Consider the following 221,137-nt stretch of genomic DNA (forward strand, 5'->3'; position numbering starts at 1 on the left):
CGCTTGGCGTCAGATACTGACCACGGCCGATACGGCTGCGGGTGGCAGAAGGCACCTGAAGAATACGCGCCAGTTCGTGATCCAGACGGTCAGACGGTGCGGAATGCGCACGGCCCAGCGGGAAAATCACCAGACGCATCACACCGGCCACAAAACGGTTCGGGAAGTTACGCAGCAAATCGTCGATAGCCACTTCGGCCTGGTGCAGACAATCCTGCACGCCCCAGTGCACCAGCGGTAAATCCGCTTCGTTACAGCCTTCTTCGTCATAACGTTTCAGCGTCGCCGTCGCCAGATACATCTGGCTGAGGATATCGCCGAGACGGGCGGAAATGCGTTCACGACGTTTCAGGCTGCCACCGAGCACTCCCATCGACACATCGGCCAGCAGCGCCAGGTTGGCACTCAGGCGGTTGATGTGCTGATAGTAGCGGGCGGTTTGATCATTCACCGGGGTATCGCTGGTGCGTCCGCCGGTCAGACCCAACCAGAAACTGCGCATTTTGTTGCTGCCGACGTGGCCGATATGCCCGAACAGCGCGCGGTCGAAATCAACCAGATCGTTTTTCTCAGCCGCCGCCATTTCCCGCAGAACGTAAGGATGGCAACGGATTGCACCCTGTCCGAAGATGATCATGCTGCGGGTCAGAATGTTGGCACCTTCCACGGTGATGGCAATCGGCGCGCCCTGATAGGTACGGGCCACGAAGTTGCTGCTGCCGAGCATAATGCCTTTACCGCCGGTGATATCCATCGCATCCATCACGGCGCGCTGGCCACGGTGAGTACAGTGGTATTTGACGATAGCCGACAGCACGGCCGGTTTTTCACCGAGCATAATGCCGTTAGTGATCAGCGTAGCGGCGGCATCCATTACATAAGCGTTACCGGCAATGCGTGCCAGCGGCTCTTCGATGCCTTCCATTTTACCGATCGGCAGTTTGAACTGACGGCGGATATAGGCGTAAGCGCCGGTCGCCAGCGCCAGAGATTTCAGGCTGCCGGTCGAGTTAGAAGGCAAGGTGATGCCACGGCCCACAGACAGACATTCCACCAGCATACGCCAGCCCTGACCGGCCATTTTCGGGCCGCCGATGATGTAGTCGATCGGCACAAAGATATCGCTGCCGCGCGTCGGACCGTTCTGGAACGGCACGTTGAGCGGGAAGTGACGGTGACCAATTTCGACACCGGCGGTGTCGGTCGGGATCAGCGCACAGGTTATGCCCAACTCTGTTTCGTTGCCGAGCAGGTGATCGGGGTCTTTCAGTTTAAACGCCAGACCGAGCACGGTGGCGATAGGGGCCAGCGTGATATAGCGTTTGTTCCAGGTCAGGCGCATGCCGAGCACTTCTTTGCCCTGCCACTGGCCTTTACACACAATCCCGAAATCCGGAATGGCGCCGGCATCGGAACCCGCTTCCGGGCTGGTCAGTGCGAAACACGGAATTTCCAGACCTTCGGCCAGACGCGGCAGATAGTGATCTTTCTGCTCCTGCGTACCGTAATGTTGCAACAGTTCGCCCGGACCGAGGGAGTTTGGCACGCCGACGGTGATCGCCAGAATACCTGACACACCGGCCAGTTTTTGCAGCACCCGCGCCTGAGCGTAAGCGGAGAATTCCAGACCGCCGTATTCTTTCTTAATGATCATCGCGAAGAAACGGTGTTTTTTCAGATAGGCCCACAGTTCCGGCGGCAAATCAGCCAGTTCATGGGTGATCTGGAAATCATTCGCCATGCGACAGGCTTCTTCTACCGGCCCGTCAATAAAGCGTTGTTCTTCTTCCGTCAGCTGCTGCTCAGGATAATCCTGCAATTTTTTCCAGTCCGGCTTGCCGCCAAACAGGTCGCCTTCCCACCAGGTCGTCCCGGCTTCAATGGCTTCTTTTTCCGTGCGTGACATCGCGGGCATCACTTTACGGAAGGTTCGAAGTGCCGGGCCGGAGAACAATGAACGGCGCAGGGCCGGGATATTGAAGGGCAGAAGAATGATCGCCAGCGGCAGCAACAGCCACAGCGTCCACAGATTAAGGGCACCCATAGCAGCCGTAAACGCCAGTAAAATCAGGCTGCTGAAGGCAAGATTGACCTTGTGGTAGAACAACGCACCAAGGATCACGACAAATGCAACAATGCTAAGAACCATCATAGTAAAGCTCCTGAGTAGTAGGAGGTCTGACCTGTTGTAGGGATACAATGGTTTTAGTTCATGCTCATTTCTTTATCAATGTGTTTACATACTAATTACAACACAGCTCACAAACCGGCCGCACGATGGGTCAAAAACAGAAACTATCGGAATCATTACCGCTTCATTGCTTCTCGCAGTTTCGGCTTTCCGTTAAACTGCACGGCGGAACGTTTTATTGCTATCGGCCGTGTTGAAACCGGCTGCAAATGGACATAAAAGAGGCTGCTATGTACCAGGATATTATCCGTACTGAACTGAACGAAGCTGCTGACACGCTGAATAAATTCATCAGCGATCCGGCAAATATTGAGTCTATTCAACGTGCAGCAGTGCTGCTGGCAGATTCATTCAAAGCGGGCGGGAAAGTGATTTCCTGCGGTAACGGCGGTTCACATTGTGACGCCATGCATTTCGCTGAAGAACTGACTGGCCGCTACCGTGAAAACCGTCCGGGCTATCCGGCCATCGCCATTTCTGACGTCAGCCACATTTCCTGTGTCGGCAACGATTTCGGCTACGAATATATCTTCTCCCGTTATCTGGAAGCGGTTGGCCAGAAGGGCGACGTGCTGCTGGGCATCTCCACCTCCGGTAACTCCGGCAACGTGATCAAAGCCATCGAAGCCGCCCGTGCCAAAGGCATGAAAGTCATCACCCTGACCGGTAAAGACGGCGGGAAAATGGACGGCTCAGCCGACGTGGAAATCCGCGTTCCGCACTTTGGTTTCGCTGACCGCGTGCAGGAAATCCACATTAAAGTGATTCATATCCTGATTCTCTTAATCGAAAAAGAAATGGCAAAGGCATAAGATTTTTGCCGTAAAGGAGGCAGGTGATGTGCGAATTGCTCGGGATGAGCGCTAACGTTCCTACTGATATTTGTTTCAGTTTCAGTGGATTAGTGCAGCGCGGTGGCGGGACTGGCCCGCATAAGGACGGCTGGGGCATTACCTTTTATGAAGGGAATGGCTGTCGTACTTTTAAAGATCCGACGCCCAGTTTTAATTCGCCCATTGCCCGCCTTGTTCAGGAATACCCGATCAAATCCTGCGCGGTGATTTCCCATATTCGTCAGGCAAACCGTGGCGAAGTGGCGCTGGAAAATACCCATCCGTTTACCCGCGAACTGTGGGGTCGCAACTGGACCTACGCGCATAACGGTCAGCTTCGCGGTTACCGCCAGCTCGATACCGGTACGCTGCGTCCGGTCGGTCAGACCGACAGCGAATACGCGTTCTGCTGGTTGCTGCACAAACTCACGCAGCGTTATCCACGCCGCCCGGCAAGCTGGCCGCCGGTGTTTCGCTATATTGCGTCGCTGGCTGATGAGTTACGGCAGAAAGGGGTGTTTAACATGTTGCTGTCGGATGGCAATTTCGTCATGGCGTACTGCTCAACGAATCTGCACTGGATCACACGGCGCGCACCTTTTGGCAAGGCGACGTTGTTGGATCAGGATGTGGAAATTGATTTTCAGCAGCAGACGACACCGGATGATGTCGTCACCGTGATTGCCACGCAACCGCTGACGGCAAACGAAACCTGGAACAAGATTGCTCCAGGCGAATTCGCGTTATTTCACCGGGGCGAACGCCAGCTGTGAAGACAGCGGGGTGTTGGACAATGGCTGCAACACTTCATACTTACCGTCACTTACCACAACATTCGGTGGCTGGTGATGTTTCTCAAAGTAAGCATATCCCGGCTGCAACTGGCTCCAGAAGCTGTAGTAGCTGGAGTTCTTATGCGCTTTCATATTGGCATCGGTCATTTTGAACGGGTAGATGCTGATTTGCAGATTACGCTGTCCGAACTGGAATGCCGCCTGCACGTAGGTGAAGATTTCGTCCATATAGCCGTCGGTCATCGCATAGCAACCGATAGACTTACAGTTACCGTGGATCATCAGATACTTACCTGAATACCCCTGCGAGATATCATACGCATTCGGGAAACCGATGTTGATGGCGCGATAAAAGCGGCTGTCGGGTTTCAGGTGGTGAATATCCACGTTGTAGAAACCTTCCGGGCTTTTGAAATCACCTTCGCGACGTTTATTTCCCAAACCGCCGGAAAAATCGCAGATGCCATAGCTGCCGATCAGGCGAAATTCGCCGTCGAGCTGGGCATACAATTCGAGTTTACGTTCTTGTTTGAAGATCTGGATATAAACCGGAGCGCCTAATAATTGCTTTTTAAGCGTCGCGTTGACCGGAACAGCATCGCTGGCCACGGCGTAATTTGCTGTAAATAAAGGCAAACTGAGGAGCATCGCAAGAAACAGCGCGATTCTGATCATTCTAAATCCTGCTTGGTAATAATGTCGATTATGTTGTCTACAGCTGAAGTGCCTGTAAGACCGCCACTGATTTTCTTCTTATGTACTGCCTGTCTGAAACGATGCCATATTAATACTGATTAATTTTTTAGCAATCACCAAATAATGAATAATGAGTTTCGATATCGGAAATTTATTACGTTGCCATCAATGGTGATTAATTAAGCGAAATTAACCAACATTTTCTGTGTTGGAAATCTCCTCACTCAACTGTATACTTATACAGTCATTGGGGGAGGGCTATGCGTAAAATCATTCATGTGGATATGGACTGCTTTTTCGCGGCCGTCGAGATGCGCGATGATCCTTCCCTGCGCGACATTCCTATTGCTATCGGCGGCAGTCGTGACCGCCGTGGCGTCATCAGCACCGCCAATTATCCGGCCCGCAAGTTCGGCGTCCACAGCGCAATGCCCACCGGCATGGCCCTGAAACTGTGTCCGCACCTGAAAGTCATTCCCGGCCGAATGGACGCGTATAAAGAAGCCTCTGACCACATTCGTGAAATCTTCGCGCGTTATACGCCATTGATCGAACCGCTGTCACTCGACGAAGCTTATCTGGATGTTTCCGACGCGACTCAATGCAACGGTTCTGCGACGCTTATCGCCGCCGAAATTCGTCAGGCCATTTTTGATGAGATCAACCTGACGGCGTCAGCGGGCATTGCGCCGATCAAATTTCTGGCAAAAATCGCCTCGGATCTGAACAAACCCAACGGCCAGTTTGTTATCACGCCCGATAAAGTGGAGGCGTTTTTACAGGATCTGCCGCTGAGTAAAATCCCCGGCGTCGGCAAAGTCACCGCCCAGCGTTTGCAGGAGCAGGGGTTAATCACCTGCGGCGATGTGCAACGTTATGATCTGGCTAAATTACTTAAACGTTTTGGCAAATTTGGCCGTGTCTTATGGGAGCGTTGTCAGGGCATCGACGAGCGTGAGATTTCTCCCGAACGCTTGCGCAAATCGGTCGGTGTGGAACGTACGCTGGCCGAAGATATTCACAGCTGGGAAGAGTGCGTGGCGCTGATCGACCGTTTGTATCCTGAGTTGCACAGACGCCTGCTTCGCGTAAGCCCGGAACTGCGCATCGCCCGGCAGGGGGTCAAACTCAAATTCCATGATTTCCAGCAGACGACGCAGGAACACGTCTGGCCGGTGCTGAATAAAGAGGATTTACTGAAAGTCGCGCGGGAAGCGTGGGAACAGCGGCGCGGCGGAAGGGGAGTCAGACTGGTGGGATTGCATGTGACGTTACAGGATCCGCAGATAGAGCGGCAGCTATTGTTAGATTTAAACTCCTCCCCCTGCGAAGGGGGAGGCTGGGAGGGGGTTTAGCGGGCAAAATCAATGCCTGAGAAAACTTCAATCAACTGATTTTGCTTTAATACCCCACCCCACCCCAGCCCTCCCCTTCGCAGGGGAGGGTGCAAAAATTAACCGCGTTCAGGAATCGCTTTCAGCAGCGCCGTCAGCAGTTTCCAGTACAGCTCGACGCTGGCGATTTCAACCTGCTCATCCGGCGAGTGCGGGCCGGTGATGGTTGGCCCGATGGAGACCATGTCCATGTCCGGGTACGGTTTTTTGAACAGACCGCATTCCAGACCGGCGTGGATCACCATGATGTTCGGGGTTTTGTTGAACAGCGTCTGGTAAGTTTCACGCACCAGCGTCATTACCGGTGAGCTTGGCTCAGGTTTCCAGCCAGGGTAGCTGCCTTTTGCCAGACTTTTCGCGCCTGCCAGTTCGCTCAGTGAATTGAGCATGCTGACCACATATTCTTTGCCGCTGTCGATCAGAGAGCGGATCAGGCTGTTGATCGCCACTTCGTCATCTTTCATGGTGACCACACCGACGTTCAGCGAGGTTTCTACCACGCCTTTCACGTCATCACTCATGCGGATCACGCCGTTTGGCGTCGCGTTCAGCAGGGCAAGGAATTTACCCTGAGTTTCAGCGGTCAGCGCTTTCGCGTTGCTTTCAGCCGCTTCCACCACCAGAGCAATTTTCTTCTCTACCGCTGACAGTTCGAACTGAATGGTCGCCAGGAATTCCTGAGCTGCCGCTTTCAGTGCGTCTGCTTTATCCGCTGCAACTGCTAACGTCACGATCGCTTCACGCGGGATCGCGTTACGCAGTGTACCGCCGGTGAAGTCCAGCACGCGCAGGCCGAGCGCGTCGGTGTTGTCAGCCAGGAAACGTGCCAGCAGTTTGCTGGCGTTGCCCAGACCCAAATGGATTTCAGCGCCGGAGTGGCCGCCTTTCAGACCTTTCAGGGTCAGTTTCAGCGTGGTGAAACCAGCCGGTACCGCTTCACGGCTCAGGGGCAGTGTGGCAGTAAAATCAATCCCGCCGGCGCAACCCATGTAGATTTCGCCTTCGGTTTCGGAATCGGTGTTGATCAGGATTTCAGACTGTAACCAGTTTGGTTGCAGGCCAAATGCGCCCGCCATGCCGGTTTCTTCGGTCATGGTCAGCAGCACTTCCAGCGGGCCGTGTTCTACGCTGTCATCAGCCAGCACCGCCAGCGCGGACGCCATACCGATACCGTTGTCAGAACCCAGCGTGGTGCCGCGGGCTTTTACCCAACCGTCTTCGATGAACGGCTGGATCGGATCTTTAGTGAAATCGTGAACGGTATCGTTGTTCTTCTGCGGCACCATGTCGAGGTGCGCCTGCAGGGCAACGGCTTTGCGGTTTTCCATGCCTTTGGTGGCCGGTTTGCGCAGCAAAATGTTGCCAACTTCATCACGCTCAGCGTGGATACCTTTTTCCTGTGCCCATTCAACGATGTGTTTTGCCAGTTCTTCTTCATGGTAAGAAGGGTGCGGAATAGAACAGATTTTGGCAAAAATATCCCACAACGGTTGTGGCGAAAGCTGAGACAGTTCAGACACTATAAGTCTCCTGTAACAGTCAGCTCATTCAGGCTCCATTTGCAGGGGAACTGATTGAGATGCTGTAGATTTAAGGTTAAGTAATCCCCGCCAGACTGTGTGGCGAGTGGCCTGACAGAATATCACTTAATCTTAACCTGTGCGCGGGCGCGGGGAGAAATTCCGGGATTTTTGGGTCGCTGAGGCCAGATAACCACTGGTTTTTGTGAGCCGGACTCACTATAATCTCGCGCAACCTTTTTTCCCCCCATTATTTTTTTAGAAGCCGATAATTCACTGGCTGGGACACCTTTATGAGCGAAAAATACGTTGTAACCTGGGACATGCTGCAAATCCACGCCCGTACCATGGCTAAACGCCTGCTGCCGGCAGAACAATGGAAAGGCATTATTGCCGTCAGCCGTGGCGGTCTGGTCCCTGCAGCGTTGCTGGCTCGCGAGCTGTGCATCCGCCATGTGGATACCGTGTGTATCTCCAGCTACGACCATGATAATCAGCGCGAAATGCAGGTGCTGAAACGCGCAGAAGGCGACGGTGAAGGCTTCATCGTGATCGACGATCTGGTTGATACCGGCGGCACCGCGAAAGCGATCCGCGAAATGTATCCGAAAGCGCATTTCATCACTATCTTCGCCAAACCGGCGGGCGCACCGCTGGTCGATGACTACGTGGTAGACATCCCGCAGAACACCTGGATCGAGCAGCCGTGGGATATGGGGGTCATCTTTGTGCCTCCATTAGTGGGTAAGTAATTTCCCCTTAGTGTTTATAAACGCCTGGCTTATTGCCGGGCGTTTTGCTTTTGTTGACTTGAAATCCTTTCCGCTTGACCTCACACCTCACATGTCGCAACGTGGGCGGGTTATAATCCCGTCCAGAAATGATCGCCTGCGGGCGACCTGCTGCTTGCTAACGGAGGATCTTGCATTATGGCTCCAGCCAATCTTACGGAAAAACTGTTTAAACCTTCCTTTAAATATCCTGAAACGTCGACGCTGGTTCATCGCGTTCATCACCATAATACGCACCCGCCGATGCACTCTGCGCTGGAAGGCGACACGGTCAATTGCTGGTACCGCACGATCAACCGTCTGATGTGGATGTGGCGCGGGGTTGATCCGCTGGAAGTGGAAGAAGTGCTGTCGCGTATTGCGGTCTCGAAAGCTGAACACAGCGATCCGTTATTGCTCGACACCGTGATTGGCTACCGCAACGGCAACTGGATCTACGAATGGTCAAATCAGGCGATGCACTGGCAGCAAAAAGCCGCTGAAGAAACCGATGCTGAGATTGCCAGCGAATACTGGCTGAAAGCCGCCAACCTTTACAGCATCGCCGGTTATCCGCATCTGAAAGGCGATACGCTGGCGGAGCAGGCCGAGGCGCTGGCGAACAAAGCGTTTGAAAAATCTTCTGAGCATTCGTCGTATGAACTGAAAGAGCTGGAATTTAAAATCCCCGGCGGCGCGCCGATCACCGGTTTCCTGCATCTGCCGAATGAAGGCAAGGCACCGTTCCCGACAGTGATGGTCTGCGGCGGTCTGGACACATTACAAAGTGACCATCAGCGGCTGTTCCGCTCTTATCTCGCGCCGATGGGCATTGCGATGCTGACCATCGACATGCCGTCCATCGGGTTCTCGGCGAAGTGGAAACTGACGCAGGACACCAGCTTCCTGCACCAGCAGGTGCTGATGCAATTGCCGGATGTGCCGTGGGTCGATGCCAGTCGTGTCAGTTTGCTCGGTTACCGTTTCGGCGCGAACGTGGCCGTACGTCTGGCTTATCTCGAACCGCGCCGCGTACGGGCCGTCGCCACGCTGGGCGCGCTGGTGCATACCCTGCTGAGCGATCCTAAATGTCAGGAACAGGTACCGGATATGTATATGGACGTGCTGGCGAGCCGCCTCGGCATGTCGAGCGCCTCCGATTCCGCGCTGAAAACCGAACTTAATCGGTATTCTCTGAAAACGCAGGGGCTGCTCGGGCGCAGAACCCCGACGCCAATGCTGGCCGCGTACTGGGAGAATGACATCTTCAGCCCGAAGAGCGAGGCTAAGCTGATTGCGGATTCGTCGTCTGACGGCAAGATTTTAACCATCCACAGTGAGCCGCTTTACGAGCATTTTGACACGGCGTTACATGAGATTTGCGGGTGGTTGCAGAAGAGAATGCAGTAACTTAACGGTTGCTAATTCTTAACGTTTTGCTAAAAAGGATCGTCTTTATATGGAGGTAGTACTATGACGTTACCAAGTGGTCATCCTAAAAGCAGGCTAATGAAACGTTTCGGTACGCTCGGGCCGTACATCAGAGAAGGAAAATGCGAGAACGACCGCTTTTTCTTCGACTGCTTAGCGGTGTGTGTCAACGTGAAGCCAGCGCCGGAGAAGCGTGAGTTCTGGGGCTGGTGGATTGAGTTGCAGGCTGAAGCTGAACGTTTTACCTATGTATATCATTTCGGATTATTCGACAAAGACGGCATCTGGAAAGCGCAAAACATTAAAGATGCTGAAGTGCGTGAGAAGCTTGAGACGACATTGAAAGGGTTCCACAAGAATCTCAACAAGATGATTGAAGAGATGTCCCTCAAACTGGAACCTGCTGATGATTTCAGCGAAGAACCGGTGAAGCTCTCCGCCTGACCTTCTGTACTACCCATTCCCATACTGAATGCTGCTATTATAGCGTTATGCCGGTTGGCATAACGCTTCTCCCCTGTTAAAAAAGACACAGAAGCACTTCTTATTCACACTAATGGAACGATTATGAGTGGTAGCCAGACACTGGTTGTAAAACTGGGCACCAGCGTGCTCACTGGCGGTTCACGCCGCCTCAACCGTGCTCACATTGTTGAGCTTGTCCGCCAGTGCGCGCAGCAACATGCGGCGGGGCATCGGATTGTGATTGTGACGTCGGGCGCGATTGCTGCCGGGCGTGAACATCTTGGCTACCCCGAACTCCCCGCCACCATTGCTTCCAAACAACTGCTGGCTGCCGTCGGGCAAAGCCGTCTGATCCAGCTGTGGGAGCAATTGTTCTCGATTTATGGCATCCACATTGGTCAGATGCTGCTGACGCGCGCCGACATGGAAGACCGCGAGCGGTTCCTGAACGCCCGCGACACGATGCATGCGCTGCTCGATAACCATATCGTGCCGGTGATTAATGAAAACGATGCCGTCGCCACCGCAGAGATCAAAGTCGGCGATAACGACAACCTTTCCGCGCTGGCGGCGATCCTGGCCGGTGCCGATAAACTGCTGCTGCTGACCGATCAGCGCGGTCTGTTTACCGCCGATCCGCGCACCAATCCGCAGGCCGAGTTGATCCGTGAAGTCATGACCATTGATGACGAACTGCGCGGCGTGGCGGGTGACAGCGTTTCCGGTCTGGGCACCGGTGGCATGGCGACCAAATTGCAGGCGGCGGATGTCGCGTGCCGCGCGGGCGTCGATACCATTATTGCCGCAGGCAGCCTGCCGGGCGTGATTGGCGATGTGATTAACGGCGTGTCCGTCGGCACACGTTTCCACGCGATGGAAACGCCGCTGGAGAACCGTAAACGCTGGATCTTCGGCGCACCGCCTGCCGGTGAAATCACTATCGACGACGGCGCGGTGTCCGCCATGATGGAGCGCGGCAGTTCACTGCTGCCAAAAGGTATCCGCGACGTGAAAGGCGATTTCTCGCGTGGCGAAGTGATCCGCATCCGCAACCTGACCGGACGCGACCTCGCGCACGGTGTCAGCCGCTATAACAGCGATGCGATGCGCATGATTGCCGGTCATCACTCTCAGCAGATCAGCGAAATTCTCGGTTACGAATACGGCCCGGTTGCCGTGCATCGTGACGACATGATTGTCAGTTAAGGAGCCACAGATGCTTAACGAGATGGGCAAGGCCGCGAAAGCCGCGTCCTGGCAGCTCTCCACCCTCAGCACCGCGCAGAAAAACCGTGCGCTGATGCTGATGGCCGACATGCTCGAGGTCAACAGCCAGAGCATTATTCTTGCCAACGAACTCGACATGGCCGCCGCCCGCGAAAGCGGCATGAGCGACGCCTTGTTAGACCGCCTGCTGCTGACGCCCGCACGTTTATCGGCGATTGCCAGCGACGTGCGTGATGTCTGCCGTCTGAGCGATCCGGTCGGGCAGGTGATTGATGGTTCACAGCAGGACAGCGGTTTGCGTCTCGAACGCCGCCGTGTGCCGCTCGGCGTGATCGGCGTGATTTACGAAGCGCGTCCCAACGTCACCATCGACGTCGCCAGCCTGTGCCTGAAAACCGGTAATGCGGTTATCCTGCGCGGCGGCAAAGAAACACACCACACCAATCAGGCGACGGTCAATGTCATCCAGATGGCGCTGGAAGAGTGCGGGCTGCCGAAAGCGGCGGTTCAGGCAATCGACAGCCCCGATCGCGCACTGGTCGCGGAACTGCTGCGTCTGGATAAATACGTCGACATGCTGATCCCACGCGGTGGCGCGGCGCTGCACAAACTGTGCCGCGAACAATCCACCATTCCGGTGATCACCGGCGGTATCGGCGTGTGCCATACGTTTGTGGATGAAAGCGTCGATTTCGACAAAGCGCTGACCGTGCTGGAAAGTGCGAAAGTGCAGCGTCCGAGCGCCTGTAACAGCCTCGAAACCGTGCTGGTGCATCAGGCGATCGCCGCCCGTTTCCTGCCGGAACTGAGCGACAAAATGCACCGCGCAGGTGTCACGCTGCACGCCAGCGAATCGGCGATGCCGTATCTGCAAAATGGCCCGGCGAAAGTACTGGCGGTCACCGAAGAAGATTATTCGGATGAATGGCTGTCACTGGATCTGAACGTCACGGTTGTCGACGATCTGGACGCCGCCGTGGCGCATATCCGCACCTACGGTACCGAGCATTCGGATGCGATCCTCACCCGTTCCATCAGCAGCGCAGACCGGTTCGTACGTGAAGTGGATTCCTCGGCGGTGTACGTCAACGCCAGCACCCGTTTCACCGACGGCGGACAGTTCGGTTTAGGCGCAGAAGTGGCGGTCAGTACTCAAAAACTGCACGCCCGCGGCCCGATGGGATTAGAAGCCCTGACGACCTACAAATGGATTGGTTACGGCGACGATTTAGTCCGTCCGTAACGCGTGGTACCGGTGGATTTTTCGTCATGAAGCCGGTGCTAAATCCCTATTTCATGCAGGGTGATGAGAAAAGCAGCAAACGCACTTCAGGGGGCTTGACGGCAGCGTCAGATTTCACTAATTTAGCACCCCGTAGTTCCCCGGTAACACTCCAAAATGCCGACTTAGCTCAGTAGGTAGAGCAACTGACTTGTAATCAGTAGGTCACCAGTTCGATTCCGGTAGTCGGCACCATTTCTGTTTTAACCTCTTGTATTATCAAACAAACAATTAATTTATTTTCCTCTCAGATTTCTGTTTATTTTAGTTCCTGTCTTTCCATCAAAGTAACGACTCGGCCAGATCTCCTTCGGATCGACTCCGATCGTTTCTGCAATAATCATTTCTCCTTTCGGCCACGGCCTTGCCAGTGCATTTGAAAGCGTTGATGAACTCAACCCTGCCTCTCTGGAAACTGCTGCCATTGTTGTCCCTTTCTTTCTGATTGCCGCGATGATGTCAGCGGTATGCCAATCTTTTGAAACTGCCATGTAAGACCTCCGGATAATGGTGATTACTAAGTTATCCTTAGTATGCTCGGCGCTTAAAAATAACACAATAGAAAACTAAGAATAACTTAGTAAAAAGGTTGGCTCCGACATCATGTTGATCAAGAGACTCAAGGAGGCGCGTCTGCGTGCAGGGCTTTCTCAATACAAGTTGGGCGTGCTTGCTGGTCTGGATGAGGCTTCATCAAGTGCGCGCATGAATCAGTATGAGAAAGGCAAGCATCAGCCAGATCAGGATACTGTCAGCCGAATAGCTAAAGTGCTGGATGTGCCTGTGGCTTATCTTTATGCCGAAGAAGACGAGCTTGCTGCGCTGATTATTGAATTTCATGAAAGTAAAAAACAATCGTAGTGTGTTCATTTGCAGGATGCCCAAATATGAGCCAGAAACTTTTAGCTTTCGCCAGGACATTTACTGATGACCAGATATCCGCTGTAGATTTCGCTGACCCCTATCAGATGTTATGGAAAGCTGAGGGTGAGAATGGTGATTTGCAGAAAGACAACGATCAGGACAGTGAAAAATGTTCGACCATCTTCTGTCTTGCGGATCAATTTAATCCTGATGATGATCGTGACAAGGATGAGTTTGATGCTGATGAACTTAAAGCGCGGGTTCGGTCTGTTTTAGATAACGAATAAATCCCAGGTTCCGCCTGTAGCCTCGTAAGGAAAAATCATGCTCCTTAAAGAAAGGTTTGAAGATTACTCAGAAGCCGAATTTATTGCGCTGGTGAAAGATATTTTCGACGTGCATGGCAGCGAGTCATATCAGGACAGCTTACTGGATAATTTCAGTCGGGTTACGGAGCATCCTTCAGGTACTGATTTAATTTTTTATCCTGAAGGCGATAAAATAGTAACGCCAGAGAGCGTGATTGCTGAGATTAAGCAATGGCGTGTGTCAGCCGGAAAACCATTATTTAAATCTTAGTTTTCTGTAATATGGCGAACCAGTTTTTCAGTGGTTATTTTATGTCTGGGATAACAGGAATACTCACGGTTTAAATTTGGTGGGTTATGAGAGCGGTCGCCTCAATCCCTGCTTATGCAACATGGGAGCCATTTGGCTCCCATTAAAGTGCAAAGTGGATAGTGCATGGCTTCTCACTTCCCCATTCACTCAATCTCCGGCAATCCTCCAATCAGTTTATCCAGCGTCACCGGATAATCCCTGACCCTGACGCCCGTCGCGTTATAAATGGCATTGGCGATGGCGGCGCTGACGCCGCACAGGCCCAGTTCGCCGACGCCTTTGGCTTTCATGGGGGAAGAAACCGGATCGGTGTCGTCGAGGAAAATCACTTCCTGTTCGGGGATGTCGGCGTGTACCGGCACTTCATATGCGGCCAGATCGTGGTTGACGAAATACCCCAGCTCTTTATCGACGTTCAGCTCTTCCGTCAGCGCCGCGCCGACGCCCATGGTCATCGCGCCAATCACCTGGCTGCGGGCGGTTTTCGGATTGAGGATCCGGCCCGCGGCGCAGACCGCCAGCATGCGGCGGACGCGGGTTTCGCCGGTGGCGATATCCACGCCGACCTCCACGAAATGCGCGGCAAAGGTTGATTGCTGAAACGTCTTGTCCAGCCCGCCGAATTCGATGCTGTCTTCCACGGTGAGGGTTCCGCTGGCCGCCGCTTCCGCGAGCGGTGCGGTGCGGTCGCCCTGACAAATCAGTTCATCGGTAAACACCGCGCTATCGGCATCAAACCCGAGTTTTTCCGCGATGGCTTCGCGCAGTTTTACGCAGGCAGCGTACACCCCGGCGGTAGACGTATTGGCTCCCCACTGGCCGCCCGAACCGGCGGATACCGGGAAGTCAGAATCGCCCAGCCGTACCACGACCTTTTCCAGCGGAACGCCCATCATCTCGGCGGCGGTCTGGGCGATGATGGTGTAACTGCCGGTGCCGATATCGGTCATGTCGGTCTCCACCGTCACGTTGCCCTGTGCGTCGAGATGCACCCGCGCGCCGGATTTCTCCAGCAGGTTATTACGAAAGCCAGCCGCGACGCCGGTGCCGACCAGCCAGCGTCCGTCACGAACCTGTGCAGGCATGGCGTTGCGCCGGTGCCAGCCAAATTTCTCCGCGCCGGTGCGCAGACATTCAATTAACTGGCGACGTGAAAAGAAACGTTCGGTATGGAGCGGATCGACCTGCGTGTCGTTGAGAATACGAAACTCCACCGGATCAATACCTGCTTTCTCCGCGACTTCGTCGATGGCGATTTCCAGTGCCATCAGGCCGGGGGCCTCGCCGGGCGCGCGCATGGCGTTGCCTTCGGGCAGATCCAGCTGTGCCAGCCGCAACCCGGTCAGGCGGTTTTTGCCCGCATACAGCAGCTCACTTTGCTGCACCGCCGTCTCCGGTGTGCCGCCGGGCAGATTGCCGGACCAGCTCTCATGGGCGATGGCGGTGATCTGACCTTTCTCATCCGTCGCGATGCGGATGTGCTGAAGCGTGGCCGGACGGTGCGTGGTGTTGTTCGGGATCATCGGGCGCGGCAATGTGACTTTCACCGGCCTGTTGACGGCGCGGGCACCGAGCGCCGCCAGCACGGCATCGCTGCGCAGAAACAGTTTGCCGCCGAAACCGCCGCCGATGTAGGGCGAAATTACCCGCACTTTCTCTTCGGGAATATTCAGCGTTTTGGCCAGTTCACTGCGACACCAGGCGATCATCTGGTTCGAGGTGCGCAGGATCAGCTTGTCGCCTTCCCACACCGCCAGCGAGGCATGAGGTTCCATCGCCATATGGCTCTGATCCGGCGTGGTGTAGATAGCGTCATGTTGCACCGGTGAAGCGGCAAAGGCGCTGGCGAAATCACCGGCGGTTTTGTCCGGCGTATCTTCCGGCGGAGTAGTGACGGCAGGCTTCTGCTCCGCAAGGCTGTATGCACCGGGTTCGCGCAGGTATTCGACGTGGATCAGTGACGCAGCGGCGCGTGCCTGTTCAAACGTCTCCGCGACCACCACGGCAATCGCCTGATGGTAGTGCTCAATCTGCGGGCCGCCGAGCAGCGTGGCGGCATTCATGTCACCCTTGCCCAGCTTACCGGCGTTGGCCGCCGTGACGATCGCCAGCACGCCGGGGGCGTGTTCTGCATCATGCAGATCCATCGCGGTGATCCGGCCTTTGGCAATGGCGGAACCGACCACATAACCACAGGCGGCGCCGGGCGCTTCATCATGCCATTCATAGGCGTAGGGCGCGGTACCGGTGGTTTTCAGCGGTCCGTCGATGCGGTCATGCGCACGACCGACCACTTTCATCTGGTCGATCGGATTGTCTGTTGCAGGCGTGTCGAATTTCATCGGTTATGCCCTCGCTTCAGTGAGTACGGAGGCGAGCGTTCGCTTCGCCAGTATCAGCTTGAACGCGTTCTCTGGCGTCGGTTGCGCAGCGGCAAACAGCCGCGCATACACTTCTCCCGCGCCGTGCGCCACCTGTGCATCGGCGTCGGCCAGCCGCCAGGGTTTATGCGCCACGCCGCCGAAAGCGACACGGCCGGTGCCGTCGGGCTGAACGATGGCGGCAACGGACACCAGCGCGAACGCGTACGACGCGCGGTCACGGACTTTGCGGTAAATGTGCGTGCCTTGCAGCGGCGGCGGCAGGGTGACGGCGGTGATCAGCTCGCCCGCAGCCAGCACGGTCTCAAGATGCGGCGTATCGCCGGGCGCACGGTAGAAATCAGCCAGCGGAATGCGGCGTACTGCGCCGTCAGGGTTGATGGTTTCCACCACGGCATCGAGCAGTTGCATGGCGACGGCCATGTCGCTCGGATGCGTGGCGATGCAGGCTGCACTTGCGCCGATAACGGCGTGCTGTCGGCTGAAACCTTTAAGGGCGGCGCAACCGCTGCCGGGATTGCGTTTATTGCAGGGCTGATTAGTGTCGTAAAAATAGGGGCAACGGGTGCGCTGAAGCAGGTTACCGGCGGTGGTGGCCTGATTGCGTAACTGGCCGGAAGCCCCTGCCAGCAGCGCCCGCGACAGCACGGCATAGTCACGGCGGATGCGTAAATCTGCGGCCAGATCGGTATTGCGCACCAGCGCGCCAATCCGCAGGCCGCCGTTGCCGTCAGGCTCAATGGTATCCAGCGCCAGTCCGTTGACGTCGATCAGATGAGAAGGTTGTTCGATCTCAAGTTTCATCAGATCCAGCAGGTTGGTGCCGCCCGCGATAAATTTGGCACCGGGATGTTGTAAGGCGCTGCCGGCGGCATCGGCGGGCGTTTGTACCCGTTCATAGGTAAAAGCCTTCATGGTTTTTGACCTCCGGCGACGTCTTCAATCGCGGCAAGAATATTGGAATACGCCCCGCAGCGGCAGATATTACCGCTCATGCGTTCGCGGATTTCTTCGGCGGATTGCGGCGGAGGGGAAACCAGATCCAGCGTGACGTGGCTCGGGATGCCCGCCTCGATCTCCTGCAATACGGCAACGGAGGAGCAGATCTGCCCCGGCGTGCAGTAACCGCACTGGTAGCCGTCGTGTCTGATAAACGCCGCCTGCATCGGATGCAGGTTATCCGGCGTGCCGAGACCTTCAATGGTGGTGACCTCGGCATCCTGATGCATGACGGCCAGCGTCAGGCAGGAATTGATGCGGCGCCCATCGACGATCACCGTACAGGCACCGCACTGGCCGTGGTCGCAGCCTTTTTTGGTGCCGGTCAGTTGCAGGTTCTCGCGCAACGCATCCAGCAGGGTAGTGCGCGTATCCACGACCAGCTGGCGGATCTGGCCGTTGATTTTCAGTTTCAGGTGGGATGTGTGGATTGCTTCGTCATGGTTGCTCATGCCAGACCTCCGGTATTTCGACAAAATGAATCAGAAAAACGGGAAAACTTCGCGGGTGCCTTAACGGCATTTTTTTATCACGAAGCTTTAAGCATAGTCGGCGATGGCGTTGGGAGTAATCCTGAAATACGGCGTCTTCAGTCTGTTCCCATTTTCAGTCTTCCGTTTTTGCCTGTCACGGATGGGTCAGTTCCCGCGCGTAACGGATGAAATCCGTCAGGGCTTTATTTTTCAGATGCCGCTGCCAGCTGAGCGTCAGCGTGGTGGTCGCGCCGGGATCGGTCAGGAAGCAGTAGTTCACATCCGGGATCATCACCGACCGCTGGGTCTCCGGCACCAGCGTCACGCCCATGCCCATCGACACCAGCCCGATGGCCACCGACACATCCCGCGTAAACTGAATTTTCTGTGGCACGAATCCGGCCTGCTGACAGGCATTTATTGCTGACCAGCCGAGGCCAACGCCCGGCGGATCTTTCTGGATAAGGAACGGCGAATCTGACAGCGAGGAGAGCGATATTTTTTGCCCGGAGCCGAGCGGGTGGCTGCGTGGCAGCACGGCGATCAGCGGGCGGGTGGCGACATCAAGGTATTCCAGCTCAGGAAACTGCGGCACCGGCGAGCGCACCAGGGCGATATCCAGCTGATAATTGAGCAAAAGTGTTAGCTGCTCGTGAACGTTATGTTCCTCAATGACGATATCAATATCGGGTTTGTGCTTGCGATAACCATTGATTAACAGCGCCAGAGCCGGATCCAGAATCGACGATCCGACATACCCGAGTTTCAGTTGCCCTTTATGCCCGAGCCGCAAACTGCGCGCATTCTCGAGAAATTTCTCGTAGTGAGTGATGGCGATGCGGGCTTCTTCGACCAGTTGCTCTCCCTCGAAGGTCAGCGCCACATGGCGCTTGTCGCGGGTGAACAGCGGGATCCCCAGTGACTGTTCTAACGCCTTGATGTGCTGACTTAATGCGGGCTGGGCGATGTTCAGCTGCATGGCGGCTTTACCAAAATGCAGCACTTCCGCCAGCACCACAAACGAGTGTAATTGTCGGTAATCCATACGTCCTCCGGTGCGTTTTCCTCATAATAATCCCTTATCAAAGAGCGGTGTATTGTTATTGGACTCTTATCACCGATCCTTTGCAAACTGACCGGGCAGCGGCGATGAAGAGCCTGCCGGTGCATCCTCGATGACATGACTTTAAGGGGCACAAGATGTCTGAAGAACAAATAAAAGTGACGGATCTGCGGTCCGCGCTGGCGGTGTTAAGCCAGTACGACGATGAACTGATCTACACCGATGAGCCCGTGGATCCGATTGCGGAGTTATCCGGTGTATACCGCTACGTCGGTGCGCACGGCACCGTGAAACGTCCGACCCAAATCGGTCCGGCGATGATCTTTAATAAGGTCAAAGGGTATAACGACATGCGGGTGCTGATTGGCCTGCTGTCTTCCCGTAAACGTGTGGCGCGTCTGTTTGGCACCACGCCGGAAAATCTGGCGTTTATGCTGAAAGATTCCGTGTCGAATCCCATCCCGCCGATTGTTATTCCGCGTGAAAAAGCGGTCTGTCAGGAAGTGGTGCATCTGGCCACCGACCCGGATTTCGACATTCTGAAAATTCTGCCAGCCCCGACCAATACGCCGGAAGATGCGGGCCCGTATTTCACCCTCGGCATGTGCTACGCCGCCGACCCTGAAACCGGCGAGCATGACGTCACCATTCACCGTCTGTGCGTGCAGAGCAAAGACGAAATCTCCATGTATTTTGTGCCCGGCCGCCATCTGGATGTGTTCCGTCAGAAAGCCGAAGCCGCAGGCAAACCGCTGCCGATTACCATCAGCATCGGCGTCGATCCGGCGATTGAAATCGGTGCGTGCTTTGAGCCACCAACCACACCGCTGGGCTTTGACGAACTGTCTATCGCGGGCAGCCTGCGTAATCAGGCCGTCGAACTGGTGGATGCTCTGACCGTCAGTGCGCGCGGTATTGCCAACGCCGAAGTGGTGATCGAAGGCGAACTGGTGCCGAACTACCGCGTCCGCGAAGATCAGAACACCAATACCGGCAAAGCGATGCCTGAATTCCCGGGTTATACCGGTGCGGCACAGGCCGAAGTGCCGGTGATTAAAGTGAAAGCCATTACGCACCGCCGCCATCCGATCCTGCAAACCTGTATCGGACCAAGCGACGAACACACCAACATGGCCGGTATTCCCACCGAAGCCAGCATTTTGCAGATGGTAGAACGCGCGCTGCCGGGCTTTGTGCAGAACGTTCACTGCCCGTCACCGGGTACCGGTAAATACCTCGCGGTGTTGCAGGTGAAAAAACGCTTTGCGGCCGATGAAGGTCGTCAGCGTCAGGCCGCACTGCTGGCGTTTGCTGCTTTCTCTGAGCTGAAACACGTGATGCTGGTGGATGAAGACGTCGATGTGTTCGACCTCAACGACGTGATCTGGGCGATGACCACCCGCTATCAGGGCGACGTCAGCACGGTGTTTATTCCCGGCGTGCGCTGCCATCCGCTCGATCCGTCTTCCGATCCGGCTTTCAGCCCGTCGGTACGCGACCACGGTATTGCCTGCAAAACTATTTTCGACTGCACAGTACCTTACAACCTGAAAGCGAATTTCCAGCGCAGCGAGTTCCTCGACGTGGATGTAAACCGCTTTATTCCGGGCTTCAGCAAAAAATAAGGAGACAGCATGTCAGGGTCTGCATTTAAGGCACCCCAAAAACCCCGCGTGATTGTCGGGATCAGCGGCGCGTCCGGGTTTTCCTATGGCGTTCAGGCGTTGCGTTACCTGCGTCAGCTCGATGTGGAAACGCATCTGGTGATTTCACCGGCCGGGCACCTCAACCGGGAACATGAAACCACGCTGACCGAAGCGGACGTGGCCGATCTGGCGGATGTGGTATATCCCTTCCGCGCAGTCGGTGCGGCCATCGCCAGCGGATCGTTCCGTACGCTCGGCATGCTGGTGGCGCCGTGTTCAATGCATACCCTGGCGGCTGTGGCCAATGGCCTGACGGATAACCTGCTGACCCGGGCGGCAGACGTCGTTTTAAAAGAACGACGCCGGCTGGTGATGATGGTGCGTGAAACGCCGCTGCACGCGGGGCATTTACGCAACATGCAACAGGTCACCGAATGCGGCGGCATTGTTTTTCCGCCGGTTCCTGCCCTGTACGCCAGACCTACCAGTGTGGAAGACATCATCGCGCACAGCGTGGCGCGGGCGCTGGGACTGCTGGATCTGGACTGTGCCGATCTGCCCCGCTGGGGCGAAAACATGACGTTAATGACCAGGAGTAATAACCCGTGATTATCGGACCTTATATCAACGGCTCTGCCGTTTTGCTCGGCGGGATTGTCGGCGCGTTGCTCAGCAACCGCCTGCCGGAACGTCTGCGTAACTCCATGCCGCTTATTTTCGGGGCGGCCTCGATGTGTATGGGGATCGTGCTGGTGGTGAAAGTCAGCCACATGCCGGTGATGGTGTTGTCGGTGATCCTCGGCGCGTTGCTGGGCGAACTCTGTTATCTGGAGAAAGGCATCGGCAAGCTGGGCAGCAAAGCCCGCAGTCTGGTGGAGATTTTTGTCAAATCCGATCCGGGCGATCAGGAATCTCAGGAGAAGTTCCTGCAAAGCTACGTGGCGATTATCGTGTTGTTCTGCGCCAGCGGCACCGGGATTTTCGGTTCCATGCATGAAGGCATGACCGGCGATACCAGCGTGCTGATCGCCAAATCGTTCCTCGATCTGTTCACTGCCGCTATTTTTGCCACCACGCTCGGTTTTGCCGTGGCCGTCGTCGCGGTACCGCAGTTGATCATTCAGTTGCTGCTGGCGTACGGCGCGGTGTTTATTCTGCCGCTGACCACGCCGGAAATGCAGGCGGATTTCTCTGCCGTCGGCGGTGTATTGATGTTCGCCACCGGTTTTCGCATCTGCGGCATCAAAATCTTTCCGGTCGCCAACATGTTGCCCGCGCTGGTGCTGGCCATGCCGATTTCGAGTTTATGGGTACATTTTTTCTGAATTAACGACCCCCGCCTCCGCGGGAAACACCGTGTTTTTATCTAAGAAGAAACAGGTTCTGTCATGATAAAAAATAAAATTTCTATGGTGCTGGCATTACTCATGCCTTTCGCGTCATTTGCAGCAGAGAATACTTATACCGCACCAGAAATCTTAAAAGTCACCTCATCCGCCGATGACGGCAGCGCAGGCACCTTGCGCTGGGCGCTGGAGAAAAATAACCAGAACGCCGGGCATTACCGCATTGAACTTCAGTCACCGGATCATCACCCGTTAGTGATTAAACCGCTTAAACCGTTACCGGCGATCCTCGGGCCGGTGGATATCATCAACCTAGACTGGCAGAAAAGCGGCCAGTTCGCCGCCATCGATGGTACCGGTTATATCAAAGGCAGCGAACCGCAATCCTGTCCGGGCGCGGTCAGCGGTCAGTACGGCGCGAACGTGCGCACGACGACTATGCCGGGACTGGTGTTGCGCGACACCCATGACGTCACGCTGCAGGGGCTGGAAGTGCGTAACTTCTGTATCGGCATCCTGATCAATCGCGCGAAAGATAACGTCATTGAAGATAACCGTATTGTGGGCAATCACGGTGGCGCGGGGATCATGATGACGGGCGATGACGGCAAGGGGAATTCCACCGCCACCACCACCGAGCGTAATAAAATTATCCGTAATACTTTCGTGAACAATGGCGACGCGATGGAAGCCACGCGTGGCGCATCATTCAACCTGATTGCGGATAACTTTGTGACTACCGACGAGGTGAACAACAAAGAACCTTCGCAGGGGCTGGAAATGCTGTGGGGCAATGATAACGAGGTGCTGCATAACCACTTCGAAAATTACTCTGACGGCGTACAGCTTAACTGGGGCAACCGCAATTATATCGCCGGGAACACCTTCACCCATCTGTCTTCCGCCGTCACGCTCAGCGGCACCGGCAATATCGTCGACAGCAATATCATGACCGGTAACCGTGTTGCGGTGTCCGTCCGTCCGCAGGGCGAACCGGGCAAAGGCGGCGCGTTTGGTATCAACCGTATCACCGGACCGGCAGTTAACCGCATTACGGCGAACATCATGATCGACAACGGCAAACCGGTGAACCGTTGCTTTGCGGGCGGCAGTTGCCTGCCAGGTTTTGCGGGGGCGATTGTGTTTAACGTGCCGGGGCTGGAACACGCGGCCTTTATCGGCAACCGCGGCGGCGGTATCAGTAACGACACCAGCACGCTGGAAAAAATTTGTGCGATTGATGGTCAGTCTGCGGACTGTGAAAAAACGCCGAATAAAGAGCAGCACGCACCTGCGATTACGCACGTCAGCCGCAGCCAGAACAGCCTGACCGTAGACGGCAAAGTCAACGGCGAGGCGAATACGCTGTACCGCATCGAGTTCTTCTCCAACAGCAAATCCACTCAGGATGAAGCGGAAAACTATCTCGGCTATCAGCTGGTGCCGGTCGACGCCAAAGGGCAGGGGATCATCCACGATCAGCTGACCGTGGCTGCCGGTTTACACATTGCCAATGTCACCTCCACCGCCACCACCAGCGACGGCGCCACTTCGCCACTGAGCAAACCGGCCGCGCTGACACAATAAATCCTCTCCAGCCTTCGTCCTGACAAAGTGCATTCCCTGCAAATAATAAAATGTCGCCCGGTGGCGTTCGCCACCGTCAGTCACTAACTGTTCTGCGGCAGAGCATCCCGTCTCTGCCGTTCCCCTTTCGATCTTCGCACCTTTTTGCCGCCCGTTCTTTGCGATCGCACAATTAGTTAACGGTCATTAAATAAATATCTTGCACAAACTCTCAGCGACGCTTAGTATTTACTTATCGAACGTTAATTAATAAATAACGTTGACCTGAAACTGAGGTGCCTGAAGAGGGCATCCCGAAAAAAAATTAACGAACAGGAATTAACATCATGAAAAACATCGCTATGACCATCGCCGCTCTGACACTGGCAACTGCATCATTCACTACCCTGGCCGCGACAGAAGTTCAGTCTGCGCCGGCGGGTCAGCAATCCATCGGTGTGGTCGGGGCATCTACCACCGGTTCCATCTCCGGTCTGCAATCAGAACTGAATGCCAAAGCCACTCAGGCGGGCGCAAGTTCTTACCGCATTATCGGCGCATCCGGTAACAACCAGCTTTACGGTACTGCAGAGATTTATAAATAAGCGACGCAGTCACCAGCAGTATGCAGAAGAGGCGGCGTTTGCCGCCTTTTTCGTGTCTGTGGCTAACGGTATTTATGGAAGTGATTATTGCGGCTCTCCTGCAGGCTGAAAATCAGGCTTTCCCCGTAACAGGAAAGCCTTTTTTAATCCCACTTTACTGATATGAAAACGTAATTCCCGCCAGCGAATTGGCCGTGCCGGGCACTAACTCTCCCATGCGGATATAGCGTGCCTGAAACGGCAGGTTCAGGGTCTGTGCCTGATCCGTCGTTTGTATGAAGAACTGGTTCAGCGCACCGGAGGCCGGACTGTCCTGTCCGAGCGTCAGCGGGGTGCCGTTATACAAAAACTGCACACCGACGCCCTCTGCCGTTGAATCATTGGTCAGCGAGGCGGCGATCGACATATTCGCGGGATGGGTCTGGTCGCTGATGGTGGCGTTAACCGACACCTGCTGGTCGCAGGTCAGCGCAACGTTAAACGCGCCGGAAGGGGAGGTGCTGCCCACCGCCGGTAAGGTTCGTGCATCGACAGTGCCGAGATCCACATTGGCGGTTTTGGTCAGCACGGTACAGCCGGTGGCGCTCACTGTGATGGTGGTCGGGTTGATAATCACCTGAGCCGTGGTCGTCTCATTATTCTTCACGGTGAGCAGTGCCGCGCTGATGGTCGGCGTGGTGTAGACCCCCGTCGCCAGCGTCTCGCCGGTTTTCACAAACGTGACCTTGGCTGCCCAGCCTAAACCCGTGGCGTAGCCGTTGGTGCCGTCCGCCGGATAGGTCTGCGTTTGTCCGCTTTGCAACGGCATATACACGGTACCGTTGGTGTCTTTCAGGCCGATAATAAAACCCACACCCTGCACACCGGTCTCGAAAATGGTGTAATTTTCGCCATCGACCGTCACGGTCATTCCCGTTGATACTGCGCCGCTGCCCGGCTCCATGGTGCCTGACTCACATTTCTGTATCAGTCCGCACCACACCACTTCATTGACGCTGGCGGTGGCGCTCCAGGTCGAGCCGATAATTTTACCGGGCACGATGGAATCCGCCGGGCCGGAGAAACTCATCGGTTGCGGAGACAGGGTGATATCAGATGTCCAGCTTGCCGCCAGTACGCTGCTCATCGCGCACATCCATAAAAAAGTCATCAGAAAGAGTTTTTTCATTATTGGTACTCCACCAGCCAGGTGGCGATAGCCGAAACGTCACCGGGGATGACCGTCTCGCCTGTCGCCGTCAGGCGGGCATAAAATTTCATTTCAACGGTGTCGGCACCCGCAATGCCATACGCCTGCGTCTGGGTGTCGAGCGGGATTTCCTTACTGTTACTGTCGAGCAACTGCACCGCCACACCGGTCGCGCCGCCGTCATCCACTTTTAAAAGCTGCGTATTGGTGGCATCCGGCGTGCCGGTGAAACGCACTTTTGCGCCGGTAAAGGTCGGACCGCAGTCTTCCAGATTCAGCGAAAACGGCGTTTTAATGTTGCTGACGTCCCCGGCCGCCAGAAACTGACGTGTGCCGATGGTGCCGAGCGGCACGTTCACCTCGTCCGAATCCGCCGACACCACGCAGGTGTTGCCGATGATGGTGCCGGTGACTGACACCAGCACGTCGTAGGCACTGACGCTGGCGGAGAGTAAAAGCGTCAGCACGATGCAGACTGAAAATGGCCGGTTTACTGACATGTCACCTCCTGCGAATAAAGCCCGGTTTGCGGGTTGTAATGTTGCTTATCCAGCCGGTAGACCGCCTGACAGCTTTTCCCGCTGCCGGTGCCCCAGACCGCTTTCAGCGTGCCTTTTTGTGGCAGGCCGGAAAGATACAGGCTGCCGTTATCGCCGACGATACTGCTGCTGTCGGTCTGGCTGTCCAGCAGGGAAACCACCGTGCCGAACGGCAGCACGCTCGTGTTATGGCGCATCACCAGCATCGCTTTCATGCCGATACGCGCCGGAATGACCGCCCGCACCATCGCGCCGTCGGTCGGGGTTTTATTGATCACGGCGTTATCCAGTTCGACGTCGTGGCCTGCGGTCGTCACATCCAGCTCCACGCGGTTAACGCGGTAAGGCGTGGCGTAAGGGATCACTGCATAACCCCGGCTGTCGGTTTTAATGCCCTTGTGATTACTGACCGCGACATCCGCCGCGCCCGGTGCTTTCACCAGAATATTGGTGTTACCCAGCGGCTGACTTAATGTCAGGCCATCTTCATGCAATACCGCGCCGCCGCTCATGCCATAACTGAGATTGCGTGACTGTGCGGAATAGCTGTAACCGAGGTTGTAATCGCCGCGTTGCCCCTGATATTGCAGGGAGGTATCGCCGCCGTACTGCTGTTGCTCGCTGTAACGCTGACTGACGCTGTAAAACACATTATCCTTGCCCGGCATGTAACCGCTCAGCCCGACACTGTGGGTCGCACCGGTGGAATCCGCCTGTGTCCCGTTGTAGCGAACGCGGGTTGAGTAGGCCGGATTGCCCAGAGGAACGGACAGGGACAGCGACACAATGTTGTCCTTTTTGTTGTCATACAGGCTGGTGCTGCGCTGGAAATTCAGCCCGACCGAGACGTTGCGGTAGGTGTTGTTCCAGGCAAACTGCAGGCCCTGCGTCGATTTTGGCGTGTTCCAGTAGGTCTGCTGATCCCATGACAGCGACAGCGACCCCATTTCGCCCATCGGCTGCGACAGCAGCAGCTGATTTTTAGATTTGCGCGACATTCTCAGGTCGTACACGTTGTCGTAACGGGTGGTGACGGTGCCGTCGGCCTCTGTCACTTCCTGCGTACTGCCGCCGTTCATCCGTTTGTAGGCGGTGTCGCCGAGGGTATAAAACCCTTCCGTTGAGAAACGCCATGAATAGAAGTTCAGGCGGGTGCCGACATCGCTGATCAGCTTGCTGTAACGCAACCGGACGGAATCGCCGTCATAATTATTGCCGTCGGCCAGGGTGCTGCGGGCGTGGATCACATCCAGCGAATACGCGCCGAAGCGGCCCATGTTTTGCCCGATGCCCAGTGAAAGACCGGTGTAATCCTGCGCCGCCTGCACACCGCCGTAGAATGTCAGGCCGTATTTCCAGCCCCGGAACATCTCGCCCTGCAAAAATTCCGGCGAATTCTGGTTGGTTCCGCCGCGGAATGTCCCGGCACCGAGTGAATATTTAAACTGTCCGGCGCGTACCAGATTCGGCACGCTGGCAAACGGCACGGCATACTGCGTTTTGCTGCCGTCACTTTCGGTAATAGTGACCGACAGATCGCCGCCGGATGCGGTCGGATACAGGTCTTTCAGCACAAATTCACCGGCTGCCACCGACGTCTGATAAATAATATTGCCGTTCTGGCGCACGGTCACCGTCGCGTTGCTGCGGGCAATACCGCGCACTTCAGGCGCGTAGCCGCTCAGACTGGCGGGCAGCATGTTGTCATCGGTCGCCAGGGCGACACCGCGTAATCCGACTGAGTCGAAAATCTGCGCCGACGTGTAGGTTTCGCCGACATACACCTGTGAACGCAGGGCAGGCAGGTCGCGTTGCAGATAGGTCTGCACGTGCGACAGTTGGTTGTTGTCTTTGGTCCAGGTGGTGAAATCCCGCAGACGCCATGCGCCCACATTCACGCCGCTGTTCAGGCTGGCGAACAACTGATCCTGTCGCGTACGGCTCTCACCTTCATAGGTATTATTCGAGCCGTTAATCACATAATTGAACCACGCCGAGGTGATGCCCGATTCCCAGCTCTCCGGGCTGACATATCCGCGCGGCAGGTTCAGCATAAAATGCTGCGGCACGCTGATATTCACGGTCAGCGTTTTCTGGTCGAAATCCAGCGTCGTGCCCGGAAAATGGCTATTTAAAAAATAACATTGCTGCGTCAGCGGTAATACGTTGCCTTTCGCCTGCTGAATATCAATCCCCATCGACGTGATTTGTTCAGGTGTAATACAGGGTGCAGGGGCAGATCCTGAATCCTGTTTATTTACGCGGAACTGAATGTTGCCGGTAAAGGCATAATTATTATTCACGTAAACATTAATATTATATTCACCCGCAGGTAATTCTCCTCCTGCATTGACCCAGGAAAGATCTGCAATATTAGATCCTTCACCTTTCAAAAATGCCGGATTAAATTGCAAATCGCCCGCTGCGTGCGCAGCACTCCCCATCAGGTTTAAAGAAACCAGGGCACAAACGATTTTTACCTTCACAATATGACGCCTTAATATTCTGACACGGCTTAACTTCAGCAGGGGTTACCTGACCAGCGGAGAGGTCATGGACGGCGTCCACGCCCCGTAATCATTGATGGTCTGATAGCTGAACGTGCTGGCTTTGCCGAAAGGCCCGGGCAGTGCCACGCTGGCTTTCGGCGGGATCATCACCGGGTTAACCGCCTTGCCGTCCACGCTTAAATTAATGGTGGTGAGATAATAAGGCGTCGGATTCGTTAAGGTTATTTTCCCCTGACGCACTTCTCCCCGCAGACGTTTCCACACCTCAGTGGCGTTTTCATGTAAACCGGCCGGGCGATAAAACACTTTAATCCGGTTGGCCGAGGCAAACTGCAACGTATTCCCGGCCGCTTGTTTATCCTGTTGCGGAATGGCTTTTACCGTTAACCAGTAAAGGGTTTCCCGATCCTGCGGTAAGGCTTTACCGTTAAACATCACTTTAATGACGCTTTCTGTTTGCGGTTTTAAAACATATAACGGTGGCGTAATCACAAAATCATTTGATCGCTGACCTTGTTCATCTTCAATCCAGGACTGAATAAGAAACGGCGCGTCTTTATGGGTATTTCGCACATCCAGTGCTGCCTGCGTGACTGCGCTGGAATAAATCATCCGCGTGGCACCCAGACCGACACCACCGGCAAAGGCTGAGGCGGTAAATACCGAGGTGGCGAATAAAACACTGGCAGTATATTTATACATAATAAATCCTTTTATCCGGGAATAAGGTCCGGCCATCCGGCCGGACCAGACGATTACGAATAGGTCATGGTGTAAGTGGCCACGGCGCTGGCATCACCCGCTGTCGCCGTCCCTTTTGGCGAATAGTATTTCGCGCTGAAGTTCAGGGTGTTTTCGCCATCACGCAGGGTGACGGCACCCGCTGGTTCTCCCAGTTTGACCACGGTGCCTTGTTCATCATAAAGACGGATGGCCACGTTCTGTGCACTGCCGGTGCCGCCGTTAGAACCGGCCGCCAGACTGGTGGCATCGTTGGCATCCGGCGTACCGGAGAACGTTACCGCCACGGCTTTGGAGACGGTGGTATCACAATCTTCCAGCACGATAGAGAAGGCTTTCGCCGAGCTGGCTTCGCTGCCCGCAGCTGCCAGCGTCGCGGTACGTACCTGACCCAGATCAACGTCAATGTTGGCGCTGTCACTGCCGATGGCGCAGGCTGAAGTCACCACACTGCCGCTGAAATTGACGGTCCCGCCGCTGGTTTCTGCCGCCATGGCGGAGACCGGCAGCAGGGCTGCCAGAGAGACTGCCAGCAGAGATTTGGTCATCACTGATTGAGTAAAGATGTATTTCATTTATTACGTTCCCTTGTTTGCATTGTTGCGAGTTATGGCGCGGAAGGCGGCAGGCTTAACTGGTTAAGAACACCAGTAAATCTGTTTTATTCCTTAGCCCGAGTTTTCGTATCGCCGAGCCTTTTAATGCACTCACCCGGCGATAAGAAAGCTTCTCCATTTCTGCTATATGTCTTAAATCACGTCCGTCTTTTAACTCCTTCAATACTTTCCATTCTATCGGGGTCAGTGATAACGCTGCCGGTTTCGATTTTGGCCGGTAACGTTTATCCACCAGTTTCATCAGGTTGGCGTGCCAGTTATAAAGTGGCTCTTTTAATGAAACAAACGCATCCACTTCACCTCTCACCCAAAGTAATGAACTGGTATGAACGGAATACAGACAAATAATCATCTTTGGGTGTGATGCTTTAATTTTGCTAATAAACGTTAAACAGTCGAAACCGGCATGACTTTTTTCAGGTTCGGAGATAAAAACAACATCTATACGTGTCTTCTCTAAAACCATATCGAGAACATGGTAATCACGAACAGAGGCTTTGACCCTTATTGTTGAACCCATGATATGCAATAAAGAGGCGATGCCTTGTCGGGCGTAATGGTCTTCGCCCATTAATGCAATATCTGTAAACTCACCGGGTTCGAATATGCTTTCCATAATCCCCCCTCGATTTGTAGTGTTAATTTAATGTTTTTAAATGAACGGTCAACCGCATCGTGATAATCCTCAGTAATAAGATTTATCCGCTAATGATACAGAACTAATCAGATAAAAAATCTGAATTAATATGAAATAATGTTTAGATTCAGATTTTACAGCTTGTTAAAAGTCTGATTTATATAGCACCGCTAAGGGCGTTTCCTTAAAACTATTCAGAGTAATCGGTGGAAATATCTTAATGACGCATGGCGCTCTTTAATATGTTCATCAGTATTAACATTCCCCCGTTTCGCTTTGATAGGATAAATCATACCGATTATTCTTAGGGGAACCGTGGGTTTAATTAATGTTTTGTAAGTGTTGTTTGTATATTTGTCATGCTAAACAAAGAGATACTGACATTTTTTGTGCATTTACGCCGTTATTTATGATGACTAAAACAGGCCGGTGAAAGGGATATCTGGCGTTAATTCCCTGTAATAATTCGCGAATATTTCCGTGAGGTTTTTTCTCTGACATAACACCACGGACATCCCTGTCCGCTGTGTTCAATGCGGTCTTATTTCAGCTTTTGTAAATGTCAAGGGTGGGCGATGAAAGGAGGGTGCTTAATAAGGATAAGAGGGATGTTTCGGTGAAATTCATAAAAGATCACAAAGGTGAAGGGGCGGAAAGGGAGTTAATAAAAAATGAGATATTTCGCCAATCCCGAATATATACAAAGTTTCACTTATCCTTCACATTACCAATTCAGGTTGAGAAATCTGATAACGGTTTATTTTTATTGAGACATAAAGGGATAAGGCGTTAAACCGTCTGTGTTTTATCTATGGAGTTTTCGACTGACGCGTATGCATAATCATTACATTATTAACGAAGTCATTGAGTTTCATCCGGCGGCCAGCACATTGCGCAACCTTGACGAGCCTGGCAAGGTGGTGGTGTTAAACTCGCCCGCAGGACGTTGCCTTTTATTGTTAATCCAGCGAATCGGCACCATTGTCACTCAGCAAGAGTTCATGGAAATTGTCTGGGAGAAGAGCGGCATGCTGGTTTCTCCTAATACGTTCTATCAGAACATTTCGATTCTCAGAAAAGGGTTAAAGAAGATTGGCCTGCCGGAAGATCCGGTGGTGACCATTCCGCGAATCGGCCTGACGCTGGCCAGCGGCACGCAAATCAAAAAACTCACCAGTGAGAAACTGGTAGAAGTCAGCCATGAACATGCGCATTTTATGGACGAGAATTCCCTGGCGCATGAAGAGGCGTCACATCCGCCACCCGATGCCGGTCATCACACCTCTTTTGCCGATGTCATGCCCGCGGTGCCGACGCCGGAAGCTCCCGGACCCAATACGCCTGAGGCGATGCTGGTTACCGGACGGTCTGTCCGTTTTATTCCGTGGGTCGCCGGTGCGGCAGCGGCTCTGATTCTGGGACTGGGGGCTGCCTTCAGTCTCATCCCGGATCAGGAAAGTCAGTATTTCGCGGATTATCGCTTCCTGGCATCGGCCAGCGGCTGCCATATCTTCGTCGCCGACAAAAACGCCACCCGTGATGATAAAGCGAGCGCGGTGTCTCTGAGCGAAAAATTCAAAAGCAGTTGCAGCGGATATCCGTGGGTGTACGTCACGCATTATTCCATGCTGCCGCGCATCTCGATCATCCGTTGCGATAAACCGATGACTGAACCCAATACCTGTATTTCAGATTATTTTTTCAAGGACAAATAGTATGCGGACAAAAAAATGGTGGGGGGTTATTTTGTGCGGAGTTATTTTGGCCGAAAGCGCCGTACTGGCGTATTCCTGGTATACACGGCAGCATGACAATGATTTTACCTGTGTCGCCAGTTTGTCTCAGCATTACAATAATGAAAGTTATAATGTGTCGCTTAACTATATGGTGCGTGGCAACAGCGGGGTGATCAATATGAACGGCTATTCAGAGGAGGATCCCGGGAGGATATTTAACCGTAAGATCTCCTTTACTCTCCACCGCAAGGGCGACCTGAACTATATGGTGTCGGTGAAAAATATTAAGTTTCCCGATGATAACCTCGATGACGAGGTCCTGAGTCAGTATGAACCGGATTTTTTCGTCTTTGCGGGAAAAGAGATCTATATGCGTATTCTTAAACAGCGTAATGACAACTATCTCTTTATGCTGGATTCCATTCCAACCTATATATGTAACAACATCTCAGAAACGAGATAATAAAAAAGGTGCAGAATAGTCTGCACCTTTTCTAAATCAGAACACTTAAGCAGTCGCTGTGTTCTGGAAAGTCCCGTTGCTCACGTTATTAACAAACTGAGTAACCATAGAAGTGATGGTATCCGGGTCATTCCAGCCAATCACTGCGCCGCCGACAGCACCGGCGACCACGCCGATCAGACCGCCGCCCACCATACCGACCAGCTGGCCGATAGAACCGATACCCAGGATGCCGCCGCCGTCACCGCCGTGCATGCCACCGATGATGGCGCCCGCAGAACCTGCTGCCGTTGCACCCAGAACTGCGCTGGTGATGGCATCCCAGAAGCCCGCACCGGATACAGCATCAATTTCCATCATGTTTAAATCGCGCATTGCTTTATTCCTTTAAGTAAAACGTCATTGTCTGAAACAATATTGAGTGAGTTACCAGAAATTAATGTGCTTCTCACTAATTCCCGATAAGAGAATTTTGCATTTATCACCGGTTAAAAGAAATAGAATAACTTCTATTTTTCAGTTTTCCGTGGAAGTGATTTAAGTATTTCGTTAAAGCCTTGTCTGCCAGTGTCTTAATTACAGGTTGTGATTTAATATGAAATGGCGGGCGCAATGCTGCAACCGGCTTATTTCATTTTGCATAGAGGCTTCATCCGGATAAATGGACGTGAAGTTAATCAGTTCATCTTTAGAGAATAAACAGGCATAGGTGACCTGCCACACCCGTTTACCCGCGCCCGGCCCGGATAAAAAGGTATAAATCACCTGTATGGTATCCGCAAAAAGATTGCCTTCATTCATTTCATCCATTTTCACGAAATTAAACTGATTAAAAATTTTCTCCGCATTACTGATTTGCTGCGAGATATGTTCAGCGAAGGTACGCCCCGGTAACAGGCGATCCCGGTTGACAGTAATTTGTTGCCCGGTGCGGAATGAGACAATATTAATGGTCTGTGTCCGGACTTCTTCATCGAAATAAAGCATGCCTTCGAGGCAAACTAAGCGGTTATCCATAATGGCTCCTTTGCGTTTAGGACAGGTCAGTCACCGGCGATGACTGACCGGGGGTCAGATCGCCTCAGGTACTGACGGTGAGGCAGTGATCAAGGTGATGAAATCGGCTTTTGACAGCTCGGTAATGCCGTCGCGGCTGATCTGAATGATGCGGTCAGCACTCAGAATGGTTTCCGGACGGTGTGCAATCATGATGCGGGTGATGTTCATGTGCTTAATGGCGTCATTGATGGCGCTTTCCCGCGCCACATCCAGATGGCTGGTGGCTTCGTCGAGGATCAGCACCCGTGGCTGGCGGTACAGCGCACGGGCGAGGATCACCCGTTGCACCTGTCCGCCGGACAGTGACGATCCCATGTCGCCGACCATGCTGTTGTAGCCCATCGGCATGGCCATAATGTCGCCATGGATTTGCGCGACACGGGCCGCTTTTTCAACCTGCACTTTGTCCAGACTGGCGTCAAAGAAACTGATGTTGTCCATGATCGACCCGGCAAACAGGATGTCGTTTTGCATCACGCTGCCGATCAGATCGCGGTAGTGCGTCATGCCCAGTTTGGTGTGATCGACGCCGTCGATGCAGATGCTGCCGGCATCCGGTTTCAGCAGGCCGAGCAGCAGTTTGGCCAGCGTGGTTTTCCCCTGTCCGGAAGGGCCGATAATGGCGACCGATTCACCGGCGTTAATGCTCAGGTTAAAACCGCAGAAGATGTCGGCATCTGTGGCGGAATAGCGGAAGGAGAGCGCGCTGATGTCGAGACGCACCGGGCCTTTATCCTCAGCCAGCGCGACATTGCTTTCCATGTTCTGTTCTTTTTCGCTCAGTACGATGTCCGACAAACGCTCGCCGTGTAAGCGCAACATTTTGAATTCAATCAGCGCGTTAATCAGCCCGGCGGAGCGCGAGATAAACTGATCCGAGAACGAGATAAACGCCACCAGCATCCCGCTGGTAAAATTGCCGTCCAGCACCTGCGCAGCCGCCAGCCAGATCAGCACCACCTTACCGACACCGGAAATGGTGCCCTGCAATGTACTGAAGCCAATCGAGAGTTTCTGGGTGGTGATGCCTTTGTTGGTGGATTCCACCGTTTCGTTGGTATAGGTGGAAACGCGCAGATCCTGTTTGTTATTGAGTTTGATCGCCTGTACGCCACGAATGGATTCCAGCAACTGCGACTGCACCACGGCGGAAGCCAGCAACTGATCTTCATTGGCCTGGCGGAAAGGCTCAAACGAGATCCAGCGGATCAGCGCGTACAACAGGAACAGGCCGATCACCACGAATGTCAGGCTGGCGTTATAGGTGAAAATGACACCCAGTGTGACGATCGCCATCACGCCATCAAAAATGGAGGAGATAAAGCGGCCGGTCAGCGTGCTCTGAATATTGGCGATGGATCCGAACCGCGACAGAATGTCTCCGACGTGGCGTTCTTCGAAGTAATTCAGCGGCAGCCCCAGCAGATGCGCGCACAAATTGGACGACCACTGCACGCTGAGCATGCTGGAAAACCAGGTCGTTACCCAGCTGCGCAGCGCCGAGATCAGATTCTGGAACAACGTGATGCAGATAAATGCCACGCCAAGCAAGGTCAGCAAATCGCGATCCGCCGACACCAGCACCTGATCGATCACCCACTGCATATAAAACGGCGTAATGATGCCGAAAAATTCCAGCGCCAGTGACAGCAGCGCCACCTGCGTAAAGGCCGATCCGATCCCGGAGACGTTGCGGATCAGGTTGAACATCGAGATGGATTTCTTCTCGTCCTTTTTCTCAAAGGTCGCCGCCGGATACAGTTCCAGCGCCACGCCGGTGAATGAGGTCGAGACTTCATCCATCGGCACTTTGCGCACGCCCCGCGCCGGGTCATGAATGATGATTTTGTTTTTCGCGAAACCCTTGAGCACCACGAAATGGTTCATGTCCCAGTGCAGCACGCAGGGCAGGCTTAGCTTGTCCAGTTCATCCAGTTCGAGACGCACCGCGCGACAGCCCATGCCTAAGTTTTGCGCGAAAGACATCACATTCGCCAGCGTACTGCCTTTCAGCGAACTGGGAAAACGCTGACGCAGCGACACCATATCAATGTGATGCCCGTAAAATCCGGCAATCATGCCGACGCAGGTCAGGCCGCATTCGGCGGCCTGTGTCTGGCGCAGTACCGGCAGCTTATGGCGAAACGAAAAATTCAGTTTGTGAAATAAATCCATGATAAACCTGATTAAAAAATGAAAATTACAAGGACGTCATTTTGCCCAGCGCGTTCAGCGGCTCGAGGACCCATTCGTAGATGCGGCGTTTATCGACGATAAAGTCCGCTTCCAGCCCGCTGCCGGCGCGAAGGCTGATCGGTTTGCCGTAGGCCTGAACCGTCTGCTTATCCAGCGTGACTTTCACCTGATACATCGATTCCTGAACCTGACTGTCGCCGGTAATGGTGGAGACCTCCTGCGGCGACAGCGCCGATTTTGAAATCTCCAGCACCGTGCCGTACTGCTGGCCGAACTTCTGCCACGGGAAGGACTGATAGCGCAGCACCACGCGCTGCCCCGGCCGGATAAAGCCAATCGCCCGGCTGCTGAGCATGATCCGCGCCTGCAAATGGGCGTTGTCCGGCAGCATCATTGCCAGCGTCTGACCGGCAGTGACAATCTGCCCCTGCCTGACCAGCACGGCGCTGACCATGCCTTTTTCCGGTGCACGCAGGTCTATGGAGCGGCGGGATTCGTTTTCCATCATTGATTGCGTGATGTCGGAGAGTTTCTGTTGCAGATCGTTCTTCTGCTGGTAATAGGTGATCGGCTGCTCGCGCAATTGCTGCCGCGCCTGCGCCAGTTGCTGACGGACATCAATCCGCTGGCGCGCGACATCCTGCAAACGCACGCTGGCATCCAGCACATCATTCTGTTGCTGCTCCACCTGCGTGTTTGAGGCATAGCCTTCGGTGCGCATGGCGGTGATCTTATTGAGCTGAGTTTTCGACAACTCAATCTGCTGGGTGCGCTGGCGGTAAATGGTGTCCAGTTCCACCGATTGCTGGCCGAGCAAACTGACTTTTTCCTGCAACGAGGTCAGGGTTTCGGTATTGAGTTGTTCCAGATTGTTCAACTGGTTATTTAAGCCCTGCTGCTGAAGTTCCAGCTGGCTGGCGATGGCTTCCCGTGTCTGACCGTAGCGGGTGGAAATCTCCGAAGAGACGGTGGCAATCTGGCTGCCTTTTTGCAGGCTCTCGCCTTCGCGGGCGGGCAGGGCGATCACCGTTCCGGCGCTCATGGCGGTGATGGTCATCATGCCGCTTTCCGGCACCAGCACGCCTTTGGCCGTTTCCCGTTTGGTGTAGCTGCCAAAAATGCAAAAAGCGATCAGAACCGCCACCAGCAAACACACCAGGGCGATCACCAGCCAGCGAAATGGCGGGCAGTACAGTGCCACGGAACCCAGCACTTTGGTCTTTTTCGCATCCAGCGATTCCTGACGAAATAAGTCGTTATTCATGAGTTAAAACCACAGTTAAAGAGGTTCATCGCGGCGTAATCGAGCGAGCCGGTGGCTGATTTGAGTTTGACGATCGACTGGATCAGCGCGTTCTGCGCCTGAGCCAGATCCTGAACCGCCTGAAAATAGTCTTTCTCGGCGTTGAATTCGTCGATCAGCGTTCGCTGGCCGATCTCCCGCCCGTAGCGGGTGGCCGCCAGCCGTTTATCCGCCGAGGCGATCGCCCGCTCATAGGCGGTGATCCGCGACTGACTGTTGCGCACGCCGGAGGCCGCCTGGATTGCCTGCTGTTCGGCTTTACGCCGCGCATCGATCAGCAAATCCTTGCTCTGTTCAAAGCGGTGGGCGGCTTCCAGACTTTGTGAAATCTGGCTGCCCCCGGCAAACAGCGGCACCGACACATTCACGGCGATCTGAGTGTTGTCAGTTTTGGAGGTGGTGCCGAACAGCGTGTCGAGAACGTTGCCGTCTTCCGCACGGCTCCAGTTTTTACCGTAACCGGCCTGAAAGGTGACCACCGGCAGATGGCCGGAAGTGGCGGTCAGGATGTCAGCCTCGCTGCCTTTTTGGGTTTGTATGGCAGCCAGCACGTCCAGATTGTTGGCGGCGGCATCGCGTCTGATCTGCTCCGGGTTAAGGGGATCGCGAAAGCGCACGCAACTCATGCTGCTGTCGGTAATGCCCTGTGCATCCAGTCCGGTGAGCTGGCGGAAAGACACATTGGCATCGTTGAGATCGTTTTCTGCTGCCAGTTCGTCGGCCACGGCTTTGTCATAATTAGCCTGTGCTTCCGCTTCATCGAGCCGCGTGCCGTCGCCCAGTTCCAGCGCTTTCTGCGCCTGTTTCAGTTTGGCGTTAAAAGCGGCAAGGATCCGCTGATTGGTTTCCAGCACGCTGCGCTGATACACCACGCCGTAAAACGCCGTCGTCACATCACTGATCAGCTTCTGCTGGGCAATCAGCAGATTCACATCGGCCAGATCGCCGATCACCACGCTTCTGCGCCAGGTGGCATATTTCGACAGATCGAACACCGGCTGTGTCAGATTGAAACTGTAATTGTGGCGGGTGACCCCGGCTGAATAGGCCGCATCGGGCTGATCGGTCTGGCTCCAGGAACCGTCGAGGGAAACCACCGGCAATAATCCGGCGAATCCCTGATATTTTTTCTGACCGTCGGCGTCGTGCACGCTGCGGGCGGCATTCATTTCTGCGTTATAGGTATTGGCCGCCATCAGCGATGCCTGAAGCGATAACGCGCAGACCGGCGCGGACAGCAATAATCCTGCCGCCAGCGGGGCAATCAATTTGATAAACATGGTATTCCGCACGTGTGAATAATTAAAAAAAGGTGTTCTGATGTAAGAAACGTAATAGCTCACTTTCATTTTTGAGATGTAATTTATTCATGGCATTTCTTTTCTGCGTTGAAACGGTACTCATGGCGCGACATTTTTTAGAGGCAATTTCTGACAGCGAATAACCTTCCTGGATCAGATTAATGACCTCCCATTCTTTCGGCGTCAGGTCATCGCATTCCTGCTGTAAATGTTCCCGCACCGACGGCGTAATATAAGGCCCGGCCGAAGGTGACATCATGACGCTCATCAGTGCCGTGACCAGTTCCTGCGGGCTATCCTGATAACTGATCATGATATCCACCCCCGCATCAAGCATCTTTTTCAACAAGGCCGCTTTCATATTCTGGGCAAAGAATACCGTGGTGATGTGCTTATTCCCGCATAATGCCGCCAGCACTTTTCTGATTTCTGCCTCACTGAAACATCCGTCAAATAGGCAGGAGGAATTAATAATAATGACATCAACCCTGTTTTCTTCCGCCGCCTTTAACAGAATTTTCGTATCAGAGAAATGACGCAGATAAAGATGGTTGATATTCATTTCCTGCTGAATAAATGAAGCAATCAAATCATAGGACATATGATATTTGTGAAAATACGTCATGTTTAATGTCGTGAGCGTGTTTTTTTTCACGGGCTGCTTAACTCTCTTTGATAAGGCATTTGTTTTCCGTAATCATCAATGACTGTCCAGTTCAGTGTGCGGCGGCTCCCGCCTCCCGAAGCCGGAAGTGTGACGGAGGAAAATGGCGCGATCATCTCCGGTTTCAGGCTTTGCTCCCCGAGTCGGATATTGCCGATCGTCAGGTAATACGGTGTCGGGTTGTTGGCGGTCAGCACCGGGTTCTGTGCATCCGCGTTATTCAACGTAAAACGCAGTTTTTCGCCGATATTTTCCTCCGGGGCTGGCAGCCCGATGGGACGGACAAACACCTTTAAGCGGATGCGCAGCGGCAGGATGACTTTCTTCTCCTGCGCGCTCTGCTGCTGCGTATTCGGCGGGATCTGATAAATATTCAGCCAGTACACGCGCTCACGATCCTTCGGCAACCCTTCGCGGGAAAGCAACATCACCCGCAGGTTGCGTGATTCCGCCGGAGCCAGTTTAAACAGCGGCGGCACCACGATCAGCGGCGTGCTGATGCGATCCGGCGGACTCAGCGGATCGTTATCGTCGGTCCACATCTGAACCAGCGCCGGGGCGCTGACCGAATTCACCACCGTCAGCGACTCCGCCATGCTGTCTTCATTAAACACCAGACGGCTTTGGGTGCTGTTGACCACCGCGCTGGCGGGGCCGGTGCTGAACATCAGCGCACCGGCCAGCAGCAGGTTACTGAAGGCTGACAATAATCTGTGCTTGCGCATTCACTGATCCTGCCTGTGCGGTTAATCCCGGAAGTTGTTCCAGCGAGGCGGTAATCACGCCCGCGTACGAGGTGCCGCCTGCCGCATTGGTGCCGGTTTCACTGAGCAGGTCAGCAAATCCGTACCAGCCTGCGGCATTGCCAGTGCCGGTGGTCGCGGCACTTGAAAGCAGATTCAGCGCCGTGCCCGCCGAAGAATACAGACGGATGCCGACGCCCGACGCGACGCCGCTGGCCCCGTAGTTATCGTCCAGCAGATAGCTGATACCGCCTGAACTGGTTTGTAATCCGAGGGTGCTGGCCTGTGACAGGGCGGTGGCCTGCGTCACCAGAAAGCCCATCGCCACCGGGGCGTTGGTGCTGCTGCTGGTGGTGCCGGATACCGCGCCCGCATCGCAGTCAATGGCGACATTAAAGGTATTGCTGCTGCTCGCGCCGTTACGCAGATCACCGGCGCTGATCGCGGGTAATTTCACCACCTGGTCGAAATCCCCCAGCGTGCAGGTGTTACCGCGAATAATGGTGGTCGAGCCGCCGCGCATACTCCAGACGGCTGACGTATTGTAAGGCGACGGCGAATTAGCCAGGGCACCGGTGGTGAGATCGGTGTTCATCCCGTTGCCTTTAAGGGCGACGAATCCCTGAGGTGAAATAATCTGCGAAAACGCGTTGCGTGTTGGTGTGCCGTAAACGTCATCGGTTTTAATCAGCTCAAACAGCGCACTGTCGAAAGACGACGCCGGAATATAGATGTTTGAGCCGACGGTAATGTATTCGTCGCTGGTTAACTTCCGTTCCTGCCAGTTACTGCCGTAATACAGCCCGGTTTTCATATTCGTGATGCGGTAAGCAATGCCCTGCGCAGGTGTCTGGTAAGCGCCGGGGACGTCAGTGGTGGCGGTACCGCCGTAAAACGCGCCATTACCGCCGAACAGGGCATACATTTCGTAAAGCGTGTCGGCGTCAGCCAGCGCGCACTTGAACACAATCTGGTTGGCGGCATAAGGGACTTTTAACGCTTTATCGAGGAAGGGCAGATCGGCGCTGGCGATCACCGTTCCGGCCGGGGCCAGAGACTGCGCACCGGTGCCCATGATGATCGTCCCGAAGGAGATGGTTCCCGCCGCAGAGTTCAGCACGCCGCCCCAGCTTGTGGCGGTATAGCCTAAATCCGCCACCGCCTGCGGAATGGTTGACGTCGTGGTACCAATGCCGGTGACTTTGTAACAGACAGCCTGCGCCCCTGAGGAACAGGCCATAAAGGCTGACGCGATCAGCCAGGGTGTCAGTTTAGAAATTTTGCCTTTCATTTTCATTCTCACTCGATGCAGGTGCCGTTTAAACGGACGAAGCTGTTGTCAGCGGCTTTTTTCGACGGCAACTGGTAATTGATGCGGCAGTTTTTGCTGCTTCCCCAGCTGACAAATAACGTGCCGGAAGCGTCAGGCAGACGGGCGTAAATCTGCCCGTTCTGACCGGCCATGCCGATGCTGTTGCCCGAACTGTCTTTGACTTCAGCGCCCATCGGCACCGGCGTGCCGTCTGCCAGCGTGGCAAAAATCAGCGTCGGGGTGCCGCTCAGGGTTTTGAAGGCCACTTTCGGCACGCCGCCCAGAACCGGCACTACCCGCACGTTGCCGCCTTCCAGTTCGACGTCCTGATTCATGGAGTTGCCGTCAATGCTGATGGTGTTGTAACGGTAAGGGGCCAGTGATGGCACGATGGCGTAACCAAAGGCATCGACTTTTGCGCCCTGGGCATTGTTGATGCGCGCACCGCTGGCGCCTTTGGCTTCGACCAGTGCAAAGGTATCGCTGGCGTAAGGGCCGTACGTAACGCCGCCGCCGTGGATCGCCAGCGTGCCTGCCGTGCCCAGACCGAGCTGGTGATAATCATCGCTGCGGGCATAGGAAGCGCGGACCGTCCCCATGCGGGTGCGTTCCTGCACGTTGGTGCCCCAGCGCATGTCATGGCTCTTGCCCTGATCGACATCACGGTATTTGTCGTAGCTGGAATACACCGAGTAGGCGAAATCGCTCTCCTGCCCGGCGGAGCCGGAAAGGGTGGTCATCGCCGACGTGGTGTTTCTGTCGCGGGTGGTATCGAAGGAAATCGTTGAGCGGTTATCCCGCCAGTCGAGCGGAATGGAAATGCCCACCGACACCACGTTTTCGGTGTATTTCTGATAACGGCTTGAGTCGTAATCGGCATCGTTCACGCTGTACACATTGTCCGTGCTCCAGCTCGAACGCTGTCTGCCGACGTTGATGTTGTAGCTGACTTTCTTCCACATATTGTTGTAGGAAAGCTGCATCTCGGTGATGCGGGAACGGTTGTTGTAATAGTCGGTGCTGCTGCCGCTGAGCGCGACCGTGCCGTAGTCGCCCATGTTCTGGCTGACCGTCGCGGTGAAGCGGTTCCGCTGCCTGAGCGTATCTGAATAGTATTCAGCGCCGCCGTTTTCCTGACGCCGCACGCCCAGCACATCTTCCAGATCACGATACCCCGAGGTGGAATACCGGTAAGCCGCCAGCACCAGATTGGTGTTGGTGGCGAAGGTTTTGCTGTACGACGCCTCGGCGCGCCAGCCGCTTTTGGTCATGCCGTTTTCCACCTGCGCATGTGACCAGGTGGTATTGAGCGACAGCGCGCCGAGTTCGGAGGCGTACACGCCGCCCATCAGCAATGCCTGATAGTCATTGGCGAACCGCGCACCGGTATTGGACGTGACGCTGTTGCTCAGACCGTATTGCAAAACCCCTTCGGTAAAGGCGTTTTGTACCGAGTAATAATTCCTGACTTTACCGGCGGCGAACTGATAGCTGAGATTGCCGGGACGCATGGAGTTCGGCACCGCCGCGTAAGGCACGGTGAAGAAGGAGGATTTACCGTCGGCTTCGATGATCTGCACTTTCAGATCGCCCTGACTGCGGGTGTTATACAAATCGTCGATCAGGAACGGGCCGGGCGGTACCTGCGTTTCATAAATAACGTTACCCGCCTGACTGATCAGCACGCGGGCGTTGGTGGTGGCGACGCCGCGTACTTCCGGCGCATAACCGCGACGGCCCTGCGGCCACATGCGCTGGTCGGTGGCGATCTTCACACCGTTAAAGGACATCGAACCAAACATCGAGCTGTCGGTGAAGGTATCGCCGACCATCAGTTCGCTGGAAATCGTCGGCAGCGGGCGCTGTACCCAGGTCCGCACGGCGTTCCATTTATAGTGATCGCCGCCGGTACTGCTTTCCATATAACGCAGGTTGGCCTGATGGCGTAACTGCCACATGCCGAGGTTGCCGCCTGCGTTGATCATGCTCCACAAATAGTTGTAGTGAGAATCGCGCATGATATTGCGGGTGAAACTGGTGTTATGGCGTAAAAAAATCAGCGGCGTACCGGCATCCCATTCTGAAATCGGGATGTAATCGCGCGGCTGGCGGTTGAGCAAAATCTGCGGGATCAGAAAATCGAGCGTCAGCGTGGACTGCTTAATATTCCAGTTTCCCTGTTTGGTGATATCCGGCAGAAAAACGCACTGGCCTTTCAGCGTTTCCGGCAGGCCGGATTTGAGTTGCAGCAGCTTCACCATGGCGGCGTCGATACAGGGCTGCGCGCTTTTGTCCGCCGCGTTTTTCTTGCGGAACATCACCGGCACCTGACTCTGAATCTTTGCGCCGTTCAGGCTGATATCGAGACTCTGCTGACCCTCAGGAATGACCGCCTGCTTTTCGTTGAACTGATTCAGATCCACCCCTTCGGCAAAACCGGAACCCGCCAGCAGATGGCTGTCAAAACGGTATTCTTCGGCATGTACGACAGAGGAGAATAATGACGCCTTAACGACACACGTGATGACGGCCAGACGAAAACCCGCTTTCTTATTTTTGGATTGGATACTCATGTGTCACCATTGCCCCATAATCATTGATCAAACCGATTTCTATTCCCTGGGCACGTCCTGCTGCCTTCCCTGCAGTGAGCGCCACATCAACCGTTGCAAACGGCGCAATCATTGGCGTTTTTTCTTTCGCGATATTTTCTCTGACCGCCACCTTGCTTAACGACATGTAATAAGGTGAGGTGTTGGTAATGCGGATATTTGTCGCAGTGATATTGCTGAACGTTAAATAATCAAACAGCTTTTTATTATTGGTTTTCAGCGCGGCAGGGCGGTAAAACAGTTTCAGACGATTTTTTAATAACACCACCATCTGACTGCCTTTATCGCCGCCAATATTACCCGGTGGCACCTGCAGGAAATTAAAATAGAAAATGGATTCGCGATCCTGCGGTAATGAATTTCCGCCGGTGAAGAACATGCGTAATACCTGGCCGTCTTTTGCCGCGATCCTGAAGGTCGGCGGCGTGACCACAAACGGCGCTTTACCGGTGGCCGGCGTGGATGCCTGATCACCACTGTCAAACCATGCCTGGATCACATACGGGAAGTCATCGTTATTTCTTAACTGCACGTCAACCGATTTTGCATCAGAAGGGTAAATAACGCGTGATCCTGTCATCACCACGCTGGCAAATACTGACTGACAAAATAAAAAGGAAAAGACAAATAAGAAAATGCTACGCCATGATAAATGGGACATAGGTAAGCGAGACATAATAGCCATCCGTTATAATTTACTGCAAGACACCTGAAATAAAATAAAGTCAGCCAATCCCTGGCCGGATTTAATCCAAATGATTATTCAGAATAAAGGCACATCCCTGCTTATTTTTTTATTAGTTGTAGCTCACTGCATATTGCATGGTGGATTCCACCGCACCCGCTGTCGCCACACCGGTCGCGTAATATTGCGCGGTGTAAGTGGCGGAAGAGGCAGTTTCACCGGCAGCCAGTGTCAGGTCGCCATCAGCAGTAAAGGTTGAGGTGAAGTCGATTGGCTGAGATTTGGTATCCAGGATCTGAACTTCAACGTTGGTGGCCGCGTCAGTGGTCGCCACGTTGCTCAGGTTACCCGCTGTGCTCACACTGTTACCGGCGAAGACGCTGGAAACCGTGGTCGCAGCGTCGGCGCTGCCGGTACAACCGGTCACACCGATATCAAATGTTGCCTGACCTGCGGTGCTGCCTGATGCGGCCAGTGCACTGGTATTGACGCTTGGCAGCAGAACAAGTGGCTTCGCGCTGTTACCGTTGATGGTCACGGAACAGGTTTCCGCGGTCACTTCACCCTGGAAAGTAATCGTGTTATCTGAAAGTGCGAATGCCTGTGATGCGAACAGAACAGACAGTACAGATGCAGATACGAACGCCAATTTTTTCATTGTAAAAATCCCTATAAAAATAAAACCCTTGATTAATGAGGCGCTGAATATCGCGCCGCATTTCCTTTCATTTCTGAGAATGAAGCATCAGAAAATCATTTCTGAGAATGAAGCATCAGAAAAAGACGCAAACTGTTTATTGGCTTCCTGATTGGTCATGCCAGACATGCATTTTGCACGGCAGATGTTAGGGGGAGAGGGCGTTACGCTGTAGTGAAGAAATCTCACGGATTATGAAACGTGACTTCACAACAGTTAAGAAAGATGAGGTGCTGATTATTAACGATTTTTTATCGTACATTGCTGTGAGTGTGAACCGCGGCTGAGAAATTAACCCTGATTAATTAACAAAACAGCAGCATGAATAGCGTTTTTCAGACACCGCGACCGGTTGATTAATGAACGGTTTATCTTTCACCGCATGATGTGTCATACATTTTTCGTCGGTTCCTGAATGCCGCTGTTCCGGTGGAGAAGGGGAACAGGGGGAAAACCATGAAAGAACTGACTTCTGAACATCCTTTTCCACCCGCAGGGGTCATGAACCGGGCGGGGACGGGAAAATTACATATCGGCTTAGTGCTGTGGCCGGAGTTTCCGCTGATTGCCTTATCCGGCCTGATGGATGCGCTGCGTTATGCCGCCTGCAAGGTGGACAGAAAAAGCCAGACCCTGAAATGCCTGCTGAGCATGATCAGCGTCCGTGCGGATACGCCGGTTGCCAGCAGCGCCGGGATTGCCGTGACGCCGGATTTGCCGCCGGCGCAACCGCAGTCTCTGGATTATCTGGCCGTGCTGGGCGGAAGCCTGAAAACATTGCCGCAGGGACATAGTGCCGACCGCCGTTATCTCACCGACGCGCACCGTGCCGGCGTGCCGCTGATTGGCATCGGCACCGGCAGTTTTATTCTGGCCAAAGCGGGCCTGCTGGACGGACGCCGTGCCTCCGTGCATCCTTTCCATATAGCCGAATTCAGAAAGCGTTTTCCGCAAGTGCTGGCCGAAGAAGGTTTCGATTTTATTGATGAAGGGGATGTGCTGACCTGTCCGGGCGGCGTATCGACCATTACGCTGGCAACGGAACTGATCCGCTTATATGGCGGCGAGGAGACGGCGGCGAATGCCCGCCACCGGCTGGCGATCGCGCAGCATGGCGATATGTCGGTGGCGGTGTCCCGTCCGGCGAACATCGCGCTGATTGCCGATCCGCGTTTGCGCCGTGTCGTCTTACTGATCGAACAATATCTGGCGCGGCCCCTGAATACCGCCTGGCTGGCGCATCAGGTTCAGCTCAGTGCGCGTCAGCTGACGCGGCTGTTCAGCGCCGAATTCGGCAAAAGCCCGCGGGAATATATCCGCAGCGCCAGACTGCGTTATGCCTGCTGGCTGCTGAACAACACGGCACAGAGTATTACTGATATCGCCGTGCGCATGGGTTTCAGTGACTGCGCACATTTTATCCGCCACTTTCAGCAAGAATACGCCGTGACGCCGGGCCAGTGGCGCGCGGCGCAGAGAGACATTATCTGACCGTCAGCGGGCCGCCATCTCCTCAAACCCGGCCTGCAACGAAGACCGGCTTTCCATTTTGGTCATCTGACCGCCGTAGACATCAATGGCACTTCTCAGGCGGGTAGCCTGATAATTCAGGGTTTCCGAGGATTCCGACGACTGCGCGACCATCTCGGCGTTGTTCTGCGTCATGGTTTCAATCTGCGCCAGCGAGGTGTTGATCAGCGTCAGCGCTGAGGTCTGTTCGCGGGTCGCATGGCTGATCTCCCTGATCAACCCCGACATCTGCACCACTTCCGCGATAATTTCGCTGATCTGCTTCCCGGCATTTTCGACCATATGCCCGCCGGTTTCGACGCTGTGCATATTGGCTTCGATCAGCGCCTTGATCTCTTTGGCCGCCGTGGCGGAACGCTGCGCCAGCACGCGGACTTCGGCGGCCACCACCGCAAATCCGCGACCTTCGGTGCCTGCGCGCGCGGCTTCCACCGCCGCATTCAGCGCCAGAATGTTGGTCTGGAAGGCGATGCCGTCGATCACTGAAATGATATCCACCACCTTATTACTGGCCTGAGAAATCGACTGCATCATGCCGATGGTTTCCTGCATGATGTTGCCGCCTTTCTGAGCCACGGCGGTGGCGCTGTCCGCCAGTTTGCTGGCCTGCACCACGGTGTCTGCGCTCTGTTCCACGGCACCGGTGATTTCTTCAATGGCGGCGGCGGTCTGCTGAAGGTTGGCCGCTGTTTCTTCTGTTCGGGCGCTGAGGGCGGTGCTGTTTTTCGCCATCAGCTCACTGATGTGCGCGATCCCGCCGACCTGCGTACCGACATCTTCCACCAGCGAATGCAGGTTCAGACCAAACTGATTAATCGAACGCATCAGCAGGCCGATCTCATCCACCCGGTTCAGATGGATGGAATCGGCTTTCTTACCGGAAACCACCTGCTGCGCCTGCGCCAGGATCATGTTTATCGGACGGCGGATTTGCGATTGCAGGAAGATATCGGCAGCCAGTAACACCAGCACCGTGGCAATGACGCTTTCCGTGACATTGATCCCCGAAAAAGAAAATAAGAGCGGGAAAAGGCCGGCGATAAATAGCGGCAAACGTAAACGCCAGCTAACGGGAAGTTTTTGTAATACGGATAATCCTGAAAATAAACCGGTGCGCACCACCAGACCTTTATAAAACTTGCGGCTTCCGGCGGTGTTATTTTTCACCTTTTTGTATATGTTTTCTGCGGCGTTTATTTCCTGTTCGTCCGGTTTATTGCGCACGGAAATATAACCGGTCAGTTTATCGCGGTGATAAACCGGTGTGACGTTCGCGCGTACCCAGTAGTGATCGCCGTTTTTACGACGGTTCTTCACCAGGCCGGTCCAGCTGTCGCCCTGTTGCAGGGTAAACCACATGTCGGCAAAGGCTTCCACCGGCATGTCGGGGTGACGCACCAGATTATGCGGTTTGAAGATCAGTTCATCTTCAGAGAACCCGCTGACATTAATAAACGCTGAATTGGCATAAATAATACGGCTGTTGATATCCGTCGTGGACATTAACGTCGTGCCGGGATCTAACTGATATTCCCGTTGTGACACTGGCATGTTTACGCGCATGTAAATCCTCTGAAAACACTCTGAGTTGCAATAATAACTATGCAGAGGATTTATTTTTCTTTCCAGCGGTATTTATTTTACCGTCCTTCGTCAAGGAGCCAGTTAAATAATAAAGGTTAATTTTATTGTTGAATTAATATCAATGTAATATTTATGTAGAAAGAAGGTTCTTTAATTGCGATATAGAAAAATCCGGCCTAAGTTAAATTTTAATGCGTAATCAGGATAAATCGTACTTAGTGATTTCGGAAGGCGCTGATGGCGAAAAAAACACCGCGCCGGCGCGGGTTTTTCATTCAAGCAATATTGAAGGGTGCGGCAAATACTGGGCAAATTCCTAAAATGCGGCGGTGACCCCTTCCCGGCGGACCGCGGCTGGGCCGGGAAGCCGATTTCCCGTTTATCGGTTCACGGCGGGATGTGATACTTTGAAGCATTAGCGTGCCGGTGGGAGCATCTCACCGTGTTGAATTCAGAACAGCACAGAGGGTTTATGGCGGTCATTTCCGGACAGATTATCGAGCAGGCGAAACAGTGGCGTCGCGACTTTCACAGGCGACCTGAACTTGGCCTGAATGAGCATGGCACCGCAAAAATCATCAGTGAACTGTTGCTGTCGTTTGGTCTTGAAGTCCATACAGGTATCGCCGAAACCGGCGTGATCGCCACATTACGCAACGGCGACGGCCCGTCAATCGGCCTGCGCGCGGATATCGATGCGCTGCCCATTCATGAACTGAATGATTTTGCGCACCAGTCGCAAAACCCCGGGCTGATGCACGCCTGCGGGCATGACGGCCACACCTCCATTCTGCTGGGCGCGGCGAAACACCTGAGCGAACATCGCGATTTTCGCGGCACCGTGCATTTCATCTTCCAGCCCGCAGAGGAAAACTTCGGCGGCGGTGAGATGATGGTGAAAGAAGGGCTGTTTGAACGTTTTCCGATGCAGGCGGTGTATGCGCTGCATAACTGGCCGGGGCTGCCGGTCGGCGACGTGGCGGTCAGTCAGGGGCCAATGATGGCCTCACAGGATAATTTCTATATCACGCTGACCGGCAAAGGCTGTCACGCGGCGATGCCGGAACTGGGCGGGGATCCGGTAGTGGCCGGTGCGCAGCTGATCCTGTCATTGCAAAGCCTGATTTCCCGCCGGTTGTCGCCGCTGGAACAAACGGTGATCAGCCTGACCCAGTTACAGGCCGGTGAAGCAATCAACGTCATCCCTGAAACGCTGCACATGTCGGGCACATTGCGTTGTCTGAGCACTAAAACCCGTGAAACCTGCTGGCGGCTGATTGAAGAATACGTCAAAGCGGTGCCGCAGCCTTACGGTGTGAAAGGCGAAGTGCGCTGGGAATTCGGTTATCCGGTGACGCAGAACCATGCGGCGCAGGCGGAGATCGTTCGGGACGCAGCTGAAAACACGCCGGGCATTCAGAAGGTGCATTTCAACAATGCGCCGTCGATGGCCGCCGAGGATTTTGCCTATTTACTTGAAGCCTGTCCGGGGGCCTATTTCTGGCTGGGCGCAGATGGCGCGACGCCGTCCGCCTCGCTGCACAGCCCGCGTTATGACTTTAATGACGACATTATTCCGCTCGGCATCGGTGTGCTGACCACGCTGGTGGAACGTGAACTGAAAGCCTGACGCGTTGCGCGTCGCAGTGAAAAGCCAGACGCATCGATGCGCCTGGCTTTTTTATGATCAGAGTCCCAGCGCTTTTTTCACCGCGCTTTCTGCGGGCTGCCCGTCGCGGGTGGTGACGTCTTTCAGCCAGCCGGTCAGCAGTTCAGGCCGTTTCGCCAGTTCGGCGCGGGCGGCATCCTGCGGCGTTTGCTTGTCATCCAGCACACGGGTGATGATGGCGTTTTCCAGCGGCACATCAAATTTAAGCTGCGTGAAGAAGCGGTTAAGGTTCGGACACTGGCTGGCGAAATCTTTGCGGGTCACCGTATTCACCGTCGCGCTGCCGTAGTCCGGGCCAAACCATTTGTCGCCGCCGCTGAGATAAGTCAGTTTAAAACGCGTGTTCATCGCATGCGGCTCCCAGCCCAGAAACACAATCCATTGATGACGATCCACCGCCCGCGTGACCTGCGCCAGCATGCCGCTTTCGCTCGATTCGACCAGACTCCAGTCTTTCAGGCCGAAATCATGGGTATCCAGCATTTTTTTGATGTTCTGATTGGCGGGCGCACCCGGCGCAATGCCATAGATTTTATGGTCAAACTTCGCGGCATATTTTTCCAGATCGGCAAAATCCTTCACGCCTGCCGCTGCCACGTAATCCGGCACCGCCAGCGTAAATTTAGCGGCGGGTAAGTTTGCTCCGACCACTTTGATCGCGCCATCATCGGCAAATTTGGCAATCACCGGCGCCTGTGCGGGCATCCAGTTGCCTAAAAACACATCCAGCTGACCGGTTTTCAATCCCTGAAACGCCAGTGCCACCGAGAGATTCTGCACTTTTTGCTGATAACCCAGCGCGTTCAGCACCACGCCGGAAAGGGCGTTGGTGGCGGCGATATCTGTCCAGCCCGGATCGGACTGATTCACTGTTGCGCAGCGGGCATCGTCGGCGGCAAAACTGCTTAAAGGCAGCAGGCTGCTACCGGCAAGCAACATCAGTGAGGTCAGTTTTTTTATCATCATCATTATTATTTCCCTGTCGGGTGTGGATTAGGGCGCGGGTAACGGGCAAAGGCTTCCTGTTCGTCCAGCGTCTGGTGATTGCGAATGTAACGTTGGGAGGCCGCCTGATGGGGCTGAAAATCCCACTGCGGAATGGCATCACGACCGGCGATGTCGGTCAGATACAACCTTTTAAGCTGGCTGGCCCGCACCTGCCGGTTGAGCAGTTCCAGATCCCAGCGGCTGGCGACTTCAGCGGCAAAATCTGCCACGGTGCCCCGGAATTGCGCATCAGAGGCCAGATTTTTCAGTTCAAAGGGATCCTGACCGAGATGGTAAAGATGCGGCGCTTCGGTGAGCGAATGAATGTATTTCCACGGGCCGCGACGGATCATCACCATCGGCTCGATAGCGCCTTCCGCCAGATATTCGCCGCAGGCCTCATCGCTGCCCGATTGCCCGTTGAGATGCGGCACCAGACTGTGGCCGTCAAGCGGCGCGACCGGCTGGCGCAGACGGGCTTCGCCGCCCGCCAGTTCGGTGAACGTCGGCAGTAAATCCATCAGCGAGACATTTTCAGCCACGCGGTGCGGCGTAAAACGTTTCGGGTTATGCACGATCAGCGGCACGCGCACCGCGCCTTCAAAGAAGGTCATTTTGTACCACAGGCCGCGCTCGCCCAGCATTTCGCCGTGGTCGGCGATGACAAATACCACGGTGTCTTCCGACAGCCCGGTGTCTTCCAGCGTGCGGATCACCTCACCAAAGCAGTCATCGACATAGGCAATCGAACCGTAATAGGCGTGGCGCGCACGGCGGATTTGCGCGTCGCTCAGCAATCCCTCTTCCAGCTGATACATGGCGCGCAGACGCTGCGAGTGTGCATCGTCTTCAATATCGGCGGCACCGGTGACCGGCAGATCGATATCTTCCTCATTGAAACGGTCAAGATAGCGGCGCGGAATGGCAAAAGGATCGTGCGGATGGGTCAGTGAAAGCAGTAACAGAAACGGTTGATCGTCCGGTTTACGGGCGGCGTTATACAGCCGCTGGCGGGCCATAAACAACGCTTCATCATCGAAATCCAGTTGGTTAGTGCGCACACACTCACCGGCTTCCAGTACCGAACTCATATTATGGAACCAGTCCAGACGGCGGTCGGGATGCTGCCAGTCCGGCGTCCAGCCAAAATCTGCCGGATAAATATCGGTGGTCAGGCGCTCGTCAAACCCGTGTAACTGGTCCGGGCCGCAGAAATGCATTTTGCCCGACAGCCACGTGCGGTAACCCTGTTCACGCAGGTAATGGCAAAAGGTCGGGGAATCGGCGCGAAACTCTGCCGCATTATCAAAGACGCCGTTTTTCGACAACAACTGGCCGGTCATGAAAGACGCCCGCGACGGCGCGCACAACGGACTGCTGCAATAGGCCGATTCAAACACCACGCCCTCATCCGCCAGTTTGTTGATATTCGGCGTCAGGCTGACATTATTTCCGTAAGTGCGTAATGCGCCCGCGGTCAGTTGATCCGCCATAAGAATAACGATATTCGGTTTATTTATAAGCATCATTAACCTGAAATAAAATTTAATTTGTGAACTGTGATATTTTTATCGCACGCCTTTTTCATTCTGTGAAGAGGTGATTAAATTATCATGGCATAAGGTGGCGTTATGGCAGGGAAATTAGAGTTACCGCCTTTACAGGTGTTAGTGGTATTTGAGGCCGCCGCGCGCCACGGTAATTTTACGGCGGCAGGAAATGAACTCGGACTTTCACAACCGGCAGTCAGTCAGCGTATTCAGATGCTGGAAAATGTCCTTAACGGACCGCTGTTTGAACGGCGTCATCGCGGGGTGCAACTGACCGAATCCGGCAATGCGCTTTACCAGATTGTCCGCACCAGCCTGACGGACATCAGCGAGCAAATTCAACGCACGCGCCATCAGCGCAGCACGCTGCGAATAGACACCGACATGGGCTTCGCCAGCTACTGGCTGATGCCCCGGATGAACGCCATTCAGGCGCTGATCCCTGGGGTGGAAGTGCAGGTATCGACCTCACCGAATGACTACAATTTTCGCGATAACAATGCCCATCTGGCGATCTACTTTGGTAACGGTAACTGGCCGGGGACGCATGCGCAAAAGCTGTTTCCGGAGGATGTGATTCCTGTGTGTAATGAACAGGTTATACGAAAGCTGAAACAGAACCATAACCCGCAGGATCTGCTGAATTTCCCGCTGCTGAAGCTGCCGGAAACCCGCCCGCAACGCTGGCTGACCTGGGAAGACTGGTTCCGTTCGCAGGGCGTGGCGATGCATCATCACGCCGGTTCGCGGACCTTCAATGCCTACTCGCTGGTGATCCAGGCGGCGGTGGAGGGGCAGGGGATTGCCCTCGGCTGGCGGCCGCTGATTTCGGCGCTGCTGGAGAGCAAGCAACTGTTTATTTGCGGCCCGCAGGTGCGCACCGAACGGGGCTATTATCTGATCACCGCAGGGGGAAAACCAGCCTCCGCGCAGCAGGAAAAAGTCACCCGCTGGTTATTAAACGAGGCGTGGAATTTTCATCATACTTTGCCGCATCAAGACGATGCATTGCTAAAATATGAATAAGCTAATGCGAAATATCTCTATCGCGTTTTTCAAAAGAGGTAACTTATATTCATTATTTTGAGTTAGCGTAATAAGGTAATTAAAACCTGTGTGAAGCCATTATGTCGCAACCCATCATCGAGTTACGCAATGTCGTTAAGAATTATTCTGCGTCGTCCGGAAAGTCATTATTTTCCCGTGCGCAGAATACACCGTCCACCAATGCCTTAAGCGATATTAATTTACAGATTTATGCCGGTGAGATTTTTGTCATCGTCGGGCTTTCGGGATCCGGGAAATCGACGCTGCTGCGCACGCTGAATTTTCTCATTCAGCCCACCGGCGGCGAGGTGCTGTTTCAGGGGCAGGCTCTCGGCAGCCTGAATGCCCGCGAGATGATCACCCTGCGGCGCGGCCAGACCGGCATGGTTTTTCAGTCGTTCGCGCTGTTTGATGAACGCACCGTGCTTGATAACGTCGCGTTCGGGCTGGAAGTCTCAGGCATCAGCCGGGAAGTGCGTCATCAGCGTGCGGCAACCATGCTGGAACGTGTCGGGCTGTCGCACGTCGCGACACAATATCCGCCTCAGCTTTCCGGCGGTATGCAGCAGCGTGTCGGCCTCGCCAGGGCGCTGGTGGTGAATCCGGCGTTGTTGCTGATGGATGAAGCCTTTTCGGCCCTCGATCCGATTATCCGGCGTGAGATGCAGTCGCTGTTGCTGGCATTGCAGCGGGAACAGCAACGCACGGTGGTGTTTGTCACGCACGATATGGAAGAGGCGCTGCGGCTCGGGACGCGCATTGCGATTATGCAGGAAGGCATACTGGTGCAGGTCGGCACGCCGGAAAACATCATTAATGCGCCCGCATCGCCTTATGTCCGTCACTTTTTCTCCGGCGTCGACACCTCGCGCTGGCAGCTGGCGGAATCTTATGCCGATGTCTGGCAACCGCCAGAATAATCCTTTTTTGAGCAGAGAACGTTATGGCCTACCCCTTAGATTTCAGCCGCCAGATCGACAGCGCCATCCACACGCTGCTGACGCACACGGGCGGTTTTTTTGATGGTCTGTCGGCAGGCATTGATGCGTTTGCGGGCGGTCTGGAAACCCTGACCGGCTGGCTGACGCCGTGGGGGCTGGTGATCATCGCCGTCGTGCTTGGCGCGTGGCGCATCGGCAAAGGTTTTGCGCTTTTTGCCCTGCTTGCCACGCTCTATATTATTTACAGCGGCTACAGCGAACATGCGTCGGTCACGCTTTCCCTGACCTTGTCGTCAACGTTCTTCAGCCTGCTGATCGGCATTCCGCTGGGCATCTGGAGCGCCCGCCGTGCCCGCGTCGGCAGCGTGGTGCGCACCCTGATGGATTTTATGCAGACCATGCCTGCGTTTGTCTATCTGATCCCCGCGACCATTCTGTTTGGCCTCGGGCGTCCGCCGGGTATTTTCGCCACCATTTTATTTTCCATGCCGCCGGTGGTGCGTCTGACCGATCTGGGGATCCGCCAGGTCAGCGTGGCGCGGATCGAAGCCGGTCTGGCTTTTGGCTGTACGCCGTGGCAACTGCTGTGGAAGGTGCAACTGCCCGCCGCGCAACCGGCGATCATGGCAGGCATCAATCAGACCATCATGATGGCGATGTCGATGGTGATCATCGCCTCAATGGTCGGCGCAGGCGGGCTGGGCAATGACATTCTCAGCAGCATTCAGCAACTGGATATCGGGCTGGGATTACAAAGCGGCGTGGTCGTGGTGCTGATGGCGATCCTGCTCGACCGATTGTCGGCAAGTTTTGCGGCAAAAACCGGAGAACGGGGAAGGGAATGATCAGCCGGACGCCAACACCGTCCGGCTGTTTTTATCATTACTGCGGCGGAATCAGACCCGGAAATGCCCCACGGCGACGGCCAGACCGGTGGCCTGTTCCTGTAACGCCGACGCGGCACCGGTGGATTGCTGAACCATCGCGGCGTTTTGCTGCACCATGCCGTCGAGCTGGGTAATGGCACGGTTAATTTCGTGAATACTCAGCATCTGCTCTTCCGAGGCGTGGGTGATTTCCAGCATCACGCTGCTGACGTTCGACACATTGCTGACGATTTCGCTCATGCTGTCGCTGGCCAGACGCACCTGCGCGGAACCGGAAGCGACACTGCTGACGGTGGATTCGATCAGCACTTTGATCTCTTTCGCCGCCTGGGCGCTGCGCTGTGCCAGACTGCGCACTTCGCTGGCGACCACCGCAAAACCGCGTCCCTGTTCGCCTGCGCGCGCGGCTTCCACCGCGGCGTTCAGCGCCAGAATATTGGTCTGGAAAGCGATACCGTCGATGACGCCGGTAATATCGCCGATTTTCGACGAGGCACTTTCGATGCTTTCCATCGTTGTAATGACTTTCGTCACCACTTCGTCACCGCGCGTGGCGGCCTCTGACGCGGATTTCGCGGTGTCGGAGGCCTGTTTGGCCGAACTGGCCGACTGAGACACGGTCGCGGTGATCTGCTCAAGGGAAGCCGCCGTTTGTTGCAGACTGGCCGCCGCAGACTCGGTACGTCCTGACAGATCGTTATTCCCCGCCGCGATCTCGTCAGCGGCGATTTTGACCGATTCGCTGGTGGTGCGGATTTCCGACATCACCTTGCTGAGCTTATCGACGAAAGTGTTGAAGGCGTGCGCAATCTGCGTCACTTCATCGTGACCGTCGGTCGGCAGGCGCTGTGTCAGATCGTCTTCGCCGGAACTGATGGCATTGAGCGTGTCACGCACCACAGAAAGGCGGTGGAAGGACTTACTGATCATCAGCCCGATAATGGCGGCAGAAATCAGCACGATCACCAGCAGCGTAATCACCGATGAGGTCAGCAGGGAACGCATACCGGCGGTGGATTCTTTCTTATCCTGCGCCACCAGCGTGAACCACTCCGTGCCCGCGACCGGCATTGCGCGGACGCGCTTCACCGCGCCATTGAGACGGATATCCACCGGCGCGTTGGCGGCAAACACATCCTGCAAATTCACTCCTTCTGCCAGCGCAGTAAACGGCTTCAGTGCCAGACTGGCGTCGGGATGCGCAATGATCACGCCGGATTTATCCACCAGCATGCCGAAACTGCCCGGCGTCGGGTGAATGGTATTGACGTTATTGACGACGCTGTCCATCGACACATCGCCCGCCACAATCGCTTTCAGCGTGCCGGAATCCATCACCGGTACCGCGAAAGTGACCACCAGCTTACCGGTGCCTGCGTCGATATAAGGCGGCGTCGCCACCGCGTGTCCGGCGGCTTCCGCCTGCTTGTACCACGGGCGACCAGTCGGATCGTAATCCGCAGGCACACCGGTCGGATCAGAGAACTTCGCAGTGCGGTTGGCGTAACCGACATACACGTTGGTAAAGCCGCCTGCACTGGCGATCTGTTTGAGAACCGGGATCGGATCTTCAGACATCGCGACCTGTTGCAGTGAAACGATCATCCCTGTTTTTGCATTAACCCAATCGCTGATCCCTTGCGTGTGGCTGGACGTCAGGGCGTTCAGCGTATTGTCTGTCGCCTGACTGTTGTATTTGTTTGCAACGGTATAGCTAAGAAACGTATTGATGATCAGCGAGCACGCCACGATGGCGATACAGGCTGTGATAATGCGCGAACGGATGGTCTTTAACATGGGCGTTTCCCTGGAAGGAATCTTAAGTCTAATGTATCGGCAGGAACGGGAAAAACTTGAAGTACGTCACACTAAAATAGTGCCGAGGGGTAATAGCTGCTTAAGTTACGTTAACGTCTAACTCATTGATTCAGATCATAAAATAGTGGTAATTGGTTTTTTTGCGCCGGATAATACCCGCACTCTTTATGTGTATTATTATTCCGACGGATACCCGCATGTCTAAAATGGACTTTTCCCACACCGCTGCCTTTATCTGGTCAGTGGCTGATTTGCTACGGGGTGATTTCAAACAGTCGCAGTACGGACGCATCATCCTTCCCTTCGCCTTATTACGCCGTCTGGAATGCGTGCTGGAAAACAGCAAAGACGCGGTCGTGACGCAGGCGCACACCGTCAATGCCATGGATCTGCCGGAAGAAGCGCGGGAAAATTATGGCTGGCACAACGTGCGCTGATGGAGAAAGCGCGTCAGATCCAGACCGCTATTGGCACCACGGACGGCGGTAAACACAGCGTCAGCAACGATTTCAATCTCTTTGAAAATGCCCTGAAAAACGCGCTCAGTACCGCCGGTGTGAAGCTGGATAACAAAGAGAAAAAGCAGTTTATCGAGGCGGTCACCCGCAAAAATCCGGCAGCCGAACCGGTGGTGAAAAAAGTCCTGAAAGAAAGCGAACAGCCGCTGTACGGCGCGTTCCGCTACAAAGGCAAGGTGGTGGAATTTGAACAGGACGGCGATTTACGCGACAACGAAAACGTCCCGCTTAATCCTGCCATCGCCACCAGCGTGCTTATCGAGAGCTATTTCGAACGTGAGGTCAAACCGCACGTCAGTGACGCCTGGATCAACGCCGACAAACGCGATGCCAGGGACAACGAAATCGGCGTCGTCGGTTACGAGATCCCGTTCAACCGCCATTTCTATGTTTATCAGCCGCCAAGAGATCTGAAAGAGATCGACGCCGACCTCGATGCGATCAGTGCCGAAATTATGGCGCTGTTGCAGGAGGTGCATTCATGAGCGGGCGGTATAAGGCGTATGGGGAATATAAGGAGTCTGGGGTTGAGTGGTTGGGGGAAATTCCTGAAGGTTGGCGTGTGAATAAGATGCGATATCTTTTTTCATTCGGAAAAGGATTAGCGATTACTAAAGAAAATCTGATGGATGAAGGGGTTCACTGTGTTAATTATGGAGAGGTTCATTCAAAATATGCATTCGAAGTTGATCCCGGAAAACATCCTCTCAAATGTGTAAGTACACAGTATCTAATATCTTCTCCTAATTCATTGCTGAATAAAGGCGACCTGGTTTTTGCTGATACTTCTGAAGATATCGAAGGTTCAGGAAATTTCACTCAACTGGTTAGCAATGACTCTGTATTTGCCGGTTACCATACCATTATTGCTCGTCCTTATGGGGGAGGGAATAGGCGCTACTATGCTTACCTTTTCGATTGCTCTGAACTAAGAAGTCAGATTAAGTATTCTGTGAAAGGGGTAAAGGTTTTCAGTATTACTCAGGCAATTCTACGTTCTGTAAATATTTGGTTACCGTCCCCGCAGGAACAGTTCCAAATCGCCGCCTTCCTCGATCACGAAACCGCCAAAATCGATACCCTTATCGATCTCCAGCAACAACAAATCGAACTCCTCAAAGAACGCCGCACCGCCCTGATCTCCGCCGCTGTCACCGGCAAAATCGACGTGCGTGACTGGCAGGTTCCTGTCACGCAGACAGAATCCGACGAGGTGACGGCATGATGTCGGATCTGACCAAAGAGCGGATTTTTCAGGATGAAATGATCTCGCAGCTTTGCGAAAACGGCTGGATCAGCGGTAAACCGGACGGTTACGATCGCCAGCGGGCGCTGTATCTTCAGGACGTTCTGACCTTTGTGCAGACCACGCAGCCGAAAGCGTGGGAGAAGCTGGCGCGGGTGTATCCGCACGACACCGAACGTCATTTCCTGGATGCATTGCTGACGCAACTGAACAAAGCCGACATTATTGCCACGGATAAACTTTCCCGCACCTATGGCACGCTCGGTGTTCTGCGTCACGGATTGAAGATCCGTAATGCGGATTTCTCCCTCTGTCAGTTCAAACCCGAGCACGGCCTGAACCCGGAGACGCTGGCGCGCTACCGGCAGAATATCTGCCGCGTGGTGCCGGAACTGGTGTACAGCCCCTATGCCAGCGCGGAGCATTTCGCGGCAAGCGGGGTGAAAGCCAAACGCTGGCGGCTCGATCTGGTGTTATTCGTCAACGGTCTGCCGGTCGCCACGCTGGAACTCAAATCTGAGTTCAAACAGACGGTGCAAAGTGCGGTCGCTCAGTACAAAGACACCCGTCTGCCGAAAGATCCGGCGACCAAAAAACCGGAGCCGTTACTGACTTTCAAGCGCGGGACGCTGGTGCATTTTGCTGTCAGTCAGCACGACGTGTTTATGACCACCCGGCTGGCGGGCAAAGAGACGTATTTTCTGCCGTTTAACAAAGGCACGCCGGAAGGCGGAAAGGGCAATCCGACGCCCGCCGATCAGACCCGTTACGCGACGGATTATCTGTGGAATGAAGTGTTGCTGCCCGCCAATCTGCTGACCATTCTGGGCAGTTATGTGCATCTGCAAATCGAAGAAAAAGAAGACTGGCAGGGGCTGAAATACAAGAAAGAGACGCTGATATTCCCGCGCTATCACCAGTGGGATGTGGTGAATAAACTGGTGCGCGCCGCCGTGCAGGAAGGCTGCGGGCATAAATACCTGATCCAGCACAGTGCCGGATCTGGCAAATCCAATTCGATTGCCTGGACGGCGCATCAGCTTTCGACGCTGTATGCCGCAGACGGACAAAAGCAGTTTCACTCGGTGATCGTGGTGACCGACCGCACGGTGCTGGACGATCAGCTTCAGGACACCATTTACCAGTTCGAACATGCCGACGGCGTGGTCGGGCGCATCAATAACAAAACCGGTGACGGCTCGAAAGCCGATAAACTGGCGGCGGCGCTGGAAAACTCGCAGCCGATCATCATCGTCACCATCCAGACCTTCCCGCATGTGCTGAAAGCGATCGAAAACAGCCTGAGCCTGAAACAACGCCAGTACGCGATCATTGCCGATGAGGCGCACTCTTCGCAAAGCGGTTCGACCGCGCGCCAGCTGAAAGAAGTGCTGATGCTGGAGAACACCGGCGACGACGTTGAGTTGTCCTCCGAAGACATCATGGACGCCACCATGGCTGCCCGGCGCGGCAGCAATAATCTCAACTATTACGCCTTCACAGCCACGCCGAAAGCCAAAACGCTGGAGCTGTTTGGCCGTCTTCCCAACCCGAACGAACCGGCATCGAAAACCAACCGGCCGCAGGCGTTTCATGTGTATTCCATGCGACAGGCCATCGAAGAGGGCTTTATTCTCGACGTGCTGAAAAATTACGTCACTTATCATGTGGCCTACAAACTGGCGCAGAAACAGGCGGATGCCGACAAAGAAGTCGATGACAAAAAGGCCAACAGACGCCTGACTCAGTGGGTGCGGCTGCACGATTACAACATCGCGCAGAAAGTGAAAGTGATTATCGAGCACTATAAAAACCACGTGATGAACCTGCTCGGCGGGCAGGCTAAAGCGATGGTTGTCACCAGCTCGCGTAAGGAAGCGGTGCGTTACAAACTGGCGTTCGATAAGTACATTCACCAGAATCATTACCAGAAAATCAGCGCCATGGTGGCGTTTTCCGGTGAAGTGGAATTCAGCGAAAACGACCCGAACAGCGAGGCGCAGCTGGGGCAGAAATATACAGAAACCAACATGAACCCCGGCCTGAAGGGGCGTGATATGCGCAAAGCTTTCGACAGCGACGACTATCAGGTGATGCTGGTGGCGAACAAATTCCAGACCGGATTTGACCAGCCAAAACTGTGTGCCATGTATGTCGATAAACCGCTCGGCGGCGTCGAATGTGTGCAGACTCTGTCGCGCCTTAACCGTATATATCCCGTCAAAGCGGCATCAGGCACCTTTATTCTCGATTTTGTGAATGACCCGGATGACATCCTGCAAGCCTTCCGGCCCTATTATCAGACCGCTGAACTGACGGATGTGTCTGACCCGGCGCTGGTGTTTGAGCTGTTTGAAAAACTGCGCACCAGCGGGATTTTTCAATGGCGTGAAGTCGAACAGTTCTGCACCGCCTTTTTCAGTAAAAACAAATCTGGCGCGGCACTGAGCAATATCAGCCGACCAGCCGTGGAACGCTGGGAAAAACGCTATGCCTCGGCGACTGAAGCCTATCTGCAATCCAAACGCATGTTCGAGATCACCAAAACGACCCGCGAGCCGATATTAATCGCCAATGCAGAAAACACCTTTAAAGAATGCAAACGGGAAAAAGACCGGCTGGAAATTTTCAAAAAAGATCTCGGCAGCTTTGTGCGCTTTTATGAATTCATTTCGCAGATCGTCGATTACGACAATCAGGATCTGGAGAAACTCAGCCTGTTCGCGCGGCATCTGCGCCCGCTGCTGCGCGAATCAAACGTGCAGGAAGACGACGTGGATTTGCAGAATGTGGTCATGAGCCATTACCGCCTGTCGAAAATGCGCGAACAGCAACTGCGCCTCACCGCGGCCAGTGCGGAAGAGGGTTTGCAGCCCGGTAACGACGTCGGATCGGCGAAACCCAAAGACAAGCAAGAAGACTTTATGTCGCAGATCCTTGAACGTCTGAATGCGCTTTTTGTCGGTGACCATCTGACGGATAAAGATATGATCAACTGTGCTTTCACAGTTAAAGACAAGATCTCAGAAAACACGGCTGTCATGACGCAGCTTGCTAATAACACCCGTGAACAAGCGATGTTAGGCGATTTTCCAAAAGCTGTTGATGAGGCCATCATGGACTGCAATGCAGCTCAGCAAAATATGATGATGCAGTATCTTTCCAATCCCGCACTCGCCAAAGGCTTTGCGCAGGTGGTGTTTGATATGCTGAAAGCGGGGTGAGCCGTTAACGCGCTGCGGGGAGAGCCGCAGCCTCAGAACTTATTCGTCACCTGTCTTCTTCTTATCTACATGCCCCAGCGATCTTTCCGGGAAACAGATATCGCGCACGCGCTGTTTAAGCGGCGCGGCATCGGGGAAACCGCCGTCGCGTTTGCGTTCCCAGATGATTTCGTCATCGACTTTGATTTCGTAGATGCCGCCGGTACCGGGGACAAGCGTCACGGACGCCAGATCGGTGCTGAACGAATTGAGCAGTTCCTGCGCCATCCACGCGGCGCGCAGCAGCCAGTTGCATTGAGAACAATATGTGATGGTGATGGCTGGCAGTTTTTCCATGGTATGGATCCTTATAGGCAGATTTTATCGATGTTTCAGAAAACGTCATTACTGCCCGCTACAGACCTGCGCCAGTTGCTGTCTCAGCCACTGATGTGCGGCGGAAAGATGCGAGCGTTCGTGCCACGCGGCGACTTTGGTAAAGCCAGGAATGGTCAGCGGTGGCGGCATCACTTCCAGCCCTGCGGCATCGCGCACCAGCCGTTCCGGTACTACGGCGATCAGATCCGTGGTCTGTAAAACCGGCGGCAGCACCAGAAAACTGTTCACCGACAGCACCACGTTGCGTTTTTTTCCCAGCGCGTGAAGGGCAGTATCCGTCACGCCGGCAAAATTTTCGCCGCTCAGTGACACCAGCGCGTGGTCGTACTGACAAAATGTCTCCAGCGAGATCGTGCCTTGATTCAGCGCCGGATGGCCTTTGCGCAGCGTACATACATAACGTTCATCATATAAATGGCGGATATGCAGATCGGGCGGCGTGGACTCCGGCGTCAGCAGCGCCAGGTCGATTTCACCGCGCTCCAGCCGCCCCGAAAGGGTCGAATCCTCAACCCGCTGAACCGACAGATGAATACCCGGCGCGAGCTTCTGTAACAGGGAAAAAAACGGCACGATAATCACGCCCAGCGCGTAATCGGTGGCGGCGAGGGTAAACGTCATCTCGCAGTCAGCGGGTATAAATACCTCCGGCTGTAACAGCGCGCCGATTTCCGCCATCACCCGTTTCACCGGTTTAGCCAGAGACAGCGCGCGTTCGGTCGGCACGATACCGTAGCGCGCCCGCACGAATAAGGGATCATCAAAACTTTCCCGCAGACGCGTCAGCATGCTGCTTACAGCGGGTTGCGTCAGGGAAAGGCGCTCTGCGGCGCGGGTCACGCTGCGCTCGTCGAGCAATGCATCGAAAGTCTTTAACAGGTTGAGGTCGAGACTCTTCAGATTGCGCATAGGCAGGGCACCGATTGAGTTATAACGAAATTTGATACGCACTATAATATTTCTATACTTCTGCTTATAGCTCTTTGGCAGCACTCTGTGTGCTAAATGCGCCAATCCACCGAGGAAATATTATGTCTGCACTTTTCACGCCGTTTACGCTGAAAGACGTCACCCTGAAAAACCGCATTGCCGTTCCGCCAATGTGCCAGTATTCCGCCACCGATGGCGTGCCGAACGACTGGCATCAGGTGCATTACGCCACGCTGGCACGCGGCGGCGCGAGTCTGGTGATTGTCGAAGCGACGGCCGTATCGCCGGAAGGCCGGATCACCCCGGGATGTCTTGGGATCTGGAACGATGAACAGGCCGCTGAACTGGCGAAAATCGCCAAATCTATCAAAGCCGCAGGCGCGGTACCGGGGATCCAGATCGGACATGCAGGCCGTAAAGCCAGCGCCAATCTGCCGTGGGAAGGGGACGATCATATTGTGGAAGGCGATCCGCGTGGCTGGGCGACCCTTGCGCCATCCGCTGTCGCATTCGGCAAACATCTGCCAAAAGTGCCGAAAGAAATGACCAAAGCCGATATCCAGCGCGTGATGGCGGATTTTGTCGCTGCCGCAAAACGCGCACGCGATGCCGGTTTTGAATGGCTGGAACTGCATTTTGCCCACGGCTATCTGGCACAAAGCTTCTTCTCCGTGCATTCCAACACCCGCACTGACGAATACGGCGGTGACTTCGCCGGTCGCAGCCGTTTCCTGATTGAGACTTTCGATGCCGTTAACGCGGTCTGGCCGAAAAACCTGCCGATCACCGCGCGTTTTGGCGTGATCGAATACGACGGTCGCGATGAAGAAACGCTGGCGGAATCCATCGAACTGACCCGTATCCTGCGCGAAAAAGGGCTGGATATGCTCAACGTCAGCGTCGGTTTCTCCACCTGGGAAGCACAGGTTCCCTGGGGTGCCGGTTTCCTGGCGCCGGTGTCGCGCCGCGTGCGTGAAGAGGCTGGTTTGCCGGTGGCAAGCTCATGGGGCGTTGCGTCGGCAGACGTGGCCGAGCGTTGCATCAGCGAACAAGATATGGATCTGGTGATGATTGGCCGCGCAATGCTCGCCAACCCGCATTATCCGTATGCGCTGGCAAAAGAACTGGGCGAAGACAATCCTTCGTGGGTTCTGCCTGCGCCTTACGCGCACTGGCTTGAGCGTTACAGCATTCAGTGATCATTGCTGATGAATCAGTGAAATAACCGGCAGGCAGAAGTCTTCTTCTGCCTGTTTTTTTGCCCGCCATCCAGATATAAAAATCAGAAATGGTAAGTATCACAAGGTGTGATTTCCGTAATATCTCAGCCCTGCGTATTCTTTATGCACGCCAGCCTGCGGGCTGTTCCCTGTACATAACTCAATACAAAGGAAGTAAATATGAATGCGATTCACTGGCCGCAAGGCTATATCCCCGGCGAAACCGACAACTTCGCGTCAAACGAAATGATCATCACCGGCGTGACGGTTGACGAACTCTGGGCACAACTGGATAACACTGCCGCCTGGCCGGTGTATTACAGCAACGCGTCTGATATTGCTTTCTACGACGGCACGGGGCCGGGCCTGAGCGACGGTGCCCGTTTCCGGTTCAGTACCTTTGGTTTCCCGGTCGAAGCGCAGGTGACGGAATACGTGCCGCCGGTCAACGGGCAGCCAGCGCGCATGGCGTGGCACGGCTGGGCAGAAGGCGACGCCGACACCCGTCTCGACGTGCATCACGCGTGGCTTATCGAAGAACTTTCCGGCGGCCGTGTGCGTATCCTGACGCAGGAAACGCAAAACGGTAAACCGGCACGCGATTTAGCGGTAACCCGACCTAACCCGATGATCAACGGCCATCAGGAATGGCTGGACGGAATGATCGGGGCGGCTCGTAAAATGCGCAGCTAATTTTCAGCGCGTTACATTTTGCTACGAGGCAGGCCGCAAGCCCTGCCTCTTTTCTTTTCTGTCCTTTCAATCCTTTCCAAATGAACGCAAAATCTCACCCCTGACAGGCGATAACAAGGGATGCGGGCGTGAATTCAGGTTTGATGGTATTACACGGAAATCACTCAGAGGCGCTGAGGGATGTGCTGGTCACGTGGATGGCGGCGCATCCGCTGTCGCCGCTGGAAAACGAAGTGATTCTGGTGCAAAGCAACGGCATCAACCAGTGGCTGAAACTGGCGCTGGCGCGTGATGTGGCGGACGGTGGCTGCGGAATTGCGGCGGCGCTGGATATCAAGCTTCCGGCGCGTTTTTTCTGGCAGGTTTACCGCGCGGTGCTTGGCAAAGAACAGGTGCCGGAATCGTCCCCGTTTGACCGGCCGTTGCTGACCTGGCGACTGATCCGCCTGTTGCCTGAACTGCTGGCAGAACCGGTGTTTGCGCCGCTGGCCCGTTTCTTAAAAGAAGACGGCGACATGCGTAAACTGCATCAGCTGGCGCAGCGTCTGGCGGATTTATTCGATCAGTATCAGGTTTACCGTGCCGACTGGCTGGAAGACTGGGGCATCGGGCAGGACGTCCTGCGCACCAGCCGCCAGGGCAGCGAACCCTTACCGGAAAACCTGCTGTGGCAGCCGCAACTGTGGCGTGCGCTGCTGGCGGATGTGCCTGAAAACGAGCGCGGCACCAGCCGTGCGGCGCTGCATCAGCGTTTTCTGCAACATGCACAAACCCTTCCTGAAGATCCGCGTCCGGCCGGATTGCCCTCGCGGCTGGTGGTGTTCGGTATTTCCTCGCTGCCGCAACAATCCCTTGAAGTGCTGGCGGTACTGGGGCGCTGGACACACATCTTTATGTGCGTGCATAACCCGTGCGAACACGACTGGAGCGATATCATCGCCGATAAAGATCTGCTGCGTGCGGAGCGGATCCGGCAATTACGCAAGCCGGGCATGCCGCAGGTGATCGCTGAAGATGAACTTCATCAGCATGCGCATCCGCTGCTCGCGGCATGGGGCAAGCAGGGGCGCGATTATATCGGCCTGCTGAATGAATATGACAACCACGAATCCTATGCTTCGCAGCTTGCGCCGGTGATCCCGCGTATCGACCTCTTTACCTCAAACGGCACCGACACCTTGTTGCACCAGTTGCAGGAAGACATTTTGCAGCTGCGTCCGCTGGCGGAAACGATCGAAGAATGGCCTGCGGTGGATGTTCAGCAGGACGATTCCCTGCGTTTCTTTATTACCCACAGCGCGCAGCGCGAAGTGGAAGTGCTGCATGACCGGTTGCTGGCCGCGCTGGCGGCTGATCCGACGCTGAAAGCCCGCGACATTATCGTGATGGTGCCGGATATCAACGGCTATGCGCCGCACATTCAGGCGGTATTTGGCCTGACGGAACGCAGCGACCCGCGCTATATCCCGTTTACCGTTGCCGATCAGGGGCCGCGCCAGAACAACTCCTTACTCGGTGCGCTGGAAAGCCTGCTCAGCCTGCCGCAGTCGCGTTTTGCCGTCAGCGATCTGCTGGATTTACTCGACGTGCCTTCCGTGCGTCAGCGTTTCGGCATCGAAGAAGAGCAACTGCCGCTGCTGCATCGCTGGATACGTGCCGCTAACGTGCGCTGGGGGCTGCATGCGGAACAGCGTCAGAGCCTCGAACTGCCGTTATCGCCGGAGCAAAACAGCTGGTTCTTCGGCCTGCAACGTATGCTGCTCGGTTATGCGGTGGGCAGCGGCGAGGCGTGGGCGGATATCGAACCGCTGGATGAAATCGGCGGGCTGGATGCGGCGCTGATCGGTCCGCTGTCGCATCTGCTCAACTGCCTCGACGACACCTGGCGTCAGTTGCGTGAACCCGCGACGCCGCCGGTGTGGGGCGAACGCCTGCGCGACATCCTTTCTCAGTACTTCAGCGAGGATGACGGCGAAGACGGCTTCATTTTAGTGCGTCTGCATGGCGAGCTGGAAACCTGGCTGGCTGCCTGTGAAAGCGTCGATTTGCAGGCTGAACTGCCGCTGTCGGTGGTGCGCGATCACTGGCTGGCGCAGTTCGACCAGTCAGGTCTGACACAGCCATTCTTCGGCGGGGCGGTGACCTTTGCCACCCTGATGCCGATGCGCGCCATTCCGTTCCGCCACGTCTATCTGCTGGGCATGAATGACGGCGATTATCCGCGTAACCGCGTGCCGATGGATTTTGACCTGATGGGGCGTGATTACCGTCCGGGTGACCGTTCCCGCCGCGAAGATGACCGTTACCTGTTCCTTGAGGCGCTGCTTTCTGCCCGTGAGCGTCTGCATATCAGCTGGGTTGGTCGCAGCATTCACGACAATACCGAACGGCCGCCTTCCGTGTTGGTGGCACAGTTGCGCGACCATGTGGCGGCGGGCTGGAAAGCGGAAAATGGCGGGGAGCTACTGCCTGCGCTGACCGTCGAACATCGTCTGCAACCGTTCAACCGCGATTACTTCAGTCAGGGCAGCACGTTGTTCAGCTATGCCCACGAATGGCGCGCCGGTCTGGAAGCCGAAGCCGCCGCCGTGGTGGCGCAACCGCTGCAACCTGTTGAACAGGAAGGCGCGCTGACACTGCGGCAGTTGTCGGATTTTCTGTCCGACCCGGTGCGCAGTTTCTTCCGCCAGCGGCTGAACATCTATTTTGAGCTGGAAGATCCCGGCAGCGAAGATCAGGAGCCGTTCGACATCAATGCGCTGGAAAACTGGCGTTTGCAGGATGAACTGATCCGCGCGCAGAAACAGGCACTGGAAGCAGGCGTTTCGCGGCAGGATGTGTTGCGTCAGCAACTTGAACGCATTGAGCGGCGCGGCGAACTGGCTCCGGGCGAGTTCGCTGCGGTGCTGAGCGAAGATCTCGCCGAGCCGATGGACACCTTGTTTGCCAGTTATCAGCAGGTACTCGATAACTGGCCGCAACCGCTGGCAAATGAGGCGCTGGAAGATGACACCGGCGGCGTGATGTTCTCCGACTGGCTGAGTGAACTGCGGGCAAATGCGGCGGGCGACCGTGCGCGCGTGGTGCTGGAAAGCATCGGCATCATGACCAAAGAGCGCAGTTACCGCTTTGACCGCCTGCTGCCTTACTGGGTCGCACACCTCGCCGGACACCTTAACGGACAGCCGATGCACACGGTGATCGTCAGTAAAAACGGCACTGCTGAACTGCCGCCGCTGGATATTGCACAGGCGCAGGACATATGGAAAACGCTGATTACCACGTGGAAAGCGGGGCAGTTACGCCCGTTGCCGCTGGCAGTGAAAACCGCCTTTGTCTGGCTGAAAAAAGAGGGCACGGAAAACAGCGCGCCGGACAGCGATGCCTGGCTGGCTGCCCGTGACAGTTATGAGAATCACGATCCGGCTAACATGAAATTTGGTGAACGCGACAGCAATGCCTATCTGGCCCGCGCATGGCCGGATTTTGCCACGCTATGGGCAGACGGCGAGTTTGCCCGGCTGGCTGATACGCTGCTGACCCCATTAATCAGTCACCTTTCCCGCAGCAAAAAAGGAGCGAAGGAATGACGGAACAAACGTTGCCCTCACCCCTGAACGTACTGAACTTCCCGCTGACGGGCAGCCGCCTGATCGAAGCCAGCGCCGGGACCGGCAAAACCTTCACCATCGCCGCGCTGTATGTGCGGCTGGTGCTCGGTCACGGTGGCGACAATGCCTTCAGCCGCCCGCTGACACCGCCGGAAATTCTGGTGGTGACATTTACCGACGCGGCCACCAAAGAACTGCGCGATCGAATTCGCGAACGGCTGTCGACGGCGGCAGCGTGTTTTTTAGAAGATCCGCTGGCGCCTTCAGCCTGCGATGAATTTTTGCAGGATCTGCGCGCGGAATATACGCCGGAGCAGTGGCCGGGCTGTGCGCGCAAGCTGCAACTGGCGGCGGAGTGGATGGATGAATCTGCCGTATCGACCATTCACGGCTGGTGTAACCGTATGCTTGGCGAGCACGCATTCGACAGCGACAGCCTGTTTACCCAGACGCTGGAAACCGATCAGACCGAACTGCTGATGAACGTGGTGCGCGATTACTGGCGCAGTTTTTACTTCCCGCTCAGCGAGGCGGAAATCAAAACGTTACGCGGCTGGTGGCGGTCGCCGGAAGACCTGCACCGCAGCGTAATGCCGTTGCTGGAGTATGCCGACGCACTGGGGTCTGATCAGACGCCCGCCGAGGTGTGCGAGACGGTCAATAACCAGAAAGCCGCAGAACTGGCGGCGCTGAAACAAGACTGGCCGCAATGGACGCAGGAACTGCGCACCATGCTCGAAGGTGCGGTGGCGGCGAAAGTGGTCGATGGCAAAAAAATTCAGGCGCGGTTTTTCAATCCGTGGCTGGAAAAACTGCACACCTGGGCGACGACGGACGACGTGATACCGGATCTGAAAACGGGCTGGACGCGCCTTACTCCCGCCGGTTTAAGGGAATGCTGGAAACAGGGCGATCCCCCTGAACATCCGGCGCTGACGGCGATGGAAACCCTGAAAGCCCGTCTTGAAAGCCTGCCGGACGCCCGCAGCGGTTTGCTGCAACACGCCTGCCGCTGGATCCAGCACCGCTTTGACGCTGAGCAGCAAAAGCGTGCACAGATGGGTTTCAATGATTTGCTGACCCGTCTCGATACCGCCCTGCGCAGCGACAACGGTGCGCGGCTGGCGGAGATCATCCGCACGCAATTTCCGCTGGCGATGATCGACGAATTTCAGGATACCGATCCGCTGCAATACCGTATTTTTGACGCCGTTTACCGCGTGGCGGAAAACGCGCCGGAGCAGGGGCTGATCCTGATCGGCGACCCTAAACAGGCGATTTATGCCTTCCGTGGCGCGGATATTTACACCTATCTGCGCGCCCGTCGCGATACCGGTGGCCGTCACTACACGCTGGCGACCAATTTCCGTTCCACCCGCGCGATGGTGGCGTCAGTCAATCAGGTGTTTGAACTGGCAGAGAAGCGCCGCGCAGGGGAGGGCGCGTTCCTGTTCCGTCGTGACGGTGACAATCAGGTGCCGTTCCTGCCGGTGGAAGCCAAAGGGCGCGCCGACACGCTGGTGATTGATGATGCCGAAGCGGCGGCGATGACGCTGTGGTACCCGGAAAATCAGCCGGACACCTTGCCGAAAACGCAGTATGTCCAGCTGATGGCCGAAGGCTGTGCAACGGAAATCGTCCGCTTGTTGCGCCTCGGCCAGCAAGGGGCTGCCGGTTTCGGGCTGCCCGGTGAAACCCTGAAACCGGTAATGCCGGGCGATGTGGCGGTGCTGGTGAATACCGGCCGTGAAGCGGCGGCGGTGCGCACCGCGCTGTCGAAACGCGGCGTGCGCAGTGTTTATCTTTCCGATAAAGAATCGATTTTTGAAAGTGCGCAGGCGGGGGAGTTGCAATACTGGCTGGCGGCCTGTGCCGCGCCGGAAAACGACCGTCTGCTGCGCGCTGCCCTTGCCACGCCTTCGCTCAACCTCAGTTGGGAGGCGCTAGACCGGCTGAATCAGGACGAGAATGAGTGGGAACGCTACGTGCAACAATTTCAGGCGTTTCGCACCTGCTGGCGCAAGCAGGGCATTTTGCCGATGCTGCGCCGCCTGATGTGGGAATTCGACGTGCCGCGCCGTCTGCTTGGCCGGGGCGACGAGCGTGCGCTGACCGATCTGCTGCACCTTTCCGAACTGCTGCAACAGGCCAGCGTGCAACTCGACGGCGAACATGCGCTGATCCGCTATCTGGCGGAACAATGTCAGGATGAACATCAGGGCGGCGATGCCCGCAAACTGCGTCTCGAGAGTGATGCGGATCTGGTGAAAGTGGTCACGGTACATAAATCCAAAGGGCTGGAATATCCGCTGGTGTTCCTGCCGTTTGCCTGTGCGTTCCGCGCGGTTAAAAAACAGGATTCACCGCTGAAATGGCATACGCCGGAAGGTGAACTGGAAGTCGCGCTGAGTGCGACGGATGAGCAACTGGTGCAGGCCGACCGCGAGCGTCTGGGCGAGGATCTGCGTAAGTTTTATGTGGCGCTGACCCGCTCACGTTACGCGCTGTGGCTAGGTATGGCACCGCTGAAAGAGTTCGAAAAGAGCGCGCCCGGTTATCTTTTCCACGGTGGGGAAACCATTGAGGCGGATGCGCTGCCTGCGAGTTTGCAGGCGCTGGAAACGGAAAACATCCGTGCCTGGCCGCTGCCCCTGCCGGACGGTGCCCTTTATCGCAGTGAGCAGACGCTGCCGGCGCTCGGGCCACGTCCGCCACTGCGTACCCATAAAGGGCCGCGCTGGTGGGTGACGAGTTTCTCCGGCCTGCAAATCGCGGCTGCCGGTACGTATATCGTGGCCGAAAACCTGAACCGTGAGCCGCTGGCTGAAATCGAAAGCGCCGCGCAGGACAGTTATTTAGAAGATCAGAAAATCCGTGATGCCGGAAAAGAACAGCCGGAAGGGCTGCCGCAGCCGATGACCGGTGAAAATTTGTATGCTTTCCCGCGCGGCCCTGCGCCGGGTAATTTCCTGCACGGTTTGCTGGAATGGGCGGGTGACGAAGGGTTTGCCGCGCTGGCGGCCGATCCGGCGAAAATCGCCGATCAGGTTGCCCGGCGTTGTAATACGCGGGGCTGGGAAAAATGGATCGTGCCGCTGACCGGCTGGCTGACCGCGTTACTGACGCAACCGCTGGGCTTGCCTGACGGTACCACTTTCACGCTGGCGGAACTGCCGCCTTATCAGGTGGAAATGGAGTTCTGGTTCCCGCTGACGCAGGTGCCGACCCGCCACCTCGACCGGCTGGTTCAGCAATACACGCTGGAAGGAGCGGAGCGCGCACCGCTGGTGGCGGAAGATCTCAACGGTATGCTGAAAGGCTTTATCGATCTGGTGTTTGAGCACAACGGGCGTTATTACGTGCTGGATTACAAATCTAACTGGCTCGGCGATGACGCCAGCGGGTATGACCAGAACACCATGACGCAATCGATGCGGGATCACCGCTACGATTTGCAGTTCACACTGTACCTGTTTGCGCTACATCGTCTGCTGAAATCCCGTCTGCCGGACTACGACTATGACCGGCACATTGGCGGCGCAGTCTATCTTTTCCTGCGCGGCAGCCACGCGCCGGGTAATGGCGTCTGCGTTCAGCGGCCGGATAAAGCGTTAATGGAACAACTCGACGCGCTGTTCAGCGGCAGTGAGGCACATGTATGAAAATCAACAGCCGGGAAGATATCGCACAACTGCTGGCAAGCTGGGTGGAATGTGGCTGGCTGCGCGAACTGGATCGCGCACTGGTGACGTTTCTGGCGAAGGAAGCGCCGGATGCTCATCCGCTGTTATTGCTGGCGACCGCGCTGACCAGCTATCAGCTGGGGCGCGGCCATGTGTGTCTGGACTTGCAGGCCACGCTCGATGATAGCGCCTTTTCACTTTCGCTGCCGCCTGACGGCGATCATGCCGATGGCGCGGTGATCCGCCCCGCCGCCGTGCTGGAACACCTGACGCTGACGGAGTGGCTGTCGGCGCTGGCGCACCCGACGCTGGTCAGCGAAGGCGCAGGCAATTCGCCGCTGGTGCTGGCCGGTCAGCGACTGTACCTGCGCCGTTACTGGCAGTACGAACAAAATGTCCGCACGGCGATAGAACAACGTCTGACGCGCAGCGCACTGCACACCTTGCCGGTGGCATCGCTGCGCGCACCGCTTACGGCGCTGTTCCCGCCGGACGGTAAATCACAGGCCGCCAACTGGCAGAAACTGGCCTGTGCGCTGGCCGCGGGCAATGCATTCAGCATTATTACCGGCGGGCCGGGCACCGGTAAAACCACCACGGTGGTGCGCCTGCTGGCGTTGTTGCAGACACTGGCGCTGGAAGAACACGGCCAGCCGCTGCGTATCCGTCTGGCGGCACCGACCGGCAAGGCAGCGGCGCGTCTCAATGAATCCATTGCCGGTGCGGTGTCGAAGCTGGATCTCAGTGCGCTGGGCAACGGCGATGCCGTGCGCGACAGCATCAACACCGATGTTGTGACTCTGCACCGCCTGCTTGGCAGCCGCCCGGATACCCGGCATTTCCGCCACCATCCGGGGAATCCGTTACTGCTGGATGTGCTGGTGGTGGATGAAGCCTCGATGGTCGATCTGGAAATGATGGCGGCGCTGCTGGCGGCGTTGCCGGAGCAGGCGCGACTGATCCTGCTCGGTGATAAAGATCAGCTGGCGTCGGTGGAAGCGGGGGCGTTGCTCAGTGAATTGTGTCAGCGGGCAGCGGGCGGCCATTATCTGCCGCAAACCCGTGACTGGCTGCAGGAAGTGACCGGCGAATCCATTGCGGATCAGCTGGTTGATCCGCACGGCACGGCGATGGATCAGGCGGTGGTGATGCTGCGTCACAGCTACCGTTTTGATGCACAAAGTGGCATCGGCAGGCTGGCGGAAGCGGTAAACGATGGCGACGTGAAAGGGCTGAAACAGGTCTGGAAACAGGGTTATGCCGATCTGGCGCAACTGACGCTGAGCGCGGACGATGACCGTGAGCTGCGTGACTGGGTGGTGAATGGCGGCGCGAAGCAGTTTCCGGCGGCGGCAACGCGTGAAGGCGTCGAACCCCCGGTCGGCTATCGTCACTATCTGACGATCATGATCAATGAGCGTCCGGCAGACGATGAACCGCCCGAAGCGTTCAACCGCTGGGCCACCAAAGTGTTGCTGGCGTACAGCCAGTTTCAGTTGCTGTGCGCCTTGCGTGGCGGAAACTGGGGTGTAGAAAAACTGAATGAGCGAATTGCTGAAATCCTGAGAAAAGAAGGGCTGCTCAAGGCATCCGTTAACTGGTATCCGGGGCGCCCGGTGCTGGTCACGCGTAACGACTACAGCCAGCGACTGATGAATGGCGATATTGGCATCACGCTGGAGATCCCGCACCGGCTGCCGGACGGTTCCGTCGTGCCGACCTTGCGCGTGGCGTTTCTGGCCGGTGACGGTACGCAGGATATCCGCTGGGTAATGCCGGGGCGTTTGCAGGCGGTGGAAACGGTATTCGCCATGACGGTTCATAAATCGCAGGGTTCTGAATTCACCCATACCGCGCTATTACTGCCGGAAAACCTCAGCCCGATCCTGACCCGTGAGCTGATTTACACCGGCATCACCCGTGCGCGTCACTGGTTCAGTCTGGGATGTGTCGGGGGAATGAATGCGGTGCTGCCGGATGCGGTACAGCGGCGGGTATTGCGTGCCAGCGGATTAATTGAAAGCGCCTAGTGCGGATACCTGAACGGTAAAAATCAGTATTCGTATTCGTGAATTTTGAGGGGCTTACGATGTGGGCGGGCTTTCTGGCCCGCCACTTTTGTGGCCTTGAGCGGATCGCCAGCCACAAACTCCAGTGTCGGTGAATAATAAAAAGGCAGCCAGCCGCCGTAGCCATTCTCCCACTCCCAGCGAACCGGGCAGGGCCAGAGAATGTCTTCGTGCATGATGTAATACGTCCATCGCCCATGAGGACGACGAGGTTTGGGTGTTTTCATAAACGGTCAGACGGGCTCTTAACAATCACTAAGGATATTCTGGCTCGCGTAGCGGAAGGTTTCAACCCCCTGACCGGGTTGATGCTTATTTAATCAGTTTCAGAAGGGGTAATTTGCAAAACTTTACCCCCAGATCATCGCCGCCCAGCGCAACAGCATCAGTGCGCCGCAGATACACAGCAGTACCACAACCATTTTCCAGTGTTTGGCCATCATCCGTTTCGTTACCATTTCTCCTCCTGCCATCAGGGCATGTTAGTGCGCCATGTGCTCATCCACATAGTGAATCACCTGCTCTTTCAGTTCAGGTACGGCCTGATCGGCGAGCCACTCAAACGCCAGCAGCACCAGGGCTGCGGCGGCAATTACTGACAAAAGTATAACGGCTTTATTACGTGCTTCCATGATTCTCATTGCTTCTGTATTGCCTGTTTTTTACTCTAACAGAATAAGCCGCAACGGGGGCGGCTTCAGTATTCTGGTTCCGGAAAGGTTTAAGAAATTATACCTTTTCAGCGGTTTCCAAACTTTGATCCCGTTCCTTCTCACTATGCATTTGCGGATGACGGGCACCCGGCCTGAAGCCATGTTGCCGCGCCCGCCATGCGATACAGAGTCCGGCAACAATCAGTATCAGCATGACGGCAGGGAAATCCTCGATACCGGCGGTTTCCAGCAGCACGCCACCTGCCAGTCCGCCACCGGCAATCGCCAGATTCCAGGCTACCACGACCATAGATTGCGCCATGTCGGCGTGTTCTGCCGCCGCGTCCCCGATGGCCGTTTGCAGCAGCGTGGCGGCTCCGCCAAATGTCAGCCCCCACAGTGCAATGCACAATGTCACGGTCAGCGGCGAATGGCTGTTAAATATCAGCCCGAGCGAGAGCAGGGCAAAGGCCAGCAGGCTGACCAGCAGGGTTTGCCGCAGGCGTTTATCCACCAGTAAGCCCGTCACGCCGATACCGGCCAGCGCGCCGATGCCGAAGACCAGCAATATCTGGTCGGCACGCCCGTTCAGGCCGGACATACGCAGGAAGGGCACGATGTAGGTATAAAGCAGGTTATGCGCCAGCATCCACAGCATGATCACCAGCAAAATGCTGCGCACGCCCGGCATCATCAGCACATGGCGTAAAGGCTGACGCTGACCGGCGGCCTGGCCGGGGTAATCCGGCACTTTGCGGATCACCCAGACGATCAGCAACAGCGTGACGGCAGACATCACGCCAAAAGCCATACGCCAGCCAAGCTGCGTTCCCATCCATGTGCCGAGCGGAACGCCAACCGAAAGCGCCAGCGGCGTGCCGACCATCGCCACCGACAATGCCCGCCCCTGTTGCTCCACCGGCACCATCCGCCGTGCATAGCCTGCCAGCAATCCCCACGCCAGCCCTGCCGCCGCTCCGGCCATCCAGCGCGCAAACAGCGTCAGCAGATAATTTTCCGAGAAAGTGGTGAGGGTGTTGAAGACCAGAAAACCGCCGATCGCGGTCAGTAGCGCGGTACGCCGGTTCCAGCCCCGGGTCAGGGCGGCCAGCGGGATGACCGCCATCAGTGACCCGGCGGCGTAAAGGGTGATGAGCTGCCCGGCCATCGCCGGGGAAACGTCAAGCCCGGCGGCAATCTGCGGCAGCAGTCCGGCGGGCAGGGTTTCGGTCATGATGGCGATAAAGCCGGTCAGCGCCATCGCCAGTAACGCGGACAGCGGAAGAGGGGGTTTCAATGCAGTGGAATTCATGCGGTATCTCAGTTTCAGAAAGTGTTAAAGCACGATAGAGCTCTCCTCAGTGCGGAAAAAGTAGGGTAGATTTCCTGAATATGCGGACGCTGATGTCCGCAATCGGGGGAAGCAATGGAAAATCTCAGTAGCCTGACGGTGTTCGTACAGGTGGCAGAAACCCGCAGTTTTGTGGCGGCCGGACGGATATTAGGCGTATCGGCATCGGCGGTAGGGAAAAACATTGCGCGCATGGAAACCCGGCTGAATGTGCGGTTGTTTCATCGCAGCACCCGCAGCGTGACGCTGACCGCCGAAGGGGCGCTGTTTCTTGAACGTTGCCGGCGGATCATGGCGGAACTTGAAGCCGCAGAAAGCGAGTTGTCGCAACTGGCGGAATGCCCGCGCGGCAGGCTGCGGCTGAGTCTGCCGCAGGTCAGCACATTACTGTTGCCGGTGCTGGGTGAATTTATGCGCCGGTATCCGGATATCGAACTGGATCTGGATTTCACCGATCGTATTGTGGATGTGGTGGAAGAAGGGTTCGACGCCGTGGTGCGTACCGGCAAAATGGCGGATTCCCGTTTGTCGATGCGTAAGCTGGGCACGTTCCATCATCTGCTGGTCGGCGCACCGGCCTATTTTGAACAATACGGTACGCCCGCGAAACCGCATGAACTGGCTGATCATCGTTGTCTGCATTTCCGTTTTCCCAACAGCGGAAAACTCGAGCCGTGGCCGTTGCCGGAATATCAGGATTTAGCGCTGCCGGTGTCGATGGTTTGCAATAATATTGAAACGCGCCTGTGTTTTGCCGTGCAGGGGCTGGGCATCGCCTGTCTGCCGGATTTCAGTATCCGTAAGGAACTGGCGCGCGGGCAACTGGTGACGGTTCTGGATGATGATGTAAAGCGCAGTGGCGACTTCTACATTTTATGGCCGTCGGGCGGTTATATGACGCCGAAGTTGCGGGTGTTGATTGATTTTCTCAGCGAAAGGGTTTTCCCTGAAAATCCTGAGCTGGCGCTGCTGTGCCCGTACTAATTCTGTTTTTTGCCTGAGGGAGTGTGTGATGAGTCATTCTGTCTTTATTGAGCGATTTTCTGCCGCCGACCAGCGCGGTGTGGTTGAGGTGATTTTGCCAATCCAGAATCAGGAGTTTGGCATTGCAATAACCGAACAGCAGCAGCCTGATTTGCATGATATTCCGCAGTTTTATCAGCGCGGCAACGGGGATTTTTGGGTCGCCCGCTGTGCGGGGAAAGTGGTGGGCACGCTCGGCCTGAAAGATATCGGCAACGGCCAGACGGCACTGCGCAAAATGTTTGTCAGTGCGCCTTTTCGTGGCAGGGAGTATGGCGTGGCCGCATTATTACTGAATACCTTGCTGCAACATGCGCAGGCGAAAAAGGTGAAAGATATTTTTCTCGGCACGACAGACAAGTTTCTGGCAGCGCATCGCTTTTATGAAAAGAACGGATTTCAGCCCGTCACGGTGGCAGACCTGCCGCCAGATTTTCCGCTGATGGCGGTAGACAGTAAGTTTTACCGGCTAACGTTCTGAACGTTTTATCATCAGTAAAACCGTCCTGACTGAGACATATCAAAACCATCGTCTTTCATACTGCTATCCTCTGTAATATTCAGGGTCATCAGCTCAACGGACAGAGAATGGATCAGCAGCGGCGGTTTGCATTTAATCTTAAACGCCTGATATTGCTTCTGGCACTGGTGAGTACGCTTGTCACCTTGCTCAGCAGCTATCTGGCGATTTTTCAGGTAGAGAAAAAACTTCTTATCGAATCCTCATTGCGGGCGAGTCAGTCGTTCGCGACGCGGCTGTCGCTGACGGCGGATCTGTTCTTCAATGCGGCACAAAAGCAGGTGGCTTACAGTGCCGATTTGCTCGGCGACGAGTTTGACAACATTCAGGCGCTGACCGATGAAGCCGACCGGTTGCAGGTTCAGAGCAAGCGGTTCAGTTCCGTGCTGGTGGTGGATAAAACCGGCGTGGTGCGCGCGGCCTCGCGAAATTCCGCATCGATGGTCGGATTAAAACTGGTCTCTGATGCCAATACCGCCGCGCTGACCACGCAAAATCCGGTGCTCAGTTCGCCGTTTCGTACTGCGCAAAACAATCACATCATCGTGCTTTCCGCCCCGATCCGTAATGCGCGCGGCGGCTATCTCGGCTATCTGGCGACCGAAATCGATCTGAGTAAAAGCAGTATTGTCGATACGCTGATTAACGCCCGTAATTACCGCAAGGACGCCTATATCTATGTGATCGACCGTGAAGGTGATGTGTTGTACCGCGCGGCATCCGGCTGGATTGAAAGCGTGCCGCAGGGGCATGTGAATAAGGCGCAGCTCGGCGGCCGGGAGCAGGGCTATCTGCGCATGGCAAACCTGCAGGGCGAGGAGTCGCTGGCCGGTTTTTCTACCATGGAAGTCGCGGGCTGGACGGTGCTGGTGTTGCATCCCGCCAAAGCCGACGTGGTGCTTCTGTATAACGTGATGTTGCAGGTTTTACTCTACACGCTGCCGATCGTGATTCTGGTGTTTATCTGTATCTGGCTGCTGACGCGCTATATTTCTCGGCCATTGCGACAGCTCGCCTCGAAAGCGGACACCATGGATTCAGAAGATGTTTCTCAGGAAATTCAGCAGATTAATGCCTGGTATTACGAAGCCTCGAAGCTGAAAACGGTGATGTTACAGGGCATCAGGTTGCTGCATCAGCGCATCGAGCAGCTCAGTACGGAAGCCCACACCGATCCGATGACCGGCCTGCTGAACCGGCGTGGCTTTTATGAGGCCGTGGATAAACAACTGACGGCGTCGTCGCGTATTGCGGTCATCACGCTCGATATCGATCATTTCAAAAAAATAAATGATACCTACGGCCATGACGTGGGGGATAGCGTGATCACACAACTGGCCCGACATATTCTGAGTAATTCCCGGGACGGCGATTTGCTGTGCCGCATGGGCGGCGAGGAGTTTCTGTTGCTGCTGCCCGGCGCGTCACTGACGCAGGCCATTCAGCTTGCCGAGCGTTTGCGTAAACAGGTCGAAGTGCAGCAGTTTGACGGCGCCGGACAGGTGACCATTTCGCTCGGAGTGACCCTGTTCTATCCCGGAAAAGTCAATATCGACGGGGCATTGAAAACGGCAGACAAGGCGCTGTATCAGGCGAAAAATGAAGGGCGTAACCGTGTGGTGAATTTGTAGATTTTGCCGTACGGATCAGGCAGAAAAAGAGAAAAGGCTCAGGCATCGCGCCTGAGCTTTTTTTTAGCGTGAACCCGGCAGCAGGGATTCAGTACATTTGAAGACGTCATCGCGGAATTTCCGTGATGCGTCGTCCAGATCCGCCTGATTAGCGACATCTGCACGGTTGGCTTCCAGCGCCTGATTGACCGCAATGGTAAACGCATTTTCCTGGCTGGCATTCAGCACGTTGCCCACGCTGCCAAACAGCAGACGCATGGCGGAAATCTGTACCAGCAGTTCACGGTTTACGCGTTCGAGCTGGTCTACGCGTTTGTTCAGGGTATCGTCGTTCATCAGTGTCTCCTTATTGAATTGCCGCACACCATAACAAAAGCGCCGCCGCGAAAAAACCGCCTTTCGCCAGCGGGCGGTTTCCTGCGGGTTTATCGCACCATCTGCTGCATCTGGCGGCTCAGTTGCATCAGTTGCGCATTCAGCGGCACCAGTTGCTGCTGGATGGCGTTGTATTTATCCAGCTGCTTCTGGTTGGCAAATTGCAGCCGGTTGCCGGTGATGGTGACATTTTTGCCCTGACTTTTGATAAAGTCGGCCTTCGCCACAATCAGGTTCAGCACCTGCGGCAGGAGATCAAACACCTGTCCGGTGATCTCGGACGGTTTGACGATGGTTTTTTCATACGCCTGATCGTAAACCTTTTTCAGGTCTTCCGGCTGTTTCAGCGCGGCACGCTGGCTGTCGGCCTGCGTTCTCAGCTGCACGATTTTTTCTTTCCATTTCACACTGCTGTCCGCCATTTTCTTCAGATCATCGCGCTGTTCCAGCAGATTGTTCACGCTGTTGACCCCGTTCATGCCGGCAAAAACCGGCACCAGCGAGGAATCCAGTTCAATGTTCATCTGACGATGAAAGCCGGTGATGATGGCGTAATCTTTGCTGTAATCACCCAGCTCTTTTTTCTGGGCTTCAGTCAGTTGCGGGACGGCCAGTACGGGCTTGTTCAGGATCCGCGACTGAAGAAAATCGATAAACGCTTTCCGCTGTGCGGGTTCTTTGTCACCGCAGGCGCTGATGGCGAAAATCATCAGCAACATCATAAAAGGCAGCAGAAAGGCGCGGTTAAAGGCTGAGGTGCGGGGGGATGAGTGCATAATTTCCTTGTTCCTTTATCTCCATCTTCAGAGTCTTAACCTTAACGCATAAAGATAATTTTTTGCTAGATCGGCATGGCTATCTTCGCTAACGTCACTGTCAGATGCATTCATTCAGGGAACGTATAACTTTGAACCATAAGTCATTTTCGATTAAACAGATCGCGGCGCTGCTGACGATCCTGATCCTTGCCGGATGTACATCCACGAAAAAAACCGCCACACCGGCTCAAAATCCCCGCGACGTGAAAGCCGATATCGTGCGGCTGTTACCCGCGTCCGCGCCGGATAAGAAGGGCTGGGCCACGGATATCACGGCGGCGTTTACCGCGCAGGACATTCCGGCGACCACGGAAAATATCTGTTCCGTACTGGCGGTGGCGCAGCAGGAATCCAATTTTAACGCCGATGCGCCGGTGCCGGGTCTCGGGAAAATCGCCTGGAAGGAAATCGACCGGCGTGCGGATGCCGTGCATGTGCCGAATTTTCTGGTGCATACGGCACTGCTGCTGAAATCGCCGAACGGAAAATCCTACAGCGAGCGGCTGGATAACGTCAAAACCGAGAAACAGCTGAGCGCCATTTTCGATGATTTCATTGATATGGTGCCGATGGGGCAGACGCTGTTCGGCAACCTGAACCCGGTGCATACCGGCGGCCCGATGCAGGTCAGCATTGCCTTTGCCGAGCAAAATGCCAAAGGCTACCCGTATCACGTTGAGGATTCGATCCGCAACGAAGTGTTCAGCCGTCGCGGCGGGGTCTATTTCGGCGTCAAACACCTGCTGGGTTATCCGGCGAATTACACTCAGCCGTTGTACCGCTTTGCCGATTTTAATGCCGGATGGTATGCCAGCCGCAACGCCGCATTCCAGAGCGCGGTCAGTAAAGTGTCCGGCATTCCGCTGGCGCTGGACGGCGACCTGATTAACTACGGCACCGATAAACCGGGCAGCACCGAACTGGCGGTTCGCACGCTGAGCAAGCGTCTGGACATCAGCCAGTCCGCCATCCGCAAGGCGCTGGAGAAGGGCGAGCAGCTGGAGTTTGAAGATACCAGGCTCTATAAACAGGTCTTTGCGCTGGCGGATAAAACCACCGGCAAACGCCAGCCGCGCGAGATGCTGCCGGGCATCACGCTGGAAAGTCCTAAGATTACCCGCAAGCTGACCACCGCCTGGTTTGCCAAACGGGTGGACGGTCGCCGGGCTGATTGCATGAAAAGGGCGGGAGGATAATTCTTAAAGCCTGCCGGTATCGGGCAGGCTGTTTTCTTTTCATTGTGTCCGCAGCCACCGCCACGGGCGGGCTGTGGCTTATTTCCCTTTGGAATATCATCCGCATAAATATAATTGCGATGAAATAAAAGCTTGCTTAATAAATCCTCCTGTGTGTAAATAGCGTCAACGGTTTGTGGTTAAGACCTATTTATGTAAGACATTTTAGTAAAGCAGTTCCTGGTTCAAGTGATATAGCAAATCCTTTCTCCGACGAATTTCCTTCTCTGATGCATCCATAAGTATTTCAAATAAAAACAGACCTATATTGCCCTATGGCATCATAAAATAAAAACGAAGAAGGTATTTCCTATGTCTAATAAAATGACTGGTTTAGTAAAATGGTTTGACGCTGGTAAAGGTTTCGGTTTCATCTCCCCTGCAGACGGCAGCAAAGACGTGTTCGTTCACTTCTCTGCTATCCAGAGCAATGATTTCAAAACCCTGGACGAAGGTCAGAACGTTGAGTTCACCATCGAAAATGGTCAGAAAGGCCCATCAGCGGGTAACGTTGTCGTTCTGTAATGTCGCCTGATATTGAAGGCAAACACTCTGCAATAGCGAAGATGGGTTAAACCCGGAGCAGCCAGAATAATTGTTTCAATATCGACATTATCAATGACAAAAATAAGCCCTGGCCAACGCCGGGGTTTATTATTTCTACGCTTCTGAATTTATTATCAGGAGCCACAACAGACAAACCGGTTCTCCTTTTTAAATTCCAGCCGTTTTTTCTGTTGTGCAAAGGCCGTGCTCAGGCCGCGTAATGTTGGAGTGTGGGATGGACGCTTACGCCATAATATGACGGCCGGGAAAGCACCGGCACTTCTTTACTTCATCCTTTGGGCTGACTCTGCGTTGGCTGCCTTCACTCACCCCAGTCACATACTGATGTATGCTCCCGGGGACTCGCTCAGTTGCCGCCTTGATTCAACCCAAATGCTTCGTAAATAAGCCGTGTATTCGATCCCAAATCCCAATCCCAATCCAAATGATGCTTTTGCCGGAAAACAGGCAAAAAAAAGCCCGCACGCGGCGGGCAAATAACAGGGTTCTACAGGGGTATAACACAGGGACTTTACACAGGGACATCACACAACATTTGATGGATTTAAGATAACAAACGCTGTGTATGTTTTTGTCATGGCCCGGTAAGGTTAATCCAGCAGATGTAAGGCTTATTTCTCTGCGTAATGGGAAATCACCTGGTCGATTTTGGCGTCCGCCAATGTAATACCCTTTTGGATCAAAGACTCAGAGCCGATGCTTGCCAGTACGATGACGGCAGCCACCACCATTAATCCTTTCCAGGTCATGATGTAATCCTTGCGTAGTGATCAGTGAATGGCAGCATTATGCGGCGATACCGGATGCATCGCCACCGGGCAGGGGGGAAAACGCGGAAAAAGTGTTATGCGCCTAAATGGCCGACGGTGAAATAGGTCACCAGACCGACGATGACCAGCAGCGCAATGGCGGCTGCGGTGTAGAGCATGATGCGTTTAGGGCTGTAAAATGCCATAAAATATCCTTATTTATCCGTCACAACTCAACGTTGCAGAATCACAGAAGTTCCATCATCAGGGCCATCGCATAGCCGATCCCGACAGAGCCTCCGGCCATGACTAACCAAAATGCTGTTGCTTTCATCTCACACTCCTTGTGCGGGACGGGTTGTCCCATCGATAAGTTTTAAGTCGCAATTATAACAAACATATAATCCATATGGATAAACATGTGCTTTTATTTTAAACAAATCAGCGGAAAGATCCTACCCTGAACTGTGAAGCACCTCGCTAGTGGCGGCATTTTTCCTTGTTTCAACACCGCAGGACGCCAAATGGCTGACGGATGAGGAGAAACTGGCGCTGAGCACGGCATTGAGCACGGAAGCCAGCTCGCGCGATGTGCATACGCAGGGGATGTCGCGCTGGAAGCTGATCACTGATGGCAAAATGGCCTATCTGTGTTTTCTGTTCTTTGTGATGTGTATGACCGGTTACACGCTGGTGTTCTGGCAGCCGGAAATCATTGGCCGCATTCAGGGGCTGTCGCCATTCCAGATCGGTATGCTAAATTCCGTGCCGTGGATTTGCGCCATTATCGCCATCAATATTCTGGGCCGAGTCAGCGACCGTTTCCGGGGAAACCGTGAAACCATTCTGGCGCTGGCGCTGATTGTGGCGGCCATCGGGACCTGTCTGTGCACCTTGGGCAGCCCGTGGTTCGGTCTGTTTGCGCTTTGCGTGGTGTGCATCGGCACCAAATCCAGTGCGGTACTGTTCTGGCCGATCCCGCAGAGTCAGCTGCCGTCCTCCATCGTCGCGCCGGGCATTGCGCTGATCAATTCGCTGGGCAATCTTGGCGGTTTCTTTGCGCCGGCGGTGTTTGGTTATCTGCAACAAACCACCGGCAGCACAACGGCGGGGCTGTATATCCTCAGTGGCATTTCGGTTTTCGCTGCCATCACGCTGTTCTTCACCAAAACTCACCGTACGCCAACACAACCTGAATATCACGCCCCGCAGGGAATGGAGACCAAACGTCATGTCTGATACGCCAAAAATTGTCGAAATGCAGGTTATCCCGGTCGCCGGTTATGACAGCATGCTGCTGAACATTGCCGGTGCGCATCACTGCTATTTCACCCGTATTTTACTGGTACTGAAAGACAACGCCGGACATACCGGTGTGGGCGAGGCACCGGCCACCGGCGTTGTGCTGAAAATCCTCAATGATGCGGTCCCGCATATTGTCGGGCAGGAAATCGGCATCATGAATCAGCTGGTCAGTGATTTGCACAAACGGGATCTGGACGAAAACCGCCAGCCGAAGCCGGTGCTGCCGGGCTTTCGTCCGTGGGATCTCGAGCGGCACCATAATGCGGTCGCGGTGCTGGAAACCGCGCTGCTGGATCTGATGGGGCAGTTCCTCAATCAGCCGGTCGCGCAACTGCTCGGCCCCGGTAAACAGCGCGATGAAGTGCCGGTGCTCGGTTATCTGTTTTATATCGCTGACCGGCAGAAAACCGATCTGGATTATCTGCCGGGAAATGCGCAGGCGGGGCAGCATCCGTGGTATCACCTGCGCCATCAGGAAGCCATGAGCCACGACAAGGTCGTGCAGCTGGCAGAAGCCGCGCAGGATAAATACGGTTTTAAGGATTTTAAACTCAAAGGCGGTGTGCAGGCGGGCGAGGTCGAAATCGAAACGGTCAGGGCGCTGAAAAAACGTTTTCCGCAGGCGCGGATCACCGTCGATCCGAATGCCTCCTGGTCGCTGGATCAGGCGATTTCGCTGTGCAAAGACATGCACGGGATTTTGTCTTACGTGGAAGATCCGTGCGGCGCGGAGCAGGGTTTTTCCGGGCGTGAGACGCTGGCGGAATTTAAACGCGCCACCGGATTACCGGTCGCGACCAATATGATTGCCAACGACTGGCGGCAAATGAGCCATGCGCTGCAACTGAATGCCATCGATATTCCGCTGGCCGATCCGCATTACTGGTCAATGCGCGGGGCGAATACTATCGGCACATTATGCAGCGCGTGGGGGCTGACGCTCGGCTGCCATTCGAACAATCACTTTGATGTGTCGCTGGCGATGCTGGCGCATCTCGGGGCGGCCGCACCGGGTGAGATCACGCCGTTTGATACGCACTGGATCTGGCAGGAAGGCCAGCATCTGACCAAAAATCCGTTACAGATTAAAGAGGGCAAACTGGCGCTGAACGGGCTGCCGGGGCTGGGTGTCGAGCTGGATATGGACGCCGTCGGCATTGCCCATCAGCGTTACAACAACCTGCGGCAAAAAGATCGCGATGATGCGGTTGCTATGCAGTATCTGATCCGCGGCTGGGCATTTGACGGTAAGCGCGCCACGCTGGTGCGCTGACGGGGCTTGTTTCAGGGATTTTTTATTTCAGATAATCGCTGCTGGCGGTCAGTTTATTGTGCGCGCTGGCATCGATCGTCGTCGAAGGGCGGGTACTGCTTTCGCTGGCTTTACGGTTCAGTTCAGAAGCCACTTCCTGTGCACTGGAAGGGTAAGCCTGAGCGAAACTATTAAAGGTGGTCATGGCGATCATCATGCCAAAAAGCGCGAGGGTGGTGCGTTTCATTTTACGGGTGTCCGGTCTGTTCACATTCTGTCATAGGTTTTGCGTGATTCAGCGGCCGATGTTAACTGCTTTATACATAAGAAACGGGAGCTAATTGTGCTCCCGTTCATCATTTATGCTGCGCTCAGCTGCTGTATTACACGTGCTGGAGCGTATTATGACCTGCTTCTGATTTATTCGGTAAGCGAATCGTGGCAGAAAGAACCAATGACACAATCAATAATACAGTGATGATGCTGAAGGTCACCGCAAAGCCACCGAACAGGGACGCGACCAGGGACGCGAAGATGCTGCCGATACCGAAGCCGAGATACAGCAGGCCGTAGTTTTTGGTCATGTTGTTCAGGCCGAAGAAGTCGCTGACCAGTGAAGGGTAGACGGTGATGGTGCCGCCGAAACTGAAGGCGACGCAGGCCACGGAGAGGAAGAACATCATTTCATTCATCTGCGTGAACAGCATCAGGCTCATACCGGCCAGTGACACAATCTGCGCGATAGAAATCACGCGGATACGCTGCATTTTGTCGGACAGCACACCCAGCACCAGACGGCCACTCAGGTTGGCAATCGCAATCACGGTCACGGCATTGGCGGCGGTCAGGGCATCCAGTTTGACCAGGCTCTGGCCGATATCTTTCGCCACACCAATCACATACAAACCACTCATGCAGGCGGTCAGGAACATCAGCGCCAGCATCCAGTATTGCGGTGCGCGGATGGCTTCGGCCAGCGTGAAATCACGGCTGTCATTGCTGTTGTCATTCAGGCTGTTTTCTTCACGGGTGACATTCGCATTCGCCGCGGAATTTTCCTGTTTCGGCGCATCTTTCATCATCAGCGCCCCGGCAATCACCATCACCATCGCCACACCGCCCCAGATCATAAAGGTATTTTGCAGACCTTCTGTCGCCAGCAGATGACCACAGACGAATTTGAATAACAGGCTGCCGAGACCGTACGCCCCGATAGAACAGGCGGAGATCAGACCTTTGCGTTCAGGGAACCATTTCACGCAGTTGGTGAGGGTCAGCAGATACCCGGCACCGTCCGCCAGACCGACCAGCACACCGGCGCTGATGTACAGCATGATGACGTTATCGGAATGAGCGGTCAGCGCGAAACCCGCCGCCATCAGCAGACCGGCGGCGATAGTGACGGTACGCACACCGAAACGTTCCTGAAGTTTACCCGCCACGGAAGAGGCCAGCGCCAGACACAGGCTGAGGATACCGAAGGTCAGCGCGACGCGGCTGATGGGCTCACCGAGTTTCTCGGACAACTGACCGTTAAACAGGCTCCAGGTATAAACAGAACCCAGAGCAAGCTGAGTAAGAATGGTACCGACCAGTGTCAGCCAGCGGGTACGGTTGTAATTCTGCATGCCAGATGTGTCGCTCATAGTGGGTTCTCCCGGGCGAAGTAGATTCAATTAACTGTGGCTATGATAAGTCTGCTGAATGAGGCCGGCGCATTTGCGGAGTGAGTTGCATGAGTTGCGGAATGAAATGCATCCAGTGAGGTATGAGTCGCCATTTTCGGGTCAAAAACAGTGCGGAATTGGACTTAAAACACCGCTGCAGCCCTTGCGGGGCGCGGGTTTTAGTTGATCTGGATCACTAATCCGTCATTTAGTTTTTTCGGGCCAGCTTACAAATTTTGTTACAAAGGTTTCGTTGTATCATTTGGTACATAACGTTGTGCTCACAGACATTTGGTCGTACCCTTCCGGCACTCCTCATTTTTACTTTTAGTGCGCATTCATGACTCTTTCTGCGGAACCGGCGCCTGCGTCACCGTTTCAACGCGCCCGGTTTCTGACGCCCCGCCGGTGTTTTATTCTCAGCCTGCTGCTGTTGCTGGGCGGAATAATGATTTCACTGACCCTTGGCCGGTATCCGGTTTCATTTGCGGCGCTGATACGTTTCGTCGGTGCCGACGCGTCTTCGCCCCAATACGCTCTGCTGCATAACATCCTGATTGATTCGCGCCTGCCGCGTATTCTGGCTGCCGTGCTGGTCGGCGCCGGGCTGTCGGTATCCGGTGCGGCCTATCAGGCGGTGTTCCGCAATCCGCTGGTGTCGCCGGGGTTACTCGGGGTGCTGAGCGGCTGCGCATTCGGTGCGGCATTGAGTATCGTGGCAGGGCTGAACGGGTTGTGGATCCCCGCGCTGGCCTGCGTGGCGGGATTGCTGGCGGTCGCCCTCGGCGTCGGTATCGCCAGCCTGTTTGCCTCGCCGTCGGTTCTGATGCTGATCCTCGGTGGGATCATCAGCAATGCGGTGTTTACCGGGTTGTTATCGGTCGTGAAATACGTGGCCGATCCGCAGGATCAGTTGCCCGCGATTGTCTACTGGATGCTGGGCAGTCTGAGCGCGGTAGATAATCATGCGCTGCTGCTGACCGCGCCGGTGCTGGCGGTGGCGATTGTGCTGCTGGCCGTACTCGGGCGGGTGCTGGATGTCATGACGCTCAGCGAAGATGAAGCTTACAGCCTCGGCGTGCCGGTCCGCTTTTACCGCTACGGCATTATTGTGCTGGCGACGCTGATTTCCGCCCTGACGGTCAGTCTCGCCGGGATGGTCGGCTGGGTCGGTTTACTGATCCCGCATCTGACCCGTCTGCTGACCGGCGCCAGTAACGTCTGGCTGTTGCCGGTATCGGTGTGTCTCGGCGGCTGTTTTCTGCTGTTGTGTGACGGGCTGGCGCGCACGCTGGCGCCGGGCGAAATTCCGCTGGGCATCATTACCGAACTGCTGGGCGCACTGGCCTTTATCGCGTTGCTGAAAACCGTGCGGCGGGGTTGGGCATGATCCTTTCTGTTGAAAACCTTTCATACCGGATCGGGCAACGTACGGTGCTCGATAACCTGTCTTTCGGGCTTGAGGCCGGAGAATGCGTGGCGTTGCTCGGTGCCAACGGTGCCGGAAAAAGCACGCTGCTGAAACTGTTGCTGCGGCTGATTAAACCGGCCAGCGGTCACATCGAACTGGCGGGTGTTGCACTGGAAAGCCTGACCCGCCGCGATATTGCCCGTCATATTGCCTGGGTGCCGCAACACCATCAGCCGCATTTTCCGTTCACCGCCTGGCAGGTGGTGATGCAGGGGAGATTGCCGGTCACCGGCCTGATGCGCAGCCCGACGCTGCAGGATATCGCCCGCGTGGAGCAGGCGTTTGACGATAACGGCATCGCACATTTATCTGCCCGCATTTATACCGACCTTTCCGGCGGTGAGCGCCAGCGCGTGCTGATCACCCGGGCGCTGGTGCAGGACACGCCGCTGATCCTGCTCGATGAGCCGGTGAATGGCCTCGATTACGGCCATCAGCTGCATTTGCTCGCCCAGCTAAAAAAACTCGCCTCGGAAGGCTACACACTGCTGATGATCACGCATCAGCCCGAACATGCACTGATGGCCGCAAGCCGGGCTTTGGTGCTGCACGAAAGTCGGCTGATCGCCGATGGCGCGCCGTCAGAGGTGGTAGACAGCGCGTTGATTTCCCGCATTTATCAGGCACAGGTACAACAAATCGATCTGAACAGCGGGCACCGTTTTTTTATTCCTTAAGGGATTGATCATAAATGCAAAGAAAAATAACTGCGCCGCTTATGGCTGGCGCGTGCGGACTTCTGTTGTCTGCAGGTTCTGCACTGGCCGCAGACACCTCCGACACCATCACGGTTAACGCCAGTGCGAAAAATAGCGATACCGCAGCCGGTGATCCGTCAGCCTCCGGTACGCAAAGCGCAAGTATGGGCGTGCTGGGCAAGCGTGATGTGCTCAACACACCGTATTCCGTGCATGCCGTGCCGGAAAGTATCATTACCCGTCAGCAGGTAAAAAGCGTCAAAGACGTATACAAATATCTGCCGTCGGTACAAGGTGACGGCGCGCGTCCGCAGACCCGTGGGATCCAGGGCAGCGTGGTACAAAACTCGATGATCGACGGTCTGAATGTGGTGTCGACCACCGATTATCCGGCGGAGCAGTTTCAGCAAATTGAAGTGCTGAACGGACTGGCGGGGTCGCTCTACGGGCCGGCAAACCCGGCGGGGATGTTTAACTTTGTCTCGAAACGTCCGGGTTACACGACTAAAAACAGCCTGACGTTGGGCATGGGCACTGGCATGTCTGGCCTTGGGGCGCTGGATCTCAGCGGGGCGCTGGACAGCGGCGAGCGGGTGCGTTATCGCCTGAATCTGCTCAACGATCAGGGCGGAAGTTATACCTCCGGCAGCAGTAAAAAACGCCAGCTCGCCAGCCTGGCACTGGATTTTCAGCTGACCGACCAGACCGTGCTGGAAACCAATTTCAGCTATTACCGTTATGTGACGAAAGGTCTGCCGGGGACTTTTGCGCTGGCCAGCGGTGTGGCCTTCCCGAAAGCCATGAACCCGACACAGCGTAATCTGGGGCAAAGTTATGCCGGTGATGACAATCACACCAGCACCTACAGCGCGCACCTCAAACATGATTTCGATGGCAACTGGCAGTCGGATATCGGCTTCCTGCATCAGGTGGCCGACCGTCAGTCCACGGCGGTGACGAATACGCTGGTCAACAATAAAGGCGACTACAAAACCACGGTCTCCAGCGCCACCGCGACGCGTTTTGTCATCAACAGCTATATGGCCAACCTGAACGGCACGGTGAATACCGGCGGGCTGCAACATGATTTGTCCTTCGGCATGCGCGGTTTTGTGTGGAAAAACTACAACCCGATCCACGGCGGCACCGCCACATTAGGCACGGGCAATATCAACGATTTGCAGCATTTTGCCGAGCCGGATTTCCCGGATTTCTCTGACCGTTATCACTCGGCGACCAGCACCCAGCAGGCGTTCTCGGTGGGCGATACGCTGACCTTCTCGCCGAAATGGAGCCTGTTGCTGGCCGGTAGCGAAAGCTTCCTGACCTCGGCGAATTACGCGAAAACCCGTCAGCGTACCAGCGATTCCAATGACAGCGGATTCAGCGGTTCGGCCAGCCTGATGTACAAACCGGTCGAGAACCTGACGCTGTACACCACTTACGCCGACAGCCTGCAACAGGGCGACACCGCACCGGCAGGCGCGACAAACGCCGGGCAGATCACCTCGCCGTACCGCAGCAAACAGATTGAAGTCGGCAGCAAATTGCGCGTCGGTCAGGCGAATCTTTCTGCGGCCTTGTTCCAGATCGATCGCCCGTTTGCCTACACGCTGGAAAACGGCGAATTCGCTAACGACGGCAATCAGCGCAACCGCGGGCTGGAGCTGATGGCGGATGGCAACGTCAGCCGTGACGTGCACATTTTTGGCGGCGTGACTTTCCTCGATCCGAAACTGCGCGATACGGCGTCGGCATCCTCCGATAACAAACAGATCGTTGGTTTGTCCCGTGTCACTGCCAATCTGCTGACCGTCTGGAGCCTGCCGCAGGTCGAAGGGCTGGATCTGGATGCCAACGTCCATTACGTCGGCAAACGCCCGACAGACAATGCCAACGACAACTGGGTCGGCAGCTATGCGGTATTTGATGCGGGCAGCAGTTACCGCACGCGTCTGTTTAATACCAACACCACCTTCCGCTTTGATCTGACCAACCTGACCAACCGCCATTACTGGACCAACATTGTGCCCGGCGGTCTGAACGGTTACAGCGGGGCGGGCAATGCGTCAGCGCAACTCGGCGCGCCACGCATGGCGCAGGTATCGATGCAGCTTGAGTTTTAAGTCCCCGGAGAAATAGAAATGAAATTACCGACAGGTTTGATTCTGGCGGGCGTACTGAGTCTGTTCAGCCTGAGCAGTGTCAGCGCAACCCGCGAAGTGACGGATGATGCGGGTAAGCAGGTGATCCTGCCTGCCAGAGTGGCGCGGATCGCCGATGCCTGGTACGCGCATCATTCATTACTGATGACGCTGGGCGCGGGGAAAAACATCGTCGCCACGGTGAATCATCCCGAAAGCCAGCCGTGGATGTTTCACATTCAGCCGTCGCTGAATCAGGCGCTGTCGGTAAAAGGCACCACGTTTAATGCCGAAAGCCTGCTGGCGCAGAAAGTGGATGTGGTGTTTGTCAGCGCCGGTAATCGCGATGCAGTCGCGCTGCGTCAGGCCGGTCTGCCGGTGGTCGAAATGAAGTTCACCGATTTTGATTCCATGACGCGTTCCCTGCGCACCACCGCGCAGGTGCTGGGCACGCCGCAGGCCGAAAAACGGGCAGAGGATTACATTCATTATCTGGATGATCATTTGCAGGTGATTGCCGCGAAAACCGCCAGCCTGACTGCGCAGCAGCGTCCGCGAGTGCTGCATATTCAGTCGCTGAATCCGCTGAAAGTCGACGGCAGCGACACGCTGATCGACCAGTGGATCCGTGCCGCCGGTGGACGCAATGCCGCCGACGGGCTGAAAGGCAATATGCAGGCGGTTTCCGCTGAGCAACTGCTGGTATGGCAACCGGATGTGATCATTCTGGCCGCCAGCGCCGGAGATATCGCGACCTCCGCCTACGCCAGCCAGTTTGCATTGCTCAACGCGGTGAAACAGGGCCGCGTGTGGCGCAATCCGGCGGGGGTGTTCCCGTGGGACCGGTATGGCACCGAAACCGCATTACAAATTCAGTGGGCTGCGCAGAAACTGCATCCGGCACTTTTTCCGGATCTGAATATGGTGCAAACCACGCAAGATTTTTACCGCCGGTTCTTTGATTATCCGCTGACGCCAGCCGAGGCGGAGAAGATTCTGTCGGGGAGATTCTGAGAGCAGCAACCGGCGAAATATTTATTTGTTCAGATGTTGTTTTTTGAAGGTTTCCATACCTGACGCGGAGTTACACTTTCGGCGTGCATGAGGATGTATGCATGCTGGTGTTGACGGATGTCAACGAGAGGATATACTACAGCAACAGGAGGCCAATGAAGGCACATCCTAATAAGCATATTCACGCAGCCATTGAATATGCGATGTCTGAAGGCTGGCATTTTGTCAGCGGCGGCGGCAGTTCACACTGCTTTGGTCGGCTCCGGTGCGGAACCCCTGCTCATCGAGAACATATGATGAGCATCTGGTCTACTCCCCGGAATCCGGAAAACCACGCTGCGCAAATTATCAGAAGGGTAGAACATTGCTCACCTGATAAGACATAACACCAGGGCGGGAAACCGCCTTTTCTGCCCTGACTGAATAAGGAGATTCTTTGCCACTCTATCACTTCATGCTGACGCTTTCCGGTGTCACGTCGGATACCGAAATGCTGGAAGACGCGCTCTGGGAGAGCGGCTGCGATGATGCACTGATCGCTTTTTATGGCACGTCGGTTTATCTCGAGTTTGACCGGGAGGGTACTTCATTCGCTAACGCCATTATGACGGCTGTCCGTGATATTGAATCCGCAGGTCTGAATGCCCGGGTTGAATCGGTAGATTCTGTGTTCGTCGGGCTCAGTGATATTGCCGGACTGGCCGGGCTGACCCGCCAGTCCGTCGCCTTATTGAAAGAGGGGGCAAGAGGGCCGCGTAATTTCCCCACCCCCGTTCAGCGGCTCAAAGGGAATTCCCCCCTCTGGCGCTGGAAGGATGTGGCGGACTGGCTGGTGAGAGAAGGGCGACTGGCAAGCGACGCCCCTCAGGTGCAAAACGCAGTCATACTGGAGAATATCAATCTGGCGCTGCAATTACGTTCAGTGTCCGATGCCAGACAAGTCAGGGACTTTCTGCACTTGCTTGAGCATCAGGAAGAGATCACCGGTTGAGGATCCCGGCCTACAAGGCTGCCGTATTCAGCGCGGCATTGATGGCCGCTGCCAAACCGGTCGGGTTTTCCCACATCATCGAATGACCGGCCTGCGGCACGATGGCGGTCTGAATGCCATGTTGTGGCAGAACGGCGACATCCGGTTCCGGCAGTGAAAACTCACCGAATAATACGGTGGCGGGCATTTCCAGCTGATAGAGCTGTTCGCGCCATGACACGGCGTCGCCATTGACCAGTCCGACCGCCTGACGGTGGATCGCCAGTGGCGAGGCGATGCCCATACATCCCGCCCAGATATGATCGTTACCGCGAACTGCGACCTTAATCAGATGCGCATGACCTTCTCGCAGGTAATCAGCTTCTGAGTATTGCGTGACGGCATGGCTGAATACGCCGCCTCCGGCATCCAGATTCGGCTCGGCGACAATCAGCCGCTGGATCAGATCCGGCCGCTGCGCCGCCACCATAATGGCAATACTGCCGCCCATGCTGTGGCCGAACAGGTTGACCTGCGGCACGCCGAGACTGTCCAGCCAGGCAATGACGCAGTCAGTATGCGCCTGCAGGCTGTAGCTGAAATCATCGGGTTTATCGCTGTAGCCTGAACCGGCGAAATCCAGCAGGTATGAACGACGCGGACGCAGTGATGCATCGGTCGCTACGCGCGGAAAATCGCAGGAAGCCGCACATCCCAGACCGTGCAGAAACACCAGCGGAACGCCCAGCCCTGACAACTCATGGAAACGTAAATGTATTTCCGTCCCCGGTACTTTGAACGATTTCATCTCAATCCTTTGTTAACGGCTTAAGTGCAATCTGCGGATTATAGGCAGGATTTTTCTTAGTGGCAGTACAAAAACTGAGTAAACAGACGTCACGGGATGGGATATATCATCTGCGCGATGTAATTTAAGTTAAGTTATTCAGTGAGTGAATATTTTTTCTTCCGGACTCTTTCTATCAGCCCGACAAGTGATAGCATGGAACTCTTGCTCACTTTATGGATTTATCTGATGGTCAGGTTAGGCAGTTTTGTGGCGGTTACCCTGGTGCTGGCGTCCTTTTCAGCATCTGCTGTCACTCAGTATCAATGTGTATTAACGCACCACACGCAGTCTGATGATGGCAACGATGTGTCCGAAGTCGTCAATAAAAATGCACCGGTCTATGACGCGGGTAATACTTTCAGTTTTTCACCGGATGGCAGCAAAATGGTCACCAGCCCGGAACTGACGGATATCATCGGCAAAGATAATCAGCCGATGAAAGCCGGTGCGCAAGATAACCTGATGTATATTCACGTCAAAGACAGTTTTGTGGTCGCTACCCAGACCGAAGGCTATGTCTACGGTGAGTGCAAAGTGAATACCGCGAAGTAAAAATGTGAGCCTCCCGCATTTTCTGTATCAGGGGCGTTGAGCCAGTCCGCAACGCCCTGCAATAAATAGAAACACTCCTGCCACTTCATTAGCACACTTCTTATAGTCGCCTGTTGCACGACGGGCTATCCTTGCGCACTTTTCCAGTCCTCACGTTATTCCATTTTCGCCCGCTTTAAGAAGCAGACAATAAAGGTATTTGCCCGCTTATGGCCTTACTTAACGACGAAATCCGCGACCATACCGCCGAGTCCGTCCTTTTCGTTCGTCGCGCCGTGATCGCATTTTTGGTTGTGGTGTTATTGTCTGCCGCCCTGGTGTTCAATCTGTACCACCTGCAGGTGGGAATGCATGATTTTTACCAGACCCGCTCGAATCAGAACGACATCAAAATGCTGCCGATCGCCCCAAGTCGCGGGCTGATCATGGATCGCAACGGGGTGGTGCTGGCGCAAAATATCACGCTGTATCAGATCCAGGTGATCCCCGGCAAAGTGCCAGATCTTAATGCGACACTGAAGGCACTGACGCCGATTGTCGATCTGACACCCGACGATCTGACCAGTTTCCACGATGCCATGATCCACGGCCGTCGCTTCGCGCAAATCCCGCTGAAACTGGCGCTGACTGATGTCGAAGTCGCGCGTTTTTCCGTCAATCAGTTTGATTTCCCCGGCGTATCCATCAGCACTTATCAGCAGCGCCGCTATCCGTACGGCGCGGAACTGGCGCATGTGGTGGGGTACGTTTCCAAGATCAACGATAAAGATGCTAAACGTCTCGATGCGGAAGGCATTTCAGAAAACTATGCCGCCGACCACGACATCGGCAAACAGGGCGTTGAAAAGTATTATGAAAATATCCTGCATGGCCGCACCGGCTATCAGGAAGTGGAAGTGGATAACCATGGCCATGTGGTGCGCTTACTGAAAGAAGTGCCGCCGCAGGCCGGGCAGAATATCTATCTGACGCTGGATCTCGGTTTGCAGCAGTACATCGAAAAAGTGCTGAAAGGCCAGCGCGCCGCCGTGGTGGTGATGGATCCGCGCGACGGCGGCATTAAAGCCATGGTCTCCAGCCCGAGCTATGATCCGAACCCGTTTGTGAACGGGATTTCCAGCAAGCAATATAGTGCGTTACTGAAAAACCCGGATCTGCCGCTGATCAACCGTGTGACGCAGGGGCTGTATCCTCCGGCCTCCACGGTGAAACCGTTTATGGCGACATCAGCACTGTTTGAAGGCGTGATAACACCGCAAACATCGTTCTTTGGCGCGCCAACCTGGACGCTGCCGGGCACCCAGCGCCATTACCGCGACTGGCTGAAAACCGGTCACGGCATGCTGAATGTCACCAAAGCCATTGAAGAATCCGCTGATACATTCTTCTATCAGGTGGCTTATGAAATGGGCATTGACCGTATTCATACGTGGCTGAGCAAATTTGGTTACGGGCAATCAACCGGTATTGATCTCGATGAGCAATATAACGGTGTGCTGCCGAGTCGTGAATGGAAACTGAAGGTACATAAAAAGGGCTGGTATCAGGGCGATACGGTGTCTGTCGGTATCGGTCAGGGCTACTGGGTGGCGACGCCAATTCAGATGGTGCGTGCGCTCAGTGCGCTGGTGAATAACGGTAAGCTGGAAACGCCCCATCTGCTTTATTCAGCAAAAAGCGGCAAAGTGATTACGCCATATAAAATGCCGCCGACGCAGCAAATCGCTGATCCGAAATCGCCGATCTGGGGCATCGTGAAAAACGGGATGTTTGGCATGGCCAATTTCCCGAACGGCACCGGCTATAAACTTTTCCACACCGCGCCTTATCAGATTGCGGCGAAATCCGGCACCTCGCAGGTGTTCAGTCTGCGTGAGAATCAGGTATACAACGCCAAAATGACGCCGGTACGTTTGCGTGACCACATCTTCTATACGGCGTTTGCCCCTTATAAACACCCGACGGTGGTGATGGCGCTGATCATGGAAAATGGCGGCGGCGATGGTGTGGTGGCCGGGCCGACCGCGCGGGCGATCCTCGACCATATTTTCCTGCCGCCGCAGGCGGTGATGTGTGATCCGGCCAAAGCGGATAATCCGGCAGACTGTGAACAACCGGTGCCGGCGCCAAATTCACTCGGTTTCAGTGAGCATTGATCCGGGCGCGGGATCAGAGCATTTCAAAGGGCACGTTGTTGAGCCGGGCAACGTGTTTTCCAATCTCTTCCGTGGTCTTCATGTGACCAGCAGGGACCTTACTGTAGTCAGGAAACGGCACATCATCGACGCCTAACACTCTCGTCACCCGGATGCTTTGAGTTGCGGGGAGCCCGGCATAGAGATTCAGACCCGGGCGGCCGATAATCAGTATTTCATTGTGGGTAAATTGACTACGGATCGCTTTATCTTGTGTCATGAGCGCAGCGGGGGTCAAAAGTTGCTGATAGCCACCCTCGCATCTGAAGCCATTTACTCCTACTCCGGTCCGAATGCAGTCCACAAGTTCATAGGGGTCGATCAGCCGCCCCTGGGGGTGACCTCCTTCCCGTCCGGCATGGTTCATAAACGACACGTCACGCGGGAATGTCCCGAGAATATTTTGTCGGGGAACGTCAAGAACCAGCGCGATGTTGTGATACATCCCTGTGTAACGAGAAGACTGTGTCGTGAATTTTTTAATATCGTTTAAATCAACCAATGATGTGCTGAAGACATCCCAACTATTAAACAGGGAGGCTGCGTCCTGACGGCAGAACGGGCTTTCGTGCCGTTTAATGGTATGGACCAAAACATGGCGCTCAGGCAGTACGGCCCAGCTTTGTAGTGTGGCTGCTTTTTGCTTATCCCACACTTTTCTTCTATTTAACCACTTATCCCGCTCAGCTAAATACATTGCACGCGTGTAAGATGATGGGTTTTTTTTTGAAAAAGGGCATGATTTACATCCTGTAAATGTGCGTGTTGCTATTGTTTTGGGGAAGTAAAATGAAGCGATAACGGTTCTAAAATATATCATGTTGATATTATTAATATAGTTAATAACATATTAAGAATAAGCAGAAGGGAAGCCTGTTCCCTTGACTGTCGGAGCAGTGGATTGCCTTGCAGGAGGCCGGAAGGGGGATAAATGGTTTTACCTTTTCTCCGAAAAGCATTTTTCACTTTACAGATTTCTTTGTAGAGATGTGCCATCTTAAGCGGGCTGGCGAGATTCAGAGCGCTTAAAAATATTATTGATAATAAAATTCCTAACACAAACATATACAAAACTTGCGGTGGGCGCCCATCCAGTACAATTTTTTTGCTATTGTTTTTGTTCGCTAATATAAAGGGTAAAAATCTCCAAACGCTCTCTTTATTTTTTTATTTGAATCCGGGAAATCTGTTTCACCTGACGACTGGCATCTTGCAGTCTGAAGTAGGGTGAAGCATGAAATATGAGGTCCGTGAATGAAAACGCCAGAAATCCCCGCTGACGAGGCGAAACGCATCCATGCGCTGCGTGCCTATAATTTACTTGATACGCTGCCCGAAGAGCGTTTTGACCGCCTGACGCGTCTGGCAAGACGCCTGTTCGATGTGCCTATCGCGCTGGTTTCACTGGTGGACGTTAACCGCCAGTGGTTTAAATCCTGTCAGGGGCTGGCCGCCACCGAGACGTCCAGAGACGTTTCATTCTGCGCCCACGCCATTTTGCAGGATGACATTCTGCTGGTCCCCAACACCCTCAGTGACGAACGCTTTTATGATAACCCGCTGGTGACCGGCGATCCGGGGATTCGTTTTTACGCCGGTTGTCCGCTGATTGTGCCCAACGGCAGTTCCCTCGGCACCTTGTGCCTGATTGACGTTAAGCCCCGCGACATGGGCGATGACGAACGCCAGCTTTTGCGCGATTTAGCCAAAATGGCAGAACAGGAGATCGGTGCCCTGCAGATGGCGACGATGGATGAACTGACGCTGGTGGCCAACCGTCGGGGCTTTGAGGCTCAGGCGCAACAGGCGCTGACGGCCTGCCAGAAGTTGTGCGTACCGGCCACCATGCTGTTTTTTGATCTCAATGATTTCAAAGGTATTAACGATCAATTTGGTCATGCTGAAGGCGACCGGGCGCTGACTGTTTTTGCCGGTATTCTCAGCGGCTTATTGCGGGAAACCGATGTCGTCGGCCGGCTGGGCGGTGATGAATTTGTCGCGCTGCTGACCAATGCCAGCCATCTTGAGGCGGCAGAGATTATGCAGCGTCTGCATGAGGCGGTCGTGGCGTGGAATCTGCTTGAGCAGCGCGGATACAACATTAAATTCAGCGTCGGGCAGACGGAATATGACAGCGGTAAACATGCCTCTGTTCAGGCGTTACTGGCGGATTCCGATCAGGCGATGTACAGCCATAAACAGCTGAGTAAAAAGGCCGTCATTAATCACTGATCCCGGTGTGTCATAAATTGGCGACAATCGCACCTGGCGTTGTCGCCAATTGGCGACATATAAGTTATTGATAATAATAGATTGTGATTGCGGGGGTCTGGAGTGTTGCGATATGGCGACAGTGTGGGTGTTTTTTCGTCGCCAGAAATGCGTCGCGCAGAGAACCTGTTTGCTGAAATTATATTTAAATCCTTTATATTCATTAAGTTGATGTTTTTGTTTAAAAGTTGGCACGCATCCTGCTAGAATGGGGTAGTTGCTCATTCACCTGATTATGATTGGCTCACGCGAAAGCGTTGATATGCTCATAATGTCCGAATGACGCCAAAGAAACGGTGCCTATCGTTCACCAGACCGATAATCGTTGCGCAAGCACGTTATCAAGCATCGAACGACACGTTGAGTGAGGCACCACCTCTTCCGGCCTGCTGAATTTTCTGAAGAAGTTTCAGCAGGCCAACCCCTCCTGGCTTTCGCCCATCAAATCGCTTTCAATTCCCACTCCGAGACTGGCTGTTCAAACCGTTGTCCGCTAGCATGACGTTATCTGTGGTCAATGAGATGAATGCGTTGAAAAGAGGACGTTTATTCCCCGGTTCGCTCCGCCAGCTGGTACTGATGGCTTTCCTGCTGGTTCTGCTTCCGTTGCTGGTGCTGGCTTATCAGGCGTATGACAGCCTCGATCAGCTCAGCCGTCAGGCGGCACGCATTAACCGCACCACGCTGAGCGACGCCCGTCGCAGTGAATCCATGTCCAGTATTGCGCTGGAGATGGAGCGCAGTTACCGCCAGTATTGTGTTCTCGATGATCCGACCCTTTCCCGCCTTTACCAAAATCAGCACAAACAATACGCGCAGTTGCTGGATGCCCATGCGTCGGTATTGCCGGATTTACGTTACTACCAGACGCTGCGCACCTTGCTGACGCAACTGACCCAACCGGTTTGCCGCAATAACTCGCCGGATGCCGAATCCTCGGCGCGGCTGGAGAATTTCTCACGTACTAACGCCGAAATGGTACAGGCGACGCGGGAAGTGGTGTTTTCGCGCGGGCAACAACTTCAGCGCGCGATTGCCGAACGCGGCCAGTTTTTTGGCTGGCAGGCGCTGGTGCTGTTCCTGCTCAGTGGCGCGCTGGTGCTGCTGTTTACCCGCATGATTATCGGACCGGTGAAAGGCGTCGAGCGGATGATCAACCGGCTGGGAGAAGGGCGTAATCTCGGGGATGTCACGCGCTTTAAAGGCCCGCGGGAAATCCGCTCGCTGGTGCAGCGCATCGTCTGGCTGAGCGAGCGGCTGGCGTGGCTGGAATCCCAGCGTCACGAGTTTCTGCGCCATATTTCTCATGAGCTGAAAACGCCGCTCGCCAGTATGCGTGAAGGCACGGAATTACTGGCGGATGAAGTCGCCGGGCCGCTGACGCCGGATCAAAAAGAGGTGGTGGCGATCCTCAATAACAGCAGCCGCCATTTACAGACGCTGATCGAACAACTGCTCGACTACAACCGCAAGCTGGCAGATGCACCGACGCTGAGTGTGGTGGTCGATCTTAACGCGCTGATCGATGAGGTGGTGACAGCCAACAGCCTGCCTGCCCGCGCCAAGAAGATCCGTACCGACGTTTCCATCGATGCGCCGCAGTGTCTGGCCGAGCCGACGTTACTGAAACGCGTGCTGGATAATCTCTATTCCAATGCGGTGCACTACGGGGCTGAATCCGGTACTATTTGGGTCCGCAGCCGGCAAGCTGAAGGACGGGTGAGAATTGAGGTGGCGAACACCGGCACACCGATCCCGCAAGCCGAGCGCGCGATGATTTTTGAACCTTTTTACCAGGGTAGCCAGCAGAGAAAAGGGGCCGTAAAAGGCAGCGGTCTGGGGCTGAGTATTGCTCAGGATTGTATTCGCCGTATGCATGGAGAGCTGCAACTGGTTGCCGTTGAGGATGCGGACGTCTGTTTTCGTATCGAATTGCCCCTGACGGCTGAGAAGAATGAAGAATGATCACATTTTCAGGCTGGCTGCGTGCCGTATTCCGCCGCCGGATCATCGTATTGAGCGCCACACTGGTGCTGGCGGGCTGCGTCACGCATTCCGCCGATAACCGTTATTATCAGCAAGTCTCCGATCAGGTTGTCCCGGACAGCAAAGTGATCGATTTTCGCATCGCGCCCTGTGAAACCTTGTGGGCGCTGGATGACAGCGACGCCGTGACCAATTCACTGTACTGGTTGCGGGCGATGGATTGCGCCGAACGCATGAGTGATGCACAGGCGCGTTTCCAGGCGCAGCAGATCCCCGCCACCCGCTGGGAAGAGGTGTTTAAACAAAGCATCCTGCTGGCCGGTGCGGAACCGGATCAGCAGCAGCGCCGTGCATTGCTGGCGAAAGTCAGCCAGTACCGTGGCGAAATGCCGGGGTCGATCCGTCCGCTGGTGCAGTTATGGCGTGAGCGCCAGAACCTGCAGGTGGTGCTGGGGGATGAAAAAGCCCGCAACGCCCGTCAGCAGGCGGTAAACGAAGAAAAAATTCAAATGATGACGGCACAGCAACAGGTGCTGGAAGACAGTCTGGCAGACACGCGCCGTAAGCTGGAAAACCTGACCGACATTGAACGTCAGCTTTCCTCGCGTAAACAGATCCAGGGGGATTTACCGGATAACGACGCCAGCACGCCGGCGACGAAACCGGCTTCCGGCAACGCAGTGAAACCGGCTGAGACGTATACGCCACCGTCTAAGGATCCGAACGCAAAATGACGATACGCAAAGCGGCCAGTTTATTGCTGGTTGATGATGATCCCAGCCTGCTCAAGTTGCTGGGAATGCGCCTGACCAGCGAGGGTTTCCGTGTCACCACGGCGGAAAGCGGTGCCGAAGCGCTGCGTGTCCTGCACCGGGATCGTATCGATCTGGTGCTGAGCGATTTACGCATGGATGAAATGGACGGCATGGCGCTGTTCGCCGAGATCCAGAAATTTCAGCCGGGTATGCCGGTGATTATTCTTACTGCCCACGGCTCGATCCCCGATGCGGTGGCGGCCACGCAGCAGGGCGTCTTCAGCTTCCTCACCAAACCGGTCGACCGCGATGCGTTGTATAAAGCCATTGATGAGGCGCTGGCGCAGTCCAGCCCGTCGGCGGATGAAAGCTGGCGTGAGGCGATTGTCACCCGCAGCCCGATCATGCTGCGGTTGCTGGAACAGGCCAATATGGTCGCGCAGTCTGACGTCAGCGTGCTGATTAATGGTCAGAGCGGTACCGGCAAGGAAGTGCTGGCGCAGGCCATTCACGGTGCCAGTCCGCGCGGCAAAAAAGCTTTTATCGCCATTAACTGTGGTGCATTGCCCGAACAGTTACTGGAATCCGAACTCTTTGGACACGCCAAAGGTGCCTTTACCGGCGCGGTGAGCAGCCGTGAAGGGCTGTTTCAGGCGGCAACCGGCGGCACGTTGTTCCTCGATGAAATCGGCGATATGCCGCTGTCGTTGCAGGTGAAATTGTTGCGTGTATTGCAGGAGCGCAAGGTGCGCCCGCTCGGCAGCAATCAGGATGTCGATGTGGACGTGCGGATTATTTCGGCGACGCACCGTGATTTGCCGAAAGCGATGGAAAAGGGGGAGTTTCGCGAAGACCTGTTTTACCGCCTGAATGTGGTCAGCCTGAAATTGCCGACGCTGAGTGAACGCTCTGAAGATATCCCGCTGCTGGCGAATCATCTGTTGCGCGTGGCTGCCCAGCGGCACAAACCTTTTGTGCGCAGTTTTTCCATCGATGCGCTGAAACGGTTGATGGCCGCCAGCTGGCCGGGCAACGTGCGTCAGCTGGTGAACGTGATCGAGCAATGCGTGGCGCTGACGTCGGCGCCGGTGATCAGCGAGGCACTGGTGCAACAGGCGCTGGAAGGTGAAAACACCGCGCTGCCGACATTTGCCGATGCGCGTAATCAGTTCGAACTCAATTATCTGCGCAAGCTGCTGCAAATCACCAAAGGCAATGTCACGCAGGCCGCACGTATCGCCGGGCGTAACCGCACCGAATTTTACAAGTTGTTGTCGCGCCACGAGTTAGAAGCGACCGATTTTAAAGAGTAACCGGAATTTACTTTCAGAGGCTTGAGGTACATTCCTGCCGCTGAACTATGATACCTTTAGCGCCTTCGCATGCCTCAGGCATCCGAAACCAGACTGTGAACCATGCTGCCGCTCAGGAAGGCGGAGAGCAAACGAATGATTATAAGGGTCCGCCATGAAAAAGATTGATGCGATTATCAAGCCATTCAAACTCGACGACGTCCGTGAAGCACTGGCTGAAGTCGGGATTACCGGGATGACCGTGACCGAAGTGAAAGGCTTTGGTCGTCAGAAAGGTCACACCGAACTGTACCGTGGTGCGGAATACATGGTCGATTTCCTGCCAAAAGTGAAAATCGAAATTGTCGTGGCGGATGACATCGTGGATACCTGCGTGGAAACCATCATGACCACCGCACAGACCGGTAAAATCGGCGACGGCAAAATCTTCGTGTTCGATGTCGCGCGTGTGGTGCGTATCCGTACCGGCGAGCAGGACGAAGAAGCGATTTAATGTGTCAGCAGGGCGGGTAATGTCCCGTTACCGGCCCTGAGTTTTACCCTTCTGCTTTTTTCTGCGCTCTCCTCCCTGTTATACCAATCCATAATCCCCCGCGAATTCCCTTTGCCTGAATGACCCCAAAAAATGCTATTTGTTAGTTTTGTGTGAAGTTTGTAGGGTTTTTATTGTGACTTCATTGAAAAAGTGAGAGTAAAATCACGTTTGTTGTTATACCAGTTCGATAAATATGTCAGATACATTGTAGTCACCAACTAAAACAATTCAGGGTGAAAGTATCTGGCTGCCGGAACTGGTGTGGATTGATCTCCGTTGATCGTGGTTTTCACACCCATTCAAAAGGCTTTGCAATGTCACCACATGAAAAACCCATACGCATTTCCCGTCGCGTATTTTTAGGGGGCGCACTGGCGGCGCTTTCCGTCCCGCTGATGAACAAACTGCTGCTCAGTCCGGTTTATGCCGCGCCGGTAGCCGGTTTGTCTCAGGCAAAACAGGATTTCACCCAACTCTCGCTGTATTTAACCGGTCATGATCAGTTAGATCCGGTCCTTTCTGAACGTTATTACCAGACCATGCTGGCGCTGTACCCGGATTTCACCGCGCAGGTCCAGGCGTTGCAGGCGTTTATCACGGCGAATCACCTTGACGCCGCTGACCTGCAAAAAGCCCTGGATACCCGGCAGCCCGCACTGGCAAAACTGCCGCGCAGCATCTTACAGGCGTGGTATCTCGGCGTGGTCGGCGATGGCAAACAGGCGGTGTGTCTGGCGTATGAAAATGCGCTGATGAATGTCGCGGTTCGCGATCATCTCAACCCGCCGAGCTATGCCTACGGCGCTTACGGCACCTGGGCAAAACAGCCTGTCTGAAAATAACGTTCAAAAAGGGTTAAACAATGAGTGAACAACTTTCCGCTGACGTCGTCGTCATCGGCTCAGGGATCTGCGGCTCGCTGGTCGCGCAGCGTCTGGCAAAACAGGGCATCTCCGTCATTATTCTGGAATCCGGCCCGCGTATTGATCGCGGTACGCTGACCGAAAACTTCCGTAATTCACCACGCAAAAAAGACTTTATGTCGCCGTATCCTTACTCGGACTGGTCGCCGCATCCGGTATACAAACCGGAAGATAATGATTATCTGCAACAGCAGGGGCCGTATCCGTTCCCGGCGGAATATATCCGTATTATGGGCGGCACCACCTGGCACTGGGCGGCGCAGGCGTGGCGCGTTCTGCCAAACGATATGAAGATCAAAACGTTGTACGGCGTGGGGCGTGACTGGCCGTTATCCTATGACGAACTGGAACCGTTTTATTACGAAGCCGAAGTGAAAATGGGCGTCTCCGGTGCGCCCGATAACGGTTCACCGCGCAATCAGCCGTTCCCGATGGAACCGGTCGCGGAATCCTGGCTGCAACAGCGTTTTCGCGAACGTCTGGCACCCGGCGGCTATGACGTGATTGTGAACACCACCGCGCGTAACAGCCGTAACTACGACGGGCGTCCGGCCTGTTGTGGCAACAACAACTGTATGCCGATTTGCCCGATTGACGCGCAATATCACGGCGGCATCGCCGCGCAGGCTGCCGAAGCGGCGGGCGCAAAACTGATCACCAGCGCGGTGGTTTACCGCCTCGAGCACGACGAGAAAGGCCGCATTGTCGCCGCGCATTATTACGATCCGGATAAAGGCGAACATAAAGTCACGGCGAAAAACTTCGTTCTGGCCGCCAATGGCATCGAAAGCCCGAAACTGCTGCTGATTTCCGCCAGCGATAAATACCCGGACGGACTGGCCAACAGTTCCGGCACCGTTGGCCGTCATCTGATGGATCACCCGAGTAACTCGCTGACTTTCGAAACCGAAGAGCCGCTGTGGGCCGGGCGCGGACCGATGAGTCCGGCGTCGATCAACAGCCTGCGCGACGGCGATTTCCGCAAGGATTACGCCTCATTCCGTATCGATATCGCCAACTCGTCGCAGGTGCAGTCCGTCACTCAAGACTTGCTGGCGGAAGGCGTTTACGGCATCAGCCTGGATAACGAAATCCGTCGCCGTGCCTCGCACCAGACCAGCCTGAAAAACGTCATGGAGCAACTGCCGAACTACGACAACCGCATCATTCTCAGCGACAAAAAAGACAAACTGGGTATTCCTAAACCGGCGGCGATTTACCACATGGACGATTATGTACATCGCGGTATGGCGCGCGCCGTGAAGGAATATACCGAGATTGCCAGACTGATGGGCGGCACCAATTTGCGCTTCAGTAAGCCGGGCGTTTACGGCAACAACCAGCACATTACCGGCACGATGAGCATGGGGCATGACCCGAAAGATTCCGTGGTGGATGCGTTCGGACGCACTCATGACCATGAAAATCTGTTCATCACCAGTACCGGCGTAATGCCAACGTCTGCCACGGTCAACTCCACGCTGACTGCGGTCGCTCTGGCGTTACGTACCGCTGATCATCTTGCCAAAACTGCGCTATAGGCTGACTGACATGACTCTGAACCGTTTATCTCAAAAACGTCTGACGGGCGCATTGCTGGCCTTTGGCCTGAGCCTCAGTGCGGGCGCAGCCTATGCCGCGTTGTCGCCGCAACAGGACGCGCTGATTAAGAAAGGCGAATATGTCGCGGTGGCCGGTGACTGCGTGGCCTGCCATTCCACTGAAGGCGGCAAGCCGTTCGCCGGTGGCCTCGGGCTGGCGACGCCGCTGGGCACCATTTATTCGAGCAACATCACGCCGTCTAAAAAAGACGGCATCGGCAATTACACGCTGGAACAGTTTGAACACGCGGTGCGCGATGGCGTGCGTGGCGACGGCGCGAATCTTTATCCGGCAATGCCGTATACCTCGTATGCCAAAATCAGCGATGAAGACATGAAAGCGCTGTACGCCTATTTCATGCAGGGCGTGCAACCGGTGGATGTGCCGTCAACGCCGACCGCGCTGCCGTTCCCGTTCAACGTGCGTTTGTCGATGGCGGGCTGGAATCTGCTGTTTCTCGAGAAAGGCGCGTTTAAAGCCGATCCGTCAAAAAGTGATCAGGTGAACCGCGGCGCGTATCTGGGGGAAGCCCTCGCGCATTGCAGCACCTGCCATACGCCGCGTAATGCGCTGATGGCCGAGCAGGGCGATAAAGCCCTGGGCGGCAGCAGTCTGGGCACCTGGTTTGCGCCGAATATCACCCCGGACGCGGTCAGCGGCATTGGCAACTGGAGCACGGATGAAATCGCCGGTTACCTGAAGACCGGTCACGCGCCGGGTAAAGCACAGGCTGCGGGGCCGATGGCGGAGGCGATCGATCACAGTCTCAGCCATCTGAGTGACAGTGATTTGCAGGCCATTGCCGTGTGGCTGAAACAAACCACCCCGGTGAGTCAGGAAGGGCAGGCGAAAGCCGCCGACCAGTTCGGCACTCCGGCCAGTTATGTCGATAATCTGCGTGGCGTTGCGCGCCCGGCCGATGCCGATAAAATGACCGGCTGGCAGGTGTATGACGGCTATTGTGCCAGTTGTCACCAGCCCGACGGGCGCGGCAGCAAGGACGGCGGATTGCCTTCGCTGGTCAACAATACCGCGCTGGGGCACCTGAACAGCGACAATCTGGTGATGGCGATCCTGCATGGCGTGCAGCGTGGTCCGGAAAGCCACAATGTCGCGATGCCGGCATTTGAACATTTGCTGTCAGATACGCAGGTTGCCACACTGAGCAATCAGCTGTTGCAGCAGTTCGGTAACGATCAGGCGAAAGTGACGCCGCAGCGGGTGAAGGAATTACGCGCTGGCGGTAAACCTTCGCCGTTGCTGGAACTGGCGCACTGGGGAATGGGCATTGCGGGGCTGATTGTTATCCTGCTGATCGCGCTGTTCCTGGTTCGCCGCCGCCGTCGTTAATCTCTGCTGACGCGGCAACAAAAAAAGGCTGACATTTTGCGTCAGCCTTTTTTTTCGGGCGCGGATTAAATCACTTTATGCGGGCCGAAGCATTCGTAGTGAATGTTCGCTTCGCTGACGTTCATCGCCAGCAACTGTTTCGCCGTGAACTGCATAAAGCTCACCGGACCGCACAGATAGAAATGCATCGCCGGATCGCTCAGCTGACCGCTGACTTTGCTCAGATCCATCAGCCCCTGATACTGGAAATCTTCACCGGGTAAATCATTCGCCTGTGGCTGGTTATACCAGACATGGCTTTCCAGTTGTGGCAGACGGGCCTGCGCGCTTTTCACTTCACCGGCAAACGCATGCACCGCGCCGTTTTCTGCTGCGTGCAGCCACTGCACCGGCGCGTGATGTCCGCATCCGGCCAGCGTGCTGAGCATACCTAACATCGGCGTCTGACCGACACCGGCAGAAATCAGTGCCACCGGCGTGGTATCGCTGATATCCATAAAGAAATCACCGTGCGGGGCGGCCAGATGAACGATGTCACCCGTTTGCGCGACATTGTGCAGGAAGCTGGACACCGCGCCCTGGCCTTCGCGTTTTACCGCGATGCGGTAAGTTTTGCCGTTCGGTGCCTGGGTCAGGGAATACTGACGGATTTCCTGATTTTCCAGCGAGGCATCGCGGATGTACACCGCCAGATATTGCCCCGGCCGGAAGTCAGCCACCGGTTTGCCATCCACAGGTTCCAGCAGGAAAGAGGTGATCAGTTCACTCTGCGGTTGTTTTTCAACAATGCGGAATTCACGGGTGCCACGCCAGCCACCGGCTTTTCCGGCGCTGTCCTGATAAATCTCGGCCTCACGATGGATAAACACATTTGCCAGCACGCCATAGGCTTTGCCCCACGCATCCAGCACTTCCTGACCCGGACTGAACATTTCATCCAGCGTCGCCAGCAGGTGTGCGCCGACGATGTTGTATTGCTCAGGCTCAATGGTGAAGCTGGTGTGTTTTTGCGCGATGCGTTCCACCGCAGGCAGCAACGCCGCCAGATTGTCGATATTGGCAGCGTATGCGCAGATGGCATCAAACAGCGCCTGACGCTGATCGCCGTTGCGCTGGTTACTCATATTGAAGATGTCTTTCAGCTCGGGATTATGCGCAAACATGCGGTCATAGAAGTGTGCAGTCAGTTTCGGGCCGGTCGCGGCGAGCAAAGGAAGGGTGGATTTAACGGTGGCGATAGTGGCTGAATCAAGCATGGTGAACTCCGTGTCTGTGATGACTTTATCTAAACATGTATTTTAAATGCATCTTATATAAACCCACAATTTCTGTAAACACCCCCTAAAGGGGTAGGGGGATTCAGGGGGGCGCGCTGAGTCACAAAGCTGAAATTTGTACATGTTCAGGTGAATATATATCCCTTGATTATGGGCGGAGGTTCTTAGATCAAAGCCTTGCTGTATCTGGAGCCAATCGTTTGCCTAAAAACCTGAAACTGACCCTATCCGAAGGCCGCTTAAACATTTACACTGTTGCGCAGAACCCGGAAGGGGCGTTTATTTTTTAGTTTGTTGAGTCAGGAGATGCGGATGTTAAAGCGTGAAATGAACATTGCCGATTATGATGCTGAGCTGTGGGCAGCAATGGAAAAAGAAGTTGTTCGTCAGGAAGAACATATCGAGCTGATTGCGTCAGAAAACTATACCAGCCCGCGTGTCATGCAGGCTCAGGGTTCGCAGCTGACCAACAAATATGCCGAAGGCTATCCGGGCAAACGTTATTACGGTGGTTGTGAGTACGTCGACATCGTTGAGCAACTGGCTATCGACCGTGCAAAAGAGTTGTTCGGTGCCGATTTCGCCAACGTTCAGCCACACTCCGGCTCACAGGCCAACTTTGCGGTATACACCGCGCTGCTGCAACCGGGCGACACCATTCTGGGGATGAACCTCGGCCATGGCGGTCACCTGACTCACGGTTCACCGGTTAACCTGTCCGGCAAACTGTACAACGTGGTGCCTTACGGCATCGACGAAAGCGGCGACATCGATTACGAAGACGTGAAACGTCAGGCCGAAGCGCACAAACCAAAAATGATCATCGGCGGTTTCTCCGCATTCTCCGGTATCGTTGACTGGGCAAAAATGCGTGAAATCGCAGACAGCGTGGGCGCTTACTTCTTCGTCGACATGGCACACGTTGCCGGTCTGATCGCAGCAGGCGTTTATCCGAACCCGGTTCCGCACGCACACATCGTGACCACCACCACGCACAAAACGCTGGCGGGTCCACGCGGTGGTCTGATTCTGGCAAAAGGCGGCGACGAAGAGTTCTACAAAAAACTGAACTCGGCTGTCTTCCCTGGCGGCCAGGGCGGCCCGCTGATGCACGTGATTGCCGGTAAAGCGGTTGCACTGAAAGAAGCGATGGAACCTGAGTTCAAAGCGTACCAGCAGCAGGTGGCGAAAAACGCCCAGGCAATGGTGGCGGTGATCCTGGAACGTGGCTACAAAGTGGTTTCCGGCGGCACCCATAACCACCTGTTCCTGATGGATCTGGTGGATAAAAATCTGACCGGTAAAGAAGCCGATGCCGCACTGGGTCGCGCGAACATTACCGTCAACAAAAACAGCGTTCCTAACGATCCGAAGAGCCCGTTTGTGACGTCCGGCGTGCGTATCGGTACTCCGGCCGTGACCCGTCGCGGCTTCAAAGAAGCGGAAGTCCGTGAACTGGCTGGCTGGATCTGTGACGTGCTGGACAACGTGAACGACGAAGCGACCATCGAACGCGTTAAACAGAAAGTTCTCGACATTTGTGCACGCTTCCCGGTTTACGCGTAATATTTTGCGAAGCCGTTAAGCTGCTAAAACCCGCCACGGCGGGTTTTTTTATGGGCATGTATCAGAATTTGTGAGCTGGCAGACATTACGGGAGTATGAAAGCGTCTGCGGATTGCTAGCGATTGTGAGCTTTGTCAAAGTATTGGCCTCACACCGGAGGATTTATGGAATTGCGTTCCACGCGCTGGCTTGCACTCAGTTATTTCACCTATTTTTTCAGTTACGGTATTTTTCTTCCTTTCTGGGGCTTATGGCTCAAAGGCGAGGGCATCTCCTCCGAAAGCATCGGCCTGCTGCTCGGCGCGGGACTGGTCGCCCGTTTTCTCGGCACGTTAATCATTTCGCCCTCCATTAAAGATCCTTCTTATCTCATCACAGGTTTGCGTATTCTGGCGCTGCTGACTCTGGCCTTTGCCGTCGGCTTCTGGTTTGGCAACGGCTGGGCGTGGCTGATGATCAACATTGCCGGTTTCAGTCTGTTCTTTGGTCCGCTGGTGCCGCTGACCGATGCGCTGGCGGGGACGCTGCAACGTCAGATCAACATGGATTACGGCAAGGTGCGCGTCTGGGGTTCCATTGCGTTTGTGATCGGTTCCGCAGTGACCGGTAAGCTGGTTGAGGTCTATGGCCATAACGCGATTTTGTACACGCTGACCGCCGGTGTGGCAGCGATGCTGCTGGGCATGTTGCTGCGTCCGAGCGTGAAACCGGTGGGCGAGCCGAGGCAAAGCGGCGCGGCGGGTATTTCGTGGAAAGCGTTGCTCGGCGAAAAACCGGTCTGGCGGTTTCTGTTATGCGTCACGCTGTTACAGGGCGCGCATGCGGCCTATTACGGTTTCAGCGCGATTTACTGGCAGGATGTCGGCTATTCCTCAACGACCATTGGTTACCTATGGTCGCTGGGCGTAGTGGCAGAAGTGCTGGTATTCACTTTCAGTCATCAGCTGTTCCGGCGCTGGTCGGCGCGGGATCTCCTGTTGCTGTCGGCGTTCTGCGGGGTGGTCCGCTGGGGACTGATGGGGGCGTTTACCGCGTTGCCTTGGCTGATCGTGATTCAGATTTTGCACTGCGGCACGTTCACGGTCTGCCATCTGGCCGGGATGCGTTTTATCGCGGCGCGTCCGCGTGATCAGGTGATCCGTCTGCAATCGGTCTATTCCGCGCTGGCGATGGGCGGCGGCGTGGCGGTGATGACCATGGTGTCCGGTTTCCTGTTCGAACATCTGCATGCCGGATTGTTCTGGGTGATGGCGCTGCTGGCCGTACCGGTGATTTTCCTGCGTCCGGCGGTTACGCCGTCAGCGCCGGAGGTTTCCACCCGCTAGGGGGCTTCGAGCAGCGAGCGGATACGTTTTCGCTGCTCTTTTGCCAGCGGCAATTGTGTGTGGATCACCAGCGGATCGGCGTCGGTGCTGCGGGTGGCGTAAGGCGTGACAATCATCGCCACGCCGCTCGGCGCACCGAATTTATAGAAATCCGCCAGTGTCTGATATTTGATATTCAGCGGCAACAGCGTCGCTTCGCGGATCTGCTGTTCAACGGCCTCTTCCAGCTCGGGATTATCATGGGTCAGCAGCAGGATCTGTTTCTCCTGCAAGGCGTTACCCTGCATCAGCCACGCGCCGAAGGTGATCGCCACCAGCCCGACTTCATCTTCTGACAGCGTGATCAGGTATTCGTGTTCAAAACCCTGCAAGGCTTCGCGGGTGGTACGCACCAGACGCGGATACATGCGGTTCACTTCTTCCTGCATCAGATTGTCGATGCCAATGCTGAAATGACAGCGTTCAATTGCCGGGCCAAGATGGGCGAAAAGCTGGCCGACCAGCCCTTCATAGCTGCTGAACTTCATCCCGGCGATGTCCTGAAAACGCGCCACCATGTTCTCAATTTCTAACAACAGCCGCTGATCTTCGGTCGAACCGGAACTCTGGTAACTGTGGATTTTCAGCATGCGTAACATCAGGGTGAAAAACTCACACTCGCAGTCATCCAGCAGGCCGTTGCTCAGTTCCTGTAGCTGGATAAACAGCTCACGGGCCGCCGGATATTCAGGCTTTTCGCGCAGCCAGCGGCGCTGTTGTTCGGTGAAGCGCAGACCGGTCGCACCGTTGTTTTGCCACAGACAATATTGCAGACAAATCAGCATCAGCTGGCGGTCATGCCCGCTGAGCGGTTTGGGTAACAGCGCGCCGGAATCTTCCAGCACCATGCCGAGAATGTCGGTGCGCAATGCCGCCTTCGGGCAGGTCTGACCTTCGAAAGCGATATGCAGCCACGGGATAAAATGGCGGGAAACAAAGTCCGGCGAAATGCGCAACGTCCGGCGCAATCCCTGAAATAAACACAGCCGCTGTGCCAGCGCATCGCCCTGAATGCGGCATTCTTTCTCGCTGTATTGCAGCACATCAAGCTGGTGGATCCGCTGAATTTCGCAGGTCACTTCCGCCAGATCTTCCCAGGTCGTGCCTAATCCGACGCCGTTAATTTCGCTGATGATCTCCAGCTGAACCGCCGTCAGCGGCGCGTACAGCATCAGCAACACGTGGCAACGGCGTTGCGTAGCGGAAAGCGCAGGGGAGGGCTGTTTGTCTGGATTCATATCACCTACCGGAAAGGTATCACCTGAAATTATTAGTCAAGCATAGCAAAGGCAATGCCCGCAATAAGGCGCGGGGATTGGGTTTTACTCCGGCTTACAACTCAGATCACAGATATTTTTGACGACTGCTTAAATGCACAGCAAAATACTGTTACTTAGTAACAATATATGGCGCTGATATGGAAATGACGTTAACCCGGGCCCGGAACCGGCCTTTCTCCTGTTACCGCAAATGGCTGGGAGTTGCGCTGTTCTGCCTGCCCGCCACGGTCATGGCGCACCCGCACAGTTTCATCGATATGCAAACCACGCTGGTGGCGAATGACACCTCGCTGACCGGCCTGAAAATGGTCTGGACGATGGATGAAATCACTTCGGCAGATTTGCTGTATGACGCGCAGAATGCCAAACCGGGGTCAGATATCTGGAAAAAACTGGCGGCTGAAGTGATGGCGCGGGTACTCAGTCAGCACTATTTCACCGACTTTTATCGTGAGGGAAAACCGGTGAAATATCTCGATTTACCCAGCGAATATCAGCTTTCCCGCAAAGGCGATCAGGCCGTGCTGGAATTCGTTCTGCCGCTGGCAAAACCGCAAGTGCTGGAAGGCAAGCCGATGGAATTCTCCACTTTTGATCCGTCGTACTTTGTCGATATGACTTATAAAGACAAAACCGCGCTGCACCTGCCGCCGGAACTGGAAAAACGCTGCACGCTGGCGCTGTTTACGCCGAAGCCGGATGCTTCGCTGCAAAACTATGCGCTGTCACTCGATAAGGCCGATGCCCCGCCGGAAGACATGGATCTTGGCCAGCAATTTGCTCAGAAGGTCACGCTGGAATGTCATTAATCTCCACGCCACCGAAAACCCTCTCATGGCGCGATCTGTGGCCGCTGGCCATATTTCTGTTGCTGCTGGCGGGCGGCGCTTTTCTGTTAATCCATTACTGGCCGCGCATTTTGCTTAGCAGCATTATCTGGCAGCGGGAGTTGCATCAGGAACTGGCCGGACTGTTGCGGCAGGTGAAAGAAAATCCGATGCAGGCAGGCATGACGCTGGCCGGTTTCAGTCTGATTTACGGGGTGATCCACGCGGTCGGTCCGGGACACGGGAAAATCGTCATCACTACCTATCTGGCGACCCATCCTTCACGGCTGAAAAGCAGCCTGAAGCTGACATTTGCTTCGGCGATTGTTCAGGGGCTGGTGGCGATTTTACTGGTCACGGTGGTGCTGGGTGTGTTGCAGCTCTCTTCGCGTCAGTTGCATCAGAGCAGTTTCTGGATGGAGCGGGGCAGCTTTATTCTGGTGATGCTGCTCGGTTTACTGCTGTGCTGGCGCGCACTGAAACGTGTATGGCAGACGCTCAGAAGTTTGCGTCCCGCGACGGCAATGAAAATCCACAGTCTGTCGCCGATGGGCAGTGAAACACATATTCACGATGAACATTGCGGTTGCGGACATCAGCATGTGCCGAGCGATCAGCAGCTTCAGACGGGCGGCGATTTACGCACACAGGTGGCGATCGTGCTGGCGATGGGGCTGCGTCCGTGTTCCGGTGCGATCATGGTGTTGCTGTTTGCCAAAGTGATCGGCGTGTACAGCTGGGGCGTGATTTCAGCCATTACCATGGCGGTCGGCACCTCGCTCACCGTCTCGCTGATAGGTGTGCTGGTGTTTTACAGCCGCGCGCTGGCGGTGAAACTGAGTGCCAGCCGCACGCCTGCCGTCTGGCAGCGGATCACCTGGTCGTTGCTGGCCCTGACCGGTGGGATGGTACTGCTGGTGGCGGGGTTTTTGCTTTACAGCACGGGCGGTGGCGATGTTTCGCCAATCACCGGCGGGCCTTTCAGGGGATAGCTTTCTGTACATACCCAACAGGCAAAAAAAAACGGACGCCCAAAAGGACGTCCGTTTTTCTTTATATTTCTTTGTAGCAATAACTGGCGGGATTAACGCTTCAGCGCTTCGCTCAGTTCATCACGCATGGTTGTCAGAATACCTTTAACGACGCGCGGGTTACCGGCAACGATGTTGCCTGATGAGAAGTGGTTGTGGCCGCCAACAAAGTCAGTCACCACGCCGCCGGATTCACGAACCAGCAGTTCGCCACCGGCGAAATCCCATGGTTTGAGGGCGATTTCGAAGAAACCGTCAACGCGGCCAGCAGCCACGTAAGCCAGATCCAGCGCAGCAGAACCGGTGCGACGGAAGTCTGCACATTCGGTGAACAGCTTGCCAACCACATTCATGTAGCTGGTGGCGTGTTGTTTTGCTTTGAACGGGAAGCCGGTCGCCAGAATGGTGCCGTCGAGATCTTTCGCATTGGTACCGCGCAGACGGTAACCGTTCAGCTGTGCGCCCTGACCACGGGTCGCGGTGAACAGTTCGTTACGCATTGGATCGTAAACTACCGCGACTTCAGTGCGGCCTTTGATGCGCACGGCGATAGAAACAGCGAAATGTGGGAAGCGTTTAACGAAGTTGGTGGTGCCATCCAGCGGGTCGATAATCCATTGTACGTCTTTGTCTTCGCCTTCCAGTTCGCCACACTCTTCACTGATGATGGTGTGTTTTGGATAGGATTTGCGAATGACATCGATAATCATGTGTTCTGCATCGCGGTCTACATTGGTAACAAAATCGTTGGTACCTTTTTGTGTAGCTTCTACAGAGTCTGGCGTTTCGTAATGTTTGGCAATCAGGTTACCGGCCTTGCGCGCAGCGCGCACGGCGATGGTGAGCATCGGATGCATGGATATCTTCCAACTAGGATGTTAAAGAACGGGAATACGGGAAACGGCGCGCAGTATAGCAGGGGTTCTGAAAATTAACTACCGTTGTGTTAGGCTGTTGTGATTTTCCGTCTGGCTAAGAGTGCCTATGCTGCCCAATATCCGCATTGTATTAGTAGAAACGTCCCACACTGGCAATATGGGCTCCACCGCCCGCGCCATGAAAACCATGGGATTATCAAGTCTTTATCTGGTAAATCCGCTGGTGAAACCTGACTCTCAGGCTATCTCGTTATCTGCCGGTGCCAGTGATGTCATCGGTAACGCGACCATTGTGGATACGCTTGATGAAGCGCTGGCCGGTTGCAGCCTGGTGATCGGCACCAGCGCGCGCTCCCGCACACTGCCGTGGCCGATGCTCGAGCCGCGTGAATGCGGTGAGCACAGTGCGAAAGCCGCGCAAACCGCGCCGGTGGCACTGGTGTTTGGCCGCGAACGTGTCGGGCTGACCAACGAAGAACTGCAAAAATGTAACTATCACGTCTGCATTCCCGCCAACCCGGAATACAGCTCGCTGAATCTGGCGATGGCCGTGCAGATTATCGCGTATGAAGTCCGCGTCGCGCATCTGGCTCTGCTGGAAGCAGCAAAACCGCAAATTGAATATGAAGAAACGCCGTATCCGCTGGTCGATGACCTTGAGCGTTTTTATCAGCATCTGGAAAAAACCTTGCTGGAAACGGGCTTTATTCGTCAGGCGCATCCGGGCCAGGTGATGAGCAAATTACGCCGTCTGTTTACCCGTGCACGACCTGAATCTCAGGAATTAAACATCCTGCGTGGCATCCTGACGTCGATTGAAAAGACGCAGGGCAACAAAGAATAAGGGTCGTAACGAGGCGATAAGAAGCTGATTTTTGTTTGTTAGTCAAAAGCTTATCAGTTGCCTGCAAATGACGAAAAGAGTGCGGTTGTGCCCGTTCTGTAATACTTGAGTAAATTACTAGGTTAAATAGTTGACTGTTTTACTCGGGAATGGCAGACTCGTTTGCATGTTCCGCACGATTGAATTTTTAAGTCATTTTAAACAGGTAACCATGCTATGAGACTGACATCCAAAGGCCGTTATGCCGTGACCGCTATGCTCGACGTTGCACTGCATTCACAGGAAGGACCAGTACCCCTGGCTGACATTTCTGAGCGTCAGGGTATTTCCCTTTCTTACCTGGAGCAGCTTTTCTCGCGCTTACGTAAAAATGGCCTGGTTGCCAGTGTTCGTGGTCCGGGCGGTGGTTATCTGTTAGGTAAAGATTCCGGCGATATCGCCGTTGGCGCAGTGATTACTGCCGTTGACGAATCTGTCGATGCTACCCGTTGTCAGGGTAAAGAAGGCTGCCAGAATGGCGAACGCTGCCTGACTCACACCTTATGGCGTGATCTGAGCGAGCGCATCAGCGGCTTCCTGAACAACATCACGCTGGCAGAGCTGGTCAACAACCAGGAAATCCTGGAAGTGGCCGACCGTCAGAACGGTGAAATCCGTCGTCAGCCTGCTAATGGCCGACAAATCGAAACGATTAATGTGAACTTACGAGCGTAATTGCTTAGTCAGCATTGATAACTGATTTAAAAAGCCCGCGGAAATGCAGATTTCCGCGGGCTTTTGCTTTTATGACGTCAATTCTTACCGATTAGTGCCCGCAAAGCGTCATTTCCCTTTTAAGAATCTGTGAACCCGTTTTAAACTGGATGTCGTTTTTAATTCTATCGTTCGACGCCGAACGCGCAGTCCGGAGCTTACCTGCCATGAAATTACCTATTTATCTCGATTACTCTGCCACCACGCCGGTTGATCCGCGTGTTGCACAGAAAATGATGCAGTGTTTAACACTGGACGGTACTTTCGGTAATCCGGCTTCCCGTTCGCACCGTTTCGGCTGGCAGGCGGAAGAAGCAGTGGATGTGGCGCGTAACCAGATTGCTGAGCTGATCAATGCCGATCCGCGCGAAATCGTCTTCACGTCGGGCGCGACGGAATCGGACAATCTGGCGATTAAAGGCGCAGCCCATGCGCATCGCGCGAAAGGTAATCACATTATTACCAGCCAGACGGAACACAAAGCGGTGTTGGACACCTGTGCGCAGCTGGAAGCGGAAGGCTTCGAGGTGACGTATCTGGCTCCGCAGCCTGACGGTTATATTCCTCCGGCGGCGATTGAAGCGGCGCTGCGTCCGGATACCCTTCTGGTGTCCATCATGCAGGTGAATAATGAAATCGGTGTGGTGCAGGATATTGCGACTATCGGCGAACTGTGCCGCAGTCGTGGCATTCTTTTCCATGTCGATGCCACGCAAAGTGTGGGGAAAATCGCCATTGACCTGAGCGAACTGCCGGTTGATCTGATGTCATTTTCCGCGCACAAAATCTACGGCCCGAAAGGGATCGGGGCGCTGTACGTGAGCCGTAAACCGAAAGTGCGGATTGACGCGCAAATCCACGGCGGCGGTCATGAGCGCGGCATGCGTTCAGGTACCTTGCCGGTGCACCAGATCGTCGGAATGGGCGAGGCGTATCGCATCGCCAAAGAGGAAATGATCGCTGAAGTCGCGCGACTGACCGAACTGCGCGATCGTTTATGGAAAGGCATTCAGCAACTCGATCAGGTGTTTCTCAACGGCGCACCAAAACATGCCGCGCCAAATATTCTCAACGTCAGTTTTGCCGGTGTTGAAGGGGAATCCCTGATCATGGCACTGAAAGATCTGGCGGTGTCATCAGGGTCGGCGTGTACGTCGGCCAGCCTTGAACCTTCCTATGTTCTCCGTGCGTTGGGATTAAGCGAAGAACTGGCGCACAGTTCCCTGCGTTTCTCCCTCGGACGCTGGACGACAGAAGAAGAAATTGATTATGCGATTGCGCTGGTGGTGAAATCTGTCCGCCGCCTGCGTGAGTTGCCCCCTGTCTATACGAAATGAAGTGCCGCCCGATAAAAGGGTGATTTGCCTGTCATTGAAAAAATGAATATTCATTGAAGATAAAAAACATCAGGAGTGCAGTTATGAGTTCCGAAGTCACCACCAATGAAGCAATGTCCGTATTCCTTTCCTCTCAGCCTGCCGATGCGCGCTGGGGCGAAAAAGCCACGCTGAGCACCGATTCTGCCGGTATGACCATTCATTTGAATGGCGGCGATGTGCTGACGGTCATTGCCCGTGCTGCGCGTCGTATCGACGGTCAGGGTGTTAAAAACGTGAAGCTGGCCGGTGAAGGCTGGGATCTCGAAAACAGCTGGGCATTCTGGCAGGGCTTCCGTGGCCCGAAAGGCGCACGCCATGTTGAATGGGCCGAACTGTCTGAAGATGACGCGAACACGCTGAAACAACGCCTGAAAATCATCGACTGGGTGCGTAACACCATTAACACCCCGGCGGAAGATTTGTCGCCTGAACAGCTGGCGACCCGCGCGGTTGATCTGATGTGTGAATTTGGCAACGAAAAAGTCAGCTACCGCATCACTAAAGGCGACGATCTGCGTCAGCAAAGCTACATGGGCATTCACACTGTCGGCCGTGGTTCTGACCGTCCGCCGGTATTCCTGGCGCTCGATTACAACCCGAGCGGTGACGCTGAAGCACCGGTTTACGCCTGTCTGGTCGGCAAAGGGATCACCTTTGATACCGGCGGCTACAGCCTGAAACCGAGTGCTTCCATGGATTCCATGAAAGCGGATATGGGCGGCGCGGCCACCCTGACCGGCGCACTGGCGCTGGCGGCGGCTAACGGCCTTAACAAACGCGTGAAACTGTACCTGTGCTGCGCGGACAACATGGTCAGCGGCAACGCGCTGAAACTGGGCGACATTATCCGCTACCGCAACGGTAAAACCGTTGAAGTGATGAACACCGACGCCGAAGGCCGTCTGGTACTGGCCGATGGCCTGATCGACGCGTCTGCGCAAAACCCTGAACTGATCATTGATGCGGCAACGCTGACCGGCGCGGCGAAAACTGCACTGGGTAACGATTATCACGCCCTGTTCAGCTTTGACGATGCACTGGCGGGCGAGCTGCTGGAAAGCGCGAAAGCCGAACACGAACCGTTCTGGCGTCTGCCGCTGGAAGAGTTCCACCGTTCACATTTGCCGTCTAACTTTGCCGAGCTGAATAACATTGCCGGTCCTGCGCATACTGCGGGTGCGAGCACGGCTGCGGCGTTCCTGTCGCATTTCGTGACGGAATATAAGAAAGGCTGGCTGCACATTGACTGTTCTGCGACTTACCGTAAAAGCGCGGCGGATCAGTGGTCTGCCGGTGCAACCGGTTTAGGCGTACGTACCGTGGCTAATCTGTTATTAGCCAAAGCAAAATAAGCCGTAAAACATTTGCATGAAGCACAACGGGGCGCTTAACAGCGCCCCGTTTTATACCATTACCGGAGTCAAGAAACATGAGTGTCCCACACGATCATCTTCCTGCTGGCGCGGCGGCGACCGACGGTGAAAACGAGCTGGAGCGTCTGCTCCGCCTGTCTGTCACCGCGCCTGCCTGGCGTCCGGCGTTTTATCAAACGTTGCTGGAATCCACCGTCTTTGTGCTGGGTGATGCAGGGCAGGATGACGCTGAAAAGCAGGGCAGTGTGGCGATCACCGCAGGCAGTGAACTGAATATTTTGCACTGGGAAAAACAGGACGGCAGCTCTATTATTCCTTTCTTTTCCTCAGTGGAGGTGCTGGAAAAAGCCAGTGCCGGCGAAAGCCCGGATGAGCAGGCGTTTGTCGCGCTGCCCGCCCGCGTATTGTTTGAAATGACACAGGGTGAAGAACTGTTCCTGAACCCGAAATCAGAGTACGGCAAGGAATTTTACCCGAGCGAAGTCACGCTGCTGCTGAGCAATGGCGGGCTGAATGCGCCGTCGGAACTGGTGCTGGATAAAGAAAGCCAGTTGCTGATTGGTCAGCCGGAAGAATACCCTTCAGCGATGATCGACGCGCTTACCACACTGTTTACGCAGAAAAAGCCGGTACGCCGCGCCTTTATGGCGCTGATCCATGACAAAGCGGTGGATGACCAGCCGAACCTGCTGATTGGTGTGGAAGCCGACGGCGATGAGCAGGAAATTGACGCGCTGATCCGCGAGGCGGGAAATGTGGCGAGCGAAACCTCTCCCGACGACCGTCCGGTGGATTTCTGTATCGTTTCCGAAAAAGAGCGCGGCATCAGCCATTATCTGATCAGCCACACCCAGCCGTTCTATCAGCGTAAGTGGGGAAGCTGGCTGCGCAACATTATTCCTTCCTCCGGTCAGGCTTAAAAGATCACGAAACCACAGGGGAAACGCCATTTTGCCCCTGCTTTGTTTAAGGGGAATGGGCGGTTTAGGTTCATTAGTGAATCAATCACGCATTTTTTTAATTAAATGTTGTGATTCGGGTAGGCAATCGTAACTTCGCTCCCTATAATCACCGCCATTTTACGGCAGGTATAACATTAAATTAACCGGCCCTACCTATAAAAGTCAGACAGAGGTTTTTTCATGACTATCGAACGCACTTTCTCCATCATCAAGCCAAACTCCGTAGCGAACAACGACATCGGCGCTATCTACGCACGTTTCGAGCGCGCGGGTTTCACCATCATCGCGTCTAAAATGCTGAAACTGACTAAAGAACAAGCTGAAGGTTTCTACGCAGAACACAAAGGTCGTCCTTTCTTCGACGGTCTGGTTGAGTTCATGACCTCTGGCCCAATCATGGTTCAGGTTCTGGAAGGCGAAAACGCCGTTCAGCGTAACCGTGACATCATGGGCGCGACTAACCCGGACAACGCACTGGCCGGTACCCTGCGTGCAGACTTCGCTGACAGCTTCACCGCTAACGCGGTTCACGGTTCTGACGCGGTAGAATCTGCACAACGCGAAATCGCTTACTTCTTCACCGAAAGCGAAATCTGCCCGCGTTAAGATTTTTGCGTCACCGTTGCTGGAAGATGTGCCGCAAATTCGCAAGAATTTTGTAACAGCCACTTTCCAAACATGGCAACTGTGCCCTAAAATTTGTACAATGTTGCGCCCCGAATGAGCCAGCCTCTTCGGGGCGCACTTTTATTTGCAGGCCAGCCGTTTTCTGTCAGGTCAGGCTCTGCACTTCCAATACGCCATAACGTGTAACAACGAGGCCATTTTTCATCATGTTAGAATCCAACACGTCCGAGCCAATCTTGTCTGAAAATAACGCTGTTTCCGCAGAAGCCGTGAACACTGTCGTGCCTGCTGCCGCCAAAATTAACCTTCTTGACCTTAACCGCAAACAGATGCGCGAGTTCTTTATCAACATGGGCGAAAAACCGTTCCGTGCTGATCAGGTCATGAAGTGGATGTATCACTACTGCAGCGATGATTTCGAGCAAATGACCGATATCAATAAAGCGCTGCGTGAAAAGCTGGCCCGCGTTGCCGAAATCCGTGCGCCGGAAGTCGCTTCTGAACAACGTTCAACTGACGGCACCATTAAATGGGCGATTCAGGTGGGCGGACAACTGGTCGAAACCGTGTATATCCCGGACGGCGACCGCGCAACGCTTTGCGTTTCCTCCCAGGTCGGCTGTGCGCTGGAATGTACGTTCTGTTCCACGGCGCAGCAGGGCTTTAACCGTAACCTGCGCGTGTCCGAAATTATCGGTCAGGTGTGGCGCGCGGCAAAAATTATCGGTGCCGCGAAAGTCGCGGGTACACGTCCGATCACCAACGTGGTGATGATGGGCATGGGCGAGCCGTTGCTGAACCTCAATAACGTGGTGCCGGCGATGGAAATCATGCTCGACGATTTCGGTTTTGGTCTGTCAAAACGTCGCGTGACGCTGTCCACATCAGGCGTAGTCCCTGCACTGGACAAACTGGGCGACATGATTGACGTCGCACTGGCGATTTCGCTGCATGCGCCAAACGACACCATTCGTGACGAAATCGTGCCGATCAACCGCAAGTACAATATCGACACTTTCTTGGCTGCCGTTGAGCGTTATATTGGCAAATCCAACGCCAATCAGGGCCGCGTCACCATTGAGTACGTTATGCTGGATCATATCAATGATGGTACCGAGCATGCGCACGAACTGGCGGAGCGTCTGAAAAATACGCCGTGCAAGATCAACCTGATCCCATGGAACCCGTTCCCGGGCGCGCCGTATGGCCGCAGCTCGAACAGCCGTATCGACCGCTTCTCAAAAGTGCTGATGGATTATGGCTTTACGGTTATCGTGCGTAAAACCCGTGGCGACGATATCGATGCCGCGTGTGGTCAGCTGGCCGGTGATGTGATCGACCGTACCAAACGTACGTTGAAGAAAAAAATGGCAGGCGAGCAGCAGATTTCCGTAAAAGCTGTCTGATCCTGACGTTGTGTGCGGGGCTTTACCATGCCGTTGCGGTGAAGCCCGCTGTTTTATTGTCGCTGGCAGGGTAAAGGGAATTAAGCATGACAATGAAGGGCAGTGTGAAAATGTTGATCGTCACCGGCATGACGGTGGCTTTACTGGCAGGATGCGCCGGTTCCCCGAAAAAAACGCAACAGGCCAGTGGGGCGGCACAAACGCGCCTCGAACTTGGCATGGCTTATCTGAATCAGGGGAACATGGACGCGGCAAAGCAGAATCTGCAAAGTGCCGCTGACAGCGCGCCACAGGATTATCGTACACAGCTGGGTATGGCGCTTTACGAGCAAAAAAACGGCAATCAGAAAGCAGCGGAAAGCCGCTACCAGCAAGCGTTGCAGCTGGCACCGCAAAATGGGACGGTCTTAAATAATTACGGTGCGTTTTTGTGTAGTTTAGGGCAGTATGTACCGGCACAACAGCAGTTTAGCGCCGCAGCTAACGCGCCTGATTACGGTCAGGTTGCTGACAGTCTGGAAAATGCAGGCTACTGTTTTCTGAAGGCCAATCAGAATGAGGAAGCGCGAGTGTTACTAAGCCGGGCATTGAAAGTTGATCCCGATAAAGGCGCACCCTTGCTGACTGAGGCAACCAAAGAATTTGGGGAAGGGAACCGCGCTCAGGCGAAACTATTACTGGATGTATATCAACATGTTCTGCCAGCCACGGCTGACAGCCTTATGTTGCAAATTCGATTCGCTGCGTTAGCGGGCAACCCGGATAGCGTTCAACGCTACGGTAAGCAACTTGCGCGTAGTTATCCACAATCTAAACAGTACCAGCAGTTCTTAGCCAATGAATACTGAAGCCCCTCAAGAAAATAATGCAAAACTGACGACAGGCGAACGTCTGCGTCAGGCTCGTGAACAGTTAGGTCTTAGTCATCAGGCCGTTGCAGAACGCCTGTGTCTGAAAGTCTCAACTATTCGCCAAATCGAAGAAGAAACGACGCCGGCCGATCTTGCGCCGACTTTCCTGCGTGGTTATCTCCGTTCTTACGCCAAACTGGTTCATGTACCTGAAGAAGAATTATTAGGTCTGATCGGTAAACAAGCGCCGATTAAAGTGCCAAAAGTGGCTTCCATGCAGGGATTCTCTCTCGGTAAGTCTCGCAAAAAACGCGATGGCTGGCTGATGGGCTTTACCTGGCTGGTGGTGTTTGTGGTGATTGGCCTGACGGGTGCGTGGTGGTGGCAAAATCATCAGGCGCAGCAGCAGGAAATCGCGACCATGGCCGACCAGTCATCGGCACAGCTGAATCAGGATAACGGTCAGGGGCAAACCATTCCTCTGGGCGATAACGCGAATTCAGCGCCAACTACCGATGACACCTCTGCTCCGGCACCGGATGCAGCATCCACCGCGCCAGAGCAACAAAACAGTATTCCGCTGAACACCACGCCGGGTGCAGCCGCAAGCAACGCGCCTGCAGCCTCGGGGACACCAGCGGATCAGGCACCTGCAGCGGTGTCGACCAGCCAGCCTCCTGCCACTGCGGAAAATGGCCTGCCAACCGGTGATGCACAAACTGCTGCGGCAGCGGGTGTAGATCCTGAAGCGGTCACATTTACCTTTAAAGCAGATTGTTGGTTCCAGATTGATGACGCGTCAGGGAAAACCCTGTTCAGCGGCATGAAAAAAGGCGGTGAAACCTTCAGCGTGAAGGGGACTGCGCCATATAAACTGAAAATCGGTGCGCCGGGTGCAGTGGATATCCAGTTCCAGGGCAAACCGGTGGATTTAAGTCGTTTTGTAAAATCAAGCCGTGTTGCGCGCCTGACCTTAGCTGCCGAGTAATCGGCAGTTTGTCAGACGGTTGCAACGATGGAGAGTGAAGTAATGCATAACCAGTCACCCATTACCCGTCGCAAATCAACCCGGATTTATGTCGGCAAGGTGCCTGTAGGTGACGGAGCACCGATTGCAGTGCAATCGATGACCAACACCCGCACCACAGATGTGGCGGCAACGGTCGCACAGATCAAATCACTGGAGCGCGTCGGTGTTGATATTGTTCGCGTTTCAGTGCCTACCATGGATGCGGCTGAAGCATTCAAACTGATCAAGCAGCAGGTGAATGTCCCGCTGGTTGCTGATATTCATTTCGATTACCGCATCGCCCTGCAGGTCGCAGAATACGGCGTGGATTGCCTGCGTATTAATCCGGGCAACATCGGTAACGAATCCCGCATCCGCTCCGTGGTGGATTGCGCGCGTGACAAAAATATTCCTATCCGTATCGGTGTGAACGGTGGATCTCTGGAAAAAGACATCCAGGAAAAGTACGGCGAACCCACGCCGGAAGCGCTGCTGGAATCCGCGATGCGTCACGTCGATATTCTCGACCGTCTCAACTTTGACCAGTTTAAAGTCAGCGTAAAAGCTTCTGACGTTTTCCTGGCCGTTGAGTCCTACCGCCTGCTGGCTAAACAGATTGTTCAGCCGCTGCACCTCGGGATTACTGAAGCCGGGGGCTTGCGTGCAGGTTCCGTTAAATCGGCGATCGGTTTAGGCCTGCTGCTTTCTGAAGGTATCGGTGACACGCTGCGTATTTCGCTGGCAGCCGATCCGGTTGAAGAAGTCAAAGTCGGTTTCGATATCCTGAAATCCCTGCGCATCCGCTCCCGTGGTATCAACTTTATTGCCTGCCCGACCTGTTCGCGTCAGGAGTTTGATGTCATCGGCACCGTGAATGCCCTGGAACAACGTCTGGAAGATATCATTACGCCAATGGATGTCTCGATCATCGGGTGTGTGGTAAACGGTCCGGGCGAAGCACTGGTTTCCACCCTGGGTGTGACCGGCGGCCATAATAAAAGCGGTTTCTATGAAGACGGTGTCCGTCAGAGAGAGCGTTTTGATAACAACGATATGATCGACCAGTTAGAAGCAAAAATTCGCGCCAAAGCAGCGCTGATGGATGAGAGTAAACGTATCGTTATCAATCATCTTGAAAAGTAACATCGGGTGCGGGTCTTAATACTTATACCCAAATAATTCGTGTTGCACAAAGGCAGCAATCGAACGAATCCCGGGGAGCTTACTCAGGTAAGTGATTCGGGGGAGTGAGGGCAGCCAACGCCTCTGCGACCCGAAGAATGACGGGTATAGACCTGCATTATTATAGTGAACCCGTTGGGGTGATTGAGACTGTGCGTTGAACCACAGCCCACAAAGCCCCTATAATCGGGTTCATTTTTTATAAAACGATAGAGAACTGACGTGGCAAAGAATATCCAGGCCATTCGCGGCATGAACGACTACCTGCCTGAAGATACCGCACTGTGGCAACGCATCGAAGGATCGTTGAAACATGTGCTCGGCAGCTACGGCTACAGTGAAATCCGTATGCCGATTGTAGAGCAGACCCCATTGTTTAAACGCGCTATCGGTGAAGTGACCGACGTCGTGGAAAAAGAAATGTATACCTTTGACGACCGCAACGGCGAAAGCCTGACGCTGCGTCCGGAAGGTACGGCGGGCTGCGTGCGTGCCGGTATTGAACATGGTCTGCTGTACAATCAGGAACAGCGTCTGTGGTACATCGGCCCGATGTTCCGCTACGAGCGCCCGCAGAAAGGCCGCTATCGTCAGTTTAATCAGCTGGGTGTGGAAGTCTTTGGCCTGCAAGGCCCGGACGTTGATGCCGAATTGATCCTGCTGACTGCCCGCTGGTGGCGTGCGCTGGGTATTTCAGAACATGTTGCGCTTGAGCTGAACTCTATCGGTTCACTGGAAGCCCGCGCCAACTACCGTGATGCGCTGGTGGCTTTCCTCGAGCAGCACAAAGACAAACTGGATGAAGACTGCAAGCGTCGCATGTACAGCAATCCGCTGCGCGTTCTGGACTCTAAAAATCCCGATATTCAGGCGTTATTAAATGATGCACCGGAACTCGGTGATTACCTTGATGATGAATCAAGAGAACACTTTGCAGGTCTGTGTGAACTTTTAGAGCAGTCTGGTATCCCATATACGGTTAATCAGCGACTTGTGCGCGGTCTGGATTATTACAACCGCACCGTGTTCGAATGGGTAACCCGCAGTTTAGGTTCACAAGGTACCGTGTGTGCCGGTGGCCGTTACGACGGTCTGGTCGAACAACTGGGCGGTCGTGCCACACCGGCAGTCGGTTTCGCCATGGGGCTGGAGCGTCTGGTATTACTGGTTCAGGCCGTAAACCCGGACTTCAAAGCACCGGCAACCGTCGATGCCTACGTGATTTCTTCCGGTGCCGGTACGCAAAGCGCGGCCATGCAACTGGCTGAAACACTGCGTGATGCATTGCCTGAGCTGAAAGTGATGACTAACTACGGTGGCGGTAACTTCAAGAAACAATTCACCCGTGCTGATAAATGGGGTGCGCGTGTTGCCCTGGTATTAGGCGAAACTGAAGTCGCTAACCAGCAGATCGTTGTTAAAGATCTGCAGAGTGGAACGCAAGAAACGCTGGCGCAGAGCGAAATCGCCGCGCGTCTGGCTTCGATGTTGGGTTAAGGAGAAGGACACTGTGGAAGTCTATACCACTGAGAATGAACAGGTTGATGCTGTACGTCGCTTCTTTGCCGAAAACGGTAAAGCGCTGGCCATCGGCGTGGTTCTGGGTATTGCAGCCCTGGGCGGCTGGCGTTTCTGGCAGAGTCATCAGGACTCAGCCCTGACGGAAGCTTCTGCGTCTTTCCAGCAAGCTAATCAGTCGCTGACCAGCAATAACGCGAAAGGCGTGGCTGATCTCGAAAAATTTGCTCAGAGCAATGACAATAACTACGGGGTGTTTGCTGCCCTGCAACTGGCTGATCATTTTGTCGGGACTCACGATTTCGCCAATGCTGAAAAGCAGTTAGCGCAGGCGCAAGGTCAGGCTAAAGAAGATAATTTACATTCGCTGGTGTACTTACGTCTGGCACGTGTCCAGATGCAGCAAGGCAAATTTGATGATGCACTCAAAACGTTAGACGGCGTGAAGGGTGAAGGCTGGACGGCTATGCAGCAAGGCATCCGTGGTGATGTTCTGCTTGCGAAAGGCGATGCAAAAGGTGCACGTGAAGCCTACAGCAAAGGACTCGATTCTAAACCCTCTCAAACGCTGCAAACCGTGCTGCGTATGAAATTGAACAACTTAGCCAGCTAAGGGGAACCCCGATGCAATTGCGTAAAACACTCTTGGTAGGATGGGTTTCTGTTGCCCTGCTGAGTGGCTGTTCATTGTTTAACAGCGAAGAAGACGTGGTAAAAATGTCTCCGCTGCCAAAAGTTGAGAACCAGTTTACTCCGACAAAAGTATGGAGCAAATCCGTAGGCGATGGCATTGGCGAATTCTATTCCAACCTGCGCCCGGCCTGGCAGGACAGCACCATTTTTGCCGCTGACCGTTTTGGTGTGGTCAAAGCACTGGACGCAGACAGCGGTAAAGAAAAATGGAGCGTTAACCTTTCTGAGAAGACCGGGTTCCTCTCCAGAAATATTTCCGCGCAGCTCTCTGGCGGTCTGACGGTTTCCGGCGATCACGTCTACGTCGGCAGCGAAAAAGCCATTGTTTATGCATTAAACACAAGTGATGGTAAAATCGCCTGGCAGACCAAAGTCGCGGGCGAAGCACTGTCCCGTCCGGTGGTCAGCGATGGTCTGGTTCTGGTTCACACCGGCAACGGCATGTTGCAGGGTCTGAATGAATCCGACGGTACCATTCAGTGGACCGCTAACCTGGATATGCCAACCCTGTCTCTGCGTGGCGAATCTGCCCCGGCCGTGGCCTTTGGTGCTGCGATTGTCGGTGGCGATAATGGCCGCGTCAGTGCCGTGCTGATGAAAGAAGGTCAGTTGATCTGGCAACAACGTATTTCTCAGACCACGGGTACCACTGAAATTGACCGTCTGAGTGATGTGGATACCACGCCGGTTGTTGTTGATGGCGTAGTGTATACGCTGGCGTATAACGGCAATCTGGCCGCGATGGATCTGCGTTCCGGTCAGGTCATGTGGAAACGTGATGTCGGTTCCGTCAATGACATCATTGTTGATGCAGGCCGTATCTACATGGTTGATCAGGATGACCGCGTGATGGCGCTTGATACGCAAGGCGGTGTCAGCCTGTGGCGTCAAAGTGATTTACTGCACCGTAACCTGACAGCACCTGTGCTGTATAATGGTTACATTGTGGTCGGCGATTCCGAAGGCTATCTGCACTGGATTAACACCACTGATGGTCGTTTCGTTGCTCAGCAGAAAGTCGACAGCGATGGCTTCCTGAGTGCGCCGATTGTGGCAAGTGACAAGCTGGTTGTGCAGGCGAAGGGTGGCGAAGTTTACTCCTTCACCCGTTAATATCGCGACCGGCATCTGGCTCTGAGATCGGTTGATCCCGGGCTTTAAAACGGCTCCTGAATTGCTCAGGGGCCGTTTCGTATTCTGAAATCTGCGTAATCGTGAATGACGGATTGCGCTGTAACAGTTTGAATTATAGTGGTTTGTATCGAAATTCTACAGGCCAGCTATTTGCGTTTAGCACCACCTATAAAAACACTGAGGCTTCAAAATGATACCTGTCGTTGCGCTTGTTGGGCGCCCGAATGTGGGTAAATCCACTTTATTTAACCGTTTAACCAAAACGCGTGATGCGCTGGTGGCGGATTTCCCGGGGCTTACGCGTGACCGCAAGTATGGTCGTGCCGAAATTGAGGGTAATGAATTCATCATCGTGGATACCGGCGGTATCGACGGTACCGAAGATGGCGTTGAAACCCGCATGGCAGGGCAGTCTCTGCTGGCAATCGAAGAAGCGGATATCGTGTTGTTCATGGTCGATGCCCGCGCGGGTCTGATGCCAGCCGATCAGGGTATCGCCCAGCATCTGCGCAGCCGCGAAAAAGCCACTTTCCTGGTCGCGAACAAAACGGACGGTCTGGATCCGGACAGCGCCACCGGTGATTTCTATTCGCTCGGTTTGGGCGACGTGTACGCCATCGCCGCTTCACATGGCCGCGGTGTCACACAGCTGATCGAACACGTGCTGATCCCGTTCGTGGGTGAAAAGCCGGAAGAAGTTGAGCTGACCGAAGAAGAGGCAAACGCCGCTTACTGGGCCGAGCAGGAAGCGACCGGTGACGAAATTCCTGAAGACGAAGAAGACGATTTTGATCCGCAGTCTCTGCCAATCAAACTGGCGATTGTCGGGCGTCCGAACGTAGGTAAGTCCACACTGACTAACCGTATTCTCGGTGAAGAACGTGTTGTGGTGTATGACATGCCGGGCACCACCCGCGACAGTATTTATATCCCGATGAACCGTGACGATCGTGAATACGTTCTTATCGATACGGCCGGTGTGCGTAAACGCGGCAAAGTCACTGAAACCGTGGAGAAATTCTCGGTAATCAAAACGCTTCAGGCCATTGAAGATGCTAACGTGGTGATGCTGGTGATCGATGCCCGCGAAGGCATTTCCGATCAGGATCTCTCGCTGTTAGGCTTTATCCTCAATAGCGGGCGCTCACTGGTTATCGTGGTTAACAAGTGGGATGGCATGAGCGAAGAAGCGCGTGCTCAGGTCAAAGACCAGCTGGATCTGCGTCTTGGCTTCGTCGATTTTGCCCGTATTCACTTCATCTCTGCGCTGCACGGCAGCGGCGTCGGTAACCTGTTTGAGTCCGTGAACGAAGCCTACACCTGCGCAACTACGCGTGTGAGCACTTCCTTACTGACCCGTATCATGCAAATGGCGGCTGACGATCACCAGCCACCGCTGGTGAACGGTCGCCGCGTGAAACTGAAATATGCGCACGCCGGGGGTTATAACCCGCCAATCGTGGTGATCCACGGTAATCAGGTGAAAGATCTGGCCGATTCCTATAAACGCTATCTGATGAACTATTTCCGTCGTTCACTGAAAGTCATGGGTACGCCAATCCGTATTCAGTTCAAAGAGGGTGAGAACCCGTTTGAAGGCAAGCGTAATACGCTGACGCCAAATCAGCTGCGTAAACGTAAACGCCTGATGTCTCACCTGAAAAAAAGCAAGTAATCTGCAAGCGGGGCGCATAAGAATGTGCCCCTTTTTTTCGTCTCATTTTCCCCGCAAGGAGCTGGCTGGATGTTCTGGCAGACCTGGAGTTTTGCATTTGGTGTTACGGTCCCCAACTTACTGATTTTGTTACTGGGTGTGGTGCTGCGTCGCACCGGCCTGATGGATGACAGCTTCAATGAGAAAGCCAGCCGGTTAGTGTTTAATATTGCTTTACCTTGCCTGCTTTTCTTCAGCGTGGCGCAGGGACATGACTCCTCAGGTTCAAACCTGCCGCTGGCCATTTACGGTGGCCTTGGCACCGTCGTTTCATTCCTGTTGCTGGAACTGGTGGCGATAAAACTGGTGAAGGATCCGCGTGAGCGCGGTATTTTCGTGCAGGGCGGTTTCCGCGCTAATACCGGCATCGCAGGACTGGCGTATGCGTCACTGGCCTTCGGGAGTGAAGGGATTGCGCTGGGATCGATGTATCTGGCCGTTACGGTGATTTTGTTCAACGTATTGTCAGTGATCACCCTGACCCGCAGCCTGAAGGGCGGCCATGGCAAGCGTATCGGGCTGAAGCCGGTTCTGTACGGGGTCGTGACTAACCCGCTGATTATCGGTCTGGTGCTCGGGCTGGCATTCCAGTACAGCCATCTGCCGATGCCTGCCACTCTTGCCAGTACCGGGAATTTTATTTCCGGCATGGCGTTACCGCTGGCGATGCTCTGCGCGGGTGCCAGCCTTGACTGGCAAGCCATGTTCCGCAGTTCTAATGTGGCGGCCTGGTCTTCTGCATCACGTGTGATCTTCGTGCCTGCACTGATGACGTTCGGCGCGTGGCTGTTCGGATTTCGCGACGCGGCGCTTGGGGTTATATTTCTGTTTTCCTGCACGCCGACGGCGGCAGGCAGCTATGTCATGACCCGCGCGATGGGCGGCAACGCCACGCTGGCAGCGAACATTATTGCCGTCACCACGTTGGGTTCATTTTTCACGACCGCACTGGGCCTGTATTTACTGCGAACGCTGGGTGTTATTTAGAAGGGGAATACCATGGAAGCTCTTTGTCCGGTCTGCCGTCAGCCGATGAAATGGGTAAGCGGTCACTTTCACTGTGATGCTTGTCAGGTCGATTATAAGCAAACGGCATTATGCCCGGATTGCCAGCAACCGTTGCAGGAACTGAAAGCCTGCGGCGCGGCCGATTACTTCTGCCAAAACGGGCACGGGATGATTTCTAAAAAACGGGTACAGTTTATTTATTCCCCTTATTCAGAAGAGTGATCGTCCGGCGGCGCCTGTTTCCATAAATCCACCAGTTCTTCCGGGGTTTCGGTTTCAGGAATAATCACCACCAGACTGGCCGAATGCTCTGCCGACGCATAGTAAATCTCCAGCCGGAAATAACGCTGGTCTCCATGACCGGCGTTTTCTTTTTCCTGAGCATACGGCAGGGCTTTGTTGATGAGCTGGCAAATTTCCCGCCGCTTGTCATCACTCATGCCTGAAAGTTCCACCCGCCGTGGCCCGCTGAGTTTGGGAATAAACGCGATGCCGCCTTCGCGGTAAATTTCAATCACCGCATTACTTTCCAGCGAATCTAAAGGTTTCATTTACATCACTCCAACCTGCTCCCAGGCTTCACGCACCGCCTGAGCGACGGAAGCGTCAAATCGTTTTTCCGCATGCTGAACCGTCAGTTGAGCGAACGTGACGAAATCGGCATCTTTCGGCAGGGATTTATCGCAAATCGTGTCGTACCAGACGTAACCTGCACGTTCCCAGGCGTGACCGCCCAGTGCCGTGGCGGCCAGATAAAATGCGCGGTTTGGGATGCCTGAATTAATGTGGACGCCGCCATTATCGTCGCGGGTATTCACATAGCCGCTCATGTCGGCGGGTTGCGGATCTTTACCCAGCAGCGGATCGTCGTAGGCGGTACCGGGGTGAGACATCGAGCGCAGACCGGTGCCATTTATGCCTTTTGCCAGCAAGCCTTCGCCAATAATCCAGTCGGCCTGATCCGCCGTCTGTTTCAGATGGAACTGTTTCACCAGCGAGCCAAACACATCCGACATTGATTCGTTCAGCGCGCCCGACTGGCCGTTATATTCCAGACCGGCTTCCGTTTCGGTCACGCCGTGCGACAGCTCATGCCCGACCACGTCGATGGCAATGGTGAAACGGTTGAAGATTTCGCCGTCACCGTCGCCAAAGACCATCTGCTGCCCGTTCCAGAAGGCGTTCTGATAACCTTTGTCGTAATGCACCGTGCCAAGCAGCGCCAGCCCTTTGTTATCGAGGGAATTTCGCTGATAGGCCTGCCAGAAGAAATCATAGGTGACGCCGAGATAATCATAGGCTTCATCCACCGAGACATCGCCGTTACCGGGCTGACCTTCTTTTCGCACGGACTCACCCGGCAGGCGGGTGGTATTTTTGGCATCGTAAATATCCCGCTCTGCCTGTCCTGCTTTGGCTGTCACGATTTTTTGCGGTTTGGCGTAAGGCTGCGCCATCAGGGTATTCACATGCACCAGGGTTTGTTTTGCACACCGGCGCTGCGGTTCTGAACCGTGCTCAATAATACGATTGAGCATGTAGGGCGGGATCACGCTGTGGTAACGCTTTGCTGAACTGTGATTCATGATGAATCTCCTTATCAAAAGAGTCACTGGTCAGTATAGGACCGCTGCGCGTTCCGTCGGTCAAAGATGAGATTTATCTGTCCGGCTGCGGGTCATACAACGTATGCGGATGACAGGTCACGGCGCGTCCGGTGGCTTTCCTGACCGATTCGCGCACCACCAGTTTCCCCTGTAACAATTGCGTGGTGTGGGGCGCATCGGGGCGTAACATGCGACGCTGCAACAGGGAAATGGCTTCTGCGCCCAGTTCATCGCGCGGGACGTGCACCGCCGTCAGCGGGACGTCGTGGATCTCCGCCAGATTGAATCCGTCAGTGCTGAGGACGCTGATATCGCCCGGCACCGAATACCCGCGCTGAGCCAGTGCCGCCACAATGCCGGACGCCATGAAATCTCCCCCGGCCAGAATGGCCGTCGGCATCGGCTGGCCGGGCGGTAAGGCATCGAGATATTCCAGCAAGGCCTGTTCGCTTTCCTGCGCACCGAATCCTGAGGTATTCAGCAAATGCTGGCTGTCACTGAAGGTCATATGATGGCGGGCGAACGCCTGTCTGATGCCGGTAAGGCGCAATTCCATGGTATGACGGCGCAGACACTGCACGGTCACGATATGGTTATGCCCCTGAGAAAACAGGTAGTCGCAGGCGAAATCGCCCATGGTCTGATGATCCGGACTGACGCTGTCGTGACGCATATGGCGGTCATGACAATTGACCAGCACGCACGGTTTGCCCATCTCGGCAGCGAGCTGATGAATGTGCGGATCGTCGATACCGACCAGCAACACGGCTTCGGTCTGCGGATCGGTCATTTTGGCGATGAACAGCGCAGCATCGGCGTTTTCTTCTTCCATCGCACAATACCGGACGCGCACTTCATGATGGGCAGTGGCCGCCAGAATGCCCTGGATCACTTTGTAGTAAAAAATATCACTGCGCACATCAAAGGCGCGGGCCGGTGCAAAAATCAAAATGTTGTTGAGCATCAGCCTGCCGGTGGAAAGCTCGTTCAGCACCCCCTGCGCTTTGGCGCATTCAAGCACGGCGTCACGCGCCTTGCTGCTGGTGTTATTTTTCCCGGCTAAAACCCGCGAAACGGTACTGATCGACAACCCTGTCTGGTCGGCAATTTGCTGGATATTTAACTTTCCTTTCAAACTGTGATCTCCTTCAAAATCGTCCATGCAAAAATTTTCATATCAGAAGATGTGCTGCCTGTGAGCATTTATCCTCCCTGACTTCCCGGTGCAGTTATAGCGTGAAAGCTTTTGCAAAAAATCACGTTTCCCTCACAAATCCGTGTGCCTACTCTGCAGAAGTACCTCACATACCACATCATCTGCGGCAAGGCCGACGGGTGGGAGAACGGACATGACAATTCAAATAAATACCGGGACAGCTGCGGTCGCAGGGCTCAGAAAAATAAAAGCCTTACGCTGGTGGATGCTGGCGCTGTTTCTGCTTGGCGTGACAGTCAACTACGTCACCCGAAATTCACTGGGGTTACTGGCGGCTGAACTGAAAACCAGCCTGAACATGACCACTGAACAATATTCTTATATCGTCGCGGCGTTTCAGGCGGCTTACACCATTTTCCAGCCATTGTGCGGCTGGCTGATTGATGTGATTGGCCTGAAGCTGGGCTTCCTGATTTGCGCCTCCATCTGGGCAGTGGTGTGTATGCTGCATGCGGGCGCGGGCAGTTGGATCCAGCTTGCCGTGCTGCGCTTCTTTATGGGCAGCGCCGAAGCGGCGGCCACACCGGCCAACGCCAAAGCCATTTCCGACTGGTTCCCGCGCAAAGAGCGTCCGGTTGCCGCGGGCTGGGCAGGCGTGGGCTTCTCGATTGGTGCCATGCTGGCTCCGCCGATTATTCTGGTGGCGCATGTGTCATTTGGCTGGCGCGGTGCGTTCCTGTTCTGCGGCGTGCTGTCGATGTTATGGGTTCTGCTGTGGTGGAAGTTCTACCATTCACCGGAAACCCATCCGAATCTGAGCAAAGATGAACTGGCGCTGATCCGCTCTGACAACGAGCCGCAACAAACGCGTCTGCCGTTTATCAAATCGCTGAAGATCGTCTGCAAAAACAAAAAATTCTACGGTATCGCCATTCCGGCATTTCTGGCTGAACCTGCGTGGGCGGTGTTCAGTTTCTGGGTGCCGCTGTATCTGGCTAACGAACGCGGAATGGATTTAAAACACATTGTGATGTTTGCCTGGCTGCCGTTCCTGGCCGCCGACCTCGGCAGTATTGCCAGCGGCTACCTCACCACGCTGTACCGCAAAGTGTTTGGCTGCACCCGCATCAACTCCATCGTCGCCAGCTCCGTCACCGGCGCATTTATGATGCTCTCGCTGGCACTGGTTGCCGTGACGCAAAGCCCGTACGCCGCCATTGCTCTGATTTCCATCGGCGGGTTCGGTCATCAGGTGATTTCCTGCATGTTGAGCGCGGTGGTGGTGGAGACATTCGATAAAAGTCAGGTGGCGACGGTCAACGGTATGCGCGGTTCCTCCGCATGGATCGCCAGCTTCCTGTTTTCACTGCTGATCGGCGCAGTTGCCGACAAAATGGGTTTCAATCCGCTGTTTATCGCGATGGGTTTCTTTGATTTGATTGGCGCAGTATTTCTGATTGCTCTGATCGCTGAACGCCGCAATCCGGCTAAAAGGGAGAGTGTATGAAGACGTTAAAACACTGGGAGCTTGCCGGGCAACATGACGCAGGCGTGGATTTGCGCGTTGATGATAAGCATCTGTTTTCTCTGCGCGTGCTGGAGCAGGGGCTGGTCCGCGTGTTTATCCAGCGTCATGGTGAACTGGCGCTGGATCGTACCTGGAGCATCGCGCCGCAAAATGACGTGCCGTGGGAAGGGCGTGACCGCCTGAGCAACGACGGTTTCACCGTGCCGGGTTATCAGCTGACGCAGGGCGATGACCATCTGATACTGACCACTGACGCGCTGCGCGTTACGGTTCATCAGCCGTTGTGGCTGGAATGGGAATACAAAAACGAGGCGGGTACCTGGTTGCCTCTGGCGAAGGATCGTAAAACCGGCGCCTACATGCTCGGCGTGAAAGGGGACGAATCCGCACACTATCAGCTGCGCGAACCGCAGGACGGCGTGTTCGGGCTGGGCGAAAAAGCCGGTGATCTCAACCGCAGCGGCCGCCGCTTCGAAATGCGCAATCTGGACGCGATGGGCTATAACGCCGCCAGCACCGATCCGCTGTATAAACATATTCCGTTTACGATGACCCGCCGCAATGACGTCAGTTTCGGCATGTTCTACGACAATCTCAGCAATGTCTGGCTGGATCTCGGCAATGAACTGGACAATTACCATCTGCCATACCGTCGTTTCAGTGCGGAAGCCGGTGATCTGGATTACTACCTGTTTGTCGGGCCGACCTCGCTGGACGTCACCAAAAAGCTGGTCAGGCTGACCGGTAAAACCACCTTCGGGCCAAAATGGAGCCTCGGCTACAGCGGTTCCACCATGTATTACACCGATGCGCCGGATGCCCAGCAGCAGCTGATGAAATTCATCACACTGTGCGAACAGCATGAAATTCCGTGCGATTCATTCCAGTTATCATCGGGTTACACCTCGATCGGCAACAAGCGCTACGTCTTTAACTGGAACTACGACAAAGTGCCTGAGCCGGAAGTGATGTCGAAAGCGTTTCTTGACGCCGGTATCCGCCTGGCGGCAAACATCAAACCTTGCCTGTTGCAGGATCACCCGCAATACGGGCAGGTTGCTGAGCAGGGATTGTTTATCCGCGACAGCGAAAGCGACGTGCCGGAACGCTCTGTGTTCTGGGATGACGAAGGCTCGCATCTGGACTTCACCCATCCTTCCGCTGTGCGCTGGTGGCAAAACGGCGTGACGCAACAGTTGCTTGCAAAAGGCATCGGCTCGACGTGGAACGACAACAACGAATATGAAGTCTGGGACCGTGATGCGCGCTGCCATGGTTTCGGTAAATCCATCGCCATCAAACATATCCGCCCGGTGATGCCGCTGTTGATGATGCGTGCGTCGTTTGAAGCGCAGCAGAAATTTGCGCCGGAAACCCGTCCGTACCTGATTTCCCGTTCCGGCTGTTCCGGCATGCAGCGTTACGTGCAAACCTGGAGCGGTGACAACCGAACCAACTGGCAGACGCTGCGCTACAACACGCGCATGGGGATTGGCATGAGTCTGTCCGGTTTGTACAACGTCGGGCATGACGTCGGCGGGTTCTCAGGCGATAAGCCGGATGCCGAACTCTTTGTCCGCTGGGTCCAGAACGGCGTGATGCATCCGCGTTTCACCATTCATTCATGGAACGATGATCACACCGTGAATGAGCCGTGGATGTATCCGCAGGTGACGCCGCTAATCCGCGATGCCATTCGTCTGCGTTACCGCCTTCTGCCGTATTTCTACACCTTGTTGTGGCAGGCGCATGCGGATGACGAGCCGATGTTGCGGCCGACATTCCTCGATCACGAGCACGATAAAAATACCTTTGTGGAAACGGATGATTTCCTGATGGGCAGGGATTTGCTGGTCGCCAGTGTGGTCGATGAAGGCCAGCGTGAGCGTCAGGTTTATCTGCCGGATAACGGCATTGGCTGGTGCGATTTCTACACCGGCGAATGGTTTGCGGGGGGGCAGACAATCACGCGGGATGCGCCGCTGGATCGCCTGCCGCTGCTGGTGCGTGCGGGCGCTGCGTTGCCACAATCCTGCCGTCTGGCACATGTCGATATCCGCAAAGATACGCTGCGTGAGTTGCATGTGTATCCGGCACCGGGTCAGGCGACATCCTCAGGTTTGCTGTTCGAGGACGACGGCGAAAGTCATCGCTGGGAACAGAATTATGCGTTGTGGCTGAACTGGGATATTGTCAGTGACGATCAGCGAATCGACATCACGCTGACGCAGCGCGGCGATTTCAAACCTGGCTGGAAAACGCTGGATATCGTGTTGCCGGAAGGTGAAACGCGCGAAGTGTGGGTCAATGGTATGAAGACCAACAGCTATAATTTGTAAGCTTTTCAATCTCCTCTCCCCGTCTCCCCCTGCGAAGGGGGAGACGGGGAGAGGGCTTTAAACCCAACACTTATTTAACTGCACGTTTCCGCGCTTTCTTCTCCATCACAATCGATTTCACTTCACTTTCAATCCAGCCATCGGCCAGACGCGTTTTCAGTGTTTCGCCCGGCGCAGTCTGCGTGGTTTTTTTCAACAATGCGCCCTGTGGCGTGGTCGTCACGCTGTAGCCGCGGGCGAGTGTCGCCAGCGGGCTGACGCCTTCCAGCTGTGTACAGGCGGTGCCGAAACGCTGACGGCTTTCTGCCAGTTGTGATGACATCGCCTGTTGCAGCCGGTATTGCAGTTGCTGAACCCGTTGCTGGGCACGGTGAATGCGCGGCTGCGGCTGTTGTTGCGTCAGGCGCTGCTGCAAACGGTCGGTGCGACGCAGCATCTGGCGCAGCTGATTTTGCATCGCCTCATCCAGACGACGGCGCAATTTGAACAGCGCCGTTTGCTGGCGTGCCAGACGTAAATGCGGATGCTGTTGTTGCAGCCGGTGATTCAGACGCGTGAAGCGCTGCGTCAGCTGCGCGAGATAATAATCCATCGCCATTTCGAGGCGTTGCTGCTGTGACTGGATTTGGCGCAGTAATTCCAGCTGATTTCGGCTGATCAGTTCGGCGGCGGCAGACGGCGTTGGCGCGCGTAAATCCGCGACAAAATCAGCAATCGTCACATCGGTTTCGTGGCCGACGGCGCTGACAATGGGAATGCGGCTGGCAAAAATCGCCCGTGCCACCCGCTCATCGTTAAAGCTCCACAAATCTTCCAGCGAACCGCCGCCGCGCCCGACAATCAGCACATCCACTTCTTCGCGGGCGTTAGCCAGCTGAATGGCGCGGACAATTTGCGCCGGGGCATCGGCACCCTGAACTGAAGTCGGATAGATAATGACGGGCAATGACGGATCGCGACGCTTTAAGACATTTAACACGTCATGCAGCGCAGCACCGCTGGCGGAGGTAATGACCCCGACGCATTTCGCCGGCGAGGGCAGCGGTTGTTTAAACTGCGCATCAAACAGACCTTCGGCGGCCAGTTGCTGTTTCAGCAAATCGAATTTCTGCTGTAACAGACCGTCGCCCGCTTCCTGCATACTTTCGGCAATCAGCTGATAATCGCCACGCGGTTCATACAAGGTAATCGTAGCGCGAACTAAAACCTGCTGGCCATTTTGCGGGCGGAACGTGGTGCGGCGGTTGGAATTGCGGAACATGGCGCATTTGACCTGCGCCCGGTCATCTTTGAGCGTGAAATACCAGTGGCCGGAGGAAGGCTGAGAGAAGTTTGAAATCTCACCGGAGAGCCAGACCTGACCCATTTCGTTTTCCAGCAACTGTCGGACCGTCTGATTAAGGCGGCTTACGGTAAAAATAGGAGGCGAAGAAGGTAGCGACATGTGATCCAGATCAAATTCAAAAACAGAGACTTAATCGAACGATACTACATGCCCGCAAAAGGTAATCAAGAAGTTTTTGAAATAGTTCTGGTGGGAATGCCTACTCACCTGTATACTCCCGCTGCAATATTTTATCTTTTCCGCATCCACCTTGGTGAGATATTGCCCATGCTACGTATCGCAAAAGAAGCACTAACGTTCGACGACGTTCTCCTTGTTCCAGCCCACTCCACAGTTCTGCCTAACACTGCCGACCTCGGTACTCAACTGACCGCTAAAATCCGTCTGAATATCCCTATGCTGTCCGCAGCGATGGATACCGTGACTGAAGCGAATCTGGCGATTGCTCTGGCGCAGGAAGGCGGCCTCGGATTCATCCACAAGAACATGTCTATTGACCGTCAGGCGGAAGAAGTCCGTCGCGTGAAGAAGCATGAAAGCGGCGTTGTTGCTGACCCTAAAACCGTCACACCTTCAACCACTCTGCGTCAGGTCAAAGAACTCACTGAAATCAACGGTTTTGCCGGTTATCCGGTCGTGACGGAAGAAAACGAACTGGTCGGTATTATTACCGGCCGTGACGTGCGCTTCGTGACCGATCTGGAACAGCCTGTCACTGCGGTTATGACGCCGAAAGAACGTCTGGTCACCGTGAAAGAAGGCGAAGCCCGTGAAGTCGTGCTGCAGAAAATGCACGAAAAACGTGTAGAGAAAGCGCTGGTGGTTGACGCGCAATTCCATCTGCTCGGTATGATCACCGTAAAAGACTTCCAGAAAGCCGAACGTAAACCGAACGCCTGTAAAGATGAGCAGGGCAGCCTGCGCGTCGGTGCAGCGGTTGGCGCAGGTGCGGGCAACGAAGAACGTATCGATGCGCTGGTGGCTGCCGGTGTTGACGTTCTGCTGATCGACTCCTCTCACGGCCACTCCGAAGGCGTTCTGGAACGTATCCGCGCCACCCGCGCAAAATACCCGGATCTGCAAATCATTGGCGGTAACGTGGCGACTGGCGCAGGTGCTCTGGCACTGGCCAAAGCAGGCGTGAGCGCAGTGAAAGTCGGTATCGGTCCTGGTTCAATCTGTACCACCCGTATCGTGACCGGCGTAGGCGTTCCGCAAATCACTGCCGTTTCTGACGCAGTTGAAGCGCTGGAAGGCACCGGTATTCCGGTTATCGCTGACGGCGGTATCCGCTTCTCCGGTGACATCGCAAAAGCTATCGCTGCTGGCGCAAGCTGTGTGATGGTCGGCGGGATGCTGGCAGGTACTGAAGAATCGCCGGGCGAAATCGAGTTGTACCAGGGCCGTTCGTACAAATCTTACCGTGGTATGGGTTCTCTGGGCGCAATGTCCAAAGGCTCTTCTGACCGTTACTTCCAGACTGACAACGCCGCTGACAAACTGGTACCGGAAGGTATCGAAGGTCGCGTGGCGTATAAAGGCCGTCTGAAAGAGATCATCCACCAGCAAATGGGCGGTTTGCGCTCCTGTATGGGGCTGACCGGTTGTGCTACCATCGACGACCTGCGCACCAAGGCTGAGTTTGTCCGTATCAGCGGTGCAGGGATCCAGGAAAGCCACGTGCATGACGTGACGATTACCAAAGAGTCACCTAACTACCGCATGGGATCTTAATTCCACAGTCGCTGCTGCGCGTCGGCGAGCCGGCGTTGGAAGCTGGCTCAAAATGCTCATTTACGTCATGTAAACTGCGCTTTATCGCCAGCTTCCGCCTTGCCTCACCTTAGCTCGCGAGCGCCTGGATCGAGTCACTACCAATTTATACCCAGCCCGATGTTTCCGGGCTGATTAATATTCCGTTTTAACGCTTTTATTGCTTTCTGGAAAACGCCCCCTCATGAGCGAAAATATTCACAAGCACCGTATCCTGATCCTCGATTTCGGCTCCCAGTACACCCAACTTGTTGCGCGCCGCGTGCGTGAACTGGGTGTCTATTGCGAACTCTGGGCCTGGGACGTAACCGAAGCCCAAATCCGCGAATTCAACCCGAACGGGATCATCCTGTCCGGCGGCCCGGAAAGTACCACCGAGCATGACAGCCCGCGTGCACCAGATTATGTTTTCGAAGCCGGTGTTCCGGTTCTCGGCGTCTGCTACGGCATGCAAACCATGGCAATGCAGTTAGGCGGCCATGTTGAAGGTTCTAACGAGCGCGAATTTGGTTATGCGCAGGTTGAAGTGCAGACGGAAAGCGCGCTGATCCGCGACATTCAGGATGCCCTGAGCGAGAACAACAAACCGCTGCTCGACGTCTGGATGAGCCACGGTGATAAAGTGACGGCCATCCCGTCTGATTTCGTGACCGTCGCCAGCACGGATTCTTGCCCGTTTGCCATTATGGCGAACGAAGAAAAACGCTTCTACGGTGTGCAGTTCCACCCGGAAGTGACGCATACCCGTCAGGGCCTGCGTATGCTCGAACGTTTCATCATGGACATCTGCGAGTGCGAAGCGCTGTGGACGCCTGCGAAAATCATCGAAGACGCTGTTGAGCGTCTGCGTGTGCAGATTGGCGACGATCACGTGATCCTCGGCCTGTCCGGTGGCGTTGACTCTTCCGTCACCGCCATGCTGCTGCACCGCGCCATTGGCGACCGTCTGACCTGCGTATTCGTCGATAACGGCCTGCTGCGCCTGAATGAAGCCGATCAGGTGCTGGAAATGTTCGGTGACCGTTTCGGTCTGAACATTGTTCACGTCGCTGCGGAAGAGCGTTTCCTGTCTGCACTGGCGGGCGTTGATGAACCCGAAGCCAAACGTAAAATCATTGGCCGCGTCTTTGTTGAAGTGTTCGATGAAGAAGCCTGCAAACAAGACGAAGTGAAATGGCTGGCGCAGGGCACTATCTACCCTGACGTGATCGAATCCGCCGCGTCTGCCACCGGCAAAGCGCACGTGATCAAATCGCACCACAACGTGGGCGGTCTGCCAAAAGAAATGAAACTGGGTCTGGTTGAGCCGCTGAAAGAGCTGTTCAAAGACGAAGTGCGTAAAATCGGTCTGGAACTCGGTCTGCCATACGACATGCTTTACCGTCACCCGTTCCCGGGGCCAGGTTTAGGCGTTCGCGTGCTGGGCGAAGTGAAGAAAGAGTATTGCGACCTGTTGCGTCGCGCCGATGCGATCTTCATCGAAGAACTGCATAAAGCCGATCTGTACAACAAAGTCAGCCAGGCCTTTACCGTCTTCCTGCCAGTCCGCTCCGTTGGCGTGATGGGCGATGGCCGTAAATACGACTGGGTAGTTTCCCTGCGCGCAGTAGAAACTATCGACTTCATGACCGCGCACTGGGCGCACCTGCCGTATGATTTCCTCGGCCGCTGCTCCAACCGCATCATCAACGAAGTCGACGGCATTTCCCGCGTGGTGTATGACATCTCCGGTAAGCCACCGGCGACGATCGAGTGGGAATAAGTTTTAGCGCAAGCTGAGGCGTAAAGCCTGTAAAAACGCCAGTGTGATCGCAAGATCCACTGGCGTTTTTTATGTCTGAATTTTATTGCGGAATCACTCAGAACCGCACTGTTTTTAATCGCGCGGGAACAGTTTTGTGTCGTTCGCCATGCTGTCTACCACCATTTTCAGATCATTGGCAGTGACTTTCTGACTGTCATTGGACACCTGTTTGCCGAACCCTTTACGCACGACTTTAATCACCGGTTTACCTGTGCTGGCGTCGATCAACTCGCCTTCAAAGTAGACTTCGGTATCACGGGTACGATGGCCTGTCGCCGTTTCAGTGCCGGCAATCACCAGCGCAACTGGGATGACTTCATAGAACTGCAAACCTTCTGCCGATGTGTTCACACCGGTGATGGCACCTTTAAAAATCAGGGTGCGCGGGCCAGCCACGTCGGTCAGTTGCATACGTTCGGCCAGTGCCGGTTTCATACGGCTGTTGGCGTAATCCAGAACGCCCTGCAAGGTTTCCTTGCTGATTTGTTCCGTTGGCTGAGGTTCAGGATAGAATTTGATCGGCTCATATTTGATATAGGAATAATTTGAGCGTTTGTAAGAAGGATCAATCCAGCGCAGCACAGGGTTGCCGGACCCTGTTTTCACTTCCTTAAGTCCGGAGTAATCGCCGAGGAAACCGGAGAATTTTTCAGTCTGTGTCACATGGCTGGTACACCCGGCCAGGAACAGTGCGCCGGTCACTGCAGCAACCTGCATCAGTTTTATTGTTTTCATTCGTACCCTCGAAAATTTTTAAGGAAGACAAGGTATGTATAGCACCGCTGCGAAATTTAACCTCTTCACTACAAAGAAAAATTGATATTCGTCAGGATCGCGAAAATTCAGTTCTGTGGGGTAATCATTTCGTCTTTAATTATTTTTTTGATGAATGAAACAGATAGTATTCCCCCTTCGGACTTTCCCCCGTAGAGATGATGTTCCAGCCCTTTGACAGGTAAAAACCGACCGAATTTTCACTCTTTACTAAACATTTCAGCGAGCCCTGACGGGTGAACGTTTCTTCGGCGGCGTGTAGCAAGGCCGTGCCCGCGCCGGTTCCCTGATATTGCGGATCGATAAACAGGTTATGCAGAAAATTTTCCTGCGTGAAGATCGAGGCAAAGCCCAGTAAATGCCCGTCACGTTCGGCGACCAGTATTTTTTCGCCGATAACGGCACGGTCAAAATCTTCCAGTTGAAAATCGTCTTCCAGCCAGGTCCAGGTGTGTTTGCGTGACGCCAGATATAAGGTACGCAGGAAAGGGCGGTCTGCTTCTTCGTAGGGGCGGATGTGAACGGATGATGGCAAAGAGAACTCCTGAGAAAGGTTTAACATCAATGTCTGTTTTCATATTTGCCTTTTGATACTGCCAGCGAACAGGGGCAAGTTCAATGAGGTCGTCAGCCGGTTTTTATCACATTTCCTGATTGATCTTCTGGCCTGCGCCACCAATAATGTCCCCTTGACTCGGGGTGCCCGCTTGCAAAAGTCAGGGCTGAGATTTTACCCGTATTACCTGATCTGGATTATGCCAGCGTAGGGAAGTCAGGTATCTCTCCCGATACCGCCTTCTTTAGCGCCGGTGGGGAGATTTATGAATACCCGACCTACCGTATTTTCCGGCGCTGTCGCCGCCGCTTCCTTGCAACAACTCCGCCTTTCCGCGCCGCTGGTTCATTGTCTGACCAACGACGTGGTGCAATCTTTTACGGCCAATGTCCTGCTCGCACTGGGCGCTTCACCCGCGATGGTGGTGGATCCTGCCGAGGCCGCGCAGTTCAGTGCTGTCGCCGACGCGTTACTGGTGAATGTCGGCACGCTGACACGCCCTCACAGCGACGCCATGCTGGCGGCCATTCACGCAGCCCGTCAGGCCGGAAAACCCTGGGTGCTGGATCCGGTGGCGGTGGGCGGTCTGAGCTGGCGTACCGAATTCTGTCTGGAACTTATCAAACTTAACCCGGCGGCGATCCGCGGAAATGCCTCGGAAATTCGTGCTCTCAGCGGGCTGAGTGCCGCCGGGCGTGGCGTCGACAGCGGTGACGACTCGCTTTCTGCCATTCCGTCTGCACAGCAGCTGGCGCGGGAAACCGGGGCGGTAGTGGCCGTGACCGGCGAAACGGATTACGTCACGGATGGCGAACGCTGTCTGGCGGTGGCGGGCGGCCATCCGATGATGACCCGCGTGGTCGGCACCGGTTGCGCCTTATCGGCAGTTGTCGCCGCCTTTGCGTGTTTGCCGGGCGATCGCCTGAATCATGTGGCTGCGGCCTGCCGGGTGATGTCCTGCGCCGGTGAGCGGGCCTGCGCGGCGGTGAAAGGGCCGGGCAGCTTCACGGCAGCGTTTCTGGACAATCTGTATCTGATGAACGAAGGCTGGCTGAACGGGGAGGGGCAGTAATGAAACGGATCAATGCCCTGACCATTGCCGGCACCGATCCCAGCGGAGGCGCGGGGATCCAGGCAGATTTAAAAACCTTCTCGGCGCTGGGCGCTTACGGCACCAGTGTCATCACCGCACTGGTGGCGCAAAACACCCGTGGCGTGCAGTCGGTTTATCACATCGAACCGGATTTCGTTGCCGCGCAGCTGGATTCCGTGCTGAGTGACGTCCGCATCGACAGCACGAAAATCGGCATGCTGGCGAACAGCCAGATCGTGGAGGCGGTGGCGGAGCGGCTCAGATATTACCGGCCCGCTTTTGTGGTGCTGGATACCGTCATGCTGGCGAAAAGCGGCGATCCGTTGCTGTTGCCGGAAGCCGTCGATGCTGTACGCCGTTTGCTGATCCCGCAGGTGTCGATCATTACGCCGAATCTGCCGGAGGCCGCCGCATTGCTGGAGTGTAGCGTGGCAGCCAGTGAAACCGAGATGCGCGAGCAGGGGGAGGCGTTGCTGGCGATGGGATGTGACGCGGTGCTGATGAAAGGCGGTCATCTGAGTGATGAGGAAAGCCCTGACTGGCTGTTTACCGCCGGTTCCCGCGAGCGTTTTACAGCGCCACGCGTCAACACCCGCCATACGCACGGCACAGGATGTACGCTTTCTGCGGCACTGGCCGCCTTGCGCCCGCGCCACAACAACTGGGCAGATACGCTGCGCGAGGCGAAAGCGTATTTACAGCAGGCGTTGATGCAGGCGGATTCACTGGAAGTCGGCCACGGCATCGGGCCGGTGCATCATTTCCACCGCTGGTGGTAAACAGATATCAGGCGCGGCGCAATGTCTCGCCAAGCACCTGTTCAGCCTGACGGAATTTCACCAACGCCTGCTGCAAATGCACGGCATCGAACGGGTTAAGCGGATAGAATTTTGCGTCTTTGCGCGGTCTGAGCATGACGCGGATTTTATTCGCCGAAACCCGTTCAAACAGGTAACTGGCAATATCGTCATTCTCTTCATCTTTCCATGACAGCAGCACTGAAGCATGTTCACCGCTACGGCGTCCGATAAACTGATCGTGTGTCCACAGACCTTCACATTCACCGTCTTTTTGCAGTTTCTTGCCGCTGAACCACGGTGATTCAGACAGCGTCCACAACGCCTGCGGTGAGATTTCCTCATGCACCTGACGCCACAAAGGACGGTTGTTGTCCATTTGCCAGCAGGCCATGCCCAGATAATCATTGAGTTCACGCCAGTCATTTTCCAGCGTGTCGCGAAGTTCAGGATCCTGAATATGCATGAACTGTTGCAGGCCGGCCGGCTGTTCGCCCAGCTTGTTATAGGCGATCACTGTCATCGTGCGGGGCTTGCGGCGGAAAGTGACCCACAGCAGCACTTTAGGAATACGAAAGGTAATGGCCTGCACGGTCAGTTTGTAGCGGTTGCCGCGTGACATCACCAGCCCGCTGGAGGTGCCGCGTTTGTCCTGATAATTTCTCACCAGCACCACGCTGTTCTGGCCCATCCAGCCTGTGAGGTAGTGTTCCTTTTCGCTTTCCGCCACATCCAGATCACGGGCGATCTGACTGATTTTTTCCTCGTCGAGCTGGGAAAGGGACAGTGACTGTTCTGCGCTATAGTAGCTTTTTTTCAGGAGGGTTGCGGCTGGCATAGAAAGTATCCACGATATTGATGTGGTTTACAGCTTACACTAAGTTGTCATACAGATTTCAGGGGTAACCCGCAAAATTTGAACCGCGTCGCAAACTGCCTGCATGGCCAGTTTTTCGCTTACGGATATTTCCCCTTGTTGAAATTTTACGAGACGTCTCGACAAAAATAGCTTTGGTGATTGTGATTACGGGCGGTCATATTATTCTTGCAGGATTAATTTTCACACTGCGGGAATATAATAAAAGATGACGTTACATGAAAAGGTTGTTGCCGAGACGATGACAACAATGAATGCGGCTTTTGTACAGTTAAACGTCCCGCTTATTATAAGGCGTATTCGCCGGAGTGATATTATCTGGCAGCAACGCCGTGCGAGACGTAATTTACGGCAACCCGAAAAACATCTTCTTAACTGGAAATGGCTATTTAAGCAATACAGGAAAAACCAGCCACGGGAATCCGGCATGGAGCAAACGGCTTATGTGTTTTGCCTCAACAATCCTCATCAGGAGCGGGCTGCGTTCCTGATGGAATCCTGCACGCCACCGACGGGGCCGCTTGAAATCAATGCCCTGGAAAATTTCTATCGTAAGACTTCCGGTCATCCGTTAAAAAGAAAAATGCTATATTACAGCCTCTGCGTCACCGTTATTTATGCCGATACTCTTAATGATTTTAGAATCTTAAATAAAGAAGATGCGAGATTTTTAATTAAAGATGTTGTCAATGATGATGTGATGAGGTTTTATATATCTTCAGCACCATTATCACGAGTTCCTGGAAAAATGGAATGTGAATCTACTTACCATCTGTTACGTGAATATATGGCGTCAGGTGTATTAGGACGAGGGTTTTGACGAGTCAGGTCACCTTCAAATTGAGTGAGTATTCTGGTTATACAACTTACCTATCAGGAGCAATATATGAAGTCCAATAAGAAAAACATGGATCATTTAACGCCGCGACAAAAAGAACTCGTCGAACTCATCGTCGGTTTTCTAAGGTACTGTGATCAAAAAGACGCAGGTAAGGAAGATGTTGAGGGTTTTGAGGGTGGCGGTGTTTTGATTGGTCCTCCTGAAGCCTTTTATCGCCCGTCGAAGGAATGGAACAAACTGCCCTGAATCCTGCTTTTTTCCCGCGTTTAACGACAACTTCTGAACGCGGGAAGTACTCACTCACTCGTTGTCAAACCAGTCACTGTTTTGTTCGGCGATCGGGGTGATGGTGGAGATCATTTCCTGCAGATGAACGCGGATCGCTTTTTCAGCGGCGTCCGGGTCATGAGCCTTCAGCCCGTCAAAAATCGCATAATGCTGCGCAATCAGATTTTCCGGAGGAGACACTTTACTGAGTGTTAAGAAGCGTACGCGATCCATCGTCGCCTTGATGTGCTCGACGGTTTCCCATGCCAGACGGCAGTCAATGATCTGTGTAATGGTGCGGTGGAAGTCATCATCGAGCAGCAGGAATTCCTGCGTTTGCTGACTTCTTGCCGCCAGCGTCTGACGTTCCAGGTTATGTTCCAGCAACGCCAGATCTTTGTCCGTGACCACCATCGCTGCGCGACGCACCACTGCCGTTTCGACCGCTTCACGAATGAAACGACCGTCAGCCACCCGCTTGGACGAGATTTTCATGACATAGGTGCCGCGCTGCGGTAAAACCTGAACCAGACCGGCCTCGGCCAGTTTGATAAAGGCTTCGCGAACCGGCTGGCGGGACACGTTAAAGCGCGTGGAAATCTCTTTCTCCGACAGGAATGCGCCCGGTGCGATTGCACAGGTGACGATGTCCTGACGCAAGGTACGGTAAATCTGCTGATTAACCGGCACGTTATTGAGAAATTCAAAGGCGTCTGTCATGGGCAAAAGTTGTCTTTAAAGTCGGGAGAGCCCAATACTACCATGAGTTTTCTGATGATTATGAGATTGTTAGCGCAAGGTTATCTCAAATTATTGAGAGTTAATGTGCTCGCGGCAATAAAGCTTTTTATAAGCGGCGGGCGTGATGCCCAGCAGTTTGCGAAATACCCGGCGAAAATAGGCAACATCATTAAACCCGGTCAGCCTTGCTACGTCCGCCACATTCCCGGTATTGGCCAGTAACAGTTTCTCTGCTGCCGACACCCGCTGTTTATGCAGGGCATCGGTCAGCGTCATCTGAAAAGTCAGACGGAAAACGCGGCCAAGATAATCGGCATTACAGTGAAGCCGTTCCGCCAGCTCAGATGCGCCAAGCGGCAGATGAAACTGTGTGGTAATCAGCTGACGGGCTTTGTACGCCAGCGCCACGCCGGGGCCGCCAGGTTCAACATTTTCCGGCCAGGCGCGCGCGACCTCCTTTAACAGCAACATCAGGAACAGTTCCAGCGAACTTCCGCCACGTTCCTGTTCATATAAAAATAATCTGAACAGGGTTAACAGGGTTTCGCTGTCCCTGACTTTACAATGCTGTGGAATATTTAACTGTATTGAGGGACTATTTGGCTGTGATGTTAATATTGCCGCTTCTTTCACAATATCGAAGTGCAGCCAGTAAAATTTCAGCTCAGCATCAAATGTCGTCACCCCTTTATGTTCCCTGCCGGGAAATAGCAATAAACTTTCCCCTTCATGTAAATCAAAACGCGTATTTTCTTCCTGTAAGGAGAGTGTGCCGCGAACGACATAAATGAGTTCATGGGAACTGAGTCTCCGGGTCGGATGTGTACCCATTCCGCGCGAAATAAACAGGCCGCCATTTTGCACTTTGACCGGGTGGCTGACAGAAAAGGTAAGCGTTTCAAACATTTTCAGGCGCTCATCAGGCAGATTTAGCCTGACAGTAGCACAACGCTAAGGGGCTGCCAGCGGGGTGGCAAGAGGTTATGATCTGCTTCACAGATTCTGAACGTGAGTCGGAATTGTCCCGTTTAACTACTTTATCCTCCTCTTGTTGGCGTGTTGTCCCTATGCCAGATTTACGGCGTACCTTATTTAATGTCCGGGCTGATATGAATAAACAGCCTTATTTATCGTGTTCCTGTTGCTTATAAATAACGATATAAAAGCGAGGAAAAAACAATGCCAACAGATTCTGTGAATACCGGTTCCGCGCCGGTAAGTGGCGAGGGTGGAATAATTTCGGCGAATGCAAAACTTTCGGTCAGTGAGAAAATTGGTTACGGATTAGGGGATGCCGGAGGCACCATTATTACCTGTCTGATCACCAGTTTTCTGACCTTCTTTTATACCGATGTGTTCGGGCTGACGCCGGCGATTGTCGGCACATTATTTATTTCCCTGCGGGTGATTGATGCGATTTCCGATCCGCTGATGGGGATCCTCGCCGACCGAACGCAAAGCCGCTGGGGGCGTTTTCGTCCGTGGCAGTTGTGGATTGCGCTGCCGATTGGCGTGGTGGGCTTTCTGACCTTCACCGTGCCCGGCCTGAGCGGCGATGCCAAAATCGCCTACGCCTTTTTCACCTATTTCCTGCTTTCCGTGTCGTATACCGCCATTAACGTGCCGTACTGCGCATTGATCAACACCATGACCACCGATCACCGAGAGGTCATTTCCTGTCAGTCGTGGCGTTTTGTTTTGTGCGGCGTCGCCGGTTTTATGGTGTCAGTCGGATTACCGTGGCTGGTACAGGTGCTGGGTAAAGGCAATGCGGCGGCAGGTTATCAGCAGGGCGTTGGCCTGCTGTGTGCGGTGGCCGTCGTGATGTTTCTGTGGTGCTTCTTCGCGGTGCGTGAGCGTTTGCCGCTGGCGCTGCTCGGCCAGTTCAGCATTAAGGAACATATCCGCGGGATGCTGAAGAATGACCAGTTGTTGCTGGTATTGCTGATGTCGTTCCTGCTGATCAATGTGTTCAACCTGCGCGGTGGCGGCTACATGTATTTCATCACCTATGTACTGAAAGGCGGCGCGGGTTATGCCTCGATGTTCTTCGGTATGGTGACGCTGGCATCCATTCTCGGCGCGGTGATTGTCAATCAGTTGACCAAATTCATCGACAGCGTGCGGCTGTACATGATCACTAATCTGGTGCTGGCGGTGTTTTCCCTGCTGCTGTGGTTTGTGCCGGTCGGTGAACAATGGCAGACACTGTGGCTCGGCATCATCTTTGTGCATTGCGTGATCCTCGGTTTCACATTGCCGCTGCATTTTTCCCTCATGGCGTTCGCCGACGATTACGGACACTGGAAAAACGGTATCCGCTCCTCCGGCATGAATTTCGCCTTCAACCTGTTCTTTATCAAACTGGCCTGGGCATCCAGCGCCGGGATCATCAGCCTGGTCTTCATTCTGGTCTCCTATCAGGCCGGTGCTGAGCATCAGACAGCGGCATCGCTCGGCGGGATCACCCTGCTCGAAACCCTGCTACCGGCGGCGATGCATTTGCTGCTGGCCGGTACGCTGCTGTTCTGCAAGCTCGACAATACATTACTGACGCGGATGTCCCGCGATTTAGCAGCGAAAATTTAAATTAATTTTTTTACAGGAGGTTGTATGTCGTTTTCTCCGGTTGATTCCTTAGAAGTCCCGTTGCAAAAAGTGAATGTTTCCGATGCGTTCTGGCTGGAATACCAGCGGCTGGTGAAAGAGGTGGTGGTGCCTTATCAGTGGAAGGCCCTGAATGATGACGTTGCAGACGCTGAACCGAGCCATGCGATTGAAAACTTCCGTATCGCCGCCGGACAAAGCGACGGCGAATTTTACGGGATGGTATTTCAGGACAGTGATGTGGCGAAATGGCTGGAGGCGGTCGGTTATTTGCTGGCAAAAACGCCGGATCCGGCGCTGGAAGAGACCGCCGATCAGGTGATCGAACTGGTCGGTGCGGTGCAGCAACCCGATGGGTATCTGAATACCTATTTCACGGTAAAAGAGCCGCAACAGCGCTGGACCAATCTGGCGGAATGCCATGAGCTTTACTGCGCCGGGCACCTGATCGAAGCCGGTGTGGCCTATGCACAGGCGACCGGAAAAACCCGTTTGCTGGAGATTGTCTGCAAACTGGCTGATCATATTGCGCAGGTGTTCGGGCCGGGTGAACAGCAACTGCATGGTTATCCCGGTCACCCGGAAATTGAACTGGCACTGATGCGGTTGTATGAACAAACCGCCGAAACACGTTACCTCGAACTGACCCGCTATTTTGTTGAGCAACGAGGGGCACAACCGCATTTCTACGATATCGAGTATGAAAAGCGTGGCAAGACTTCGCACTGGAATACCTACGGTCCGGCGTGGATGGTGAAAGATAAAGCCTACAGTCAGGCGCATGTGCCGGTGGCCTTGCAGACAACGGCCATCGGTCACGCAGTGCGTTTTGTCTATCTTTATGCCGGTGTCGCACATCTGGCGCGGCTGAGTCAGGATCAGGAAAAACGCGAGGTGTGCCAGCGGTTGTGGGAAAACATGACCCAGCGGCAGATGTACATCACCGGCTCCATCGGATCGCAAAGCAGCGGGGAAGCTTTCTCTTCCGATTATGATTTGCCGAACGATACGGCCTACACCGAAACCTGTGCCTCCATCGGTCTGATGATGTTTGCCAACCGCATGTTGCAGATGGATCCTGACAGCCGCTATGCGGATGTGATGGAACGCGCGCTCTACAACACCGTACTGGCTGGCATGGCGCTCGACGGCAAGCATTTCTTCTATGTGAATCCGCTGGAAGTGCATCCGAAAAGCATTCCGTTCAACCACATTTATGACCACGTCAAACCGGTGCGTCAGCGTTGGTTCGGCTGTGCCTGTTGCCCGCCGAACATTGCACGTTTGCTGGCGTCACTCGGCCATTACATTTACACCCAGCGTCCGGATGGCGTGGATATCAATCTGTATATCGGCAGCGATGTTGAGGCGACAATTGGCGGCAAAGCGTTGCGCCTGAAACAATCCGGCGGCTATCCATGGGCGGAACAGGTGCTGATTGAAGTGGATACCGATCAGCCGCTGGAAGCCACGCTGGCACTGCGTTTACCGGACTGGTGCGCCAGCCCGCAGGTCACTCTCAATGGCAATCCGCTGGAACTGACCAGCCTGACGCAGCGCGGATATCTGCGTCTGACGCAGGCGTGGCAGAAAGGTGACCACATTGAATTGACGTTCCCGATGCCGGTGATGCGGGTGAAAGGCAACCCCTTGCTGCGCCATATCGCCGGAAAAGTCGCGATACAGCGCGGTCCGCTGGTGTATTGCCTCGAACAGGCAGACAACGGCAGCGAACTGCATAACGTCCGTCTGCCGCAGGATGCGCCATTCCGTCTGATTTCCGGCAGCGGATTGTTCGCCGGTAAGACGCTGCTGCAAACGCAGGGTAAGCGGAGTACATCCGTGCAGGCCAGCCAGCAGCCGTTGTACCGCTACAATCCGCCAGCGGAAGAGGTGGTGCCGCAAACCCTGACTTTTGTGCCGTACTTAACCTGGGCGAACAGGGGAGAAGGAGAGATGCGGGTTTGGGTCGATGAATAATCTCGGGTTTTAGTGAGGATGTGAGCCCTAAACAACCCGGCCAGATAGCCGGGTTGTTTAGGGAGTTACTGTTTCCAGCTGTGGTATTCGTCTTCTCGTCTGCTCGGAGCCGTTTCCGGCAGCAGTGCCAGGCCAATGACGGAAACAATGCCCAGTACGATCATGTAGATCGCCAGACCATGATAATCGCCTCCGGTCATTTGCAGGATTTTTACCGCAACCAGCCCGAGGATCCCGCTGCCGATGAGTGATCCGATTTGCCAGATTAATGCGATGCCGCTGCATCGGATCCGCGTCGGGAAAAGTTCAGGAAAAAACGATGCCTGAGGGGCGTAACACATACTATGGCCGAACGTCAGCGCCAGTATCATGGCGATTTGCGTTATCCAGAATGTGTCCAGTTTGAGTGCCAGAAAGAAGGGAATTATCCCGACAGCCAGCAGCACCGCACCAGCCATGTATACCGGTTTGCGGCCAATCCTGTCGGAAAGTTTACCCATCAGCGGGATAGAGAAAATCTCGAGGATCACCGCGACTATCATGGTTTGTAGCAGAACACTTTCACTCAGTTGATTGGCTTTGCCGAACGCCAGCACAATGACGGTGAACATCGCGAAGGCGCACGCTTCAATCAGCTTGGCGCATACCCCTTTGATGATGATCCCCGGATACAATTTGATGACTTCCACCACCGGACGGGACTCCACGGCTTTGGTTTTGCGGATTTCAGCAAACACGGGCGATTCATCAATCCGTAAGCGGATAAACAATCCGACGATCACCAGCAACAAACTCAGCAGGAAAGGAATACGCCAGCCCCAGTCGAGCATTTGTGCGGACGAAAGTTGTGACGTCAGTAATGCAAATAACGCAGAAGGCAAAAGGAAACCCAGCGGTGCGCCAATCTGAACCCAGCTGGCAAAGAAGCCGCGACGCTCCGGCGGGGAATATTCTGCAGTCATCAGCACGGCACCTGCCTGTTCTCCCCCTACGCCGAATCCTTGCAACACACGGATCAGAATAAGTAAAACGGGTGCCCAGAAGCCGATTTTTTCATAAGTCGGCAGTAGGCCAATACAAAACGTCCCCAGGCCGACAATCAGGATGGTGATCACCAGCGCTTTTTTGCGTCCAACCTTGTCGCCAATATGGCCAAAAACAATCCCACCTAACGGACGGGCAAGAAAGCCGACAGCATAGGTGGCGAAAGCGGCAAGTGTGCTGATCAGCGGGTCATGGCTCGGGAAAAACAGTTGTCCGAAAAACAGCACCGCCGCCGTGCCATAGGCAAAGAAATCGTAATACTCAGCGGCGGTACCGATGGCTGATGCGCCAGCGACACGTCTTAATAATCCACGTTGTTCTTTTTCGGATGCGGCAGAAAGGTTCCGGGTAGAAATCTGTGACATGGTGAAAGGCTCCGCGATAACGGCAACAAGAGTGAAAATACCGCTCCACAAGTCAGGAACAGTATCTTCATCCAGAACATCAGTTATGAGAAAGCGTGGTGGCAGGTGTATGTTTCGGGGGTTTAATCACGAAGAACACCAGAATGGCACCCAATGCGGCGACGCCGCCCGCGAGAATAAAGGCGCTGTCGAAACGACCGGTATTTTGGACAATGAAGCCGGTGACCACCGGGCCGATGATGCCCGAGACGCTGCCGACCAGATGAATGAATCCGCTGGTGCCGCCGACGCGGGATTTATGCACCACGTCCTGAATAATGGCCCAGTAAATGGCCCCGGTGGTGTACAGGAAGAAAATAGACACCGACATCAGAATAACCGCCGGAACTACGCTGGTGACCACACCGGCCAAGGCGACGCAAATGGCGGCGGCTAACAGACTGACCACTAATATAATTTTTCGCGACAGCAATAAACGGCCGGTAATATTGAAAATCTTATCGGAAATATAACCACCGAGTGCCAGACCGACAAAACCGACAATCCACGGAATAACCGTCGTCAGGCTCATCTCTTTAATATTCAGACCATGTGCCTGCACCAGATAAGCCGGGAACCAGCTGAGGAAGAAGAATAAAATATAGTTGTAGCAGAAGAAGGCAAAAGCCGTCACCAGGATAATCGGCTGACGTAAATAATAGCCCAGACCGTGTGCTGCCTGCGCCAGATCTTCTTCTTCGCTGATGTTTTCATTCTTCATCTGATCCACTAAACGTAATTCTTCCGGCGAGACACGTTTACTCTTCAGCGGATTATCTGCCACGGTGAAGAACCAGACGGCCATCCAGACAATCCCGATAGCGGCAATCACCATAAAGGCCGGACGCCAGCCAAAGGAGATCGCCAGATACCCGACAATCGGGCCGGCGACCGCGCCACCAAGGGGGGAACCGGCGCTCAGCAAGCCCATCGCAGTGGCCGCCTGTTTCTTCGGGAACCAGCCGTTGATCATCTTATTGGCGGAGGCGCAAATCGGGCCTTCGGCCATGCCGAATAATACCCGCAGGATCAGCATGGAATAAAAGCCGGTGGCGATGGCCGTCATGCCGCAAAATACTGACCATAATCCGACGGCTAATCCCATAACCAGCGTCGGGCCGAATTTATCGACGGCCAGACCACCGATAAAGTTAAAGATCGCATAACCAAAGAAGAAGCTGCCAAATATCATGCCGAATTGTTCGGGATTAATGGTCAGTTCTTTTTCAATCATCGGAACAGTAATCGACAGCGCAACGCGGTCGAGGTAATTGATCATGTAAACCAGAAACAGCAGGAATACGATGATCCAGCGTAGGTTCTTAAACATAGATGAGTGCTCCACTTGTGGTGTCGTTTTAATAGTGTTGCGTTTTTATAGGTAGAATATGAGGTACGGCAGACGGGGAGATATTTGGAATCTTCCCGTCTTCTTTCAAAAATAACGATTCATCAGAATGTCAGTAAAACCTTGCAGCAGGAACGCTGATCTTTCTCAAACAGCGTTAACGCCGCTTCGACTTCGCTGGCGGGCATCCAGTGCGTCACCAGCTTTTCAGGTGCGATTTTCCCTTGTTCCATCCACTCAATCACCTGCGGGAACCGGTGGCTGTTGAGACGTGAAGAAAACAGTGAAATCTCTTTGCTGGTAATGCTTTGCTGCGTTACCTGGCTGGGTTCCCCCGAGAAACCCATCATACCAATCCGGGCTGCCGGTGAGGCCAGCAGAATGGCTTCCTGCAAAATTGCCGGATGGCAGGCGGCATCCACGATAAGCGTCGGACGCACGCCTTCTGCGGCCAGTTCATCCGCCACGCTGCGTTCGCTGTTGTTGATGATCCAGTCCGCGCCGCTGGCCTGTGCCATCTGCAACCGCTCGTCAATACGATCGGCGACAATCACTTTCTGTACGCCATACACGCCTTTCAGCACCTGAATCACCGTCAGCCCCATCGGGCCTGCGCCGTAAATCAGCGCGGTATCCTGCGGCGTCGGCTGAAGAAACGCCGTGATATTGGCGGCGATAGTAAAGGGTTCGACCATACTGGCGAGTTTGTCCGGTATCGCCGCAGGCACCACATAAGCGTTTGTCGCGGGCGCACAGGCATAATCGCTGAAACCGCCGTCACGGTGGACGCCGATCACCTGCAGTTCGGCGCAGACATTCGGCCGGCCAATCGAACACGGATAACAATGTCCGCAGCTGACCACCGGATCGACAACAACCCGCTCGCCAATCCTGCTGGCGTTTACGCCTTCGCCGACACTGTCGATGTGGCCGAAGAACTCATGGCCGATCACCCGCGGATATTTCGCAAACGGATTGTGGCCGTGATAGATATGAACATCTGAACCGCAGATGCCCGCATGACTCACCCGAACTCGTACCTCGCCGGCGGCAGGTACCGGCAAAGCACGTTGCTCGATGACTAACTTTCCGGGTTCTTGTATTACAACGCTGTTCATGTTTCGCTCCCTTACCAGTTCCACAACGTACCGTCATCCAGACGGGCCACCGGCAGATATGCCGGTTCGTACGGATATTTCGCCGCCAGCTTTTCGTCGAACTCAATGCCCAGCCCCGGTTTTTCACCCGGATGCATGTGGCCGTTGTCGAACGTCCAGTTATGCGGAAAGACTTCCAGCATCTGCTCGGAATAACCCATGTATTCCTGCACGCCGAAGTTTGGCACCCACAGATCGAAGTGCAGGGCGGCGGCCATACAAACGGGTGAAAGGTCGGAAGGGCCGTGAGAGCCGGTGCGCACCTGATACAGCGAGGCGAAATCTGCAATCCGGCGCATGCCGGTGATGCCGCCTGCATGGGTGATCGTGGTGCGGATGTAATCGATCAGCTGTTCTTCAATCAGCTGTTTGCAATCCCAGATGCTGTTGAACACTTCGCCGACCGCAATTGGCGTTACCGTATGCTGGCGGATCAAACGGAAGCATTCCTGATTTTCCGCCGGAGTCGGATCCTCCATCCAGAACAGGCGATATTCTTCGATACTTTTGCCAAAACGCGCGGCTTCGATTGGCGTCAGGCGATGGTGCATGTCGTGCAGCAGGTGTTCATCAAAACCGAATTTATTGCGCACGGCTTCAAACAGTTTTGGCGTGAAATCGAGGTATTTTTCGGTCGACCATAACTGCTCTTCCGGCCAGTTACCTTTCGTCGCCGGTTCGTAAGCCAGGCCTTTGCCTTTCGCCATGCCGTAAGTGGTTTTCATGCCCGGAACCCCGCATTGCGCGCGGATCGCCTTGAAGCCCAGTTCTTTGTGTCTGGCGTAATCGTCCAGCACTTCGTCAATGGAATGGCCGGTGGTGTGACAGTACACCATGACGCCGGTACGGGATGCGCCGCCGAGCAATTGATAAAGCGGCATATTGGCGGCTTTGGCTTTGATGTCCCACAGTGCCGTGTCTACCGCCGAAATCGCAGACATCGTGACCGGGCCACGACGCCAGTACGCGCCTTTGTAGAAAAACTGCCAGATGTCTTCAATCTGATGTGCATCGCGGCCGATCAATTGCGGGCAGACATGATCTTTCAGGTATGACGCGACCGGCAATTCACGGCCATTCAGCGTGGCATCACCAATGCCGGTCAGCCCGCTGTCGGTGGTGATTTTCAACGTAACAAAGTTGCGCCCCGGGCAAGTAACAAACACTTCAGCATTCACGATTTTCATCGGTTACGACCTTCTGCAGTAAAAGTAAGATGCATTTTCTTTGGTTATAAATACGCCAGATGCTAACTACCATACAAGTATGCTGATCGTTTTTTGCCGGAGAAGATCACACTTTGTTGCGGGAAAGTGAACGTGGAAGGAAGAAAATAAGAGAGTAATAATGGGCAGAAGGTATCAATAAAAAGCCTCCGTAAGAGGAGGCTGCGGGAGTTATACCGTTTTCTGATAATTCCCGATGAGTGTGAAACAAATCTCCGCAGAGGGATCACAGTACCGGGAATGAACCATAAGGCGGATGAATATCAGCCGAGCAGTTCGCAGTGCGGCGGTAAACGGCACTGAATCGCATCCGGCAACACTTCGATACGGAAATGTGTGCCGGTCAGCGGTTCGCCATCAAGGTTGAAGGTCATGTCGTGCGGCGCGGTAATTTCCAGCCACGGCAGACTGGCAGAAACGATATTTTTGTTTTCTTCGTTATTGATCAGACTGCGTAGGAAAGAGGGCAACAACTCTTCTGACGTCAGAAGACGCAACTGTAGCAGGCCATCGTTAATCAGGGCATCGGGGCAAATTTGTTGTCCGCCACCTGCCTGGCGGCCATTACCGATACCGATCACCAGCGCGTCACCTTCCCAGCTGAAATCCGGCCCGGTAATCTCGCAGCGGTCGGCTTTAAGCGTATCGAGGCGCAGAAGTCCGTGAATAAAGTACGAAACGCCGCCCAGCGCGGCTTTCAGTTTTTCCGGCGTTTCCGTGGTGATACGCGTGCCAAAGCCGCCGGTCGCCATGTTGATGAAGAAATGCTGGTCGTTGACGCGCGCCAGATCGATATCAACCGCTTTGCCTTTTACCGCCAGCTGTAATGCCTGTTCAGGCACCGGAGGAATATTGCAGGCGGTGGCGAAATCATTAGCCGTCCCCAGCGGAACAATCCCCAGTACCGGCTTGATGCCGGGAAGTTGCGCCAGCGCACCGGCCACTTCGTTGATGGTGCCGTCGCCGCCCCCGGCGATCACGGTTTCACAGCCCAGTTCGACGGCTTCAGCAACGTATCGCGCGGCATCGCCATGTTCCCAGGTGACCCGCACACTCAGCTCCACGCCTTCGGCGCGCAGCGCGCTCACCGCTTCACGCAGTTCTTCGATGGCTGCGCCTTTTCCATTCAAAATCAGCAGTGCTGTGGTCATGTACGCTCCTTTTATCTATACATATCTACCATAGATGAAAAGTCCCATATTTGGCTATCAGATTAATCAGCGAATGATTTATTCATACGGAAAATAATTTCACTTAAATTAATTCAATATTTCGTTTATTTTTTGACGCGGTTTTTTATTAATACGGATAATCATTATCGTTATTAACAAACCGAAAGAAGAGGGTGTTAGCAGGCTGAAAACTAAAAGAAAAGCCAGCTCAAGGGAGATTGAGCTGGCCAAGGAGGTGGTTCCTAGTGTAGTCCGGTGCTTTATTTTGCATTCGAAGTAAATTGCGAATGCATATTAACCAGCTCCACCAAAAATAGATGTGATCGGCTCCTTATTTTCGAATAAATCCTTATTTCGCGTGCGGATCACGGGTGTCAGTATTTTCCAGATTACGCAACAAAATGGCGAACTCAAGGCTGACATCTTCCGGCAACGCGACATACACGATGTGCCCGTTGCCCGGTGCGACATCCACCGGCTGTCCTTTTTTATTGCGCAGGGCCTCCAGTTTGAACTGGACGTTGCCCTGTGGCGTCATCATTTCCACGCTGTCGCCGACGCTGAATTTATTCTTCACATCGATTTCAGCCCAGCCATCCACGCGGTTGCCGGTGAATTCACCGACAAACTGCTGGCGGTCGCTGACGGAGAAACCGTATTCGTAGTTTTGCTGCGCGTCATGGGTATGGCGGCGCAGGAAACCTTCGGTATAACCACGGTGTGCCAGCCCTTCCAGCGTGGAGAGCAGCGTCGGGTCAAAAGGCTTTCCGGCGACGGCGTCATCAATGGCGCGGCGGTAAACCTGCGCGGTGCGGGCGCAATAATAGAAGGATTTGGTACGGCCTTCGATTTTCAGTGAGTGCACGCCCATTTTCGTCAACGTTTCGACATGCTGAATGGCGCGCAGATCTTTGGAATTCATAATATAGGTGCCATGTTCGTCTTCAAAGGCACTCATATATTCACCCGGACGCATCGCTTCTTCCAGCATAAAGACTTTGTCCGTCGGCTGGCCGATGCCTAATGTTGGCTCCGGCGCGTCAACCTGCTGAACGGGGATCGGCTCGTGCTGATGCACAATATTGCCGACAGCGTCTTCTTTACCTTCCTGAACTTTATATTCCCAGCGACAGGCGTTGGTACAGGTGCCCTGATTCGGGTCACGTTTATTGATGTAGCCGGAAAGCAGACAGCGGCCGGAATACGCCATGCACAGCGCACCGTGGACGAAGATCTCGATCTCCATATCCGGCACCTGAGCGCGGATCTCGGCGATCTCTTCCAGCGACAGTTCACGCGATAAAATCACCCGCGTCAGCCCCATTTGTTTCCAGAATTTCACCGTCGCCCAGTTAACGGCGTTAGCCTGCACCGACAGATGAATATCCATCTGCGGGAAGGCTTCACGCACCATCATGATCAGCCCCGGATCGGACATGATCAGGGCATCCGGCCCCATGTCGATCACGGGCTGTAAATCACGGATAAAGGTTTTCAGTTTGGCGTTGTGCGGCGCGATATTCACCACCACGTAGAATTTTTTACCTAAGGCATGGGCCTCGTTGATGCCGGTTTCCAGATTCTGGTGGTTAAATTCGTTATTACGTACGCGCAGGCTGTAGCGCGGCTGACCGGCATACACGGCATCGGCGCCATAGGCGAACGCATAACGCATATTTTTCAGGGAGCCGGCAGGGGAGAGCAGTTCCGGAACAAAAGAATCGCGGGTAAACATAGTCAATCTCAGTCTGATCACAGGTCAGGGCCGTCCCGGATGCGGGGCGACGAAAGGTCAGAATTGTAACGTCTGAGTTGACTGAAAGCAGCCGGTTTGTGTGGGTATTTGAGGTTTTAGCGGGTCAGATCAATTTTTGTATCCTGAGGCTGCAAACGGAAATATGCAGCCCCGGGATAAAGGGATCAGGCAATCTGCTGGGTAAGATCGCGGATCTCCGGGCTTAACCCGTTTTTGATGACGGACTGCACCCCTTTCTTAGCCGCGCTCAGCGTGGTGTACATCTCGCTGACGCCAATGACCTGATGGTTTTTTGCTTTCAAGACGAAATAAAACTGCCCGTCTTTTGAGGGCTTAACTTCATACTGCGATTCTTCGGCTGCATTGTTTTGTACCGATAAGATGCCGTTTTCAGCGGATGCTTTGCTGGCATACATTTCGCTGGTGAGAATAATCTCTCCATTACCGGCTTTAAGGATAAAGTGATATTGCCCGTTCCTCGCCTTAGTCAGATCGTAGTGACCATTAGCCATAAAGGTAATCTCCATAAGAGGGGTTATTTTCCAGAGATAAGTGTAGTTAATGGAAACTTTTTCGCGGCGATAGCGGAAATTTAAGGTATGAAATGTGAACTGGCCGACAGACTTTCAGCAACTTTACAAAACTCAATTGCCGGCCAGAATAACGTTAAACCAGATGGCAGGGTTCGGCTTCCCAGCGGTAGCCGACGCCATAGACGGCGCGGATAAAGGCTTTTTCGCCGTCGAGGGATTCGAGTTTGCGGCGCAGATTTTTGATGTGGCTGTCGATGGTGCGGTCCGTCACCACGCGGTAATCATCATAGAGATTATTGAGCAGCACCTCGCGGGTGAAAACGTAGCCCGGTTTCACCGACAGGGTTTTCAGCAGACGGAATTCCGCAGGCGTCAGCTCAAGCTCATGCCCCTGGAAGGTGGCGCGAAAGCGGGCTTCATCAATGTGCAGACCGGTTTCTTTTGCCACATGTTCATCGGGACGTACGCAACGGCGCAGGATCACTTTGACGCGCGCCACCACTTCCCGCGGGCTGTAAGGTTTGCAGATGTAATCATCGGCACCGATTTCCAGCCCGAGCAGACGGTCAATTTCTTCCGTTTTGGCGGTCACCATCATGACTGGCACATCGGAGAACTGGCGGATGTCGCGGCAGATCGATAAACCACTGCTGCCCGGCAGCATCAGATCCAGCAGGATCAGCGCCGGAGGCTGGGTTTTCACCAGCGTAATCACATCGTGACCGTCGGGCAGCCATTGCGTGGCATAGCCCGCCGCTTCGAGATAGTCGATCAGCAACTGGGCGAGTTTCGGTTCGTCTTCCACGATCAGAATTTTCAACGGCGCAGGGCCGGACAGTACAGAGTCGTTCATTCAGTTTCTCGGGCCATGTGGAACAGAAAGTGGCAGGACGATCGTAATACGAACGCCCCCGGCGGGGGAGTGGCTGGCGCTAATCTGCCCGCCGTGCGCTTCAACGATATTCTGGCAAATCGCCAGACCTAAACCGGAACCGCCGCTGGCGCGGTTGCGCGAGCCTTCGGTGCGGTAGAAGCGTTCGAAAATACGGATCAGCTGTTCATCGCTGATGCCCGGCGCGCTGTCCTGAAAAATCAGATGCAGCGATTTGTCGCGGATTTCGCCCAGAATTTCCAGGCCACCGTTCGGGTCAGTATAGCGCAGACTGTTTTCCAGCAGATTATTGAAAAGTTGCGACAACCGCTGCGGATCACCAAATACGTCTGCTTTTTCAGGCAACTGGCTGGTGAGCGTGAGCTGTTTACTGTGGAAGCGATCCCGTGAACCGGCTTCCGCCAGCTGGACAAGATGCACCACATCGGTGTCCACCTTGCGATAGGCCAGCGCACCCGCATCCGACAGCGAAAGCTGATGCAGGTCGTCCACCAGTTTGGTCAGAATCGCCACTTCAGATTGCAGAGACTCCAGCGAACCGACACTCATTTTGCGCACGCCGTCCTGCATGGCTTCCAGCTCACCGCGCAACACCGCCAGCGGCGTGCGCAGTTCATGGGAAATATCCGCCATAAATGCCCGGCGCATTTGCTCGTTTTTTTCCAGCGTCATCGCCAGCTGGTTGAAATCCTGCGCCAGTTTTCCCAGCTCATCTTCACTGTCGACTTTTACCCGGGTGCTGAAATCTCCGGCAGCCAGCTGATGGGTACCGTTCACCAGACGCTTAACCGGCGCGAGCATTCCCCGTGAGAGCACCCAGGTGACGGCGGCGGCCAGTAACGCGGTGAAAGCGACAATAATCCAGCTGGTCTGGCTTTGCTGGCGTTCGAAATTGATATCGGCATTGCGCGTCAGACGTTCGGCGGGAGTGGAGATCACCGAGCCTATCATCACGCCGTCAACGGTCATCACCCGACGCGGGCCTTGCAGATCGGGCGGAACCGGCTGGTCATACCCGCCGATGCGGCGATCATGACTGTCGAGGATCCAGAACTTTGTCCGCCAGCCTTGCGGCGGCATTTTCTCGCTGCTGGTCTGGTCAAACGAACGCATCAGCTGATAGATCAGCCGGTCATTTTTTTCCAGAAAATCCCAGCTGCCGTGTTGTTTGTACTGCTCCTGCAGGGTGTCGGCCAGCAAGGCAACGCGCTGTTCGTTACTCTGACGGATGTAGTCGATAAAGCCCCGTTCGAAGCTCATCCGCACGCCCCAGTTCATGGTGATTAACACCAGCGCGCAGGTACAAAAGATGGCCATAAACAGCTTGGCGGTAATACCAGGTTTCATGATTTTCTCATCGGGTCGGGAGAACCGGCCGCAGCACGACGACGGTCAATAAGGGCATTTTTTTGGGCGTCAGGCGGTACTTTGGAGAATACCCAGGCAGGCAGGGCAATCACCAGCGCCATCGACATGTAGCAATAGAGGAAAGCGGTATGCATGATACTGCTGTCCGGTGTGATCGCCTGCTGATGGGCAAACAGCCCGATCAGCAAACCGGCTACACTCACGCCGAGGCTCATCGATAACTGCATGATCATCGACAGCAAACTGTTGCCGCTGCTGGCAAGACGCGGCGGTAAATCCTTCAGCGTCAGCGTATTCATTGAAGAGAAGCGCAGTGAATTCACCATCCCCTGGAAAAACAGCACGATCGGGATCATCCACACGGCACCGTAAATGGCGACTACCGGGAAAATCAGCGTAATCAGTGCCAGCAGCAGGGTGGCGCTGACCAGCGCCTTGCGGTAGCCGAGCTGATTCACCAGCCGGACGACCACGCGCTTCATCCCCATACTGCCCAGCACCATCGGGATCATCATCAGCCCGGCGTGGAAAGGGGTAAAACCCATGCCGAGTTGCAGGAAGACCGGGGTCATAAAGGGTAACATGCCGCTGCCGATACGCCCCAGCAGGCTGCCGATCAGCCCGATCTTAAACGTCGGGGTGTGGAACAGGCGCAGGGAAAACAGCGCCGACAGATTACCGCGCGCGTGCATCCAGTAAACACCCAGCGCGCCGCCACCGACCGCCACCAGCAATACGATTTCCAGCGGCGTCAGCCCCATACTGCGGCTGCCTTCCAGCGCCAGCGTCAGTGTGGCCATACACACGGCAAGCATCACAAACCCGCTGATATCAAAGCGGCGGGTCTGCATTTTATAGTTCGGCATGATCATTAACGTGGCGATACAACCGGCCAGCCCGACAGGCAGGTTGATGAGGAAAATCCAGTGCCAGCTGGCGTATTGCACCAGAAAACCGCCCAGCGCCGGGCCGAGTAACGGACCGACCTGACCGGGCAAGGTCACCATGGTCATCGCCGCCATGTATTCGCTGCGCGGAACGATTTTCAGCACCGTCAGCCGCCCGACCGGCACCATCATCGCCCCGCCAATCCCCTGAACAATGCGTGACAACACCAGCTCGCGCAGGCTTTCTGACTGTGCGCACAGCAGGGAGCCGAGGGTGAACAGCACGATGGCTGAAAAGAACACCCACTTCACCCCGACTTTATCCGCCAGCCAGCCGCTGGCGGGCAACATCACCGCGACCGTCAGCACGTAAGCGACAATCACCGAATGCATATGCAGCGGGTTTTCACCGAGGCTGCGGGCCATGGAGGGAAGCGCGGTATTGACGATGGTGGTGTCGAGAGCCTGCATAAAAAAGCCGAAGGCGACGATCCACAACTGCCAGCGCACCGAAGGCGGCAGCGGCGTGGAGGGCGGTAAGGTGTCAGTATTTTCAGATTTCATGAGTCATCGCATCAGCACAATCATTGTCGCGGCATTTCAGGAAGAAATTCACCTGCAGACCGGCTCACAGTGTAGCCAGAATGTTTCAACAGAAAATGGAGGAAATAAGGAGAGTCTTTCCCATTTTTTGACAATTCTTCTGACAATAAAGAATAGCGTTCAGCCTGACATTTTATATCAAAATGCTAAGGTTGACCTTTGACCATAAACCGTTCGCACGCAAACTAAGTGTAATCTGACCTTATGAAAGGGAGAGAATGATGAGCAAAAGAGAACTGGGTCGTTCAGGTATTCAGGTGCCGTTGTTAACCTTCGGTGGCAATGTGTTTGGCTGGACGGTGGATCAGGCCGCCTCGTTTAACCTGCTGGATGCCTTACTGGATCACAAACTGAATTTTATCGACACGGCAGATGTGTACTCGAGCTGGGTTGAAGGCAACAAAGGCGGAGAATCCGAAACCATTATCGGCAACTGGCTGAAAAAAACCGGTAAGCGTGACCAGGTCATTCTTGCCACCAAAGTCGGTAAGCCGATGGGGGAAGGCAAAGTCGGGCTGTCGCCCCGCTATATCAGAGAAGCCGTCGAAGCGTCACTGAAACGCCTGCAAACGGATTATCTCGATTTGTATCAGTCACATGATGACGATGCCGATACGCCACTGGCTGAAACAATGGCGGCATTCGATGCGTTGATCAAAGAAGGCAAGGTGCGTGCCGTCGGCGCGTCAAACTACAGCGCACCGCGTCTGGCCGAAGCGTTGAAAGTCAGTCAGGAAAACGGGCTGGCGCGTTATGAAACCCTGCAACCGCAATACAATCTTTATGACCGCAAAGTGTATGAAGAGGCACTGGAGAAAGTGGTGCTCGATAACGGCTTAGGCGTGATCAACTTCTACGGGCTGGCCGCCGGATTCCTGACCGGCAAATACCGCACCAAAGCCGATGCCGCTAAGAGCAAACGCGGGGAAAACGTGGTTGCACGCTGTCTGAACGAACGCGGTCTGAAAGTGCTGGCAGGGTTGGATCAGGTGGCTGAGAAGCACGGCGCGCAACCCGGGCAGGTGGCGCTGGCCTGGCAGATTGCGCGTCCGGGCATTACCTCGCCGATCGTCAGTGCGACCTCCCTGCAACAGCTGAATGAACTGGCGCAGGCCGCGACCCTGAAACTGGATGACGCGGATATCAAAACGTTAAATGACGCCAGCGCCTGGTAAATCCGGTTTCTGAGACATAAAAAAAACCGCCTTCAGTCTCAGGCGGTTTTCGTTTTTCTGCACCGTGACATCTTAACGGAACAGCGTTTGTGCCCAGCGCGCCAGACCGGCGGTGACGGAGCCAAAATCATTGCCCCCGACCAGCGGGATCCCCGGCAATTGTGCCTGCAAAGCCGCACGCAGCAGTGGCGAACGTGCGCTGCCACCCGTCAGATAAATGACGTCCGGTTTAATGTCGCTGCTGGCCAGTGCCAGACTGACCTGTTCCTGAATTCGTTCCAGCGGCTGAGAAATTGCTTCACTCAGTTGCTGCTGGCTGATGGTTTCGGCCAGACCGGATTCAATGAAGTCCATCGCCGCCGTCACGCTTTCACGTTCAGAAAGCGCAATCTTACTTTCTTCTGCCGCGCGGACCAGACGGTAGCTCAGACGCTGTTGATGCACTTTCAGCAGGCGTTTGATCAGATCCGGTTGCGCCGCATCGCGGATTAAATCACGCAACATGCGGCCATTCGCCACGCTGTAGAAATCCAGCTGCGCCGGTACGTCATTGGTTGCTACCGCATTCCAGTAAGGCAGCGCCGGGATGGCGATCCCTTTTTGGGTTTCGCTGCCCATCCCAAACTGGGGGGTGAGCTGTTTGAAGGCGGTCATGATATCCAGATCGTTTCCGCCGACGCGGCAACCACTGTGGCCGAGCAGGCTGCTCTGACGCTCTGCTTTATCGCGCCATTGCGGACCCATCAGCAGCACCGAGCAGTCGGTGGTTCCGCCGCCGATATCCACCACCAGCACGGTTTTCTCTTCCGTCAGCGTGGCTTCGAAATCCAGACCTGCCGCAACCGGCTCAAACTGGAAAGCGATATCGCGGAAACCTGCACGTTCAGCCGCACGCTGCAAAATACCCTGTGCCTGTGCATTCGCGTCTTCCCCGCCCATGCCCTGAAAGTTTATCGGGCGACCGATAACCGTCTGCTCAATGCTTTCCTGCAGGACGGATTCAGCCTGACGCCTGATGTGGTACATCATCGCGCAGACCAGATCTTCAAACAGGGCAATTTGCTGTGGTTTCAGGCCATTTGCGCCCAGGAAGGATTTCGGCGAGCGAACAAAGTACACCTCTTCCGGATCTTCCATGTAGGTCGCCAGCGCCTGCAAACCGAAGTTCACGCTGTTGGCATTAACCGGAATATCTTCCTCACGGTTAAAGCTGATACTGCGGCGCAGCAGCGCCAGATTTTCATCACTGCCCGTCGGAACCTGTCCGTGACGGTTCAGCCATTCGCTGACCGCTTCACGTGTCGGTGCACAAAGCATGGAGGGTAAGTAAGGATCGTTATTTTCGAGCGCCAGAAGATGAGCGTTATTATCACGCATCACCGCCACGGAGCAGTTCGCTGTACCGTAGTCAAATCCAATAAACATCATTGTTCCCCATGCCAAAGAAGGGACGGGACTTTACCGGAGAGACGCAGATTGAGCAAGATGAAAACCGGGGTTTTCCTGATGGCGTAAAGCAGTATTTTGTTCCCGTGTTTGCTGTGAAACTCACCCCTTCGCAGGGGTGAGAGCAGATCGAGCATTTACGCCTCCCCCTGCGAAGGGGGAGGCGGGGAGGGGGTTTTAAAGCCACTCCTTTACTTCACTTCTTTAATTTCACTTCTTTTATTTCAATAACGCCTGCGCTTTCGCGACCACATTATCCGCTGTAAAACCGAACTCCCTGAACAGTTGCTCTGCGGGTGCAGATTCCCCGAAGGAGGTCATGCCGACAATGGCTCCGTTAAGGCCGACGTATTTGTACCAGTAATCGGCGATACCGGCCTCAACGGCGACACGCGCGGTCACGGCTTTTGGCAGCACGGCTTCACGGTATGCCGCATCCTGCTGATCGAAGACATCGGTAGACGGCATGGACACCACGCGCACTTTGGTGCCAGCAGCGGCCAGTTTATCTGCGGCCTCTACGGTAATGCCGACTTCCGAACCGGTGGCAATCAGGATCACCTCCGGCGTGCCGTCAGAATCTTTCAGCACATAACCGCCGCGCGCCACGTTTGCCAGTTGCTCAGGCGTACGCGGCTGCTGGGTTAAATTCTGACGCGAGAAGATCAGGGCAGAAGGGCCGTCAGTTCGCTCAATGGCATATTTCCACGCCACCGCTGATTCCACCTGATCACCCGGCCGCCAGGTGTTCATGTTTGGCGTCACGCGCAGGCTGGCCATTTGTTCCACCGGCTGATGCGTCGGGCCGTCTTCACCCAGACCGATGGAGTCGTGGGTATACACGAACACGTTGCGGATTTTCATCAGCGCGGCCAGACGTACGGCGTTACGGGCATATTCGACGAACATCAGGAAGGTCGCGGAATAAGGCAGGAAACCGCCATGCAGGGCGATACCGTTGGTGATGGCCGTCATGCCGAATTCACGTACGCCGTAGTGGATGTAGTTACCGGCCTGATCGTCACCGATCGATTTCGAGCCAGACCACATGGTCAGGTTACTTGGCGCAAGGTCAGCGGAGCCGCCAAGGAATTCCGGCAGGATTTTACCAAAGGACTCCAGCGTATTTTGCGAGGCTTTACGGCTGGCAATATTGGCGGGTTTTGCCTGCAATTCTTCGATGTATTTCTGCGCTTCGCTTTGCCAGTTAGCAGGCAGTTCGCCACTCACACGACGTTCAAATTCGGCGGCCAGTTGCGGATAGGCCTTGGCATAGGCGGCAAACTTGTCGTTCCAGGCTTTCTCTTTCGCTTTACCGGCTTCTTTGGCATCCCATTGGGCGTAAATATCCTGCGGTATTTCAAACGGAGGGTAGTTCCAGCCAATGTGTTTGCGGGTGGCAGCGACTTCATCGTCACCCAGCGCGGCGCCATGCGCGCCGTGGGTACCGGCTTTGTTCGGTGAGCCGAACGCGATCACGGTTTTGCACAGCAACAGCGACGGTTTGTCTTTCACGTTGCGGGCTTCTTCGATGGCGGCTTTTACGGCGTCAGGATCATGACCGTCAATGCCACGGATCACATGCCAGTGGTAGGCTTCAAAGCGTTTGGCGGTGTCATCGGTGAACCAGCCTTCCACATGACCGTCGATGGAGATCCCGTTGTCATCATAAAACGCAATCAGCTTACCGAGTTTCATGGTGCCTGCGAGTGAACAGGCTTCGTGTGAGATGCCTTCCATCATGCAGCCATCACCGAGGAAAGCGTAGGTGTAGTGATTCACGATATCGTGATTTTCACGGTTAAACTGAGCCGCCAGCGTGCGCTCGGCAATCGCGAAGCCCACGGCGTTAGCGATCCCCTGACCCAGCGGGCCGGTGGTGGTTTCAACGCCCGGCGTATAGCCGAATTCCGGGTGTCCCGGTGTTTTGGAATGCAGCTGGCGGAAATTCTCCAGCTCTTTCATTGGCAGGTCGTAACCGGTTAAATGCAGCAGGCTGTATTGCAGCATCGAGCCGTGTCCGTTGGACATCAGGAAGCGGTCACGATCGGCCCATTTCGGGTTGGTCGGGTTGTGATTCATATAATCACGCCACAGCACTTCGGCAATGTCAGCCATGCCCATCGGGGCGCCGGGGTGGCCGGAATTCGCTTTCTGAACGGCGTCCATGCTCAGGGCGCGGATCGCATTCGCTAGTTCTTTACGAGAAGGCATATTCACTCCATCTGGTTATTCAATACAAAACTACAGTTGTGCTGACAGCACATCTTCGAGTTTTTTCTGGTCGGTGGCGAACTGGCGAATACCTTCTGCGAGTTTATCCACGGCCATCGCATCCTGATGATGTTCCCAGAGGAATTCTGCCTGTGTCAGTGGTGCGGGTTTTTTGCCACCCTTATCCGATGGCTGCAATTTACGTTCAACCGGTGCGTCACTGGCTTTAAGTTCTTCCAGCAGGTTGGGTGAAAGGGTCAAGCGATCACAACCGGCCAGTGCCAGAACCTGTTCCACCTTGCGGAAACTGGCGCCCATGATGACGGTCTCGTAGCCGTGAGATTTGTAGTAATCGTAGATAGTACGGACAGATTTCACGCCCGGATCTTGTTCCACGTCGTAGGCGGCATTCGGTTCTTTAGCTTTGTACCAGTCATAGATACGGCCAACGAACGGGGAAATCAGGTAAACACCGGCTTCGGCGCAGGCGCGTGCCTGGGCAAAGGAGAACAGCAAGGTCAGGTTACAGTTGATGCCTTCTTTTTCCAGTGCTTCAGCGGCTTTGATGCCTTCCCATGTGGAAGCCAGCTTGATGAGAATGCGTGATTTGTCGATACCCTGATCCTGATACAAGCCAATCAGTTTGCGGGCTTTTTCGATACACAATTCGCGGTCAAACGACAGGCGGGCATCGACTTCTGTCGAGATGCGCCCCGGAACGCTTTTCAGGATTTCCACACCGATATTCACGGCCAGCTTGTCTGTGGCATTGACCACCTGAGTCTCTTTGCTGCCGCCCTGCTTACGGGCATAGTCCAGCGCGTCTTTAATCAGGTTTTGGTATTGCGGCAGGTCGGCTGCTTTGAGGATCAGCGAAGGATTGGTGGTCGCATCCTGAGGCTCGAAATGACGGATAGATTCAATGTCACCGCTGTCGGCAACGACGGTGGTGATTTTTTTTAGTGCGTCTAACTGGTTCATCTCTTAGCTCCTTGGCAAGAAAAAACGATACAGCAATAAGGTCGTCCGACTCTCTTTCGTAGGGCTCCTACCCTGCATCATTCGGTTAACAAACTGAATGCGCTTTTTCTGATTACTGCAATGGGTCTCAACAATGACGGCCCCTGTTGCCCCACAAACTGAGCGTCTGACGGGTAAAGCGCAAGGCCAAACTTTAAGCTTAGTTGATTTTTACGAGACGTCTTCCACGAATGAAAAGTAATCAATGTAACGGCGAAATTTTGGTCGTTATCCGCCTCTGGCCGTGGCATGGTTATCTATACTGGTCAGCGGGAAAAGCCGATGGTGAAATTTCCCCGTACCCTGTTGCCCCTACAAATGTCCCTACAAAAAGTTGTCTCTACAAAAAATAAGAAACAAGAAAAGGATCCTGCAATGGACGAACAACTCAAACAAAGTGCGCTCGATTTTCACGAGTTTCCGGTGCCCGGAAAAATACAGGTTTCGCCGACCAAACCCCTTGCCACGCAACGTGATCTGGCTCTGGCCTATTCGCCGGGCGTCGCCGCTCCATGCCTGGAAATCGCCAAAGATCCGCTGGCGGCTTACAAGTACACCGCCCGTGGCAATCTGGTGGCGGTGATTTCCAACGGGACCGCCGTTCTCGGGCTGGGCAATATCGGTGCGCTGGCCGGTAAACCGGTGATGGAAGGCAAGGGCGTATTGTTCAAGAAATTCGCCGGTATCGACGTATTTGATATCGAAGTTGATGAGAACGATCCCGATAAGCTGATCGACGTGATCGCCGCGCTGGAACCGACATTCGGCGGTATCAACCTTGAAGACATCAAAGCGCCGGAGTGTTTTTACATCGAGAAAAAGCTGCGGGAACGGATGAAGATCCCGGTATTTCATGACGATCAGCACGGCACGGCCATTATTTGTACCGCAGCGGTGCTTAACGGTTTGCGTGTGGTCGGGAAAAACATTTCAGATGTGCGGCTGGTGGTGTCAGGTGCCGGGGCTTCCGCCATTGCCTGCCTGAATCTGCTGGTGGCGCTGGGGCTGAAACGCCACAACATCACGGCCTGTGATTCCCGTGGCGTGATTTATCAGGGCCGCGAAGAGAACATGGCCGAAACCAAAGCGGCTTATGCCATTGCAGATAACGGTCAGCGCACGCTTGGCGATGCGATCCCGGAGGCGGACATTTTCCTCGGCTGTTCCGGCCCCGGCGTTCTGACGCAGGATATGGTGAAAACCATGGCGAAGGATCCGCTGATCCTGGCGCTGGCCAATCCTGAGCCGGAGATTTTACCGCCGCTGGCAAAAGCCGTACGGCCTGATGCCATTATCTGCACCGGCCGTTCGGATTATCCGAATCAGGTCAACAACGTCCTGTGCTTCCCGTTCATTTTTCGCGGGGCGCTGGATGTCGGCGCGACCACCATCAATGAAGAAATGAAACTGGCCTGCGTTCACGCCATCGCAGATCTGGCGATGGCGGAACAAAGCGATGTGGTGGCTTCTGCTTATGGCGAAGAAGAGTTGTCTTTCGGACCGGAATACATCATTCCCAAGCCTTTTGATCCGCGCCTGATTGTGAAAATTGCGCCAGCGGTGGCGAAAGCGGCGATGGATTCTGGTGTCGCCATGCGCCCGATTGACGATCTGGACGCGTATACCGAAAAACTCACCGAGTTTGTCTACAAAACCAACCTGTTTATGAAGCCGATTTTCTCGCAGGCGAAGAAAGACGCCAAACGGGTGGTGATGGCGGAAGGGGAAGAAGAGCGCGTCCTGCATGCCACGCAGGAGCTGATTTCTCTCGGGCTGGCAAAACCGATTCTGGTCGGCAGGCCGAGCGTGATTGCCATGCGCATTAAGAAACTGGGTCTGCAACTGGAGGCGGGACGGGATTTCGAAGTGGTCAATAACGAATCCGACCCGCGTTTTAACGAATACTGGCGCGAATATTATCAGCTGATGAAACGGCGCGGTGTCTCGCAGGAGCAGGCGCGGCGGGCGGTGATCGGCAATCCGACGCTGATTTCCGCTATTATGCTGTTACGCGGCGAAGCGGATGCGATGATCTGCGGAACGGTCGGCACTTATCATGAGCACTATGACATCGTCGAAAAGGTGTTTGGCTTCCGCCGGGGTACGCATGTTGCCGGGGCGATGAATGCCCTGTTGCTGCCAAGCGGTAATACGTTTATTGCGGATACTTACGTCAATGATGACCCGACACCCGAGCAACTGACGGAAATCACGCTGATGGCGGCAGAAACGGTGAGACGATTTGGCATTGAGCCGAAAGTGGCGCTGTTGTCCCATTCCAGTTTCGGCACCTCCGACAGCCCGGCCGCGCTGAAAATGCGCCGTACGCTGCAACTGATTAATGAGCGTGATCCTGATCTGGAAATCGACGGTGAGATGCATGGTGACGCGGCACTGGTCGAAAGCATCCGTCAGGACATCATGCCGGACAGTCCGCTGAAAGGGTCGGCGAATATCCTGATCATGCCGAACATGGAATCGGCGCGCATCAGTTACAACCTGCTGCGGGTTTCCTGTTCAGAAGGGGTAACGGTGGGACCGGTGCTGATGGGCGTTTCAAAACCGGTGCATATTCTCACGCCGATCGCCTCGGTCAGGCGGATTGTGAATATGGTGGCGTTAGCCGTGGTGGAAGCGCAAACCGAGCCGCTATAAATCAGCAAGGGCGCCGCAACAGGCGCCCTTTAAAAAGAGTTACTCAGTATTTCACTTCGCCGATACGTTCCAGCGCATCGACGATCAGATCCCAGAAACGCTGATGATCGAGTTTTACCGCCACTTGCGTATGGCAATCCGGCGGCGGCGGGGCGCGGAAATCCGCGACGGTCATGCCGAGGGTTAAGGTGCCGGTCAGTTCGATATCCACCGGGACTTTTTGCACGGTCATGACATTCGGATCAATCACGTAAGCCACCGCGCACGGATCATGAACAGGTGGTGAATCAAAGCCCTGCCGGTCTTTGTAGCTCAGACCAAAGAAATCGAGCAGCTCGCCGACAAATTTCGCAGGCTGTGTCCCCACGGCGGCGATGCGCGCGGCGACGTCCGGTGTTGCCAGTGCCTGATGGGTTAAATCCAGTCCGACCATGGTCAGCGGCCATTTTTCGTTGAACACGATATGGGCGGCTTCCGGGTCAATCTTGATGTTGAACTCGGCGACTGCGCTCCAGTTCCCCACATGATAACCGCCGCCCATCAGCACCACTTCTTTCACCCGTTCCGCAATGCGTGGTTCTTTGCGCACGGCCATGGCGATGTTGGTCAGTCCGCCGGTAGGCACCAGAGTGATGGTTTTCGGCGGATGAGACATGATCAGATCAATGATCAGGTCGATCGCATGAACAGGTTCAAGTGTGATGGCCGCTTCCGGCAATACCGGGCCGTCCAGACCGGACTCGCCGTGGATCTCGTCCGCCACTTCAATCTGACGCACCAGAGGACGCGTTGCCCCCGCCGCAAACGGCACACCGGTCAGGTTAATCACACGAGCAACGGCAAGTGCGTTGCGGGTGACTTTCTCCAGCGTCTGATTACCAACCACCGTCGTGACGGCCAGCAGTTCGATATCGGGGTTACCGTGCGCCAGTAACATCGCGATAGCATCGTCGTGCCCCGGATCGCAATCAAGGATGATCTTTTTGACCATTTCTTATTCCTTTAATTAATGTAGTGGTACTTCGGTTTCGACAGCCAGACTGGATTATTTTTTGGCTTGTTGCAGCCACTTATCCAGTTCATTGGCAAATTGCTGGCGGTCGCGCTGATTAAGCGCAGGCGGCCCGCCGGTCTGCACGCCGCTGGCGCGCATGGTGTCCATAAAATCACGCATGTTCAGGCGTTCTTTGATGGTTTCCGTGGTGTAACGCTCGCCGCGCGGGTTCAGCGCCACGCCGCCTTTCTCAATGACTTCGGCGGCCAGCGGGATATCGGCGGTGATCACCAGATCGCCCGGTTCGGTGCGTTTCACAATTTCGTTATCGGCGACGTCAAAACCCGCTTCGACCCGCAGGGTGCGCAGATATTTTGACGGCGGCGTACGGATGATCTGGTTGGCTACCAGCGTCACCATCATGCCGGTGCGTTCGGCGGCACGGAACAGCACGTCTTTGATGACGTTCGGACATGCATCCGCATCAACCCAGATTTGCATCAGTTTGGCGCTCCGTTTTCAGATAAGCCATTTTCAGCCAGCCAGTCGCGTACCGGCAGAAAATCGCGGTACAGCGCGGCTTCCGGGCTGCCTTCTTCCGGCTGGTAACCGTATTCCCAGCGCACCAGCGGTGGCATCGACATTAAAATGGATTCCGTACGACCGCCGGTTTGCAGGCCAAACAACGTGCCGCGATCCCACACCAGATTGAATTCAACGTAGCGGCCACGGCGGTAGAGCTGGAACTGGCGCTCACGTTCGCCCCACGGCAGTGTTTTGCGTTTTTCCACCACCGGCAGATAGGCGTCGGTAAAGCCGTTACCCACCGCCTGCATAAAGTTAAAGCAGGTGTCGAAATCCGGTGAATTCAGGTCATCAAAGAATAAGCCGCCGATCCCGCGTGCTTCGTTGCGGTGTTTGATAAAGAAGTAATCGTCGCACCATTTTTTGTATTTCGGATAGACATCGTCGCCGAATGGCTGGCAAAGCTGTTGTGCGGTGAGGTGCCAGTGGCGGGCGTCTTCTTCAAAACCGTAATAAGGCGTGAGATCGAAACCGCCGCCAAACCACCAGACCGGTGCTTCGCCGGGTTTTTCCGCAATGAAAAAGCGCACGTTGGCATGGCTGGTCGGCACATAGGGATTCAGCGGATGAATAACCAGGGAGACGCCCATCGCCTGAAAGCTGCGTCCCGCCAGTTCGGGGCGATGCGCGGTGGCGGAAGCGGGCAGGGTGGCACCGGAAACGTGGGAGAAATTCACCCCGGCCTGTTCAAACACCGCGCCATTCGTCAGTACCCGGCTTTGACCGCCGCCGCCTTCCTCGCGCACCCATTGATCTTCAGCGAACTGACCTTTGCCATCGGCGTCCGCCAGTTTCTGGCAAATGTGCTCCTGAAGTTTAAGCAGGAAGGTTTTGACTTGCTGGATGTCGGGAATGGATTGGCTCACGGGCAAACTCGCAGACGTTGACTGAAAGGACATTCAGCGCCGTGCGGGCGCTGAATGAGAAAAAAGTGGTCATCAGTATAGCGTGATTTGCTGTCAGTTTGGCAGCTCAGTGGGGTTTACGCTCGTTGGCGTCGAAATAGCTAAAGAAATTCACAATACCCTGTGAAATGGCCTGCGCAATTTCGCGGCGGAATGCCGTGGTGCTCAGTAACTGTTCTTCCTGATGGTTGGTGATAAAGGACGTTTCCACCAGAATCGACGGAATTGACGGCGATTTCAGTACGGCAAAGGCCGCCTGTTCGGTTTGCTGACTGTGAAGATGGTGGATCGGGCGGATCCTGTCGAGCACATGGTGACCCAGCGTCAGACTGTTTTTAATGGTGTCGGTCTGTACCAGATCAAACAGGACTTGCTGGAGATAATTGTTGTCTTCTTTGGCATATTTCGCACCTGCGACCAGATCGGCATCGTTTTCTTTTTTCGACATGTAACGCGCCATGGCGCTACTGGCTCCCCGGTTGGAGAGCGCGAAAACCGACGCGCCGGAGGCTGTCGGGCTGGTGTAACCATCGGCATGAATCGAGACGAACAGATCGGCCTGATGCTGATGTGCCAGTTCAACACGCTGATAAAGCGGAATAAAGTGATCTGAATCGCGGGTCAGTTTGACCTCAATATGGCTTTGTTCGCCCAGAAATTCCCGCACATAGTTGGCGATTTCCAGCACCACATGTTTTTCTTCCGAGCCTTCATGGCCGACAGCACCGGAATCTATACCGCCGTGGCCGGGGTCGATCATCACCAGTTTTTTTGCGCCCGGTGGTTTAGGGGCCGGGGCGGATTTGGTGATGTGCTCCTGCTGTGCGGCGCTGGCAGAACGTGAACCGAAAGCGGCAATGGCTAATCCAAGCCCGGACAGTAACAACTGGCGACGGGTGGCGGCGGCAGGGAGAGGCTGGAAATGCAGAAATTTATTCAGGGGGTTTAACATCAGTCCGTTACCGTCAGAAAAAATGCAGAATGCCCTATGTTATAGAGTATCTTTTTTATAGTTTCGATCTGAGAACTATTACTTTTTATGAATATTGTGTCGTGAATGAATCTGCCACCGAATAAATCTCCGTCTGCGGAGAGGCGGCCTGTTGTTTTATGTGAAGATTTTATCGCTGAAAACGGTTCATAAAGTACACAATCTGTGATTTTGATGTTGCGTATCAATCAGATCACGCGATAATCAGATAAACCCCTACTAACAGCGGCGAACAGTGATGGAAATTCGCGTATACCGTCAAGAAGATTTCGAAGAAGTACTGACCTTATGGGAACGTTGCGACCTGCTGCGTCCGTGGAATGATCCTGAGCTGGATATTGAACGTAAAATTAACCACAGCCCCGAGTTTTTCCTGGTGGCGGAAGTGGGCGGTGAAGTGGTGGCGACGCTGATGGGCGGCTACGATGGTCATCGCGGATCAGCCAATTATCTGGGTGTACATCCTGATTATCGCGGCCGTGGCATTGCCAATGCGCTGGTAAACCGTCTGGAGAAGAAGTTAATCGCCCGCGGTTGCCCGAAAATGAATTTAATGGTGCGTGCTGAAAACGATGCGGTAGTCAGCATGTATGAAAAACTGGGTTATGAGATTTCGGATACCCTTTTGTTGGGCAAACGTTTGATCGAAGATCAAGAGTATTGACGTCGTTTCCTCAATAAAAAGCCCCGGCAGGAGTGATCCGCCGGGGCTTCGTTTTCTGCGTTACTTGATCAGTTTTACGCTTTTGACATCCACTTCCACAGAGTTCCAGTCTTTATCGACTTTACCTTCAATGCGGATTTTGTCTTTCGGCGACACGTTCTGTCCCTGCCAGCGTTTGCCATCAATTTCGACATTGAGGGTGCCGGTGTTGTCGCGGAAAATGTATTTATCATGGTCGATGCGCTGATCGATGAACCCTTCCAGCATCACCCACTGATCATCCTTCATGGTTTGCGTGTCTTTCACCGTGCTCAGCGCCGTGGTGCCGGTGAAACCGCCCTGCGCGGCAGGCTGGGTTTGCGTTTCCTGCGCCGACGGGCCGTTAAAGCCACCGGTCTGCTGGGCAAACGCGGTTGCGGAACAAAGTGCAATGAGGGTTGCCAGCGTGATCTTCTTCATCATAATAGTCGTCCTTAAGTTAATGTTTCCAGAGCACCGGCAACTATGACATCGTTCAGGATGGGTTGCCGTGTTAGAAACCATTAAAGCAGACTGTTCTTAACAGTTTCTTAAGCGCCTGCCCGACAGACGTCGATTTATGTCGGGTATGTCCCTGAGCGAGGGTTAACTTTCACCTTATTTGCAGGAACGTTGTTCTTTTTATGAACCCGGATGATTATAACGACCACGGTATGTTGCGGTTGCCGCTGTGGTTCTGGACGATTTTGATTTTGCAGGCGCGGACCTGGATATTGTTTGTGATGGTCGGTGCGTCACGTCAGCAGGGCAGTGATCTGCTGGCGTTGTTTTATCCCGAATCGCAGAATTTCTGGTCCGGTATGTTGCTCGGTTTGCCGCCCGCGCTGGTGTTTTTGCTCAGCGGACGCCGGCATTTGTGGCCACGGGTCTGGCAGGCCGGTTACTGGCTGTTGCTGGCCGGTATGTTCATCACCTTTGCCTTGCAGGCGCTGGGTTTGTGGCAAAGTACCGACAGTATTTCAGGTGTGGACATTGTGCTGGCGTTGCTGGATGCCGCCGCGCTGGCTTACTGGTTAATGAGCCGTCGTCTGCGCGCCTGTTTTGATGCCGCGCGCCGTCTGGTCTGAAGCATATTCCATTTGGGGCTGAACTTTCTTACTGAGTAAGTACTCGAACTGGCGCTAAACAATAATGATTCAAGGAGTGTACCGAATGACTGTTCGCCTGCGGGTTCGCCCGCTGTTACTGGCGCTGCCGCTGATCCTGACCGGCTGTTCGTCGATGTCACATATGTCATGGCCAGACGTCTCCTGGTCAGCGATGAATCCGCTTAACTGGTTTGGCAGCAGTGCGACGGTCAGCGATAAAGGTGTCGGTGGGATCACCGCCAGCACGCCGCTGACGGAAACCGCGATCACTGACGCGCTCGACGGCGACTATACCCTGCGCAGTGGTATGTCGATGAGCAACGGCAAAATGCTCAGCTTCTTCCAGGCGATGGATGGCAAAGAGGTGAAAATGTCGATCAGCGGCGAGCCGAAAGGCACGGTGCAGCGCGTTGACGTGGTGGATCCGAAAGTCGAAAGCGAGTGGGGCGTCAAAATCGGTACGCCGTTCAGCGATCTCTACAGCAAGGCTTTTGATGTGTGCGTGAAGGGTGAAGGTGATGACGCCGAAAGCGTCGAGTGTAAAGCGCCGCAAAGTGCTCACGTGACCTATGTGTTCAGCGGTATCTGGCATGGCCCGGATTCGCTGATGCCTTCGGATGATGCCCTGAAAGACTGGAAGGTCAGCAAAATTATCTGGCGCGCCAATCCGGCACAGGCCGCTGCCGCGCAATAAAACGGTTTTCTCCGCTTAAAAAGCCCTCAATGCCTTGCCTTCGCGCAAGGCATTTTTATTGACATCCGGTATGATGACGCCGGTCAAATTAACGAGGATGAGAAGATGACTCAGGTTCAGAGCGGCATTTTACCCGAACATTGCCGTTTCGCGATTTACATTGAAGCGAAAGCTCAGGGTGACCTGGATGCGCTCCGGCAGGGCTGCCGTGCATTTGTGGCCGTACTGGAAGACATGCAGAAAAAATTTCCCACCGAACATCTTGGTGCGGTCGTGGCCTTTGGCAACGATGTGTGGCGTGATTTATCCGGCAACCAGGGCGCGGATGAACTGAAATCTTTCGAGCCGCTGGGCAAAGGTCTGGCGCCCGCGACGCAGCGCGATATGTTGCTGCACATTCAGTCCCTGCGTCATGACGTGAACTTTGCGCTGGCCCAGGCGGCACTGAAAGCCTTCGGCAGTGCGATCACCGTCGAGGAAGAAACCCACGGTTTCCGTGCGCTGGAAGAACGTGATCTGAGCGGCTTTGTCGATGGCACTGAAAACCCGAAAGCGGAAGCCCGCGCGCAGGTAGCGATTATTCCTGAAGGCAGCGTCGATGCTGGCGGCAGTTATGTGATGGTGCAACGCTGGAAACATAATCTGGTGCAATGGGAACGCTTCTCCGTGCAGCAGCAGGAAGAGGTGATCGGCCGTACCAAAGACACCGACGAAGAACTGGATTCAGAAACCCGTCCGGCGACGTCACACGTCAGCCGCGTGGATCTGAAAGAGGACGGCAAGGGCCTGAAAATCCTGCGTCAGAGCCTGCCTTACGGCACTGCCAGCGGTGAGCACGGATTGTATTTCATTACCTATTGCGCCCGTTTGTGGAACATTGAGAAACAACTGCTGAGCATGTTTGGCGATCTCGATGGTAAACGTGATGCCATGCTGCGCTTCACCCGTCCGGTAACCGGCAGCTATTATTTCGCGCCGTCCCTGACCCGCCTTCTCGCACTCTAAGTTCTCTCAGCGCGTTCCCCGTGGGCGCGCTGTTTCTTTCCCTCCTGTTATTTTCCCCTGCGGTTGTTAATGCCTTATAGCTTTTCATGCTTGAAAATCACCAAATGGTATATAAAACCGTTACAGCCTGACCCTCAGTTATAAATACACTGTGTGATATTGAGCGATTCATATTCGTGTCGCAAATCGATTCATCACCTAAGGCTGAGCATGAAAACAGAAACGGGGTTTGCTAAAACGTGGTTTACAGGCAACGTGCTGAAAGGTTCGGTGGCGGCACTCTTGCTGGCCAGCGGAGCCGCGTCGGCGACTGAATTGCTCAACAGCTCTTATGATGTCTCCCGTGAACTGTTTTCTGCCCTGAATCCGCCTTTCCAGAAACAATGGGCGGAGCAAAATAATGGCGACAAACTGGATATCAAACAGTCGCATGCCGGTTCATCCAAGCAGGCGCTGGCGATTTTGCAGGGTCTGAAAGCCGATGTGGTCACTTACAATCAGGTGACGGATGTGCAGATTTTGCATGACCGCGGCAATCTGATCCCGGCCAACTGGCAAACACGTCTGCCGAACAACAGTTCGCCATTCTATTCCACCATGGCGTTTCTGGTGCGCAAGGGCAATCCAAAGAATATTCATAGCTGGGACGATTTAGCGCGTCCGGGCGTGAGTCTGGTGTTCCCGAATCCTAAAACCTCCGGCAATGGCCGTTATACCTATCTCGCGGCCTGGGGCGCGTTCAATCTGGAAGACAATAAAAACCAGACGCAGACCCGCGAGAAGATGGCGAGTTTCCTGAAAAACGTGCAGGTCTTTGATACCGGCGGCCGTGGCGCCACCACCACATTTGTTGAGCGCGGGCTGGGCGATGTGCTGATCAGCTTTGAATCCGAAGTGAACAATATCCGCAAACAATACGGCGATGATAAATACGAAGTGATTGTCCCGAAAGTGGACATTCTGGCGGAATTCCCGGTCGCCTGGGTGGATAAAAATGTCGAGAAAAATGGCACTGAGAAAACCGCGAAAGCGTATCTGAATTATTTGTGGAGCCCGCAGGCGCAGAAAATCATCACCAGTTTTAATTACCGCGTGTATGACAAAACGGCGATGGCGGCGGCGAAAGGGCAATTCCCGGACACCAGACTGTTCAAGGTTGAAGAACAGTTCGGAAGCTGGCCACAAGTGATGGAAACCCATTTCAGTACCGGCGGTGAGCTGGACAAACTGTTAGAGCAAGGTCACCAGTAATGTTGTTGTCGAGCAAACGCGTTTTACCCGGATTCACCCTGAGCCTCGGCAGCAGTTTGCTGTTCGTGTGCCTTGTCCTGTTGCTGCCGCTGAGCGCGCTGGTGATGCAGTTGTCGCAAATGACCCTGTCGCAATACTGGGATGTCATCACCAACGGTCAGGTGGTGGCGGCCTATAAAGTGACGCTGCTGGCAGCGGGCGTGGCGAGTCTTTTTAACTGTTTCTTCGGCATGCTGATGGCGTGGATCCTCACCCGTTACGAGTTTCCGGGCAAAAGCCTGATCGACGGGCTGATGGATTTGCCGTTTGCCCTGCCAACCGCCGTCGCCGGTTTAACGCTGGCCGGATTATTTTCTACCACCGGTTTTTACGGCCAGTGGCTGGCGCATTTTGATATCAAAGTGGCCTACACCTGGCTCGGTATTGCGGTGGCGATGGCGTTTACCAGCATCCCGTTCGTGGTGCGTACCGTGCAGCCGGTGCTGGAAGAGTTAGGCCCGGAATATGAAGAAGCGGCTGAAACCCTTGGCGCCTCGCGCTGGCAGAGTTTCCGTCGCGTGGTATTGCCGGAGGTGATGCCTTCGCTGCTGGCGGGCACCGCGTTGTCCTTCACCCGCAGTCTGGGGGAGTTCGGTGCGGTCATTTTCATCGCCGGGAACATTGCGTGGAAAACTGAAGTCACCTCGCTGATGATTTTCATCCGCCTGCAGGAATTTGATTACCCGGCGGCCAGCGCCATTGCTTCCGTGATCCTCGCAGCATCGCTGCTGCTGCTGTTCGCGATTAACACCTTACAGAGCCGTTATGGCCGTCGTCTGGGAGGCCAGTAATGTCTGATATTCCGGCTTTTGCAGGGGAAAAACGCCAGCGGATTGACTGGGTGAAATGGTCGCTGATTGGCACCGGTGTGCTGATTTGCGTGCTGCTGCTGGTGATCCCGATGATCAGCATTTTTGTGCTGGCATTTTCTGATGGCATTGCGGCGGTGTGGAAGAACCTGTCGGACTCCGACATGTTGCACTCCATCTGGCTGACCGTGCTGATGGCGCTGATCACCGTGCCGGTTAACCTGATTTTCGGCACGCTGCTGGCCTGGCTGGTGGCGCGCTTTAATTTTCCGGGACGTCAGCTGTTACTGACGCTGATCGACATTCCGTTCGCGGTGTCACCGGTGGTCGCCGGTCTGCTTTATCTGCTGTTTTACGGCACTAACGGCCCGATTGGCGGCTGGCTGGATGCCCACAACATTCAGTTTATGTTCGCCTGGCCGGGCATGGTGATGGTGACGGTATTTGTCACCTGTCCGTTTGTTATCCGTGAGCTGGTGCCGGTGATGCTCAGTCAGGGCAGCCATGAAGATGAAGCGGCGGTCTTACTCGGCGCCTCCGGCTGGCAGATGTTCCGCCGCGTGACTCTGCCGAACATCCGCTGGGCATTGCTGTACGGCGTGGTGCTGACCAATGCCCGCGCGATCGGTGAATTTGGCGCGGTGTCCGTGGTATCCGGTTCTATTCGCGGCGAAACGTACACGCTGCCTTTACAAGTTGAATTACTGCATCAGGACTACAACACCGCTGGCGCGTTTACTGCCGCAGCGCTGTTAACCCTGATGGCAATTGTCACACTGTTTCTGAAAAGCGGCCTGCAATGGCGTCTGAAGCGCCACAACGACCGTCTTGAGCGGGAGGAAAGTCATGAGCATTGAAATTAACGGTATCAACAAATATTTTGGCCGCACCAAGGTGCTCAATGATATCTCGCTCGATATTGCTTCCGGGGAGATGGTGGCGTTGCTCGGGCCTTCCGGTTCCGGTAAAACCACGCTGCTGCGTATTATCGCCGGGCTGGAAAATCAGAGCGCGGGGCATTTGAGTTTTCACGGCAAAGACGTGACGCGTCTGCACGCCCGCGATCGTCAGGTCGGCTTTGTGTTCCAGCATTATGCGCTGTTCCGTCATATGACCGTGTTCGACAATATTGCCTTCGGTCTGACGGTTCTGCCGCGCCGCGAGCGTCCGGACGCCGGGGCCATCAAACAGAAAGTCACTAAATTGCTGGAGATGGTGCAGTTAGCCCATCTGGCAAACCGTTATCCGGCACAGCTTTCCGGCGGTCAGAAACAGCGTGTGGCGCTGGCCCGTGCGCTGGCGGTCGAGCCGCAAATTCTGCTGCTGGATGAACCCTTCGGCGCGCTGGATGCCCAGGTGCGTAAAGAGCTGCGCCGCTGGCTGCGTCAGTTGCATGAAGAACTGAAATTCACCAGCGTATTCGTGACCCACGATCAGGAAGAAGCCATGGAAGTCGCCGACCGCGTGGTGGTGATGAGTCAGGGCAATATCGAACAGGTTGGCGCACCGGAAGAAATCTGGCGTGAACCGGCGACCCGTTTCGTGCTGGAATTCATGGGTGAAGTGAATAAAATCGGCGGCGAAATTCGTGGCTCGCAGTTGTATGTCGGCGCGCATCACTGGCCGCTGGAAAACCCGCCGCTGCATCAGGGCGCGGTCGACTTGTTCCTGCGGCCGTGGGAAATGGAAATCACCGCGCAAAGCACGGCGCGTTGTCCGTTACCGGTGAAAGTGTTGGAAGTCAGCCCGCGCGGTCACTTCTGGCAGCTTATCGTGCAGGCTGAGGGCTGGCATGATGAACCGCTTTCCGTGGTACTGTCAGAAACGCACGGCAACGGCGCACCTCAGCGCGGCGATCGTTTTTACGTCGGCGGGCTGAATGGTCGTCTGTATGCCGGTGATCAACCGCTACAACCCGTTGCGTTAGCGAAGAGCGCCTGATATTTTTTAATCAGAATGTGTCTCAGGGCGGTCATCGGGCCGCCCTTTTTATCGCCTGATATCTGTTTATGTATTTTTTATCAGTCAATATATCCTTTTAATATAAGGCAAGCCCGTGAGTACGCTCGAACATTACATCGGTAATACCCCTCTGGTGAGATTACAGCGCCTGACTCAGGATCTGGACAGCGAGATTTGGGTCAAACTGGAAGGCAATAATCCCGCCGGATCGGTAAAAGATCGTGCCGCACTGTTTATGATTGAGCAGGCAGAAAAGCGCGGTGAAATTCGCCCGGGTGATACGCTGATCGAAGCTACCAGCGGCAATACCGGTATTGCGCTGGCGATGATTGCCGCGCTGAAAGGCTACAAGCTGAAATTGCTGATGCCGGAAAATATGAGCCTTGAGCGTCAGGCGTCGATGCGCGCGTACGGCGCGGAGCTGTTACTGGTCAGCCGGGCACAGGGAATGGAAGGCGCGCGCGATCTGGCGCTGGACATGGAAAAGCAGGGGCAGGGGAAAGTGCTGGATCAGTTTAATAATCCCGATAATCCGCTCGCTCACTTCACCACCACCGGCCCCGAAATCTGGCAACAAACGCACGGGCGCATCACGCATTTTGTCTCCAGCATGGGCACCACCGGCACAATCACCGGTGTCAGCCGTTTTCTACGCAGCCAGCACACCGGGGTTAAAATCGTCGGGCTGCAACCTTCAGAAGGCAGCAGCATTCCGGGTATACGCCGCTGGCCGGTGGAATATCTGCCGGGGATTTTCAATCCTGAACTGGTTGATGAAGTGATGGATATGGGCCAGAACGAAGCAGAAGACACCATGCGCGCACTGGCGCGGACAGAAGGTATCTTCTGTGGCGTGAGTTCCGGCGGGGCCGTGGCAGGGGCGTTACGCGTTGCCAGAAGCCATCCGGGCAGCGTGGTGGTGGCGATCATCTGCGATCGCGGAGACCGTTACTTATCCACTGGCGTTTTTAATGTTTAATTCTATATTCAGCTGTTGAATGTAAAATTAGAGTAAAAGCGGCTGCGAAGGGCAGGCTTAGTGGTAAAAATGACCAAAATTTTAGCCAGGCGGAAATAAGAATGAAAATTTTGTTAGTCGATGACGATCTTGAGTTAGGCACCATGCTCAGCGAATACCTGATCGCAGAAGGCTTTGACGCCTCTCTGGTGCTGACCGGCAGAGCCGGTGTGGAAGGCGCGATGTCTGGCGAATACACGGCGATGATCCTCGATATTATGCTGCCGGACATGAGCGGCATTGATGTTCTGCGTCAGGTGCGTAAAAACAGCCGTCTGCCGATCATTATGCTGACGGCGAAGGGCGACAATATCGACCGCGTGATTGGCCTGGAAATGGGGGCGGACGATTACATGCCGAAACCCTGTTATCCGCGTGAACTGGTGGCCCGTCTGCGTGCCGTGCTGCGCCGTGTGGAGGAACAGCAGGAATCGCATTCTGACTCTTCCTCAGTGATCTATGGCGACCTGACGCTGAATCCGGCGACCCGCAGCAGCGAATGGCGCGGTGTGCCTTTCGATCTGACGGCCTCTGAATTCAATCTGCTGGAGTTACTGCTGCGTTCACCGGAACGTGTGGTTTCAAAAGATGAGTTGTCGGAAAAAGGTCTGGGGCGTCCGCGTGAAGCCTATGACCGCAGTATTGATGTGCACATCAGTAACATCCGTCAGAAACTGGGGTCACTGGAAGGTGGCGATATTCTGACTATTGAAACGGTGCGCAGCATTGGCTATAGAATCCGCTAAACGACTGCGCGGAAGGCTGTTCTGGAAAATCCTGCTGGGATTCTGGTTTACCTTCGTGGCGATCACTCAGGGGCTCTGGGTGGTTTTCGCCTTTTATAATCCGCATGAACCGCCGGAAAGCGGCATTGCCCGCCGGTTTGTGAAACTGCAAATTACCTCTGCCGTCTCAACATTGCATTCGGGTGGCTTGCCTGCTCTCAACGCCATGATGGCCGACTGGCCAGCGGATGACCGGCAATTCTTCTCGGTATCGCCTTCCTTGCTGCCCGCCAAAGGCAACAGTATGCAGGATCTGGAACCCGGTAAAATTCCCCATGAAGTGGTGGAGTTTGTTCAGGGGCCGGACGGGCAGGGCTATCGTCTGCGCTATGACGTGAAAGGGCTGATGGAAGAATACCGGCCACGGAAACGTCGCGAACTGCTGAATATGCCACCGCCGCTGTTATGGTTGGGCGGGCTTGGCGGATTGCTGTTCAGCGCCGTGCTGGCCTGGAACCTGACGCGACCTATGCTGCAAATGCGTAAAGCTTTCGGACGTGTGGCGCAGGGCGATCTTTCTGTACGGTTGTATAGCAGCATGGGGAAACGTCACGACGAGTTGTCAGAAGTGGCGCGTGATTTCGACTCCATGGCCGAACGCTTACAGGTGCTGGTGAAAGCGCGCGAGGAGTTGCTGCACGACGTTTCGCATGAATTGCGTTCGCCGCTGGCACGCCTGCAACTGGCGATCGGACTGGCGCGGCAAAATCCGTCTAACGTCGATACCTCGCTGAGCCGCATTGAGCATGAAGCGGGGCGTCTGGATAAGATGATCGGCGAATTGCTGGCATTGTCGCGCACTGAAAACAGCGAAATTCCCGATGAGGAATATTTCGATCTCTACGGGCTGGTGGAAGCGGTGGTGAACGATGCCCGCTACGAAGCACAATTGCCGGGCGTTGAGATTGCCATGAACCCTGAATCACCGGATGAAACGGATTACACCGTGAAAGGCAATGCTGAACTGATGCGACGAGCCGTGGATAACGTGGTACGCAATGCGCTGCGTTTTTCTGCCCGCGGTCAGACAATCACTGTATCGCTGGCGCAGGTCGAGCAATATTTGCAGATTGAAGTGGCCGATCAGGGGCCGGGTGTGGAAGAAGATAAGCTGTCGAGTATCTTTGACCCGTTCGTGCGCGTGAAATCGCCACTGTCAGGCAAAGGCTACGGTCTGGGGCTGGCAATCACCCGCAAAGTGATGGTGGCGCATGAGGGGAAAGTGGATGCCCGTAATGCGCAGCCACATGGACTGATCATCAGCCTTCAAGTTCCTCACTGGAAATCCGCTTCATAATTCGAGCCGCAGATGCGTTGGCTACTCTCAGCCACCCGAATCACTTACTTTGTGTAAGCTCATCGGGATGGCTTCGTTTGCCGCCTTACTGCGACTCGAATTATTTTGCAGATTGCTGTTTTTACAGGCAATAAAAAACGGCGCTGATAAGGCGCCGTTTTTAACTTCTTGCTTTACATCTCGCTGAGCGAATTACTTCTTGATGCGGATGATTGGGGTTTCGCCCACAGTCACGCTACCCGTCAGTTTAATCAACTCTTTGATCTCGTCCATGTTAGAGATGACAACCGGAGTCAGGGTAGACTTCGCTTTCTCTTCCAGCAGAGCCAGATCAAACTCGATAACCAAATCGCCTTTCTTAACACGTTGACCTTCTTCAGCGATGCGTTTGAAGCCTTCGCCTTTCAGTTCAACGGTGTCGATACCGAAGTGCACGAACAACTCGATGCCACTGTCGGATTCGATTGAGAAAGCATGGTTAGTTTCGAAGATTTTACCGATAGTACCATCAACCGGCGCAACCATTTTGTTGCCAGATGGTTTGATAGCAATACCGTCACCTACGATTTTCTCAGCGAAAACTACGTCAGGCACATCTTCAATGTTGACAATCTCACCAGAGATCGGCGCTACGATTTCAATAGTGCCAACGTCTTTTTTATCATCAGAAACCAATGATTTCAGTTTATCGAACAAACCCATGATCTTCTCCTAAGCATTAATTTGGGCAGCTTTACCAGCATCGCGCAATTAGCAGAGTGTTTTTTCTTCAATGAACTTGTTAACCAGGTTCATCAACTCTTGCGCCGTAGGTTGGGCCAGGGCCTGATCTGCCAGCGCTTTCACATCTTCGAAGTTTGTATTGCGAATAATTTTCTTGATGCGTGGGATAGAGATAGCGCTCATGCTGAACTCATCTAACCCCATGCCCAATAGAAGAAGTGTAGCACGTTCGTCACCGGCTAGCTCGCCGCACATCCCTGTCCATTTACCGGCAGCATGAGATGCGTCAATAACTTGCTTAATTAAACCAAGTACTGACGGAGACATTGGGTTGTACAGATGAGAAATCAGCTCGTTACCGCGATCCACTGCCAAAGTATACTGGGTAAGATCGTTTGTACCAATACTGAAGAAATCGACTTCTTTTGCCAGATGATGAGCAATCACTGCGGCAGCCGGTGTTTCCACCATTACGCCGACTTCGATGGTTTCATCGAACGCCTGACCTTTCTCGCGCAGCTGCGCTTTCAGCATTTCTAGTTCTGCTTTCAGTTCACGCACTTCTTCAACAGAAATGATCATCGGGAACATGATGCGCAGTTTACCGAACGCAGAAGCACGCAGAATGCCTTTCAGCTGGTCGTGAAGAATTTCTTTACGGTCCAGACAGATACGGATTGCACGCCAGCCCAGGAACGGGTTCTCTTCTTTTGGCAGGTTCATGTACGGCAGGTCTTTATCACCGCCGATGTCCATGGTACGCACGATAACCGCCTGTGAGCCCATTGCTTCAGCAACGGCTTTATACGCCTGGAATTGCTCTTCTTCGGTAGGCAGGCTGTCACGGTCCATGAACAGGAATTCTGTACGATACAGGCCGACACCTTCAGCGCCATTGCGCTCTGCACCGGCGACATCGCGCACGGTACCGATGTTGGCACAGACTTCAACCTGATGACCGTCCAGCGTGATCGCCGGCAGATCTTTCAATTTGGTCAGTTCGTCTTTTTCGGAAATGTACTGGTTCTGAACGGCTTTCAGCTCGTCAATAACGTCTGCTGTCGGGTTGACATAGATTTTATTGTTTACGGCGTCGAGGATCAGATAGTCATCATTTTTGACTTGTTTGGTCACGTCGCTGGTACCTACGATTGCAGGTAATTCCAGGGAACGCGCCATGATTGAGGTGTGAGAAGTACGGCCACCCAAATCAGTGATGAAGCCCAGAACCTTGTTCAGGTTCAGCTGTGCGGTTTCTGACGGGGTCAGATCGGTTGCCACCAGGATAACTTCGTCCTGAATGGAACTCAGATCAACGATGGTCATGTCGAGAATGTTGCGCAGCAGGCGTTTACCGATGTCACGCACGTCAGCCGCACGTTCTTTCAGGTATTCGTCATCAAGCTCTTCCAGGGCTTTCGCCTGGCCTTCAATGACAGAGAAAGCAGCAGCGTCAGCAGAAGCATGCTCGTCTTTGATGAGGGCTATGATTTCCTGTTCAAGCTCTTCGTCTTCCAACAACATGATGTGGCCTTCGAAGATGGCTTCTTTCTCTTCACCGAAGGTCTCACCGGCTTTGGTCTTGATCACTTCCAGCTGGGCAGACGCTTTCGCACGGCCCGTCAGGAAACGCTCAACTTCCTGATCAACCTGATCAGGAGAGATTTTTTTCCGGTTGATGACAATTTCATCTTCTTTCAACAGAAGTGCTTTGCCGAAAGCGATACCGGGAGATACTAAAATGCCTGAAATCATAACCCTACCTTTCTCTTGACTGGTTTAAACTATATAAGAGCGGCTATTGTTACTCGAGCTCTGCCATCAGTTTTACCAAGTGTTCAACGGCTTTCTGCTCGTCTTCACCTTCAGCTGAGAGGGTCACAACGGTGCCCTGAGTCAGGCCCAGAGTTTGCAGTTTGAACAGGCTTTTAGCGCTGGCGCTTTTACCGTTTGATGTCACGGTGATGTCAGACGCGAAACCTTTCGCTTCTTTCACGAACTGTGCAGCAGGGCGAGTGTGCAGACCATTAGGAGCGGTAATAGTAACTTCTTGCTGGAACATTGTTGTTTCCCCAACTTATTAAAGTAATGTTGTGGAGCTAAAGTTTAGCTTATGGCCTTCACTTTAGCCTGTAGAGATTAGCGCCTGACTATGGTTCAGGGGCAGGTTCTGATGCAACAGAAAAGAGAAAATAACGCACTCAGCGATAAAACTCTTTGCCCTGGATCCAGGCTTTTCTGTTATTCCTCCATTATGCCGTCTTTTTCCCTCATGTAACAAATCGGTAAATCGATTCAGCGGGAAGGCATCATGGAAGCGATTAATTTCGAGCATCGAAATAATTGTCCGGTTAAATACTAAACCTGGCGGGTAAAATCAATGACGGAGTGGTATAAACTTTGACGCAGGCCACAAAAAAGCACCCCTTGAGGTGCTTTTTTAGCCGCTTTTAAGGATGTGGCATTATTGTTGCAATTCTTTCTCGGTGAACAAATCGGCAAACAATGCGGTACTCAGATAGCGTTCGCCAGATGATGGCAGGATAACCACGATCGTTTTATCAGCAAATTCCGGTTCTTTGGATAATTTTACTGCCGCTTCGACGGCTGCACCGGAAGAAATCCCCGCCAGAATGCCTTCTTCTTCCATCAGGCGACGTGCCATCTGGATAGATTCGTCATTGGTGATCAGCGTGACACGATCCAGCAGTTCCAGATCCAGGTTGCCCGGAATAAAACCGGCACCGATACCCTGAATTTTGTGCGGGCCGGGTTTCACTTCTTCGCCGTTCAGCGTCTGGGTGATAACGGGTGAATCTGTTGGCTCCACGGCCACCAGCGTGACGCTGCTTTTTTTGCTTTTCAGATAACGGCCGGTCCCGGTGATCGTCCCGCCGGTGCCCACGCCCGCAATTAGCACATCCACTGCGCCATCGGTATCTTCCCAGATTTCCGGGCCGGTGGTTTGTTCGTGGATGGCCGGGTTGGCCGGATTGCTGAACTGCTGAAGAATAAGATAACGCTGCGGATCGCTGGCCTGGATTTCTTCAGCTTTGGCAATCGCACCTTTCATGCCTTTCGCGCCTTCGGTCAGCACCAGATTGGCACCGAGGGCTTTCAGCAACTTGCGGCGTTCCACACTCATGGTTTCCGGCATGGTCAGCGTCAGTTTGTAACCGCGCGCGGCCGCGACGTAAGCCAGTGCGATACCGGTGTTGCCGCTGGTTGGTTCAACCAGTTCGATATCTTTGGTCAGAATGCCTTTCTTTTCAGCATCCCAAATCATGTTGGCACCGATACGGCATTTCACGCTGAAGCTCGGGTTACGTGACTCGACCTTAGCCAGAATACGACCATTACCGATACGGTTCAGGCGAACCAGTGGCGTATGGCCAATTGTTAATGAATTGTCTTCATAGATCTTGCTCATAACCCGTCCTTTAACTGTATGAAATATTCACGGTGTGAAGCTTTCAACACTATGAAATTAGTGGGAATCAGGAAAGCATACGCGAACCGCTTTCCCAGTGAAGTAAGGTTTTGGTATTTGGTATATCGATACGTTATTAAGAAATAAGTTTGGGGAAGAAAAGTCAAGCATAGCAGGCAGCCGCCCGCAGGCGGCTGTGAGAAAAACGCATTATTGTCGGGTGGAATTCACGTCGATATTGTTTTTAACGTAAACATGGCGATAGCGGTCACACCACATGGCGGTCGCGCCGCACACCGCCACCGGCAGGATCACCAGATTCAGCACCGGTATCATGGTGAACAGGCTGACCAGTGAGCCAAACTGCATATTGTCGATTTTGTTGCTACCGAGCGAACGGCGCATGTCCGCAAAACTCACTTTGTGGTTATCAAACGGATAGTCACAGTACTGAATCACCACCATCCAGGCGCTGAAGAAGAACCACAGTACCGGGGCGACGGTCTGGCCGATCACCGGAATAAAATAGAGCGCGAACAGCAGCAGGGCGCGCGGCAGGTAATACGCCAGCTTCTGCCATTCACGTTTCATGATGCGGGGCAGATCTTTCATGATGTCCCAGATACCGGTGTCGGGCAGCGTTTTGCCTGTCAGGCGTGCTTCGAGTTGTTCGGCGAGCAACCCGCTGAACGGCGCGGCAATCCAGTTGGCAAGGGTGCTGAAGAAATAGCTGAACACCAGCACCACAGACAGCACCGCCACCGGCCAGATCAGATAATCCAGCCAGCTCAGCCATGTTGGCACCTTGCTCATCATGGCCGGGATCCATTCTCCCAGTTTGCTAAACAGCCACCAGAACGCGCCGCCCATCAGCAGCACATTCACGGCCAGCGGTAAAATCACAAAACGTCGTATCCCGGGTAAGGAAATGAGCGTCCAGCCCTGTTTGAAATAATGCACGCCGTTTGCTTGTCTGGCGCTTTGCGATGAGGTCATAAACGAAATTTTCTCTCTGAGTTGAATGACATGGGCTATCATATCGGTATGATTTTCCACTGGCTAGCAGTGGATTGGCTGAAAAAACAGCAAAAAAAGGTGCAACTGCCCTATTTATTAGCAGAAAGTAGAGTCCAGACTTGCACTTATCTACGTGGGCAAATAGAGTTAATATTGTGAATGTTTGCCGTGGTGGCAATGTATTAGAACAACAGAGATAGCAATGATGCAGGATTTGCGTCTGATATTAATCGTTGTTGGCGCGATCGCCATAATAGCGTTGTTGTTACACGGTTTGTGGACCAGCCGTAAAGAACGCTCTTCGCTGTTTCGCGATCGTCCAGCTAAACGTGTGAAAAAAGAACGGGAACAATCTCCGTCCGAAGATTTTGTCGATGGAGTGGGGGAAGTGCGCGTGCGTCCTGCTTATCCTCAGGATGAACCGACTTTAGGTCAGTATGATGAGCCAGAACAGACTGCACCGCCACGTCAGCCGCAGGTTTCCCCTGCGCAGCCAGCGCCAGCACCTGTTGCTCGTCCTCAACAACCGCCTCAGCCACAGCAACATGCTGTGCAGGACGATCCGTTGCTGAGTGGTTATTCAGCCGCTGAACCCGTCACTGCACCGCGTCGCGAACCTGTCGCTGATTTTGCGCCTCAGGAATATACCCCTGACGCTAAACAGCAGGCACCGGTACCGCCGCAGGAAATTCATGCGGATGCGGCACCGGCTGCGAAAGCAGAGCCTCAGGCCGCGCCTTTTGCGCCTGCAGAAGAATCCCCGGCTGAGAAAGCGAAACTGAAAGAGACGGTTCTGGTGCTGCACGTTGCAGCGCATCAGGGCGGCGTCATCGGCGGTGAAGTGTTGCTTAACAGCGTGCTTCAGGCTGGTTTCCAGTTTGGTGCCATGAATATTTTCCATCGTCACGTCAGCCCTGCGGGCAGTGGTCCGGTGTTGTTCAGTCTGGCAAATATGGTCAAACCGGGTTCTTTCGACCCTGACACTATGTCTGACTTTTCCACGCCAGGCGTTACGTTGTTTATGATGGTGCCTTGCTACGGCGATGCGCATCAGAACTTCAAACTGCTGTTGCAGTCTGCCCAGCGTATTGCCGATGATGTCGGTGCGATGGTGCTTGACGATGAGCGTCGTATGATTACGCCGCAGAAGCTCGAAACGTACAAAGCGCGGATCCGCGAGGTCCTCGAGGCGAACGCCTGAGTCAGGCGTTCGTGAAACACCCATTCCCCTAACCCCCGCTTGCCGGGGGTTTTTTATCTCCACGGTGAGTCATGGCCACTATCGAACAACAGATCAATCAATTACGCACTCAGTTGCGCCATCACGAATACCAGTATCATGTTCTGGATGCACCGGAAGTGCCGGATGCGGAGTATGACCGCTTAATGCGTGAGTTGCGTGAGCTGGAAGCTGCGCATCCTGAGCTGATTACTGCGGATTCTCCGACGCAACGCGTGGGCGCAGCACCGCTTTCTGCCTTTGAACAGGTTAAACATCAGGTACCGATGTTGTCGCTCGACAACGTGTTTGATGAAGAAAGCTATCTGGCGTTTTACAAGCGCGTGCAGGATCGCCTGAAAACGGCTGAGCCTCTGACATTCTGTTGCGAACTGAAACTTGATGGTCTGGCGGTAAGTCTGCTGTATGAGAATGGCGAACTGGTGCAGGCCGCCACGCGTGGCGATGGCACCACCGGCGAGAACATTACCGCCAACGTACGGACCATCCGTGCCATTCCCCTGCGCCTGCATGGCGACAATATTCCTAACCGTCTTGAGGTGCGTGGTGAAGTCTTTATGCCACAGCCGGGCTTTGAGGCGATGAATGACGAAGCGCGCCGCACCGGCGGGAAAGTGTTTGCCAACCCGCGTAATGCCGCCGCCGGTTCGTTGCGCCAGCTCGATCCGCGCATTACCGCCAAACGTCCGCTGACTTTCTTCTGCTACGGCGTGGGTCTGCTGGAAGGCGGTGAACTGCCACGCAGCCATATTGCCCGTCTGCAACAGTTTAAGGCCTGGGGTTTACCGGTCAGTGACCGCGTCCGTCTGTGTACCGGCAGCGATGAAGTGCTGGCATTTTATCGTCAGGTTGAAGCTGACCGCCCGTCGCTGGGTTTTGATATCGATGGCGTGGTGGTGAAAATTGACTCGCTGGATATTCAGGAAACGCTGGGCTTTGTCGCCCGTGCGCCGCGCTGGGCGACGGCATTTAAATTCCCGGCACAGGAGCAGATCACGCTGGTGAAAGATGTCGAGTTTCAGGTCGGACGTACCGGTGCTATCACGCCGGTTGCCCGTCTGGAGCCGGTGCTGGTCGCAGGCGTGATGGTCAGTAACGCGACGCTGCATAATGCGGATGAGATTGAGCGTCTTGGCCTGCGTATTGGCGATACCGTGATTGTCCGCCGTGCCGGTGACGTGATCCCGCAGGTTGTCGGTGTGGTGCTGGATGAACGTCCGGAAGATGCCCGCGAAGTGGTGTTCCCGACGCATTGCCCTGTCTGTCACTCTGATGTCGAACGTGTCGAAGGCGAGGCCGTGGCGCGATGTACGGCGGGTCTGATTTGTGGCGCACAGCGCAAAGAAGCGCTGAAGCATTTTGTCTCCCGCCGCGCGCTGGACGTTGACGGCATGGGCGATAAAATCATCGACCAGCTGGTCGAGAAAGAATATGTCAAAACGCCGGCTGACCTGTTCCGTCTGACTGCAGGCAAGCTCACCGGTCTGGATCGCATGGGGCCGAAATCGGCACAAAACGTGGTGAATGCGCTGGAAAAAGCCAAAGAAACCACGCTGGCGCGATTCCTGTACGCTTTAGGTATTCGTGAAGTGGGCGAAGCGACGGCGGCAAATCTCGCGGCGCATTACGGTTCAGTGGATGCACTGAGAGCGGCGGATATCGAATCACTGAAAACTGTGCAGGACGTCGGGGAAGTGGTCGCCAGACACGTGGTGAATTTCCTGTCGGAAGAACATAACCAGCAGGTGATTGACGAGCTGTTAAGCCCGGAAATCAACATTCACTGGCCGGAAGTGCAGGTCATAGTTCCGGAAGAAATCGACAGTCCGTTTGCCGGTAAAACCGTGGTACTGACCGGATCGCTGTCGATCCTGTCCCGCGACGAAGCCAAAGATCGTCTGACGGCGCTGGGCGCGAAAGTCTCCGGCAGCGTGTCGAAGAAAACTGATCTGGTGATTGCCGGTGAAGCGGCGGGTTCCAAGCTGGCGAAAGCGCAGGAACTGGGCATTGAGGTGATCGACGAAGCGGAAATGATCCGTCTGCTGGGTGAATAAACGATGGAAAAAGAAGATCTGATCCAGATAGCCAATACGGTGATGCCGTTCGGTAAATATGCCGGACGCGTGCTGATCGACCTGCCGGAGGAATATTTGCTGTGGTTTGCCCGCAAGGACGAATTCCCGCAGGGAAAACTCGGTGAGCTGATGCAGCTGACGCTGACGATCAAAAGCGAAGGATTGCAGAGCCTGATCAACCCGCTGCGCCGCAACGGGCCGGGTCTGGGCGGCACTGACGAATAAAAATTTTCTTTTTCATAAAACAAAGGCGCTGAACGCAGCGCCTTTTTTCTGCCTGTTATTCGCCCGCATTATTCCGTGACTGGCGTCTGTTTCAGCGCCGCTTCCTGCTGCTTTTTCTGGTAACGTTTCGCCAGTACCGCACAGGTCATCAGCTGCACCTGATGGAAAATCATCAGCGGCAGCACCATCATGCCGATCGCGCTGACCGGGAACAGAATATTTGCCATCGGAATACCATTCGCCAGACTTTTCTTCGAGCCGCAGAACACGATGGTGATTTCATCGGGTTTGCTGAAGCCCATCCAGCGCGCCATATAGGTGTTGATCACCAGAATAAACGCCAGCAGCACCAGGCTGAACACCACGATAAACAGCAATGAGCCGATGCCCACCTGATGCCAGATCCCTTGTGTGACCGCTTCGCTGAACGCGGAATAGACCACCAGAAGAATCGACGTCTGGTCGGTTTTGCCGATCATTTTACGGTGACGTTCTACAAAGCCACCAATCAGCGGACGCAGCAAATGCCCGGCGACAAACGGCACCAGCAGTTGCAATACAATGTGCCAGACCTGTTCTAACCCGTTCCCCGTTTCGCCCTGCACATGCATCAGCACGCTGACCAGCAACGGCGACACAAAAATCCCCAGCAGACTGGACGCGGAAGCACTGCACACCGCTGCCGCCACATTGCCGCCCGCCAGTGAGGTGAAGGCAATGGCCGACTGCACGGTGGCAGGCAAAATACACAGATAAACAAATCCGCTGTAAATCTGCGGGCTGACATCCACCGGATGCCACCACTGGAACAGCAGGCCGAGGATCGGGAATAAAATGAAGGTGCTGAACATCACCCACAGGTGCAGTCGCCAGTTATTGCTGCCCTGAAAAATGGCTTCGCGCGACAGTTTTGCGCCATGCATGAAAAACAGCAGGCCGATGGCGAAAATGGTCAGATTATTGAAAAAAGCGACAAACATGCCGCTGGCCGGGAAAAAGGTCGCCAACAGGACGGTGGCGATCAGGGTCAGGGTGAAACGATCGGGTAAAAAGCGCATAGCAGGTCTCGGAAATGTTGTTCGGGAATGCGGCTATTTTGTGCCTTTGCGATACAATTAAAAAATTGATTTATTTAATCCATTAATGCAGAAAATTCATGAATTATTCTCTCCGTCAGCTTCGTGTATTTGTCGCCGTTTCCCGCTTCGGCAGCTTCAGCCGCGCAGGTGAAGCGATAGGGTTAAGCCAGTCGGCCATCAGCCACAGCCTGAAAGAGCTGGAGGCCGAAATGGGCGTGCGGTTGCTGGACAGAACCACGCGTGAAGTGGCGCTCACCGACGCCGGTTTACGGCTGGCAAACCGGGTCGAACCGCTGCTTGATGAGCTTCATGCCATGCTGCTCGATACCCGCAGTTTCGGGACGCAGCACAATGGCCGCGTACGTATCGCCTCCAGCCAGACCATATCCGCGCAACTGATGCCACAATGTATCGCCAGCGGCGAGCAGCAGTATCCGGATATCCGTATTCTTCTGCGTGATCAGGCCCAGCAACTGGTGCTGAACAGTGTGAGAAATGCGGAAGTGGATTTCGGCATTGTGATTGATCCCGGTGAAAACACCGATCTCGATTGCGAGCCGATTTTGCATGAGCCTTTCTTGCTGCTGTGCCGCGAAGATCATCCGCTGGCGACGCGGCCGGTGGTGGAATGGCAGGCGCTTAATGGTCAGAAACTGGTGCTGCAGGATTATGCCTCCGGCAGCCGGATGCTGATCGACGGCGCGCTGAAAGCGCAGAAAGTGAAAGCGGAAATCGCGCAGGAGATCGGCCATCCGGCCACGTTATTTCCGATGGTGGAAGCGGGAATTGGCATCAGCGTTTTACCGGCGCTGGCGTTGCCGATGCCGGAAGGCAGTCGTCTGGTGATCCGCAATCTGACGCCGGAAATCAACCGTGTGCTGATGCTGGCGAAAAGGAAAAACCGCTCGTTGTCCCCGGCGGCACAGGCTATCTGGCAGGTGGTGAAAGAGCAGGCGGCACAACTGAGCGAGAAACGCAGCCAGCAGGGGATGTTCACTTACTGAATCCGTGCTGGCTGTTCCCTGCATTTAAAAATCAGACGTAGATATCGATCGCGTTGGTTTCAGACGGCTTGTTGACGCCTTCTTCTTTCTTCATTTCAGCGGCGGCTTCTTGCTTTTGCTGCTGCTGAAGGGCTTTCTGTGCCTGTTGTTGCTCGATTTGTGCAATCTGCTGTTGCAGCAATTCGATTTGCTGTTGCAGCATTTCCTGCTGTTCCTGCACGTCTTCAGAGCTGCCGCCGGAACTGCTCAGGTTTTTTACCTGCTCGGTCAGTTTTGCGATCTGTTTGGTCAGCTGTGCGATCTGACTGGAGCTGCCTGAATCACTGGTGGACGCCGAGCTCAGTGAGCTGCTGGTGGCGCTGATAGTAGTCATAAAGCCTCACTTAGTAAGAATCAAATTTTGCACGTAAGCGTGCTCAACAGGTATCGGCGGTGACAGGCGAAGGCTTTACCTGCTTTTCGTATTCCTTACAGAGTTAACGCATTCTTTTCGGTCTTCGCTTTTATTTGCAGTTTCGGCCACAACGTCAGCCAGCCCTTACGGCTGACGCGCTCTGCAAACACCGCCGGAATCGCATGACGGGGGTTTGGCGTGAGGGTGAAGGTAAACAGGGCGTCCAGCCCCAGCGGCGCATTCAGTTCAATCTGTCCGTCGGCATTAAGCCGCGCCCCGATGGCGGTTTCCACTTCCACCCAGTAGCTCATGGCCTGGGCGCTGGAGGTATAAGGTGCATGTCCGTGACGTTCGTGCATCCGGGCCTGATTTTTTACCGACCACGGCAGATCGGGGGAGGTCGCCAGCAGACGCCGCTCATAGTCTTCATCGGCCTGAACGGAAAAATCCTGAGGATTAAAATACACCACGTCGATGTCGTTAAGCGGCGTTACCTGCGTATACCCGTGCAGCCGGTCCCAGATCAGATTGCGCACAAATCCCGCCGCCAGCCACGCATCATTCAATCCCAGTTCGCGGACTGCGGTCAGCGCGCGCCAGTGCAGCGGTTCGTCTCTGAGCCAGGTGATAATCTGTTGTTCCTGCTTATTCATCTGATTTTTCCTTTTCGGCGACGCAAGATAGTAACGCCATTTTGTGACCTTTTTGCAACGCACTGTTTCGGGCAAGCGGCTGTCGGGCAACGCGCCAAAATGAAGCAGGCCGCCTGCCAGAACCTCTGCAGCCCGCGCCGGGAGCGGGTTTATTAAGTGGTACAGCCTTTGCAACAGCCTCCCTGACATTATTGCATTATCACCGGGCAGGGGATCTTCTATGCAAAATACTAAAGTGACACCCGTATTAAAACGAACACTGGGAAGCTTTAAACTCTGGGGCATCGCCGTCGGGCTGGTGATTTCCGGCGAATATTTTGGCTGGAGTTACGGCTGGGCGCAGGCAGGTACCCTGGGCTTTCTAATCACCGCACTGGTGATCGCCGCCATGTACTGCGCGTTTATTTTCAGTTTCACCGAACTCACCACCTCCATTCCGCACGCGGGCGGGCCTTTTGCCTATGCTTATCGCGCCTTCGGGCCGACAGGGGGATTCGTCGCCGGTTTTGCCACCCTGGTGGAATTTGTTTTCGCGCCTCCAGCCATAGCCATGGCGATTGGCGCGTACCTTAATGTGCAGTTTCCGTCGATTGAACCGAAATGGGTGGCCGTCGGCGCCTATCTGGTCTTTATGGTGCTCAATATTCTGGGCGTCAGCATCGCCGCTACCTTTGAACTGCTGGTCACGCTGCTGGCGATTTTCGAATTGCTGGTCTTTATGGGCGTGGTGGCACCGGGCTTTGAGATGTCGAACTTTGTTCACGGCGGCTGGGCGGGCAGCGACAGCTTCAGTCCGGCGGCGTTCTCCGGCATTTTTGCCGCCATTCCGTTTGCCATCTGGTTCTTTCTGGCGATTGAAGGTGCATCAATGGCGGCTGAAGAAGCCAAGGATCCGCAGCGTACCATCCCGAAAGCCTTTATCGGCGGCATTCTGACCCTGACTGTTCTGGCGCTCGGCGTGATGCTGTTTGCCGGTGGCGTGGGCGACTGGACCAAACTGTCGAACATCAATGATCCGTTACCGCAGGCGATGAAACTGATTGTCGGCAGTGACAGCGGCTGGCTGCATATGCTGGTCTGGCTCGGGCTGTTTGGCCTGATCGCGTCGTTCCACGGCATTATCATGGGGTATTCCCGCCAGATTTTTGCGCTGGCGCGTGCGGGTTATCTGCCGAAAACGCTGGCCAGCGTCAATGCCCGTTTCCAGACCCCGCATCTGGGGATTATCGCCGGTGGCGTGGTCGGGATCGCTGCCATTTTCTCTGATTCGCTGATCGTGATTGGCGGTATGCCGCTGACCGCCAATATTGTCACCATGTCCGTGTTTGGTGCCATTGTGATGTATATCATTTCGATGGCCGCGCTGTTCAAACTGCGCCGCAGCGAACCCAATCTGATCCGCCCGTTCCGTGCGCCACTCTATCCTTTTGCTCCCGCACTGGCGCTGGTGCTGGCAGTCGTCTGTCTGATCGCTATGATTTACTACAACACCTTACTGTTTCTGATCTTCGCCGCCATGATGCTGCTGGCTTACGCTTGGTTCCGCATTACGCATCAGGCCCGTACTGATGCCGCAGAAGATCCGCAATTACGTGGTCTGCGACCGGTGCCTGCAAAAAGTGGCAAGTAATCCGGCGCGTTAAGGAGTGTTATGTTTCAGACGACATTACGTCACCGACGTTATCAGTTTAAGGATTTGCGCGAACTGATGGCCAAGGCGTCGCCCGCACGATCGGGCGACTATCTGGCCGAAGTGGCTGCCGCCAGCGCAGAGGAGCGTATGGCGGCAAAAATGGCGCTGGCCGATGTGCCGCTCAAAACCTTTCTGCAACAGTTGCTGGTGCCGTATGAAAAGGATGAAGTCACGCGGCTGATTGTCGATACCCATGATGTCGCGGCGTTTGCCGCGATTTCGCATCTGACCGTCGGGGATTTTCGTGACTGGCTGCTGAGTGAAAAAACCGACAGCGATACCCTGGCGGCAGTCGCCCGGGGCATCACGCCGGAAATGGCCGCCGCTGTCAGCAAACTGATGCGTAATCAGGATCTGATCCTGGTCGCCAAAAAATGCCGGGTGATCACCCGGTTCCGCAACACCATCGGGCTGCCGGGGCACATGAGTGTGCGTCTGCAACCGAATCATCCCACTGACAATTTGCAGGGCATTGCTGCCAGTATGCTCGACGGCTTGCTGTATGGCTCCGGCGACGCGGTGATCGGCATTAATCCCGCCAGCGACAGCTTACCGTTGCTGGAAAATCTCAATTACATGCTCGACGACATCATTACGCGATTTGAAATCCCCACGCAGTCCTGCGTGCTGACGCATGTCACCAACACCATCAAACTGGTGGAACGCGGCGCGCCGGTCGATCTGGTGTTTCAGTCGATTGCCGGAACCGAAGCGGCGAACAGCGGTTTTGGTATCAACCTGGCGCTGCTGGCGGAAGCACAACAGGCGGCACTCAGCCTGAAACGCGGCACGCTCGGCGATAACGTGATGTATTTCGAAACCGGGCAGGGCAGTTGTTTATCCGCGAATGCGCACTTTGGTGTGGATCAGCAAACCTGCGAAGCGCGGGCGTACGCCATTGCGCGGCATTTTTCGCCGCTGCTGATCAACACCGTGGTCGGCTTTATCGGCCCGGAATACCTGTATGACGGCAAGCAAATCATCCGCGCCGGACTGGAGGACCATTTCTGCGGCAAACTGCTGGGCGTGCCGCTGGGTTGCGATGTGTGTTACACCAACCACGCCGAAGCCGATCAGGATGATATGGATACGTTGCTGACACTGCTAGGTACCGCCGGGCTGACATTCCTGATTGGCGTACCGGGCGCGGATGACATCATGCTCAATTATCAGAGCACGTCTTTCCATGACGCGTTGTACATCCGCGAATTACTCGGGCTGAAACACGCGCCGGAATTTGCCGTCTGGCTGGAGAAAATGAAAATTATTGATCCGCAGGGCGCCTTGCGGGATGCCCGTGCGTCGCATCCGTTACTGCGTCAGTTGCCGCAATTAAACTGAGGTCAGCCTTGATGAATAAAGAAAAAGGGCAGGGACTGTCGCCGCTGGTGCACAACAACCCGTGGGAAACGCTGCGACAGTTTACCGCCGCGCGTATCGCGCTGGGGCGTACCGGATCCAGTTTACCGACGGAAGAGTTATTACGCTTTGGTCTGGCGCACGCTCAGGCGCGGGATGCGGTGCATCAGCCTTTCGACAGCCAGACGCTGGAGCCTGAACTTTTTGCGCTGGGGCTGGAAACACTGACCGTGGCCAGTGCCGCGCCGGACAGAGCGACCTATCTGTGCCGCCCGGATCTCGGACGTAAGCTGTCGGAGAGCAGTCGTCAGGCATTGCAACGTCTGACGCCGGAGCCTGCCGATGTGGTGCTGGTGATTGCTGACGGTTTGTCATCGAAAGCAGTACACCGGCAGGCGGTACCGCTGATTGCGGCGTTGTTGCCGTATCTGCGCACGCTGGAGCTGAACATCGGGCCGGTGGTGCTGGCGCATCAGTCGCGGGTCGCGCTGGGCGATGACATCGCGCAGGTAATGAAAGCCAAAGCGGTAGCGATTTTGATCGGCGAACGCCCCGGTTTGTCGTCTCCCGACAGTTTAGGGATTTACATGACCTGGGGGCCGCACACCAAAAGGCTGGAATCAGAACGAAATTGTATTTCGAATGTGCGTCCGGAAGGGCTTAACTATCCTCAGGCGGCGTTTAAGCTGGCGTGGCTGCTCGAACAATCTTTCCAGCGGAAATTGTCGGGGGTGAATCTGAAGGATGAAAGCGATAATCCGGCGCTGCACAATAAAGTCGTGCCGATGTTTAAACTGGAGTAGAGGAGGGGGAAAGTAAGAACCAGCGGCTGGTTCGCCTCCATCACGGTTTTTCTTCGGAGTACAGATGCGAAAAAAGCGCCTAAAGGCGCTTCTTTCTGAATTGGTGGGCCGTGCTGGATTGATTCGGCCTCCGGCCTCACCCTGCGGGCAACGCTGACGCGTTGTCGTCTCGCTGCGCTCGGCTCGAACCAGCGGCTGGTTCGCCTCCATCACGGTTTTTCTTCGGAGTACAGATGCGAAAAAAGCGCCTAAAGGCGCTTTTCTCTGAATTGGTGGGCCGTGCTGGATTCGAACCAGCGACCAATTGATTAAAAGTCAACTGCTCTACCAACTGAGCTAACGGCCCGCAGAAGTGGTGGGCGATGACGGGCTCGAACCGCCGACCCCCTCCGTGTAAAGGAGATGCTCTACCAACTGAGCTAATCGCCCATTTCTCACTTCTTCCTACTTATCACAACGCGGCACTCTTAAAGAGTGGTGGGCGATGACGGGCTCGAACCGCCGACCCCCTCCGTGTAAAGGAGATGCTCTACCAACTGAGCTAATCGCCCCCGTCGTGATGGAGTCGCATTATAGGGATACTTGAAATTACGTCAACGCTTTTTAAAAACAAAAATGATCGTTCGGCTTATTTTTAGTCAACCTGACGCGTTTCTCGCCCGCGTAGCCGATTCTTTACGCATTCATGGCCTTAAACAATGCCTGTACCACGGGTTGTGCGTTGAGGAATCAGGGCAGAGTGGTAGAATGTCAGCCACTTTTTGTTAATTGATAGCAGCGTTTATTGGCGTTGCGTGATTAAGGTTGCACCCAGATGAAAATCAAAACCCGTTTTGCCCCAAGCCCGACCGGCTATCTGCACGTCGGTGGCGCCCGTACCGCGCTCTATTCCTGGCTCTTTGCCCGCAACCTTGGCGGTGAGTTTGTGCTGCGTATCGAAGATACCGATCTCGAGCGTTCCACTCAGGCAGCAATCGACGCGATTATGGATGGCATGAACTGGCTGAATCTGGACTGGGATGAAGGCCCGTATTTCCAGACCAAACGTTTTGACCGTTATAACGCAGTTATTGATGAGATGCTGGAAAACGGCACCGCGTATAAATGCTATTGCTCTAAAGAGCGTCTGGAAGCCCTGCGTGAACAACAAATGGCGAATAACGAGAAGCCTCGTTATGACGGCCGTTGCCGCGACAGCCATGAACATCACGCGGCGGATGAGCCATGTGTGGTGCGTTTCCGTAACCCGCAGGAAGGTTCGGTTATTTTTGACGACCAGATCCGCGGCCCGATCGAATTCAGCAATGACGAGCTCGATGATCTGATCATCCGCCGTACTGACGGTTCACCGACCTATAACTTCTGTGTCGTGGTCGATGACTGGGATATGGAAATCACCCACGTGATCCGTGGTGAAGACCATATCAACAACACCCCGCGTCAGATTAACATCCTGAAGGCTCTGGGCGCGCCTGTGCCGGTTTATGCGCACGTTTCTATGATTCTGGGTGATGACGGTAAAAAACTGTCCAAACGCCACGGTGCGGTCGGCGTGATGCAATACCGTGATGACGGTTACCTGCCGGAAGCGCTGCTGAACTATCTGGTGCGTCTGGGCTGGTCTCATGGCGATCAGGAAATTTTCAGCCGCGACGAAATGAAAGCGCTGTTCTCACTGGAAAACGTCAGCAAATCCGCCAGTGCGTTTAACACTGAAAAACTGCAATGGCTGAACCATCACTACATTAATACGATGGATCCGCAGTATGTGGCGACACACCTTCTGTGGCATGTAGAGCAGGCGGGTATCGAAACCCGTAACGGTCCGCAGCTGTTTGAAATCGTGACCCTGCTGGGCGAGCGTTGCAAAACCCTGAAGGAAATGGCGGAGTCCTGCCGTTACTTCTACGAAGATTTTGCCGAGTTTGATGCCGATGCCGCGAAGAAACACTTACGTCCGGTTGCGCGTCAGCCGCTGGAAGTGGTGCGTGCGAAACTGGCTGCCATCACTGACTGGACCGCTGAGAACATTCACCACGCCATTCAGGGCACGGCGGATGAGCTGGAAGTGGGGATGGGTAAAGTCGGTATGCCACTGCGTGTTGCCGTGACCGGTGCAGGCCAGTCTCCCGGCGTTGACGTGACCGTTCACGCTATCGGCCAGCGTCGTGTGCTGGCGCGTATCGATATGGCATTAGCCTTTATTGCTGAGCGCGAAACACAAGCCCAGTAATCACAACGGCTTGCCATAAAAAAAGCCAGCGCGGGAAACCGGCTGGCTTTTTTACTTTCTGCAAAACGTCAGGGTGAAAAACGGCTTAATTAACGTTGTTCAGTAGCAGGGGTTTCAACGGTCGGGCGGTAAGCCAGGAAGTACATCAGGCCAACGAAGCCTGCGCCACCGACGGCATTACCGAGGAATACGGCCACGAAGTTAGGCAGGTATTCAGACCAGCTCAGCGCACCGGCAAAGATCGCCGCAGGCACGATGAACATATTGGCGACCACGTGCTGGAAGCCGATTGCCACGAACGCCATGACCGGGAACCACATGCCGATCACTTTGCCGCCGACTTCTTTACTGGCGAAGGCCAGCCAGATCGCCAGACACACCAGCCAGTTACAGCCGATACCGGAAATAAACGCATGCATGAAGTCTGCGTTCACTTTCGCGGTGGCGGTTGCCACGGTTTTACTCAGGAAGGCGCCTTCTGTCAGCCCCAGAACATGGCCGAAGAAATAGGCCACGGCCAGACTGCCCAGCAGGTTAGCGAGAGTGACCCAGAACCAGTTACGCAATACTGAGTACAAACTGATCTGACGCGCAAACCAGGCGATAGGTAAGGTCATCATGTTACCGGTCAGCAGTTCTCCCCCTGCTAAAACGGTCAGAATGATGCCTACCGGGAAGACTGCGGCGCCCAGCAAGTTACTGAATGAACCCCAGGATGCAGGTAACGTCCCTATTACATGCAGATCCAAAAGGAACCCGGTGGCAATGAATGCGCCAGCCAGGAAGCCCAAAATTAACAAATTCAACACGGTGGCGCGGCTTTTATTAACGCCCGCTGTGACGGCGATGGATGCGATTTCTTTAGGTGAATACAAGGACATGGGAGTGCTCGAAAGTAGTGAGTTATGATTATAGCGCGAGCAGTCTATTCTGAGATTTATCTCAAAACAAGACGATTTTCATAGTCTGCTAACATTCCATTAATCATTCAGACATAGATGTTAAGGAAATGCGTAGGCAGATCAGAAAGCTAGGCAAAATGCGGCCTGGCGGGCAAATTGTAAAACAAAGCGTCTGTCTGAAAATTTCCCTGAAGGCAGGGGATTTTTTCCTGTGAAATGGGGGATTTGGCGGCTTTTTCAGCGCTTGAATTGATAAACGGATTTAGCCGTTGACAGGGGTAGCGACGTTTCATATTATGCGCCCCGTTCACCCGTTTTTGCGGGCATGAATTGGGGGTATAGCTCAGCTGGGAGAGCGCTTGCATGGCATGCAAGAGGTCAGCGGTTCGATCCCGCTTATCTCCACCAACTTCCTTTCCAGAGTAAGTTGGCTGTTTCCTTACCAGAGGAAACAAAAGCAGTAAATGTGTACGACCTCGTGTGGGGGTATAGCTCAGCTGGGAGAGCGCTTGCATGGCATGCAAGAGGTCAGCGGTTCGATCCCGCTTATCTCCACCAAATATTAAAGAAACCCGCTTCGGCGGGTTTTTTGCTTTCTGCGTTCCGGTGATTTCCTCACGTTTTGTTTTACCCTGAATTACCGACATAAAAAAACCCGCCGAAGCGGGTTTCTCTGTCTTTCAGTCGTTTGCTAACTTACGCCAGTACCAGACCCGCGATAGAAGCAGACAACACGCTGACCAGCGTTGAGCCGTACAGCAGTTTCAGGCCGAAGCGGGAAACCACGTTGCCCTGATGCTCGTTCAGGCCCTTGATCGCGCCAGCAACGATACCGATGGAAGAGAAGTTCGCGAAAGACACCAGGAACACGGACAGGATGCCCACGCCGCGTGGTGACAGTTCGGTCGCGACTTTCTGCAGATCCAACATCGCAACAAATTCATTGGAAACCAGTTTGGTTGCCATGATGCTGCCTACCTGCAAGGCTTCGTGACTTGGTACGCCCATCATCCATGCAAATGGATAGAAGACATAACCCAGCACGCCCTGGAAGGTGATACCGAATACCACGTCGAACAACGCATTCAGGCAGGAAATCAGTGCGATGAAACCAATCAACATGGCTGCAACGATGATAGCCACTTTGAAACCGGCCAGGATGTATTCACCCAGCATTTCAAAGAAGCTCTGACCCTGATGCGTGTTACCGATTTGCAGGTCTTCTTCTGAATCAACTTTATAAGGGTTGATCAACGACAGTACGATGAAGGTACTGAACATGTTGAGCACCAGCGCAGCAACAACAAAGCGCGGTTCCAGCATGGTCATGTACGCACCCACAATCGACATAGACACGGTCGACATGGCGGTGGCTGCCATGGTGTACATACGTTTTTCAGACATTTTGCTCAGAATATCTTTATACGCGATAAAGTTTTCTGACTGACCCAAAATCAGGGAGCTGATGGCGTTGAAAGATTCCAGTTTTCCCATGCCATTGATTTTCGACAGTACCGTACCAATGATACGGATGACGAAAGGCAGAACACGAATGTGCTGTAAAATACCAATCAGTGCGGAAATAAACACGATCGGACACAAGACCTTCAAGAAGAAGAACGCTAATCCTTTATCGCTCATGCCTCCAAATACGAAGCCGGTCCCTTCCGCAGCGAATCCTAATAATTTCTCAAACAAGTCTGAGAAGCCTTTCACAAAACCTAAACCAACAGAGGAGTTCAGGAAGAAATAGGCTAACAAGACTTCGATGACCAACAACTGAACGATGAAACGTAAACGGATATTTTTCCGGTCACGGCTCACCAGTAAAGCGAGTGCAGCGACAACGGCCAACGCTAATACAAAGTGCAATATTCGGGACATGGGTGCTCCAAATTAGAGGCAGGCTATATTTCGACGGACATTTTATGTAACGCGTACATTTAAAACGTGAAGTCGATTGCAAATATAGAAATTACAGACACGAATTGCAACAAATCGCGGCTCATCACACAAAAAATCAAGATGTTAATAAAACTAAGCACAATTAGCATTCCTGTGCTAGTTTTATCATGTGCCGTAATGCGTTCTGAATCTGGCCCGTTAATGTCTGTTTTAGGAAAGTGCCCTGCGTCTGGCTTTCTGAAGTCGGGTGAGCGAATCACCTCTCAGTTATTACCTTCTCGCTTACCGCTGCTGCCTATCAGAGTAATTACTCAGATCATTCTAAATGCACTTGATAATCATTATCAATTAGATATGATTGATGTAAGCGTAATAATTGTAAGGGTAAACTAACTATGCTGAACAGCCGGGCCGAATCCTCAGGCCGCGCGTCCAGAAAGATGAAGCTTTCACTGATGGGACCGGCCTTTATTGCCGCCATCGGTTATATCGATCCGGGCAACTTTGCGACTAACATTCAGGCCGGTGCCTCCTATGGCTATCAGTTGCTGTGGGTGGTGGTGTGGGCCAACGTCATGGCGATGTTGATCCAGCTACTGTCTGCCAAGCTCGGTATTGCCACCGGTAAAAACCTGGCTGAACATATCCGCGACCGTTTTCCGCGCCCGGCCGTCTGGGCCTACTGGGTGCAGGCGGAAATCATCGCGATGGCGACCGATCTCGCTGAGTTTATTGGCGCGGCGATCGGCTTCAAATTGCTTCTCGGGGTCTCGCTGCTGCAAGGCGCGGTGCTCACCGGGATTGCCACCTTTATTATCCTCGGGCTGCAAAAGCGCGGACAAAAGCCGCTGGAACTGGTGATCGCCGGTTTACTGCTGTTTGTCGCGGCGGCTTATATTGTCGAACTGTTTTTCTCGCAGCCAAGCATGCTGGCGCTGGGCAAAGGGATGTTGATCCCTGCGCTGCCTACCGCCGATTCAGTGTATCTGGCGGCCGGGGTTCTCGGCGCGACCATCATGCCGCACGTCATTTACCTGCACTCTTCGCTGACCCAGCGGGGCGGGAAGGCGTCGAAAGAGCAACGTTATTCTGCCACTAAACTGGATGTGGGCATTGCCATGACCATTGCCGGTTTCGTGAATCTGGCGATGATGGCGACGGCTGCGGCGGCGTTCCATTTCAGCGGACACAGCGGGATCAGCGAGCTGGATGAAGCCTATCTGACCCTGCAACCGTTACTCGGCCACGCGGCTGCGACCACTTTTGGTCTGAGTCTGGTGGCGGCGGGGTTATCGTCGACAGTGGTTGGCACGCTGGCCGGTCAGGTGGTGATGCAGGGCTTTGTGAAATTCTACATTCCGCTGTGGGTCCGCCGTACGGTGACCATGATGCCTTCCTTTATTGTGATCCTGATGGGGCTGGATGCCACGCGCATTCTGGTGATGAGTCAGGTGTTGCTGAGCTTCGGCATCGCGCTGGCATTGCTGCCGCTACTGGCTTTCACCGGTAACCGCAGCCTGATGGGCGATATGGTGAATACCAAAACCGTTCAGTGGGCAGGGCGCATCATCGTGCTGATTGTCGTCAGCCTTAACCTTTATCTGTTGCTCGGCATGCTGAAATAGCGCACGGACACACGTCAGGCAATAAAAAACGGGACAGCGCAAACTGTCCCGTTTTTGTTTCTGTTATTCCGTCTTTCAGTGGCGATGATCGCCGTGACCGCCACGGTGATCGTCGTGGCCGCGTCCTTTGTCGTGTCCGTGACCGCGATCCGGCCCGTGTCCGCGCCCGTGGTCATAATGCGGACGCCCGTGGTCGCCATGATAATAATGCGGCGGTGGCATCGGACGGCGTGGCGGATGGCGTTCATTCCACCAGCCATGGTCGCGCCAGCGATAACCATCCCAGTAATAGCCGCGCGGGCTGCGTGCGCCGTAATGATGGCCGCGGTAGCCGTTCCACCAGCTCGGGTTACGCCAGTCATAACCGTCCCAGTAATAACCGCGGTTATCCCGGTCACCGATATTGATAGAAAGGCCCGGCGTATTCAGGCTGAAGCTGCTGGCCTGCACGGCAGGCGCCGCCGCAGGGAGCAGGGCAAAGAACAATGTTGCGAACAGTACAGGCTTTAACATGAGTGGCCCCAGATTCCTTATAATTTATGCTGACAGTTATAAGGGGAAGAAGGGTGTTGTACTATTGCTTACAATCCTGTTTTGAATGATTTACGCGCCTTAACGGAAAGCTTACACAGTCTCCACAAAGGCGCGTTTTTTATACCGCAGGGTAACCGCTTACACTAAAATACCTTCAATTGACGCCAGTTCTTCCGCGCTGAAATGACGGTTAGCGACCATGCCCACGGCGTCATCAATCTGGCTGGTTTTACTGGCCCCGATCAACACGGACGTCACGCGGTCGCCGCGCAATACCCAGGCCAGCGCCATCTGTGACAGCTTCTGACCGCGCGCCTGCGCAATCTCATTCAGCTTACGCACTTTCGCCAGTTTTTCTTCCGTCAGCTGGTCAGCGGTCAGGAATTTACTGCCGCTGGCGGCTCGGGAGTCTTCCGGAATACCCGCCAGATAACGATCCGTCAGCACGCCGCCCGCCAGCGGTGAGAAGGCAATCGAACCGACGCCATTATCCGCCAGCGTATCCAGCAGATCTGCTTCGACCCTGCGTTCGAACATGGAGTATTTCGGCTGATGGATCAGGCATGGCGTGCCGAGCTGTTGCAAAATCTCGAACGCTTTCCGCGCACGTTCTGCCGGATAGTTCGACAGCCCGACGTACAGCGCTTTGCCCTGGCGCACAATCAGATCCAGCGCTGCCATGGTTTCTTCCAGTGGCGTGTCAGGATCAGGACGGTGATGATAGAAAATATCCACGTAATCCAGACCCATGCGTTTCAGGCTCTGATTCAGGCTGGCGACCAGATATTTTTTCGAGCCCCAGTCTCCGTAAGGGCCGTCCCACATGGTGTAACCGGCCTTGGAGGAGATGATCAGTTCATCGCGGTAAGGCAATAAATCTTCCTGCAGGATGCGGCCGAAATGCTGTTCCGCTGAACCCGGAGGCGGGCCGTAATTGTTGGCTAAATCGAAGTGAGTGATCCCGTGGTCGAAAGCATGGCGGATCAGTTTACGGCCATTATCAAAATGGGCGTTATCGCCGAAGTTATGCCACAGGCCAAGGGAAACGGCGGGCAGTTTCAGGCCGCTCTGACCGCAGCGACGGTATTCCATATTCTCATAACGCGTTGGACTGGCTTGATACACCATGTGAGTCCTTATAATAATTTCAGAAGTGAACAGAAGGTTAACAATGTCATAAAAAAACGAATTTAGTGTATGCGCTTTCACAAGCATTTCCAGCTATTCAGATCACATCCGGAACAATCCTTAAGCTTATGGCGATTGATAACCGTGACTATTCTTCCTGCGTATTACCTTTACTACTCACTGTTCTTCCCTGCGTTAATGCAGTGCAGGGCTGTAACTCTGCGTTTCCATCACCTGTTTCGGATAATAAATACCCTAATTCCCGAAGTAGAGTAATACTTCAGTTAGTGGGATTAACTGTTTACTTTATTTTTAACAGAGGATCGTCATGGATAATGAATATACCGTAGGTGACTATCTCTTAGACCGCTTGTCATTCAGCGGGATCTCCGAGTTGTTCGGCGTGCCGGGCGACTACAATCTCAAATTCCTCGACAGTGTGATGAATCATCAGCAAATCACCTGGATCGGCTGCACCAATGAACTGAATGCTGCTTATGGCGCTGACGGCTATGCGCGCACGAAAGGCATTGCGGCATTATTGACGACCTTTGGTGTCGGCGAATTAAGTGCGCTGAACGGCATAGCGGGCAGTTATGCCGAATATGTCCCGGTGGTGCATATCGTCGGCGCGCCGCCGCTTTCGGCACAGCGCAAAGGCGAGTTGCTGCATCACACGCTGGGCGACGGCGACTTCAGTCATTTCATGCGCATGTCACAGCCGGTCAGCGTGGCGCAGGCGACACTAACGCCGGAAAACGCCCTCGCCGAAATTGACCGCGTCATTGAAGAGGTGATGTACCACTCGCGTCCCGGTTATCTGCTGTTACCCAGTGATGTCGCCGCGCTGCCGGTCAGCACCAGAGCGCATGCCTTGTCTGCCCGCCAGCCGCCGTTCTCGCCTTCCTCTCTTGAAGCTTTTGTGGCTGCCGCCGAAAACCTGCTGCGCGACGCAACGCGTGTTTCCGTGCTGGCGGATTTTCTGGCCGACCGGTTCAGGGTAAAAGACGCGCTGGAACAATGGATGGAAGCGGTACCGCTGGCGCATGCCACCCTGCTGATGGGTAAAGGCTTGTTCAATGAACAGCAGGCGCATTTTGCCGGGACTTACTCGGGCGCAGCCAGCGCAGCGTCGACCAGAGAGGCGATTGAAGGGGCGGATGTGGTGATAACCGTCGGGGTGAAATTCACCGACACCATTACCGCCGGTTTTACCCAGCAGCTTCCCGCCGGGAAATGCATCGACCTGCAGCCGTTTTTTGCCCGCGTGGGCGATCAGATTTTCCACCAGTTGCCGATGGAGAAAACCGTCAGCGTGCTGCATCGCCTGACTGCTGAACTGGCTTCCGGCCGGGTACCCTACAGGGTGAAACGCAACACCCTGCCGTTATCGCATGATCAACTGCTGGGACAGTACGCCTTCTGGCAGCAAATTCAGGATTTCCTGCAACCGGGCGATGTGCTGGTCGCCGAACAGGGCACGGCCTGTTTCGGGGCGGCGGCGCTGAATCTGCCGCAGGATTGTCAGTTTGTCGTACAGCCGCTCTGGGGATCGATCGGGTTTACGTTGCCTGCCGCCTTCGGGGTACAGATTGCCGTGCCGGATCGCCGCGTGGTGCTGCTGATTGGCGACGGCTCTGCACAGCTGACGTTACAGGGGCTGGGCGCGGCGATCCGCTACGGTCTGCCACCGATTATTTTTGTGATCAACAACGACGGCTATACCGTCGAACGGGCGATCCACGGCGAAACCCAGCGCTATAACGACATTGCGCAGTGGAACTGGACGCAATTCCCGGCGGCGTTTGGCGGCAAGGAAGTGTTCAGCGCGCGGGCGGATTCCCCGAAGGGGCTGAAAGAGGCGATTGAAAAGGCCACCGCACAACGTCAGATGGCCTGGATAGAAGTGGTTTTGCCGAAGATGGATATTCCCGAACTGCTCAGTTCCGTCACCAAATCGCTGGCGAAGCGAAACTCAGGGCAATAAACCGGTTTCCGGTGACGGCGGATCAAGCAGCTGGTCGAGGAACCAGCACCCCGCCGGACCCGGCTGATTATTTTTACTCCACACCGCATCCACCGAAATCTGCTTCGGCCAGCCGCGCAACGGCAGGCTGACCAGTATGTCATGGCCGAATTGCTGCACCAGCCAGTGCGGCAGCGTCGCCCAGCCAAACCCCTGTTCCGCCATTTCCAGCAGCATCAGATAACTGGGCGCAGACCAGATCTGCCCCAGCGCCCGTGGCATCTCGCGGCGGCTGTAAGGTTGCAGGCAAAGCTGGCGGAAGGTGTGTAACTGCTCCGGTTGCAGATTGCTGATGTTCGCCAGCGGATGCTCACGGCTGCAAAATACCGACATATCAGTTTGTTCGGGCAGCCGCGCCACGCCAATATCCGGCGGATAATGATCCTGCACTTCCACTAGGCCGATATGCGCGCGGCCGGACTGCAACAGGTCGATCACATCCTGATCTTCGGCGATCTGGCATTCGAATTCGATATCCGGATAACGTTGCTCAAAACGGCGCAGCAACGCCTCGTGGTGGGTCGGCTGATAGGTATCGGAGAGCACGAACGTCAGACGGGTTTCCACCTGCGTGGAGAGCCGCACCGCCAGTTCATCGAGCCGTTCGCTGGCGGCCAGAATCGCCTGAACGTGGCTCAGCACGCGCTGCCCGGCAGGCGTCAGCACCGGCTGGCGGCTCTGGCGGTCAAACAACGTCACGCCTAAATCCACTTCCAGATTGGCGATGGCGGTGCTGACGGTGGACTGACTTTTGCGCAGCTTGCGCGCAGCGGCGGAAAACGATCCCGCATCGGCGGCTTCGACAAAGGCCATCAGGGCTTCGGGGGAATAGCGCATGGTAGGATCCTCAGATTCAATCCATCTATTTTATCGATACTTTCTATCTTTTACCTATCTCATTTAGTGATGATAATGCCCGCCTGTGACAAACGTCACCTTTCACTTTTCAGGAATCAGGCAGGTTTTTATGTCTAAGCAAACTCGGAACAGCACTCAGAAAACATTCGGCGAACGCGTCTTTCATGCGGTAGGTTTTGAGACGATCGCCGTACTGATTTCAGCACCGGCAGCGGCATGGGTGCTGAACAAACCGGTCTGGGAAATGGGCGCGCTGGCGATCATGCTCTCCACCACGGCGATGGTCTGGAACATTATCTACAACAGCCTGTTTGACAAATTCTGGCCGGTTTCCCGCGTGGTGCGGACATTTAAAATCCGCGTGGCGCACGCACTGGGCTTCGAAGGGGGCTTTATCCTCATCGGCCTGCCGATTGCGGCACTCTGGCTGGGCATCAGCCTGCCGGAGGCCTTTATGCTGGAAATTGGCTTCTTCCTGTTCTTCCTGCCGTATACCGTGGCGTACAACTGGGTGTATGACACCTTGCGTCATCGCTGGATGAACCGCCGTATGGCGGCCAGGGATTGCCCGTCCGGTCACTAATTAATTCTGCACGCGGCCGTGTTGTTGGGTATAACGGAGGCGTTTATTCAGAAAAAGACAGGGTGTGCAGATGAAAACCTTAGGGCTGATTGGCGGCATGAGCTGGGAATCCACCGTGCCGTATTACCGCATGATCAACGAACACGTGAAACAGCAACTGGGCGGATTGCATTCGGCCAAACTGTTCCTCTATAGCGTTGATTTTTATGAGATCGAAAAGCTGCAAATGGCGGGCGACTGGCAGCAGGCCGGTGAAATCCTCGGCAATGCGGCGAATTCACTGGCGCGGGCGGGCGCGGACGTGATTGTGGTGTGCACCAACACCATGCATAAAGTGGCGGACGATATTGAGCGTATCGGCGGCCTGCCGTTGCTGCATATCGCCGATGCGACGGCAGAAAAAATCACCGGCCAGGGGCTGCGTAAAATCGGTCTGCTCGGCACACGTTTCACCATGGAACAGGATTTCTATCGCGGCCGTCTGCAGGAAAAACATCAGATTGATGTGGTGACGCCGGATGACGCCGACCGCGCGATTGTGCACCGCATTATTTACGACGAGCTGTGTCTGGGTATCATCAGAGATGCGTCACGCGACGAATATCGCCGGATCATTGGCACGCTGGAAGCGCAGGGCGTGGAAGGCATTATTCTGGGCTGTACTGAAATTACCCTGCTGGTGGGCGCAGAAGATGCGAAAGTGCCGGTTTTCGACACCACCGCCATTCATGCGCTGGCGGCGGCGGAATTTGCACTTACGCAGGATTAATCCTCTTCCGGATCCTGACGGACAAGCCGCTGTTTTGCGACCTGCATCAGCGGCTTACCGGCCAGCATTAACCACGCGGGCAGCATCACGATGCACAGCAGCGGCAATAATTTCAGTCCCGGTACCACGGCCGCGGCCATAAACAAACTGAGCCAGCCGTCGCGTGTGACCACCAGCACCATGCCCATCACCGCGCAGGAAACGGTCACCGCCGCCGGGACATCCGGCGCGTACTGATGCAGCATCAGACCGAGTGACACGCCGACAAACACCGCCGGGAAAATACGCCCGCCGCGAAAACCACAGGCTGCCGCCACCACTAACGCGCCGAGCTTGGTCAGGGTGATCGCCAGCAGCGGTCCCATGGCGAACAGCTGATTGGAATGCGCCAGTTCCTTCATTTCATCCAGCCCTTTAAACAGGGTGATTTCCCCGCCGGTCAGCGCCAGCAAACCCAGCACAAAGCCGCCAATCCCCAGCCGCAGCATCGGGTTATGGATGCTGTTAAACAGCCGGTGAACATGCGGGAACAGCCAGACGGCAATCATCCCCAGCGCGATAGCAATCAGCACCACCACCGAGCCGCTGAAAATATCCATCAGGCTGGACGTGTCATAGGACGGAATGCTGAGCGAAAAATCCGGCTGGAAGAACTGATCAGTAGTAATGGCACCCGCGCCTGCCGCGAGCAGGGGGGCAAACAGACGATCCCATAACTGCACGTCTTTATTGGTGCCGAGGGTTTGTGAAAAAATCAGCGCCGCCGCCACCGGCGTACCGAACAACGCACCGATAGTGCCAGCCGCCGCCAGAATCACCCAGTCCGTCGTGGGCACCGCCGGCAGCAGGCGGGATCCTATCGCCGCCACCAGCGCAATATTAATCACCGTGATCGGATGTTCCGGCCCGAGGCTGACCCCGCCTGCCAGCCCGAGCATCAGCGCCAGCGCCAGCCCCGGTAACGCATTGATGGCTACCGGCGCGCCAATCAGCGATTCCGTGGCAGGATCCGGTCCCGCGTGGCCTGGCATATACTTAATGACAGCGCCTACGGCGACACCGGTCAGCGTCAGCATAAACAGCGTCCAGCTGGCAGATTGCGTATCGACATGGAAAACGTCCGGGATGTGCTCCCAGAGAAGATTTTGCAGCGCACCGGAAAGCATCATGATCGTGACCAGAATCAGACTCGACATCACCCCGATAAGAATAGCGGGCAGGGCGAAAGCCAGCATGACTCTGGCGCGGGGATGAAACATGCAAGAATTCCTTATCGTTATACTTACGAATAGCTTAGATGATTCTTGTTGCGTGCCACCGACATTATTTTGCGCAACGCGCCGCATAAATGTGCGTTGGTTCAAAACTGCATTGCAGCGTATAGCAATTACCGCTATTTTGCCCACACGAATTTGGCGCGGGTGCGCACTATAACGAATTTACTTTTGCGGAGAATAACATGACCAAATACTCCCTGGTGGGCGATGTTGGCGGCACCAACTGCCGTCTGGCGCTATGCGCGCTGGAAAGCGGCGAGATTTCTCAGTCTAAGACTTTTTCCGGGCTGGATTACGACAGCCTTGAAGCGGTCGTTCGTGAATACCTCGCGCAGCAGCATCAGGATGTTGAGGATGCATGTATTGCCATTGCCTGCCCGATCACCGGCGACTGGGTGGCGATGACCAACCACACCTGGGCGTTTTCCATTGCCGAAATGAAGAAAAACCTCGGCCTGCAACATCTGGAAGTGATTAACGATTTCACTGCGGTATCGATGGCTATCCCGATGCTGAAAGAAGAAGATTTGTTGCAGTTCGGCGGCAAGAAAGCACAGGACGGCAAACCGGCGGTGATTTACGGCGCGGGTACCGGTCTGGGGGTGGCGCACTTAATCCATGCCAATAAGCAATGGATGAGCCTGCCGGGTGAAGGCGGTCATGTGGATTTCGCGCCAAACAGCGAAGAAGAAGACATCATTCTCGAGCAACTGCGTACCGAAATGGGCCACGTCTCCGCCGAGCGCATTCTCTCCGGTCCGGGGCTGGTGAATCTCTACCGTGCCATTGTGAAATCCGATAACCGCGAGCCGGAAAACTTCAAACCGAAAGATGTGACCGAACTGGCGCTGGCAGACGAAAACCTCGATTGCCGCCGCGCACTGTCACTGTTTTGCGTCATCATGGGCCGTTTCGGTGGCAATCTGGCGCTGAACATGGGCACCTTCGGCGGCGTCTATATCGCAGGCGGTATCGTTCCGCGTTTCCTCGAATTCTTCAAAGCCTCAGGCTTCCGCGCCGCGTTTGAAGACAAAGGGCGTTTTAAAGATTACCTGATGGATATTCCGGTATTCCTGATCACCCACGATCAGCCGGGATTACTCGGTGCAGGGGCTTATCTGCGTCAGTCGATTGGTATGACGATCTAAAACTGTCCCTGAGAAGGTAACGCGACCGGCTCCCTCCCCTGCGAAGGGGAGGGTTGGGGTGGGGTATTAAGGTCAAAATCAAGAAGTTAAAGTGTGATTTAACAAGGTTTAGCCCTTAAAACCCCCTCCCGACCTC

At 54.6% G+C, this 221,137-nt stretch carries 195 protein-coding genes, 6 tRNA genes, 1 other RNA gene, 2 pseudogenes and 1 riboswitch (1 of these 205 cut by a window edge); of the genes and pseudogenes, 114 read left to right on the top strand and 90 right to left on the bottom strand.

What is annotated here, in order from left to right; genetic code table 11:
• A protein-coding gene (gene fadE, locus EYY67_RS03485; RefSeq protein ID WP_095923132.1) for an acyl-CoA dehydrogenase FadE crosses the window boundary here: on the bottom strand, positions 1 to 2,152 show its 5' portion. Its footprint begins 317 nt before the window's first position; 2,152 of the gene's 2,469 nt are visible here — the first part of the coding sequence; its start codon is at positions 2,150 to 2,152; its stop codon lies off the left edge, out of view.
• 269 nt (positions 2,153 to 2,421) lie between these two features.
• Here fadE and lpcA point away from each other — a divergent pair, with 269 nt between their 5' ends.
• Positions 2,422 to 3,003: a D-sedoheptulose 7-phosphate isomerase gene (gene lpcA, locus EYY67_RS03490; RefSeq protein WP_013574283.1), complete on the top strand. Its 582-nt coding sequence runs from the start codon at positions 2,422 to 2,424 to the stop codon at positions 3,001 to 3,003.
• Positions 3,004 to 3,029: 26 nt separating this feature from the next.
• Positions 3,030 to 3,797, top strand: a complete 768-nt coding sequence (locus EYY67_RS03495) for a class II glutamine amidotransferase (RefSeq protein WP_015696178.1) — start codon at positions 3,030 to 3,032, stop codon at positions 3,795 to 3,797.
• Here EYY67_RS03495 and dpaA read toward each other — a convergent pair.
• Positions 3,768 to 4,493, bottom strand: coding sequence for a peptidoglycan meso-diaminopimelic acid protein amidase (dpaA, locus tag EYY67_RS03500; protein WP_095923130.1), 726 nt, complete (start codon positions 4,491 to 4,493; stop codon positions 3,768 to 3,770). The two genes, EYY67_RS03495 and dpaA, sit on opposite strands and share 30 nt — an antisense overlap.
• Before the next feature lie 281 nt (positions 4,494 to 4,774).
• Between dpaA and dinB the strand changes: the two genes are divergently transcribed.
• A complete protein-coding gene (dinB, locus tag EYY67_RS03505) occupies positions 4,775 to 5,869 on the top strand; it encodes a DNA polymerase IV (RefSeq protein WP_095923129.1) in 1,095 nt (364 codons plus the stop codon).
• Positions 5,870 to 5,967: 98 nt separating this feature from the next.
• Here the strand turns inward: dinB and pepD are convergent, their stop codons facing one another.
• The gene (pepD, locus tag EYY67_RS03510) at positions 5,968 to 7,428 is read right to left on the bottom strand and encodes a beta-Ala-His dipeptidase (RefSeq protein WP_131692855.1); all 1,461 of its coding nucleotides are present in this window, start codon (positions 7,426 to 7,428) and stop codon (positions 5,968 to 5,970) included.
• 293 nt (positions 7,429 to 7,721) lie between these two features.
• On the opposite strand from pepD, the gene gpt reads away from it, so the two are divergent.
• The 6 genes from gpt to EYY67_RS03540 all read left to right on the top strand — a co-directional run bounded on the left by gpt (position 7,722) and on the right by EYY67_RS03540 (position 12,798).
• Entirely contained in the window at positions 7,722 to 8,180 is a 459-nt protein-coding gene (gene gpt / locus EYY67_RS03515; protein ID WP_095923127.1) for a xanthine phosphoribosyltransferase, read from the top strand.
• A gap of 177 nt (positions 8,181 to 8,357) precedes the next feature.
• Positions 8,358 to 9,608 carry an esterase FrsA gene (gene frsA, locus EYY67_RS03520; RefSeq protein WP_095923126.1) on the top strand — a complete coding sequence of 417 codons (1,251 nt, stop codon included), beginning with the start codon at positions 8,358 to 8,360 and terminating at the stop codon, positions 9,606 to 9,608.
• Positions 9,609 to 9,671: 63 nt separating this feature from the next.
• Complete coding sequence (gene crl / locus EYY67_RS03525; protein WP_112290914.1) at positions 9,672 to 10,073, top strand: sigma factor-binding protein Crl; 402 nt, start codon at positions 9,672 to 9,674, stop codon at positions 10,071 to 10,073.
• A 123-nt stretch (positions 10,074 to 10,196) separates the two neighbouring features.
• On the top strand, positions 10,197 to 11,300 hold the full coding sequence (gene proB / locus EYY67_RS03530; protein ID WP_095923124.1) for a glutamate 5-kinase: 1,104 nt from the start codon (positions 10,197 to 10,199) through the stop codon (positions 11,298 to 11,300).
• A gap of 10 nt (positions 11,301 to 11,310) precedes the next feature.
• Positions 11,311 to 12,564, top strand: a complete 1,254-nt coding sequence (proA, locus tag EYY67_RS03535; protein ID WP_131692856.1) for a glutamate-5-semialdehyde dehydrogenase — start codon at positions 11,311 to 11,313, stop codon at positions 12,562 to 12,564.
• 158 nt (positions 12,565 to 12,722) lie between these two features.
• Positions 12,723 to 12,798, top strand: a tRNA-Thr gene (locus EYY67_RS03540).
• Positions 12,799 to 12,839: 41 nt separating this feature from the next.
• On the opposite strand, the gene EYY67_RS03545 is transcribed toward EYY67_RS03540, so the two are convergent.
• Positions 12,840 to 13,094, bottom strand: coding sequence for a helix-turn-helix domain-containing protein (locus tag EYY67_RS03545; protein ID WP_119822728.1), 255 nt, complete (start codon positions 13,092 to 13,094; stop codon positions 12,840 to 12,842).
• A gap of 112 nt (positions 13,095 to 13,206) precedes the next feature.
• Between EYY67_RS03545 and EYY67_RS03550 the strand changes: the two genes are divergently transcribed.
• The 3 genes from EYY67_RS03550 to EYY67_RS03560 are packed head-to-tail and all read left to right on the top strand — an operon-like array spanning position 13,207 to position 14,046.
• Entirely contained in the window at positions 13,207 to 13,464 is a 258-nt protein-coding gene (locus tag EYY67_RS03550) for a helix-turn-helix domain-containing protein (RefSeq protein ID WP_131692857.1), read from the top strand.
• Positions 13,465 to 13,490: 26 nt separating this feature from the next.
• Positions 13,491 to 13,754: a colicin immunity domain-containing protein gene (locus EYY67_RS03555; protein WP_131692858.1), complete on the top strand. Its 264-nt coding sequence runs from the start codon at positions 13,491 to 13,493 to the stop codon at positions 13,752 to 13,754.
• A 37-nt stretch (positions 13,755 to 13,791) separates the two neighbouring features.
• Entirely contained in the window at positions 13,792 to 14,046 is a 255-nt protein-coding gene (locus tag EYY67_RS03560) for a bacteriocin immunity protein (protein WP_095923119.1), read from the top strand.
• A 185-nt stretch (positions 14,047 to 14,231) separates the two neighbouring features.
• On the opposite strand, the gene paoC is transcribed toward EYY67_RS03560, so the two are convergent.
• From paoC to EYY67_RS03580, 4 genes are all read right to left on the bottom strand, one after another.
• Positions 14,232 to 16,430 (bottom strand): aldehyde oxidoreductase molybdenum-binding subunit PaoC, encoded by a 2,199-nt coding sequence (gene paoC / locus EYY67_RS03565; protein ID WP_131692859.1) that lies wholly within the window; start codon positions 16,428 to 16,430, stop codon positions 14,232 to 14,234.
• Between the two features lie 3 nt (positions 16,431 to 16,433).
• Positions 16,434 to 17,384 carry an FAD binding domain-containing protein gene (locus EYY67_RS03570; protein WP_095923117.1) on the bottom strand — a complete coding sequence of 317 codons (951 nt, stop codon included), beginning with the start codon at positions 17,382 to 17,384 and terminating at the stop codon, positions 16,434 to 16,436.
• Entirely contained in the window at positions 17,381 to 17,920 is a 540-nt protein-coding gene (paoA, locus tag EYY67_RS03575; RefSeq protein WP_095923116.1) for an aldehyde dehydrogenase iron-sulfur subunit PaoA, read from the bottom strand. The genes EYY67_RS03570 and paoA overlap by 4 nt, the downstream gene beginning before the upstream one ends.
• A gap of 175 nt (positions 17,921 to 18,095) precedes the next feature.
• The gene (locus tag EYY67_RS03580) at positions 18,096 to 18,986 is read right to left on the bottom strand and encodes a LysR substrate-binding domain-containing protein (RefSeq protein ID WP_119822717.1); all 891 of its coding nucleotides are present in this window, start codon (positions 18,984 to 18,986) and stop codon (positions 18,096 to 18,098) included.
• A gap of 155 nt (positions 18,987 to 19,141) precedes the next feature.
• Here EYY67_RS03580 and EYY67_RS03585 point away from each other — a divergent pair, with 155 nt between their 5' ends.
• From EYY67_RS03585 to bhsA, 5 genes are all read left to right on the top strand, one after another.
• The gene (locus EYY67_RS03585; RefSeq protein WP_095923114.1) at positions 19,142 to 20,629 is read left to right on the top strand and encodes a UbiD family decarboxylase; all 1,488 of its coding nucleotides are present in this window, start codon (positions 19,142 to 19,144) and stop codon (positions 20,627 to 20,629) included.
• Between the two features lie 9 nt (positions 20,630 to 20,638).
• The gene (locus tag EYY67_RS03590; protein ID WP_119822716.1) at positions 20,639 to 21,259 is read left to right on the top strand and encodes a UbiX family flavin prenyltransferase; all 621 of its coding nucleotides are present in this window, start codon (positions 20,639 to 20,641) and stop codon (positions 21,257 to 21,259) included.
• Positions 21,256 to 21,975 carry a DUF554 domain-containing protein gene (locus tag EYY67_RS03595; protein ID WP_095923112.1) on the top strand — a complete coding sequence of 240 codons (720 nt, stop codon included), beginning with the start codon at positions 21,256 to 21,258 and terminating at the stop codon, positions 21,973 to 21,975. The genes EYY67_RS03590 and EYY67_RS03595 overlap by 4 nt, the downstream gene beginning before the upstream one ends.
• A gap of 63 nt (positions 21,976 to 22,038) precedes the next feature.
• Entirely contained in the window at positions 22,039 to 23,583 is a 1,545-nt protein-coding gene (locus EYY67_RS03600) for a NosD domain-containing protein (protein WP_131692860.1), read from the top strand.
• A gap of 326 nt (positions 23,584 to 23,909) precedes the next feature.
• The gene (bhsA, locus tag EYY67_RS03605) at positions 23,910 to 24,167 is read left to right on the top strand and encodes a multiple stress resistance protein BhsA (protein WP_119822713.1); all 258 of its coding nucleotides are present in this window, start codon (positions 23,910 to 23,912) and stop codon (positions 24,165 to 24,167) included.
• Between the two features lie 154 nt (positions 24,168 to 24,321).
• On the opposite strand, the gene EYY67_RS03610 is transcribed toward bhsA, so the two are convergent.
• Genes EYY67_RS03610 through EYY67_RS03635 form a run of 6 tightly spaced genes read right to left on the bottom strand, consistent with a single transcriptional unit; the run spans position 24,322 to position 30,379 of the window.
• Positions 24,322 to 25,335, bottom strand: a complete 1,014-nt coding sequence (locus tag EYY67_RS03610; protein ID WP_095923107.1) for a fimbrial protein — start codon at positions 25,333 to 25,335, stop codon at positions 24,322 to 24,324.
• A complete protein-coding gene (locus EYY67_RS03615) occupies positions 25,335 to 25,856 on the bottom strand; it encodes a fimbrial protein (RefSeq protein ID WP_095923106.1) in 522 nt (173 codons plus the stop codon). The genes EYY67_RS03610 and EYY67_RS03615 overlap by 1 nt, the downstream gene beginning before the upstream one ends.
• Positions 25,847 to 28,381, bottom strand: a complete 2,535-nt coding sequence (locus EYY67_RS03620; protein WP_131692861.1) for a fimbria/pilus outer membrane usher protein — start codon at positions 28,379 to 28,381, stop codon at positions 25,847 to 25,849. Before EYY67_RS03620 ends, EYY67_RS03615 begins: the two co-directional genes overlap by 10 nt.
• 45 nt (positions 28,382 to 28,426) lie before the next feature.
• On the bottom strand, positions 28,427 to 29,107 hold the full coding sequence (locus EYY67_RS03625; protein ID WP_131692862.1) for a fimbrial biogenesis chaperone: 681 nt from the start codon (positions 29,105 to 29,107) through the stop codon (positions 28,427 to 28,429).
• Positions 29,108 to 29,160: 53 nt separating this feature from the next.
• Positions 29,161 to 29,721: a fimbrial protein gene (locus tag EYY67_RS03630; protein ID WP_131692863.1), complete on the bottom strand. Its 561-nt coding sequence runs from the start codon at positions 29,719 to 29,721 to the stop codon at positions 29,161 to 29,163.
• A gap of 55 nt (positions 29,722 to 29,776) precedes the next feature.
• Positions 29,777 to 30,379, bottom strand: a complete 603-nt coding sequence (locus tag EYY67_RS03635) for a helix-turn-helix transcriptional regulator (protein ID WP_232769413.1) — start codon at positions 30,377 to 30,379, stop codon at positions 29,777 to 29,779.
• Between the two features lie 854 nt (positions 30,380 to 31,233).
• Here EYY67_RS03635 and EYY67_RS03640 point away from each other — a divergent pair.
• Both EYY67_RS03640 and EYY67_RS03645 read left to right on the top strand, forming a co-directional pair.
• Positions 31,234 to 32,115: a winged helix-turn-helix domain-containing protein gene (locus EYY67_RS03640; RefSeq protein WP_119822708.1), complete on the top strand. Its 882-nt coding sequence runs from the start codon at positions 31,234 to 31,236 to the stop codon at positions 32,113 to 32,115.
• A gap of 1 nt (position 32,116) precedes the next feature.
• Positions 32,117 to 32,599 carry a hypothetical protein gene (locus EYY67_RS03645; RefSeq protein ID WP_095923100.1) on the top strand — a complete coding sequence of 161 codons (483 nt, stop codon included), beginning with the start codon at positions 32,117 to 32,119 and terminating at the stop codon, positions 32,597 to 32,599.
• Positions 32,600 to 32,644: 45 nt separating this feature from the next.
• Here EYY67_RS03645 and EYY67_RS03650 read toward each other — a convergent pair whose 3' ends face one another.
• The 11 genes from EYY67_RS03650 to EYY67_RS03700 form a co-directional block, all read right to left on the bottom strand.
• Positions 32,645 to 32,974, bottom strand: coding sequence for a colicin V synthesis protein (locus tag EYY67_RS03650; protein ID WP_095923099.1), 330 nt, complete (start codon positions 32,972 to 32,974; stop codon positions 32,645 to 32,647).
• A 201-nt stretch (positions 32,975 to 33,175) separates the two neighbouring features.
• Positions 33,176 to 33,616 (bottom strand): DcrB-related protein, encoded by a 441-nt coding sequence (locus EYY67_RS03655; RefSeq protein ID WP_095923098.1) that lies wholly within the window; start codon positions 33,614 to 33,616, stop codon positions 33,176 to 33,178.
• Between the two features lie 54 nt (positions 33,617 to 33,670).
• Positions 33,671 to 35,833 carry a peptidase domain-containing ABC transporter gene (locus EYY67_RS03660; RefSeq protein ID WP_131692864.1) on the bottom strand — a complete coding sequence of 721 codons (2,163 nt, stop codon included), beginning with the start codon at positions 35,831 to 35,833 and terminating at the stop codon, positions 33,671 to 33,673.
• A gap of 25 nt (positions 35,834 to 35,858) precedes the next feature.
• The gene (locus EYY67_RS03665; protein WP_095923096.1) at positions 35,859 to 37,118 is read right to left on the bottom strand and encodes an HlyD family secretion protein; all 1,260 of its coding nucleotides are present in this window, start codon (positions 37,116 to 37,118) and stop codon (positions 35,859 to 35,861) included.
• Entirely contained in the window at positions 37,115 to 38,437 is a 1,323-nt protein-coding gene (locus EYY67_RS03670; protein WP_119822707.1) for a TolC family outer membrane protein, read from the bottom strand. Before EYY67_RS03670 ends, EYY67_RS03665 begins: the two co-directional genes overlap by 4 nt.
• Before the next feature lie 22 nt (positions 38,438 to 38,459).
• On the bottom strand, positions 38,460 to 38,876 hold the full coding sequence (locus tag EYY67_RS03675) for a helix-turn-helix transcriptional regulator (protein WP_165497938.1): 417 nt from the start codon (positions 38,874 to 38,876) through the stop codon (positions 38,460 to 38,462).
• A 233-nt stretch (positions 38,877 to 39,109) separates the two neighbouring features.
• Positions 39,110 to 39,847, bottom strand: coding sequence for a fimbria/pilus periplasmic chaperone (locus EYY67_RS03680; RefSeq protein WP_232769419.1), 738 nt, complete (start codon positions 39,845 to 39,847; stop codon positions 39,110 to 39,112).
• Positions 39,813 to 41,156 carry a fimbrial usher protein StbD gene (stbD, locus tag EYY67_RS03685; protein ID WP_162928552.1) on the bottom strand — a complete coding sequence of 448 codons (1,344 nt, stop codon included), beginning with the start codon at positions 41,154 to 41,156 and terminating at the stop codon, positions 39,813 to 39,815. Before stbD ends, EYY67_RS03680 begins: the two co-directional genes overlap by 35 nt.
• Positions 41,157 to 41,164: 8 nt before the next feature.
• A complete protein-coding gene (locus EYY67_RS03690; RefSeq protein ID WP_131692866.1) occupies positions 41,165 to 43,750 on the bottom strand; it encodes a fimbrial outer membrane usher protein in 2,586 nt (861 codons plus the stop codon).
• Complete coding sequence (locus EYY67_RS03695; protein WP_095923091.1) at positions 43,728 to 44,474, bottom strand: fimbria/pilus periplasmic chaperone; 747 nt, start codon at positions 44,472 to 44,474, stop codon at positions 43,728 to 43,730. Before EYY67_RS03695 ends, EYY67_RS03690 begins: the two co-directional genes overlap by 23 nt.
• 112 nt (positions 44,475 to 44,586) lie before the next feature.
• Entirely contained in the window at positions 44,587 to 45,132 is a 546-nt protein-coding gene (locus tag EYY67_RS03700; RefSeq protein WP_095923090.1) for a fimbrial protein, read from the bottom strand.
• Between the two features lie 495 nt (positions 45,133 to 45,627).
• Between EYY67_RS03700 and EYY67_RS03705 the strand changes: the two genes are divergently transcribed.
• Positions 45,628 to 46,662: a GlxA family transcriptional regulator gene (locus tag EYY67_RS03705; protein ID WP_242675563.1), complete on the top strand. Its 1,035-nt coding sequence runs from the start codon at positions 45,628 to 45,630 to the stop codon at positions 46,660 to 46,662.
• 3 nt (positions 46,663 to 46,665) lie between these two features.
• Here the strand turns inward: EYY67_RS03705 and EYY67_RS03710 are convergent, their stop codons facing one another.
• Positions 46,666 to 48,264, bottom strand: coding sequence for a methyl-accepting chemotaxis protein (locus EYY67_RS03710; RefSeq protein WP_119822704.1), 1,599 nt, complete (start codon positions 48,262 to 48,264; stop codon positions 46,666 to 46,668).
• Positions 48,265 to 48,757: 493 nt separating this feature from the next.
• Here EYY67_RS03710 and EYY67_RS03715 point away from each other — a divergent pair, with 493 nt between their 5' ends.
• On the top strand, positions 48,758 to 49,915 hold the full coding sequence (locus tag EYY67_RS03715) for a M20 aminoacylase family protein (RefSeq protein WP_131692867.1): 1,158 nt from the start codon (positions 48,758 to 48,760) through the stop codon (positions 49,913 to 49,915).
• 57 nt (positions 49,916 to 49,972) lie between these two features.
• Here the strand turns inward: EYY67_RS03715 and choX are convergent, their stop codons facing one another.
• Together choX and betC are read right to left on the bottom strand one after the other, a co-directional pair.
• Positions 49,973 to 50,923, bottom strand: coding sequence for a choline ABC transporter substrate-binding protein (gene choX / locus EYY67_RS03720; protein WP_242675564.1), 951 nt, complete (start codon positions 50,921 to 50,923; stop codon positions 49,973 to 49,975).
• 2 nt (positions 50,924 to 50,925) lie between these two features.
• On the bottom strand, positions 50,926 to 52,467 hold the full coding sequence (gene betC, locus EYY67_RS03725; RefSeq protein ID WP_131692868.1) for a choline-sulfatase: 1,542 nt from the start codon (positions 52,465 to 52,467) through the stop codon (positions 50,926 to 50,928).
• Positions 52,468 to 52,572: 105 nt separating this feature from the next.
• Between betC and EYY67_RS03730 the strand changes: the two genes are divergently transcribed.
• The 3 genes from EYY67_RS03730 (at position 52,573) to EYY67_RS03740 (ending at position 55,324) form a co-directional block, all read left to right on the top strand.
• Complete coding sequence (locus tag EYY67_RS03730) at positions 52,573 to 53,517, top strand: LysR substrate-binding domain-containing protein (RefSeq protein WP_095923086.1); 945 nt, start codon at positions 52,573 to 52,575, stop codon at positions 53,515 to 53,517.
• Between the two features lie 101 nt (positions 53,518 to 53,618).
• Positions 53,619 to 54,458: an ATP-binding cassette domain-containing protein gene (locus EYY67_RS03735; RefSeq protein WP_131692869.1), complete on the top strand. Its 840-nt coding sequence runs from the start codon at positions 53,619 to 53,621 to the stop codon at positions 54,456 to 54,458.
• Positions 54,459 to 54,481: 23 nt separating this feature from the next.
• Positions 54,482 to 55,324: an ABC transporter permease gene (locus EYY67_RS03740; protein WP_131692870.1), complete on the top strand. Its 843-nt coding sequence runs from the start codon at positions 54,482 to 54,484 to the stop codon at positions 55,322 to 55,324.
• 51 nt (positions 55,325 to 55,375) lie between these two features.
• On the opposite strand, the gene EYY67_RS03745 is transcribed toward EYY67_RS03740, so the two are convergent.
• The gene (locus EYY67_RS03745; RefSeq protein WP_119822698.1) at positions 55,376 to 57,163 is read right to left on the bottom strand and encodes a methyl-accepting chemotaxis protein; all 1,788 of its coding nucleotides are present in this window, start codon (positions 57,161 to 57,163) and stop codon (positions 55,376 to 55,378) included.
• Positions 57,164 to 57,381: 218 nt separating this feature from the next.
• Between EYY67_RS03745 and EYY67_RS03750 the strand changes: the two genes are divergently transcribed.
• The 4 genes and pseudogenes from EYY67_RS03750 to EYY67_RS03765 all read left to right on the top strand — a co-directional run bounded on the left by EYY67_RS03750 (position 57,382) and on the right by EYY67_RS03765 (position 62,172).
• A complete protein-coding gene (locus EYY67_RS03750; RefSeq protein ID WP_165497939.1) occupies positions 57,382 to 57,621 on the top strand; it encodes a type I restriction-modification system subunit M N-terminal domain-containing protein in 240 nt (79 codons plus the stop codon).
• A pseudogene (locus EYY67_RS03755) lies at positions 57,594 to 58,187 on the top strand (SAM-dependent DNA methyltransferase); the annotation flags it as partial. The gene EYY67_RS03750 and the pseudogene EYY67_RS03755, both read left to right, overlap by 28 nt.
• Positions 58,184 to 58,927: a restriction endonuclease subunit S gene (locus EYY67_RS03760; protein ID WP_131692872.1), complete on the top strand. Its 744-nt coding sequence runs from the start codon at positions 58,184 to 58,186 to the stop codon at positions 58,925 to 58,927. The pseudogene EYY67_RS03755 and the gene EYY67_RS03760, both read left to right, overlap by 4 nt.
• On the top strand, positions 58,924 to 62,172 hold the full coding sequence (locus EYY67_RS03765) for a type I restriction endonuclease subunit R (RefSeq protein ID WP_131692873.1): 3,249 nt from the start codon (positions 58,924 to 58,926) through the stop codon (positions 62,170 to 62,172). The genes EYY67_RS03760 and EYY67_RS03765 overlap by 4 nt, the downstream gene beginning before the upstream one ends.
• A 39-nt stretch (positions 62,173 to 62,211) precedes the next feature.
• Here the strand turns inward: EYY67_RS03765 and EYY67_RS03770 are convergent, their stop codons facing one another.
• Both EYY67_RS03770 and EYY67_RS03775 read right to left on the bottom strand, forming a co-directional pair.
• Positions 62,212 to 62,508: an Rdx family protein gene (locus EYY67_RS03770; RefSeq protein WP_131692874.1), complete on the bottom strand. Its 297-nt coding sequence runs from the start codon at positions 62,506 to 62,508 to the stop codon at positions 62,212 to 62,214.
• 48 nt (positions 62,509 to 62,556) lie between these two features.
• Positions 62,557 to 63,459, bottom strand: coding sequence for a LysR family transcriptional regulator (locus EYY67_RS03775; protein WP_207391074.1), 903 nt, complete (start codon positions 63,457 to 63,459; stop codon positions 62,557 to 62,559).
• A 122-nt stretch (positions 63,460 to 63,581) separates the two neighbouring features.
• On the opposite strand from EYY67_RS03775, the gene EYY67_RS03780 reads away from it, so the two are divergent.
• From EYY67_RS03780 to recD, 5 genes are all read left to right on the top strand, one after another.
• Positions 63,582 to 64,679 carry an NADH:flavin oxidoreductase/NADH oxidase gene (locus tag EYY67_RS03780; protein ID WP_131692875.1) on the top strand — a complete coding sequence of 366 codons (1,098 nt, stop codon included), beginning with the start codon at positions 63,582 to 63,584 and terminating at the stop codon, positions 64,677 to 64,679.
• A gap of 201 nt (positions 64,680 to 64,880) precedes the next feature.
• Positions 64,881 to 65,393, top strand: coding sequence for an SRPBCC family protein (locus EYY67_RS03785; protein ID WP_095923077.1), 513 nt, complete (start codon positions 64,881 to 64,883; stop codon positions 65,391 to 65,393).
• Positions 65,394 to 65,521: 128 nt separating this feature from the next.
• On the top strand, positions 65,522 to 68,983 hold the full coding sequence (gene recC, locus EYY67_RS03790; RefSeq protein WP_131692876.1) for an exodeoxyribonuclease V subunit gamma: 3,462 nt from the start codon (positions 65,522 to 65,524) through the stop codon (positions 68,981 to 68,983).
• Positions 68,980 to 72,666 carry an exodeoxyribonuclease V subunit beta gene (gene recB / locus EYY67_RS03795; protein ID WP_131692877.1) on the top strand — a complete coding sequence of 1,229 codons (3,687 nt, stop codon included), beginning with the start codon at positions 68,980 to 68,982 and terminating at the stop codon, positions 72,664 to 72,666. Before recC ends, recB begins: the two co-directional genes overlap by 4 nt.
• Positions 72,663 to 74,717, top strand: coding sequence for an exodeoxyribonuclease V subunit alpha (recD, locus tag EYY67_RS03800; RefSeq protein ID WP_131692878.1), 2,055 nt, complete (start codon positions 72,663 to 72,665; stop codon positions 74,715 to 74,717). The genes recB and recD overlap by 4 nt, the downstream gene beginning before the upstream one ends.
• 23 nt (positions 74,718 to 74,740) lie before the next feature.
• Here recD and EYY67_RS03805 read toward each other — a convergent pair whose 3' ends face one another.
• From EYY67_RS03805 to EYY67_RS03815, 4 genes are all read right to left on the bottom strand, one after another.
• Positions 74,741 to 74,983, bottom strand: coding sequence for a hypothetical protein (locus EYY67_RS03805; RefSeq protein WP_195817463.1), 243 nt, complete (start codon positions 74,981 to 74,983; stop codon positions 74,741 to 74,743).
• 123 nt (positions 74,984 to 75,106) lie between these two features.
• Positions 75,107 to 75,214 (bottom strand): small membrane protein YniD, encoded by a 108-nt coding sequence (gene yniD / locus EYY67_RS03810; protein ID WP_095923072.1) that lies wholly within the window; start codon positions 75,212 to 75,214, stop codon positions 75,107 to 75,109.
• A gap of 24 nt (positions 75,215 to 75,238) precedes the next feature.
• Complete coding sequence (locus tag EYY67_RS24445; RefSeq protein WP_162928524.1) at positions 75,239 to 75,388, bottom strand: hypothetical protein; 150 nt, start codon at positions 75,386 to 75,388, stop codon at positions 75,239 to 75,241.
• A 97-nt stretch (positions 75,389 to 75,485) separates the two neighbouring features.
• The gene (locus EYY67_RS03815; RefSeq protein WP_131692879.1) at positions 75,486 to 76,721 is read right to left on the bottom strand and encodes an MFS transporter; all 1,236 of its coding nucleotides are present in this window, start codon (positions 76,719 to 76,721) and stop codon (positions 75,486 to 75,488) included.
• Positions 76,722 to 76,835: 114 nt separating this feature from the next.
• Between EYY67_RS03815 and EYY67_RS03820 the strand changes: the two genes are divergently transcribed.
• The 3 genes from EYY67_RS03820 (at position 76,836) to EYY67_RS03830 (ending at position 79,934) form a co-directional block, all read left to right on the top strand.
• On the top strand, positions 76,836 to 77,744 hold the full coding sequence (locus tag EYY67_RS03820) for a LysR family transcriptional regulator (protein ID WP_095923070.1): 909 nt from the start codon (positions 76,836 to 76,838) through the stop codon (positions 77,742 to 77,744).
• A 28-nt stretch (positions 77,745 to 77,772) separates the two neighbouring features.
• Entirely contained in the window at positions 77,773 to 78,264 is a 492-nt protein-coding gene (locus EYY67_RS03825; protein ID WP_095923069.1) for a GNAT family N-acetyltransferase, read from the top strand.
• A 107-nt stretch (positions 78,265 to 78,371) separates the two neighbouring features.
• Positions 78,372 to 79,934, top strand: a complete 1,563-nt coding sequence (locus tag EYY67_RS03830) for a sensor domain-containing diguanylate cyclase (RefSeq protein ID WP_131692880.1) — start codon at positions 78,372 to 78,374, stop codon at positions 79,932 to 79,934.
• Between the two features lie 63 nt (positions 79,935 to 79,997).
• Here EYY67_RS03830 and EYY67_RS03835 read toward each other — a convergent pair whose 3' ends face one another.
• Both EYY67_RS03835 and EYY67_RS03840 read right to left on the bottom strand, forming a co-directional pair.
• The gene (locus tag EYY67_RS03835) at positions 79,998 to 80,270 is read right to left on the bottom strand and encodes a hypothetical protein (RefSeq protein ID WP_131692881.1); all 273 of its coding nucleotides are present in this window, start codon (positions 80,268 to 80,270) and stop codon (positions 79,998 to 80,000) included.
• 89 nt (positions 80,271 to 80,359) lie between these two features.
• The gene (locus EYY67_RS03840; protein ID WP_207391075.1) at positions 80,360 to 81,085 is read right to left on the bottom strand and encodes a DUF3053 domain-containing protein; all 726 of its coding nucleotides are present in this window, start codon (positions 81,083 to 81,085) and stop codon (positions 80,360 to 80,362) included.
• Between the two features lie 131 nt (positions 81,086 to 81,216).
• On the opposite strand from EYY67_RS03840, the gene EYY67_RS03845 reads away from it, so the two are divergent.
• Together EYY67_RS03845 and cspE are read left to right on the top strand one after the other, a co-directional pair.
• Positions 81,217 to 82,323 carry a DUF1615 domain-containing protein gene (locus tag EYY67_RS03845; RefSeq protein ID WP_131692883.1) on the top strand — a complete coding sequence of 369 codons (1,107 nt, stop codon included), beginning with the start codon at positions 81,217 to 81,219 and terminating at the stop codon, positions 82,321 to 82,323.
• A 351-nt stretch (positions 82,324 to 82,674) separates the two neighbouring features.
• The gene (gene cspE, locus EYY67_RS03850; RefSeq protein ID WP_013574336.1) at positions 82,675 to 82,887 is read left to right on the top strand and encodes a transcription antiterminator/RNA stability regulator CspE; all 213 of its coding nucleotides are present in this window, start codon (positions 82,675 to 82,677) and stop codon (positions 82,885 to 82,887) included.
• 653 nt (positions 82,888 to 83,540) lie between these two features.
• Here cspE and EYY67_RS24450 read toward each other — a convergent pair.
• On the bottom strand, positions 83,541 to 83,678 hold the full coding sequence (locus EYY67_RS24450; RefSeq protein ID WP_162928551.1) for a hypothetical protein: 138 nt from the start codon (positions 83,676 to 83,678) through the stop codon (positions 83,541 to 83,543).
• 483 nt (positions 83,679 to 84,161) lie between these two features.
• Here EYY67_RS24450 and EYY67_RS03855 point away from each other — a divergent pair, with 483 nt between their 5' ends.
• Positions 84,162 to 84,917, top strand: coding sequence for an MFS transporter (locus EYY67_RS03855; RefSeq protein WP_242675567.1), 756 nt, complete (start codon positions 84,162 to 84,164; stop codon positions 84,915 to 84,917).
• On the top strand, positions 84,910 to 86,256 hold the full coding sequence (locus tag EYY67_RS03860; RefSeq protein ID WP_131692884.1) for an enolase C-terminal domain-like protein: 1,347 nt from the start codon (positions 84,910 to 84,912) through the stop codon (positions 86,254 to 86,256). The genes EYY67_RS03855 and EYY67_RS03860 overlap by 8 nt, the downstream gene beginning before the upstream one ends.
• A gap of 22 nt (positions 86,257 to 86,278) precedes the next feature.
• On the opposite strand, the gene EYY67_RS03865 is transcribed toward EYY67_RS03860, so the two are convergent.
• Together EYY67_RS03865 and EYY67_RS03870 are read right to left on the bottom strand one after the other, a co-directional pair.
• Complete coding sequence (locus EYY67_RS03865; RefSeq protein WP_095923062.1) at positions 86,279 to 86,482, bottom strand: hypothetical protein; 204 nt, start codon at positions 86,480 to 86,482, stop codon at positions 86,279 to 86,281.
• A 136-nt stretch (positions 86,483 to 86,618) separates the two neighbouring features.
• The gene (locus EYY67_RS03870; protein WP_095923061.1) at positions 86,619 to 87,881 is read right to left on the bottom strand and encodes an L-lactate MFS transporter; all 1,263 of its coding nucleotides are present in this window, start codon (positions 87,879 to 87,881) and stop codon (positions 86,619 to 86,621) included.
• A 361-nt stretch (positions 87,882 to 88,242) separates the two neighbouring features.
• On the opposite strand from EYY67_RS03870, the gene EYY67_RS03875 reads away from it, so the two are divergent.
• From EYY67_RS03875 to EYY67_RS03900, 6 genes are all read left to right on the top strand, one after another.
• The gene (locus EYY67_RS03875; RefSeq protein WP_119822686.1) at positions 88,243 to 89,292 is read left to right on the top strand and encodes a FecCD family ABC transporter permease; all 1,050 of its coding nucleotides are present in this window, start codon (positions 88,243 to 88,245) and stop codon (positions 89,290 to 89,292) included.
• Positions 89,289 to 90,050 (top strand): ABC transporter ATP-binding protein, encoded by a 762-nt coding sequence (locus EYY67_RS03880; RefSeq protein WP_131692885.1) that lies wholly within the window; start codon positions 89,289 to 89,291, stop codon positions 90,048 to 90,050. Before EYY67_RS03875 ends, EYY67_RS03880 begins: the two co-directional genes overlap by 4 nt.
• Positions 90,051 to 90,064: 14 nt before the next feature.
• The gene (locus EYY67_RS03885) at positions 90,065 to 92,197 is read left to right on the top strand and encodes a TonB-dependent receptor (protein WP_412033994.1); all 2,133 of its coding nucleotides are present in this window, start codon (positions 90,065 to 90,067) and stop codon (positions 92,195 to 92,197) included.
• Between the two features lie 18 nt (positions 92,198 to 92,215).
• Entirely contained in the window at positions 92,216 to 93,229 is a 1,014-nt protein-coding gene (locus tag EYY67_RS03890) for an ABC transporter substrate-binding protein (protein ID WP_131692886.1), read from the top strand.
• A 155-nt stretch (positions 93,230 to 93,384) separates the two neighbouring features.
• On the top strand, positions 93,385 to 93,615 hold the full coding sequence (locus tag EYY67_RS24660) for a hypothetical protein (RefSeq protein ID WP_131692887.1): 231 nt from the start codon (positions 93,385 to 93,387) through the stop codon (positions 93,613 to 93,615).
• A gap of 50 nt (positions 93,616 to 93,665) precedes the next feature.
• Positions 93,666 to 94,220, top strand: coding sequence for a helix-turn-helix transcriptional regulator (locus EYY67_RS03900; protein WP_131692888.1), 555 nt, complete (start codon positions 93,666 to 93,668; stop codon positions 94,218 to 94,220).
• A 10-nt stretch (positions 94,221 to 94,230) separates the two neighbouring features.
• Here EYY67_RS03900 and EYY67_RS03905 read toward each other — a convergent pair whose 3' ends face one another.
• The gene (locus tag EYY67_RS03905) at positions 94,231 to 95,007 is read right to left on the bottom strand and encodes an alpha/beta fold hydrolase (protein WP_119822681.1); all 777 of its coding nucleotides are present in this window, start codon (positions 95,005 to 95,007) and stop codon (positions 94,231 to 94,233) included.
• 195 nt (positions 95,008 to 95,202) lie between these two features.
• On the opposite strand from EYY67_RS03905, the gene EYY67_RS03910 reads away from it, so the two are divergent.
• On the top strand, positions 95,203 to 95,601 hold the full coding sequence (locus EYY67_RS03910; RefSeq protein ID WP_229921073.1) for a hypothetical protein: 399 nt from the start codon (positions 95,203 to 95,205) through the stop codon (positions 95,599 to 95,601).
• A 209-nt stretch (positions 95,602 to 95,810) separates the two neighbouring features.
• Complete coding sequence (mrdA, locus tag EYY67_RS03915; protein WP_131692889.1) at positions 95,811 to 97,757, top strand: penicillin-binding protein 2; 1,947 nt, start codon at positions 95,811 to 95,813, stop codon at positions 97,755 to 97,757.
• A gap of 13 nt (positions 97,758 to 97,770) precedes the next feature.
• Here mrdA and EYY67_RS03920 read toward each other — a convergent pair whose 3' ends face one another.
• The gene (locus EYY67_RS03920; RefSeq protein WP_242675568.1) at positions 97,771 to 98,451 is read right to left on the bottom strand and encodes a hypothetical protein; all 681 of its coding nucleotides are present in this window, start codon (positions 98,449 to 98,451) and stop codon (positions 97,771 to 97,773) included.
• Positions 98,452 to 99,050: 599 nt separating this feature from the next.
• Here EYY67_RS03920 and EYY67_RS03925 point away from each other — a divergent pair.
• From EYY67_RS03925 to EYY67_RS03960, 8 genes are all read left to right on the top strand, one after another.
• A complete protein-coding gene (locus tag EYY67_RS03925) occupies positions 99,051 to 100,028 on the top strand; it encodes a GGDEF domain-containing protein (protein WP_131692891.1) in 978 nt (325 codons plus the stop codon).
• 561 nt (positions 100,029 to 100,589) lie between these two features.
• Entirely contained in the window at positions 100,590 to 102,032 is a 1,443-nt protein-coding gene (locus tag EYY67_RS03930; protein ID WP_131692942.1) for a sensor histidine kinase, read from the top strand.
• Positions 102,029 to 102,787: a two-component system QseEF-associated lipoprotein QseG gene (gene qseG / locus EYY67_RS03935; protein ID WP_131692892.1), complete on the top strand. Its 759-nt coding sequence runs from the start codon at positions 102,029 to 102,031 to the stop codon at positions 102,785 to 102,787. The genes EYY67_RS03930 and qseG overlap by 4 nt, the downstream gene beginning before the upstream one ends.
• Complete coding sequence (gene glrR, locus EYY67_RS03940; protein WP_119822676.1) at positions 102,784 to 104,121, top strand: two-component system response regulator GlrR; 1,338 nt, start codon at positions 102,784 to 102,786, stop codon at positions 104,119 to 104,121. Before qseG ends, glrR begins: the two co-directional genes overlap by 4 nt.
• Before the next feature lie 154 nt (positions 104,122 to 104,275).
• On the top strand, positions 104,276 to 104,614 hold the full coding sequence (glnB, locus tag EYY67_RS03945) for a nitrogen regulatory protein P-II (protein ID WP_013574351.1): 339 nt from the start codon (positions 104,276 to 104,278) through the stop codon (positions 104,612 to 104,614).
• A 356-nt stretch (positions 104,615 to 104,970) separates the two neighbouring features.
• Positions 104,971 to 105,492 (top strand): sorbitol dehydrogenase family protein, encoded by a 522-nt coding sequence (locus EYY67_RS03950; RefSeq protein ID WP_095923048.1) that lies wholly within the window; start codon positions 104,971 to 104,973, stop codon positions 105,490 to 105,492.
• A gap of 26 nt (positions 105,493 to 105,518) precedes the next feature.
• Positions 105,519 to 107,120, top strand: coding sequence for a GMC family oxidoreductase (locus EYY67_RS03955; RefSeq protein ID WP_095923047.1), 1,602 nt, complete (start codon positions 105,519 to 105,521; stop codon positions 107,118 to 107,120).
• 10 nt (positions 107,121 to 107,130) lie between these two features.
• Positions 107,131 to 108,531, top strand: a complete 1,401-nt coding sequence (locus EYY67_RS03960) for a cytochrome c (RefSeq protein ID WP_131692893.1) — start codon at positions 107,131 to 107,133, stop codon at positions 108,529 to 108,531.
• 65 nt (positions 108,532 to 108,596) lie between these two features.
• Here the strand turns inward: EYY67_RS03960 and hmpA are convergent, their stop codons facing one another.
• Entirely contained in the window at positions 108,597 to 109,787 is a 1,191-nt protein-coding gene (gene hmpA / locus EYY67_RS03965) for an NO-inducible flavohemoprotein (protein ID WP_131692894.1), read from the bottom strand.
• 333 nt (positions 109,788 to 110,120) lie between these two features.
• Between hmpA and glyA the strand changes: the two genes are divergently transcribed.
• The gene (glyA, locus tag EYY67_RS03970) at positions 110,121 to 111,374 is read left to right on the top strand and encodes a serine hydroxymethyltransferase (protein ID WP_131692895.1); all 1,254 of its coding nucleotides are present in this window, start codon (positions 110,121 to 110,123) and stop codon (positions 111,372 to 111,374) included.
• Positions 111,375 to 111,538: 164 nt separating this feature from the next.
• Positions 111,539 to 112,699: a 3-phenylpropionate MFS transporter gene (locus tag EYY67_RS03975; protein ID WP_131692896.1), complete on the top strand. Its 1,161-nt coding sequence runs from the start codon at positions 111,539 to 111,541 to the stop codon at positions 112,697 to 112,699.
• Here the strand turns inward: EYY67_RS03975 and csiE are convergent.
• Positions 112,696 to 113,976: a stationary phase inducible protein CsiE gene (gene csiE / locus EYY67_RS03980; RefSeq protein WP_131692897.1), complete on the bottom strand. Its 1,281-nt coding sequence runs from the start codon at positions 113,974 to 113,976 to the stop codon at positions 112,696 to 112,698. The genes EYY67_RS03975 and csiE overlap by 4 nt on opposite strands.
• Positions 113,977 to 114,161: 185 nt before the next feature.
• Here csiE and EYY67_RS03985 point away from each other — a divergent pair, with 185 nt between their 5' ends.
• Together EYY67_RS03985 and EYY67_RS03990 are read left to right on the top strand one after the other, a co-directional pair.
• Positions 114,162 to 114,827 carry a DUF1007 family protein gene (locus EYY67_RS03985; protein WP_415838628.1) on the top strand — a complete coding sequence of 222 codons (666 nt, stop codon included), beginning with the start codon at positions 114,162 to 114,164 and terminating at the stop codon, positions 114,825 to 114,827.
• Positions 114,818 to 115,837, top strand: coding sequence for a nickel/cobalt transporter (locus tag EYY67_RS03990; protein WP_131692899.1), 1,020 nt, complete (start codon positions 114,818 to 114,820; stop codon positions 115,835 to 115,837). The genes EYY67_RS03985 and EYY67_RS03990 overlap by 10 nt, the downstream gene beginning before the upstream one ends.
• A 92-nt stretch (positions 115,838 to 115,929) precedes the next feature.
• Here the strand turns inward: EYY67_RS03990 and suhB are convergent, their stop codons facing one another.
• Positions 115,930 to 116,733 carry an inositol-1-monophosphatase gene (gene suhB / locus EYY67_RS03995; protein ID WP_095923039.1) on the bottom strand — a complete coding sequence of 268 codons (804 nt, stop codon included), beginning with the start codon at positions 116,731 to 116,733 and terminating at the stop codon, positions 115,930 to 115,932.
• A gap of 127 nt (positions 116,734 to 116,860) precedes the next feature.
• Here suhB and trmJ point away from each other — a divergent pair, with 127 nt between their 5' ends.
• From trmJ to EYY67_RS04075, 16 genes are all read left to right on the top strand, one after another.
• Positions 116,861 to 117,598 carry a tRNA (cytosine(32)/uridine(32)-2'-O)-methyltransferase TrmJ gene (gene trmJ / locus EYY67_RS04000; protein WP_095923038.1) on the top strand — a complete coding sequence of 246 codons (738 nt, stop codon included), beginning with the start codon at positions 116,861 to 116,863 and terminating at the stop codon, positions 117,596 to 117,598.
• Positions 117,599 to 117,814: 216 nt separating this feature from the next.
• Entirely contained in the window at positions 117,815 to 118,312 is a 498-nt protein-coding gene (iscR, locus tag EYY67_RS04005) for a Fe-S cluster assembly transcriptional regulator IscR (RefSeq protein ID WP_095923037.1), read from the top strand.
• Between the two features lie 206 nt (positions 118,313 to 118,518).
• Positions 118,519 to 119,688 carry an IscS subfamily cysteine desulfurase gene (locus EYY67_RS04010; protein WP_131692900.1) on the top strand — a complete coding sequence of 390 codons (1,170 nt, stop codon included), beginning with the start codon at positions 118,519 to 118,521 and terminating at the stop codon, positions 119,686 to 119,688.
• An 83-nt stretch (positions 119,689 to 119,771) separates the two neighbouring features.
• Entirely contained in the window at positions 119,772 to 121,082 is a 1,311-nt protein-coding gene (gene pepB, locus EYY67_RS04015) for an aminopeptidase PepB (protein WP_162928550.1), read from the top strand.
• Between the two features lie 77 nt (positions 121,083 to 121,159).
• Entirely contained in the window at positions 121,160 to 122,023 is an 864-nt protein-coding gene (gene sseB / locus EYY67_RS04020; RefSeq protein ID WP_095923035.1) for an enhanced serine sensitivity protein SseB, read from the top strand.
• A gap of 222 nt (positions 122,024 to 122,245) precedes the next feature.
• Positions 122,246 to 122,671, top strand: coding sequence for a nucleoside-diphosphate kinase (gene ndk / locus EYY67_RS04025; protein WP_013574367.1), 426 nt, complete (start codon positions 122,246 to 122,248; stop codon positions 122,669 to 122,671).
• Positions 122,672 to 122,898: 227 nt separating this feature from the next.
• Positions 122,899 to 124,098 carry a dual-specificity RNA methyltransferase RlmN gene (gene rlmN / locus EYY67_RS04030; protein ID WP_095923034.1) on the top strand — a complete coding sequence of 400 codons (1,200 nt, stop codon included), beginning with the start codon at positions 122,899 to 122,901 and terminating at the stop codon, positions 124,096 to 124,098.
• Between the two features lie 110 nt (positions 124,099 to 124,208).
• Positions 124,209 to 124,946, top strand: a complete 738-nt coding sequence (gene pilW, locus EYY67_RS04035; protein ID WP_195817544.1) for a type IV pilus biogenesis/stability protein PilW — start codon at positions 124,209 to 124,211, stop codon at positions 124,944 to 124,946.
• Complete coding sequence (gene rodZ, locus EYY67_RS04040; protein WP_095923032.1) at positions 124,936 to 125,937, top strand: cytoskeleton protein RodZ; 1,002 nt, start codon at positions 124,936 to 124,938, stop codon at positions 125,935 to 125,937. The genes pilW and rodZ overlap by 11 nt, the downstream gene beginning before the upstream one ends.
• Before the next feature lie 42 nt (positions 125,938 to 125,979).
• Positions 125,980 to 127,101: a flavodoxin-dependent (E)-4-hydroxy-3-methylbut-2-enyl-diphosphate synthase gene (gene ispG, locus EYY67_RS04045; protein ID WP_095923031.1), complete on the top strand. Its 1,122-nt coding sequence runs from the start codon at positions 125,980 to 125,982 to the stop codon at positions 127,099 to 127,101.
• A 261-nt stretch (positions 127,102 to 127,362) separates the two neighbouring features.
• Complete coding sequence (gene hisS, locus EYY67_RS04050) at positions 127,363 to 128,637, top strand: histidine--tRNA ligase (RefSeq protein ID WP_131692901.1); 1,275 nt, start codon at positions 127,363 to 127,365, stop codon at positions 128,635 to 128,637.
• A gap of 13 nt (positions 128,638 to 128,650) precedes the next feature.
• Positions 128,651 to 129,271, top strand: coding sequence for a YfgM family protein (locus tag EYY67_RS04055; protein ID WP_131692902.1), 621 nt, complete (start codon positions 128,651 to 128,653; stop codon positions 129,269 to 129,271).
• An 11-nt stretch (positions 129,272 to 129,282) separates the two neighbouring features.
• Positions 129,283 to 130,464, top strand: coding sequence for an outer membrane protein assembly factor BamB (bamB, locus tag EYY67_RS04060; protein ID WP_095923028.1), 1,182 nt, complete (start codon positions 129,283 to 129,285; stop codon positions 130,462 to 130,464).
• A 211-nt stretch (positions 130,465 to 130,675) separates the two neighbouring features.
• Complete coding sequence (gene der, locus EYY67_RS04065) at positions 130,676 to 132,160, top strand: ribosome biogenesis GTPase Der (RefSeq protein WP_095923027.1); 1,485 nt, start codon at positions 130,676 to 130,678, stop codon at positions 132,158 to 132,160.
• Positions 132,161 to 132,229: 69 nt separating this feature from the next.
• Positions 132,230 to 133,186: an AEC family transporter gene (locus EYY67_RS04070; protein ID WP_095923026.1), complete on the top strand. Its 957-nt coding sequence runs from the start codon at positions 132,230 to 132,232 to the stop codon at positions 133,184 to 133,186.
• 12 nt (positions 133,187 to 133,198) lie between these two features.
• The gene (locus EYY67_RS04075; RefSeq protein ID WP_131692903.1) at positions 133,199 to 133,429 is read left to right on the top strand and encodes a zinc ribbon domain-containing protein; all 231 of its coding nucleotides are present in this window, start codon (positions 133,199 to 133,201) and stop codon (positions 133,427 to 133,429) included.
• On the opposite strand, the gene EYY67_RS04080 is transcribed toward EYY67_RS04075, so the two are convergent.
• The 3 genes from EYY67_RS04080 to EYY67_RS04090 all read right to left on the bottom strand — a co-directional run bounded on the left by EYY67_RS04080 (position 133,414) and on the right by EYY67_RS04090 (position 135,949).
• Positions 133,414 to 133,758, bottom strand: a complete 345-nt coding sequence (locus tag EYY67_RS04080) for a protealysin inhibitor emfourin (RefSeq protein WP_095923024.1) — start codon at positions 133,756 to 133,758, stop codon at positions 133,414 to 133,416. The two genes, EYY67_RS04075 and EYY67_RS04080, sit on opposite strands and share 16 nt — an antisense overlap.
• The gene (locus tag EYY67_RS04085) at positions 133,759 to 134,793 is read right to left on the bottom strand and encodes a M4 family metallopeptidase (protein WP_131692904.1); all 1,035 of its coding nucleotides are present in this window, start codon (positions 134,791 to 134,793) and stop codon (positions 133,759 to 133,761) included.
• Between the two features lie 73 nt (positions 134,794 to 134,866).
• Positions 134,867 to 135,949: a LacI family DNA-binding transcriptional regulator gene (locus EYY67_RS04090; RefSeq protein ID WP_119822667.1), complete on the bottom strand. Its 1,083-nt coding sequence runs from the start codon at positions 135,947 to 135,949 to the stop codon at positions 134,867 to 134,869.
• Between the two features lie 214 nt (positions 135,950 to 136,163).
• Here EYY67_RS04090 and EYY67_RS04095 point away from each other — a divergent pair, with 214 nt between their 5' ends.
• Entirely contained in the window at positions 136,164 to 137,477 is a 1,314-nt protein-coding gene (locus EYY67_RS04095) for an MFS transporter (protein ID WP_131692905.1), read from the top strand.
• Positions 137,474 to 139,837 (top strand): glycoside hydrolase family 31 protein, encoded by a 2,364-nt coding sequence (locus EYY67_RS04100; protein ID WP_131692906.1) that lies wholly within the window; start codon positions 137,474 to 137,476, stop codon positions 139,835 to 139,837. Before EYY67_RS04095 ends, EYY67_RS04100 begins: the two co-directional genes overlap by 4 nt.
• 70 nt (positions 139,838 to 139,907) lie before the next feature.
• On the opposite strand, the gene xseA is transcribed toward EYY67_RS04100, so the two are convergent.
• Positions 139,908 to 141,281: an exodeoxyribonuclease VII large subunit gene (xseA, locus tag EYY67_RS04105; protein WP_131692907.1), complete on the bottom strand. Its 1,374-nt coding sequence runs from the start codon at positions 141,279 to 141,281 to the stop codon at positions 139,908 to 139,910.
• 168 nt (positions 141,282 to 141,449) lie between these two features.
• Here xseA and guaB point away from each other — a divergent pair, with 168 nt between their 5' ends.
• Positions 141,450 to 142,916 carry an IMP dehydrogenase gene (gene guaB, locus EYY67_RS04110; RefSeq protein ID WP_165497940.1) on the top strand — a complete coding sequence of 489 codons (1,467 nt, stop codon included), beginning with the start codon at positions 141,450 to 141,452 and terminating at the stop codon, positions 142,914 to 142,916.
• Between the two features lie 223 nt (positions 142,917 to 143,139).
• Entirely contained in the window at positions 143,140 to 144,717 is a 1,578-nt protein-coding gene (gene guaA, locus EYY67_RS04115; protein WP_119822665.1) for a glutamine-hydrolyzing GMP synthase, read from the top strand.
• Positions 144,718 to 144,831: 114 nt separating this feature from the next.
• Here the strand turns inward: guaA and EYY67_RS04120 are convergent, their stop codons facing one another.
• Together EYY67_RS04120 and EYY67_RS04125 are read right to left on the bottom strand one after the other, a co-directional pair.
• A complete protein-coding gene (locus EYY67_RS04120; protein ID WP_095923016.1) occupies positions 144,832 to 145,494 on the bottom strand; it encodes a DUF3313 domain-containing protein in 663 nt (220 codons plus the stop codon).
• 139 nt (positions 145,495 to 145,633) lie between these two features.
• On the bottom strand, positions 145,634 to 146,095 hold the full coding sequence (locus EYY67_RS04125) for a GNAT family N-acetyltransferase (protein ID WP_415838627.1): 462 nt from the start codon (positions 146,093 to 146,095) through the stop codon (positions 145,634 to 145,636).
• Between the two features lie 123 nt (positions 146,096 to 146,218).
• A riboswitch (TPP riboswitch) is annotated at positions 146,219 to 146,320 on the top strand.
• A 34-nt stretch (positions 146,321 to 146,354) separates the two neighbouring features.
• Between EYY67_RS04125 and thiM the strand changes: the two genes are divergently transcribed.
• Both thiM and thiD read left to right on the top strand, forming a co-directional pair.
• A complete protein-coding gene (gene thiM, locus EYY67_RS04130; RefSeq protein WP_131692910.1) occupies positions 146,355 to 147,161 on the top strand; it encodes a hydroxyethylthiazole kinase in 807 nt (268 codons plus the stop codon).
• Positions 147,161 to 147,961 carry a bifunctional hydroxymethylpyrimidine kinase/phosphomethylpyrimidine kinase gene (gene thiD / locus EYY67_RS04135; RefSeq protein WP_131692911.1) on the top strand — a complete coding sequence of 267 codons (801 nt, stop codon included), beginning with the start codon at positions 147,161 to 147,163 and terminating at the stop codon, positions 147,959 to 147,961. The genes thiM and thiD overlap by 1 nt, the downstream gene beginning before the upstream one ends.
• 7 nt (positions 147,962 to 147,968) lie before the next feature.
• Here thiD and EYY67_RS04140 read toward each other — a convergent pair whose 3' ends face one another.
• Positions 147,969 to 148,817 carry a hypothetical protein gene (locus tag EYY67_RS04140; protein ID WP_131692912.1) on the bottom strand — a complete coding sequence of 283 codons (849 nt, stop codon included), beginning with the start codon at positions 148,815 to 148,817 and terminating at the stop codon, positions 147,969 to 147,971.
• Between the two features lie 247 nt (positions 148,818 to 149,064).
• Between EYY67_RS04140 and EYY67_RS04145 the strand changes: the two genes are divergently transcribed.
• Together EYY67_RS04145 and EYY67_RS04150 are read left to right on the top strand one after the other, a co-directional pair.
• Positions 149,065 to 149,676: a hypothetical protein gene (locus EYY67_RS04145; RefSeq protein WP_131692913.1), complete on the top strand. Its 612-nt coding sequence runs from the start codon at positions 149,065 to 149,067 to the stop codon at positions 149,674 to 149,676.
• Positions 149,677 to 149,742: 66 nt separating this feature from the next.
• Positions 149,743 to 149,943 carry a hypothetical protein gene (locus tag EYY67_RS04150; RefSeq protein ID WP_095923010.1) on the top strand — a complete coding sequence of 67 codons (201 nt, stop codon included), beginning with the start codon at positions 149,743 to 149,745 and terminating at the stop codon, positions 149,941 to 149,943.
• Between the two features lie 54 nt (positions 149,944 to 149,997).
• Here EYY67_RS04150 and EYY67_RS04155 read toward each other — a convergent pair whose 3' ends face one another.
• Together EYY67_RS04155 and EYY67_RS04160 are read right to left on the bottom strand one after the other, a co-directional pair.
• Positions 149,998 to 150,684: a GntR family transcriptional regulator gene (locus tag EYY67_RS04155; RefSeq protein WP_131692914.1), complete on the bottom strand. Its 687-nt coding sequence runs from the start codon at positions 150,682 to 150,684 to the stop codon at positions 149,998 to 150,000.
• A gap of 90 nt (positions 150,685 to 150,774) precedes the next feature.
• Positions 150,775 to 151,611, bottom strand: coding sequence for a helix-turn-helix domain-containing protein (locus EYY67_RS04160; protein WP_131692915.1), 837 nt, complete (start codon positions 151,609 to 151,611; stop codon positions 150,775 to 150,777).
• A gap of 273 nt (positions 151,612 to 151,884) precedes the next feature.
• Between EYY67_RS04160 and EYY67_RS04165 the strand changes: the two genes are divergently transcribed.
• Together EYY67_RS04165 and EYY67_RS04170 are read left to right on the top strand one after the other, a co-directional pair.
• A complete protein-coding gene (locus EYY67_RS04165) occupies positions 151,885 to 153,294 on the top strand; it encodes an MFS transporter (protein WP_095923007.1) in 1,410 nt (469 codons plus the stop codon).
• Between the two features lie 24 nt (positions 153,295 to 153,318).
• A complete protein-coding gene (locus tag EYY67_RS04170) occupies positions 153,319 to 155,292 on the top strand; it encodes a glycoside hydrolase family 127 protein (protein ID WP_131692916.1) in 1,974 nt (657 codons plus the stop codon).
• 65 nt (positions 155,293 to 155,357) lie between these two features.
• Here EYY67_RS04170 and EYY67_RS04175 read toward each other — a convergent pair whose 3' ends face one another.
• From EYY67_RS04175 to mdtD, 10 genes are all read right to left on the bottom strand, one after another.
• Positions 155,358 to 156,701 carry an MFS transporter gene (locus tag EYY67_RS04175; RefSeq protein WP_131692917.1) on the bottom strand — a complete coding sequence of 448 codons (1,344 nt, stop codon included), beginning with the start codon at positions 156,699 to 156,701 and terminating at the stop codon, positions 155,358 to 155,360.
• Between the two features lie 79 nt (positions 156,702 to 156,780).
• Positions 156,781 to 158,070 (bottom strand): MFS transporter, encoded by a 1,290-nt coding sequence (locus EYY67_RS04180; protein WP_095923005.1) that lies wholly within the window; start codon positions 158,068 to 158,070, stop codon positions 156,781 to 156,783.
• Positions 158,071 to 158,192: 122 nt separating this feature from the next.
• The gene (locus tag EYY67_RS04185) at positions 158,193 to 159,206 is read right to left on the bottom strand and encodes a Zn-dependent oxidoreductase (RefSeq protein WP_131692918.1); all 1,014 of its coding nucleotides are present in this window, start codon (positions 159,204 to 159,206) and stop codon (positions 158,193 to 158,195) included.
• Positions 159,207 to 159,217: 11 nt separating this feature from the next.
• Positions 159,218 to 160,432 carry a D-mannonate dehydratase ManD gene (gene manD, locus EYY67_RS04190; RefSeq protein WP_131692919.1) on the bottom strand — a complete coding sequence of 405 codons (1,215 nt, stop codon included), beginning with the start codon at positions 160,430 to 160,432 and terminating at the stop codon, positions 159,218 to 159,220.
• Between the two features lie 302 nt (positions 160,433 to 160,734).
• Positions 160,735 to 161,622: a lipid kinase YegS gene (gene yegS, locus EYY67_RS04195; protein WP_131692920.1), complete on the bottom strand. Its 888-nt coding sequence runs from the start codon at positions 161,620 to 161,622 to the stop codon at positions 160,735 to 160,737.
• A 370-nt stretch (positions 161,623 to 161,992) separates the two neighbouring features.
• Positions 161,993 to 163,378, bottom strand: coding sequence for a prephenate-dependent tRNA uridine(34) hydroxylase TrhP (gene trhP, locus EYY67_RS04200; RefSeq protein ID WP_095923001.1), 1,386 nt, complete (start codon positions 163,376 to 163,378; stop codon positions 161,993 to 161,995).
• 185 nt (positions 163,379 to 163,563) lie between these two features.
• A complete protein-coding gene (locus EYY67_RS04205) occupies positions 163,564 to 163,911 on the bottom strand; it encodes a YegP family protein (protein ID WP_095925193.1) in 348 nt (115 codons plus the stop codon).
• Between the two features lie 154 nt (positions 163,912 to 164,065).
• The gene (gene baeR, locus EYY67_RS04210) at positions 164,066 to 164,785 is read right to left on the bottom strand and encodes an envelope stress response regulator BaeR (protein ID WP_095923000.1); all 720 of its coding nucleotides are present in this window, start codon (positions 164,783 to 164,785) and stop codon (positions 164,066 to 164,068) included.
• Entirely contained in the window at positions 164,786 to 166,171 is a 1,386-nt protein-coding gene (gene baeS, locus EYY67_RS04215; protein WP_095922999.1) for an envelope stress sensor histidine kinase BaeS, read from the bottom strand.
• Complete coding sequence (gene mdtD / locus EYY67_RS04220; RefSeq protein ID WP_095922998.1) at positions 166,168 to 167,643, bottom strand: multidrug transporter subunit MdtD; 1,476 nt, start codon at positions 167,641 to 167,643, stop codon at positions 166,168 to 166,170. Before mdtD ends, baeS begins: the two co-directional genes overlap by 4 nt.
• 260 nt (positions 167,644 to 167,903) lie before the next feature.
• On the opposite strand from mdtD, the gene EYY67_RS04225 reads away from it, so the two are divergent.
• Positions 167,904 to 168,857 carry an aldo/keto reductase gene (locus EYY67_RS04225; protein WP_131692921.1) on the top strand — a complete coding sequence of 318 codons (954 nt, stop codon included), beginning with the start codon at positions 167,904 to 167,906 and terminating at the stop codon, positions 168,855 to 168,857.
• A 72-nt stretch (positions 168,858 to 168,929) separates the two neighbouring features.
• Here the strand turns inward: EYY67_RS04225 and yegD are convergent, their stop codons facing one another.
• The 3 genes from yegD to tal form a co-directional block, all read right to left on the bottom strand.
• Positions 168,930 to 170,282 (bottom strand): molecular chaperone, encoded by a 1,353-nt coding sequence (gene yegD / locus EYY67_RS04230; protein ID WP_119822653.1) that lies wholly within the window; start codon positions 170,280 to 170,282, stop codon positions 168,930 to 168,932.
• Between the two features lie 240 nt (positions 170,283 to 170,522).
• Entirely contained in the window at positions 170,523 to 172,517 is a 1,995-nt protein-coding gene (gene tkt, locus EYY67_RS04235) for a transketolase (RefSeq protein ID WP_131692922.1), read from the bottom strand.
• Between the two features lie 30 nt (positions 172,518 to 172,547).
• Positions 172,548 to 173,498, bottom strand: coding sequence for a transaldolase (tal, locus tag EYY67_RS04240; protein ID WP_095922993.1), 951 nt, complete (start codon positions 173,496 to 173,498; stop codon positions 172,548 to 172,550).
• Positions 173,499 to 173,912: 414 nt separating this feature from the next.
• Between tal and maeB the strand changes: the two genes are divergently transcribed.
• Entirely contained in the window at positions 173,913 to 176,192 is a 2,280-nt protein-coding gene (maeB, locus tag EYY67_RS04245) for an NADP-dependent oxaloacetate-decarboxylating malate dehydrogenase (RefSeq protein WP_119822651.1), read from the top strand.
• A 43-nt stretch (positions 176,193 to 176,235) separates the two neighbouring features.
• On the opposite strand, the gene uriH is transcribed toward maeB, so the two are convergent.
• The 4 genes from uriH to amiA all read right to left on the bottom strand — a co-directional run bounded on the left by uriH (position 176,236) and on the right by amiA (position 179,628).
• A complete protein-coding gene (gene uriH / locus EYY67_RS04250; RefSeq protein ID WP_095922991.1) occupies positions 176,236 to 177,183 on the bottom strand; it encodes a uridine-preferring nucleoside hydrolase UriH in 948 nt (315 codons plus the stop codon).
• Positions 177,184 to 177,237: 54 nt separating this feature from the next.
• Positions 177,238 to 177,687, bottom strand: coding sequence for a YaiI/YqxD family protein (locus EYY67_RS04255; RefSeq protein WP_131692923.1), 450 nt, complete (start codon positions 177,685 to 177,687; stop codon positions 177,238 to 177,240).
• Positions 177,687 to 178,670, bottom strand: coding sequence for an oxygen-dependent coproporphyrinogen oxidase (gene hemF / locus EYY67_RS04260; RefSeq protein WP_131692924.1), 984 nt, complete (start codon positions 178,668 to 178,670; stop codon positions 177,687 to 177,689). The genes EYY67_RS04255 and hemF overlap by 1 nt, the downstream gene beginning before the upstream one ends.
• Positions 178,671 to 178,743: 73 nt before the next feature.
• Positions 178,744 to 179,628: an N-acetylmuramoyl-L-alanine amidase AmiA gene (gene amiA / locus EYY67_RS04265; RefSeq protein WP_119822648.1), complete on the bottom strand. Its 885-nt coding sequence runs from the start codon at positions 179,626 to 179,628 to the stop codon at positions 178,744 to 178,746.
• A 277-nt stretch (positions 179,629 to 179,905) separates the two neighbouring features.
• Between amiA and EYY67_RS04270 the strand changes: the two genes are divergently transcribed.
• Positions 179,906 to 180,331 carry a GNAT family acetyltransferase gene (locus tag EYY67_RS04270; RefSeq protein ID WP_095922987.1) on the top strand — a complete coding sequence of 142 codons (426 nt, stop codon included), beginning with the start codon at positions 179,906 to 179,908 and terminating at the stop codon, positions 180,329 to 180,331.
• 60 nt (positions 180,332 to 180,391) lie between these two features.
• Here the strand turns inward: EYY67_RS04270 and EYY67_RS04275 are convergent, their stop codons facing one another.
• Positions 180,392 to 180,790, bottom strand: coding sequence for a YgiW/YdeI family stress tolerance OB fold protein (locus EYY67_RS04275; RefSeq protein WP_195817543.1), 399 nt, complete (start codon positions 180,788 to 180,790; stop codon positions 180,392 to 180,394).
• 203 nt (positions 180,791 to 180,993) lie between these two features.
• On the opposite strand from EYY67_RS04275, the gene EYY67_RS04280 reads away from it, so the two are divergent.
• The 10 genes from EYY67_RS04280 (at position 180,994) to EYY67_RS04325 (ending at position 190,318) form a co-directional block, all read left to right on the top strand.
• Positions 180,994 to 181,437: a DUF2919 domain-containing protein gene (locus EYY67_RS04280; RefSeq protein ID WP_095922985.1), complete on the top strand. Its 444-nt coding sequence runs from the start codon at positions 180,994 to 180,996 to the stop codon at positions 181,435 to 181,437.
• Positions 181,438 to 181,522: 85 nt separating this feature from the next.
• Complete coding sequence (locus EYY67_RS04285) at positions 181,523 to 182,152, top strand: RpoE-regulated lipoprotein (RefSeq protein WP_095922984.1); 630 nt, start codon at positions 181,523 to 181,525, stop codon at positions 182,150 to 182,152.
• 105 nt (positions 182,153 to 182,257) lie between these two features.
• Positions 182,258 to 183,157: a Dyp-type peroxidase gene (locus tag EYY67_RS04290; protein WP_131692925.1), complete on the top strand. Its 900-nt coding sequence runs from the start codon at positions 182,258 to 182,260 to the stop codon at positions 183,155 to 183,157.
• 210 nt (positions 183,158 to 183,367) lie between these two features.
• On the top strand, positions 183,368 to 184,408 hold the full coding sequence (gene cysP / locus EYY67_RS04295) for a thiosulfate ABC transporter substrate-binding protein CysP (RefSeq protein ID WP_165497941.1): 1,041 nt from the start codon (positions 183,368 to 183,370) through the stop codon (positions 184,406 to 184,408).
• Positions 184,408 to 185,238, top strand: a complete 831-nt coding sequence (gene cysT, locus EYY67_RS04300) for a sulfate/thiosulfate ABC transporter permease CysT (protein WP_131692926.1) — start codon at positions 184,408 to 184,410, stop codon at positions 185,236 to 185,238. Before cysP ends, cysT begins: the two co-directional genes overlap by 1 nt.
• On the top strand, positions 185,238 to 186,113 hold the full coding sequence (cysW, locus tag EYY67_RS04305; RefSeq protein WP_095922981.1) for a sulfate/thiosulfate ABC transporter permease CysW: 876 nt from the start codon (positions 185,238 to 185,240) through the stop codon (positions 186,111 to 186,113). Before cysT ends, cysW begins: the two co-directional genes overlap by 1 nt.
• Positions 186,103 to 187,197, top strand: a complete 1,095-nt coding sequence (cysA, locus tag EYY67_RS04310; protein ID WP_131692927.1) for a sulfate/thiosulfate ABC transporter ATP-binding protein CysA — start codon at positions 186,103 to 186,105, stop codon at positions 187,195 to 187,197. Before cysW ends, cysA begins: the two co-directional genes overlap by 11 nt.
• 115 nt (positions 187,198 to 187,312) lie before the next feature.
• Positions 187,313 to 188,197: a cysteine synthase CysM gene (gene cysM, locus EYY67_RS04315; protein ID WP_131692928.1), complete on the top strand. Its 885-nt coding sequence runs from the start codon at positions 187,313 to 187,315 to the stop codon at positions 188,195 to 188,197.
• A 101-nt stretch (positions 188,198 to 188,298) separates the two neighbouring features.
• Positions 188,299 to 188,982, top strand: a complete 684-nt coding sequence (locus EYY67_RS04320; protein WP_095922978.1) for a response regulator transcription factor — start codon at positions 188,299 to 188,301, stop codon at positions 188,980 to 188,982.
• A complete protein-coding gene (locus tag EYY67_RS04325) occupies positions 188,963 to 190,318 on the top strand; it encodes an ATP-binding protein (protein ID WP_095922977.1) in 1,356 nt (451 codons plus the stop codon). Before EYY67_RS04320 ends, EYY67_RS04325 begins: the two co-directional genes overlap by 20 nt.
• Before the next feature lie 192 nt (positions 190,319 to 190,510).
• Here the strand turns inward: EYY67_RS04325 and crr are convergent, their stop codons facing one another.
• The 5 genes and pseudogenes from crr to cysZ all read right to left on the bottom strand — a co-directional run bounded on the left by crr (position 190,511) and on the right by cysZ (position 195,467).
• Positions 190,511 to 191,020, bottom strand: coding sequence for a PTS glucose transporter subunit IIA (gene crr / locus EYY67_RS04330; RefSeq protein WP_095922976.1), 510 nt, complete (start codon positions 191,018 to 191,020; stop codon positions 190,511 to 190,513).
• Positions 190,999 to 192,796: pseudogene (ptsI, locus tag EYY67_RS04335) on the bottom strand (phosphoenolpyruvate-protein phosphotransferase PtsI). The gene crr and the pseudogene ptsI overlap by 22 nt, the downstream one beginning before the upstream one ends.
• A 49-nt stretch (positions 192,797 to 192,845) precedes the next feature.
• A complete protein-coding gene (gene ptsH, locus EYY67_RS04340; protein WP_013574433.1) occupies positions 192,846 to 193,103 on the bottom strand; it encodes a phosphocarrier protein Hpr in 258 nt (85 codons plus the stop codon).
• Between the two features lie 402 nt (positions 193,104 to 193,505).
• Entirely contained in the window at positions 193,506 to 194,471 is a 966-nt protein-coding gene (cysK, locus tag EYY67_RS04350; protein ID WP_095922974.1) for a cysteine synthase A, read from the bottom strand.
• A gap of 210 nt (positions 194,472 to 194,681) precedes the next feature.
• Positions 194,682 to 195,467: a sulfate transporter CysZ gene (cysZ, locus tag EYY67_RS04355; RefSeq protein ID WP_131692929.1), complete on the bottom strand. Its 786-nt coding sequence runs from the start codon at positions 195,465 to 195,467 to the stop codon at positions 194,682 to 194,684.
• A 223-nt stretch (positions 195,468 to 195,690) separates the two neighbouring features.
• Between cysZ and zipA the strand changes: the two genes are divergently transcribed.
• The 3 genes from zipA to EYY67_RS04370 all read left to right on the top strand — a co-directional run bounded on the left by zipA (position 195,691) and on the right by EYY67_RS04370 (position 199,028).
• Complete coding sequence (zipA, locus tag EYY67_RS04360) at positions 195,691 to 196,689, top strand: cell division protein ZipA (protein ID WP_131692930.1); 999 nt, start codon at positions 195,691 to 195,693, stop codon at positions 196,687 to 196,689.
• 71 nt (positions 196,690 to 196,760) lie between these two features.
• Positions 196,761 to 198,782, top strand: coding sequence for an NAD-dependent DNA ligase LigA (gene ligA / locus EYY67_RS04365; RefSeq protein ID WP_131692931.1), 2,022 nt, complete (start codon positions 196,761 to 196,763; stop codon positions 198,780 to 198,782).
• 3 nt (positions 198,783 to 198,785) lie between these two features.
• Positions 198,786 to 199,028 (top strand): DUF3820 family protein, encoded by a 243-nt coding sequence (locus EYY67_RS04370; protein ID WP_095922970.1) that lies wholly within the window; start codon positions 198,786 to 198,788, stop codon positions 199,026 to 199,028.
• 68 nt (positions 199,029 to 199,096) lie between these two features.
• Here EYY67_RS04370 and EYY67_RS04375 read toward each other — a convergent pair whose 3' ends face one another.
• Positions 199,097 to 200,086, bottom strand: a complete 990-nt coding sequence (locus tag EYY67_RS04375; protein ID WP_095922969.1) for a bile acid:sodium symporter family protein — start codon at positions 200,084 to 200,086, stop codon at positions 199,097 to 199,099.
• A 98-nt stretch (positions 200,087 to 200,184) separates the two neighbouring features.
• On the opposite strand from EYY67_RS04375, the gene EYY67_RS04380 reads away from it, so the two are divergent.
• Complete coding sequence (locus EYY67_RS04380) at positions 200,185 to 201,111, top strand: LysR family transcriptional regulator (RefSeq protein ID WP_131692932.1); 927 nt, start codon at positions 200,185 to 200,187, stop codon at positions 201,109 to 201,111.
• 31 nt (positions 201,112 to 201,142) lie between these two features.
• On the opposite strand, the gene EYY67_RS04385 is transcribed toward EYY67_RS04380, so the two are convergent.
• Together EYY67_RS04385 and EYY67_RS04390 are read right to left on the bottom strand one after the other, a co-directional pair.
• A complete protein-coding gene (locus EYY67_RS04385) occupies positions 201,143 to 201,484 on the bottom strand; it encodes a FlxA-like family protein (RefSeq protein WP_095922967.1) in 342 nt (113 codons plus the stop codon).
• A 95-nt stretch (positions 201,485 to 201,579) separates the two neighbouring features.
• Positions 201,580 to 202,158: a nucleotidyltransferase family protein gene (locus tag EYY67_RS04390; protein ID WP_119822639.1), complete on the bottom strand. Its 579-nt coding sequence runs from the start codon at positions 202,156 to 202,158 to the stop codon at positions 201,580 to 201,582.
• 220 nt (positions 202,159 to 202,378) lie between these two features.
• Here EYY67_RS04390 and eat point away from each other — a divergent pair, with 220 nt between their 5' ends.
• The 3 genes from eat to eutC are packed head-to-tail and all read left to right on the top strand — an operon-like array spanning position 202,379 to position 206,013.
• Positions 202,379 to 203,788, top strand: a complete 1,410-nt coding sequence (gene eat, locus EYY67_RS04395; RefSeq protein WP_095922965.1) for an ethanolamine permease — start codon at positions 202,379 to 202,381, stop codon at positions 203,786 to 203,788.
• Positions 203,789 to 203,809: 21 nt separating this feature from the next.
• Positions 203,810 to 205,192, top strand: coding sequence for an ethanolamine ammonia-lyase subunit EutB (locus EYY67_RS04400; protein ID WP_095922964.1), 1,383 nt, complete (start codon positions 203,810 to 203,812; stop codon positions 205,190 to 205,192).
• An 11-nt stretch (positions 205,193 to 205,203) separates the two neighbouring features.
• The gene (gene eutC / locus EYY67_RS04405; RefSeq protein WP_095922963.1) at positions 205,204 to 206,013 is read left to right on the top strand and encodes an ethanolamine ammonia-lyase subunit EutC; all 810 of its coding nucleotides are present in this window, start codon (positions 205,204 to 205,206) and stop codon (positions 206,011 to 206,013) included.
• Positions 206,014 to 206,114: 101 nt separating this feature from the next.
• On the opposite strand, the gene EYY67_RS04410 is transcribed toward eutC, so the two are convergent.
• The 4 genes from EYY67_RS04410 to EYY67_RS04425 form a co-directional block, all read right to left on the bottom strand.
• Positions 206,115 to 206,240: non-coding RNA, RtT sRNA (locus tag EYY67_RS04410), on the bottom strand.
• Positions 206,241 to 206,283: 43 nt separating this feature from the next.
• Positions 206,284 to 206,359: transfer RNA gene (locus EYY67_RS04415), tRNA-Lys, on the bottom strand.
• A 7-nt stretch (positions 206,360 to 206,366) separates the two neighbouring features.
• Positions 206,367 to 206,442 (bottom strand) — tRNA-Val (locus EYY67_RS04420).
• 46 nt (positions 206,443 to 206,488) lie between these two features.
• A tRNA-Val gene (locus tag EYY67_RS04425) sits at positions 206,489 to 206,564 on the bottom strand.
• Positions 206,565 to 206,827: 263 nt separating this feature from the next.
• Here EYY67_RS04425 and gltX point away from each other — a divergent pair.
• Positions 206,828 to 208,246, top strand: a complete 1,419-nt coding sequence (gene gltX / locus EYY67_RS04430) for a glutamate--tRNA ligase (protein ID WP_095922962.1) — start codon at positions 206,828 to 206,830, stop codon at positions 208,244 to 208,246.
• A gap of 89 nt (positions 208,247 to 208,335) precedes the next feature.
• On the opposite strand, the gene EYY67_RS04435 is transcribed toward gltX, so the two are convergent.
• Positions 208,336 to 209,127 carry a formate/nitrite transporter family protein gene (locus EYY67_RS04435; RefSeq protein WP_095922961.1) on the bottom strand — a complete coding sequence of 264 codons (792 nt, stop codon included), beginning with the start codon at positions 209,125 to 209,127 and terminating at the stop codon, positions 208,336 to 208,338.
• 353 nt (positions 209,128 to 209,480) lie between these two features.
• Between EYY67_RS04435 and EYY67_RS04445 the strand changes: the two genes are divergently transcribed.
• Together EYY67_RS04445 and EYY67_RS04450 are read left to right on the top strand one after the other, a co-directional pair.
• Positions 209,481 to 209,556: transfer RNA gene (locus tag EYY67_RS04445), tRNA-Ala, on the top strand.
• Between the two features lie 74 nt (positions 209,557 to 209,630).
• A tRNA-Ala gene (locus EYY67_RS04450) sits at positions 209,631 to 209,706 on the top strand.
• 138 nt (positions 209,707 to 209,844) lie between these two features.
• Here the strand turns inward: EYY67_RS04450 and EYY67_RS04455 are convergent.
• A complete protein-coding gene (locus EYY67_RS04455; RefSeq protein ID WP_013574449.1) occupies positions 209,845 to 211,032 on the bottom strand; it encodes a NupC/NupG family nucleoside CNT transporter in 1,188 nt (395 codons plus the stop codon).
• A gap of 416 nt (positions 211,033 to 211,448) precedes the next feature.
• Here EYY67_RS04455 and EYY67_RS04460 point away from each other — a divergent pair, with 416 nt between their 5' ends.
• Entirely contained in the window at positions 211,449 to 212,678 is a 1,230-nt protein-coding gene (locus EYY67_RS04460) for an Nramp family divalent metal transporter (RefSeq protein ID WP_095922960.1), read from the top strand.
• A gap of 75 nt (positions 212,679 to 212,753) precedes the next feature.
• On the opposite strand, the gene EYY67_RS04465 is transcribed toward EYY67_RS04460, so the two are convergent.
• Positions 212,754 to 213,191 carry a DUF2502 domain-containing protein gene (locus EYY67_RS04465; RefSeq protein WP_095922959.1) on the bottom strand — a complete coding sequence of 146 codons (438 nt, stop codon included), beginning with the start codon at positions 213,189 to 213,191 and terminating at the stop codon, positions 212,754 to 212,756.
• A gap of 159 nt (positions 213,192 to 213,350) precedes the next feature.
• Positions 213,351 to 214,340, bottom strand: a complete 990-nt coding sequence (gene mgrA, locus EYY67_RS04470; protein WP_131692933.1) for an L-glyceraldehyde 3-phosphate reductase — start codon at positions 214,338 to 214,340, stop codon at positions 213,351 to 213,353.
• Between the two features lie 328 nt (positions 214,341 to 214,668).
• Here mgrA and EYY67_RS04475 point away from each other — a divergent pair, with 328 nt between their 5' ends.
• A complete protein-coding gene (locus EYY67_RS04475; protein WP_131692934.1) occupies positions 214,669 to 216,327 on the top strand; it encodes an alpha-keto acid decarboxylase family protein in 1,659 nt (552 codons plus the stop codon).
• On the opposite strand, the gene EYY67_RS04480 is transcribed toward EYY67_RS04475, so the two are convergent.
• The gene (locus tag EYY67_RS04480) at positions 216,316 to 217,203 is read right to left on the bottom strand and encodes a LysR family transcriptional regulator (RefSeq protein ID WP_119822635.1); all 888 of its coding nucleotides are present in this window, start codon (positions 217,201 to 217,203) and stop codon (positions 216,316 to 216,318) included. The genes EYY67_RS04475 and EYY67_RS04480 overlap by 12 nt on opposite strands.
• A 130-nt stretch (positions 217,204 to 217,333) precedes the next feature.
• Between EYY67_RS04480 and EYY67_RS04485 the strand changes: the two genes are divergently transcribed.
• On the top strand, positions 217,334 to 217,807 hold the full coding sequence (locus EYY67_RS04485) for a multidrug/biocide efflux PACE transporter (RefSeq protein WP_131692935.1): 474 nt from the start codon (positions 217,334 to 217,336) through the stop codon (positions 217,805 to 217,807).
• A 70-nt stretch (positions 217,808 to 217,877) separates the two neighbouring features.
• The gene (locus tag EYY67_RS04490; RefSeq protein ID WP_131692936.1) at positions 217,878 to 218,576 is read left to right on the top strand and encodes an aspartate/glutamate racemase family protein; all 699 of its coding nucleotides are present in this window, start codon (positions 217,878 to 217,880) and stop codon (positions 218,574 to 218,576) included.
• Here EYY67_RS04490 and EYY67_RS04495 read toward each other — a convergent pair.
• A complete protein-coding gene (locus EYY67_RS04495) occupies positions 218,573 to 219,835 on the bottom strand; it encodes an ion channel protein (protein WP_095922953.1) in 1,263 nt (420 codons plus the stop codon). The genes EYY67_RS04490 and EYY67_RS04495 overlap by 4 nt on opposite strands.
• A gap of 200 nt (positions 219,836 to 220,035) precedes the next feature.
• On the opposite strand from EYY67_RS04495, the gene glk reads away from it, so the two are divergent.
• Complete coding sequence (gene glk, locus EYY67_RS04500) at positions 220,036 to 221,001, top strand: glucokinase (RefSeq protein WP_095922952.1); 966 nt, start codon at positions 220,036 to 220,038, stop codon at positions 220,999 to 221,001.
• The last annotated feature ends 136 nt before the right edge of the window (positions 221,002 to 221,137 follow it).

It is taken from the genome of Rahnella victoriana (genome assembly GCF_004330295.1).
GTDB classification, from domain to species: Bacteria; Pseudomonadota; Gammaproteobacteria; order Enterobacterales; family Enterobacteriaceae; genus Rahnella; species Rahnella victoriana.

What these genes read in the sequence shown, in the direction of transcription:
- lpcA (WP_013574283.1), top strand. Translation starts at nt 2,422, where the DNA reads ATGTACCAGGATATTATCCGTACTGAACTGAACGAAGCTGCTGACACG.
- EYY67_RS03495 (WP_015696178.1), top strand. Translation starts at nt 3,030, where the DNA reads ATGTGCGAATTGCTCGGGATGAGCGCTAACGTTCCTACTGATATTTGT.
- dpaA (WP_095923130.1), bottom strand. Translation starts at nt 4,493, where the DNA reads ATGATCAGAATCGCGCTGTTTCTTGCGATGCTCCTCAGTTTGCCTTTA.
- dinB (WP_095923129.1), top strand. Translation starts at nt 4,775, where the DNA reads ATGCGTAAAATCATTCATGTGGATATGGACTGCTTTTTCGCGGCCGTC.
- gpt (WP_095923127.1), top strand. Translation starts at nt 7,722, where the DNA reads ATGAGCGAAAAATACGTTGTAACCTGGGACATGCTGCAAATCCACGCC.
- frsA (WP_095923126.1), top strand. Translation starts at nt 8,358, where the DNA reads ATGGCTCCAGCCAATCTTACGGAAAAACTGTTTAAACCTTCCTTTAAA.
- crl (WP_112290914.1), top strand. Translation starts at nt 9,672, where the DNA reads ATGACGTTACCAAGTGGTCATCCTAAAAGCAGGCTAATGAAACGTTTC.
- proB (WP_095923124.1), top strand. Translation starts at nt 10,197, where the DNA reads ATGAGTGGTAGCCAGACACTGGTTGTAAAACTGGGCACCAGCGTGCTC.
- proA (WP_131692856.1), top strand. Translation starts at nt 11,311, where the DNA reads ATGCTTAACGAGATGGGCAAGGCCGCGAAAGCCGCGTCCTGGCAGCTC.
- EYY67_RS03545 (WP_119822728.1), bottom strand. Translation starts at nt 13,094, where the DNA reads ATGGCAGTTTCAAAAGATTGGCATACCGCTGACATCATCGCGGCAATC.
- EYY67_RS03550 (WP_131692857.1), top strand. Translation starts at nt 13,207, where the DNA reads ATGTTGATCAAGAGACTCAAGGAGGCGCGTCTGCGTGCAGGGCTTTCT.
- EYY67_RS03555 (WP_131692858.1), top strand. Translation starts at nt 13,491, where the DNA reads ATGAGCCAGAAACTTTTAGCTTTCGCCAGGACATTTACTGATGACCAG.
- EYY67_RS03560 (WP_095923119.1), top strand. Translation starts at nt 13,792, where the DNA reads ATGCTCCTTAAAGAAAGGTTTGAAGATTACTCAGAAGCCGAATTTATT.
- paoC (WP_131692859.1), bottom strand. Translation starts at nt 16,430, where the DNA reads ATGAAATTCGACACGCCTGCAACAGACAATCCGATCGACCAGATGAAA.
- EYY67_RS03570 (WP_095923117.1), bottom strand. Translation starts at nt 17,384, where the DNA reads ATGAAGGCTTTTACCTATGAACGGGTACAAACGCCCGCCGATGCCGCC.
- paoA (WP_095923116.1), bottom strand. Translation starts at nt 17,920, where the DNA reads ATGAGCAACCATGACGAAGCAATCCACACATCCCACCTGAAACTGAAA.
- EYY67_RS03580 (WP_119822717.1), bottom strand. Translation starts at nt 18,986, where the DNA reads ATGGATTACCGACAATTACACTCGTTTGTGGTGCTGGCGGAAGTGCTG.
- EYY67_RS03585 (WP_095923114.1), top strand. Translation starts at nt 19,142, where the DNA reads ATGTCTGAAGAACAAATAAAAGTGACGGATCTGCGGTCCGCGCTGGCG.
- EYY67_RS03590 (WP_119822716.1), top strand. Translation starts at nt 20,639, where the DNA reads ATGTCAGGGTCTGCATTTAAGGCACCCCAAAAACCCCGCGTGATTGTC.
- EYY67_RS03600 (WP_131692860.1), top strand. Translation starts at nt 22,039, where the DNA reads ATGATAAAAAATAAAATTTCTATGGTGCTGGCATTACTCATGCCTTTC.
- bhsA (WP_119822713.1), top strand. Translation starts at nt 23,910, where the DNA reads ATGAAAAACATCGCTATGACCATCGCCGCTCTGACACTGGCAACTGCA.
- EYY67_RS03610 (WP_095923107.1), bottom strand. Translation starts at nt 25,335, where the DNA reads ATGAAAAAACTCTTTCTGATGACTTTTTTATGGATGTGCGCGATGAGC.
- EYY67_RS03615 (WP_095923106.1), bottom strand. Translation starts at nt 25,856, where the DNA reads ATGTCAGTAAACCGGCCATTTTCAGTCTGCATCGTGCTGACGCTTTTA.
- EYY67_RS03625 (WP_131692862.1), bottom strand. Translation starts at nt 29,107, where the DNA reads ATGTATAAATATACTGCCAGTGTTTTATTCGCCACCTCGGTATTTACC.
- EYY67_RS03630 (WP_131692863.1), bottom strand. Translation starts at nt 29,721, where the DNA reads ATGAAATACATCTTTACTCAATCAGTGATGACCAAATCTCTGCTGGCA.
- EYY67_RS03635 (WP_232769413.1), bottom strand. Translation starts at nt 30,379, where the DNA reads ATGGAAAGCATATTCGAACCCGGTGAGTTTACAGATATTGCATTAATG.
- EYY67_RS03640 (WP_119822708.1), top strand. Translation starts at nt 31,234, where the DNA reads ATGCATAATCATTACATTATTAACGAAGTCATTGAGTTTCATCCGGCG.
- EYY67_RS03645 (WP_095923100.1), top strand. Translation starts at nt 32,117, where the DNA reads ATGCGGACAAAAAAATGGTGGGGGGTTATTTTGTGCGGAGTTATTTTG.
- EYY67_RS03650 (WP_095923099.1), bottom strand. Translation starts at nt 32,974, where the DNA reads ATGCGCGATTTAAACATGATGGAAATTGATGCTGTATCCGGTGCGGGC.
- EYY67_RS03655 (WP_095923098.1), bottom strand. Translation starts at nt 33,616, where the DNA reads ATGGATAACCGCTTAGTTTGCCTCGAAGGCATGCTTTATTTCGATGAA.
- EYY67_RS03660 (WP_131692864.1), bottom strand. Translation starts at nt 35,833, where the DNA reads ATGGATTTATTTCACAAACTGAATTTTTCGTTTCGCCATAAGCTGCCG.
- EYY67_RS03665 (WP_095923096.1), bottom strand. Translation starts at nt 37,118, where the DNA reads ATGAATAACGACTTATTTCGTCAGGAATCGCTGGATGCGAAAAAGACC.
- EYY67_RS03670 (WP_119822707.1), bottom strand. Translation starts at nt 38,437, where the DNA reads ATGTTTATCAAATTGATTGCCCCGCTGGCGGCAGGATTATTGCTGTCC.
- EYY67_RS03680 (WP_232769419.1), bottom strand. Translation starts at nt 39,847, where the DNA reads ATGCGCAAGCACAGATTATTGTCAGCCTTCAGTAACCTGCTGCTGGCC.
- stbD (WP_162928552.1), bottom strand. Translation starts at nt 41,156, where the DNA reads ATGAAAGGCAAAATTTCTAAACTGACACCCTGGCTGATCGCGTCAGCC.
- EYY67_RS03690 (WP_131692866.1), bottom strand. Translation starts at nt 43,750, where the DNA reads ATGAGTATCCAATCCAAAAATAAGAAAGCGGGTTTTCGTCTGGCCGTC.
- EYY67_RS03695 (WP_095923091.1), bottom strand. Translation starts at nt 44,474, where the DNA reads ATGGCTATTATGTCTCGCTTACCTATGTCCCATTTATCATGGCGTAGC.
- EYY67_RS03700 (WP_095923090.1), bottom strand. Translation starts at nt 45,132, where the DNA reads ATGAAAAAATTGGCGTTCGTATCTGCATCTGTACTGTCTGTTCTGTTC.
- EYY67_RS03705 (WP_242675563.1), top strand. Translation starts at nt 45,628, where the DNA reads ATGAAAGAACTGACTTCTGAACATCCTTTTCCACCCGCAGGGGTCATG.
- EYY67_RS03710 (WP_119822704.1), bottom strand. Translation starts at nt 48,264, where the DNA reads ATGCGCGTAAACATGCCAGTGTCACAACGGGAATATCAGTTAGATCCC.
- EYY67_RS03715 (WP_131692867.1), top strand. Translation starts at nt 48,758, where the DNA reads ATGGCGGTCATTTCCGGACAGATTATCGAGCAGGCGAAACAGTGGCGT.
- choX (WP_242675564.1), bottom strand. Translation starts at nt 50,923, where the DNA reads ATGATGATGATAAAAAAACTGACCTCACTGATGTTGCTTGCCGGTAGC.
- betC (WP_131692868.1), bottom strand. Translation starts at nt 52,467, where the DNA reads ATGCTTATAAATAAACCGAATATCGTTATTCTTATGGCGGATCAACTG.
- EYY67_RS03730 (WP_095923086.1), top strand. Translation starts at nt 52,573, where the DNA reads ATGGCAGGGAAATTAGAGTTACCGCCTTTACAGGTGTTAGTGGTATTT.
- EYY67_RS03735 (WP_131692869.1), top strand. Translation starts at nt 53,619, where the DNA reads ATGTCGCAACCCATCATCGAGTTACGCAATGTCGTTAAGAATTATTCT.
- EYY67_RS03740 (WP_131692870.1), top strand. Translation starts at nt 54,482, where the DNA reads ATGGCCTACCCCTTAGATTTCAGCCGCCAGATCGACAGCGCCATCCAC.
- EYY67_RS03745 (WP_119822698.1), bottom strand. Translation starts at nt 57,163, where the DNA reads ATGTTAAAGACCATCCGTTCGCGCATTATCACAGCCTGTATCGCCATC.
- EYY67_RS03750 (WP_165497939.1), top strand. Translation starts at nt 57,382, where the DNA reads ATGTCTAAAATGGACTTTTCCCACACCGCTGCCTTTATCTGGTCAGTG.
- EYY67_RS03760 (WP_131692872.1), top strand. Translation starts at nt 58,184, where the DNA reads ATGAGCGGGCGGTATAAGGCGTATGGGGAATATAAGGAGTCTGGGGTT.
- EYY67_RS03765 (WP_131692873.1), top strand. Translation starts at nt 58,924, where the DNA reads ATGATGTCGGATCTGACCAAAGAGCGGATTTTTCAGGATGAAATGATC.
- EYY67_RS03770 (WP_131692874.1), bottom strand. Translation starts at nt 62,508, where the DNA reads ATGGAAAAACTGCCAGCCATCACCATCACATATTGTTCTCAATGCAAC.
- EYY67_RS03775 (WP_207391074.1), bottom strand. Translation starts at nt 63,459, where the DNA reads ATGCGCAATCTGAAGAGTCTCGACCTCAACCTGTTAAAGACTTTCGAT.
- EYY67_RS03780 (WP_131692875.1), top strand. Translation starts at nt 63,582, where the DNA reads ATGTCTGCACTTTTCACGCCGTTTACGCTGAAAGACGTCACCCTGAAA.
- EYY67_RS03785 (WP_095923077.1), top strand. Translation starts at nt 64,881, where the DNA reads ATGAATGCGATTCACTGGCCGCAAGGCTATATCCCCGGCGAAACCGAC.
- recB (WP_131692877.1), top strand. Translation starts at nt 68,980, where the DNA reads ATGACGGAACAAACGTTGCCCTCACCCCTGAACGTACTGAACTTCCCG.
- recD (WP_131692878.1), top strand. Translation starts at nt 72,663, where the DNA reads ATGAAAATCAACAGCCGGGAAGATATCGCACAACTGCTGGCAAGCTGG.
- EYY67_RS03805 (WP_195817463.1), bottom strand. Translation starts at nt 74,983, where the DNA reads ATGAAAACACCCAAACCTCGTCGTCCTCATGGGCGATGGACGTATTAC.
- yniD (WP_095923072.1), bottom strand. Translation starts at nt 75,214, where the DNA reads ATGGTAACGAAACGGATGATGGCCAAACACTGGAAAATGGTTGTGGTA.
- EYY67_RS24445 (WP_162928524.1), bottom strand. Translation starts at nt 75,388, where the DNA reads ATGGAAGCACGTAATAAAGCCGTTATACTTTTGTCAGTAATTGCCGCC.
- EYY67_RS03815 (WP_131692879.1), bottom strand. Translation starts at nt 76,721, where the DNA reads ATGAATTCCACTGCATTGAAACCCCCTCTTCCGCTGTCCGCGTTACTG.
- EYY67_RS03820 (WP_095923070.1), top strand. Translation starts at nt 76,836, where the DNA reads ATGGAAAATCTCAGTAGCCTGACGGTGTTCGTACAGGTGGCAGAAACC.
- EYY67_RS03825 (WP_095923069.1), top strand. Translation starts at nt 77,773, where the DNA reads ATGAGTCATTCTGTCTTTATTGAGCGATTTTCTGCCGCCGACCAGCGC.
- EYY67_RS03830 (WP_131692880.1), top strand. Translation starts at nt 78,372, where the DNA reads ATGGATCAGCAGCGGCGGTTTGCATTTAATCTTAAACGCCTGATATTG.
- EYY67_RS03835 (WP_131692881.1), bottom strand. Translation starts at nt 80,270, where the DNA reads ATGAACGACGATACCCTGAACAAACGCGTAGACCAGCTCGAACGCGTA.
- EYY67_RS03840 (WP_207391075.1), bottom strand. Translation starts at nt 81,085, where the DNA reads ATGCACTCATCCCCCCGCACCTCAGCCTTTAACCGCGCCTTTCTGCTG.
- cspE (WP_013574336.1), top strand. Translation starts at nt 82,675, where the DNA reads ATGTCTAATAAAATGACTGGTTTAGTAAAATGGTTTGACGCTGGTAAA.
- EYY67_RS24450 (WP_162928551.1), bottom strand. Translation starts at nt 83,678, where the DNA reads ATGACCTGGAAAGGATTAATGGTGGTGGCTGCCGTCATCGTACTGGCA.
- EYY67_RS03860 (WP_131692884.1), top strand. Translation starts at nt 84,910, where the DNA reads ATGTCTGATACGCCAAAAATTGTCGAAATGCAGGTTATCCCGGTCGCC.
- EYY67_RS03865 (WP_095923062.1), bottom strand. Translation starts at nt 86,482, where the DNA reads ATGAAACGCACCACCCTCGCGCTTTTTGGCATGATGATCGCCATGACC.
- EYY67_RS03870 (WP_095923061.1), bottom strand. Translation starts at nt 87,881, where the DNA reads ATGAGCGACACATCTGGCATGCAGAATTACAACCGTACCCGCTGGCTG.
- EYY67_RS03875 (WP_119822686.1), top strand. Translation starts at nt 88,243, where the DNA reads ATGACTCTTTCTGCGGAACCGGCGCCTGCGTCACCGTTTCAACGCGCC.
- EYY67_RS03880 (WP_131692885.1), top strand. Translation starts at nt 89,289, where the DNA reads ATGATCCTTTCTGTTGAAAACCTTTCATACCGGATCGGGCAACGTACG.
- EYY67_RS03885 (WP_412033994.1), top strand. Translation starts at nt 90,065, where the DNA reads ATGCAAAGAAAAATAACTGCGCCGCTTATGGCTGGCGCGTGCGGACTT.
- EYY67_RS03890 (WP_131692886.1), top strand. Translation starts at nt 92,216, where the DNA reads ATGAAATTACCGACAGGTTTGATTCTGGCGGGCGTACTGAGTCTGTTC.
- EYY67_RS24660 (WP_131692887.1), top strand. Translation starts at nt 93,385, where the DNA reads ATGAAGGCACATCCTAATAAGCATATTCACGCAGCCATTGAATATGCG.
- EYY67_RS03905 (WP_119822681.1), bottom strand. Translation starts at nt 95,007, where the DNA reads ATGAAATCGTTCAAAGTACCGGGGACGGAAATACATTTACGTTTCCAT.
- EYY67_RS03910 (WP_229921073.1), top strand. Translation starts at nt 95,203, where the DNA reads ATGGAACTCTTGCTCACTTTATGGATTTATCTGATGGTCAGGTTAGGC.
- mrdA (WP_131692889.1), top strand. Translation starts at nt 95,811, where the DNA reads ATGGCCTTACTTAACGACGAAATCCGCGACCATACCGCCGAGTCCGTC.
- EYY67_RS03925 (WP_131692891.1), top strand. Translation starts at nt 99,051, where the DNA reads ATGAAAACGCCAGAAATCCCCGCTGACGAGGCGAAACGCATCCATGCG.
- EYY67_RS03930 (WP_131692942.1), top strand. Translation starts at nt 100,590, where the DNA reads ATGAATGCGTTGAAAAGAGGACGTTTATTCCCCGGTTCGCTCCGCCAG.
- qseG (WP_131692892.1), top strand. Translation starts at nt 102,029, where the DNA reads ATGATCACATTTTCAGGCTGGCTGCGTGCCGTATTCCGCCGCCGGATC.
- glrR (WP_119822676.1), top strand. Translation starts at nt 102,784, where the DNA reads ATGACGATACGCAAAGCGGCCAGTTTATTGCTGGTTGATGATGATCCC.
- glnB (WP_013574351.1), top strand. Translation starts at nt 104,276, where the DNA reads ATGAAAAAGATTGATGCGATTATCAAGCCATTCAAACTCGACGACGTC.
- EYY67_RS03950 (WP_095923048.1), top strand. Translation starts at nt 104,971, where the DNA reads ATGTCACCACATGAAAAACCCATACGCATTTCCCGTCGCGTATTTTTA.
- EYY67_RS03955 (WP_095923047.1), top strand. Translation starts at nt 105,519, where the DNA reads ATGAGTGAACAACTTTCCGCTGACGTCGTCGTCATCGGCTCAGGGATC.
- EYY67_RS03960 (WP_131692893.1), top strand. Translation starts at nt 107,131, where the DNA reads ATGACTCTGAACCGTTTATCTCAAAAACGTCTGACGGGCGCATTGCTG.
- hmpA (WP_131692894.1), bottom strand. Translation starts at nt 109,787, where the DNA reads ATGCTTGATTCAGCCACTATCGCCACCGTTAAATCCACCCTTCCTTTG.
- glyA (WP_131692895.1), top strand. Translation starts at nt 110,121, where the DNA reads ATGTTAAAGCGTGAAATGAACATTGCCGATTATGATGCTGAGCTGTGG.
- EYY67_RS03975 (WP_131692896.1), top strand. Translation starts at nt 111,539, where the DNA reads ATGGAATTGCGTTCCACGCGCTGGCTTGCACTCAGTTATTTCACCTAT.
- csiE (WP_131692897.1), bottom strand. Translation starts at nt 113,976, where the DNA reads ATGAATCCAGACAAACAGCCCTCCCCTGCGCTTTCCGCTACGCAACGC.
- EYY67_RS03985 (WP_415838628.1), top strand. Translation starts at nt 114,162, where the DNA reads ATGACGTTAACCCGGGCCCGGAACCGGCCTTTCTCCTGTTACCGCAAA.
- EYY67_RS03990 (WP_131692899.1), top strand. Translation starts at nt 114,818, where the DNA reads ATGTCATTAATCTCCACGCCACCGAAAACCCTCTCATGGCGCGATCTG.
- suhB (WP_095923039.1), bottom strand. Translation starts at nt 116,733, where the DNA reads ATGCATCCGATGCTCACCATCGCCGTGCGCGCTGCGCGCAAGGCCGGT.
- trmJ (WP_095923038.1), top strand. Translation starts at nt 116,861, where the DNA reads ATGCTGCCCAATATCCGCATTGTATTAGTAGAAACGTCCCACACTGGC.
- iscR (WP_095923037.1), top strand. Translation starts at nt 117,815, where the DNA reads ATGAGACTGACATCCAAAGGCCGTTATGCCGTGACCGCTATGCTCGAC.
- EYY67_RS04010 (WP_131692900.1), top strand. Translation starts at nt 118,519, where the DNA reads ATGAAATTACCTATTTATCTCGATTACTCTGCCACCACGCCGGTTGAT.
- pepB (WP_162928550.1), top strand. Translation starts at nt 119,772, where the DNA reads ATGAGTTCCGAAGTCACCACCAATGAAGCAATGTCCGTATTCCTTTCC.
- sseB (WP_095923035.1), top strand. Translation starts at nt 121,160, where the DNA reads ATGAGTGTCCCACACGATCATCTTCCTGCTGGCGCGGCGGCGACCGAC.
- ndk (WP_013574367.1), top strand. Translation starts at nt 122,246, where the DNA reads ATGACTATCGAACGCACTTTCTCCATCATCAAGCCAAACTCCGTAGCG.
- rlmN (WP_095923034.1), top strand. Translation starts at nt 122,899, where the DNA reads ATGTTAGAATCCAACACGTCCGAGCCAATCTTGTCTGAAAATAACGCT.
- pilW (WP_195817544.1), top strand. Translation starts at nt 124,209, where the DNA reads ATGTTGATCGTCACCGGCATGACGGTGGCTTTACTGGCAGGATGCGCC.
- rodZ (WP_095923032.1), top strand. Translation starts at nt 124,936, where the DNA reads ATGAATACTGAAGCCCCTCAAGAAAATAATGCAAAACTGACGACAGGC.
- ispG (WP_095923031.1), top strand. Translation starts at nt 125,980, where the DNA reads ATGCATAACCAGTCACCCATTACCCGTCGCAAATCAACCCGGATTTAT.
- bamB (WP_095923028.1), top strand. Translation starts at nt 129,283, where the DNA reads ATGCAATTGCGTAAAACACTCTTGGTAGGATGGGTTTCTGTTGCCCTG.
- der (WP_095923027.1), top strand. Translation starts at nt 130,676, where the DNA reads ATGATACCTGTCGTTGCGCTTGTTGGGCGCCCGAATGTGGGTAAATCC.
- EYY67_RS04070 (WP_095923026.1), top strand. Translation starts at nt 132,230, where the DNA reads ATGTTCTGGCAGACCTGGAGTTTTGCATTTGGTGTTACGGTCCCCAAC.
- EYY67_RS04075 (WP_131692903.1), top strand. Translation starts at nt 133,199, where the DNA reads ATGGAAGCTCTTTGTCCGGTCTGCCGTCAGCCGATGAAATGGGTAAGC.
- EYY67_RS04080 (WP_095923024.1), bottom strand. Translation starts at nt 133,758, where the DNA reads ATGAAACCTTTAGATTCGCTGGAAAGTAATGCGGTGATTGAAATTTAC.
- EYY67_RS04085 (WP_131692904.1), bottom strand. Translation starts at nt 134,793, where the DNA reads ATGAATCACAGTTCAGCAAAGCGTTACCACAGCGTGATCCCGCCCTAC.
- EYY67_RS04095 (WP_131692905.1), top strand. Translation starts at nt 136,164, where the DNA reads ATGACAATTCAAATAAATACCGGGACAGCTGCGGTCGCAGGGCTCAGA.
- EYY67_RS04100 (WP_131692906.1), top strand. Translation starts at nt 137,474, where the DNA reads ATGAAGACGTTAAAACACTGGGAGCTTGCCGGGCAACATGACGCAGGC.
- xseA (WP_131692907.1), bottom strand. Translation starts at nt 141,281, where the DNA reads ATGTCGCTACCTTCTTCGCCTCCTATTTTTACCGTAAGCCGCCTTAAT.
- guaB (WP_165497940.1), top strand. Translation starts at nt 141,450, where the DNA reads ATGCTACGTATCGCAAAAGAAGCACTAACGTTCGACGACGTTCTCCTT.
- guaA (WP_119822665.1), top strand. Translation starts at nt 143,140, where the DNA reads ATGAGCGAAAATATTCACAAGCACCGTATCCTGATCCTCGATTTCGGC.
- EYY67_RS04120 (WP_095923016.1), bottom strand. Translation starts at nt 145,494, where the DNA reads ATGAAAACAATAAAACTGATGCAGGTTGCTGCAGTGACCGGCGCACTG.
- EYY67_RS04125 (WP_415838627.1), bottom strand. Translation starts at nt 146,095, where the DNA reads ATGTTAAACCTTTCTCAGGAGTTCTCTTTGCCATCATCCGTTCACATC.
- thiM (WP_131692910.1), top strand. Translation starts at nt 146,355, where the DNA reads ATGAATACCCGACCTACCGTATTTTCCGGCGCTGTCGCCGCCGCTTCC.
- thiD (WP_131692911.1), top strand. Translation starts at nt 147,161, where the DNA reads ATGAAACGGATCAATGCCCTGACCATTGCCGGCACCGATCCCAGCGGA.
- EYY67_RS04140 (WP_131692912.1), bottom strand. Translation starts at nt 148,817, where the DNA reads ATGCCAGCCGCAACCCTCCTGAAAAAAAGCTACTATAGCGCAGAACAG.
- EYY67_RS04145 (WP_131692913.1), top strand. Translation starts at nt 149,065, where the DNA reads ATGACGTTACATGAAAAGGTTGTTGCCGAGACGATGACAACAATGAAT.
- EYY67_RS04150 (WP_095923010.1), top strand. Translation starts at nt 149,743, where the DNA reads ATGAAGTCCAATAAGAAAAACATGGATCATTTAACGCCGCGACAAAAA.
- EYY67_RS04155 (WP_131692914.1), bottom strand. Translation starts at nt 150,684, where the DNA reads ATGACAGACGCCTTTGAATTTCTCAATAACGTGCCGGTTAATCAGCAG.
- EYY67_RS04160 (WP_131692915.1), bottom strand. Translation starts at nt 151,611, where the DNA reads ATGTTTGAAACGCTTACCTTTTCTGTCAGCCACCCGGTCAAAGTGCAA.
- EYY67_RS04165 (WP_095923007.1), top strand. Translation starts at nt 151,885, where the DNA reads ATGCCAACAGATTCTGTGAATACCGGTTCCGCGCCGGTAAGTGGCGAG.
- EYY67_RS04170 (WP_131692916.1), top strand. Translation starts at nt 153,319, where the DNA reads ATGTCGTTTTCTCCGGTTGATTCCTTAGAAGTCCCGTTGCAAAAAGTG.
- EYY67_RS04175 (WP_131692917.1), bottom strand. Translation starts at nt 156,701, where the DNA reads ATGTCACAGATTTCTACCCGGAACCTTTCTGCCGCATCCGAAAAAGAA.
- EYY67_RS04180 (WP_095923005.1), bottom strand. Translation starts at nt 158,070, where the DNA reads ATGTTTAAGAACCTACGCTGGATCATCGTATTCCTGCTGTTTCTGGTT.
- EYY67_RS04185 (WP_131692918.1), bottom strand. Translation starts at nt 159,206, where the DNA reads ATGAACAGCGTTGTAATACAAGAACCCGGAAAGTTAGTCATCGAGCAA.
- manD (WP_131692919.1), bottom strand. Translation starts at nt 160,432, where the DNA reads ATGAAAATCGTGAATGCTGAAGTGTTTGTTACTTGCCCGGGGCGCAAC.
- yegS (WP_131692920.1), bottom strand. Translation starts at nt 161,622, where the DNA reads ATGACCACAGCACTGCTGATTTTGAATGGAAAAGGCGCAGCCATCGAA.
- trhP (WP_095923001.1), bottom strand. Translation starts at nt 163,378, where the DNA reads ATGTTTACCCGCGATTCTTTTGTTCCGGAACTGCTCTCCCCTGCCGGC.
- EYY67_RS04205 (WP_095925193.1), bottom strand. Translation starts at nt 163,911, where the DNA reads ATGGCTAATGGTCACTACGATCTGACTAAGGCGAGGAACGGGCAATAT.
- baeR (WP_095923000.1), bottom strand. Translation starts at nt 164,785, where the DNA reads ATGAACGACTCTGTACTGTCCGGCCCTGCGCCGTTGAAAATTCTGATC.
- baeS (WP_095922999.1), bottom strand. Translation starts at nt 166,171, where the DNA reads ATGAAACCTGGTATTACCGCCAAGCTGTTTATGGCCATCTTTTGTACC.
- mdtD (WP_095922998.1), bottom strand. Translation starts at nt 167,643, where the DNA reads ATGAAATCTGAAAATACTGACACCTTACCGCCCTCCACGCCGCTGCCG.
- EYY67_RS04225 (WP_131692921.1), top strand. Translation starts at nt 167,904, where the DNA reads ATGAGCAAAAGAGAACTGGGTCGTTCAGGTATTCAGGTGCCGTTGTTA.
- yegD (WP_119822653.1), bottom strand. Translation starts at nt 170,282, where the DNA reads ATGTTTATTGGATTTGACTACGGTACAGCGAACTGCTCCGTGGCGGTG.
- tkt (WP_131692922.1), bottom strand. Translation starts at nt 172,517, where the DNA reads ATGCCTTCTCGTAAAGAACTAGCGAATGCGATCCGCGCCCTGAGCATG.
- tal (WP_095922993.1), bottom strand. Translation starts at nt 173,498, where the DNA reads ATGAACCAGTTAGACGCACTAAAAAAAATCACCACCGTCGTTGCCGAC.
- maeB (WP_119822651.1), top strand. Translation starts at nt 173,913, where the DNA reads ATGGACGAACAACTCAAACAAAGTGCGCTCGATTTTCACGAGTTTCCG.
- uriH (WP_095922991.1), bottom strand. Translation starts at nt 177,183, where the DNA reads ATGGTCAAAAAGATCATCCTTGATTGCGATCCGGGGCACGACGATGCT.
- EYY67_RS04255 (WP_131692923.1), bottom strand. Translation starts at nt 177,687, where the DNA reads ATGCAAATCTGGGTTGATGCGGATGCATGTCCGAACGTCATCAAAGAC.
- hemF (WP_131692924.1), bottom strand. Translation starts at nt 178,670, where the DNA reads ATGTCCTTTCAGTCAACGTCTGCGAGTTTGCCCGTGAGCCAATCCATT.
- amiA (WP_119822648.1), bottom strand. Translation starts at nt 179,628, where the DNA reads ATGTTAAACCCCCTGAATAAATTTCTGCATTTCCAGCCTCTCCCTGCC.
- EYY67_RS04270 (WP_095922987.1), top strand. Translation starts at nt 179,906, where the DNA reads ATGGAAATTCGCGTATACCGTCAAGAAGATTTCGAAGAAGTACTGACC.
- EYY67_RS04275 (WP_195817543.1), bottom strand. Translation starts at nt 180,790, where the DNA reads ATGAAGAAGATCACGCTGGCAACCCTCATTGCACTTTGTTCCGCAACC.
- EYY67_RS04280 (WP_095922985.1), top strand. Translation starts at nt 180,994, where the DNA reads ATGAACCCGGATGATTATAACGACCACGGTATGTTGCGGTTGCCGCTG.
- EYY67_RS04285 (WP_095922984.1), top strand. Translation starts at nt 181,523, where the DNA reads ATGACTGTTCGCCTGCGGGTTCGCCCGCTGTTACTGGCGCTGCCGCTG.
- EYY67_RS04290 (WP_131692925.1), top strand. Translation starts at nt 182,258, where the DNA reads ATGACTCAGGTTCAGAGCGGCATTTTACCCGAACATTGCCGTTTCGCG.
- cysP (WP_165497941.1), top strand. Translation starts at nt 183,368, where the DNA reads ATGAAAACAGAAACGGGGTTTGCTAAAACGTGGTTTACAGGCAACGTG.
- cysT (WP_131692926.1), top strand. Translation starts at nt 184,408, where the DNA reads ATGTTGTTGTCGAGCAAACGCGTTTTACCCGGATTCACCCTGAGCCTC.
- cysW (WP_095922981.1), top strand. Translation starts at nt 185,238, where the DNA reads ATGTCTGATATTCCGGCTTTTGCAGGGGAAAAACGCCAGCGGATTGAC.
- cysA (WP_131692927.1), top strand. Translation starts at nt 186,103, where the DNA reads ATGAGCATTGAAATTAACGGTATCAACAAATATTTTGGCCGCACCAAG.
- EYY67_RS04320 (WP_095922978.1), top strand. Translation starts at nt 188,299, where the DNA reads ATGAAAATTTTGTTAGTCGATGACGATCTTGAGTTAGGCACCATGCTC.
- crr (WP_095922976.1), bottom strand. Translation starts at nt 191,020, where the DNA reads ATGGGTTTGTTCGATAAACTGAAATCATTGGTTTCTGATGATAAAAAA.
- ptsH (WP_013574433.1), bottom strand. Translation starts at nt 193,103, where the DNA reads ATGTTCCAGCAAGAAGTTACTATTACCGCTCCTAATGGTCTGCACACT.
- cysK (WP_095922974.1), bottom strand. Translation starts at nt 194,471, where the DNA reads ATGAGCAAGATCTATGAAGACAATTCATTAACAATTGGCCATACGCCA.
- cysZ (WP_131692929.1), bottom strand. Translation starts at nt 195,467, where the DNA reads ATGACCTCATCGCAAAGCGCCAGACAAGCAAACGGCGTGCATTATTTC.
- zipA (WP_131692930.1), top strand. Translation starts at nt 195,691, where the DNA reads ATGATGCAGGATTTGCGTCTGATATTAATCGTTGTTGGCGCGATCGCC.
- ligA (WP_131692931.1), top strand. Translation starts at nt 196,761, where the DNA reads ATGGCCACTATCGAACAACAGATCAATCAATTACGCACTCAGTTGCGC.
- EYY67_RS04370 (WP_095922970.1), top strand. Translation starts at nt 198,786, where the DNA reads ATGGAAAAAGAAGATCTGATCCAGATAGCCAATACGGTGATGCCGTTC.
- EYY67_RS04375 (WP_095922969.1), bottom strand. Translation starts at nt 200,086, where the DNA reads ATGCGCTTTTTACCCGATCGTTTCACCCTGACCCTGATCGCCACCGTC.
- EYY67_RS04380 (WP_131692932.1), top strand. Translation starts at nt 200,185, where the DNA reads ATGAATTATTCTCTCCGTCAGCTTCGTGTATTTGTCGCCGTTTCCCGC.
- EYY67_RS04385 (WP_095922967.1), bottom strand. Translation starts at nt 201,484, where the DNA reads ATGACTACTATCAGCGCCACCAGCAGCTCACTGAGCTCGGCGTCCACC.
- EYY67_RS04390 (WP_119822639.1), bottom strand. Translation starts at nt 202,158, where the DNA reads ATGAATAAGCAGGAACAACAGATTATCACCTGGCTCAGAGACGAACCG.
- eat (WP_095922965.1), top strand. Translation starts at nt 202,379, where the DNA reads ATGCAAAATACTAAAGTGACACCCGTATTAAAACGAACACTGGGAAGC.
- EYY67_RS04400 (WP_095922964.1), top strand. Translation starts at nt 203,810, where the DNA reads ATGTTTCAGACGACATTACGTCACCGACGTTATCAGTTTAAGGATTTG.
- eutC (WP_095922963.1), top strand. Translation starts at nt 205,204, where the DNA reads ATGAATAAAGAAAAAGGGCAGGGACTGTCGCCGCTGGTGCACAACAAC.
- gltX (WP_095922962.1), top strand. Translation starts at nt 206,828, where the DNA reads ATGAAAATCAAAACCCGTTTTGCCCCAAGCCCGACCGGCTATCTGCAC.
- EYY67_RS04435 (WP_095922961.1), bottom strand. Translation starts at nt 209,127, where the DNA reads ATGTCCTTGTATTCACCTAAAGAAATCGCATCCATCGCCGTCACAGCG.
- EYY67_RS04455 (WP_013574449.1), bottom strand. Translation starts at nt 211,032, where the DNA reads ATGTCCCGAATATTGCACTTTGTATTAGCGTTGGCCGTTGTCGCTGCA.
- EYY67_RS04460 (WP_095922960.1), top strand. Translation starts at nt 211,449, where the DNA reads ATGCTGAACAGCCGGGCCGAATCCTCAGGCCGCGCGTCCAGAAAGATG.
- EYY67_RS04465 (WP_095922959.1), bottom strand. Translation starts at nt 213,191, where the DNA reads ATGTTAAAGCCTGTACTGTTCGCAACATTGTTCTTTGCCCTGCTCCCT.
- mgrA (WP_131692933.1), bottom strand. Translation starts at nt 214,340, where the DNA reads ATGGTGTATCAAGCCAGTCCAACGCGTTATGAGAATATGGAATACCGT.
- EYY67_RS04475 (WP_131692934.1), top strand. Translation starts at nt 214,669, where the DNA reads ATGGATAATGAATATACCGTAGGTGACTATCTCTTAGACCGCTTGTCA.
- EYY67_RS04480 (WP_119822635.1), bottom strand. Translation starts at nt 217,203, where the DNA reads ATGCGCTATTCCCCCGAAGCCCTGATGGCCTTTGTCGAAGCCGCCGAT.
- EYY67_RS04485 (WP_131692935.1), top strand. Translation starts at nt 217,334, where the DNA reads ATGTCTAAGCAAACTCGGAACAGCACTCAGAAAACATTCGGCGAACGC.
- EYY67_RS04490 (WP_131692936.1), top strand. Translation starts at nt 217,878, where the DNA reads ATGAAAACCTTAGGGCTGATTGGCGGCATGAGCTGGGAATCCACCGTG.
- EYY67_RS04495 (WP_095922953.1), bottom strand. Translation starts at nt 219,835, where the DNA reads ATGTTTCATCCCCGCGCCAGAGTCATGCTGGCTTTCGCCCTGCCCGCT.
- glk (WP_095922952.1), top strand. Translation starts at nt 220,036, where the DNA reads ATGACCAAATACTCCCTGGTGGGCGATGTTGGCGGCACCAACTGCCGT.